Below are 230,686 nucleotides of genomic sequence, written 5' to 3'. Positions count from 1 at the left end.
GGTCGCCGCCGGGCGCAAGGCGCGCGCGCTGAAGGACCACGGCCTGGAAGAGGCCACCTCCACCCGTGCGCTGGCCTACGCCGGCGAACTGATGCAGGCGGGCTTGAGCCCGCGTGTCGCCTGCCGCGCCGCGATGATCGCCCCGATCACCGATGACCCCGAGCTGATCCAGGCACTGGAGGAGATCTTCGACGCCCACTTCCCCGAGTCCGAAGCGGCGTGAGTGACCCCGCGACTCAAGGCGGCGCGAAACCGGAAGCGGAAGAACTCGTCGAGATCGAGGAGATCCTCCAGCACCTGGAGGACATCAGCTTCGTCGCGCACCGCGATACGAAGGAGGCCCTGCCGGCGATCCGTCCGTTCGGGGCGACCATCGCGCGGCGCTGGATCGAGACCGCGCGCGACCTGTTCTTCCATGACCGCGAGGCCGGCAAGAGCTTCATGCGCCACTCGGCCCGACTTGCCGAGCACATGCAGACGGTGGAGCTGTGGCTGGAGCAGGCTGCGCGCTTTCAGGAGTGGGTGAACTCCAATTACGCCCTGGAAGGCTTCATGGCGCAGGCCGACCGGGTGTACGCGGAGTGGGGCGAGGCCGGCGAGCGCGAGTGGGCCGAGATCGGCCTGCGCTGGTGCGCACGTAGCCTGCCGGATGCCCGTGCCTATTTCGAGGCCCCATTCGACAAGCTCTCGGGCGGGCGCGGCATCGAGGGCCTGCGCGCCCTGATCGAGCCGGCCGAAAAGCTGTTCGACGAGCGTGGCCTGACCCTGGACGCCTACCTCGAGGGCGCCCCGATCGCCCGCAACCTGGTCGGCGACGCGGGCCTGCTCTCCTGGGCGCGGCGCGGGGCGGACTTGCTGAAGGCCGGGCGTTCGCGCGGCGAGGCCTATTTCCGCCTGGAGAGCGACGAGAGTCTGAAGCTCCTGCTGGAGGCGCTGCCGGGCTTCCGCCCGCGGATGAACGGGCGCTTCCTGCGCCTGGTGCTGATGGCCTGGCTGGATGCCGACATCCCGCTGGCCGACTCCAGCTGGAAGCCGGGCGAGGGCCGCCCGATGCTCGAGACCGACGGGCGCCGCCTGTTCATGCCGGCCGTGATGGACTCCCGCGAGGAGGCGATCGTCGCCACCCAGCACGCGGCCGCGCATCTCGCCTTTGATACCTACGCGCAGTCCGACGTCGAGCGCATGTTCGAGCGCGCCGGCGCCGAGCATCCGCCGCTGGACGATAAGTCGCGCATCACCTGGCGCCCGTTGTTCGCTCAGTTCGAGGCGCGCATGTTCAGCTTCCAGGTGCTGTTTGACCTGGCCGAGGATCTGCGCGTGAACGCGCGCCTGGCCCCGCGCATCCCGAACTTCCTGTCGCGCCTGGTGGAACTCGCCCGCGCCCACGAGCGTCCGGAGGGTGCGGCCGGCATCTACTACGACTTCGCCCTGCGCGCCCACGAGGCCCTGCTGCGCGGTGAGGCCCAGGACCCGCGCCTGGCGCGCATGCTGGAGCCGGACGCCGATATCGTCACTGCGTGGGCCGTGGGCGAGGAACTGTTCGCCGACGATTCCTTCCCGGACATCACGATCGAAGAGCGTGCCGAGGCCTATCTGCCGGGGCTGTCGCTGAACCAGTCGCTGCCGGTCTACCCACAACGCAAGCGCGACGGCAGCCTGGCCGACTTCCGCGACCACGAGGCGCACGACGAGCACAAGCTCGAGCACCAGAAACAGGAAGAACAACCCCAGCAGGCCCCGGAACAGGCGCAGAAGGACCCGGACGCGGATATCCAGACCCCGCAGCAGGAGACCTCCGGTACTGGCGGGCGCATCGGCACCGGCATACCGCAGCCGGCCCAGGTGGCCAAGCGCGGCGTACCCTACACGCCACGGAAGGACGGCATCCCGTATCCCGAGTGGGACTACCGCGAACAACGCTACATCTCCGACTGGGTGAACCTCTACGAGCGCGTGCTGGACGACGAGAACCCGGAGCTGGCGGCGACCATCCTGTCGGAGAACGCGGGCACCCTGAAGCGTCTGACCCGCGGCCTGGAGATGCAGCGCCCGATGCGCCTGGCGCCGCAGCGCAAACAGCTGGACGGCGACGAGCTGGATACCGAGGCGGTGATCGACTACATCGCCGACAAGAAGGCCGGGCTCTCGCCCAAGGCCTTCATCTACCGCCGCCGCGCGGTGCAGCACCGCGACACCTCGGTGCTGATGCTGGCGGACATGTCCACCTCCATCATGGCGCGCCACCCGAGTGGGCAGGGCAAGATCGTCGACCGCATCCGCGAGGGGATGATGCTGTTCGCCGAGGCGATCGAGAAGGTCGGCGATCCCTACGCGCTCGCCGGCTTTGCCTCCAAGCAGCGTGACCAGGTCAACTACTACTGGTTGAAGGATTTCAACGAGGACTTGAACGACACCGTGCGCGCCCGCATCGCCGGGGTGTCCGGGCGCCTGGCCTCGCGCATGGGGGCGGGCATCCGTCACTCGCTGGAGGCGTTCAAGCGCAACTCCAGCCAGCGCCGCCTGTTGCTGATCCTCACCGATGGGCGCCCAGCCGACTACGACGATGGCGGTGACCAGCGCTATCTGCACGAGGACACCCGCATGGCGATGAAGGAGGCGGTGGATGCCGGCATTCATCCCTTCTGCATCACCCTCGACCCATCCGGGTCCGAGTACCTGCCGGCCATCTTCGGCCCCGGGCACTACACCATCGTCGACCACGTGGACGAGCTGCCGCGCCGTCTGCCCGAGATCTACCTGAGGCTGCGCCAGTGAATGCCACCCCCGAAGCCATCGACCATGCGACGACCGTCGCGCCGGCCCGACGCCACGCGACCCTGCTGCATGCGCCGCGTTATCGCGGGCACAGCTACGGTGACAATCACCCACTGGGGATCCCGCGCGTCTCGCTGACCATCGACCTGATCGAGGCCTATGACGCGATCACCCCAGAGGAGATGGCCGTGACGCGCAAGGCGCAGCCGGCCGAGCTCGAGTGGTTCCACACCCGCGAGTATGTTTCGGTGATGCAGCGCGCCGAAGCCCTGGGCAAGGTCTTCCAGCGCTACCGCGACCGCCACAACATCGGCAACTTCGAAAACCCGTTCTTCGCCGGCTTCTTCGCCACCCCGGCCACTGCCACCTTCGGTTCCATCCAGGGCGCCGAGGTCGTGCTGGGCGGGCAGATGGCCTTCAACCCGGCCGGCGGCATGCACCACGCCGCCCCCGACCAGGCGCGCGGTTTCTGCTACTTCAACGACCCCGCGCTCGCGATCCTGCGCCTGCGCCAGGCCGGTCAGCGTGTGCTCTATCTCGACATCGATGCCCACCATGGCGACGGCGTCGAGGCCGCGTTCATCGATGACCCGGATGTCCTCACCGTCTCCCTGCACATGGATACCGAATACGGCTATCCCTTCGAGGGCGGCCGCATCGAGGACACGGGTCCGCTCGGCAACGCCGTGAATGTGCCGCTGCCGAAAGAGACCAACGACAGCGAATTCCGCGCCGCCTTCACCCGGGTCTGGGGCGCGGTGCTTGATCGCTGGCGGCCGGATGTGATTGTCGTCCAGGCCGGCACCGATGCCCTGCTGCCGGATCCGCTCGGCAAGTTCGGCATCTCCACCCAGTGTTTCCTCGCCTGCATCGACGACGTGATCGAGACCAGCCCGCGCCATGCGGATGGCACGCCGAAGCTGCTGGTCCTCGGCGGTGGCGGCTATCACCCCCTCGCGCTCGCCCGCTGCTGGACCGGCGTCTGGGCCCTGCTGACCGGTCGCGAACTCCCCGCCGAGATCCCCGCGGCCGGGCAGGCCTTGCTGCGCGAGGTCGACTGGGACATGGACGAGGAAGAGGCGTGGTACGCGAACCTGTTCGTCTCCCGCCTGGACGCCGACCGTTCCGGCCCCGTGCGTCCCGAACTCGAGGAACGCCTGGAGCGGCTTTTCCATACACACCCGCTGTTGCGCGGGTAGTGGAGAGACGCTGACCCATCACCGGCCCGTGACTGCGGGCACAGACGATACCAAGCCTAGATTGCGGCTTCGCCTCTCCTGGGGGCGCCCATCGGGTGTAAAGCTTTCCGACGGGGTTTCGGGCCGTTTTCCCGAAAAATGTCGGTATGGTTTACACGAGGCCCTTCGCGGTGAATCGGGTTTGAGAAGAAATCCCGATCAAACAGGGTCTTATCGGCTTTGGCGTGTGTCTTGCTTCGTAGTTGGTCGAGAGGGCGAAAGGCGCCCTGAGCGGTCAAAAGGCCGGGAGCCGGAGGTGAGTGTGATGCGCAAGTGGTGGAGTAAGCAGGTGGTGGTGCTAGCGGGCGTAATGCTCGCAGGCTCGGTGGCGAACGCGGCCATTATCGAGCTTCCGGACGTCGACGAGACCTATGACGGGATCCCGGTCGCCATTCAGTACAACGATTTCTATTCTTACTCCGGCTCGTTGCTGAACCAGTGGGGCTTCCTGTCGCAGGCCAACTACACCGGGCAGGGCACCGGCACGCTGGACCTGATTGTGGGCACGGGTGCGGGTGGTCAGAACAATCAGGGTGTTGGGCCCGACGGTAGCTTCAATTTTGAAGATCCCATGCCCTTCCCGGGTGGCGGCGCGAACGACTTCACCGGTAACTGGGGACTGGGTACCCAGGCCAATGGCCCCGTGCTGGTGGACAACCTGCTGGCGTACCTGGATGCGATCAACCCGGGGGCCACGATCCCCACGTTCATCTTCGACCACAACCAGACAGGGGGGAACCCCGATCTGTTCGTCCAGGCCGAGGTCTTCATCTACGACCCCGTCACCGGGGAACGCGTGGCTCGCTGGATCTTCGACGACGGTAATGGCGGCCCGGTTCTCTCGCCCGGCGACGTCCAGGTGGTTGGCGAATCGGGCGAGGTGTACGAGGCCGATGCCAACAAGGGAAGCGGCAAGCTGGACTACATCGTGTTTGCCCCGACCATGGATCTCGGCCTGTTCTCCGGTGCGGGCTATCTGTTCGGGATCGATTTCTTCATGGACGACCTGAACAATGGCTTCGAGGAGCTCTATCTCAGCGGTCGGTTCTCCACCACCGCCACTGAGGTCCCGCTGCCGGGGCCGGTCTGGTTGATCGGGCTTGGGCTCGTGATGCTGGGGGCCTTCCGCCGCTATCGGCATTCGGCCCCGGGCCTGTAGTCTCCGCTGGTTTCCCCTGCCGCCCCCTGACTTCCGGCTCGGGGCGGCCTCTGACCCGCGCCCTGGCACATGCCAGGGCGCGGGTGTTTGTGCGGCCGTACAATGCCGCCGGTAGTGGCCCGCTCGCGTTGCGGGTTTTCGCAAATCCCGTCCGCTGACGTACGATTCTCCCCCACATCGGGTGGGTGAGGGTTCGGGGCATCCCGGAATCCGTCACCTGGGGCCCGCGACCAATCGAGGAGACGCATGCAGCCCGTGCAGAAACTGATACCCGGATACGCCAATGCCAAGGCGACGCGTCGTTACGCAGAGCAGTTCGTGTCCGAGGGCAAGGCCGCCGAGGGGCATTACAGCGAGTTCTCGCGCGCGAAGATGCGCCTGTCGAGCCTCGGGATCGGCACCTTCGGCGGGGCAGCCACCGCGGAGGTCGACGCGCAGATCTCCGCGATCGTTGCGCGTGGCCTGGCCGAGGGCGTCAACGTGGTCGATACCGGCGCGCACTACCGCTACGGCCGGTCGCTGGCCGCGGTGGGGGCCGGTGTGCGCACCGCGCTGGAGGCCGGGGTTGCGCGCGAGGCGATGTTCCTGATCTCCAAGGGCGGCTTCCTGACCCTGCGCGGTGGGCCTCCGGAGGACATGGAGGCCTGGTTCCAGCGCGAGATCGAGGCCCAGGGCATGGGCACGAAGGATGATCTGGCCAAGGGCGCGCATCTGCTGACGCCGGAATACCTCCACTACCAGATGGAGCTGTCACGCTCGCTGATGGGGGTGGAGACGCTGGACGCGTTCCTGATCGACCAGCCCGAGGTGCACATCCACGAGATCGGCAAGGAGCCGACCAACCGCAAGCTGGAGCCCGTGTTCGAGATGCTGGAGCGGGCGGTACTCGAAAAGAAGATCCGCACCTACGGCATCTCCACCTTCGAGGGCTTCCGCGAGGAGACCGACGCGGCGGTGTTCCAGTCGCTCACCTCGATGCAGGGCCTGGCCGAACGCGCCGCGCAGACGGTGACCGGCGACGACCATGCGCGGCACCACTTCAAGATCGCCATGCTGCCGTTCAACCAGGTGATGCTGGAAGGCTTTACCCGCTTCAACACCGCGACCGGGCAGGGCAATGTGGCCAGCCCGCTGCAGGCCGCGCACCAGCTGGAAGTGTACATGATCGCCTCGCATTCCATGCTGAAGGGGCATCTGGCGAAACAGTCGGTGGAGGTGGTCGAGCAGCAACTGGCGAGCCTGCCCAACCCGGCGCAGCGCGCGTTGCAGTTCAACCGCTCCACGCCGGGTCTGGGCACCTCGCTGGTCGGCATGAGCACGCCGGAACACCTGGACGACATGCTGGCGGTGATGCGCGAGCCGATGATGGACAAGAAGGCCTATCTCGGTATGTTCAAGAAGGCCGAGGAGGAATAACGCCTTGTAGGAGCGTGCTTGCACGCGAAGCCCCTGCCCGCGTCCGACTTTGGCAGGGGCTTCGCCGGCAAGCCGGCTCCTACAAGGGTTCCGGAGCCTCTGCGGTGGTGGAGATTTCATACACAAGGGTATGCCATGCAGGTTGATCTGAAGGCCCTCGAATTCCCCGCGATCCAGCGTCTGCTGGAGCGCCTGACTGCCACGCCCTATGGCGCCGACGCCGCGCGCGGGCTGGAACCGGCGCCGAACCTGGATGCGGCGCGGGCGCTGCAAAAGGCGGTGACCGTCGCACGCCAGCGTCTGGATGCCGGCACGCTGCCGCGGCTGGGCCAGCTGCCGGACGTGCGTGCCGCGCTGCGCCAGGCGGCCAACCCCGGTGCGGCGCTGCCGGTACAGGCCCTGCACAATCTCCAGGTCATCATGCGCCAGGCCCGTGAACTGGCGGATCAATTGGCCGACACCCCGGAGATCTATCCGGCGGACCTGAACAAGCTGTACCCACCCGAGGCGCTGGAAGAGCGCCTGGCCGCCTGCCTGAACCCCGGCGGCTCGCTGCGCGAAGACGCCAGCGCCGAGCTGGTCGAGGCCTTCGGGCAGCGCGGGCGGCTGCGCGACGAGGTCGAGGCGGTGGTGAAAAAGCGCCTGGCGGACTCCGATCTTGCGCAGAAGGGCGAGGATGCGCTGAAGGTGCAGTGGCACCAGGAGCGCGCAGTCATGGTGCTGCGCGGCGACGCGGCCGGGGCGGTCAAGGGTGTGCGTCGGGGCACCGCGATGGGTGGGCGCGACCAGATCGTGGAGCCGATCGAGGCGGTCCCGTTGAACAACCAGCTCGATACGGTCAACAGTCAGATCAACACCGAACAGCAGCGTCTGTTGCGCGAGCTGACCGATGGGGTGCGTCAGCATGGCGAGCCGTTGGACCTGATGCTGACCGCGCTGACCTGGATTGATCTGGCCTCGGCCGCCGCACAGCTTTCGGCGCAGATGAATGCCCATGCCCCGAGGCTGGAGCCCGAGGCCGGCGTGGAGCTGATCGAGGCCTACCACCCGCTGCTGCTGTTGCAGTTCGCCGAGGGGAACGGCCCGCAGCCGGTTCCCCTGTCGATTCGCCTGGATGGCGAGCAGCCGCTGTTGCTGATTACCGGCCCGAACACCGGCGGCAAGACAGTCGCGCTGAAGACCCTGGGCCTGCTGGTCACCATGGCCTGGTGCGGGTTGCATATCCCGGCCGAGCAGGACTGTCGCATCGGTCGTTTTGATCGGGTCATGGTCGATGTCGGTGATCACCAGAGCCTGTTCCACCATCTGTCGACCTTCGCCGGACATGTGGAGGTGCTCAAGCGGATCCTCGACCATGCGGGTTCCGAGAGCCTGATCCTGCTGGACGAGCTGGGTACCGGTACCGACCCCGACGAAGGTGCAGCCCTCGCCATGGCGATGCTGGACGAGCTGCGCGCCCGCGGTACGCGCGGGATCGTGAATACCCACCTGGCACCGCTGAAGGACTACGCGGCGCAGCATGCGGGCATCGTGAATGCCTCGATGCAGTTCGACGCGGATACCCTGTCGCCCACCTACCGGCTGCTGATCGGCGAGCCGGGGGTCTCCTTCGGGTTGACCATCGCCGAGAAGAACGGCCTGCCACCGCAGCTGGTGGCGCGGGCCCGCGAGCATTTTGCCGAGCTGCCCACCGCGCAGGCCGGGGGCGAGCACAGCTGACCTTGCCGCGCCCGCTCGGTTTGACGTCGGGGCCGCCCAAAAAGATCGCCACGTCGCTGCGCTCCTCGCAATGACGGTGCTCGCAACCCCGTCATTGCGAGGCCCCGCCAGGGGCCGTGGCAATCTCGCGGGACCGGCAGGCCGGCGGGGTCAGCCAGCCCCGTTTGCAGGTGGCTACATCGCTGGCTCCTCGCGACGTCTGTCGCGTGCCCATCCGCTTTATGGCGTGAAATGGGGGCGATTTCATATTAGGATGGTGGGCTATTTTGATTTGTGGTGCGTGATCGCCCGACGATCGTGCACAAGCCCCCGGTAAGGAAGTCGACCACCATGTCCGAGTCCGCAAGCTCCGCCACCGCCATCACCGGCGCCGAAATCTTCTGTCGCAGCCTCCAGGCCGAGGGCGTCGAAGTCGTATTCGGGTATCCCGGTGGTGCGGTATTGCACATCTATGATGCGCTGTACCGGCAGGACAAGGTCTCCCACGTGCTGGTGCGCCACGAGCAGGGTGCGGTGCACGCGGCCGAGGGCTATGCCAAGTCCTCCTACAAGCCGGGCGTGGCCCTGGTCACCTCGGGCCCCGGCGCGACCAACGCGATTACCGGGATTGCCGATGCCTACATGGATTCGGTTCCGCTGGTGGTGTTCACCGGCCAGGTGCCGACCAGCATGATCGGCAACGACGCCTTCCAGGAAGTGGATACCGTGGGGATCACGCGTCCCTGCGTGAAGCACAACTTCCTGGTCAAGGACGTGAAGGACCTGGCGACCACGATCAAGAAGGCCTTCTACGTGGCGACCACCGGGCGCCCCGGCCCGGTGGTGGTCGATATCCCGAAGGACGTGACGGCCGATACCTGCGTGTTCGAGTACCCGGAGAGCATCCACATGCGCTCCTACAACCCGACCACGAAGGGGCATACCGGCCAGATCCGCAAGGCGGTGGACCTGATCCTGTCGGCCAAGCAGCCGATGATCTACACCGGCGGCGGCGTGATCCTGGGGCGTGGCTCCGAGGCCCTGACCGAGTTCACCCGCCAGCTGGGCTATCCGATCACCAACACCCTGATGGGGCTGGGTGGCTATCCGGCGTCGGACAAGCAGTTCCTGGGCATGCTGGGCATGCACGGTACCTACGAGGCCAACATGGCCATGCACCACGCGGATGTGCTGATCGCCATTGGCGCGCGCTTCGATGACCGCGTGACCGGCAATATCGAGAAGTTCTGTCCGCATGCGAAGATCGTGCACGTGGACGTCGATCCGTCCTCCATCTCCAAGAACGTGAAGGTGGATGTGCCGATCGTCGGCGAGGTGGAGCCGGTGCTGCGCGAACTGATCAAGGGCCTGAACGAGGCCGGCGGCAAGCCGGACGCCGAGGCCCTGGCCACCTGGTGGAAACAGATCGCGGAATGGCAGGCGCAGGACTGCCTGAAGTACGACCAGACCTCCGGGCTGATCAAGCCGCAGTACGTGGTGCAGAAGTTCTGGGAACTGACCGAGGGCGATGCCTACGTGACCTCCGATGTCGGTCAGCACCAGATGTGGGCGGCGCAGTTCTATCGCTTCGACAAGCCCAATCGCTGGATCAACTCTGGTGGCCTGGGCACGATGGGCGTGGGTCTGCCGTTTGCGATGGGCGTGCAGTTCGCGCATCCGGAGGCGACGGTGGGCTGCATTACCGGCGAGGCCAGCATCCAGATGTGTATCCAGGAGCTGTCGACCTGCTTCCAGTACCAGCTGCCGCTGAAGATCCTGAACCTGAACAACCGCTACCTGGGCATGGTCCGGCAGTGGCAGGAGTTCTTCTATCAGGGCCGCTACGCCATGTCCTACATGGATGCGCTGCCGGACTTCGTGAAGCTGGCCGAGGCCTATGGCCACGTCGGTATCCAGATCACCCAGCCGGGCGACGTCGAGGGTGCGATCAAGGAGGCCCTGGCGCAGAAGGACCGCCTGGTGTTCATGGACTTCATTACCGACCAGTCCGAGAACGTGTATCCGATGATCCCGGCCGGTGCCGGCCAGAACGAAATGATCCTGGTCTGAGCCGGGTACAGGGAAGAGCCGTATGCGTCATATCATTAGTGTCCTGCTGGAAAACGAATCCGGTGCCCTCTCGCGGGTGGCCGGACTGTTCTCCGCGCGTGGTTACAACATCGAATCACTGACTGTCGCGCCGACCGACGACCCGTCGCTGTCGCGCATGACCATCGTCACCAGCGGTTCCGACGAGATCGTCGAGCAGATCACCAAGCAGCTGAACAAGCTGATCGACGTGATCAAGCTGCTGGACATGACCGCCTATCCGCACATCGAGCGCGAGATGGCGCTGGTCAAGGTGCGTGTGCCGGAGGCCGCCGAGCGCGAGGAGGTCAAGCGCCTGGCGGATATCTTCCGCGGCCGGATCATCGACGTGGCCCATGACAGCTACGTGATCGAGATCACCGGCGAGGGCTCCAAGCTGGACGCCTTCCTCGTGGCCCTCGACGCGTTTACTGTCCTGGAGGTCGTGCGCTCCGGCGTGATGGGCATCGCCCGGGGCGACGTCGCCCTGCAAATCTGAATCCCCGGGCCCGGCCCCCGTTGCGGGGGCGGGGCCCGTTTGTTTGCCATGGGCCCCGCTGGGGGCTGATATCAAGGAAATTGCGATGAATCTTTACTACGACAAAGACGCCGATCTCTCCATCATCAAGGGCATGAAGGTGGCCATCATCGGCTACGGTTCGCAGGGCCACGCCCATGCGAACAACCTGAAGGACTCCGGCGTGGACGTGACCGTCGGCCTGCGCGAAGGCTCCAGCTCGCGCGCCAAGGCCGAAGAGGCCGGCCTGACGGTGGCCGATGTCGATGTCGCGACCGCCGGCGCCGACCTGATCATGGTGCTGGCCCCGGACGAGTACCAGGCCGCGCTGTACCGCGATGTGCTGGAGCCGAACCTGAAGCAGGGCGCGACCCTGGCCTTCGCCCACGGCTTCGCGATCCACTACAACCAGATCGAGCCGCGCAAGGACCTGGACGTGATCATGATCGCGCCCAAGGCCCCGGGCCACACCGTGCGTTCCGAGTTCGTGCGTGGCGGCGGCATCCCCGATCTGATCGCCATCCAGCAGGACGCCTCCGGCAAGGCGCGCGATATCGCGATGTCCTACGCCTCGGCGATCGGCGGCGGGCGTACTGGCATCATCGAGACCAGCTTCAAGGACGAGACCGAAACCGACCTGTTCGGCGAGCAGGCCGTGCTCTGCGGCGGGGCCGTGGAACTGGTCAAGGCGGGCTTCGAGACCCTGACCGAGGCGGGGTATGCACCGGAGATGGCCTACTTCGAGTGCCTGCACGAGCTCAAGCTGATCGTCGACCTGATGTACGAGGGCGGCATCGCCAACATGAACTACTCGATCTCCAACAATGCCGAATATGGCGAGTACGTGACCGGCCCGAAGGTGATCAACGAAGAGTCGCGCTGGGCCATGCGCGAGGCCCTGCGCAACATCCAGAACGGCGAGTACGCCAAGCAGTTCATCCTGGAAGGCGCGATGAACTACCCGTCGATGACCGCCAACCGACGCCTGAACGCCGCCCACGAGATCGAGCAGGTCGGCGAGCGTCTGCGCTCCATGATGCCGTGGATCACGGCCAACCAGCTGGTCGACAAGTCCCGCAACTGATGCGAGGCCCTGCGATGGACATTCCGGTCTGTCGCAGGGCGTCCTCTCTCTCGAGCACCCGATGCTGTTTCCGCTAGCTCCCGAAGGCCGTCTGTTCGTCATCATCGCCGCGTGGATGACGGTGATTACGCTGCTGGTCGGGGAGGCGGAGCTGGGCCTGTTCATGGTGATCCTCACCGTGGCCCTGATGGGGCTGTTCCGGAACGTGCGGCGCAAGGCCCCGGCACCGGCCCTGGGCGTGATCGCCCCGGCCGATGGCACCATCGAGTCGATTACCGAGACCCGGGATCCGTTTACGAAAAAGCCGGCGGTCTGCATCCGCCTGCGTCAGCGCCGCCTGGGCGAATACAACGTGCACGCCCCGCAGGAGGCCGAAATTCGCGAACGGGTCTGGCCCGGCAAGGAGACCGACGAGGCGCCGGATGCCCAGTTGGAGGGGCGTCTGGCCTATGCGCTGGAGACCGACGAGGGCACCCGGCTGACCCTGGCACTCAGCGTCGATCACTGGCCCCGCATGGTGCGCATGCAGAACAACGTCCCTGGCAACCGCCTGGGACGCGGCAAGCGCATGGGCTTCGCCGGCTTTGGTGGTACCTTCGAGGTCTGGCTGCCGGTCGGCGCGCAGGTGATGGTCGAGCCGGGGCAGCGGGTCCTGGCGGGTTCGGCCTTGCTCGGCGGGTTACCCGAATCCGAGGCGACCGGGGACGACGAGAGCGCGGCGGAGGTGCTGCAATGAGTGCAGGGGACGAAGGCGACCGACGGACGGATCCCGAGCCGGACTACATCGAGGGCGAGGATACCGTCGCTGACGACCAGCCGCCCCATCGCCGGCGCCGGCGCGGGGTGTATCTGCTGCCCAACCTGTTCACCACCGGGGTGCTGTTCTCCGGGTTCTTCGCCATCGTCTCCGCGATCAACGGCGAATACATCACCGCCGCCATCGCGATTTTCGTGGCCATGGTGCTGGACACCCTGGATGGCCGCGTCGCGCGCATGACCGATACCCAGAGCGAGTTCGGCGCGCAGTACGACTCGCTGTCGGATCTGGTGTCCTTCGGTGTGGCCCCGGCGCTGGTGGTCTACCTCTGGCAACTGCACGACCTCGGCAACTTCGGCTGGGTGGCGGCGTTCTTCTTTGCCACGGCCGCGGCGCTACGGCTGGCGCGCTTCAACAGCCGGCTCGCGGTCAGCGACAAGCGTTTTTTCCAGGGGCTGCCAAGCCCCGCCAGCGCCGCGATCCTGGTGGGCATGGTCTGGGTGCTGGAGGACTGGGGCATCCCGGCGGAGCTGGCCGACCCCTATCTGGTGGGCATCCTGGTGGTCACCGTGCTCGCCGGGGCGGCAATGGTCAGCAACCTGACCTACTTCAGCTTCAAGGACATGGACTTCAAGCACCGGGTGCCTTTCCTGGCGATTGTCGGGGTGGTGCTGGCGCTGATGCTGCTGGCCCTGGATCCGCCCAAGGTCCTGCTGGCGGCCTTCGTCATCTATGCCCTGTCCGGACCGTTGCTGACCCTGGAGCGCTGGCGCCGGCATCGTCGCCGGGCGCCGTCGGGGGAGTAGCCGCGTGTCGCTGTCGGTGCGCCAGCGCCGCATCCTCGCGGACATGGGCATTCCGGTGTGGCGCTCGCGCATCGCGCTGGAGGACAAGACCGAGGCCGCGGCGCTTCCGGCGGAATCCGCCCTTGTGGCGGGCGAGCACGCCGAGGTCGTGGATGCCGGGGCGCCGGGCGCCGCGGTCGATACCCTGGACTGGGAGGCCCTGGAGGCGCGGGTGCGTGGCTGCCATGCCTGCGTCGAGCTGGCCCGCGAACGCACGCAGACCGTGTTCGGGGTGGGCGACCCGCGCGCGCGCTGGCTGTTCGTCGGCGAGGCCCCGGGTGCGGAAGAGGACCGCCGTGGCGAGCCCTTCGTGGGTCGTGCGGGGCAGCTGCTGGACAACATGCTGCTGGCGCTGGGCCTGGACCGGAGCCGCGATGTCTTCATCGCTAATCTGCTGAAGTGCCGCCCGCCCGGAAACCGTGACCCGAAACCCCAGGAGTCCGCGGCCTGCCGCGGGTTTCTCGATCGCCAGATCGAACTGATCCAGCCGGAGGTCATTGTGGCGCTGGGGCGTGTAGCGGCCCACGCCTTGCTGGCGACGGACGAGCCTCTCGGTCGGCTGCGTGGCACGGAGCAGCGCTACCAGGGCGTTCCTCTGATCGTGACCTACCATCCGGCCTACCTGCTGCGAAAGCCGGGTGACAAGGCCCGTGCCTGGCAGGACCTGCAGCGCGCCCGGACCTGTCTGTCAGAACCGCTCACTGATTGAGGGATTGGGAACCTTGGCCGAGTCGCCGGGTTCCGAACCAACGACACCTCGCCCCGTCCTTTCCTTCACTGCTGCTGGAGAAGCCTGCGTCATGAGTGCCGAACCCCGCGTCCAGCCCGAGTTGCGCCGCATGCAGGTGGCCGATGTGGAAGGCGTGATGCGCGTGGAGCGCGAGGCCTATGTGTACCCCTGGACCGCCCGCATCTTCGAGGACTGCCTGCGGGTGGGTTACGACTGCTGGGTGCTGGCGGTGGATGGTCGCCAGGTGGGGCATAGTGTGCTGACGGTGGCCGCCGGCGAGGCCCACCTGCTCAACCTTACGGTGGACCCGCGCTGGCAGGGCAACGGGCTTGGCCGTTTCATGGTCCGTCGCCTGTTTGACTATGTCTGCAGTCAGGATGCAGAGGCGTTGTTCCTCGAGGTGCGCCCATCCAATGTGGCGGCGGTGCAGCTCTACCGCTCCGAGGGTTTTGAGCATATCGGCACCCGTCCGCGCTATTACCCGCTCCCCAGCGGCCGCGAGGATGCCTGGGTGCTGACGCGTCGCTGCGCCGCGCCCGCCGGGTCTTGACTCGTCGGTTCAGCGCCGGAGTGTGAAGTCAGTCACAGCGTCGGGTGCAAAATCCGTAACCCGGTCGGGTTTTGCCGCCTTGGGTTCTCGTCCCGGGACCTCCGCGTTGTGACGGTCACCCCCCGGGTCTATGATCGAACTCGGTATTGGCCCCGACTCCGGATGAGGTAACCCATGTCCCGATCCCTACGTGCATTGTTTGTTTCGCTCCCCCTGGCGCTGCCGCTCTTGGCTACCGGAGGGCTTGCCCATGCCCAGCAGGCCTTCGGCTACGACGAGGCCGAGCGCCAGCAGGAGCTGCTGGAAGTCTGGTACGAGATCCGTGAAAGCAACGCACAGAAGGGCAATACGGCGGCGATGTTCGACGTGGGCATGGCGAACTACGCCGGGCGCGGCACGGCGGTGGACTACGATCAGGCCCTGCGCTGGTTTGCTCGCGCTGCGGATGCCGACCACGCCAGTGCGCATTACTATCTGGGTTACCTCTTCGCGACCGGCAAGGGCACCTCGGCCGACGCCGAACGCAGTCACGAACATTACTCACGCGCGGCGGAATTGGGTCATGCCGATGCCCAGTACTGGCTGGGCAGCCATCTGGCCAATGGCGAGCAGGATCCGGCCGCCGCACTCGAGTGGCTGGGCAAGGCGGCAGATCAGGGACTGCCTGCCGCGCAGTATTATGTGGGGCTGATGCACGAGAATGGTCGGGGCACCACGCGTGATCCGGCCGCCGCCGCGCGCTGGTATACCGCTGCAGCGGAGCAGGGCTACCGGCATGCCCAGATCGGGCTGGGTCGCCTGCACCAGAACGGTCGCGGGGTCGAACGTGATCTGGTGCAGGCGCATGTCTGGTACAGCATGGCGGACGACCGGGAACGCCTGGCCTCGCTGGAGACCCGCATGAACAACCGTGACCTGGTGACTGCCCAGGGGCGCCTCAAGGAACAGAACGCCGCGCTTCAGGCGGCCTCGGCGCGCTGATCGGGCAGCGCCGGAACCCATGCAAACGGCCCCGTTTTTCGGGGCCGTTTGCATGTTGGGCCCCCGGAAAGATGAACCGGACCCGCGCTTTCGCGTTAAACTTACGGGCTGATTCAAGCGGCCCGTATTCATGTCCTTTATCGAGGAAACCCGCCGACGCCGGACCTTCGCGATCATTTCGCACCCGGACGCCGGTAAGACCACCATGACCGAAAAGCTCCTGCTGTACGGCGGCGCGATCCAGCTCGCCGGTACGGTCAAGGGGCGCAAGTCAGCGCGCCATGCCACCTCCGACTGGATGGAGATGGAGAAATCGCGTGGCATTTCGGTCACTTCTTCCGTCATGCAGTACCCGTACAAGGGCCGCATGGTGAACCTGCTGGACACCCCGGGACACGCGGACTTCTCCGAGGACACCTATCGCACGCTGACCGCAGTGGACTCCGCGCTGATGGTGATCGACGCCGCCAAGGGTGTCGAGGAACGGACCATCAAGCTGATGGAGGTCTGCCGGCTGCGCGATACGCCGATCATGACCTTTGTGAACAAGATGGACCGCGAGGGCCGCGATCCGATCGAGTTGCTGGACGAGGTCGAGGAAGTGCTGAAGATCCAGTGCGCCCCGATCACCTGGCCGATCGGCTCGGGAAAGCGCTTCCGTGGCGTCTATCACCTCCGCCGCGACGCGGTGCATCTTTACGACCCCGAAGAGGGTGGCAAGAAGTCCACCGGCGAGATCATCGAGGGCCTGGACAACCCGCGCCTGGACGAGGTGCTGGGGCCGCAGGCCGGGGAGCTGCGCGAGGAACTGGAGCTGGTGCAGGGCGCCTCGCACGCATTTGACCCGGAGGCCTACCTGAGCGGTGCGCAGACCCCGGTGTTTTTCGGCTCGGCGATCAACAACTTCGGGATCGAGGAGCTGCTGGACGACTTCGTTGAGTACGCTCCCGGCCCGCTGCCGCGCCCGACCCACTCGCGCAAGGTAGAGCCGACCGAGGAGAAGTTCACCGGCTTCGTGTTCAAGATCCAGGCGAACATGGACCCGAACCACCGCGACCGCATCGCGTTCATGCGCATCTGCTCGGGCACCTTCGACAAGGGCGCCAAGCTGCGCCACGTGCGCATCGGGCGCGACGTGAAGATCCCGGACGCGCTGACCTTCCTGGCCTCCGACCGCGAGCATGTGGAGACCGCCTATCCCGGCGACATCATCGGCATCCACAACCACGGCACCATCCGCATCGGGGATACCTTCACCCAGGGCGAGGACCTCACCTTCACCGGGGTGCCGAACTTCGCCCCGGAGCTGTTCCGCCGCGCGCAGTTGAAGGACCCGCTGAAGATGAAGCAGCTCGCCAAGGGGCTGCAGGAGCTGTGCGAGGAGGGCGCAACCCAGCTCTATCGCCCGTTGACCAACAACGACCTGATCCTGGGGGCGGTCGGCGTGCTGCAGTTCGAGGTGGTCGCCGAACGCCTGCGCACCGAGTACAAGGTGGAGGCACAGTTCGAGAACGTGAACGTCCAGACGGCGCGCTGGGTCGAAAGCGATGATCCGAAGAAATTCGACGAGTTCAAGGAGAAGGCGGCGACCAACCTGGCCATCGACCACGGCGGCGATCTGGTCTATATCGCCCCGACCCGGGTGAACCTGCAGATGGCGCAGGAGAAGTGGCCGGAGATCCGCTTCCAGTCGACCCGCGAGCACGGCCAGCCGACGGAGTAACCTCTGCGCTCCTGACTACTCCTAACTACTCCCTCGGCGCGCGGGACATTGGCCCGTCATTGCGCGGAGCGAAGCGACGAAGCAATCTCCCGTGGGCTATCGGATCTAGCTGGGGTGCGAGCTTCTGGAGGGTGCCGCGGCGCCTTCGGCGCCTCGCAATGACGTTGCATCTGGCCTGCGCAGGAGGTTCGCATGGCGTTGAATTTCCGATGGACCCCGGCCCTGGTGGTTGTAGTGCTGGCGCTGGGCGTTGGTGCCTGTTCGGTGCACAAGACCGAGACCCGGGGTGATGGGCCCGAGCCGCGTCCGGGCACGGTCGAGCAGATGAACCCGTTCCTGCATTTTCTCGAGAGCCGCCCGACACCCGCGGAATTCGGGCGCGTCTACCCCGACGTGATGCTGGTGCTGCCCGGCGACATCGTGACCCAGGAATACCGCACCGATCACAGCCGGTTCTTCGCCGATCTGGACGACGAAAATCGTATCCGTGGCGGCGAGTTTCGCTGATCCCGCGATGCTGCAAATCTCCAACAGCGTGAGCGTCCCCGAGCACGAGATCGAGCTGATTCCGATCCGTGCCCAGGGGGCTGGCGGCCAGAACGTCAACAAGGTCGCCTCGGCCATTCACCTGCGCTTCGATATCCGCGCCTCCGGCCTGCCCGATGTCTACAAGGAACGCCTGCTGCGCCGCCGCGATCAGCGCATCAGCAAGGAGGGCGTGATCGTCATCAAGGCGCAGCAGTACCGTACCCAGGAGGCCAATCGCGAGGACGCGCTCGAACGCCTGGCGGAGCTGCTGCGCGAGGCCGGCCGCCCGATCAAGGCGCGCAAGGCCACGCGGCCGACCCGCGCCTCCAAGCTGCGCCGCCTGGAGGGCAAGACCCAGCGCGGCCGCAAGAAGGCCCTGCGCGGCCGCGTCGACCCGGACTGATTCACTTTTCGGTTTACCACGAAGCGCACGAAGAAATGACGGAATTCAAGGGCGTATTCAGCACGAAGGACACGGAGAAATTCGAAAGGCTCTGATGTGAACGATCCGTCAAGGGTGCGGGGTGCCGCCAAGCGCACGAAGCAGCGGCGGTTAACCGGCAGTAACCCAGGCTGCAATCAATACCCGTATCTCACTCCCACTTCCCTGTTTTCTCTGCCCCCTCCGTGGTGAACAAGGGTTTAGTCCCCGGCGTTCGGGCTTGCGTTGGCGGTGGTGGGTTCGTGTTCCTGCTGGTGTTGCCACAGGCGGGCGTAGGCGCCGTTCCTGGCGAGGAGTTCGCGATGGGTGCCACGTTCGACCACGCGGCCCTGGTCCAGCACCACGATCTGCTCGGCGTCCTTCACGGTGGACAGGCGGTGGGCAATGACCAGCGTGGTGCGCCGCGCCGAGACCTCGTTCAGGGCCTGCAGGATGGCCTTTTCTGAGCCCGAATCCAGTGACGAGGTGGCCTCGTCGAACACTAGGATCGGCGGGTCCTTCAGCAGCATGCGGGCGATGGCGATGCGCTGTTTCTCGCCGCCGGAGACCTTGAGCCCGCGTTCGCCGACCACCGTGTCCAGGCCGTCCGGCAGGCGCTCGATGAAGTCGTCCAGGTGCGCCAGGTGGACCGCGCGCAAGATCGCCTCTTCGGACGCTTCCGGGTCCCCGTAGGCGATGTTGTAGCGAATGCTGGAGTTGAACAGCACGGTGTCCTGCGGGACCACGCCGATCGCGCGGCGCAGGCTCTGCTGGGTCACCTCGCGGATGTCCTGTCCGTCGATGGTGATGCGCCCGTCGGTCACGTCAAAGAAGCGGAACAGCAGCCGGGCGAGCGTCGACTTGCCGGCCCCGCTGGGCCCGACCACCGCGAGCTTGTGCCCGGCGGGGATCTCGAGCGAGACGTCCGCGAGGATCGGGCGCTCCGGCTGGTAGTGGAAGGCGACCTGTTCGAAGCGCACCTGCCCGCTGGTGACCTCGAGATCCGGTGCGTCCGGGCGGTCCTCGACCTGCACGGGCTTCTCCAGCAGCCCGAACAGGCGCTCGATGTTCGCCAGCGACTGGCGGATCTCGCGATAGACGAAGCCGAGGAAGTTCAACGGCATGAACAGCTGGATCATGTAGGCGTTGACCATGACCAGGTCGCCCAGCGACATCTGCCCCGAGGCCACGCGGCTGGCGGCCAGCAGCATCATCACGGTGATCGCGCCGGCGATGATCAGGGCCTGCCCCGAGTTCAGCAGCACCAGCGACAGCACGTTCTTGGTGCGCGCCTGTTCCCAGGTGGCCAGGCCCTCGTCGTAGCGCCGGGCCTCGAAGCCCTCGTTGCCGAAGTACTTGACCGTCTCGTAGTTCAGCAGGCTGTCGATCGCGCGGGTGTTGGACTCGTTGTCGCGCTGGTTGGCCTCGCGCACGAAGCGGGTGCGCCACTCGGTAATCCACACCGACCAGGCAATGTAGGCCGCCACCGCGATGATCACCGTCAGGGTGAATACCGGGCCCACCGCGATCAGCAGGATGACCGCGACCATCGCGATCTCGATGATGGTCGGCAGGATGTTGAACACCATGAAGCGCAGCAGGAAGCTGATACCGCTGGTGCCGCGCTCGATGTCCCGGGCCAGGCCGCCGGTCTCGCGCGCCAGATGAAAGCTCAGCTCCAGCCGATGCAGATGTTCGAACACGCGCAGGGCCGCGCGCCGCATGGCGCGCTCGGCCACCCGCACGAAGACCGCGTCGCGCAGTTCCCCGAACAGGGTGCCGCCAAAGCGCAACAGGCCGTAGGCCACCACCAGTGCCACCGGGACCGTGACCAGCGCGTCGGTGCCGGAATCCTCGAAGTGATCGACGATGTACTTCAGTGCCAGCGGGACCAGCACGGTCGCCAGCTTGGCCAGGCCCATCAGCCCGAGGGCGAGGAACAGCCGCCCGCGGAACTCCGCGAGATAGGGGAACAGGGAGCGAACGATGCGCCAGTTGATCGCCTCGTCGGGCGCATCGTGCACGCTGGAATGACCGCGCATGGGGGAGTCCGGGGCTGGGTAGGTCGCTTACTTTAGAGAGGCGCGGCGGAATTCGCACATGGGCGCGCGTTCAGTAGCGGCTCATCCCTGCGTCCGCGGGAGGTCAGCGGTGGATGCGGTAGCCTTCTCCCCGGTCCTGTTCCAGGTCGATCCGCAGGCGCTGGTGACTCCAGCCGTCCTGCGAGCAATGCGCCTCGATCTGCACGAAACGGGCCCCCTCGGGGATGGACAGCCGGCGCAGGCTGCGTGTGAACGGCTGTTCGTCTACATGCGGGTGGTGCAGGATGCGCTCGCCGAGGACGTTGCCATCGGCGTCGAGCACGCGCCAGGCATCCGCATAGTGGTCCCAGCCGGTATCCGGGTGTTCCACGGTGACGGACACCCGCCATTGGTTCGGGCCGGCGGCGTGCAGCTGGGCCTCCAGGATATCGACCTCGTCGGCCGGGGCAGGCAGGGCCAGAAGGCCCAGAAGGGCGCCGAGGGCCAGTCTTTGCGTCAACATGGCAATACTCCTTTTGCCGGTTTGATGGGGCCGGTCCCTGCGATCCACTGACGGGACGCACAGGGGTCGGATCGAGTTCACGTGCCCTGTACCTGGTTGCGCCCGGCATTCTTGGCGGCGTACAGGGCGCGGTCGGCGCGATCGACCAGGGCCTCCGCGCTCTCGCCTGGGGTCAGCTGGGCCACGCCGAAGCTGGCGGTCAGCGTGTGTCCGGTGTCGAAGTCGGTGGCCTCAAGGGTGCGGCGCAGGTCCTCGGCCAGCTGGCTCGTGGCCATGACATCGCCCTGTGGGCACAGGATGAGGAATTCCTCGCCGCCCCAGCGGGCGGCCCGGTCGGTTTCGCGGATGCGTGCGGCGATCACGCGACCGACCTCGGTGAGCACGGCATCGCCGCGACCATGCCCCAGGGTGTCGTTAATCGGCTTGAAGTGGTCCAGATCCATCATGATCACGCCAAGCACACCCCCGTGACGTTCGGCCCGCCGGATTTCGTCGGCCAGTACCTCGCTCGCCTTCATGCGGTTGTGCAGGCCTGTCAGCGGGTCGGTGGTGGCGAGACGTTCCAGGCGTCTCTGGGCCGCCTCCAGGGAGTGTGTTCGCTCCCGGACCAGGCGTTCGAGCACATGCGCGCGCTCCTCCAGCTCCTTGACCGGGTACGGCTCGTCGGCATCGTGGACGCTGGCGGGGAAGGAGCCGTGCAGGTGTTCCAGGCGCCAGCCGTCGTCGGTCCGGTGCAGCAAGAGGCTGGCCCGCAGTCCGTTCAGTCGCACCCGTTGTCCGCGGGTGTCGAGCTGCATGTCGAATACCAGCATCACCAGGGCGACCTGATCCGTGACGAGGCGGACGTCTTCGCGGTGTATCTCGTAGTCGAAGGGTTCCGGGACCTGTTCGATGTCGCGTCCGACGACGCGCTCCACGTCCTCGGGCGTGAAGGCCGCTTCGTCGCCTCCGGTTCCGAAGCCACTGACCTGTGGTGCGTGCCACCCGAGTACGCGTGCGAGGTCGCGCTCACGCAGCCAGGCGTCGAGGTAACCGTGAACGACCTGGCGGATGGCGGCCTTGCCGTTGGAGGGCATCGAGATCAGTCGATGCCGACGGCGCGCTGCTCCTGGCGGATCCACGCGATGATGTGGGCGGTGTCCTCGCCGGATACGCCGCTCACCGGCGGCATCTCGCCAAATTCCCAGTGGTGCTGGTGCACGCCCAGGGCCACGGCACGATGGAAGGTGATATCCGGGTGGTGCGAGGGTTCGTAGATCCGGTGGATCAGCGGTGGACCCTGGTCGGTGCCGCGCGCCTCCTCCCCGTGGCACTGCATGCAGTTGGACCGGAACAGCGAGCGGCCGGCCTCGGGGTCGGCGGCGAAATCCTCCGGCGGCAGGCTGTAGTCGAGCTGCGCCGTGGAGCCCGAGGCCGCGTTCGACTCGCTGGCGGGTGCCTGCGCGGCCGCGTCGCCGGTGTCCGAATCCGGGGCCTCGGAGCAGGCGGCGAGCGTCAATAGCGCGAGACAGACAACGGGCAGGAGGCGGACGGGGGTCGGCATTGGAACTCCGGAGAAGAGGGGCTGAGTTGGCAGTCTAGCGTGGCGGGTGTGATCGCGGAAAGGCGCAAAAAACCGAATCAGCGCCTTCTTGAAAGTGTCGGTTGCGGGCGGCGCAGGGTGATTCCGACGCCTGTCGCTTGCAGCGGTGCCGGGCATTCGGCAGTCTTGCCCGCCTGTCATCTTGTTTGGAGTGTATCCATTGGAACCCTCGGGTCTTGCAGCTGGAGAAGCGCAGGGAAGCGCTCCGGCGGCGGCGCTACTGGAGATCCTGCGCGAGACCTTCGGCTATACGGAATTTCGCGGCCAGCAGCAGGCGATCGTCGAGCACGTGACCGGTGGTGGCGACGCGGTGGTGCTGATGCCCACCGGCGGCGGCAAGTCGCTCTGCTACCAGATCCCGGCGCTGGCTCGATCCGGCTGCGGCATCGTGATCTCGCCGCTGATCGCGCTGATGCAGGACCAGGTCGCCGCGCTGCGCCAGAACGGCGTGGCCGCGGCCAGCCTGGACTCCGGCCAGAAGGCGGACGAGGCGCGTTCCGTGCTGGCGGCCCTGCACGCCGGCGAACTGGATCTCCTGTACATGTCGCCAGAGCGGCTGTTTGCCTCGGGCATGCTGGAACGCCTGGAAGGCATCGACCTCGCCCTGTTCGCGATTGACGAGGCGCACTGCGTCTCGCAGTGGGGGCATGACTTCCGCCCCGAATACAGTCAACTGGCGGTGCTGGCCGAGCGCTTTCCGCAGGTGCCGCGCCTGGCCCTGACCGCGACCGCCGACGGCCCGACCCGCCAGGAGATCCGCGAACGGCTGTGCCTCGATCAGGCGCGCGCCTTCGTCAGTTCCTTCGACCGCCCCAATATCCGCTACCGCATCGCCCAGGCAGACGGCGGCCGGGGCGGCTCGGCACGTGATCGGCTGCTGCGCTTCATCCGCGAGGAACACGCCGGGGAGGCGGGCATCGTGTATTGCCTGTCACGCAAGAAGGTGGACGCCGTGGCCGAATGGCTGGCGGAGCAGGGTGTCACCGCCCTGCCGTATCACGCCGGCCTGCCGGCCGCGACCCGCGCGGCGAACCAGACCCGCTTCCTGCGCGAGGAGGGGGTGGTGATGGTTGCCACCATCGCCTTCGGCATGGGCATCGACAAGCCGAATGTGCGCTTTGTCGCCCACCTGAACCTGCCGAAGAGTCTGGAGGGCTACTATCAGGAGACCGGCCGCGCCGGCCGCGATGGCCTGCCGGCCAATGCCTGGATGGTCTTTGGGTTGCAGGATGTCGTGACCTTGCGCCAGATGCTGGAGGGGTCGCAGGCCGGGGCCGAGCGTCAGCGCGTCGAACAGCAAAAGCTGGAGGCCATGCTGGGCTTCTGCGAGATCACCAGCTGCCGCCGCCAGGCCCTGCTGGGATATTTCGACGAGCACATGCCGGAACCCTGCGGGGCCTGCGACAACTGTCTGGAGCCGCCGGCGACCTGGGATGCCAGCGTGCCGGTGCAAAAGCTCCTGTCCTGCATCTATCGAACCGGCGAGCGCTTCGGCGCCGGGCATGTGATCGACGTGCTGCGCGGCTCGGCCAGTGAGCGCCTGACCCGTCTGGGGCACGATCGTCTGAGCACCTTCGGCATTGGCAAGGAACTGGACAAGGCGCAGTGGCGCGGCGTGGTCCGGCAGTTGCTGGCGCGTGGGCTGTTGCGTCTGGATGACGAGGGCTACGGCGGACTGAAGCTGGATCCGGCCTGCCGCCCGGTTCTGCGCGGCGAGGAGGGGATTCACCTGCGCGAGGAGGCGGCCCGTCCGGAGAAGGGGACACGTAGCGCCAGCCCGGCACGGCGTGATACGGCCCGTACAGTCGCGGCGATGGACACCGAGGATCGCTCCCTCTGGGAGGCGCTGAGGGGCCTGCGTACCGAGCTGGCGCGGGATCAGGGGGTGCCGCCCTACGTGATCTTCAGCGATGCCACATTGCTGGAGATGGTGGCGGCCGCGCCGCGCACCCATGACGAGATGGCCGGGATCTCCGGGGTCGGGCAGCACAAGCTGGAACGCTACGGCGATGCCTTTATCAAGGCCATCGAGGGGCATTTCGGGCTATAGTGGTGCGAAAAACCACACCAAATGATGCGTTCGGGGAGACCGCGTGACCGATACCCGCTTCCTTGAGGATTTCTACCGCCTTCGCGACGGTCAGCTGGTCGTAACCCCGGAGCAGGGCAGCGACTTCGCCAAGACCCTCGCGGGCGACTTCAATCCGATCCACGATGCCGACAACCGGCGCTTCTGCGTCCCGGGCGATCTGCTGTTCGCCCTGGTGCTGGATACCTACGGCGCCAGTGCCAACATGCACTTCCGTTTTACCGGCATGGTGGGTGGCAACGTGCCGCTGGTGTTCCCGGACAGCCCGGGTGACGCCTTCGCCATCACCGACGAAGGCGGCAAGAGCGTGATCGAGGTGGAACGCTCCGGGCCGGTGATCGACGAGCCCAATGCGATCGAGTCGCTGATCCGCAGCTATGTCGGCTTTTCCGGGCAGAACTTCCCGCACGTGCTGGTGCCGCTGATGGAGGAACACGGCGTGATGGTCAACCCGAAGCGCCCGCTGGTGATGTACGAGCGCATGGGCTTTCGCCTGCCCGAGCCGCTGGCGGCCAGCGCCGGGGTGCCGGAGCCGCGCCTGAAGGATGCGGTGATGACGGTCAACGGCAAGCGTGGCGAGATCCGCCTGGACTACGAGCTGGTGATCGACCAGTCCGTGGTTGCCGACGGCAGCAAGCACCTGGTGCTGAGTGGGCTGCGCGCGTTCGATGCCGCCGACGTCGAGAGGCTCGTCGCCGACTACGAAAGCTGGAAGGCCGCCTATTTCAATCAGCCGGCCGGGACCCGCGCCCACGCTTGAACTTCAGGAGTCACCACGAAGCACACGAAGGCCCGAACAAAGGCCAGGTCAATCCGCCATCGACCTGGCCTTTCTTCGGTCGCTTGCTTGGTGGTGAAAACTCAGTAGGTCGTAGGATGGGATGAGCGCAGCGAATCCCATCAAGGAACTGGCAGCTCTTTGTGGGCTTCGTGGTGAAGGCTCAGTAGAACTGGCCAAGCGTCGAGCGCACCCGGACCTCGGTCTCGGGCGTCAGGTGTTCCGCGAGTTTCAGCGGGTGATCGGGCAGTAGCAGCACGACCGACGAGCCCAGGTTGAAGCGACCCATCTCCGCGCCGCGCTCCAGGGTGACGGCACGGTCCGGATACTCGCTGACGCTGATCTCGCGACCATGGGGCGGGGTGACCTCGCCGGCCCAGACGGTCTCGATGGAACCGACGTTCTGGGCGCCGATCAGGGCCATGGCCATCGGCCCCACCGGGGTGTCGAAGCAGGTCACCACGCGTTCGTTGCGGGCGTACAGCCGCGGCACGTGACGCACGATGCGCGGGGCGACCGAGAACAGTCGTCCGGGCACATGGATCATGTGGGTCAGGGTGCCGGTCAGCGGCATGTGCAGTCGGTGGTAGTGACGCGGCGACAGGTACAGGGTCACGAAGTGCCCGTGACGGAAGGCCTCCGCGAGCTCGTCCTCCCCGCCCAGCAGTTCCCGGACCGTGTAGTGATGCCCCTTGGCCTGGAAGATCTGTCCGCCCTCGATGCGCCCGGCGGCGCTGACCCGGGAATCGGCCGGGCTGACCAGGGTATTCGCGTCCCCCTCCAGTGGCCGTGCGTCCTCGCGCAGGGCGCGGGTGAACAGCGCGTTGAAGCTGGGGTAGGTGGTCAGGTCCGGTTCCGCGGCCTCGTCCATGTTCAGGCCGAAGCGGCGCACGAAGGCGCGTAGCAGCGGTTGCAGCTGCGGCGACTCGATGCGCGCCAGACGGTGCACCACGCGCGACAGGGCGTGCTGCGGCAGCAGGTGCGACAGGCGCGCCAGCCAGGGGTCGATCTTGCTCATGCGGGATCTCGTTCGGGCGTACACAGTGACATCGAGGCGGTATGATGACCGCCCCCGCACGCAACGGAAAGGCCGGGCATGGATTCAACCACCGGATTGCGCACCTTGCGCGACTTCATTCGCTTCGGCGCCAGCCAGTTTCGCGGCGCCGGGCTGACCTTCGGCCATGGCACCGACAACGCCTTTGACGAGGCGGCCTGGCTGGTGCTGCACACCCTGCACCTGCCGCTGGATCTACCCGAGTCGTGGTGGGATTCGCGCCTGAGCGAGGCCGAGCGCACGCGGGTCGTGGCGGTGTTGCGCGAGCGCATCGCCACCCGCAAGCCGGCGGCGTACCTGACCCGCGAGGCCTGGTTTGCCGGGTTGCCGTTCTATGTCGACGAGCGCGTGCTGGTGCCGCGCTCGCCCCTGGCGGAGTTGATCGCCGCGGGCTTCGAGCCGTGGCTGGATCCCGATGGGGTGACTCGGGCCCTGGATCTTTGCACCGGGGGTGGCTGCATCGGTATCGCGATGGCGCTGGCCCTGCCGCAGGCGCAGGTGGACCTGGCGGATGTCTCGCCGGATGCGCTGGCGGTGGCTCGGATCAACATCGAGCGCCACCAGATGAGCGAACAAGTCCGCGCATTGCAGTCCGACGTGTTCGATGGGCTGCAAGCCGGTGACCGCTATGACCTGATCGTGTCCAATCCGCCGTACGTGGATGCCGAGGACATGGCGGCCTTGCCGGAGGAGTACCGCCACGAGCCGGCATTGGGACTGGCTGCCGGGGGCGACGGGCTGGATATCGTGCGCCGCATCCTGGACGGGGCCCGCGAGCACCTGACCGGGGACGGCGCGCTGATCGTGGAGGTCGGCAACAGCCAGGCCGCGGTGGAGGCGGCCTTCCCGGACCTGCCAATGATCTGGCTGGAGTTCGAGGCCGGCGGGCATGGCGTGTTCCTGGTCTACGCCCGCGACTTGCCCGCCAGCGCCTGACCCACGCGGACCCGCGCCCGGACCCCGGTCCGAAAACCCGGCAGAAGGCCCTGTAAACGGCGCCGGTGGCGATGCATACTGCGAGGCTATGGAATCACGTCTGGTGGATATGCAGAGTCGGTCCGAGGAAGAGCGGGCGGAGGTCAGCCTGCGCCCGAAACGGCTCGCGGACTACACCGGTCAGCCGCGCGTGGTCGAGCAGCTGGGGCTGTTCATCGAGGCCGCCCGCGGGCGTGACGAGGCCCTGGACCATACGCTGGTCGCCGGCCCGCCCGGGCTGGGCAAGACGACCCTCGCGCATATCATTGCCAACGAACTGGGGGTGGGCCTGCGTCAGACCTCCGGCCCGGTGCTGGAGCGCGCCGGCGACCTGGCGGCGATCCTCACCGCGCTGGAGCCGCGCGATGTCCTGTTCGTTGACGAAATCCACCGCCTGCCGACGGTGGTGGAAGAGATCCTGTATCCCGCCCTGGAGGATGGCCAGCTGGATATCGTGATCGGCGAGGGTCCGGCCGCGCGTTCGATCAAGGTGGACCTGCCGCCGTTCACGCTGGTGGGGGCCACCACCCGCGCCGGGCTGCTCTCGGCCCCGTTACGTGACCGGTTCGGTATCGTCCAGCGCCTCGATCATTACACTGTCCCCGATCTCGCGCATATCGTGAATCGCGCCGCCGGCTTGCTGGGCGTGGGGGTCGAGGCCGAGGGCGCGACCGAGATCGCGCGCCGCGGGCGCGGCACGCCGCGTCTGGCCAATCGTCTGTTGCGGCGGGTGCGCGATTTCGCCCAGGTGCGGGCCGACGGCGTGGTGACGCTCGATGTGGCCGCGCAGGCGCTGGACCTGCTGGCGATCGATGCCTCGGGGCTGGATGCCCAGGACCGCCGTCTGCTGGAGGTGCTGGTGGAGAAGTTTGATGGTGGCCCGGTCGGGGTCGAGAGCCTGGCCACGGCGATGAACGAGGACCGCGGCACGCTGGAGGATGTGGTCGAACCGTTTCTGATCCAGCAAGGCTATTTGCAGCGCACCCCGCGCGGGCGCCAGGCGACCCGGCGTACGCTGGCCATGTTTGGTCTGACGCGCATGGAAGAGGGCGACTTACTGACGCCGGCGGCCGGGGATGCTCGGCCGTCATGACAACAGATTTCGCATGGCCGGTGCGGGTGTATTACGAGGACACCGACGCCGGTGGCGTGGTGTACCACGCGAATTATCTGAAATTCATGGAGCGTGCGCGCACCGAATGGCTGCGTGCGCTGGATTTCGAGCAGGACCGGCTGCGCGCCGACTACGGAATTGTGTTCGCCGTGCGGCGTCTGTCTGTGGAGATGCAGCGCCCCGCGCATTTCAACGAGGCCCTGACGGTGACCTGTCGGGTGCAGCGTCTGCGCCGCGCCAGTATCGAATTCGAGCAAGTGGTGCAGCGTGACGCGACGGTGCTGGTAACCGGCGAGGTCGGTATTGCCTGTGTGGACGTGGCCCGGCAGGCGCCGGTGGCGATCCCGGATGAAGTGACGCACGCGCTGCGTGCGGCGGAAGGAACAAAGGCATAACGGGAGATGGACAAGTGACAGTCGACTTTTCGATGTACCAGCTGATCATGGACGCGAGTCTGATCGTACAGCTGGTCATGGTGATCCTGGTGGTCGCCTCGGTGCTCTCCTGGCTGGTGATCATTATCAAGGCGCGTTCCCTGAACGCGGCCCACCGCGCCAGCGATGAATTCGAGGAGCGCTTCTGGTCGGGCGCCGACCTTTCACATCTGTACGAGGGGGTGCGGCGCAAGTCGGATATGTCCGGCATGGAGCATGTCTTCTCCTCGGGCTTCAAGGAGTTCCTGCGCGCCCGTCAGCATGCCATGCCCGCCGGCGAGCCTGCCCACCGCGCGATGCGCGTGGCCATTGCGCGCGAGACCGACGAGATGGAGCGCTACCTGCAGTTTCTGGCCACCGTGGGCTCGACCAGCCCGTACATCGGCCTGTTCGGCACGGTGTGGGGCATCATGCACGCCTTTCTGGGGCTGTCCGGGGTGCAGCAGGCGACGCTGGCGATGGTGGCCCCCGGGATTGCCGAGGCGCTGATCGCCACCGCGCTCGGCCTGTTTGCCGCCATCCCGGCGGTGATCGCCTACAACCGCTTTGCCGGGGACGTCGATCGTGTGGCGGTCCGGCTGGAGAACTTCAGCGACGAGTTCGTGGCCCTGCTGAATCGCCAGGGAGCGAGCAAGCCCGCCGAGGGTGCCGCCGGGGCGCCGGCCTGAGCCATGGCCGAATCGCGTCGCAACAGTCGCCGCCTGCGGCGGCCCATGTCGCAGATCAACGTCGTGCCGTTCATCGACGTGATGCTCGTTCTGCTGATCATCTTCATGATCACCGCGCCCATGCTGCAGCAGGGCGTGGAGGTCGACCTCCCGGAGGCCGATGCCGAGGCCATGGAAGAGGACCCGCAGGCGGCCGAGCCGCTGGTGGTCACGGTGGATGCTGGCGGCGCCATGAGCCTGAATCAGGGGCCCTATGTGAACGAGCCGCTGGCGCCGCAGGAGATGACCGAGATCGTGCGCGAGTTCCTCGCCGAGAATCCGGGTACCCAGACCTTCGTGCGCGGTGACCGCAATGTCGATTACGGCCGCGTGATCGATGCCATGGTTGCCCTGCAGCGTGCCGGAGGCGGCCGGGTCGGGCTGATCACCGAGCCGCCGCGCGACAACCAGGACTGAGCCGCCCCGCCGTGTTCGAGCTCCTGCGCCGTCATCCCTTGAGCCTGGTCCTCGTCCTGCTTCTGCATGGCGTGTTGTTCGCGGCGTTGTTGCTAAATGTCAGCCTCGTCTCGCCGACCTCCACCCGTGCCGCTGTCGAGATCGCGGTGCAGGAGGATATCGAGGTGATCGACGCGGTCGCGGTGGATGCCGAGACCTTCGATCGCATCGAACACCAGCGCGAAGTCGCCGAGCAGGAGCAGGTCGCCGAACAGCTACGCGCCGAAGAGGAACGCCGCCGCGCCGAGGAACAGGCCCGGCGCGAGGAAGAGCGCCGCCAGGCCGAGGAGCAACGCCGCCGCGAGGAACAGGAGCGCGCGCGCCAGCAGGCCCTGGAGGATGCCGAGCAGGCCCGCCGCGAGGCCGAGGAGGAGCGGCGCCAGGCGCGCGAGGAGGCCGAGGCCGAACGCGAGCGTATCCGCCAGGAGCGCGAGGCTGCGGAACAGGCCCGGCGTGAGGCCGAGGAGGCGCGCGAGCGTGAGGCGGCGGAACGGCGGGAGCGCGAGGAAGCGGAGCGTCAGGCGCAGGAAGAGGCGGAGCGCCGCGAGCGCGAGGCGGCCGAACGCCGCGAACGGGAAGAGGCCGAGCGTCGCGCCGAGCAGGAGCGCGAACTGGAAGAGCAGCGCCGCCGCGAGGCGATGGAGCGCGAGCAGGAGCGCATGGCCGAGGCGCAGGCCCGGCGCGAGGCCGCGGAACGCCAGGCACAGGCGGATCGAGAGCTGAACGAATGGCGCGCGCAGGTGCAGTCGGTGGTGCAGCGACGCTGGCGCCAGCCATCGGGGCTGGATGCCTCGGATCGTGCCATCGTTCTCGTGCGTGTCAACGAGACCGGGCGTATCATCAATTTCGACATCGAGAGCTGCTCCGGCGGGCCCGCCTTCTGCGACTCGGTCCGTCAGACCATGGATCGCCTGTCGTCGCTGCCGCGCCCGCCGGATGCGGATGCCGTGCGCGGTGGGGTGCTCATCCGCTTCGAGCCCGACTGACCGGGCCGGCGCAAGCCGGTCCACGAGGAAACACATGCAACGAATGATTCATACGATGCTGCTGGGGTTGGCGCTGCTTTGGTCGGCGCAGGCCCAGGCGGTACTGGAAGTGACGGTAACCGAGGGGGTGACGGGTGCGATCCCGGTGGCCGTGGCTCCGTTCACCTGGGACGGCGACGGGCGTCCGGGCGAGGATGTGGACCAGATCCTGGCCGCGAACCTGACCCGGAGCGGGCTGTTTGACGTCGAACGCGACGGTTTGCCCCAAGCACCCTCGGGCCCAGCCGACTTCCTTGCCCAGCCCTGGGCCGAGGCGGGTCTGGAGTATCTGGTGGTCGGCTCGATGCGCCCCGACGGCGACAACGTGATGGTCGAGTTCCACGTGTTCGACGTGCTGGCCGAGGAGCGCCTGGGCGGCTGGCGTATCCCGGTGCCGGCGGATATGCTGCGCCGCGGCGCGCATCGCGTGTCGGATATCGTCTACGAGCAGATCACCGGCGACCCGGGTGCCTTCAGTGCGCGTATCGCGTTTGTCAGCGTCGAGCGCCGCAACGACTCGCGCGAGTTTCGCCTGGAGGTCGCCGATTCCGACGGCGCCAATCCGCGCACCCTGTTCCGGTCGCGGGATCCGATCATGTCGCCGGACTGGTCGCCGGACGGTCGTGAGCTGGTCTACGTCTCCTTCGAGAATCGCCGCTCCGAGGTCTTCCGTCAGAATGTGGAGACCGGCGAGCGCAACCGGATCGCGAGTTTTACCGGCATTAACAGCGCCCCGGCCTGGTCCCCGGACGGCCGCCAGCTGGCGCTGAGCCTTTCGCGCGACGGCTCGCCGAATATCTACGTGATGGATCTGGCCTCAGGCGATCTGCGTCAACTGACGCGCTCCAGCGCGATCGAGACCGAGCCGGTCTGGTCACCCGACGGCGACACCATCTACTTCACCTCGGATCGTGCGGGCGCGCCGCAAATCTATGCCCAGCCGGCCAGCGGTGGCAATGCGCGCCGTCTTACCTTCGAGAGCGGCTACGCGGCGGCGGCCACGATTTCCCCGGATGGTCGCTCATTGGTGTACGTCCATGGGGGCGACGGCGGATTTCAGCTGGCGCGTCTCGATCTGGATGATCGCCGTGTGACGCGCCTCACGGACGGGCGCGATGCAGAGTCGCCAAGCTTTGCACCCAATGGCAGCATGATCCTGTATGCCATGACGGATGGGGGGCGAGGCGTGCTCGGCTCGGTCAGTCGCGACGGCCAGGTGCACCAGCGGTTGGCCGCCCGCGAAGGCGAGGTGCGCGAACCTGCCTGGTCGCCCCTGAACTGATGTCCCCGGACCTATTTACTATCCCTTTTTCGAGGAAACGAAAGCCATGAATAACCTGTTTCGCCTGGCCCTTGCGGCTGTCGTCATTGCGGCCCTGTCTGCCTGTGCCACACCCACGCGCGATGCCGAGGATGCCGAACGTGCTGCCGAGCGCGAGGCGGCCGCCGAACAGGCGCGTGCCGAACGCGAGGCCGCCGAGGCCCGCGGCCTGGGTCGAGATCGCGATTTCGACGCGGCGGCCCTGGACGACCCGGAAAGCCCGCTGGCCGAACGCCTGGTGTATTTCGAGTTCGACCGCGACGAGGTCAAGTCCGAATACATGCCGATGCTGGAGGCGCATGCCGCCTATCTCTCGCAGAATTCGGGTGCGCGCCTGCGTCTGGAAGGGCATACCGACGAGCGCGGCACGCGCGAGTACAACCTGGCTCTGGGCGAACGCCGGGCGCAGTCGGTGCGCCGGGTGCTGAATCTGAACGGCGCCTCGGATGACCAGCTCGAGGTCATCAGTTATGGTGAAGAGATGCCGGTGGCCTTCCAGCAGAACGAGGAGGCCTGGGCCAAGAATCGCCGGGTCGAGCTGGTCTACGAATCCCGGCGCTAAGCGACGGGAAGCCAGATGCAATCAAAGCTCGACAAGTCTTGCGGAAATGCCCCCTCGGGGGCATTTCTGTTTCGGTGCCCGGGACGTCCGGGCCTTCTTTTTGGCGTCATTCTGGCCGTAACCTTTGCCCTGGCCCCGCTGGCCCTGGTGCCGGGCACGGCCGGGGCCCAGGACGATACGGTGTTCGCCACCCAGTCGCAGATCCGCCAGCTCGAACGCCGCCTCGAGCGGGTCGAGCGGGTGCTGGATTCCAGTGCGATGAACGAACTGCTGCAGGTCTCGGAGTCGCTGAGTCGGGACCTGCGCGAACTGCGTGGCGAGGTGGAAACCCTGCGCCACGAGATGAACCGTCTCAGCACCCGCCAGCGCGATCAGTTCCGTCATCTGGATGAGCGGGTGGGCGCGTTCGAGAGCGGGGCGGTAGCCACGGATGCCGCTCCGCGGGAGGAAGTGGTCGAACTGGACCTGCCGGAAGCGGACGAGCAGGCCGCCTATCAGGCAGCGTTTGACGACCTGATGGCCGGGGATTACACCACGGCCATGCGCAAGCTCGAGCAGTTCATCGAGGACTACCCCGAGGGCAACTTCACCGCCAATGCCTGGTACTGGCTGGCCGAGGCGAAATACGCCAGCGGCGAGTTCGAGGCAGCGCTGGAGGATTTCGAACGTCTGCGAGAGGATTTCCCCGAAAGCGACAAGGGTGGGGATGCCCTGCTGAAGATCGGCTACGCCCACTACGAACTGCAGAACTTCGACGCGGCGCGCGAGGCCCTGGAGGCGGTGCGGGCCGACTACGGCGGGACCACCCTGGATCGCCTGGCCCGTGAGCGCCTGCGGCGGATCGAAGACAGCCAATGACCACGGACACGCTGCGCGATGCCCGGGGCGCCGGGGTGATCGACCCGGCCGCGGTGCGGCTGAGGATCACCGAGATGTTCGTCTCCCTGCAGGGGGAGGCGGCGCAGGTGGGCTGGCCCACCGCCTTCGTGCGCCTGACCGGTTGCCCGCTGCGCTGTCGCTGGTGTGACAGCGAATACGCCTTCGAGGGGGGCGAGGCCCTGATGCTGGCGACGATCCTCGACTGGGTCGGGCGCGCCGGGGTTCGGCATGTCTGCGTGACGGGTGGCGAGCCGCTCGCGCAGCCGGGCTGCCTGCCGCTGCTGGAGGGTCTGTGCGATGCCGGTTTCAGTGTTTCGCTGGAGACCAGCGGGGCGATGGAGATCGCGGGTGTCGATCCGCGGGTGGCCATCGTGATGGACTGGAAGGCGCCGGCCTCGCAGGAGGCCGCTCGCAATCGCCCTGAAAACATCCCCCGGCTGAAGGCCGGCGACCAGCTGAAGTTCGTGCTGGCCGGGCGCGAGGACTTTGACTGGGCGCGAGCCGAGCTGGAGCGTCTGGGGCTGGCCCCGGAGGTCGAGGTCCTGTTCTCGCCGGTGTACGACGAACTGGAACCGAGGGCCCTGGCCGACTGGATCATCGCGGAACGCCTCCCGGTTCGCTTTCAGGTGCAACTGCACAAGCTCCTCTGGGGCGACCAGCCGGGCCGTTGAGATGAGTGAGCGCGCGGAGAAGGCCGTGGTGCTGCTCTCGGGCGGGCTTGACTCGGCGACTTGCCTGGCCATGGCCCGCGCCGAGGGGCTGGACTGTTACGCCCTGTCGATCGACTACGGTCAGCGCCATCACACGGAGCTGGACGCTGCGCGGCGCGTAGCCGCCGCCCAGGGCGTGGCAGATCACCGCGTAGTGGCGGTGGATCTGAGCGCGATTGGTGGGTCCGCACTGACGGACGCCGCGATCGCCGTGCCCACGGCACCGACCGAGGGTATCCCCGTGACCTACGTGCCGGCACGCAACACGGTGTTTCTGGCGCTCGCCCTGGGGTTTGCCGAGACCCTGGACGCGCGCCTGCTGTATGTGGGGGCCAATGCGGTGGACTACTCCGGCTACCCGGATTGTCGTCCGGCCTTCATCGAGGCCTTCCGCGACCTCGCCCGGGTGGCGACCCGCAGCGGGGTGGAGGGCACGCCCTGGGAGGTGCGGGCGCCGCTGATGCACTGGTCCAAGGCCGAGATCATCCAGGCCGGGGTCCGCCTCGGGGTCGACTACAGCCAGACGGTCAGCTGCTACCAGGCCGACGCCGCCGGCCGCGCATGCGGGCGCTGCGACAGCTGCCGCATCCGCCGCGAGGGCTTCGCGGCCGCCGGTGTGCCCGACCCGACCCGGTATGTCCCCGACTGAGCCGTGGCCCCGGAATGCCTCGGGCAGGAATGAAAGCGGGCTCGATCTCGTCTAGCGTCCGATGTATGCTGCGCACCCCATGGGTGCAGGCGTGCCCTGAAATCTTTCATTGAGAGGATACGCGATGGAATTCTCCAGCTTTTCAACCGCCGCATTGGCGTTCCTCGGCGGGACGTTCATTCTCGCCTTCATCATGGGTGCGGTCGCGAACAAGACCAACTTCTGCACCATGGGTGCGGTCTCCGACTGGGTAAACATGGGTGATACTGGGCGCATGCGCTCCTGGTTGCTGGCCATTGCCGTGGCCATGCTGGGTGTGGCGGTGCTCGAATTCTTCGGTGTGTTGAGTGCCGAGGGCTCGTTCCCTCCCTACCGTGGGTCCAACTTCAACTGGCTGGGCCATGTGCTGGGCGGTTTCCTGTTCGGGATCGGCATGACCTATGCGTCGGGCTGCGGTAACAAGACGCTGGTGCGTGTCGGTGGCGGTAACCTCAAGTCCGTGATGGTCATGATCATCATCGGCGTGATTGCCTTCTGGCTGACCAGCCGCGAGACGGTGTTTGGCACGGGCCAGACCCTGTTCCAGCTGCTGTTCGGCTGGATGGACAGCGTCGCCGTCCAGATGGAAAACGGCCAGGATCTGGGTTCCATCATCGCCGGCGAGAACGCGCTGACTGCGCGCCTGGTGCTGGGTCTGGTGATCGGCGTGCTGCTGCTGGCCCTGATCTTCAAGGCCGCGGACTTCCGCAAGAGCTTTGACAACATTCTGGGCGGTCTGGTGATCGGCCTGGTCGTGATCGGTGCCTGGTGGTTGACTAGCAACATCCAGGTCGACGACGGCATGGGCGGCGTGTACAGCACCCAGGAATACATCCAGGAATGGGATTTCGTGTCCGATGCGGATGATGGCGAGCGTCCGGCGCTGTCCGCGCCTTGGGCCAATCAATCGTTTACCTTCATTAACCCGATGGGGCAGAGCGTGGGCTATGTGTCCAGCGGCTTCGACCGCACCCTGCTGTACTTCGGCGTGTTGGCTCTGGCGGGCGTTATCTTGGGTTCGTTCTTCTGGGCCCTGGTGTCGCGCAGCTTCCGTTTCGAGTGGTTCTCGTCCTTCCGCGACTTCGCCAATCACTTCGTTGGTGGCGTCCTGATGGGCGTTGGCGGCATCCTGGCGCTTGGCTGCACCATAGGTCAGGCGGTGACGGGGGTCTCCGCGCTGGCACTGGGTGGCTTCTTCACCTTCGCCTTCATCGTGTTCGGCTCTGCGCTGACCATGAAGATCCAGTACTACAAGATGGTCTACGAAGACGAGGCCAGCTTCGGCAAGGCGCTGATCACCTCGCTGGTGGACATGAAGCTGCTGCCGGGCGGCATGCGCAAGCTGGAAGCCATCTGATGGCATAGCGACGGGGGCACGTCTTGCGTTTTCCCCGTCGCGCCGTAAACTACGCGGCACTGGAGGCCCGGCGATCCCGGGCCTTCGACTTTGCAACGGCCAGGGCGATTCAGATGTTCGCTCCGGGCCGAACCGAAAAGGGTCGTTAGCTCAGTTGGTAGAGCAGTTGGCTTTTAACCAATTGGTCGTAGGTTCGAATCCTACACGACCCACCATTTTCTCCGGTCCCCGCACCGGCACAAGGGCCCGTCTATACGGGCTCTTTGTGTTTGTGGGTGGGGAACACGCTAGAATGCGCGGCTAACGCGCGAACGCAACAAGAGTTTTCTGCAAGATTGCGAAAGTGGCGGAACTGGTAGACGCGCTGGGTTTAGGTCCCAGTGGGGTAAAACCCGTGAGAGTTCGAGTCTCTCCTTTCGCACCACTGTCTGCATTCCGACCAGCCATGAAGGTTACCACTGCGATCGGCAGGGATGACCGATTACCGAACTATGACGAGGCCCTCCATGCAAGTTTCTGTTGAAGCCACCGGCAACCTGGAACGCAAGATGACCATCCAGGTCCCCTCCGAGCGGATCGATACCGAGGTCGACAATCGCCTGAAGTCCCTCGCCAAGCGGGTCAAGCTGGACGGCTTCCGCCCGGGCAAGGTCCCGCTGAAGGTCGTGCGCCAGCGCTACGGCACCGGTGTGTATCAGGAGGTTCTGAGCGAGGTCCTGCAGGAAAGCTACCGCGAGGCGGTTCAGCAGGAGGGCCTGGAGCCGGCCGGTAACCCGAGCATCGAGCCGACCAATCTGGAAGGCACCGACGCGATCGAATTCACCGCCAGCTTCCAGGTGTTCCCGGAAGTGCAGGTGGCCGACTTCTCCGGCGTCGAGATCGAGCGCCCGGTGGCCGAGGTTGGGGACGAGGACATCGATCGCGTGATCGACTCCCTGCGCGAGCAGAACAAGGAGTGGGCCGAGGTCAAACGCAAGGCGAAGAAAGGCGACCGGGTGACGCTGGACTTCGTCGGCTCGCTGAACGGCGAGGAGTTCGAGGGCGGCAAGGCCGACGACTTCCAGATCGAGCTTGGTGCGGGGCGCCTGATCGAGGACTTCGAGAAACAGCTCAAGGGCGTGAAGACCGGCGAGGAGCCGACCATCGATGTCACCTTCCCCGACGACTACCCGGCGGAGAACCTGAAGGGCCAGACCGCGCAGTTCGCGCTGACCATCAAGCAGGTCGAAGGCCCCAAGCTGCCGGAGGTCGATGAGGAATTTGCGAAGAAATTCGGCATCGAGGACGGCTCGGTCGAGAAACTTCGCGCCGATGTGCGGTCCAATATGGAGCGGGAACTGCGTCAGGCCCTGAAGGGTCGGGTCAAGCAACAGGTGCTGGAGGCCGTGGTCGACAAGCACGACTTCGATCTTCCGGAGGCCCTGGTGAAGTCGGAGGTCAACCGCCTGCGCGAAGAGGCCGAGAAGCGTTTCGGCGGCGCGCAGCAGACCCAGCCGCTGCCGGACAGCCTGTTCGAGGAAGAAGCCAAGCGTCGCGTGCGCCTGGGCCTGGCGCTGCGGGCCATTATCGAACAGAAGGGGTTCGAGGTGGACGCCGAGCGGGTCGAGCGCGATCTCGAGGAGATGGCCGCAACCTACGAGGATCCGGAAGAGGTGAAGCAGTACTACCGCTCCAATCCCCAGGCGAAGAGCAACCTGGAGTCACTGGTGCTGGAAGATCAGGTCGTTGACTGGGTGCTCGAGCAGGGCAAGGTCACCGAGAAGGAAACCAGCTTCCAGGACGTGATGAATCCGAACAAGGAGTCGACTGAATGAGCCACGATATGGCCGACCAGGGCGCACAACACGCCCAGGGGCTGAACCTGGTACCGATGGTGGTCGAGCAGACCGCCCGCGGCGAGCGCGCCTACGACATCTACTCCCGCCTGCTGAAGGATCGAGTGATCTTCTGCGTGGGGCCGGTCGAGGACTACATGGCCAATGTGATCGTGGCCCAGCTGCTGTTTCTCGAGTCGGAAAATCCGGACAAGGAAATCAGCCTGTACATCAATTCCCCGGGCGGTGCGGTCACCGCTGGCATGGCGATCTACGACACCATGCAGTTCATCAAGCCCGAGGTCAGCACGCTGTGCGTCGGCCAGGCGGCGAGCATGGGCGCGGTGCTGCTGGCGGGCGGTGCTGCTGGCAAGCGGCACACCCTGCCGCATTCACGGGTGATGATCCATCAGCCGCTGGGCGGATTCTCGGGCCAGGCCTCGGATATCGACATCCACGCCCGCGAGATCCTGAAGATCCGTGATGAACTGAACAATGTGCTGGCCCACCACACCGGCCAGCCGGTGGAGAAGATCGCGGAGGACACCGATCGCGACCGTTTCCTGACCGCGACCGAGGCGAAGGAATACGGCCTGGTCGACCACGTGCTGACCCACCGCGACTCCGCGAGCTGAGTCCGCGTGCTTCGCAACTGCGCCCCGGAGCACCGCTGCGGGGCGCAGCTTCAATACCGGACTTCCGCTTGGCTCGTTTGCAACTGCCAGGCAAACGGGGCATGTTCTGAAGAACACTGAAATCGCAACCGAGGCAAACGGATGAGCGACGAAACCACCCCCCCCGCCGACGGCAAGCTCCTGTACTGTTCTTTCTGCGGAAAGAGCCAGCACGAGGTGCGCAAGCTGATCGCCGGGCCATCCGTATTCATCTGCGACGAGTGCGTCGAACTGTGCAACGACATCATCCGCGAGGAGATGCAGGAAGCGGGGCACGCCGAGCGTGATTCCCTGCCGACCCCGCACGAGATCCGCGCGATCCTCGACGACTACGTGATCGGCCAGAACTCCGCGAAGAAGATCCTTTCGGTCGCGGTGTACAACCACTACAAGCGCTTGCAGGCCCGGGCCGGCAAGGACGATGTCGAGCTGTCCAAGTCGAACATCATGCTGATCGGCCCCACCGGGTCCGGCAAGACGCTGCTGGCCGAGACCCTGGCGCGGGTGCTGAATGTCCCGTTCACCATCGCCGATGCCACCACGCTGACCGAGGCTGGCTACGTGGGCGAGGATGTCGAGAACATCATCCAGAAGCTGTTGCAGAAGTGCGACTACGACGTCGAGAAGGCCGAGAACGGCATTGTCTACATCGACGAGATCGATAAGGTCTCGCGCAAGTCGGACAACCCGTCCATCACCCGTGACGTCTCGGGCGAGGGCGTGCAGCAGGCCCTGCTGAAGCTGATCGAGGGCACCACCGCTTCGGTGCCGCCGCAGGGCGGGCGCAAGCACCCGCAGCAGGAATTCCTGCAGGTCGATACCAGCAATATCCTGTTCATTTGTGGCGGTGCCTTCTCCGGGCTGGAGAAGGTGATCCAGCAGCGCGCCGAGAAGGGCGGGATCGGCTTTGGCGCCGAGTTGCGCACCACCGAGGCGGCCAAGTCCGGTGGCCAGTGGTTGAAGCAGCTGGAGGCCGATGACTTGGTGCGTTATGGCCTGATCCCCGAGTTCGTTGGCCGCCTGCCGGTGCAGGCGACGCTGGACGAGCTCGACGAGGACGCACTGATCACGATCCTGACCCAGCCGAAGAACGCCCTGATCAAGCAGTACGCACGCCTGTTCGAGATGGAGGGCGTGGAGCTCGAGTTCCGCGACGATGCCCTGTCCGCGATCGCCCACAAGGCGATGGCCCGCAAGACCGGTGCGCGCGGTCTGCGCACCATCATGGAGAACATCCTGCTCGACACCATGTACGAGCTGCCTTCCATGGAGGGGGTCAGCAAGGTGGTGATCGACGAGGCGGTGATCCGTGGCGATGCCGAGCCGTACCTGGTCTACGAGAACGACTCGTTCGCGAAGAAGCAGGCTGCCGCGGATTCCTGAGCGGAAGTGTTGCGGCGCCCTTGAAACGGGCGCCGCCGCCCCCACTTCCTCCTGTACATTCGTCCAGCCCTTAGGGGGCAACATGACCGATACCCACTCCTCCCAGAACGAGGTGGACTCCCCCGTCAAGCGCGTCGCGGTCCTGCCGCTGCGCGATGTCGTGGTCTATCCCCACATGGTCATCCCGCTGTTCGTGGGTCGCGAGAAGTCGATCCGGGCGCTGGATTCGGCCATGGCCGAGAACAAGCAGGTGCTGCTGGTCGCGCAGAAGAGCGCGGAGGTCGACGAGCCGGAGGCCGGCGATCTGCACCAGATCGGCACCTTGGGCAATATCCTGCAGCTGCTGCGCCTGCCCGACGGCACCATCAAGGTGCTGGTGGAGGGTGCTCAGCGCGCCCATGTGATGGATATCTCCACTACCGGCAATGTCGAGAAGGAAGAAGACTACTTCGTCTCCGACATCCGGTTGATTGACGAGGAATACGACACCGAGGACAAGGAGCTGGAGATCCTCGGCCGCTCCGCGCTGAATCAGTTCGAGCAGTACATCAAGCTGAACAAGAAGGTCCCGCCGGAGATCCTGACCTCGCTGGCCGGGATCGACGACACCTCGCGCCTGGCCGACACCATTGCCGCGCACATGTCGCTGAAGCTGGAGGAAAAGCAGGAAGTCCTCGAGATCGCCAATGTGCGCGCGCGCCTGGAGCACCTGGTCGCCAAGATCGAGGGCGAGATGGATGTGCTGCAGATCGAGAAGAAGATCCGTGGCCGCGTGAAGCAGCAGATGGAGAAGTCCCAGCGCGAGTACTACCTGAATGAGCAGATGAAGGCCATTCAGAAGGAACTGGGGGATCTCGAGGACGCGCCGAACGAGCAGGAAGACCTGGCCGACAAGATCGAGAAGGCGGGGATGCCGGAGGAGGCCAAGAAGAAGGCCACCGCCGAGCTGAACAAGCTGAAGATGATGTCCCCGATGTCGGCCGAGGCCACCGTCGTGCGCAGCTACATCGACTGGCTGGTCAACGTCCCGTGGAAGAAAAAGACCCGGGTCAGCAAGGACCTGACGCGCGCCGAGAAGATCCTCAACGAGGACCACTACGGCCTGGAAGAGGTCAAGGAACGCATCCTCGAGTATCTCGCGGTGCAGTCCCGCGTGCGCAAGCTGAAGGGCCCGATCCTGTGCCTGGTCGGCCCGCCCGGGGTTGGCAAGACCTCGCTGGGGCAGTCCATCGCGCGTGCGACCAATCGCAAGTTCATGCGCATGGCGCTGGGCGGCGTGCGCGACGAGGCCGAGATCCGCGGCCATCGCCGGACCTACATCGGCTCGCTGCCGGGCAAGATCATCCAGAACCTGGCCAAGGTCGGTGTGCGCAACCCGCTGTTCCTGCTGGACGAAATCGACAAGATGGCGATGGACTTCCGGGGTGACCCGGCCTCGGCGATGCTCGAGGTGCTGGATCCGGAACAGAACCACACGTTTAGCGACCACTACCTGGAGGTCGATTTCGACCTGTCGGACGTGATGTTCGTGGCCACGGCCAACAGCATGCACATCCCCGGGCCGTTGCTGGACCGCATGGAGGTCATCCGCCTGTCCGGCTACACCGAGGACGAGAAGGTCCACATCGCGCACAACTATCTGCTGACCAAGCAGATCAAGGCCAACGGCCTGAAGCCGGCCGAGATCCAGATCTCCGATTCGGCGGTGCGCGACATGGTGCGCTACTACACCCGCGAGGCCGGCGTGCGCTCGCTGGAGCGCGAGATTGCCAAGGTCTGCCGCAAGGTGGCCAAGCAGCGTCTGCTGGCCAGCGAGAAGGAGCGGGCACGCACCACCTCGGTCACACCCAAGACGCTGGAGAAATATCTCGGCGTGCGTCGCTTCCGCTTCGGCCTGGCCGAGGAAAACGACCAGGTCGGTCAGGTCACGGGCCTCGCCTGGACCGAGGTCGGCGGCGAGCTGCTGACCATCGAGGCCAGCGTGGTCCCGGGCAAGGGCAAGACCCAGCAGACCGGCAAGCTCGGCGACGTGATGCAGGAGTCCATCCACGCCGCCCTGACCGTGGTTCGCTCGCGCGCGGAGGCCCTGGGCCTGGAGGAGAACTTCCACGAGAAGAAGGACCTGCACATCCACGTGCCGGAGGGCGCGACGCCGAAGGATGGCCCGTCCGCGGGCATCGGCATGTGCACCGCGATCGTCTCGGCACTGACCGGTATCCCGGTGCGGGCGGATGTCGCGATGACCGGCGAGATTACGCTGCGTGGTCAGGTTCTGCCGATCGGGGGCCTGAAGGAGAAGTTGCTGGCCGCCCACCGCGGAGGGATTCGCACCGTCCTGATCCCGGAAGAGAACGAGAAGGACCTGGTCGACATCCCGAAGAACATCAAGCAGAAGCTGGATATTCGTCCGGTGCGCTGGATCGACGAGGTCCTCGAGCTCGCGCTGACCCACATGCCGGAAGGCAAGGCCGGGGAAACGCCAGAGAAGGTCGAGGAAGTCGTCAAACCGGCCAAGGAATCCGGTCGACGTCGGGTCCGGCATCACTAAGCATCTGTAATTGGAGCGAAACCGCGGGCGCTGGATTCATCGGCGCCCGCGGTTTTTTGTGTGCGGGTTCACGCCCGGCCGAGCGCCCCGCCGGACGGGCGTTTGACACTTTTTCGGGGGGCTTGCTATAACCCCATGCGCATCATCTGATTTCGTGCCGAGGGCAGTCGCGGGACCATGGAGAAAAGGTCCCCGGCTGGTGTAAGCTAGGCCCCGTCCGGCAGAAAGCCTGAGTCACCACTGAGATAAGGAAGCGCTTCATGAATAAATCCGAATTGATCGACGCGATCGCGGCGGAAGCCGATGTTCCCAAGGCCCAGGCCGGCAAGATCGTGGATGCCATGGTGAGTGTGGTCGGCGATACCCTCGCCAAGGGTGACCAGGTCTCCCTCGTGGGCTTTGGTACCTTCCTGGTGCGCGAGCGTGAAGCCCGCACCGGCCGTAACCCGCGTACCGGTCAGAGCATCCAGATTGCCGCCTCGAAAACGCCTTCGTTCAAGGCTGGTAAAGCGCTCAAGGATCGAGTAAACTAGCGCGCTTTATCGGGTGCTTAGCTCAGTTGGTAGAGCGTCGCCTTTACACGGCGAATGTCGGCGGTTCGAACCCGTCAGCACCCACCAAGTGCAACCCTGACCCTGGTTGCGCTGCACGAATACGGAGCGGTAGTTCAGCTGGTTAGAATACCGGCCTGTCACGCCGGGGGTCGCGGGTTCGAGTCCCGTCCGCTCCGCCATCTTTGAGAAAGGCGCCCTTGTGGCGCCTTTTTCTTTGTTGACTACCACGAAGCGCTCGAAGCCACACCTTTGGGCCAGACCTGGGTCCATAGCAGTCGACCGCAATGTGGGAAGGGCAGAACTAAGCCCGAGACGCATTTTCGGGAGTCCGGGGGCGGGCACTGTCATCGCGCGAGCGCATCGAATGCGAGTCCGATTCTTCAGGCCGACGGCGCAGAGGTGCGCCCCCAGTGTTCGGCGCCGGTAAGAGAGTGGGCCAGGCTTCATGCGAGGAGACCGCTCCAGGGGCTCAGGTTTTCGCCGCGCCCCCTTCCAGTCGTCTCTTCTGCCTGTAGATGATCTTGGTCGGGGCCTTCTTCTTGTCAGCGCGCGCTGCGTGGCAGACACCGCCGCCCAGGCGCAGACGCGCGCGGGCGTGCCTGCTACCATCGGCCGCTGATTCCCGTTTTCCTCCCAATTGCCGGAGTGAGCAGAGACCATCATGTTGCAAGCGATTCGTGACCGGGCGAGCGGCTGGCTCGCCTATGTGATCATTGGCCTGATCACCATCCCCTTTGCCCTGTGGGGCCTGGGCGAGTATTTCGGCGGGGCGGGCCCGCTGGTCGCCGCCGAGGTGAACGGCACGGATATCGCGGTGCGCGACGTGCACCAGGAGGCCCGCGCCCAGCGCGACGAGATGGCGCGCATGTTTGGCGGCGAGATCTCGGATGACGTCCTGGACGAGCAGGGCATCCGCCTGCAGGCGATGGAGACCCTGATCCGCCAGGAACTGCTGCGCCAGGCGGCCGATTCCGCCGGCTTCAAGGCGGCGGGCGACAGCGTATTGCGCGAGATCCGTGGCATGCCGGTGTTTCAGGAGGAGGGCCGCTTCAGCCGCGAACGCTACAGCCAGTTGTTGAATGCCCAGCGCATCAGCCCGGCCGACTTCGAGCAGGACATCGCCCGCAGTATTGTGATGTCGCAAATTCAGCGTGGCATCCAGGCCACGGGCGTGGTGCCGGAAGCCCTGGTGGCGGATTACAGCCGCCTGCGCAACCAGACGCGGGTTGCGAGCTGGAAGGTCTTCGCCGCGGACGAGTTTGATCGTCCCGATGTGGTGGATGACGACGCGATCCGCGACTACTACGACGCCAATCCGGAAGACTTCACGACCACGGAGCGGGTGCGGGTGAGCTATCTGCGCCTGGACCCGGAAGGCCTCGAGGCCGGGGTCGATGTCACCGAGGATCAGGTGCGCGAACACTACCGGGTCAATCGCAGCCGCTACGAAGAGCCGGAACTGCGCGAGGTGCGCCAGATCCGCATCCAGGATACCGACGAGGACGGCGAGGCGCGTATCCGTGAACTGCGTAGTCGCCTGGATGATGGCGAGGACTTCGGCGACCTGGCGGAGGAATACTCCGAAGACAGCCTGACGGCCGACCGTGGTGGCAGCCTGGGCGAGGTCGCCCGGGGCGATCTGGATTCCACCCTGGAGACCGTCATTTTCACCCTGCCGAAGGATCTCATCAGCCAGCCGGTACGGACGGATCGCGGCTGGTTCATCCTTGAGGTGACCTCGATTCAGGAATCCCGGGCGCAGCCGTTCGAAGACGTGCGCGAGGAGGTCGAGCAGGATCTGCGCGACCGGACGGCCGAGCAGATGCAGATCGACGCCCTGGACGACCTGATGGCACTGGCAATCGAGTTTCCGGACACTCTGGAGCCGGCCGCCGACGCCACGGGCCTGGAGGTCCAGACCAGCGACTGGTTCTCCCGCGGCTCGGGCGATGGCATCGCCCGCCATCGGTCCATCCGCGATGCGGCGTTTGACCCGCGGGTACTGGAAGACGGCAACAACAGCGACGCGATCGACCTGCAGGACCGTTCCACCGTGATCCTGCGTGTCGATGAGCACGAGCCGGCCGAGGTGCGCCCGCTGGCGGAAGTGGAGGACGAGATCCGCGAGCGCCTGCAGCGTCAGGCCGCCGCGGATGCCGCGCGTGAGGCGGGAGAGGCCCTGATCGAGCGACTGCGCGAAGCCGATGACTGGACCGCCGAGGCCGGGGAGAACGGAGAATGGAGTCGGTCGGTCGAGATCACCCGTGAACGGGCGGCCGATCTGCCAACCGGGTTGCAGGACCACCTGTTCCGGCTGGCGGCGCCAGGCGAGGGCGCAGTGGAGATTGCCGGCGCCCGGGTCGGGGAGGGTGACTTCGCGGTGACCGTGCTGGAAGCCGTACGCATGGGCGAGGATGCGGTGGATGCCGCGGCGCGCCAGCAGGCGCGCGACCAGATTGGCAACGCCTACGGGAGTGCCGAATTCCGGTCCTATCTCGCATGGCTGGAAGAGGAGGCGGAGATCAAGCGCTTCCCCGACGCGCTCGACTAGTCGCCGCAGAACCGCGAGGGGGCGCTTGGTGCGCTCCCGACCACGAAAAAGCCCGGCCCGCTTGCGCGGTGCCGGGCTTTTTTCTGGTACCCGGAATCGCCCGGGTGCCGCAGGGTCGCCTTATTTTTCGAGGCCGATCTCGGCGGCGCCCAGGCCGACCGTGTTGTAGCCGGAGTCGACGTACATCACTTCGCCGGTGATCCCGGAGGCAAGATCGGAGCAGAGGAAGGCGCCGGCGTTGCCGACCTGATCCGTGGTGACGTTGCGGCGCAGCGGCGCGTTGGCCTGGACGTGATCCAGGATGCGCTTGAAGTCGCCGATGCCGGAGGCCGCCAGGGTGCGGATCGGACCCGCGGAGATCGCGTTCACCCGGGTGCTTTCCGGCCCCAGGGTGTAGGCCAGGTAACGCACATTGGCCTCCAGGCTCGCCTTGGCCAGGCCCATCACGTTGTAGTTGGGCATCGAGCGCTCGGCGCCCAGATAGCTGAGGGTGAGGATGGAGGCGTCGCGGTCCTTCATCATGCCGCGCCCGGCCTTGGCCAGCGCGGCCAGGCTGTACGAGCTGACATCGTGCGCGATGCGGAAGCCGTCGCGGGTCATGTTGTCGAGGAAGTCCCCCTCCAGCTGCTCCTTGGGCGCGAACGCGACCGAGTGCACCAGGATGTCGACCCCGTCCCAGTAATTGTCCAGGTGCTCGAAGACCTGTTCGATCTCGCGATCGTCCTCGACGTTACAGGGCACGAGGATGTCGGAGTCGAAATCCGCAACCAGCTTCTCGACGCGATCGCGCAGGCGTTCGTTCTGGTAGGTGAAGGCGAGTTCGGCGCCCTCGCGATGCATGGCCGCGGCAATGCCGTAGGCGATGGAGCGGTTGCTGGCCACGCCGACGATCAGTGCGCGTTTGCCCTTGAGAAAACCCATGTAAAACTCCTTGATTCTGATCCGTGCCGACGCACCCGGGCGGGTCGTCTCGACGGCGCCCGACCGCGAGCGGAACCGGGGACGGACGCGACTGTCTTCGGGATCATACCGATGTGCCGCAAGTGCGGCCAGCATCCGATGAGCCGGAGGGAATGGCTTGCTATAGTGCGAACACTTGCGGTCTTCAGGGCCGCCCACCCGGCGTCCCGGAATCGGGCCTGCCGGACTGCCACCGCAGCAACCCGGAGGCCTTGTGAGTCGTCATTTTGGTTGGATCGTGACCCTGATCGTGCTGGGTATCCTGCTGTTGCTGGTGATGGTCCAGATCGACCGCCAGTGGCAACGCATGGCCTCCATGCAGAACACCATGACCGAGCAGGCCCGGGACCTCCGTGCATTGCGGCGCAGCCTGCAGGGCCTGGAATCCGACCTGGCCTCCGGGCGCTTCGCCGGGATGGATGGCGAGCGTGCCGCGCGGGCGGACGACGTCCCCTCGGCGTTCCGGCGAGCGGCGCGCGCGGCCGAGCAGGAGGACTACGCCGAGGGGGACTGGCTGGTACAGGCCTTTGGCACGGGCCTGGCGACCATCACGCCGTATGTCTCCTCTGATGCCTATGCCTCCGAGGTGCAGAACTACGTGCTGGAGTCGCTGGTGGTGCGCGACCCGGAGACGCTGGAGTGGCAGGGGTTGCTGGCCGAATCCTGGGAGTTCGACGATACCGGTACCGAGCTGACCTTCCGCCTGCGCCCGGGGCTGCAGTTCTCCGATGGGGAGCCGCTGACGGCCGAGGATATCCGCTTCACCTTCGATTTCCTGATGACCGACGCCATCGCGGTGCCGCGGGCGAGGGCCTTCCTGGAGAAGATCGAGGCGGTCGAGGCCGTCGACGCGCGCACGGTGCGGTTCGTGTTCGAGGAGCCATACTTCGACGCCATGCGGGTGGCGGGCGGCCTGGATGTCCTGCCGGAACACTTCTATGGGCGCTACCTGGAGGATCCGGAGACCTTCAACGAGTCGCGCGGCATCCTGCTGGGGTCCGGACCCTACCGCATGGAGGATCCGACCGGCTGGACCCCGGATGCCGGCCGTATCGAACTGGAGCGCAACCCGCGTTACTGGGGACCGGTGGAGCCGTCGCTGGATCGGCTGGTGTGGCGGGTGATCCAGAATGACAGTGCGCGCCTGACCACCTTCCGCAATCGCGATATCGACGTGTACGGGGCGCGTCCACGCGAATATGCCCGGCTGCGCGACGACGAGGCCCTGCGCGAGCGCGCGGATACCCACGAGTACATGAGCCCCACGGCCGGCTATTCCTACATTGCCTGGAACCAGCAGCGCGATGGCGAGCCGACGCGTTTCGCCGACCCGCGGGTGCGCAAGGCGATGAGCTACCTGACCGACGTTGACCGGCTGATCGAGGAGGTCATGCTGGGGTATGCCGAGCGCGCGATCTCTCCGTTTTCGCCGCGCAGCGATCAGCACAATCCGGATCTCGATCCGATCCCCTATGATGTCGAGCGTGCCCTGGAACTGCTGGCCGAGGCCGGCTTCCGCGAACGCAATCGCGATGGCGTGCTGGTCAACGAGGACGGCGAGCCGTTCTCCTTCGAGCTGTCGTATTTCCAGGACAACGAGGACACCCGCCGCATCGCGCTGTTCCTGCGCGACCTCTTTGCGCGGGCCGGGATCGAGATGCGCCCGTCGCCGACCGAGTGGTCGGTGATGCTGGAACAAATCACCCGCCAGGATTTCGATGCCATCACCCTGGGCTGGACCAGCGGTGTGGAGGTGGATATCTACCAGATGTTCCACTCCAGTCAGGTGGTTTCCGGTGGCGACAACTTCATCCACTACCAGAACCCCGAGCTGGATGCGGTGATCGAGGCGGCGCGTGGCGAGGTGGACGAGCCCGCGCGCATGGAGCTTTGGCGCGAGGCCGAGCGCATTCTGCACGAGGACCAGCCGTATACCTTCCTGATGCGGCGCCAGACCCTGGCCTTCATCGACCGGCGCATCCAGAACCTGGAGCAGACCGCGCTGGGGCTCAACCTGGGGGCGGTGCCGCTGGAGATCTACGTCCCGTTCGAATCGCAGCGGTACGGGCAGTAGCCGGCGATGCCCATGGAAGCTGAAGCGGCAGGGGAGCGCCGCACGCGATGCTGACCTACATCCTGCGCCGCATGCTCCTGATGGTGCCGACCCTGTTCGGGATCACCGTGGTCGTGTTTGCGGTGATGGCGGCCGCGCCCGGTGGGATCAGCGCCCTGACGCTGGTCGAAGGGCAGGGCCTGGAGCCCCAGGCACAGAAGGCGATGGAGGACTACTACAACCAGCTCTACGGGCTGGATCAGCCGGCCCCGGTGCAGTTCGGGCGCTGGCTGAACAACATCTCGCCGATCGGATTTGCCCAGGACGCGGATGGCTCGCTGACCGGCTGGCCACACTTCAAGGTCCCCAATCTGGGCACCAGTTTCCGCTATGGCCGGCCGGTGATCGATCTGGTGGCCGAACGCTTGCCGATCACGTTGCTGCTGAACGTACTCTCCATCCCGCTGATCTACATCGTCGCGGTCGCGGTGGGGGTGCGCGCGGCCACCCAGCATGGCCAGGCCTTCGATTCGCAGTCTGGCGTTGTGCTGCTGGCCCTGTGGTCGGTGCCGACCATGCTGGCCGGCGTGTTGCTGATCGGCTTCTTTGCCTCCGACCAGTTCTGGCAGTGGTTCCCCACCGGGGGGCTCAGCCAGCGCGCGGCGCTGGACATGACCTTCCTGCCCACGGTGGAGGTGGTCTGGGCGTTGCCGTTGTTGCTGATCCTGCCGTTTCTGGGGGTGGCGCTGGGGATCTACCTTGCGCGCTACCTGCCCGCCCGTATCCGCGGCGGAGTCGGGGCGGCACTCGGGGCCGTGTGTGGCTGGTTGATGTTCCGCGATCTGGCACCGGCCGGGATGGTCAGTACCGCAGTGGCCGTGCTTCTCGGGGGCGGGGTGGGCTGGATGATGGCGCACAGCGACTGGGGCGTCCTGCGCGGGTTTTATCTGGGCACCCTGGGGCTGGGTGCCGGGCTGGCGCTGGCGCTGGGTCTGGCGCCGGGCCATATGGTGCCGGGCTTCCTGCTGGACCGGGCCTGGCACCTGGTATTGCCAGTGCTGTGCCTGTCCTACGGCGGGTTGGCATTCCTGGCCAAGCTTTCGCGTTCGGCGGTGCTGGAGAACCTGACCTCGGATTATGCGCGTACGGCGCGCGCCAAGGGGGTGGCCGAGCACGACGTGCTGTGGCGTCACGTGTTCCGCAATTCCCTGCTGCCCCTGATCACCGTGTCGGCCACGCTGCTGCCCTCGCTGCTGGCCGGCTCGGTGATCGTGGAGGCGATCTTCTCCATTGATGGCATGGGCAAGCTGGCGGTGGAGGCCGTGCAGACGCGCGACCGCGAGCTGGTGTTGTCGATCACGCTGATCTCCGGCGTGCTGACCCTGGTGGGCTATCTGCTGGCGGATCTGGCCTACGCCATCGTCGACCCGCGGGTGAGCTATGACTGAGACCGCGCACAAAACGCAGCAGGCGGAGCGCCGCAGCCGTTCCTGGGCACGGCGCGTGGTGGGCGAGATCCTGCTGCGCTGGGGTGCCCGCCTCGGGATTGGCTGGATCGCGCTGCTGACCCTGGTCGCGGTCCTCGCGCCGGTGCTGGCGAATTCCCACCCGCTGCTGGTGCAGACCGCCGACGGCGCGTGGGCGCTGCCGTTTCTGCGCTACCTGACGGCGGCGGACGTCACCCTGTTTGGTTTGCTGGTGCTGGCACTGATCTTCTGGCGTCTGCCCGGGCGGCCATGGCGGCGCTTCGGTCTCTGGGCTGTGCTGGGCGCGGTGCTGGGCGTGGTGGCCTGGCAGACGGTGTCGCCGCCGTCGCTGGTGATTCACGAGCAGTACCGCGAGGCCGAGGTGATGGGCGAGTATCAGCGGGTAATCCGCGCGCCGATCCCGTACTCGCCGCGCGACTACCTGCGCGATTACGCCGATACCGGGCTGGAGGCCCCGCGCGAGTCCCCGGATCGGGTGCACTGGTTCGGTACGGACGATACCGGCGCCGACGTGCTCTCGCGCATGATCCACGCCACGCGCATCGCGCTGTCCATAGGCTTCATCGCGACCGGGATTGCGCTGGGGATCGGGGTGATCCTGGGTGGGCTGATGGGCTATTTCTCGGGGATCGTGGACATGATCGGGATGCGCCTGGTGGAGATCTTCGAGGCCATCCCGACGCTGTTCCTGCTGTTGACCTTCGTCGCCTTCTTCGGCCGTTCGCTGTACCTGATGATGCTGATCATCGGCCTGACCTCATGGTCCGGCTACGCCCGTTATGTGCGTGCCGAGTTCCTGCGCCTGCGCCAGCAGGACTTCGTGCAGGGGGCCATCGCCTCGGGGTTGTCGCTGCCGTCCATCCTGTTCCGGCATATGCTGCCGAACGGCATCGCGCCGATCCTGGTTGCGGCCAGTTTTGGCGTCGCCTCCGCGATCCTCGCCGAGGCGACCCTGTCGTTCCTCGGCCTCGGCCTGGTGGATGACCCCTCCTGGGGCCAGATGCTGAACCAGGCGGTACAGAGCTCCACCTTCAACTGGTGGATGGCGGCCTTCCCCGGGGGAGCGATCTTCCTGACCGTGTTCGCCTACAACCTCATCGGCGAGGCCCTGCGTGACGCTGTGGACCCGCATGCCCGCTCCGCGGCGCGCACCGCCAATCGCGATGATGGTGCACGTCCGGCGGCCGGTGCCACCAGCGCCACCAGTGGCGGGGTGCGCTGACCATGCTGGAGGTGCGCAATCTGCAGATCCGCCACCGCGACGGCGAGGCGGCGCTGGTGGAGGATGTGAGCTTCGCCATCCGCGAGGGCGAGCTGTTTGCCCTGGTCGGGGAGTCGGGCTCCGGCAAGTCGATCACGGCGCTGGCCATCATGCGTCTGCTGGATGCGGGCTTCGAAAGGCCTTCGGGCGAGGCCTGGCTGGCCGGACGCGAAGGCCGCCAGGAGTTGCTGGGGCTTCCCAGCGCGGTGATGCAGCATGTGCGCGGCGACCGCGTCGGCATGATCTTCCAGGAGCCGATGACCTCCCTGAACCCGGTGCTGAAGGTGGGCGATCAGATCGAGGAGGTGCTGCGCCTGCATCGCCCGCAGATGAGTCCGGAGCAGCGCGCGGCGCGCACCCTCGAGGTCTTGAGCGAGGTGCAGTTGCCGAACCCCGAACAGCGCCGCGACGAGTACCCGCACAAGCTCTCCGGCGGCCAGCGCCAGCGGGTGATGATTGCCATGGCCCTGGTCGCCGAGCCGGATCTGCTGATCGCGGACGAGCCGACCACCGCGCTGGACGTCACCATTCAGGCCGAGATCCTGAAGCTGATCGACCACCTGCGCGAGAAGAACGGCATGGCGGTCCTGCTGATCACCCACGACTTCGGCGTGGTGGCCTCGGTGGCCGACCGCGTGGCGGTGATGCGCCAGGGGCGCCTGGTGGAGCAGGGGGAGTGCCTGCCGCTGTTGCGCGCTCCGCAGGACGCCTACACCCGCAAGCTGATCCAGGCGCTGCCGGAGAACCTGCCACCGCTGCCGCCGGTGCCGGGCGCGGGGCGCGAAGCACTGTTGCAGGTGTCCGGCCTGCAGGTGCACTTCCCGGTGCTGAAGGGCCTGATGCGTCGCCAGGTGGATGTGGTGCGGGCGGTGGATGACGTCAGTTTCGAGCTGGAGAACGGCGAGGTGCTGGCCGTGGTGGGGGAGTCCGGCTGTGGCAAGACCACCCTGGGCCGCGCGATCCTGCGCCTGATTGAGCCGACCGGTGGCGAGATCCGCTACCGGGGCGAGTCGTTGACCCACATGGCACGCAAGCCGTTGCGCCGGCTGCGGCGGCATCTGCAGGTGGTGTTCCAGGACCCGGCCTCGTCGCTGAACCCGCGCCTGAACGTGCTGACGCTGCTGACCGAGCCGATGGCGGTGCACGGCATCGGCGCCAATCAGGATGAGCGGATTGCGCTGGCCGGGAAGGTGCTGGATCAGGTGGCGTTGCCGGAGGACACACTGTGGCGCTATCCGCACGAGTTCTCCGGTGGCCAGCGCCAGCGTATCGCGATCGCGCGCGCCCTGGTGCTGGACCCGGACGTGATCATCTGCGACGAGGTGACCAGCGCGCTGGACGTATCCGTCCAGGCAGAGGTGCTGCAGATCCTGGGCCGGCTACGCGCGGAGCGACGTCTGGCGATGATCTTCATCACCCACGACATGGGCGTGGTCGAGTACTTCTCCGACCGCATGCTGGTGATGCACGACGGGCGCATGGAGGAGATCGGCGCCACCGCCGAGGTGCTGGCCAATCCGCAGGCCGACTACACCCGCCACCTGCTGGATGCCGTGCCGCGCGTCTCGCGTTATCTGTAAGCCCGCCCGCCCGCGCTGCGCGGTGCACGGCCGCCGTCTGGCGGTTGCGGGTCGCTTACCGTAGCGGATCCTTTCCTGGTGTTCTCTGCGTGTGTTCCGTTCCCTGTGCGGGGACGAACGGCCTTTCCGCTCTGCTGACCCGTGTCGGGTCGATCTACTTCTGGCAGGCGGGGCAGTAGCTGCTGGCGCGCTGGCCGATGCGGCGCGTGCGCAATACCTCGGCGCAGACCGGGCAAGGCTCGCCGGCGCGGCCGTAGACGCGCAGCGACTGGCGGAAGTAGCCGTGGGTGCCGTCCTCGTGCAGGAAGTCGCGCAGGGTGGTCCCGCCCTGTTTAATGGCCGCCGCCAGCACCGCCTTGATGTGGCTTGCCAGGCGCTCGTATTCGGCGCGCGTGACACGTCCGGCCGCGCGCCCGGGCCGAACGCCGGCGAGGAACAGGGCCTCGGTGGCGTAGATGTTGCCCACTCCTACCACGATCGCCTGGTCCATGATGAAGGCCTTGACCGGGCCCCGGCGGCCGCGGCTGCGGCGGAACAGGCAGTCGCCATCGAACTCCGGGTCCAGGGGTTCCGGGCCGAGGCCGGCTAGCAAGGTGTGGGATAAGCCGCCCTCGGGGAGCGGCAGGCAACAGCCGAAGCGGCGCGGGTCGTGCAGGCGAACCTGGTAGCCGTTGTCCAGGTGCAGGGTCAGGTGATCGTGCCGGCGCAGCGGCGTCTCGGGCGTGCAGTGGCGCAGGCTCCCGGACATCCCGAGATGCAGCAGAAGGCCGGTACGATCGGTCTCCAGCAACAGGTACTTGGCGCGCCGGGTCAGGCTGCGGACCCGGGCGCCGGCCAGTTGCTGCACCAGCTCCGGCGGCACCGGCCAGCGCAGGCGCGGCTCGCGGACCTCGAAGGCCGTGATGCGGCGCCCGGCCAGCAGGGGGGCGAGCCCGCGCCGGGTGGTCTCGACCTCGGGCAGTTCAGGCATGCACGCCCTCGATTTCCAGCAGCAGCTCGCGCCGGCAGACGTCGCCGCGGACCCACTGGACGATCGGCCCCGGATGGACGTCGTGGTAGTGCTCGGCGAGGACCGCGGCGACCTTGGGCCGGTCTTCCGGATGTCGCAGGTAGACGCGCAGCCAGGCCGGGCGTGGCAGTTCGTGGCCAGCGGTGTCATGCAGGGACCGCAAGTTGGCCAGGGTCTCGCGTGCCTGGGCGACGACGTCATCGGGGTGACGGCTTTCGTGGCCGACGATGCTGGCGGTGCCGGAGAGCAGGATGAGTGGGCCGTCCGCGGTTTCCAGCCGGGTCGCGCGGGCGAAGGTCGGGCTCTTCGGGCTGTAGCGCGCCGGGTAATGATAGGCGCTGACCTGACGCGGGTTCTCCAGGGACTCGGCCGGGGTGCGAGTGGCGATCAGGTAGATGACCAGCTGGCGCTGGTCGCTCCCGATGGCCGTGGCGGCCGGCATGCTGGCCAGCGGGATCTCCAGGGTCTCAAGCGCGGTGGCGCGGCCCATGCAGAAGGCCTGATAGCGTTCCAGCCCGTCCTCCTCGGCATGGATGTCGCCAAAGTAGTTCCATACGCGTGCCAAATGCTCGAAGCCGCGCGCTCGGCAGGCGGCCAGCAGGGCGCGGTAGGCGTGTTCGGTCTGTTCCCGGAGGCCGTTATCCGGCCCGCTCCAGGTCGCGAAGAGGACGTCCTCGTGTTCCAGCAGGCGGACGGGCCCCTCGTGGATCGGCGTTGGCGTGCCGCTGGCGGTCCAGTACTCGACATAGTGATCCGGCGCCAGGGGGTGCAGGCCCGGGCGGATCTCCAGGTGGCCGGGCCCGCTGTCGATCCCGGCGGGTTCGCGCAGCCGGATGTGCATTCCCGTTTCGGGGCCGGCGGCGGCTTCCGGCATGAGCTGGCTGCGCAGGGTAAGGGGGGGCATCTAGTTCTCCGCCAGCGAGGCGAGCAAATCTTCGGTCCAGCGTACGGCCTCCAGGTAAAGGCGGCTGGAGACCGGCGCCGGGACCGGGGCATTCGTGTTGTCCAGCGGGGGTGTCGGGCCTTCGAAGGCGGCGATGGTCGCCAGCAGCGGTGCCAGCGGTCCTGTGCCTTCCATCAGGGCCTGTTCCATTTCGGTGGACAGGCGGAGTTCGCCCAGGATGTGTCGCAGCGGTACCCCCAGCACGCGATCCATCCCGGAGAGCATGCCGAGGGTGAAGTAGCGCTCGCACTCCTCGGGGTGGAGGCCCAGGGCGCGCGCCATCAGCATGCCCATACGGGCACGGATCATGACCTGCTCGAGCCCGTGGGTGGGATTGCCGGTACCTCGCAGTACCATCAGCATCGCCAGGCGTTTGATGCGCCCCTGGCCCAGGCGCAGGATCGCGTTGTAGAGCGAATCGGTCGGGCGAGAGCCGCGATAGGCCGGGCTGTTGGCGATGCGCAGCAGCTGGATCGCGAGCCCGGGCTCGGCGGCGATCAGTTCCTCCAGCTCGGCCGGCGTCGGATCCGGCGCCTGTAGCGCGCGCAGGAGGCGCAGCAGGGCCACTTCCAGGCTCTCCAGACGCTGTCCCTCGATTACGTGGGGGAAGGACAGGTGAAAGCCCTGGAACAGGCTGAAGCCAAGGGCCTGACAGCGCGCATAGTCCTCGGCCGTTTCGACCTTTTCGGCCAGCAGTTCCACGTCGAAGGCGCCCAGGTTGGTGACTTCCTGCTCCAGGCGCTGGCCGCCCAGGGCGAGCACATCGAGCTTGACCAGGTCGGCCAGTTCGACCAGTTCGGAATGGCTCTCCTGAAACTGGTAGTCATCCAGTGCGATGCGAAAGCCCTGGGCCTTCAGTCGGCGTACCGCGGCGATGACCTCGGCGTCGATCTCGATATCTTCGAGGATCTCCAGCACGACCTGTTCCGGAGGCAGGCTGGTGATGACCTCGTGTTCGAGAAAGCCGCGGGTGAGATTGACGAAGGCCAGGTGTTCGCCGACCAGGTGTTGGAGACCGATGTCGATGAAGGCGCTGCGCAGGAGATCGGAGGTGGCGAGGTCGCCGTCGGTGACCGAGGCGGCATCCAGGTGCCCGGCGCGAAACAGGAGCTCGAAGCCGATCAGATTCTCCTGATCGTCAAAGATGGGTTGCCGGCCGACAAAAATTGGTTGCATGCTTGCGCTAGGGAAACACTGATTAACGTACACGCTCGCGCTCGAGTCGCTTTGGCGTGCGAACAAGGCGCGGTGATGGCTGTGCAGTCACTCTGCACAAGAGGGCCGCAAGGCTGAGCGTCCGCCCGTTTTCGTCAACAACGGGCGGACCAGCCTCGGTGTTCAATCGCTTGCGGGGTTGGTGCCCCAGGTTCCCCGATCCTGCGGTGCGCCGCTTGCGGGTGGAATCACTCCCCGCTGCTCGACGCGCCGGGTCGCGGAAAACCTGGGGTACCAACGCGAGCGTGTACATTAATCAGTGTTTCCCTTGGTCAAAAACGGATGGGCGGCCACGACTGCGTGCGGCAGGCCGGCTCGGGAGGGACATAAGCACCATGGATTCGATTGATGCGCCATTTGGAGAAGTCGTGGAGTTGCGCCAGATCCTGCACGACTCGGGGGTCCCGCTGCTGCGGGTCATTATCCGCGATGGCGGGCGTTATACCAAGATCGAACTGGACCCGGCGACGGCTCACCGCTGGGGCCGCGTGATGACGCGCTGGGCGGAAACCGCCGCCGAGGGTGCCGCGACGCCAGGGGATGGCGGACAGCCGGATCCGGTCTGAGCCCGCATCAACGGGGGATATGGCTGGATGCATACGCGCTCGAGGTGATCTCGAGCGCGGACCGGGCGCGCTGAGCGAGGCGTGCCCGAGCCCCGCGAGCCGATTGGCAAGTGGTAAACGGTGCGCTAACGCGAATGCGTTTGCCGGTTGGTTTCTCGCTCGCGCCAACGCAAAAAGGCCCGGAACCGCGTAGGCGGGCCGGGCCTTTTTTCGCCTGCTGTCAGGCAATCGAGCCGATAGGCGCGATTACTTGATCTTGGCTTCCTTGTACATCACGTGCTTGCGGACGACGGGATCAAACTTCTTGATCTCCATCTTCTCGGGCATATTCCGCTTGTTCTTGGACGTGGTGTAGAAGTGCCCGGTGCCGGCGGAGGACACCAGGCGGATCTTGTCGCGTGCGGACTTGGCAGCCATCGTGAAGCCTCCTTAGACCTTTTCACCGCGGGCACGGCAGTCCGCCAGGACCGCGTCGATGCCGCGCTTGTCGATAATCCGCATGCCCTTGCAGCTAAGGCGCAGGCGTACGAAGCGGTTCTCGCTCTCCACCCAGAAACGGTGGAAATGCAGATTGGGCAGGAAGCGCCGCCGCGTCTTGCGGTGAGCGTGAGAAACGTTGTTACCGGTCGCCGGGCGTTTGCCGGTCACCTGACATACTCGGGCCATCGGGGGACTCCGGAATTTGGGTCTACCAGAAAGACGGCGGACTATAGCGTAGCCCCGGGGCGGGTGCAAGGGAGGCGCTGATCAATTCGGGAACATTCGCGGCGGTTTTGGGGCAGGACGCCGTGCCCCGAAAGGCCAATCGGTTCGAGTGTGAACGTGAACGAGCCGGTTAGCGGTTGTTTGCTCGCTTGAGGGCCGCTCGCTCATCGGTCTCCGGGCACAGGCCGGGAACGAGGCCCCGGTCGTGGGCCCAGGCGATGATCGCCTCCAGCGGCATCGGGCGGGCGATACCGTAGCCCTGAGCCGCGTTGCATCCGTAGTCGCGCAGCCGCGCCAGGGTGGCCGCGTCCTCGGCCCCCTCGGCGACCACCTTGAGGCCCAGATCCCGGGCCAGGCTGATGCTGGCGCGGGTAATCTGCTCGTCGACCGGGTGCTCCAGCATTTGCCGTACAAAGGCCTGATCGATCTTGAGAGTCGTCACCGGCATACGTTTGAGGTAGGCCAGCGACGAATAACCGGTGCCGAAGTCGTCGATGGCGAGTTCCAGTCCGGCCTCGGTCAGGCGACGCAGGGCCCGGATCACCTCGTCCGGGTCCGCCATCAGGGCGGTCTCGGTGAACTCGAGTTCCAGGGCGCAGGGTGGAAGCCCCGAGACGCGAACCTTCTCCAGCAGGCGATCGGCAAATCCGGGGTCGAGGAAATTGCGCGCCGAGATGTTCACGCTGACCGGCATGTCCAGGCCTTCGGCGCGCAGGCGGGCGATGTCGGCCAGTGCGAGATCAAGGACCCGGTCGGTGAGGCTGTGGATCAGTCCGGTGCGCTCGGCCGATGGGATGAACTGGTCGGGAGCGATGCGGCCGCGAACTGGGTGTTCCCAGCGTAGCAGGGCCTCCAGGCCCATCACCTGATCGCTCGCGAGATTGACCTTCGGCTGGTAGTGCAGGCTTAGCTGGCCGTCGTCCAGTGCGCTTTGCAACTCGCCCAGGAGTTCCACGGTGTACAGGCTGTGCTCGTTGCTGCGGCGGTTGTAACTGCGGTAGCGGCGCCCCGAGTGACTGGCCTCGTGCATCGCCATCCAGGCCTTGGTCAGCAGCCGGGTGGGTTCATCCTGCTCGTGAAAGGGGAAGGAGGAGACGCCCGCGTGGGCCCCGAGATAGACCGGGATCTCGAAGACCTCGAAAGGGGTTTGCAGGCATTCGATCGCGGCGCGTGTGACGGCGAGGGTCTCTTTGCGGCTGCGGTGCGGCAGGATCAGGGCAAAGTGATCGTCGTGGATGTGGAACACGGTCGCCCCGGCGGGCTCGGCCACTGCCTGCAGGCGCTCGGCAATGGATCGCAGCAGCGGACGCTCGGCGGCGAAGCCCAGGGCGCCAATGCTGTCCGGATAGTTGTCCATCTGCAGGCTGATGACGAACACGCGGGTGGCGGCGGCTTGCGGGGCGTCGGCCTGGTGCATCAGTTGCCGGGCGTATTGTTCCAGCGACTCGCGATTCGGCAGGCCGGTAACCGGATTGTTGTAGGCCTGTTCCAGAAGCCGTTCCGAGTGGCGGCGCAGGGTGTCGAACAGCCAGCCGGAGAATCCCCCGAGGACGATGTAGATGCCGGTGCGCGTGAGCCAGTTCAATGCGGGTTGAGCCGCCCCGGTGGCGGTATCCAGGGGCATGAACGGACCCAGGAGCAGCCCCGCCAGCAGCCCGAAGGCCAGCCCGCCCCACAGCCCGAACAGGGCGGCCCCCAGCAGCACCGGGATGAGGATGAAGTTGAGGTAGGCAGTGGAGGTGCCGCCGGTCTCGTATACGATCAGCGCGACCAGCGCCATCAGGAGCGGGACGGCAGCGGCCCCGGCGAGTCGCCAGCCTCCGGGGATCCCCTGTGAGCGGGCATGCGACCAGGCGGAAAACGGAGGCGGCGCCATTTCGGTTCCTTCGGCTTGCGCCATTGGGTTGCCGCCTCGTTTATAGACGTTACGGTCGGGTTTTGTGTATGCGGTCCGGAATCGCCGCGTCGCGAGAAGTGGTCGCTGTTGCCGGTCGCGGGGGCTTGGTAGCATTCCTCGACCAGGGTTTCCCTGATTGTCTGGAACCTTCTACTTGGCGGAGCGGCATGGCCGATCGGCGTTTGCAGGTCTTTCTTACGGTGGCACGGTTGCTGTCCTTCACCCGCGCCGCCGAGGTGCTGCATATGACGCAGCCCGCGGTCACCTTTCAGGTGCGCCAGTTGGAGGAACAGCTGGATACCCGACTGTTCGACCGCAACCACAATCGAGTCACCCTGACCGATGCCGGACGGCTGGTACAACGATATGCCGAACGCATCTTTGACACCTATGGCGAGATGGAGGCCGCGCTGCGCGAACTGAAGGGCGCGGACGGCGGGGCGCTGGTGATCGGCGCCAGTACCACGGTGGCGGAATACATGCTGCCGGCGCTGCTGGGCGCATTCCGCCGCGAGCATCCGGATATCGGCATTCGCCTGCGGGTGGGCAATACCGAGAATGTCGTGGTGATGGTCGAGGAGGGCAGTGTCGATCTCGGCATCGTCGAGGCCCCGGTGACCCACCGCAGCCTGCAGGTCCAGCCCTGTCTGGTGGACCAGCTGCGGCTGATCGTGCCGCCGGAACACGAGCTGGCCCGGCGCGACACGGTGACCGTCGCCGACTTCATCGAACGCCCATTCATATGCCGCGAGGAGGGTTCCGGGACCCGCGAGGTCATCATGGAGTACCTTGGGCGCGCCGGATACGACCGCAGTAGTCTGCGCGGCTGCATGGAACTGGGCAGCCCGGAGGCGATCAAGGGCGCGGTGGTGGCCGGCATGGGGGTCTCGGTGCTGTCCGAGGCAGTGGTGGCCAAGGAACTGGCCCTTGGCGAACTGGTGGCGTTGCCGCTGTCGCCGCCGCTGGAACGGCCGATCTCGCTGGTGCATGCGCGGCAGAAGTTCCGCGTACCCACGCTGGAGGTGCTGATGCAGTTCCTGCGCGGGTACTGCACCGGTCAGCGTCCGCTCGCCCCCGCATCAGAACTCAAACAGGATTGACGTGACATGAAGAACTACTGCGTGGTGCAGCATACCTATTCCGAGTTTCTCGGCCTGATCGAGTCGCAGTTGGAGAAGCGCGACATCGGCTTCTCCTACTACCGACCGTTCGTGGGTCAGGACCTGCCGGGCTCCGCGGCCCAGTTCGACGGGCTGTGGCTGCTGGGTGGCGCCTGGCCGACGGCGGATCACGAGGAGAATCCGCAGGTCCCGGACGAGCTGTCGCTGATCGATATCTTCCGCCGCTCGAAGCGTCCGGTGGTGGGCGTCGGTATGGGCGGGCTGCTGGTGGCCGAGCAGGCCGGTGGCACGGCGCACGAGGACCCGATGTACCGCGCCCGCTTCGTGACCGCGCACAAGACCGCGGCCGGGGAAGGCGACGCACTGGCCGAGGCCCTGGATGGCCGGCGGGTGCTGCAGCTGGTCAACGGCCGCGTCGACCTGCCGGAGGACGTGCAGCCGATCCTGGTGGACGACGACGGCGACTGGCTGGCGATCCGGCCGGACGAGCTGACCTATGGCATGCTGTTCCGACCCGAGGTGAAGCCCGGGATGCTCGAGGACATCATCATGGAGGCGCGCCACAATCCGCCGCCGAACATGGGCGAGCTCCTGGGCGAGGCGCGCATGGAATGGGGCGAGATGCAGAAGGTGACCGAAGACGTGCTGGTGGCCCTGGTGAAGACGCTGGGCCTTATGCAGGAACGCCGCAAGATGCCGGTGTTCAGCCTGAAGATCGAGGACGAGGGATGATCCCACCCCTGGGCATGGGCAACGAGGGGGGCCTGTCCGGGGGCGATCTCGGGTCGGTGCTCGGCGGTGCGCGCAAGAAGGGCCGGGAGGACCCGGCCAAGGCGCTCGCCGAGATCGCCGCGCGGCTGTCGACCGAGGATCAGGCCAGCCTGCTGAAATTCGCCCGTTTTCTGGAGCAGGAGTCGCCGGCCCCCGCGCCGGAACCGGTCCCCGAGCCGGAGCCGATCCCGCGTCCGGAGAGCGAGTCCGTCATCAAGGCGATGCGCCGGCTTTCCGCGACCTATCCCATGCTGGATCGCTCCAAGCTGCTGAACGAGACCTCGGCCCTGATGGGCCAGCACGTGATGCAGGGGCGCCCGGCGGTGGAGGTGATCGACGAGCTGGAGGTGGTCTTTCGGACTCATTACGAGAAGGCCGTCGTCCAGGATCCGACCCGACAGACGTATGCCGACCATGACGAGGCGCCGGGAGGGGCCTCGCAATGATCGATATCCTGCGCCAGTGGTACCAGCGTCATTTCACCGACCCGCAGGTGGTGATCCTGGCGTTTCTGCTGCTCGCGGGATTCCTGATCATCGTCTTTGCCGGGCGTATCCTGGCGCCGCTGCTGGCCTCGCTAATCATCGCCTACCTGCTGGAGGGGGCGGTGCGCAAGCTGGTCTTTTTGCACATCCCGCGCATCCTCGCGGTCACCCTTGTGCTGTTGGCCTTCCTGGCGCTGACGGTGGCGGCGCTGTTCAGCGTGGTGCCGCTGATGTCGGCCCAGGTGACCCAGCTGGTGCGCGAGCTGCCGGGGATGATCTCCGAGGGCCAGAACCTGCTGTTGCAGTTGCCCGAGCGTTACCCGCAACTGATCAGTGACGATCAGGTGTTCGAGCTGATGGGGGCCATTCGCGCCGAGGCGACCCTGCTGGGGCAACGCGTGGTGTCGTTCTCGCTGTCCTCGGCACGGCACCTGGTGGACGTGGTGATCTACCTGATCGTGGTCCCGCTGATGGTGTTCTTCATGTTGAAGGACCGCGATCTGATCCTGAACTGGATCCGCGGCTTCATGCCCCAGGACACCCACCTGGCCAGCGAGGTCTGGACCGAGGTGAATCTGAAGATCGCCAGCTACGTGCGCGGCAAATTCATCGAGATCGTGATCGTCTGGGCGGTCACCTTCCTGACCTTCAACTGGTTCGGGCTGGAATACGCCGTGCTGTTGTCGTTCATGGTGGGCATCTCGGTGATCATTCCATACATCGGCGCGGCCGTGGTGACCATCCCGGTGGCGGCGGTCGCATACTTCCAGTTCGGCCTGAGCTCCGAGTTCGCCTGGGTACTGATTGCCTACGGGGTGATCCAGTTCATCGACGGCAACGTGCTGGTGCCGCTGCTGTTTTCGGAGGTCGTCAACCTGCACCCGGTGGCGATCATCGCCGCGGTGTTTGTGTTCGGCGGCATCTGGGGGCTTTGGGGGGTATTCTTTGCCATCCCGCTGGCGACGCTGGTGCATGCGGTGATCAAGTCCTGGCCGCGCGCCCAGCGGCCGCCGCCGGAGTCCTCTGGAGAGCCAGCGGCCGCCGCGGCCGAAGCCGCCACCAAGTAGCCCGACATCCCTGATCGCCGGCCCGCCCGTGTGCGGGTTCGGCGGTCTGCCCGTGACATCAAGAACAAGAAGAACGCATGACCGGAACCGAGATCCTGATGAACGTGACGCCCCAGGAGAGCCGAGTGGCCCTGGTGGAGAATGGCGTCCTGACCGAACTGCACCTGGAGCGCGCCCGCCGCCGCGGGATCGTGGGGAACATCTACAAGGGCCGGGTGGTGCGGGTACTGCCGGGCATGGATGCGGCCTTCGTCGATATCGGGCTGGAGCGCACGGCCTTTCTGCATGCCTCCGACGTGGCCCCGGTGGAGCGCGAGGAACTCAATGGCAACGGCCCGTCTGCCAGCGACGCCCCTGCGGCGCCCGTGGCCGGCGGCAATGGCACCGGCACGCCGGCCCCGGTGGTGCGCGAGGGTATCCGCGAGCTGCTGCGCGAGGGGCAGGAGGTCCTGGTACAGGCAGTCAAGGACCCGCTGGGCTCCAAGGGCGCGCGGCTTACCACCTATATCACCCTGCCGTCGCGCAATCTGGTGCTGATGCCGAACCAGTCCAATGTCGGTGTGAGTACGCGCATCGAGGACGAGGGCGTGCGCGCACGGCTGCGTGCATCCATCGAGCAGTTGCGTGACGAGCTGGCGCCGCAGCACGGCTTTATCGTGCGCACGGCCGCAGAGCTGGCCGACCACGAGGCCATGTATAACGACACGGCGTTCCTGAAGAAGGTCTGGGATACCCTGCAGGAGCAGGCGGTCGGGGCCCCGCCGGGGACCGAGGTCTACGCCGATCTGCCGCTGGTGGAGCGCATCCTGCGCGACATGGTGGGGGGCGATATCGAGCGTATCCGCATCGATTCGCGCGAGACCTATCAGAAGGTCTGCGGCTTCGTCGAGCGCTACCTGCCGGAGCTGATCGGCCGGATCGAACACTATCCGGGCGAGCGCCCGATCTTCGACCTGTTCAACGTCGAGGAGGAGATCCACCGTGCCCTGGAGCGCAAGGTGGAACTGAAATCCGGTGGCTACCTGATCTTCGACCAGACCGAGGCGATGACCACGGTGGACATCAACACCGGCGGTTTCGTCGGCCATCGCAAGCTCGAAGAGACCATCTTCAAGACCAATCTGGAGGCCGCGCAGGCGATCGGTCGCCAGCTGCGCCTGCGCAATCTCGGCGGGATCATCATTATCGATTTCATCGACATGCAGGACGACGAGCACAAGCGCCAGGTGATCCGCGCGCTGGAAAAGGCCCTGGAACGCGATCATGTGAAGACCCAGACCTGCGACGTGTCGCCGCTGGGCCTGGTGGAGATGACCCGCAAGCGCACCCGTGAGAGCCTGGAGCACCAGATGTGCGAGCCCTGCCAGGTGTGCAGCGGGCGTGGCTATCTGAAGTCGGCCGAGACGGTGTGCTACGAGCTGTTCCGCGAGATCCTGCGCGAGGTGCGTCAGTACGATGCGCGCGAGCTGCGCGTGCTGGCCTCGCAGAACGTGATCGACCTGTTGCTGGACGAGGAATCCGCCAGCCTGGCCGAGCTGCAGAGCTTTGTCGGCATCCCGATCCGCTTCCAGGTGGAAACGCTGTACACCCAGGAACAGTTCGACGTGGTCTTCGTCTGATCTACAAGTAGATTAAGTAGACAGGCACCCGGTCCCCGTCTCCATCAGGGAGGAAGAGGCGCGAAGATGAATCGCCAGTGCGGACCCAGCACGGATACGGGTCCCGGTCGGCCGGGCGGGTCGGATTGCGGCTTCCCGGTGGAGAAATGAGACGCCTGTCACAAATCCTGAGGGTGGCGCTGGGCGCCTTCCTGGCGCTGGCCATCGTGATCGTGCTGCTGCGCCTGGTGCTTCCGCACTGGGATGGTCTGCACGCCTGGGTCGAGACCACCGCCAGCGAGCAACTCGAGCGCGAGGTCACCGCCGCAGGTATCGAGTTCGGCTGGACCGGCTGGTCGCCGGCGCTGGTGGCGCGCGATGTCCGCGTGGCGATGCCGGATGGTGAGCCGGTTGCCATCGACCACCTCGGGGTCGCGCTGAGCGTCGGGGCCAGTCTGCGCAGTCGCCATCCATCCTTCACAGTGCATGTTCGGGGCGTCGAGCTGCGCCTGGTACGCCACGCCGACGGACGCTTTTCCCTGCACGGCCGCGAGCTTGGCATGGGCGAGGGGCGCTTGTTCACGTTCCCCGTGGAGCAGTGGCCGGATGTCGAGGCCGAGGCCATCCGGTTGGTCTGGGACGATCGCAGCGCCGGCCTGGAGTCCGATGCGCGACTGGACCGGGCCGCCCTGCGCACCGCGCATGACGGGTCGCTGCGGATGCACCTCGAAGGGGTGCTGGAAGGCGAGGCCGCGGGCGGGCACTTCGAATTGGGGCTGAAGGCCCCCGCAGCGGATTTGCGGGATGCGCGCTTCTTCCTGCGGGCCGATGCGGTCGACCTGACCGCCTGGCAGCCGTGGCTGGCCTACCTTGGCTGGCCCGCGCCCGAGGGCACGGCCGCGCTGCGTCTGTGGGGCGGGCTCGACGACGGGCGCATGGCCTGGCTGCGCGGGGAGCACGAAACCACCCTCAATCTGGCCGGGGAACCGGTCGGCCCGGCCATCGGACATCGTTTCGACTGGCGGGTGCAGGAGGATCGCCACCGCTCGTCCTGGCGCGGGACCCAGCCCGGTTCCGGCGATCTGCGACTCGCCTATCGCCTGGAGGGCAAGCCGGAGGGGCTGGTGGTGGACGCGGTGGAAATGGCCGCGCGCGATCTCGAAGTGGAACCCTACGCGCCGCTGCTCACGCTGCTTGAAGATGCGGCGCCCGAGTTGGCGGAGCGGATTGCGGACCTGCATCCGCGCGGCACCCTGGACTTCGCCCGGCTGGAGGCCCGCCGCGAGGATGGCCGTCTGCAGCCTGTCTGGGCGGAGGCCGACGTGCACGACCTTGGCTGGCGCGCGGGGGATCACGGGCTGGGGGTGCAAGGTGCCTCGGGCTATATGCAATGGCGCCGTGGCGGTGTGGAACTGCTGCTGGACAGCCGCGACCTGCAGATCGACCTGCCGCGTGTGCTGGCCGATCCGGTGCCGCTGGATACGGTGCGTGGACGGCTGCGTGCCGAGCGCGATGACGCCGGACACTGGCGCCTGGCGGGCGAGGGCCTGAATGCCTCCAATGCCCATGCCGCGGTTCGCGGCCGCCTGCGGGTGCTGCTGGATGGTCACGCGGCCGGACCCCGGGTCGATATAGCGATGGACATTCTGCGTGCCGACGGTGATCACACCGCGCGCTACCTGCCGCTTTACCACCTGCCGGACAACACCTACCAGTGGCTGGTGGACAGCATCGTTACGGGCACGTCCTCCGGCGGCGGCATGGCCTATCGCGGGCGCGGGAAAGACTTCCCGTTCGCCGGCGACGAGGGTGTGTTTGATCTCTGGGCGGATGTCGAGGCGGGCATCCTCGACTATCAGGAGGGCTGGCCACGAGCGGAGGCCCTCAGTGGCCGGCTCCTGTTCCACAACGCGAGCTTCCGCGCCGAGGGTGCGCGCGGGCGCATTCTGGACACCGAGGTGCGCGACACCCGGATCGGGATCGAGGACATGGAGAATGCGGTCCTCGAACTGGAAGGCACGGCAGAGGGCGATGCGGCGGATCTTCTGGCCTACCTGCGCCAGGCCGAGCTGCTGGAGGAGGCGGCCGAACTCCGTGACCAGGCGCGGCTGGACGGGCCGACCCGGCTGGGTCTGTCGCTGAACCTCCCGCTGCAGGCGGGCCGAATGGCCGAGACCCGCGTCTCCGGTGAGCTGGACCTGCGGGGTATCCGCGCCGAGGTCTCGGGCTGGCCGACCATGCTCGAGGCCGTGGAGGGACGGGTCGAGTTCGATACCGGGGATCGCGTGACGGCCGACGGGGTCACCGCGCGGGTTCACGGCGAGACGGTGACGCTGGGGGCGGACTGGCCGCTGGATGGCGAGACGGCGCGGTTGACGGCGCGCGGTCCGCAACCCCTGGCCCCGTGGCTGGAGGATTTCCCGGAGCTTGCGCCCTATCTCGACGGGGCGGCGCACTGGGATGCCCAGCTGCGCTTGGGGCCGGCGGTGGACGGGGTTCGTCTGGAGTTGCGCTCGGACCTGGTCGGGGTTGCGATCGACTGGCCGGAGCCGATCGGCAAGTCCGCGGCGGCGGCCCGCGAGCTGGAGCTGGCGCTGCCGCTCGGGCATGACGGCGCCGGCATCGGCCACCTGACGCTGGGTCAGGTGTTGCGGGCGCACCTGCGCCTGTCGCCGGCGGCCGCGCCCGAGGACCCGGCCGTACGGGGTGCCGAGCCGCGTACGGCGGCGCGCGGGATCGGTTTGCAGGCGATGGCGCTGGAGATCGGCGCGCCGTGGGTGGGTGCCCTGGCCTTGCCGGGGGAGGGGGTCTCGGTGCGGGCGCGTCTGCCGGAGTTGGCGGTCGACCCTTGGCTCAAGGCCCTGAGCGAGGCCCCCTGGGGCGGCGATGTGGATCTGGGCGCGGCCAGCCAGAATGCCGGGGAAACCGCGGGAGCGGTCGCGTTGACCCGCCTGGAACTGGATATCCGCGACCGGATCCGCTGGGGCGAGCAGGACCTTCCCGGTGTGCGCTTTCTCGGTCGACGCGGGGATGCGGGCTGGGATCTGGAGGCCACTTCCGACTGGCTGGCGGGCGAGGCACGCTGGCGCCCGATGGGTGCGGGCGGGCACGACCGCTGGGAGGCGCATGTGCGCCACCTGGTCCTGGAGGATCTTGAGTGGGACGGCGAGCCGGACCCCGATCCCGGGGTGAAGCCCGTCGCAGTCGGGGGCTTCGAGGACCCGCGCGTGTGGCCGGCCGTGGACTTGACCCTCGACAGCCTGGCGCTGGGGGATTACCGTTTCGCGGACATCGAGCTGGGGCTGGAGCCGCAGCCGAACGGTCTGGTCGTCCGGGACCTGGAGCTGCGGACCCCGGAAGGTGACCTGCACGCAGACGCCGTCGGGGTCTGGCGGGTGACCACCGGCGGTCTGCCGGAGACGCGCCTGGACGTGAGCCTCTCCGGCGGTGACTGGGGCCGGGCGCTCGAGTCGGCGGGGTTGTCGCGTGCGATGGTCGGGGGGAGCGGTGACGGTTCGCTGTCGCTGACCTGGCCGGGCCCTTTGTATGCCCCGCGCCTCGCGCAGCTGGCGGGCTCCATGGAACTCTCCCTGGAGGACGGACGTCTGGCGGATGTCGAGCCGGGCGCCGGCCGCCTGCTCGGCCTGGTGAGCCTGGACGTGTTGCCGCGGCGGTTGCGGCTGGATTTCCGCGACGTGTTCACCGAAGGCCTGACCTTCAGCGAACTGATCGCGGAGGCGACACTGCGCGATGGTGATCTCTACGTGCCGGCGCTGCGCATGGAGGGCCCCTCGGCGCGTGTACGCCTGAGTGGTCGCACCGGGCTGGTGGCGCGCGACTACGATCACGAGATCGTGGTCGTGCCCAGCCTGCGTACCGCGCTGCCGATTGTCGGGGCGCTGGTGGGCGGGCCGGTGACCGGGGTCGTGGTGCTGCTTGCGGAACGCGTGCTGGGGATTGGGGATCAGATAGAAGAGGCGGCTCGTGTCGAATACTCGGTGACGGGCCCCTGGGACGACCCACAGGTACGCGTGCTGGTACAACCGGCCGCGGGAGCCGATGGGGCTGACAACGACTAACGCCGGCAAGATCGGCGTTGCGGGTGCCATAACCGGCCCCGGTAACCAGATGATCGGAGCGACATGACTCAGGTAGCGGCCATCCAGATGGCCTCCGGACCCCAGCCCCAGGCGAACCTTCTGGAGGCAAAGCGACTGCTGCAGGAGGCCGCCGACAAGGGTGCCCGCCTGGCGGTTTTGCCGGAGAACTTTGCCTTCATGGGCATGCAGGACACCGACATCCTCGGGATCGCGGAGGTGGCCGATGGTGCCGGCCCGCTGCAGGCGTTCCTTGCGGAGCAGGCCCGGCGCCTGGGGTTGTGGATTGTTGGCGGGACCATCCCGCTGCAGACCCCGGGCTCCGAGCGGGTGCGTTCGGCCTGTCTGGTGTTTGACGACCGCGGGCAGCAGGTGGCGCGCTACGACAAGATTCACCTGTTCGATGTGTGCCTGCCGGACAGTACCGAGGCCTACACCGAGTCGAAGGTCTTCGAGCGGGGTGAGCAGGTGGTGGTCGTCGATACGCCGGTCGGCCGCATGGGCCTGGCGATCTGCTACGACCTGCGCTTCCCCGAGCTGTTCCGGGCCCTGCTGGACCAGAATGCGGAATGGGTCGCCCTGCCGGCGGCCTTCACCGCCCAGACCGGACAGGCGCACTGGGACGTGTTGCTGCGGGCGCGCGCAATCGAGAACCAGTACTACATGCTGTCGGCGGCCCAGGGCGGCTTCCACGTGAACGGCCGCGAAACCTACGGCCACAGCGCCCTGGTGGACCCCTGGGGTCGGGTGGTCGGTCAGTTGCAGCGCAACCCCGGGGTGCTGCTGGCGAATCTGGACCCGACCCAGGCCGCGCGCATCCGGAGCAGCTTCCCGGCAGTGGACCACCGCCGCCTGCCGTGCCCCGGGGCCATCTGACCAGGAAGCGTACCCCCTGGATACCGCGTTTTCCGGGCCGGGGTGGCGATATACCCGCAACGGCCGCGCGCTTGAAAGCGAACGGCGTGCCCCAAGCTCCATACTGAAGGCCGACAGCTGCTCCCCCATGACGGACACGGAACAGCGGATTTACGGAACCCGAGAGGACTTCATGATCGACCGCCTTGCGCAACAGACCCTGCTCGACCCCGCCGGTCTCGGCGAAAGCGAGCTGAGCTCCCTTCTGGGCACCACCTTCGGTCACGGTATCGATGGCGGTGACTGCTACTTCCAGTTCTCCAGCCAGGAGGGCTGGTCGCTGGAGGACGGCATCGTGAAATCCGCCAGCTTCAACATCGAACGCGGCGTCGGCATCCGCGTGGTGCGTGGCGAGCAGACCGGGTTCGCCTACTCCGACGACATCGCGATGCCGGCCATGCTGGAGGCCGCGAAGACCGCGCGCAGCATTGCCAGTGCCGGGCAGAGCGGGCGCATTGCGGTGGCCTCGCGCGCGTCCTCGCGGCCGGCGCTGTACGCCCCCGACAATCCGCTCGATTCGCTGGGCGAGCAGGCCAAGATTGACCTCCTGAAGGAGGTGGATGCCGTCGCCCGCGCCGAGGATTCCCGCGTAACCCAGGTGATGTGTTCGCTGGCCGGGGTGCACGAGGTGGTGCTGGTACTGAATGCCCGCGGCGAGATGACCACCGACGTGCGCCCGCTGGTGCGCCTGAACGTCCAGGTGATCGTCGAGCAGGGCGGGCGCCGCGAATCCGGCACCTCCGGAGGCGGCGGTCGTCACGGCTACCAGTACTTCCGCGAGGATGGCCGCGCCGCCGGCTATGCCCGCGAGGCGGTGCGACAGGCCCTGGTGAATCTCGATGCGCGCGACGCGCCGGCCGGCAGCATGAAGGTGGTGCTCGGGCCCGGTTGGCCGGGCATCCTGTTGCACGAGGCGATCGGCCATGGGTTAGAGGGCGACTTCAACCGCAAGGGGACCTCGGCCTTCTCCGGGCGCATCGGCGAGCAGGTGGCGGCCAAGGGCATCACCATCGTCGACGACGGCACCCTGGAGGGCCGCCGCGGCTCGTTGAACGTGGACGACGAAGGCAATCCGACTCAGCAGACCGTGCTGATCGAGGATGGCGTGCTGCGCGGCTACATGCAGGACGAGATGAATGCCCGCCTGATGGGTACTCAGTCCACCGGCAATGGCCGCCGCGAGTCCTACGCCCGGCTGCCGATGCCGCGCATGACCAATACCTACATGCTGGGCGGCGACGCCGATCCGGAAGAGATCCTGGCCTCGGTGGACGACGGCCTGTATGCGGTCAACTTCGGTGGTGGGCAGGTGGATATCACCTCCGGCAAGTTCGTGTTCTCCGCCTCGGAGGCCTACCGGGTGGAGAAGGGCAAGGTGACGTACCCGGTCAAGGGTGCGACCCTGATTGGCAATGGCCCGGATGTCCTGACCCGGGTGTCGATGATCGGGAACGACATGAAGCTCGATTCCGGTGTCGGCACCTGCGGCAAGGAGGGCCAGGGCGTGCCGGTCGGCGTGGGACAGCCCACGCTGCGTATTGACGGCATGACCGTGGGCGGTACCCAGGCAGCCTGAGGGCTGCGGGGCCCGATGCAACCAAGGAGGCACAGATGAATCTCGATTTTCTCGAACAGGAACGTTCCCTGCCGGAAGGGCATGGCCACGACAAGATCGTCCAGTGGCATGTCTTTCGCGCGCGCGACAAGGCCGAGCAGTTCGCCCACCACGTGGAGCTGAGCGAAGGCCAGGACCTGGTGGGTGGCTGGACGCGTGACAGCGTCGGCATGCTCTACTGGGTCGGTGTGCACGTCGACGACCTGGAGCGCTGGGGTAACGCCGGCGCGGTCCACAAGCACGGCGCCCGGGTCGACTAGTCATCCCTTCCCCGGGCCATCCGGCCCGGGGTGTCCTTGTATCGCCCCCAGATCAGTCATCGAGTAGCGGAACCCTGCATGAGTACATCTCCCGAACGCGCCATCCCGGAACCCGTGTCCCAGGAAGACGGGGTCCAGGCCCTGTCCCATTCGCCGGACTCCCTGCAGACGAGGGTTCAGCGCACGCTGGAGGCCGCGCGCGAGCGCGGTGCCTCGGACGTCCAGGCCGTGGTCAGCCACAGCGTCGGGCTGGAGTTGGGGGTGCGCAAGGGCGAGATCGAAACCCTGGAACACGAGCGTGACCAGAGTCTTTCGCTGATTGTCTATTTCGGCCAGTCCAAGGGGGCCGCCTCTACCACCGATTTCAGTGACCAGGCCCTGATCGACACCGTCGAGGCGGCCTGCCGCATCGCCCGCTACACCGAGCCGGACCCGTACGCCGGGATGCCCGATCCCGCGTTCAAGGCGAGCGAGTGGGACGACCTTGACCTGGATCACCCCTGGGGCTGCAGCGCCGCCGAGGCGACCGAGCTGGCCCGTACCATCGAGGCCGCCGGCTTCGCGGCGGATGAACGGATCGAGAACTCCGAGGGTGCCAGCGTCAGCACGCGGCGGGCCATTGCGTTTCTCGGCGACAGCCAGGGGTTCATGGGCGGCTATCGCAGCACTCGGCACTCCCTGTCCTGCGCGCTGGTGGCGCGCGACGCAGCAGGCATGCAGCGCGACTACGCCTATACCGTCGCACGCCACGCGGAGGACCTGACCGCCGCCGAGCAGGTCGGGCGCGAGGCCGCCGAGCGCACCGTGCGCCGGCTGGGCGGGCGCAAGCTGTCGACCCGCAACTGCCCGGTGCTGTTTGCCCCGGAGATGGCGCGCACCCTGATTGGCAGTTTCACCCGTGCGATCGCCGGTCCGTCCCAGTACCGCGAGAGCTCGTTCCTGCTGAACGCCATCGGCGAGAACGTGTTCCCCGCGTGGATGCAGATCGAGGAACGCCCGCAGACGCCGCGCGCGCTGGGTAGCGCCCCGTTCGACGGGGAGGGCGTGCGCACCCGCAACCGCCCGCTGATCGCCGACGGCGTGCTGCAGAGCTATACCCTCGACAGCTACGCCGCGCGGCGTCTGGGCCTCGAGGCCACTGGCAACGCCGGGGGTGCGCGCAACGTGACCGTGGCCCCTGGCGACAAGGACTTCGCCGCCCTGCTGGCCGAGATGGGGACCGGTTTCCTGGTCACCGAGCTGATCGGCCAGGGTGTGAATCCGGTGACCGGCGACTATTCCCGCGGGGCCGCCGGCTTCTGGGTGGAAAACGGCGAGCTGCAGTATCCGGTGGAGGAGATCACCATCGCCGGCAACCTGAAGGACATGTTCCAGCGGATGGCGGCTGTGGGCACCGATGTCGACCGCCGCGGCAACATCCACACCGGCTCCATCCTGATCGAATCCATGACGGTGGCCGGCGACTGATCCTGGGTGGTGAGGCCAGCCTCGGGACCATTTCCGGCTGGCCGTGCCGGGCAGGGTGGGGGTCCTGGGTGGGTTTCGCAAACGGGGCTTGCCCTGCGGACCCAGGCAACCGCCGGGGGTGCGGCGGGGATCCCCTGGCCTGGCACCGGGCCCTGTATATCGGCGCTTTTTTTGTGATTAACTAGGCATCCTTACGCGTCTGGGCGCCTTGTTGAAGCTTCTTTCGCTATTTCATCCACGTGCCCATGCAAGCGGCCGGTATTCGTTCGCCGCCCTGGTGCTCATGCTGGGCGTGCTGCTGTCGCTGCTGGCGGCGGTGCAGGTCAAGCAGTTGCTGGATGGCGAGGCGGTCGATCGGTTTGCCTTCGCCGCCGATCAGGTCACGATCCGCATCGAGGAACGCCTGGATGCCTATGCCCTGGTTCTGCGCGGGGCGGCCGGGCTGTTCGATGCCTCCGACGCCGTCACGCGGACGGAATGGCGCGATTACGTGCGCAAGTTGCGCGTCTCCGACACCCTTGAAAGGGTGCTGGGGATCGGCTTTACACGCCTCCTGCGGCCCGACGAGCTCGAGTCCCATATCGCAGAGATTCGCGCCGAAGGGTATCCGGATTACACCGTGCATCCCCCGGGCCCGCGCGATATCTACACCTCCATCGTGTTTCTCGAACCGTTTGATGCCCGTAATCAGCGGGCCTTCGGCTATGACATGTTCTCCGAGTCGGTGCGCCGCGAGGCGATGATTCAGGCCCGCGACACCGGTCGCGCCGCGTTGTCCGGTCGGGTGCAGTTGTTGCAGGAGACCGGGGACGATGTGCAGGCCGGAACCCTGATGTATGTACCGGTCTATCGCGTGGAGATGCCGACCAGCACGCGGGCGCAGCGTGCGGAGGCCCTGAAAGGCTGGACCTACAGTCCCTACCGCATGACGGATCTGATGACCGGCATCCTCGGCGACTGGGAGTTGATGGAAGGCGAGGCCGTGGGGTTGCGCATCTATGACGGCCCCGAGGTGGATTCGGAGGGCTTGCTATTCAGCAACAGCGAGATCGACTCCGGGGCGCCCAGCCGGTTTGCCCAGTCCCGGGAGGTCAATTTCAACGGGCGCATCTGGTCCCTGCAGTTCGATCATCAGAGTCCGCAGGAAGCGGTGGCCTATACCACCGCCTGGGCGACGCTGGGCGCGGGGCTTTTGCTGAGCGGCCTGCTGTTCGGATTGATCCTGTCCATCTCCGGCACCCGCGTGCGGGCGGAGCAGATTGCTGCCCGCCTGACCGAAGAACTCAGGGAGCAGGGAGAGCAGCTGCGCCAGAGCGAATACCGCTGGCGCTTTGCCATCGCGGGCTCCGGCGGTGGCCTCTGGGACTGGGACATCGCACAGGACACGATGTACTTCTCCCCCCGCTGGGCGGAGATCATGGGGGTGGACGAGTCCGCCCTCGGGACCTCCCTGGACGAGTGGGAAAGACGCGTCCATCCGGATGATCGTGTGGCTGCGACGTCTGCATTGCGGGACTATCTCGAGGGTCGCCGGGCGCGCTACGTGAACGAGTACCGGATGCAGCACGAGGATGGCCGCTGGATCTGGATTCAGGACCGTGGAATCGTCGTCAGCCGTGCCGAGGATGGGCGTCCGTTGCGCATGATCGGTACCGATACCGACATCACCGAGCGCAAGAATGACGAACTGGCGCTGCGAGCCGCGCACGCGGAATCCCAGCGTTTCCGCGCCGCACTGGATTACGTGTCCTCCTACATTTACATGAAGGACACAGAGGGCCGCTACACCTTTGCCAACCACGCCGGCCTGGAGCTGTTCGGTGTGACCCCGGAGGATCTTCCCGGCAGTGACGACAACCGGTTCTTTCCCCCGGAAACCGTGCGCCGGTTGCACAAGATCGACCGCCGGGTGCTCTCCGGTGAGCAGACGACCGAGGAGGTCGAAGTCGTCGATCCTGCCGGTCAACGCCGGGTTTACCTGGAGATCAAGGCCCCGATTCGGGACGAGATCGATCCGGAACGGATCGTCGGGCTGCTGGGCATCTCGACCGATATCACCACCCTCAAGGATCACGAGCGACAGCTGGAACGGATCGCGCATTACGATCCGTTGACCGGCCTGCCCAATCGCGTACTCCTGGCGGATCGTCTGCATCAGGCCATGGCACATTCGCAACGCCATGGCGAGCGCCTGGCGGTGGTCTACCTGGACCTGGACGGATTCAAGGCCATCAACGACACCCATGGGCACGCCGCCGGGGACCGCATGCTGGTGGAGCTTGCGGCGCGCATGAAGGGCGTGATGCGCGCCGAGGACACGCTTTCACGCCTGGGGGGTGACGAGTTCGTCGCGGTCCTGGTGGATGTGGACAGTGTCTACGCCTGCGAGCCCTTGCTGAAACGTCTGCTCGGGGCAGCCTCGGAGCCGGTACGCATCGACGACGACCGGCTTCAGGTGTCCGCCAGTCTGGGGGTGACCTTCTACCCCGAGGCCGGTCAGGACCTGGAGGCCGACCAGTTGTTGCGCCAGGCCGATCAGGCAATGTATCAGGCCAAGCTGGCCGGCAAGGGGCGTTTTCACGTGTTCGATGCCGAGCGCGACCGGACGGCCCGCAGCCATCACGAGACCATCGAGGACATCCGTCGCGCCCTGGGGGACGAGGAGTTCGTGCTGCACTATCAGCCCAAGGTGAACATGCGCACGGGCGAGGTGATCGGGGTCGAGGCCCTGATCCGCTGGCAGCACCCCGAGCATGGCCTGTTGCCGCCTGCCCGCTTCCTGCCCGAAATCGAGAATCATCCCCTGTCCGTCGAGCTGGGGGAGTGGGTCATCGAGCGGGCCCTGAAACAGATGGAAGAGTGGGGGGCCGAGGACGGCCCGGCCCTGGAGGTCAGTGTCAACGTGGCGGCCTTCCAGCTGCGCCAGAGTGACTTTGTCGAACGCCTGCAGCTGCTCCTGGAGGCGCATCCGGAAATCGCGCCCCGGCGTCTCGAGCTGGAGGTCCTGGAGACCAGTGCACTGGGCGACATGGTCGAGGTGACCCGGCGTCTCGAGGGCTGCCGTGCATTGGGTGTCGCCGTGTCGCTGGACGATTTCGGTACCGGCTACGCCTCGCTGACCTACCTCAAGCGTCTGCCTGCGGGGACCGTCAAGGTCGATCAGAGCTTCGTACGCGATATCCTGGAGGACCCGGAGGATCTGGCCATCCTGAACGGGGTGATGAGTCTGGCCGAGGCCTTCGGACGCCGGGTCATCGCCGAGGGTGTCGAGACCCTTGAGCATGGCGACATGCTGCTGTACCTCGGCTGTGACCTGGCCCAGGGCTACGGTATTGCTCGTCCCATGCCGGCGGATCGGATCCCGGGCTGGGTGAGCGACTGGCGGCCAGCGACGCACTGGGCAGGGCTCTCCCGCATTGGTCGCGAGGACATGCCGCTGATGTATGCCTCTGTTGCCCATCGCGCCTGGGTCATGCGGGTGGAGGCCTACCTTCGCGGCCAGAGCCCGCAACCACCGCCGCTCGCCGAGGACCGGGAGGGATTGGTACACAGCCTGGAGCATTCAGGGCTGCTTTCCCCGGCGGACCTCGCGACCCTGCTCCAGCGGCATCAGGAGATCCACGAACTGGTCGGGGAGCTGGTGCGACTCCGCGAACGGGGTCAAGGGGAACGCGCGCTTGTTCGGTTGGACGAGCTGCATGCGCAGCGTGATGGTTTGCTGGATACGCTCTCGGGGCACCTGGGTTCGGCGCGTACATTGTAGCCCCGGGTGCTGGGTGCTGGCGGCGGGCTGGCCGGCAGAAAAGGTCGACCACGGAGCGGCTCGCCCGGCGGCCAATGGCGGGCTTACAGTGAGGGAGCAAGAGCGTGGCAGGCAGGAGGGGGATGGATCATTCAGGCGCATCCAGGGGGGCGGAGCGAGGGTCGCGCGGCGCTTGCTGGAATGGTGAGCCGCAAGCGTCGGGCTGCGCGGAGCGTAGCCCTGTGGGAGTGCAGCGGTGAACTTCTTCGCGCAGCAGGAGCAGACGCAGCGCAGGACCCGCTGGTTGCTGGCGCTGTTTGCCCTGGCCGTGCTGGTGATTGTCGGGGCTCTGGGCTTGATCGTCTGGGCCATGGGGGGCGGCACCGCGGCCATGGCCTGGGCCATGGGGATCACCGCGGGGCTGATCGTTCTTGCGAGCCTCTACCGCGCCTGGCGGCTGCGTGATGGCGGTGGCCGCCTGATCGCGCTGGAAATGGGGGGCGTCCGGGTTGAAGGCCATCCCGCGGACCCGCAGCAGCGGCAGCTGCGCAACGTGGTCGAGGAGATGGCCATTGCGTCCGGGGTGCCGGTGCCCGAGATCTACGTGCTGGAGCAGGATCTGGGCATCAACGCCTTCGCCGCCGGCTTTGCGTCGAACGATGCGGTGATCGCCGTGACCCGCGGTGCGCTGGACAGCCTGGAGCGCGCCGAGTTGAAGGGTGTGGTCGCGCACGAGTTCGGGCATATCCTCAATGGGGACATGCGCCTAAACATGCGCCTGATCGGAATTCTCTACGGGATCGAGATTCTGGCGCTGCTGGGGCAGGGCGGGCTGGCGCGGCGCCGGCGTCGACACAAGGGCGATATGGCCGATACCGGGGTGGGTGTGCTCAGCGTCACCCTGATCGTGGTGGGCTATGCCGGGCTGGCGCTGGCGCGCTGGATCCGGGCCGGCATCTCGCGCCAGCGCGAATACCTCGCGGATGCCCATGCCGTGCAGTTCACCCGCGAGCCGGACGGCCTGGCCGGTGCGCTGAAGAAGGTCGCGGCCCGCTATGCCGGGTTGAACGGCAATACCGAGGAGATCACTCACATGCTGTTCGCTAGCGACGCGATCGGCCAGATCTTCGAGACCCATCCACCCCTGCTGGATCGTATCCGCACCTTGCAGCCGCATTTCGAGCCCCGGGATCTTCAGCGCCTGCGCGACCAGCTCAATGCCCGGGTGCGGCAGCGGGCGCACGAGCGCGCCGTGGACGGCATGCAGCGCGAACGCGAGGGGCGCCTGCCGGGCGCCGAGGCCGTGGGGGATGCCCTCGGCGGCCACCCGGCACTGACCCATATTCTCGGTGCCGGCATGTTGCTTGCTGCGATTCCGGGGCCGCTGGCGTGGGCCGCGCGCTCGGATGCGCGGGCGATCGAGGTGGTCTTGTATCTCCTGTTGCATGCGGACCCGGATGTGCGCGAGCGGCAGCTGATGATGATTGCCGAGGCGTTGGGGGAGGCGCGCGGAGAGGCCGTTCGTCGTCTGCAGACAGCGGAACCTGCGCTGCGCGAGGACCTGCGCCTGCCGCTTCTGGAGCTGGGCTTCCCGATGCTGCGGCGGCTTTCAGCCGAGGAGCGCGCGCGCCTGCAGGGGCTGGTGGAGCGGCTGATTCATGCCGATGGCCGGGTGGCGGTATTCGAGTATGCCCTTGGGCGCATGCTGAGCCGCCAGCTGCGGGATGTGCAGGATCCTGCCGCGGCGGCCCGCCCCAGGACTGCCACGCTGGACGCCCACAAGGAGAGCGCGCATTACCTGCTGGCGGTGCTGGCCCACCATGGCCATCCGGACGCCCCGGCGGCGGCGCGGGCCGCGCTGACCGCCGGGATTGGCAGCCTGGACGGGGCGCTGCCGCTGGCGGTGGAGATCCCCGAGGCCCTGACCGGGGTGGCCGGTGCGCGCGCATGGGCGAATGTGCTGGATCGCGTGCTGGAACAGCTGGATACCCTGCGCATGCGCGACAAGGACTCGCTGATACGGGCGATGGTGACCACCGTCAGCCATGGCGGTCAGGTGGTGCCGGCCGAGGTCGAGCTGCTGCGAGTGATGGCGGCGTCGCTGCACGTCCCGCTGCCGCTGGCAACGGAGGGGGTGTTTGATGGTTTGGCGTAGCGGGCGGCCTGCGCATGAGGGTGCGGCCGGTGTCCCTCGAGGCGCGTTGGTCCTGGCCGAAAATGCCTTGAAACCGCTTCCACGTGGGAAATAAGCACCTGAATCCAAATTAAAATCCGACTCAAGCGGCGGATAACAAACGATTTTCCGGGCGCACATCAAGAAAATCCGAAAAAACACTTTCAATCGAGAGCGGTTTGGGAGGACAATGGCTGCGAGGTAACGGTAACAGGCTCCATGCAGCACCAGGCGACACCCCGAAAGGGGCGTTAAGATTCGCAGTTCCGGTCCCGGTTGGTTTGGGGCCGCGTAGAATCACGATCAAGTTCCATCGTCGTTCGGTTGCCCTCCAGTCTCTCCTCCCCTCGAAAACCCAATCTATTATGAACAAGCAGAGGTAACCGAAATGGCTACAGGTACAGTGAAGTGGTTTAGCGACGAAAAAGGCTTTGGCTTTATTACCCCGTCTGATGGCTCCAAGGACGTCTTCGTCCATCACAGCGCCATCCAGGGTAGCGGCTTCAAGTCGCTGGCAGAAGGCCAGAGCGTCTCGTTTGACGTCGAGCAGGGCCAGAAGGGCCCGGCCGCCGCGAACGTCGAAGCTCAGTAAGACAACCCCGGCGCGCAAGCGCCAGGTTGAGAGAGCCCCGCCTTGTGCGGGGCTTTTTTTGTGCGCGATTCAGGCTGCAAGTCGGGACGGGCATCGTCGCATGGACTTGGCGAGGCAGAACCACGATAGAACGTGTCCAGGGAAGACCTTTTTTGTGTGGCGCAGACCGGGCAACGTGCTACGGTTCCCGCATGATCGCTGGATATCGTCAAACCCGCGCCCGGATGCGCCGCGCCGGCCGCGCATGGCCTCGCTGGATCGCGGTGTTCGGGGTGCTGCTGGCGCTGGTCGTGGGGAATGTGGCTGCGGCCCAGGGCCCCTATCGCGCGCCTGCAGCGATCCCGGGTACCCAGACCATCGAGGCCTCCGAGGCCTGGGCGCTGTTCCGCGCGGGCGTGCCCTTCGTGGACACGCGGCTGCGCGCGGATTTCGAGGCGGGGCGAGTGCCAGAGGCCCGCAACCTGACCATCATGCGCGACCTCGATGACGAGCGGAATCGTTTTACCCGGGAGAACCTGCTGGAGTTCATTGGCGAGCTGGACGCCCCGGTGGTGATGTACTGCAACGAACGGGACTGCTGGCGCACCGAGGCGGCCACGCGCCGCGCCCTCGGATGGGGCTTCACCAATCTCTACTACTTTCCCGGCGGCTTTCCCGAGTGGATCCGCTCCGGCTATCCCTTCGAATAGCCGCGTGGGCGCCGCAGACGCACATTCCGGCAAGGGCATACGGCTCCAGACGGTCCTGACCGCAGTCATGTTCGCCGGGCTTCTCGTGCTTGCCGGGACCCTTGCGATGGGCACGCACCTTGCGGTCAATCAGGCGGAGCAGCGCCTCGACCGGTTGGGCGTGGAGGGCCAGTCGGCCGCCTGGCGCCAGACCCTGGCGAACGAGTGGCAGCGCATGCGCGCCGAGGCGACCGCGGTGACGCGCAACGAGGCGCTGATTGGCGCCATGCGTGCCGACGCGGGCATCAGCACCTACGCGGACCCTCTGTACAACCGCCTGCGCGCCGGCGGGATCGCGGACCGGATCGTGGTCCTGGATGCCCAGGGCACGGTGCGTTATGACTCCGACGGCACCCGTGGCGAGCGCGTGCCGCTGGCGGACGCGGCGCTGGCGGACGGGCGCTTCCACGAGGGGCTGCATCATGTGCCCGGCGAACGAATCTATGCCGGATTGGCCATCCCGGTCTATCGTGGCGGCAATCCCATCGGCAGTGTCGTGCAACTGCGCGATCTGTCGACCTCGGCGCTCGAGTCCATGGCGGAGGCGATCGGCGGTCGTGCCGCGCTGCTGGATAGTCGCGGGCCACTGGCCCTCACCGCGCCATTCTCGATGTCCCTTTCGCTGAGTGGGCGACTGCAGGAGCAGGCGGCCGCCGGGCGCGTGGAACTGGATGGTCGGCATTCGCAGGTGGTCTATTTGCCCCTAACGCCATACGCGGCCGAGCGTCCGACCGCCAACGTGGTCCTGTCGCGTGACCTGACCGAATCGGTCGCCACCCAGAACCTCATCAATGCGCTGACCTATGCGGCCGCCTTCCTGGTGCTCGTGCTGATCGCGGGCGGGTTGTACCTCTGGCTGGGGCGCACCCTGCGGCCGATGCAGCAGGCCATGAAGACCCTCGACCGGATCGGTCATGGAGAATTCCACACGGATCTGCGCGTTGACTCCCGAGTGACGGAGATCGCCCGCTTGCAGCAGGTGACGCAGACCATGGCGCAGCGCCTCGGCCGCATCCTGGAGGTCGAAGAGGAGAACGCCCGCCTGGCGTTTCGCGATGCGCTGACCGACCTGCCTAACCGGCGACTGTTGCTGGAACACCTGGAACACGCCATCCATACGGTCAACCGGACCCGTCGGCATGCCGCATTGCTGCTGATCGACCTGGACAACTTCAAGACCCTGAACGACACCTGCGGCCATTCCGCCGGGGATCGCCTGCTGCAGGCCCTGGCCCAGCGCTTCACCGCGCGACTGCGCGACCAGGACATCGTGGCACGCCTGGGCGGCGACGAGTTCGTGGCCCTTCTGGAGGAGCTGAGCCCCGATCGTTCACAGGCGGGGGTCGACGCCCAGCGCATCGCCGGCGAGCTGCTGAAGGCGATGCGCGAGCCGGTCCGGATCGATGACATCGAGCATGTGATGTCCGGCAGCATCGGGATCACCCTGTTCCCGCGTGGCTACGATACGCCGGAGGAGTTGCTCAAGCAGGCCGATTTCGCCATGTACCAGGCCAAGCACCAGGGCCGTAACGCGGTGCGCTTTTACGACCCGGCGATGCAGCGGACCCTGCTGCGCGAGGCGGAGCTGGAGCGCAACCTGCGCCAGGCGCTGGGGCGCGAGGAACTGGTGATCCACCTGCAACCCCAGGTGGACCCGGAGGGACGGATCCTGGGTGCCGAGGCATTGATGCGCTGGCCGCAGCTGGACGGAACCTGGATCTCCCCGGGCGAGTTCATCCCGGTGGCGGAGCACACCGGACAGATCCTAGAGATCGGCCGCCTGGCGCTGCTCCAGGCCTGCCAGACATTGCGTGCCTGGCAGGGCCGGCCAGGGCTGGAGGATCTGCCGATCTCGGTCAACCTGTCGCCGCATCACTTGCGCCAGGCGCGCCTGATGGACGAGGTAACGGGCATCCTGGAGGAGACCGGGGCCGCTGCCCAGCGGCTGCACATCGAGGTGACCGAGAGCGTGATGGCGGATGCCTCGCCGCAGCTGATTGCCAATCTGGAGGCCCTGCGGGCGCGCGGGGTGGCGCTGGCGCTGGACGACTTCGGGACCGGGTATTCCTCGCTTGGCTATCTCAAGCGTCTCCCGCTGGATGTGCTCAAGATCGACCGTTCCTTCGTCCAGGACATCGAGCACGACGCGGACGACGCCAACATCGTCGCGACGATCGCGGCCATCGCCCACAACATGGGCCTGAGCCTGATTGCCGAAGGTGTGGAGAACGAGGCCCAGCGTGATTTCCTCGTGCGCCATGGCTGCCAGCGCTTTCAGGGCTACCTGTATCACCACGCCATGCCGGTCGCCGATTTCGAGGCCCTGGTGGCCGATGGGCCCGGGCGAGCGAACCAGGCGGACTGCGAACCGAGAGGACCGACGGAATGACAGCAAGCACCCAGCGCGGGTGGCGGGCACTCCTGCTCGCAGGATGGATGATGGGGGCCGCGATCGGGCCCGTCGTCATGGCTCAGGCAGGGGAGACTCCAGCCCCCTGGGGCGCGGCTGCGCCGGTGGAACAGGATTACCAGGGTCTGCGGGCCGTGTACGACGTGACCGCCGGGACACCGGAGGCCCTGCAGAACGTGCTCGACCACGCGGCCTACCTGAGCCGGATGGTCGAGGACGACCCCTTCGACAGCCACATCGTCCTGGTGGTCCATGGCGGAGCGCTGGACCTGTTCGCGCGCGAGCATTTCGCCGCGCACGAGCAGCTGATGACGCGTGCCCGCGGGCTGACCCTGAATGGCGTGATCGAATATCGTGTCTGCCAGGCCGGCGCCGCTCGTCGCGGCTACGCCCCGGAGGACTTCCACGGCTTCGCGAGCGTCGTCCCGATGGCCGATGCCGAGATCATCCGCCTGCAACAGCAGGAAGGCTACGGGTACATGCGCTAGTGGGCCATGCCCGCGTCGGCGCTCCATGTGTGGCGCAGGGTGGACGCGGTTCTGCCGGCCCGTTGCCACCCGTGGTGCGTAACTCCGGGTCGAGGAACGCGGGGCATCAACCCCGCAAGTCATTGAATGCCAGGCTTCGGCCAATGTTCCCACTGACGTCGCTGCCGTTCGCGACGAAAGCTCGGCTACACTGAGCTCACCACGCCTTGTCAGCACGACAGATCGATTCGAGGGCGACCGCGGATGTGGGGCCGCGTGTACCCGGCGTACCAGAAGGGTATTCGATGACGGACGATAGAACGGCGAGGGAAGGATTTCTGCACGAGTTGGCGCAGACCAGCGTGCTCGCGGAGATCTGGCAGCATTTTCCGGAGAACATGTTCCTGATTCGGGTCGAAGGCCCGGATTTCGTGGTCGAGGCATCCAACGCGAAGATGCAACAGCTGTTCGCGCAGGATTGTACCGGCCGGCGCCTGCACGACATCCTGCCGTGGCCGGTCGCAGAGCAGGTGGTCGCACATTACCGCGACTGCCTGCGCCAGGATGCGCCCCTGCGCTACGAGGAACATGCGGCCTTTCGCGATGGCGATGGCGTCGAAAAGGAAGGGCGCTGGCTCACCCTGCTGTTGCCCGTGCATGACACGCAGGGTGCGATCACGCACTTGTTCGGAATCTCCCAGGATGTCACCGAGTTGCGCCTGGCGCGTGAGGATCTGGAGCGCTACAGCCACAACCTGGAGGCCGTGGTCGAGGAGCGCACGCAGGCCCTGAATAGGGAAACACTGATGAATGTACACGCTCGCGTTGGTGCCCCATGTTTTCCGAGACAAGGCGTGTTGCGCAGTCCGGTAGTGGTTCTACCGGCAAGCGTCACAACGCAGGATCGGGGAACATGGGGCACCAACCCCACAAGCCATTGAAAGACGGGGCTCGGCCGATTTTGCCCGCTGACGGCGTTGCGGCCCCCTTGTGCAGAATGACTGCACGGCAGGCACCGCGTCTTGTCAGCGAGCAAAATCGACTCGAGCGCGAGCGCGTACATTCATCAGTGTTTCCCTGGGCCAACCGCGAGCTTCAGGAGGCCAATCGGCGGCTGGAAAAACTCGCGTCCTGCGACCCCCTCACCGGGGTTGGCAATCGCCGGCACTTTCAGGCACGGGCCGAGAGCGAGATGGAGCGCGCCCGCCGCCACGGCAGTTCCCTATCGCTGTTGATGTTCGATCTCGACGGTTTCAAGCGGATCAACGACGAAGTGGGGCACGCGGCCGGCGACGCCATGCTGAAGCGGGTCACCGCGACCGCGCAGGCAACCCTGCGCGACGCGGACCTGCTCGGACGCTATGGCGGGGACGAATTCGTCGTCCTGCTCCCGGACACCCGCCTGGCAGACGCCCGGCGGATGGCCGAGCGCCTGCAGGCGCGGGTGCAGGAACAGGCAGACATCTCCATCAGTGTCGGCGCGGCCGGCTTTCTCGCCGACGACACCCATCTCGAGCACCTCGTCCAGCGTGCGGATACCGAGCTCCTGGCCGCCAAGCGTACCCGGGCTGAACGCTAGCCCAGGACTACCGGGTGGCTTCAGGCCAGGTCAGAGACCGAAGATCTCGGACTTGAGGTTCCACTTGGAGGCGAGGGTCTCGGTGGCGTTGAGGAACTCCTCGGCGCGGGTCGGGTGGTTCCATTGGCCCTTGGCGATCCAGGCCAGAGCGGTGTCGCGGTCGGGGGCCAGCGACAGGATATGAATCAGCTCGCCGGCGTCGGCGCCGATCACCTCGCCGCCCAGCAGGGCCCCGGTGTCCATGTCGCCAATCAGGCGCACGAAGCCCTCCGGCTCGTCCTGGCCCAGGGCGCGCGGGGAGGTCTCGAAGGCGGCGAAGCCGACCGCCGGTTCCAGTTCCTCGTCCTCGGCGTCATCCTCGTCCATGCCCAGACGCGCCATCTCGACGGCGGAGTAGATCGCGATCGGGACGAAGCGTTCGTCCTGTTCGCGGGTGTTGCCGTTCTGGATGTTCTCGACCGCGATGGTCGCGTCGGCCAGGGCGTGGTTGGCGGTCTGCCACTCGCTGGCGACATCGCCGATGACGTAGATGTTGTCGACGTCGGTCTGCAGGGTGGGGCGGCGCTTCACGAAGCCGCGGCCATCAGTCTTCACCCCGATCGCATCCAGGTTCAGGCCCTCGGTGTGCGGGGTGCGTCCGGTGCCGAGCAGGACCCAGTCGACCTCGAAGGTGTTGCCTTCAGTGTCGGTGATGGTGACGCCGTCGTCGGACATCTCGACCTTCTCGTAGCCCTTGACGCGGGTGGGCTCGACGCCGTCCTCGGCCAGGCGTTCCTTCAGCGTGCCCAGCGCCTGGGGGCTGAATTTCTGGCCGGACAGCGGCTTCGAGCGGCTCAGCCAGGTCACGTCCTTGCCGAGGTGGTGAAAGATCCAGGCGAACTCGGTGGCGACCACGCCGGAGCCGATGATGGCGACGCGCTGGCCGGCCGGCGGCTTGTCGTCGAACAGCATGTCGGTGGTGAGGACGCGGCCGGGCGCCGCCTCGAAGGGCGCGGGCACGCTGGCCGTGGCACCGGTGGCGATGATGGTGTGCCGGGCCTGCACGGTCTCGGTGCCATCGTCGGTCACGACCTCCAGGGTCTCGGCGTCGCGGAAGCTCGCGGCTCCGTGGCGGTACTGGATCTTGAGGTGCTTCATGTAGCCGAGGTAGGAGTTGCGTACCTCGGTGACCACGTCCTTCTGGTGGTCCCAGGCCTTGTTCATGTCGGCGCTGAGACTGCCGCTGATGCCGCGGCCGGCGAAGTGGCGCTGGGCGGCAACCGTGCGTGCGGTGTGGTACCAGTCCTTCTTGGGCACGCAGCCGCGGTTGAGGCAGCAGCCGCCCCAGTCGGCCTTTTCGATGATGACGACGTTCAGTCCGCGCAGGGCGCCCAGGACGGCGGCACGATAGCCCCCGGGGCCACTGCCGATGATGGCCAGGTCAAAGGTTTCGCTCATGGTGGTTACTCGTCGGTCAGATCAATGATCGGGTCGTGCCATTCCAGCTGCGTGAGGTTCAGCTCGAACACGCGGCCGTCGGCCTCGTAGTCGAAGCGCACCGGCACATGGCGCAGCTCGCGGGCGAACCAGGCGGACAGGGCGACATCGCTGTCGTCCGTGCGGCGATCGATGCGGATGGTCTCGACCCGGCCGATCGGGGAGTCCATGGTCTCGCGCCCGGCGTATTCGAAGCGGTATTCGCGCAGGCGGTCGCGTTCCAGGGCCTGGATGGTTTCGCGGTCGCCTTCGCTGGACAGGGCCCCACTCTCCAGGCGTTGCATCATCAGATACAGCGAGCCGAGGAAGTCCAGGGTCTGCGGCGGCACCTCGAGATCGAAGCGTTCGCCGTTGATGGTGCCGATCGCGCGGTTGGTCTCCCAGTCGAAGCGGGTCTCGACCTTGCGCTCGCGGCGCGGGGTGATCTGCTGGCTGCGCGATTGCACCAGTTGCAAATCGCCGCTTCGGCTGTTCATCAGGGCCTCGCGGCTCAGCTCGAAACGCCCGAGGATGCGCAGGAAACCGGAGACATGGGCATCCATCGCCATGCGGGTCTGCACGTCTTCGTGATTGAGCGTGATGCGCGCCTTGAGCGTGTTGCCCATGGCGTTGGCCTCGTAACTGGCGGTGTACGGCGGGATCGGGCTCAGATCGCGCTCCGCAGCCGCGGGGGCGGCCAGCAGGGCCAGCAGCAGGGCAATTGCGAGTCGGAACATGGGGGTTCTAGCCGACCGGGTGCGGCGGGCGGCTCCGGGCGTCAGGGCCTGAAACATCGTGGGTGTCCTCGTCGAGTTGCAGCGGCGCCTCAAGCGGCGAGCCGTCGGCCTGCAGGATCCGCCCGGACCACTGAATTTCACCTGAACACACCCGGCGCACGGCCTCGGGGTACAGCCGGTGCTCGGCCCGTTGCACGCGGGCGGCCAGGGTGTCGGGCGTGTCGTTGGGGTCGACCGGCACGCGGGCCTGCATGATGACCGGGCCGCCGTCCAGCTCCGGGGTGACAAAGTGCACGCTGGCGCCGTGTTCGGGCTCGCCATCGGCCAGGGCGCGGGCATGGGTATCCAGACCGCGGTACTTCGGCAGCAGCGACGGGTGAATGTTCAGCATCCGGCCGGTGAAGCGGTCCACAAAACCGGGGGTCAGGATGCGCATGAAGCCGGCCAGGATGACCAGGTCGGGGGCATAGTCCTCGATGGCGGTGGCCAGGTCGGCGTCAAAGGCCTCGCGCGAGGGGTAGTCGCGGTGGTTCAGTACCCGGTGCGGGATGTGATGCTGTTCGGCAAAGCCCAGCCCGGCGGCATCCGGGCGGTTGCTGATGACGCCGACGACCTGCGCCGGGATGCGGTCCTGCTCGCTGGCCTCGATCAGGGCGCCGAGGTTGCTGCCACGCCCGGAGATCAGCACCACCAGGCGCTTCGGGGTCGCGGCCGATTGCCCGGCGGGGACGCTCATGCGGCGGCGTAGGAGACGCTTGGCTGGTAGTCGTCGCGTTCCTGGATCACGCCGATCGGCCAGCTGCGGATGCCGGCGCGGGCCAGCTGCGAGCTGGCGACCTCGACCCGGTCCTCGGGGAGGATCACGGTCATGCCGATGCCGCAGTTGAAGGTGCGCAGCATCTCCTCGTCGGCAATGTCGCCGGCCTGCTGCAGCCACTGGAACACCGGCGGGCGCGCCCAGCTGTCCGGGTCGATGCGCGCCCCCAGGGTATCCGGCAGCACGCGCGGAATATTCTCGGTCAGACCACCGCCGGTGATATGCGCCATCGCGTGCACCGGGAACTGCTGCAGCAGCTCCAGCAGCGGGCGTACGTAGATCCGGGTGGGGGCCATCAGTGCCTCGCCGAGGGTGACCCCGTCGGCGCCCGGCAATGGGGCATCCAGGCTGGCGCCGGAGTGTTCCAGCACGCGGCGGATCAGGGAATAGCCGTTGGAGTGGGGCCCGCTGGCCTCCAGGCCCAGGACCACATCGCCCGCGGTGACCCGGCTGCCGTCGATCAGGGCGGCCTTCTCGGCGATCCCGACCGCGAAGCCGGCCACGTCGTAGTCCTCGCCCTGGTACATCCCGGGCATCTCGGCCGTCTCGCCGCCGATCAGCGCACAACCGGCCTGTTCGCAGCCCTCGGCGATGCCAGTGACCACGTCGGCGGCGATGTCCACGTCCAGGTGGCCGGTGGCGTAGTAGTCGAGGAAGAACAGCGGCTCGGCGCCCTGGACCACGATGTCGTTCACGCACATCGCGACCAGATCGATGCCGATGCTGTCGTGACGACCGGTCTCCTGGGCCAGGCGCAGCTTGGTGCCGACGCCGTCGGTGCCGGAGACCAGAACCGGCTGCTTGTAGCGATCCATCGGCAGCTCGAACAGGGCGCCGAAGCCCCCCAGTCCGGCCATGACGCCGGGACGCCGGGTGCGCGCCGCATGCGGCTTGATGCGTTCGACCAGCTCGGCGCCGGCCTCGATGTCGACACCGGCCTCGCGGTAGGTCAGGCCTGAACGGGATTCGGACATGGGTTCCCCGATGTTTGACGACCGCGCGCCGTGGCGGTCTCGCAGAACCCGGCATGGTAGCGAGCCGGGTGCGGGCGTGCAAAGAAGACGGTCCGGCGCGGGCCGCATTGGGCCGCTTTCCTCAGGGGCTTCGGCGCGGTGGGCTGTGGTATTTTGTGGCGCTTGTCGAACAATTGAACGCAACCATGTCACTGCACCCCCGAACGCATTCGCGCCTGGCTATCCTGCTGGGTCTTTTCCTCCTCGTGCTGGGCCCGGCGGCCGCGGTCGATGGCCCGGTGGTGGTGACGGTCACGGCCGAGGACGAGTCCGCGGCCCTGGAGCAGGGCCTGGAACAGGCGCTGGTGCGTCTGGCCGGGCTGCGCTCGGAGCCGGTACTGGAACTGGTCGAGGCGTTGCTGGACGCGCGTGACGACGCGGGCTGGATCGCGGCCCTGGAGCGCCGGCAGCAGGTCGAGGACGATTCCTACCGCCTGGAGTTCGACCGCTTCCGTCTGCGCACCGCGCTGCGCGATGCCGGGGTGCCATCCGTGCTCGGGGAGCGTCCGGGGCTGCTGGTGTGGGCCGTCCATGAGCGGGGCGGGCAGCGCGACCTGCTCGGGGATGCCGTGGACGGTCCGGGCATTCTCTCCGCGCTGGGGGATCTGGCCGCGGCGCGTGACATGCCGCTGTTGTTCCCCCTGGGCGACCTTCAGGACCGCCGCGCGGCCCAGCCGTCCGACATCGTCGGCGGCGTGACCGAGCCGCTGGTGGAGGCGGCGCGTCGCTACGACGCCGATGGCGTCGTGCTGCTGCATGTGCGCGAGACCACGAGCGGGGCGGAGGCGCGGGCGATTGCCGTGCACGATGGCCGCGAGTATCGCAGCGCGGCGAGCGGGGAGAATCCCGGTAGTGCGGCGCACGACGCGGTGGCGCGAGGGCTGGATCAGGTGGCCGAACGCCTGGCGCGGGTGGCGGCCGAGCCGGAATGGCTGCGTCTGGGATTTGCCGGGGTTCAGGGCTATGGGGCCTTCGAGCGCCTGCGCGCCGAGCTGACGCGGTTGCAGGCGGTGGAGGCCGCGCGTCTGGATTCCCTGGCCGGCGACAGCGTGGTGCTGCAGGTCCGTACTGGACTCGAGCAGGACGATCTGATCGATCTGCTGCGTGGCTCCGGCTTCGCGCGGGCCGAGACGCCCGAGGACGCCGCCGGTGCCGATGCCTGGCTGGACCGGCGCTAATCCGCGCCGGTCTCGGTTCGCGCCCACTTTCATCGAATGTTCCCTCGCCACCAGATCCCCAACGCCGTCACCATTGGCCGGATCGCGCTGATTCCGCCGATCGTGTGGATGCTGGCGCTGGAGTACTACGTGGTGGCGGTGGTGCTGCTGACGATCGCCGGGCTGAGTGATGCCCTGGATGGCTGGCTGGTGCGGCGCTACGGCTGGCACACGCGGCTCGGGGCCTGGCTGGACCCGGCAGCGGACAAGCTGCTGATGCTGGGGGTCTACGTCGCGGTGACGCTGTCCGGGCTACTGCCGTTGTGGCTGCTGGTGCTGGTGGTCGGGCGGGATGTCTGGCTGACCGTGGGCTCCGCGCTGTACCGGGTGTTCGTGGGCCCGCTGGCCATCCGGCCGCTACTGATCAGCAAGGTGAACACCTTTTTGCAGATTACGCTGGTGCTGGTCGCCATCGTGAAGGTCGGTCTGCTGGCGCTGGATCCGATCTGGGTGCAACTGCTGGTGATCGTCGTGGCCTTCACCACCGTGGCCAGCGGGCTGGCCTATACCGTGCAATGGGGGTTTTATGCCTGGCGTCACCTGCACGGACACACGAATCCGGCAGGGACCTCGGGGAGGACGCCATGAATCCGGATACCCGCGACCATGTCTGGCCGCTTTCAGCCGCCCCTCTGGCTGCCCTGGTTGGGCTGCTGGTCCTTGGCGGAGCGCTGTACCTGCTGGCGCCCATCCTCACGCCCTTCGTCGCAGCCCTGCTGATCGGCTACCTGTTCAACCCGCTGGTGACCCGGCTGGTTGCGCGCACGGGGCGCTCGCGCACCCTGGCGACCGTGGTGATCTTCCTGCTGGTGATGCTGGGGTTGGCGGCGCTGATCCTGATCCTGATCCCGCTGGCGATCGCCCAGTTCGAGCGGCTTACGCTGGCGATGCCGCAAATCCTCGGCTGGTTCGACGATCAGGTGCGCCCGCGGCTGGAGGATCTGGCCGGGGATTCCCTGCCGCCGCTGGATGCCAGCGCGCTGCAGGGGCTGGTGGCCGACCACTGGCGCGAGGCCGGCGGGCTGGCCGGGGGCGTGCTGCAATGGATCGGCAGCTCGACCGGCGCGCTGGTGCTGGGGGTGCTTAACGTGGTGCTGATCCCGGTGGTGAGCTTCTATCTGCTGCGCGACTGGCCGCGGCTGCTGGACGGCCTGCGGGATCTACTGCCGCAGGCCTGGCGCCCGGCGGTGCTGACCTTCGCCGCGGAGTCGGACGAGACCCTGGGGGCCTTCCTGCGCGGGCAGTTGCTGGTGATGCTGGCGCTTGGCCTGTTCTACGCCGTCACCTTGACCGTGGTGGGCGTGGAGATGGGGCTGGCGATCGGCCTGATCGCGGGGCTGGTGAGCTTCATTCCCTACGTCGGCGTGATCGTTGGCGTGTTGCTGGCCACCGCCGCGGCGCTGGTGCAGGGCGACGGCTGGAGCCTGCTGCTGATCGTGCTGGTGATCTTCGCCATTGCCCAGGTGCTGGAGTCCATGGTCCTGACGCCCTGGCTGGTGGGGGACCGTACCGGGCTGCACCCGGTCGCGGTGATCTTTGCCGTACTGGCGGGCGGCCAGCTGTTCGGGTTCTTCGGCGTGCTGCTGGCGTTGCCGGTGGCGGCGGTCCTGGCCGTGGGTGTGCGCCATACCCTGGCGCACTACCGGCGGCTGAATGCGGGGGATGCGCCCGCGGATGCGGATACAGGGGGCGGAGGCTCATGACGACGGGGCGGCAGGGCGGCAATGCTGCGCCGCAGCGCCAGCTCCCGCTGGATTTGCGCCTGCGCGACGCCTCGCGCTTTGCCAGCTTCTATCCGGGCGGCAACCGCCTCGCGCGGGACGCGGTGGAGGCCCTCTCGATCGGGACCGGGATAACCGAGCCACAGATCCTGTTGCACGGCCCGGCGGGCCTGGGCAAGACCCATCTGCTGCAGGCCGCCTGCCATCAGGGCCACGAACGCGGCGAACCCGTGGCCTATCTGCCGCTGGCCGAACTGGTGACCGCGCCGCCGCTGGCGGTGCTGGATGGTTTGGAGCGGGCCCGCCTGGTTGCGCTGGACGATCTCGACGCGGTGGTCGGGCAGGGCGATTGGGACGAGGCCCTGTTCGGGCTGCTGAATCGACTTCGCGATGGCGGCTGCCGGGTGCTGCTGGCGGCCGCGCACGCGCCGGACGGGCTGGGCAGTCGCCTGCCGGATCTGACCTCGCGCCTCGCCTGGGGGCCGGTGTTCCGCATGCAGGCGCCGGAGGAGGAGGATCTCAAACGCATCCTCGCCCAGCGCGCGGTGCTGCGCGGGCTGGAGCTGCCGGAGGCGGTGGCCGAATACCTGCTGCGCCACTACCGCCGCGACCTGGTGGCGCTACTGGAGCTGCTGGACCGCCTGGATCTCGCCGCCCTGGCCGAGCAGCGGCGCCTGACCATCCCCTTCGTCCGCGACCAGCTCGCGCGTTTCTGATCGTCACCCCGAAGCGCACGAAGGCACGAAGAAGGACAAGGGCGGTTCACAGGAAATAAGGCGGTTCCGGATGGGGCGCCGCGGGCGCAAGGACCTTCAGGGCTGCCGCCTCCGTTGTCCGTCATCCCGGCCGGAGCGCAGCGCAGAGCCGGGATCTCCAGCGCACGAGAACCACCGTGGGGAGATCCCGGATCACCGCTGAGCGGTGTCCGGGATGACGGGCATGGGCGCGGGGCACTGCACACCGCGATGCCGTTCCGGGCGATCGGCTCCAACCAATAGTTTCGTTTTTCTACCCTTCCCTTCCGCCTGTGAATCGCCCTTGCCCTTCTGCGTGCGCTTCGTGGTGGATGGAAAAGTCAGGAAGCCATCTGACGGGCGCGGCGGGCGTCCAGCTTGACGTAGAGCAGGCAGCCGGCGAACCAGGCGAGGCTGGCGGTGGTCATCAGCACGCCGTAGAGTCGGGCGTCCGCCGCGGCGGCCAGCGTGATACCGAGGGTGATGTAGGCCAGCGCCAGCAGGCTGGACCAGGCGTGGGTGTAGCGGCGTCCGTGCAGCATGCCGCGCAGCGGGAACATCAGCGGCAGGACCAGCACGACCAGCGCCACGGCGATCGGCACGATCTCCGGCGGGTCGATCCAGGTCGTCCAGATCAGGATCACGCCCAGCAGGCCGAAGTAGGCGATCAGCGCCAGCGCGCGGGCCGCGAGGATCATGCGTCGTCTCCGGCCTGGAGCCGCAGGGCAATGCGGCCGACGCGTTCGCCCAGCGCGCCGGCAATGCGCTGCTCGTCGCGCGTGACCGGGTGTTCGCCCTGCCCCCCCGCGACGTGGCTGGCGCCATAGGGCGAGCCGCCGCTCGTGGTGGTGCTCAGTTCCGGCACGGTGTAGGGCAAGCCCACCCACAGCATCCCCTGGTGGATCAGCGGCATGGCCATCGTCAGCAGGGTGGTCTCCTGCCCGCCATGCTGGGTAGCCGTGCTGGTGAACAGCCCGAACGGCCGATCCACCAGCCCGCCGCTCGCCCAGAGACCGCTGGTGCCATCAAGGAAGTGTTTCAGCGGCGCGGCCATGTTGCCGAAGCGAGTGGGCGACCCCATCACCAGCCCGGCGCATTCTTCGAGGTCGCGGGTCTCCGCGTAGGGCGGGCCGTCGGCGGGGACCGCCGGGGCGTCGCCGGTGATGTTGGTGCTCACCGGCGGTACGGTGCGCACGCGGGCGACCGCACCGGCGCGCTCCACGCCACTGGCCACGTGGCGGGCCAGTTCTGCCGTCGCCCCATAACGGCTGTAGTACAGCACGAGGATCTCGGGGGCGGCGCTCACGACAGGATCTCCAGGACCTGTTCCGGCGGGCGCCCGATACGGGCGACGTCGCCGTGGACGAGGATGGGGCGCTCGATCAGTTTCGGGTGCTGGACCATGGTCTGGATCAGCGCCTCGTCGTCCATCTCGGCATCCTTCAGGCCCAGCTCGCGGTACTCCGCCTCGCCGGTGCGCAGAAGGTCGCGTGGCGCAATGCCGAGCTTGTCCACGATCGCGCGCAGGGTGGCCGCGTCCGGCGGGGTCTTCAGGTATTCGACGATCTGCGGTTCCACGCCCTGTTCGCGCAGCAGCGCCAGGGTCGCACGCGACTTGCTGCAGCGCGGGTTGTGGTACAGCGTAGGGGCATCGGACATGAATCCACTCCGGAGGACGACAAATGACGGAGACCAATGATAACCATGCCCGCCGCTGGCGTGTGAGCGGCCAGGTACAGGGCGTGTTCTTCCGCGCGTCCACCCGCGACGAGGCGCAACGCCTGCACCTGACCGGTTATGCCCGCAACGAACCGGACGGCAGCGTCGAGGTGCTGGCCGTGGGTCCGCGCAAGGCACTGGACGCGCTGGAGGAGTGGCTGGCGGACGGCCCGCGTATGGCGCGGGTCGACGCGGTTGAGGCCGAGGAGTTGCCGCCGCCCGACCCGGCGCCGGGAGACTTCTCCACCGGTTGACCCGATGGCGCGTCAGTAGCGCCGCAGCGGGCGGCCCGGTGGCGGAATGACCTGGACGAAGGCACGCACGTCGCGCAGCCGGTGTGGCCCGTCCGAACGAATGCGGGACTCGGCGCCCTGCATCCAGTCGCCGTCCCAGGCGACGCGTGCGGCCCCGGTGCGGGAATGGCGCGGCAGGTCGATCAGCAAGAGGCCGTCTTCATAGGCGACGTCGAGCTCGCTGCGATAGCGCTCGGCGTGGACCTCGACGCTGCGGGTCTCGCCACTGGCAAGGGTAAAGCTTGTCGGCTCCAGCGCCCGTTCGCGACCGCCGATGCGCAGGGTCCCGCCGCGCAGGCTGACGCGGATCAGGTCCCCCGGCAGTCCCGCATCGCCGCTGCGGATCGCGGCGACCTGCGCCGCCCGTTCGGCCGCCAGCGCCGCCTCCTGCTCGGCCTCCGCCTGCAGGCGCGCCTCGCGCGCCTTCTGCACCGATTCCCAGGCGCGGATGGCCTCGACACGCTCGGCCTCGCCCATCGTGTCCCACTGTTCCTCGCTTACCCCGTAGATCCGCGGGCTGCAGGCGGCCAGAAGCAGCACCATGGATGCGGCTGCCAAGGGGAGCATTCGATGAAGGGTTTCGGCCATATCGGGTTCCGGTGCAGGGGCGCTGCCGCCAGTCTCTCCGTTCAGGCTGTATCGGGGCTGAACCGGGCTCAGAAGATCAGGTTGATCACGAGCAGCGAGACGACCATGAAGAGCACGGTCATCAGGGAACCGGCGCGCAGGTAGTCGGCCACGCGGTAGCCGCCGGGGTCCATGATCAGGGCGTTGACCTGATGGGTCGGCAGGATGAAGGAGTTCGACGCGGCGATCGCGACGATCAGGGCGAACACCCGCGGGTCGGCGTCGAGGCCCATACCCTGGGCAACGCTCGCGAAGCTGACTGCCAGCGGCACCAGCAGCACGGTGGCGCCGACATTCGACATCACCAGCGTGAAGAAGGTGGTCAACAGGAACACCGCGACCTGTAACACCCATACCGGCATCCCTTCCAGTTGCTGCATGCCGTTGGTCGCGATCCACTCGCCGGCCCCGGAGTTTTCGACCGCAAGCCCCAGCGGGATCAGCGAGGCCAACAGAAACACCGTCTTCCAGCTGATGCCGCGATAGGCCTCGTCCATGCTGATTACGCCGCTGAAAATCATCCCCAGTGCGCCGCCAAGCAGGGCCAGCGCCAGCGGCAGGTCGGTGAACAGCACGAGCCCCAGCCCCAGCGCGAGCGACCCGAGCGCAGCCAGCGGCCGGTGGGTCTTCGAGGCCTCCTGCTTGCGCCGCGGATAGCGGCTGGTCACCACCACGAAGTCGCGGTTGTCCTCCAGCGCCTGCAGGTGCTCCCATGGGGTATGCACCACCAGCGTGTCACCGGCCTTCAGCGGGGTGTCCGGGACCTCTTCGATGATCAGGTCGTCGCCGCGCTGGATGCGCAGGACCGAGATGCCGTAGGTGCGGCGCATGCCCTTGTCGCGCACGGTCTGTCCGATCAGCTCCGAGCCGGGCGGCACGATGACCTCGGCGATCCCGCCATGGCGGGCCGACAGCACGCGCGCAAACACATCCAGCTCGTCCTTGAGGACGGTCCCGGTACTGTCGCAGGTCTTCTCGATGGTGGTGACCGGTCCGAGGATGGCCAGGTGCGCCCCGTGCTTCAGTTCCACGTCGCGGTTGGGCTCGATGCGGGTCTCGTCATCGCTGGTCACGCCGACGACGTGTACGCCAAAGGCCGCTTCGAAGTCGCCCACCGTGCGTCCGGCCAGCGAGCTGTCCTCGCCCAGGCGCGCCTCGCGCACGCCGAAGTCCATGCCATAGACCTCGCGGAACCAGGCGGAAGTGGTCTGCACCCGGCTCTCGTCCGGGTCTTCCGTCTGCGGATCGCGAGCGGGCAGAACCCATTTCCCGAGCACCGCGAAGTACAGGATCAGGGTGGCCAGCAGGGCCAGCCCGATGGGCGTCACGTCGAAGAGGCCAAATCCCTCGACATCCCCGGGCAGCAGGTCGTTGAGCAGGATCAACGGGCTGGAGGCGACCAGCGTGAGTGTGCCCCCGACGATCGCGGCAAAACCCATCGGCATCAGCAGGCGCGAGCGCGGGATGCGGGCGGCGGCACCAATGCGGTTGATCACCGGCATGAACAGCGCGGCTGCGCCGATGTTCTGCATGAAGCTGGTCACGATGCCCACGGCGCCCGATGTGGTCGCCATCACCCGGCGTTCCGTCTTCCCGCCAAACCGCAGGATCAGGTCCGCCAGGCGGTTCATCACTCCGGAGCGGTCCAGCCCCGTGCCGATGATCATCACCGCGATGATCGCGATGACCGCGTTCGAGGCAAAGCCGGAGAAGAGCGCCTCGCCCTCGACGATCGGCGCGACCCCCGGCACCAGCGCGACCATCCCCAGCAGGAACAGCACACTCAGCGCCGCCAGGTCGATCCGGATCACCTCGGTCACGAACAGCAGGATCGTCAGCACCAGCAGGCCGAACACGATCCCCATCTCCAGCGTGAAGCTTATGTTTTCCACTGCAGTTAGCGACCGCCGCGCACGACGCGGTTCCTGTTCAATGTTTCATGGGAGTGCATGGCGCGGCCGCTACCTTCGCTCAGGCGACGTGCGGGCGAACTTCCTGGTCGAGCCGATTGCCCAGCGCCTGTTGAGCGCACGCCAGCTCGTAGTGGTCCTGAAGATTCATCCAGAACTCGGGCGAGGTGCCGAAGTATCGGCCCAGACGAAGGGCTGTGTCGGCGGTGATGGCGCGCTTGCCGCGAACGATCTCGTTGATCCGGCGGGGTGGGACGCTGATATCCAGCGCCAGGCGGTATTGGCTGATCCCTGTCTCTTCCAGGAATTCGGCCAAGTGGTCCCCTGGATGGATCGGGTTATGCGAATTTTCATGATTCATGGTCGCCTCCAGCGTCCCGCCTATCGGTGATAGTCCACGATCTCGACGTTGTATGCATGACCGTCGTGCCATTCAAAACAGATCCGCCATTGCGCGTTGATGCGGATGCTGTACTGGCCCGCCCGGTTTCCCTTGAGCCGTTCCAGGTGGTGCGACGGCGGAACCTTCAGGTCGTCCAGTTGGGTGGCGGCATGGATGCGGGCCAGCCGCATCCGCGCGCGGCGTACGATATCGGCCGGTATTCGGCGACATGACTCGCCCTGCGCCACGCGTTCGGCTTCCTTGCCGAGGGAGACGCTGAGCAATGTACGCACTCGCGCTCGAGTCGATTTTGCGTGCTGACAAGGCGCGGTGACTGCTGTGCAGTCATTCTGCACAAGGGAACCGCAACGCGGTCAGCGGGCAAAATCGGCCGAGCCCCGTCGTATAAAAGCTAGTGGGGTTGGTGCTCCATTTTTCCCGATCCTGCGTTGCGCCGCTTGCCGGTAGAACCACTACCGGGCTGCACGCCGCGCCTGGCCTCGGAAAAAATGGAGCACCAACGCGAGCGCGTACATTGCTCAGCGTCTCCCTGGGTAGCTCCTGATCATGCATTGACATTAACGCGGTGCGTTAATAGTCCGCAAGGCCCACGTATTTTTGGCCGACCCTAGCCCCGCAGGCGTTCGCGCAGGGCGTCGATCAGGTTGTCGAGTGGCAGGTGTTCGGCCTCGGGGGCGCGGCGGTCCTGGTATTCGAGTTCGCCGGCGTCCAGGCCGCGTTCGCCAATGACGATGCGGTGCGGGATGCCGATCAGCTCCATGTCGGCGAACATCACGCCGGGGCGCTGTCCGCGGTCGTCCAGCAGGACCTCGAAGCCGGCTGCCTGCAATTCGTCGTGCAGTTGTTCCGCCGCCTCGCGCACGCGCTGGGATTTCTTCGCGCCGATTGGGCACAGGGCGATATCGAAGGGCGCGATGGCGGTGGGCCAGCAGATGCCGCGCTCGTCGGAGTTCTGTTCGATGGCCGCCGCCACGACGCGCGAGACGCCGATGCCATAGCAGCCCATGGTCACGACCTGTTCGCGGCCGTCCTCGTCCAGAACCCGGGCGCCCAGGGCCTGGCTGTACTTGTCGCCCAGCTGGAAGATGTGACCGACCTCGATGCCGCGACGGATCTCGATGGGACCGGAGCCGTCGGGTGCCGGTTCGCCCTCGGTGATGTTGCGCAGGTCCGCGCTCTCCGGTTGCGGCAGGTCGCGGCCCCAGTTCACGCCGGTCAGGTGATGGCCGTCTTCGTTGGCGCCGACCACGAAGTCGGCCATGCCCAGCATCGCCTGGTCGGCCAGCACCGGGATCGGGCTGCCCACCGGGCCCAGCGAGCCGGGGTCGGCGCCGAATGCGGTGCGGATCTCGGCCGCCTCGGCCATGCGCAGCGGTTCGGCGATCCAGGGGTGCTTCTCGGCCTTGACCGCGTTCAGTTCGTGGTCGCCGCGCAGCACGATGGCGACCAGGTCGGCGTCGATCTCTTCGGAGGCGGCGACCACCAGGGTCTTTACCGTCTGCTCGGTCGGGATGTTCAGGAACCCCGCCAGCTCGTCGATGGTGTGCACGTCGGGTGTGGCGATCTTCGCCATCTCCGTGCCGGGTGCCGGGGCCGGGTCCGGCTGAGGGCAGGGGGCCAGTTCGACGTTGGCGGCGAAGCCGGCCGGGGAGAAGGCGATGGCGTCCTCGCCGGAGCTGGCGAGGACGTGAAATTCGTGCGACGCATTGCCGCCGATGGCGCCGGTGTCGGCCTCCACCGCGCGGAAGTCCAGCCCGCAGCGTTCGAAGATGCGGGTGTAGGCGGCGTGCATCTGGCGGTAGGTCTCGGCCAGCGAGTCGCCGTCGATGTGGAACGAGTAGGCGTCCTTCATCAGGAACTCGCGCGCGCGCATGATCCCGAAGCGCGGGCGGCGCTCGTCGCGGAACTTGGTCTGGATCTGGTAGTAGTTGATCGGCAGCTGGCGGTAGCTGCGGACCTCGCGGCGTACCAGGTCCGTGATGACCTCCTCGTGGGTCGGGCCGAAGCAGAAGTCGCGGTCGTGGCGGTCCTTCAGGCGCAGCAGCTCGGCGCCGTAGAAGTCCCAGCGCCCGGATTCCTGCCACAGCTCGGCGGGCTGCACCGCCGGCATCAGCACCTCCAGCGCCCCGGCGCGGTTCATTTCCTCGCGCACGATGCCCTCGACCCGGCGCAGCACGCGCAGCCCCAGTGGCAGCCAGGTGTACAGCCCGGAGGCCAGCCGGCGGATGTAGCCGGCGCGCAGCATCAGCTGGTGGGAGATGATCTCGGCGTCGGCCGGGGTTTCCTTCAGGGTGTTCAGCGGGAATTGCGAGACGCGCATCGGGGGCAGTCCGTGGTTGATGGCTGGAAAGGGTTCAGAACGTGGTGCCGTTGGTGCCCCAGAAGTGGCGCGGGGCATCGGCGAATTCGATATAGACGCGGGCGGGTTCGATACCCAGCTCAGCCTGCAGGGCGTCGCACAGCTTGCGCGACAGCTCGCGGGTCAGGCCCTCGGGCAGGCCGATGCTCTTGAGCTCGCAGTAGGCGAGCGCATCGGTACTGCCGCCAAAGCACATGGCCGGGTTATGCGTGCAGGCCACCATCACGTAGCCCTCGGGCTTGCCCAGCCAGTCGGCGACCTGCGCGGACAGGCGCTGGCTGAGGCCGGTGGCATCGTCCGGCAGGGCGGTATTGGTCTCGACTCGCAGCAGCGGCATGGCGTCCTCCAGATCTTGTGTGGTTCCCGGATCGGTCGCCATGATACGGGGAGCGCGGGTGCGCTGCAGCGTCCCGGCGAGTCGCCGGGGTGGGTGAAACCCTTGTCAGGGTGGCTATACTCGCTGCGAGGGAGCGGACCGGTCGCGGGAGGATGCGCCCGGATTGCGTTCAGCATCAGGAAATAATAAATTAGAAAAAGCTAATATATGGAGCCGGGACAAGTGCGAGACGGCCCATCCCCGGCGACCTCACCAAGCAAGGAAAGACCCCATGACACGAATCCGGATGCGCCACACCCTGTGGGCCCTGCTGCTGTTGCCGTTTGCGGCCCAGGCGGAGCTGCCGTTCGACACGGCCACCGCGGAACGCCAGACGATTGCCCAGGAACGCATCCTGGATGGCCGCGTCGAGGCGGTGCAGCGGTCCACGATCTCCGCCCAGACGTCCGGGCGCATCCGCGAGATCTACGTGGACGTGGATGACTTCGTCGAGGTCGACGAGCTCCTGGTTCGGGTCAGCGATACCGAGCAGCAGGCTCGTGTGAGCCAGGCAGAGGGCGATCTGGCCGACGCCCGCGCCCGCTTCAACGAGGCGCGTTCGGAGTTCGACCGGATTGAGGATGTGTTCGAGCGGGGGGTGGTCTCGCGCTCCGAGTTCGACCGCGCCGAGGCCGCGCTGGGTTCGGCGCGTGCCCGCCTGCGCTCGGCCGAAGGTCGGGTCGAGGAGGCCCGCGAGCAGCTCGGCTACACCGAGGTGTATGCGCCGTATTCCGGGATCGTCACCGAGCGTCATGTCGAGGTCGGCGAATCGGTCAGCCCGGGTTCACCGCTGCTGTCCGGGATCAGCCTGGATCAGTTGCGCGTTGCCGTGGATGTGCCGCAGCGCCTGATCCACAACGTGCGCGAGCGGCGCAGTGCCGAGGTCCTGCTGAACGGGGACCGGGTGGCGGCCGAGAGCCTGACTATCTTCCCCTATGCCGACCCGGCCAGCTCCACCTTCCGGATTCGCGTGAACCTGCCGGAGCAGCAGGACCTGGGCCTGTTCCCCGGCATGTTCGTGAAGACCGCCTTCGTGGTGGAGGACGTTGAACGCCTGCTGGTGCCGGTGGAGGCCGTGGTCTATCGCAGCGAGGTTATTGCCGTGTACGTCGTCGATGAGGACGATCGGGTCGCGTTCCGCCAGGTGCGGGTCGGGCGCCAGCATGACGGCATGATCGAGATCCTCGGCGGTCTGGACGACGATGAACGCGTGGCGCTGGATCCGGTGCATGCGCAGATCTATCTGAAGGAACATCAGCAGGTGAACCGATGAGCGATGCCGGCACGGAGGGGGCGTCCGAGCGCATGGGGATCTCCGGGCGCATTGCCAAGGCCTTCCTGACTACCCAGATCACCCCGCTGCTGGCCCTGATCGGTCTGCTGCTGGGGTTGTTCGCGATCCTGGTCACGCCGCGCGAGGAAGAGCCGCAGATCAACGTGACCATGGCCGATGTGTTCATCCCGTTCCCGGGGGCGAGCGCGCAGGAGGTGGCCCAGCTGGTGGCCACGCCGGCCGAACAGGTGCTCTCGGAGATCGAGGGCATCGACGACATCTATTCGACCTCGCGCCCGAACATGGCGCAGATCACCATCCAGTTCGAGGTCGGCGAGGATCGCACCGCGGCCCTGGTGCGCCTGTACAACCAGGTGTTCTCCAACCAGGACTGGTTGCCCCAGGGGCTGGGGGTCGGCGAGCCGATCATCAAGCCGATGGGGATCGACGACGTGCCGATCGTCAACGTGACCCTGTGGACCGAGGATCCCGAGCGCGGCGGGCACGACCTGCTGCGTGTGGCGCACGGCATCGAGGCCGAGCTCAAGCGCGTGCCGGGCACCCGCGACATCTACACCGTCGGTGGGCCGGATCACGTGGTGCATGTGCGCTTCAAGCCGGAGACCCTGGCGGCCCACAACCTGTCGGTGGACGACCTGCGCGACAGCCTTCAGGCCTCGAACTTCTCGCGCGATGCTGGCCGGCTGTACCAGGACGACGAGGAAATCCTGATCCAGGCCGGCGACTTCATCACCGAGCCCGAGGCGTTCGCCAGCCTGGTGGTCGGGATGCACGAGGATCGCCCGGTCTACCTGTCGGATGTTGCCGAGGTGGTACAGGGTCCGGCCTATGCCACCGAGCATGTGCGCTTTGCCCATGGCGCCGCCGCGGGGGATCGCGCGCGCCTGGGTGATAGCCATCCGGCGGTCACGGTGGCGATCGCGAAGCAGCCGGGGACCAATGCCCCGGATATCGCCGATGCCTTGGTCGAGCGGCTGGAGCAGTTGCGCGGGACCTACATCCCGGACGGCATCGAGACGACCATTACCCGCAATTACGGCCAGACCGCGGACGACAAGGCCAACACGCTGATCCAGAAGCTGATCCTGGCAACCGCCTCGGTGGTCATCCTGGTGTGGATCGCGCTGGGCTGGCGCGAGGCGTTTATCGTTGGCGTGGCGGTGGTGATCACCCTGGCGATCACGCTGTTTGCCTCCTGGGCCTACGGCTTCACACTTAACCGGGTGTCGCTGTTCGCGCTGATCTTCTCCATCGGGATACTGGTGGATGACGCCATCGTCGTGGTCGAGAACATCCACCGGCACATGGCCAAGGGCGGCAAGAAGTTCATCGAGGCGATTCCGCTCGCGGTGGACGAGGTGGGCGGACCGACGATCCTCGCGACCTTTGCGGTGATTGCGGCACTGTTGCCGATGGCCTTCGTGACCGGCCTGATGGGCCCGTACATGAGCCCGATCCCGATCAACGCCTCGATGGGGATGATCATCTCGCTGGCGGTGGCCTACGTAGTCACGCCCTGGCTGACCTACAAGGTCCTGCGTCGCCAGGCCGAGAAGCATGAGCATGCCGCGCCGGCCAGTGGTGGTCATGGCGCGGAGGGCGAGAGCGCCTCGGCCGGGCTGATGAAGCTCTTCAACACCCTGCTGCTGCCCTTCCTTGGTACTGGCGGACGCAAGAAGGTCAACCGCCTGGCGCTGTGGGTGGGCACCCTGGTGCTGATTCTGGCCTCGGTGTCGCTGGCGTACTTCCAGCTGGTGGTCATGAAGATGCTGCCGTTCGACGACAAGTCGGAGTTCCAGGTGGTGCTGGACATGCCGGAAGGGACCAGCCTGGAACGGACCTCCCGCGTGCTGGCGGAGATGGGGGACTACCTGAAGACGGTCCCCGAGGTGCACAACGTGCAGACCTACGCGGGCACCGCGGCGCCGATCAACTTCAACGGCCTGGTGCGTCAGTACTACCTGCGCGAGGGCTCGCACGTCGGCGACATTCAGGTGAACCTGGTCGATTCCTACGAGCGCGATCGCAAGAGCCACGCGGTGGCCCTCGGCGTGCGCGAGGCGATCAACGCGATCGCCGATCGGCATGGCGCGGCGGTCAAGGTGGTCGAGGTCCCGCCGGGGCCGCCGGTGATGTCGCCGATCGTCGCCGAGATCTACGGACCGGACTACGACGGCCAGATCGAGATCGCCCGGCAGGTGCGCGAGCGTTTCGAGAACACCGGCGACATCACCGACATCGATGATTCGGTCGAGTATCCGGGGCAGAAGAAGATCCTGCAGGTCGACCGCGAACGGGCTGCGCGCCTGGGTGTGTCACAGCAGGCGGTGGTGCAGGCGATCTCGACCTCGCTGTCGGGCGAGGACGTGACGTATCTCTACGGCTCCAACGTGAAATATGCGGTCCCCGTGCGGCTGGAGTTCGATCAGGCCGAGAAGGGCAGCCTGGACCCGGTGCTCGGGCTCAAGGTGCGCTCGCGCGACGGCACGCTGGTGCCGCTGTCCGAGGTCGTCAACGTCGTCGATTCGAGTCTCGAGCACTCGATTCACCACAAGAACCTGCTGCCGGTGGTCTACGTGATGGGCGACCTGGCCGGCGGGCTGGATAGCCCGCTGTACGGCATGTTCGACATGTTCTTCGGCCTGCGCGACCAGCCCATGGCCTACGACGAGCCGCTGGAGCAGCTGTTTATCAGTCAGCCGGACAATCCCTACAACTTCTCGCTGAAGTGGGACGGCGAGTGGCAGGTGACCTACGAGACCTTCCGCGACATGGGGATCGCCTACTCGGTGGGGCTGCTCCTGATCTACCTGCTGGTGGTGGCGCAGTTCCGCTCGTACATGGTGCCGCTGATCATCATGGCGCCGATCCCGCTGACTGTGATCGGGGTGATGCCGGGGCATGCCTTCATGGATGCCTTCTTCATGGACGCCAAGTTCACCGCAACCTCGATGATCGGGATGATCGCGCTGGCCGGGATCATCGTGCGCAACTCCATCCTGCTGGTGGACTTCATCAACGAGGAGATTCGCCGCGGCGTGGATGTGATCGAGGCGGTGGTGCACGCCGGCGCGGTGCGCGCCAAGCCGATCGTGCTGACCGGCCTGGCGGCGATGGTCGGGGCCGGGTTCATCCTCGACGACCCGATCTTCTCCGGCCTGGCGATCTCGCTGATCTTCGGCGTGTTCGTCTCCACGCTGCTGACGCTGGTGATCATCCCGGTGCTGTACTACCTGTACGTGCGCACCCGGGTCGACCTGATCCGCGCCCAGACGGCCTAAGCCATACCGGCCATCGCGAGGAGCGTAGCGACGTGGCGATCTACACGGCCGGCGCCGGCGCCGGCTAGGGCGGGCGTCGGGGATTTCGTCCGGAGATTACTCGCTGCGCTCGCCCTTCGGGCCGGCCTGCGGCCGTTCAACGCGCTTCGCGCTTTTGTGCCACGGCCCCTGCGGGGCCTCGAAACGACGGGGGTAGCGGGTACCGTCATCGCGAGGAGCGTAGCGACGTGGCGATCTCCGTGGGCGGCCCCGACGTCAGCCCGGTCGGACGTCGGGGGTTTCGTTGGGAGGTTGCTACGGCCCCTGCGGGGTCTCGCAATGACGTGGCCGGAGTCCGGCGTTTTCGCCATCGGTGCGCGACCGGCTACAATCGGCGCCATCTAACCGAATGGGAGTCGCTCGATGGATGTCGAGATGGGAGAGAACGGCCTGAATGTCCTCGGGATCAGCCGTGAGCAGTGCGCCACCCTGGTCGAGGTGCTGAAAGCCAGCGAGGACCAGCGCTTCATGGACGACCCCGAACTGCGCAAGCTGTTCAAGCTGCTGGCCGTACTGCAGAGCGATCTGTGGGACGACATGACCGCCGGGGAATTCGACTTTACCCCCTACAAGAAACAGTAGCGTTCACTGGCGTCGCTCCAGGCGCCTGCACCGGAGCCGTCCATGCCCGACAATGAATCCCGCCGGCCGTCCAATTTCGTGATCGGCAATATCTTCCTTGGTGCTGCCGCCATCATGCTGTTTTTCTTCGTGACGCTCTGGGAGGTCCTCGGGGTGTTCGCGCTGCTCATGTGGATGGGTCTGGCCGCCATCGGGGTCTACTTCATCGTGAAAGACAAGGACATCAACCCGGGCGGCCCGCCGAACTGACCCGTTGCATTCGTTACAGCCAACGGCCGTGAACCCGGCCCCGGCATCGCCGGGGCTGGCGCGTTTGCGGGGCGAGTTTCTCGAGTCCCTGGCCCAGCGCGTTGCGGAACTGGAGCGGTTGTCCCGGGCCCTCGACGGTTCGGCCCAGGATGGCGACCGGCTGACCACGCTGTACCGCGAGGCCCAGACCCTGGCGCAGGCCGCCCAGATCTTCGATGTCGGGTTGATCCGCAGTGTGGCCGACGCGTTGCGATCGGCCGTGGCCGGTGTCCGCCGTGCCCCCGCCGGTCCGGACCGCGACCTCATTCACGCCGGGGTCCGGCGCCTGGCCACCAGCGTCGAGGCCTATCGGCAACGCGCGCGCCCCGTGGCGCAGGCCCGCGTGCAGCCGCTGGGCGGGTGCGCGGCCGCATCGCGGGTGCGGGTGATCGACGACGGTGGCGAGGTCGGTCACGAAGTCGCCCGCATGCTGGACGAACAGGGCTTTCGCGTGACCCGCGGCGCGGCCGATGTCTCCGGTTCCGATGTCGCCTCCGACGATGATCCCTTTTCCGCGGTCGTTCTGTGCGCCGATGCCGTGGCCGCGGATGGCGGTGGGCTGCCCGGTTTGGGGACCGCGCTGGGCAGCGGCCTTCCCGTGCTGGCCGTTGCGCACAGCTGGAGCCCCGGCGCGCGTCTGGAATGTGTGCGCCAAGGGGTGGCGCGCTGCCTCGACCACCCGCTGGCCACCGACACCCTGATCGAGCAGCTGATGCAGATCGGTGGCCTGATCGTGGACTCCGACTATCGCGTCCTGCTGGTCACGAATGATGCGACAGACGGTGGCCTCGAGCCGTACCTGACGGGCGTCGGTCTGGGCGTGGCCACCGCGTCGGACCCGGAGGCGCTCCGGCGGCAGCTGGAGGAAACCCGAGTGGACGTGGTCGTCCTCGATCTGCAGAGGCTGGCAGAGCCGGTGGAATCCTTTGTCGCGCTTCTGCGAACCCGGGATACCGGGGGCGTGGTTCCGTTGCTGCTGTTGACCGAGGATCCGGGCCGGGTGAACCACCTGATGACCCTGCACCCGGGGGTCGCTGGTGTGTTCCTGAAGCCGGTGGAACCGGCCCGTGTTGCGGCGGCGATCACCGCTCGGGCGCGCCAGTTGCGCCAGATCGACGGGGTCAGTCAGTCCTATCGCGATGCGCTGTACGAGCGCGAGCGCGAGCACGTCGCGCTCAACGAACACGCCCTGGTCAGTATTGCCGATGTCGCCGGCAACATCATCTACGCCAACGATCGATTCTCTCGGGTCAGTGGTTACGCCGTGTCCGAGCTGATGGGGCGCAACCACCGCATTCTCAAGTCCGGGCAGCATCCACCGGAGTTCTACGCCGAACTGTGGTCTACCGTTGCGTCCGGCCGCGTCTGGCAGGGCGAGATGTGCAATCGCGCGCGCGACGGCTCGCTGTACTGGGTAGAGACCACGATAGTCCCGTATCTTGGAAGCAACGGCCGGCCGTATCAGTACGTATCCATCCGCACCGAAATCACCCATGTGAAGCATCAGGAGCATCGCCTGCGCTCCAGCCAGATCTTCGCCAACATGGGAACCTGGGAATGGACGCCGGACCAGGAGGCGCTGGGCTGGTCGGAACGTATTCCGCCGCTTCTGGGCTACCCCGAAGGCGGGATGGAACCAACCGTCTCCAATTTCATGAAGGCGGTGCACCCCGATGACCGCGCGCGGGTGCGCAACGCCATCGCCAGCAGCTTGCGCCGCGGGTCCTACCTCGAGCTGGAGCACCGGGTCATCTGGCCGGACGGTTCCGAACACTGGCTGCTGGAACGCGGCGATGTCGTTCGGGGCCCGAATGGCGAGGTCCTGTACATGCTGGGTGTGATGCAGGACATCACCAAGCGCAAGAGTTCCGAGTTGGCGCTGTCCCAGCTGTCCACCCGGTTGCTGGAGTCTCAGCGCCTGGCGCGCATCGGCAACTGGGAGCTGGATGCGACCAGCGGGCAGATCACCTGGTCCCGGGTAATCCACGAGATCTTCGGGATGGATGCCGGAGACGCGCCTCTCGAGCGTGACGAGTACCTGGCCCTGGTGCACCCGGAGGACCGCGATCAGATCGCGACGTTCCTGGATGGCCTGAGCGAGCCCGGCCACCACGAGGTCGGTCATCGGGTGCGCTTGCCCGGCGGTCGCATCCGCCATGTGCACATGATCGCGAGCGGCAGCTTCGATGCCAGGGGTCAGCTGACACACGTCGGTGGGAGCTTGCAGGACATCACCGAGCTGCACGAGGCCCAGGAGCACCTGGCGCTGTTCCAGCGCATCTTCGAATCCTCCGAACAGGGCATATCGGTGGTCGATCGCGAGGGCCGTTATGTTTACTCCAATGCAGCCGCGCTGGAGATGCTGGGCTACCGTGCCGAGGAGCTTCTGGGTCGGGATTTCCACGAGCTGGGCATCATCCCGGAGGAGAACTCGAAAGAGGCGCGGGAGATCGACCGCGTCCTGACCGAGGGCGGTTCCTGGACGGGCAAGCTGCCCCAGCGCTGTGCCAGCGGGGCCGTGTTCATTACGGCCAGCAACATCGGCGTGGTGCGCGACGACCGCGGCGAGCCGCAGTACGGTTTCAATATCTTCAGCGATTTCACCGATGAGTTGCGTCGCCGCTCGGAGCTCCATCGTGCCCGCGAGGCGGCCGAGGCAGCCAACCGCGCCAAGTCGGATTTCCTCTCCAACATGAGCCACGAGCTGCGTACACCCATGAACGCGGTGCTCGGCTTTGCCCAGCTGCTGGAGAGCGATCCGGCGCTGGAGGACCAGCAGCGTGGCTACCTGGACGAGATCACGCGCGCCGGCCGGCACCTGCTGGACCTGATCAACGAGATCCTGGACCTGGCCCGGATCGAGGCCGGTCGCATGCAGGTCGATCCGGAGCCGGTGGCGCCGGGTCCGGTGCTGGAGGACTGCCTGTCGTTGCTTGCGCCCGTGGCGCGCGAGTATCGGGTGGAGCTGGAGCCGGATCAGTTGCCCGAAGTCATGCTGGAGGCCGATCCGCGGCGTCTGAAGCAGGTGCTCCTGAACTTGCTCTCCAACGCGATCAAGTACAACCGGCCAGGCGGAAGCGTACGCGTGAGCTGCGAGCCGTCAGAGGCCGAGGTTCGGATCGCCATCCACGACAGCGGGCCGGGGCTGAACGCGGAGCAGTGCCGGCGGCTGTTCCAGCCGTTCGAGCGACTGGCGGCCGACCAGCAGGGGATCGAGGGCAGCGGTGTCGGGCTCGCCATTACCCGCAATCTGGTGGACCTGATGGGAGGCGAGATCGGGGTCGACAGCGTGCCGGGGGAGGGCAGTACCTTCTGGTTCCGTCTGCCCCGGGCCCGTGACCGGATGCCGTCCGGCACCGGGGACGACGCGGCACTGCCCGGCGGCTCCGGCGCGCCGGGCGGCTGCCGCGTGCTCTGCATTGAGGACCACGACGCCAACCAGCGTCTGATGCGCGAGATGCTGAAACAGCAGGGCGCGGCCGACTGCCGCATGGCGACATCCGCCGCCGAGGGACTCGACATGGCCCTGCGGGATCCGCCCGAGCTGATCCTGCTGGACCTGAACCTGCCGGTGATGGATGGCTTTCAGGTGCTGCGCGCGCTGCGGGCCGAGCCGGAGCTGGCCGCGATCCCGGTGATTGCGGTGACCGCCGATGCCACGGATGCCACGCGCCAGCGCGCCGAACAGGCCGGTTTCAACGACCTGTTGACCAAGCCGATCGGTGCGAGTGACCTCCTGCGGGCGCTGGATCACTGTCGCGCGAGTCGCCCGGACGGCTGACCCCGCGAGGGGGTGCGTCGCGCACGCCGTCGTCGCGCACTTCGTCCTACAGGAAGAGGAAGCCGACGATTGCCACCGCCGCGATCACCGCGACGGCATCCGCCGTCAGCGCGGCGGCCAGGGTGTGGCGCACGCGCTTGATGCCGATCGCGCCAAAGTACACGGCGAGCACGTAGAAGGTGGTCTCGGTCGAGCCCTGCAGGGTCGAGACCAGGATGCCGACATGCGTGTCCGGCCCGGTGGCCGGATCCTGCATGATGCCGGCCATGATGCCGTAGGCGCCGGAGCCGGACAGCGGGCGCAGCAGCGCCATCGGCAGCGCCTCGGCCGGCAGGCCGAACGGCGTGGTCAACGGCCCGACCAGCCCGACAAACATCCCCAGTGCCCCGCTCTCGCGCAGCATGCCCACGGCGACCAGGATCGCGACCAGGTAGGGGATGATGCGCAGCGCGACATTGAAACCCTCCTTCGCCCCCTCCACGAACACCTCGTAGACCGGTACGCCGCGAATGACGCCGTAGGACAGGAAGCCGACCACCAGCCCGGGGATGATCCACGGCGCGATCGCCTGGCCGTAGAGGATGGTCAGCGGGATGATTGCGAGCACGCCCAGCAGGACGAGGATCGAGACCCAGGTGGGGTAACCCTCGGTGGGGACCTCGATGTTCATCGGTTGCTGGTTGGCCGTGTCCGCTGTCGGGTCGGCGTCCTGGGTGGGCTCGGTCGCCTCCCGGCCGGCCTCGCGCATGGTGTCGTCCAGCTCGCTCGCGCCATCCGCGGACGTCTGGTCCGGATCAATGCTGCGAGTCGCCGGGGGTGGCAGGAAGTAGCGCTGCAGGATCAGCGCGCTGGCGATGCCGGCGATGGTCGCGAACAGGGTCGCGAACAGCGTGGTCGGCAGGATCGCGGCCGGGGCCTCGGAACCCAGCGAGGCGCGCAGGGCGATCACGCCGGTGGGCAGCAGCGTGATGCTGGAGGTGTTGATCGCCAGGAACAGCGCCATCGCGTTGGTCGCGGTGCCCGGGTGCGGGTTGAGCTTCTCCAGCTCCTGCATCGCGCGGATGCCGAACGGCGTGGCGGCGTTGCCAAGACCCAGGATGTTCGCGGAGAAATTCAGGATCATTGCGCCCATCGCCGGGTGTTCGGGCGGCACCGACGGGAACAGGCGCACCATCAGTGGCCGCAGCAGCCGCGCCAGCACGGTCAGCAGGCCACCGGCCTCGGCGATCTTCATCAGGCCCAGGAACAGGGCCATCACCCCGACCAGCCCCAGCGCCAGCTCCACCGCGGAACCGGCGGCCTCGATCGCGCCCTCGGACAGGGCCTGCATCGGCTGTTCGTCGGGATCGGTGGAGCGGATCTCGCGGATCGCGGCCGTCGCCACGGCGATCACGATCAGCGCGAGAAAGATCAGGTTCATGCGGTGCAGTGTGCCACGGTCAGCGGTTCTCCCCGCGTGATACACCGCGCAGCACGGCATCCATCGCGCGGGCCGGTAGCAGCCACTTGAGGAAGGCGAACAGCCGCGTGGGGAAGGTCACGTGATAGCGCACCCGCGGGCGGCGGGCCTCCAGGGCGTGCACGACACAGCGCGCGACGGCCTCGGGCCCCAGCGTGAACGGTGCATCGGCCTCGGCGTTCGCCATGCGGGCCTCGGCGGCGCGGTAGGTCTCCTGCCAGGGGCCGTGTTCGCGCTGGACGTGGTAGCGAAAGGCCTTCAGCGCGTTGGCGCGGAACGCGCTGCGGATCGGTCCCGGCTCGATCAAGGCGACATGGATGCCGGTGCCGTGGAGTTCCTGGCGCAGGGTGTCGCTCATGCCCTCGATCGCGAACTTGGAGGTCACGTAGGCCCCGCGCAGGCGCAGTGCGACCAGGCCCAGGACCGAGCTGTTCTGGATGATGCGGCCTTCGCCGGCGCGGCGCATGGCGGGCAGGACGGCGTTGGTCAGTTCCAGCCAGCCGAGGACGTTGGTCTCCAGCTGCGCGCGCAGCGTGGCGCGGTTCAGATCCTCCACGGCGCCGGGCTGGCCGTAGGCGCCGTTGTTGAACAGGGCATACAGATGGCCGTCGGTCCGGTGCAGGATCTCGGTGACCGCGCTGTGGATGCTGGCGGAGTCGTCCAGATCCAGCTGCAAGGCCTCGAAGCCGTCCTTCTTCAGCCGGGCGACATCCTCGCCGCGCCGGGCGGTGGCGAACACGCGGTAGCCGCGATCACGCAGCACGCGCGCGGTACAGGCCCCGATGCCGCTGGAGCAGCCGGTGATCAGGACGGTGCGGGAAGCAGTGTCACTCACGGCGGCGCGCTCAGTAGGTCAGGGTGGCGACGCCGTCCTCGACGACCTCGCCGATGAAGGCACCGCCGCCGCGCATCCCGTCCAGTTCCGGCACTGCGTTGTCCAGCGTCAGGCCGTTCTCGCTCATCGCTCCGGCGCAGGCGTAGAAGGCGCAGCCGGCCTCGTGGGCGTCCTGCATGAAGCTGTAGACGGACTTCTCCCTGGCCTCGCCGGGGTAGATGGTCTCCGCCACGCCCTGACGCAGCAGGCGTGTGGTGCCGGCGGCGAAGTAGATCTCCACCTCGAGATCCATCGCGGCGGCGACGGTGGCCTGGAAGAAGGGCGCCCCCAGCGTGCCAGGGCGGTCCAGGTCCAGGTTCAGCAGCATGATCACGATCTTTTCGGCCATGACAGGTCCTTGCGCGGTCGTATCGTCGAGTTGGGGGTGAATGATCCGCGCTGCGGCCGCCCGGCGCAAACCCCAGCGCGGATTGGCCGGGCAGCATCAAGAGACGCCCCCGGTGGCGGCGGATATCGGCTGCATGGCCCTGAACGGCTCCCGCCTTGTCGTCATCCCGGACGCGTTCGAGCCGTACCCACCGCCGTCATTCCGGACACATTCGCGTCGTCCCCCCTGCCGTCATCCCGGACACCGCGTAGCGGTGATCCGGGATCTCCCCGGTCGGGAAGGGTCTGACGCTGGAGATCCCGGTTCTGCGCAGACCTTCGGCCGGGCTGCCCTTGATGGCGTGCAAGGCGAGCCGGCTGCTTGCGTGTGCCTGGGAAATACCGTTCTGGATTATGAAAACGGATTGTCGGAAGCGAAGGCCTTTCATTCCCCGAAAACGGCCGCATAATACGCCTCAACCCGTGTTTTCGCGGATGCATTCCGAGGATTCCAGTCATGCCCATTTACGAATACCAGTGCAAGGATTGCGGCGAGGTCTCCGAGATCCTGCAGAAGATCTCCGATCCGCCGGCCACCATTTGCCCGGAGTGTGGTGCCGAGGCCCTGACCAAGCAGGTGTCCGCGGCCGGCTTCCGTCTGGCCGGCGGCGGCTGGTACGAGACCGACTTCAAGAAGGACGGCAAGCGCAACCTGAAAGAGGGCAGCAGCTCGGCCACCAGTTCCAGCGGCAGTAGCTCAACGAAGTCGGACGCCTCCGGAAAGTCCGCATCTTCCGGTAGCGCCAAGACCGGTACCGCCGCGACCGGCACCTGATCAATGCTGGTCTCCCTGCGCCGCTATCTGATTGCAGGGCTGCTGGTCTGGCTGCCGCTGATCGTCACCGGCTTCATTATCAAGCTGCTGGTCGACCTGCTGGACTTCACCATCCTCCTTCTGCCGCCGCCCTGGCGGCCGGAGGCGATTCTCGGCTTCTCCATCCCGGGTGCCGGCATCGTGCTGGCGGTGGTGGTGGTGTTCGTGACCGGGGTGGTGGTGGCCAATATCGTTGGGCGCAAGCTGGTGTCGGTGGGCGAATCGATCGTCCGCCGCATCCCGCTGGTCAGTTCGATCTACGGCGCCGTCAAACAGGTCACCGAGACCGTGCTGTCCGACGGCGGGCAGGCGTTTCGCAAGGTGATGTTGATCGAGTATCCGCGCCGCGGCCTGTGGTCGGTGGGGTTCATGACCGGTGTCGCCGTCGGCGAGGTGCAGGACCGCACCGAGCGTGACGTCATCACCGTTTTCGTCCCGACCACGCCCAATCCCACCTCCGGCTTCGTGATCATGGTCCCGCGCGAGGAAGCCATCGAACTGGACATGACGGTGGAGGATGGTCTCAAGTTCGTGATGTCCATGGGGGTCGTGACACCGATGAGAAGCCCTGAAGAAGCGCCGGCGCCGGTTGCGCAGGGGCAGGGCAAATCGTAAGATTTCCGGCCTTTTCGCGGGTGCGAACGCCATGTTCGTCCCGTTTTCCCGACTCACCGTGCAGGCCCCTGGCGGGCGTGCCCTTCGGCTGGAACAGCGCAATGCGAACTCATCTGTGTGGACGTGTCACCGAGAACGAACTCGACTCGGAGGTGACCCTTTGCGGCTGGGTGAACCGCCGACGGGACCACGGGGGGGTGATCTTCGTCGACCTGCGCGACCATGCGGGGCTGGTCCAGGTGGTGTTTGACCCTGACCGCGAGGAGGTCTTCGCGCGCGCCGAGCAGCTGCGTACCGAGTACGTGATCCGCATGACCGGCCGCGTGCGCCGGCGCCCCGAGGGCACCGAGAATCCCGACCTGCCCACCGGCGCCGTGGAGATCCTCGGGCTCGAGCTGGAGGTCCTGAACGCCGCCAAGACCCCGCCATTCCCGCTGGACGACGAAGACGTCGGCGAGGACACCCGCCTGCGCTACCGCTACATGGATCTGCGCCGCCCGTTGATGCAGCAGCGCCTGCGCCTGCGTGCGCAGGTATCCGCGGCCATGCGCCGCTTCCTCGAGGAGCGCGAGTTCCTCGACCTCGAGACCCCGATGCTGACCAAGGCCACACCGGAAGGCGCGCGTGACTACCTGGTGCCCAGCCGCACGCATCCGGGCAGCTTCTTTGCCCTGCCGCAGTCGCCGCAGCTGTTCAAGCAGTTGCTGATGATGTCCGGCATGGATCGTTACTACCAGATCACCCGCTGCTTCCGTGACGAGGACCTGCGCGCCGATCGCCAGCCGGAGTTCACCCAGCTGGACATGGAGATGGCGTTCGTCGACGAGGCGGACGTGATGGAGGTGACCGAGGGCCTGATTCGCCACCTGTTCCGCGAGGTCCAGGGCGTGGAGCTGCCGGATCCGTTCCCGCGCATGGCCTATGCCGAGGCGATGGCCCGCTTTGGCTCCGACAAGCCGGATCTGCGCATCCCGCTGGAGTTCACCGAGCTGACCGAGGTGATGCAGGCGGTGGAGTTCAAGGTCTTCAACGGCCCGGCGAACGACCCGGAGGGTCGCGTGGCCGCCCTGCGCGTCCCGGGCGGTGCCAAGCTCACGCGCAAGGAGATCGACGTCTACACCGAGTACGTCGGCCGCTACGGCGCGAAGGGCCTGGCCTACATCAAGGTCAACGACCCGACCGATCTCGCGGGCGGGTTGCAGTCGCCCATCCTCAAGTTCCTGCCGGAGGACGTGACCCGGCAGATCCTGGAGAAGACCGCGGCCGCTGCCGGCGACCTGATCTTCTTTGGCGCGGACAAGGCCTCGGTGGTCAACGAGGCGATCGGCGCCCTGCGCGTGAAGATCGGCCACGACCTGGAGCTGGTCGAGGCAGGCTGGCAGCCGCTGTGGGTGGTCGACTTCCCGATGTTCGAGTACGACGATCAGGACAAGCGCCTGTACGCCCTGCATCACCCGTTCACTGCCCCGGCGGTGGACAGCCCGGAGGCGCTGCGCGCCAACCCCCGCGAGGCCCTGTCCCGCGCCTACGACATGGTGCTCAACGGCACCGAGGTCGGCGGCGGCTCGATCCGTATCCATAACCCCGAGATGCAGCAGGCCGCGTTCGAGGCCCTGGGCATCGGTGAGGAAGAGGCGCGCGAGAAGTTCGGCTTCCTGCTGGATGCCCTGAACTTCGGTGCCCCGCCGCACGGCGGCCTGGCCTTTGGCCTCGACCGCCTGGTGATGCTGATGAGCGGCGCCCACTCGATCCGCGACGTGATGGCCTTCCCCAAGACCCAGACCGCCGCCTGCCTGCTGACCGACGCCCCGGCCCCGGTTGGCGAGAAGCAGCTGCGCGAGCTGGGTATCCGTCTGCGTCCCAGCGCCACGCAACAGGCCGAGTAACCGCTTGTCCGGCCGAACGCCATGACCGGCATGCGCAGCAGTGTGGTCATGGTCCATGGCTGGCACATGCCGGGCCTGGAGATGGCCCTGCTGGGCCGCCGTCTGCGCGCGGCCGGCCACGAGGTTCACGGGTTCCGCTATGCCTCGCGCCGGCAAACGCCGGAGCAGGCCGCGCGAGACCTGGCCGCGTTTCTCGAGGATGTCCCCGGCGACCTCGTGCACTTGGTTGCCCATAGCCTGGGCGGCGTGATCGTGCGCCACCTGTTTGAGGTCGCGCCCGTGCAGCGCCCTGGGCGTATCGTGATGCTGGGTTCGCCGCTGCAGGGCAGTCGTGTGGCCGCGCGCCTCGCGCAGAACCGGCTTGGCCGCTGGTGGCTGGGCGCCGCCCTGGACCGTGGCCTGCTCGGCGGCAGTCCCGTCCTGCGCGGTCGCGACGTCGGCATGATCGCCGGCAGCAAGCCGTTCGGGCCGGGGCCCTGGGTCGCGCCGCTCCCGGATCCGCACGATGGCACGGTCGCGGTGGACGAGACGCGCGGCCCGGAGGTCTCGCGCCACCTCACCATGCCGGTCTCCCACTTCGGCATGCTGGTCAACCGTCTCCTGGTCCAGGAGACCCTCCATTTCCTGGAAACGGGCGAGTTCCTCCCATAACCCCAGCCGGCCCGACCCTACCGCCGCCCCCGTCATTGCGAGGAGCGCAGCGACGAAGCAATCTCCGTCCGGAACCACCGGATCGTGACTCCAGCGCTCTGCCAGCGTGAGGAGATTGCCACGGCCCCTTCGGGGCCTCGCAATGACGGGGCTTGTGCGGTTGGTGACGCGCTGCGCGTCCTTCTTCGGGCCGGCCTGCGGCCGTTCAAGGCAGCTTCGCTGCTTTTGTGCTTCGTCGCTGCGCTCCTCGCAATGACGGGGGAGGGAAGAGGCGGTGTGGGTGAGTGCTGCGCCGGCATCCGTGATTACCGCCGCGCCAGCGATTAGACTGTGCGGGTCCTGCGGCTCGGTGGAATCCCGGGGCCGCTGCAACCGAACCCAATCCAAGGAGTCGTGACCGAATGGCAGGCCACAGCAAGTGGGCGAACATCCAGCATCGCAAGAATGCCCAGGACGCCAAGCGCGGCAAACTCTTCACCAAGCTGATCCGCGAGATCACCGTGGCTGCGCGCCAGGGCGGCTCGGACCCGGAGACCAACCCGCGCCTGCGTCTGGCGATCGACAAGGCGCTGGGCGCCAACATGACCCGCGACACCATCGAGCGCGCGGCCAAGCGCGGGGCGGGCGAGAGCGACGGCGACAACGTCGAGGAGATCCGCTACGAGGGCTACGGTCCGGGCGGCGCGGCCATCCTGGTCGACTGCATGACCGACAATCGCAACCGCACGGTCGCCGAGGTGCGCCACGCCTTCTCCAAGATGGGCGGCAACCTGGGTACCGACGGCTCGGTCGCCTATCTGTTCCAGAACAAGGGCGTGATCCGCTTCGCCCCCGGGCTGGACGACGAGGTGGTGATGGAGGCCGCGCTGGAGGGCGGGGCCGAAGACGTCCAGGTCGAGGATGACGGTTCCATCGAGGTCATCACCGAACCCGATACCTATCAGGACGTCCGCGCGGCGCTGGCGGAACGCGAACTCCAGCCGGCGGATGCCGAGGTCACCTGGCGCCCGGAGACGCTCGCGCCCCTGGATGCGGAGACCGCCGAGTCGATCCTCAAGCTGCTCGACATGCTCGACGACCTGGATGACGTGCAGAACGTCTTCACCAATGCCGACTTTCCCGACGAGGTCAGCGGTGACTGATCCGGCCGCCGCGTGACCGGCGTGCGTATCCTCGGGATCGACCCCGGTTCCCGGATCACCGGTTTCGCGGTCGTCGAGTATGATCGCAGCCGCGGCCGCTCCTGCGGGCACGGTGTGATCCGGCCCAAGGCCAAGGGTTTCCCCGAGCGCCTGGGCGAGATCTTTGCCGGCGTGGTCGAGGTGATCGATGAACTGAAGCCCGACGTGCTGGCCATCGAATCGGTGTTCGTCGCGCGCAATGCCCAGTCCGCGATCAAGCTGGGACATGCCCGGGGCGCGGCCATCTGCGCTGCCACCCAGGCCGGCCTTGCGGTACACGAATACGCCCCGCGTGCGATCAAGCTGGCCGTGGTCGGTATCGGCGGGGCGGACAAGGAACAGGTCCAGCACATGATGCAGCAATTGTTACGCCTGGCCGAACCGGCCAGCAGCGACGCGGCCGATGCCCTGGCCGTCGCGCTTTGCCACGCCCACACCCAGCAGCACGAGGCGCGCCTGGCGGCCGCCACCTCCGGCTCGATCGGGGGTCGTCCATGATCGCGCGGCTGGAAGGCCGGCTGATCAGCCGCGAGGTTAACGGCGTCGTGATCGACGCCGGCGGGGTTGGCTACGAGGTTGACGTCCCTTTGTCCACGCTGGCGGCCCTGCCGGAGCCGGGCGAGACCGTCGTGCTGGCCACCCATCTGGTCGTGCGCGAGGATGCCCACCAGCTGTTCGGTTTCCTGAACAAGCGCGATCGCGACCTGTTCCGGCGTCTGATCCGTGTGAACGGCATCGGCGCGAAGCTGGCGCTTGCCATGCTTTCTACCTACGCTGGCGACGAGCTGGCGGGCCTGATCAGCGGCGGCGATGTCACCGGCCTGGCCAAGGTGCCGGGTATCGGCAAGCGTACCGCCGAGCGCATCGTGCTGGAACTGGGCGAACGCCTTGCCGAGATGGGCTTTGTCGGCGCGCCCGCCGGGGGAGCGGGCGGCAGCGAACCGACGCCCGCCGCCGCGATGGAAGCCGAGGCCGTGGCCGCGCTGGAGTCGTTGGGCTATCAACGCGCCAGCGCCGAGAAGATGGTCGCCGCCGTACGCGACCAGGCGGACTCGGTGGAGACCCTGGTACGCCTGGCCCTCCGCGCCACCGTCAAGCGCTAACGCACACCAAGCCGCGCGGCTCCCTGGCTGCCGTTTGAGGTGTCGTCCGCCCTGGGGCATGTTTCGCTCAGTAGAGGCTGGCCCTGGTTCGTCCTTCGGTGTTTACGGTGGCCTCGGTCCGCTTACTGCCAAGCGCTCTCTCGCGAGCGCACCGCGAGGTACTTTCTTGCTTGCCCAAGAAAGTACCCAAAGAAGGGCACCCGGATTTCGCCCGGGAACCTTGCTCCAGGGCCCTCGGGCCGGCGGCGCTGAACTCGCTGCGCCTGCGGCTCCGCTCAGACATCCAGCGCCTTCTCCCGGCCCGAGAACCCTTCCGCAAGGGGCTCCATACGGGAGGCGAAGGTCAAAACAGACGGTATCCCGTAGGGTGCGGTTGAGCGCAGCGAAACGCACCGTTCCCCACGCCGTGCGACACCCTGATGCGATTCGCTGCGCTCATCACATCCTACGCCCCCCGGCGCCCGCTTCGCGGGCGCGGCACGCCATGGCCGCAGGCCGAGCGTGCCCGAGATGTCGGAATAGCCTGCCTCCGACCAATGGCACGGGCCTTCGGATAGCCGTTGTCTTGACCTACCTTCCCGTTGTCGTCGCGCCGAGTGGAGAGGCTTTTCGCGGGGTTCAAGGCGCTGGATGTCTGAGCGCAGCGCAGCGTAGCGAGTTCAGCGCCGCCCGCGAAAAGCCTCGGAGCGAGGGAAACCCCGGCCCGCGCAGCGGGCCGGGGTCGCGGCAGTCGGGCGTGTTTCTTGGGTACTTCTTTGCACGAGCAAAGAAGTACCTCGCGGTGCGCTCGCGAGAGAGCGCATGGCAGGCGGCCGGCCGAAGGCACGTAAACACCGGATGACGAACCCGGACCAGCCAAGAGGGTGGTAGGTCGATTCGGGACATTGGAAACGTAGGAGGGAAGGCAGCGGGACGCCGCCAAACGCGTTAGCGCGACGAGCCGAGGCTTTTCTCGATGCGGTCGGCGAGGGCGACCAGGCGTTCCGAGCTCCCGGAGGTGTCCGCGCCGGCCTTCTGCTGCCGGCACTCCAGCATCTCGTGCGCCAGGTTGAGCGCCACCATCACCGCGATGCGCTCGGCGCCCACGATGCGCCCGCCATCGCGCAACTCGCGCATGCGCTCGTCGATCAGCGACGCCGAGGCAAACAGGTCGGCGCGTTCCTCCGGTGGGCAGGCGATCTGGTACTCCTTGCCCATGATGGAGACGCGGACGGGTTCGGACTGGCTCATTCGCTGTGCTCCATCGAGCGCAGGCGCGCGATCATGTTCTCGACCCGGTGGCGGGCCTGTTCGTTGCGTTCCTTGAAGGTCGCGCGTTCGCCCTTGAGCTGGCGGATCTGCTCCTGCAACAGGTGGTTCTCCTCGCGCAGGGCCGCATGCTCTTCCAGAAGGCGCGTGATCGCGGCCTCCAGGCGTTCGGTCGGGTCGATCGCTGAATCGTCGTTCGGCTGCATGGCCTCGGGCCCCGCGTGGCAGGTGCGGCTTTCGCCGCGAGTCGATTAATCTCTGGAGTCTAGGAGGCGTTCGAGCGAAGCGTCAACTTGCGTGACTCACAGGGAGACGCCGGTCAATGTACGCGTTCGTGCACCAGGCATTCCGGGGTTTGTTGCGGCCTGGCACCCGCGCTGGCCACAATACGTGCAATCCCCTAGCCATCAAGTGTTGTCGCCCATGACCCAGCCACCCGAACCCGGCCCCGACGCTACCGTGATCGAGGGTACGGCCCATAACGGAAAGCCGTGCCGGATTGTCGACAATACGGGCACTGTGCCGCGTCCGGAGCTGGAGCAGCTGTTGAACGCCTTGATCGAGGACAAACGTTTCGGTCTCAACATGCTGTCCTCCACCGGCTCCAGCGCGATCAAGCTGGGCGAGCCGCAGTTCACCCATCTGCAGGTGGGGGACGATCTCTACCGCTTCCTGCTGTTCCCCTACGAAGCGCGGCTGGAGTCCTTCTGATGACGCATTCACCGGGCACCGGAAACGCCAAGTCCCTGGACGGCCTGGAGCGCGACCCCGAGGCCCTGCGCGAGCAGCTCGAACACGGGCTGCGCAGCATGGGCTATGCGCAGACGCCGGCTTCGGCCCACGGGCTGTTCACCGGATGCCTGGTAGCCGATCCGGGTTCGGATGTGGATGCCCTGGAACTGAGCCTGGGCGAGGCACTGCCACTGACCGAAGGCGCCGGAGAGCGCTTCGACAAGACCGTGGAGGCGATCCGCCGCGCGCTGCTGGCGCAGCTCTACGACGTGGAGCTGGGTTTCGGTCCGCTGTTGCCGGAGGACGACGCCATCGAGGCGCAGGCTCAGGCCCTGTCGGAGTGGGTGGACGGCTTCATCGCCGGGCTCGGGCAGACACCCCGTTTGGCCAAGCTCAAGCCCTCGGCCGAGGCCAGCGAGATCCTGCGCGACTTCGCCGAGATTGCTCGCATCGAGCTGGAGCCGGACGATGACGAGGACAACGCGGCGGCCTTCGAGGAACTCAACGAATACGTGCGCGTGGGCGTGTTGCTGATCGCCGACGAGCTGGCCCCGGACGACCCGAAACGGATCCCGATGCAATGACGCGAACGCGACAAGCCCCCCGGCCGGGCCGGATGCCGGAGATCCCGCAGGGCGAGTTTGCCCGGCGCCGCCAGCGGCTGATGCGGGCGATCGGGCCGGACTCGATTATCGTCGTTCCGGCCGCCCACGAGCGCACCCGCAACCGGGACGTCGAATATCCCTTCCGTCAGGACAGCGACTTCCTCTACCTGACCGGCTTCCCCGAGGCGGATGCAGTGGCGGTGCTGGTGCCGGGCCGCCCGGCCGGCGAGTACATCCTGTTCTGCCGCGACCGCGACCCCACCCAGGAGACCTGGCAAGGGCGGCGCGCGGGGCCGGACGGCGCGATGGAGACGTATGGGGCCGAGTGCGCCTTCCCGATCGAGGACATCGACGAGATCCTGCCGGGGCTGATGGAGAACCGCGCAGTGCTGGCCGCGCCGTTCGGACGCGACGAGCCCCTGGACCAGCGCCTGTTCGGCTGGGTCAACCAGGTCCGGGCCAAGGCCCGCAACGGCGTGCGCGCGCCGCACGAGTTCGTTGCGGTGGAGCACCACCTGCACGAGCAGCGGCTGTTCAAGAAGGCACCGGAGCTGAAGCTGATGCGCCATGCCGCGGCCATCTCTACCCAGGCGCATGTGCGCGCGATGCAGGCCTGCCGGCCGGGCCTGACCGAGTTCGCGGTGGAGGCGGAGCTGCTGCACGAGTTCCACCGCTACGGGACCGAGACCGCGTACCCCTCCATCGTCGGCGGTGGCGAAAACGGCTGCATCCTGCACTACATCGAGAACCGCGCCGCGCTGAATGACGGCGACCTGCTCCTGATCGACGCCGGCTGCGAGGTGCAGGGCTACGCCTCGGATATCACCCGTACCTTCCCGGTCTCCGGGCGCTTCGGCGAGCGCCAGCGCGAGGTCTACGAGTGCGTGCTGGCCGCCCAGCTCGCCGCGATCGAGCAGGTCCGCCCCGGCAACGACTGGGACACCCCGCATGTAGCCGCCGTACGCGAGTTGACCCGCGGGCTCAAGGAGCTGGGGGTGCTCAAGGGCCGCCTGGACAAGCTGATCCGCGACCAGGCCTACCGCCCGTTCTACATGCACCGCACCGGCCACTGGCTGGGGCTGGACGTGCACGACGTCGGCGACTATCGCGTCGGCGACGCCTGGCGCCAGCTCGAGCCGGGCATGGTGATGACCGTGGAGCCCGGGCTCTACTTCGGGCCCTACAGCGAGGCACCGAAGGAGCTGCGCGGTATCGGCGTGCGCATCGAGGACGACGTGGCCGTCACCCGCGACGGCCACGAGGTCCTGACCGCGCACTGCCCCAAGACCGTCGCCGACATCGAGGCCTGCATGGGCGGCGACCTCCCGGGCTGGAACTGACCATGCCCGCCCGCCATCACCCAGTGCCGGACCAGCCCCCAGTGGGAGCGGGCCTGCCCAGAACCGTAGGGTGCGTTGAGCTCTGCGAAACGCACCGGCCATCGCGGGATCACGCACTTCGTGATGCGATTCGCTGCGCTCATCAGCATCCTACGAATCGACATCACGTGATGGGTGGTACCGGTCTTGCGGGAGCGGGCATGCATGGGAAAGGGGAGCGGACAACGCACCACCGGCCGCCCAGAACCGTAGGGTCCGTTGAGCTTTGTGAAACGCACCGCTCACCCCGGGGCCGCGCGCCCGATGATGCGATTCGCTCCGCTCATCAGCATCCTACGCACCGGAATCCTGCGATGGGTGGTGCAGGTCTTGTGGGGGCGGGCTTGCCCGCGAAAGCGGCGTCGGGGCTACCCGCCCGGGGTGTGGTATGACGACGAACACCTGCGATATCGCCATCGTTGGCGGCGGGCCGGTGGGTGGCCTCGCCGCCTGCACCCTGGCGCGGGCGGGCTACGCGGTCACGCTGTTCGAGCGCGGCGCACCGCCGGCGCCGGACGCCCACGCGAATGACACCCGCGGCTATGCCCTGGCGGCCGGCTCCGTGCAGTTCCTTGACGATCTGGGCTACTGGGCGCCGCTGGCCGAACGGGCGACCGCGATCCGTTCCATTGTCGTCAGCCGCCGCGGTGGCCTGGGGCGCGTCCACCTGAACGCGGCCGATCACGGCCGCCACGCCCTCGGCCAGGTGGTGCCGGCCGTCGCGCTGGAGCCCATGCTGGATGCGGCCTGCCGTGACGCCGGCGTGGACGTGCGCCACCACTCGACGCTGGCGGGCGTGGGCGAGGTGACGGACGGCCAGCGCGCACTGCGCATCCACGGCGCCGAAGGCGAGAGCGCCTGGGCCGCGCGCCTGATCCTGGCCGCCGACGGCATCCAGTCGCCGACCCGCAAGGCCCTGGGCCTGCCGGTGAACCGCCTGCGATACGCCGCGGATGCCCTGGTCTTCGATGTCCTGCCCGCGCGGCCGCACAACGGCCAGGCCTTCGAACGCTTCACCGACGAGGGCCCGCTGGCGCTGCTGCCGCAGGCGGATGGCCGGATGAACGTCGTCTGGGTGGCCCCGCCGGAGACCTGCGAGCGCCGCCTGGAACTGGACGAGGTCGAACGCCTGCGCGAGCTGCAGGCCCGCTTCGGCTGGACCCTGGGTCGGCTGCGCCCGGCGGGCCGCGTGGTGCGCTTCCCGCTGGAGCGGGTGCATGCCCCGGAGCCGGTCGCGGACCGCGCGCTGCTGCTGGGCAATGCCGCGCATGCGGTGCACCCGGTGGCCGGGCAGGGGTTGAATCTCGCCCTGCGCGACGTGGCGAGCCTGCTGGGGGCGCTGCGCGAGGGGCGCGGGCAGGGCGGGGCGCCCGGCTTTGTCGCCGACCCCGGCGCACCCGCAACCCTTGCCGCCTATGCCCGGGCCCGGCGCGGTGACGTGAACGGCGTGGTGGCGGCGACCGACTTCCTTGCCCGCGGCATGCTGCACGCGGCAGGTCTGCGCGGGCATGCGCTGGGCAGCGGGATGATGGCCGTCGACCGCCTGCGTCCGGCGCGTGACCGCCTGGCACAGGCGGCGATGGGCCTTGGCCCGCTGCCGCGCCATACCGCACGCCATCTCGCCCGGCCGGACGCAGGGGGCGGGGCATGAGCGCGTCCGGTTCCCGCGACGTGCTGGACCTGCTGGTGGTGGGCGCCGGCGCGGTTGGTGGTGCCATCGCGCTGGCCGCGGCCCGCCAGGGCCTGCGCGTCGGGCTGCTGGAGCGCGCTGCCGCGCCCACCTTCAGCGACGCGACCCCGGTGACGCGCGTCGCCACGCTCAACATCGCCTCCATGGAGTTCCTGGCCCGTCTGGGGGTGCAGGACGCCCTCGAGGCGCGCCGCGCCCATGCCTTCTCCGGCATGGCCGTATGGGATGGCCACGGCCCCGGGCATATCCGCTTCGACGCCGACGAGCTGGGCGTGCCGGCGCTGGGCTGGACCGTGGAGCACGCCGCCCTGGAGGCCGCGCTGTGGACCGAGCTGGAGGCCGCTGGCGTGGCCCTGTGGCCGGAAACGGAATGGAAGAGCCTCGATATTCGGCCGGATCGGGTGGATCTCTACGGCCCGCAACATGTGCCGCTGGCCTCCGCCCGTCTGGTGGTCGCGGCCGATGGCGCGCAATCGCCCCTGCGCACCCGCATGGGCATCCCGGTGCGCGAGCAGGACTACCACGCCCGCGGCGTGGTCGCGACCGTGACCACCGAGCGCCCGCATGAGGACACCGCCTGGCAGCGCTTCGTCGACGACCAGATCATTGCCTTCCTGCCGCTGGCGGACGGGCGTAGCTCCATCGTCTGGTCCCAGCCCGAACACCAGGCCGCCGACACGCTGGCGCTGGACGACGCCGGCTTCTGCCGGGCCCTGGAGGCCGTGATCGACCACCGCCTGGGGACGATCACCGCCACCTCCAAGCGCGCCAGCTTCCCGCTGGTAGCCCGCCACGCCCGCGACTACCACGCCGGCCGCGTGGCCCTGGCCGGGGATGCCGCCCACACCATCCACCCGCTGGCCGGGCAGGGCCTGAACCTCGGCCTGGCCGACGCCCGCGCCCTGGTCGAGCGCCTGCACGGCCCCGCCCGCCGCGACCCGGGGGCGGAGACCGTCCTGCGCGCCTACACCCGCGACCGCCGCAGCGAGAACGCCTTCATGCAGCGCGCCATGGACGGCTTCCGCCTCGTCTTCGGCACCCACGCCGCCGGCCTCCCGGAACTACGCGGTCTCGGCATTCGCCTGGTCGATCAGGCCACCCCCCTCAAGCGACGCCTCGCCCTGCGGGCTTTCGGCCTCGACTAGGTCTTTCCGGATCCGTCGTAATCAGGCCCGGGGTGATGCGATTCGCTTCGCCCATCACATCGACGCCACGGAAGGAGCAGGACCCGCCCCTGTGGGAGCGGGCTTGCCCGCGAAGCCCCGCAAATGCCGGACAGGGAGTCCGACCGTAGGATGCGCTGAGCGCAGCGAACCGCATCATGGCGTCAGCGCCACGTCCTCATCGACCTCTGGCACACCGCCATATCCCCACCACGCCCGGTCATCCTGCCCGCACGCCGAGTCCTCTCCGCACGGCGGTCCATTCAACCCGGTCATCCCGGCCGTAGCGCAGCGAAGAGCCGGGATCTCCAGGCATTGGGGTTCCCCGAACGTGCGAGATCCCGGATAACCGCTGTGCGGTTTCCGGGATGACGGCGGCGGGTGGCCGAGGCGCCTTGCTCGAAGAGAACCCGAGACGATTCCTGCACATCGTCATCCCGGCTGCGCTTCGCCACCCCTGTCATCCCAGTCGCGGTTCGCCACCCCGTCATCCCGGCCGGAGCGAAGCGAAGAGCCGGGATATCCGGACGAACCCCGGCGCATCAACCACACGCAAGCCCAGCGTAGGAACGGCCCTGGCCACGAAGCTCCGTCAAAGCGTGATCGGTGCAGACTGGCCTCCTCCCGAGGGCGTTCCCGCAACCCATTCCCCTGTCGCGTTTCCGCAACATCCGCCTCACGTGACTGGCTGAAAACGACCGCGTTGCAAAAAAACAACGTACGCAACACAGTATCCATCGGCCTGCGGGGCCATGCAAAATGCCCGTATGGAGCAAATCGCGAAAAAATAAGTAAAACCTGATCCAGCCATCGCCTTGCTCGGCACCGAAAAGGCAAGGTAATGCTAATGGACCCGCCGATTCAGAAGGTTGCGATACATCTCGCGCCTTTCTGTAGCCTGTTCCCGCAAGCGGTTGATCTTTCGAAAGCCGCCCTGGGTCACGTTTGCCACGCTACTGTGGCAATTTTTTCTCGCCGAGGGGTTGAAAAGAGACACCGTGGTGTATATAAAACACCTGTCATTCGCGGCATCGACCGTGGATGCAGGCGTGAAAACGAACACATACCTCTCCTGGGAGATACGCAACATGAAAAAACAGATTCTCGCAGTCGCCGTTGCCGGCGCCTTCGCAATCCCGGCCCTCGCCTCGGCCGAAACCAGCACCACCCTGTACGGCCAGATGCACGCCGGTCTGACGCACTGGAATTACGATAACCTGGACAATGAAGAAGACATGACCGATCAGGGCCGTACCCGTATCGGTGTGCGCTCCAGTACCGACCTGGGCAACGGCATGAACGCCTTCGCCCGCTTCGAGTGGTCCGCATCCCCGCACCTTGGCGGCAGTGGCCTGGGGCGTCGCCAGAGCCACATCGGTATGGATGGTGACTTTGGTCAGATTGCGATCGGCTCCTTCCATTCCGTGCACAAGCAGCATGGTGGTACAGGTTGGGATCCGTTGGTCACCACCGAACTGCAAGCCCGCCGGACGGGTGGCATGGCTGGCGGTAATTTCGGTACCAACTCCTTTGTCGACAAGGGTATTCAGTACAAGAGCCCGCAACTCGGTCCGGTGACCCTGACCGCCCAGACCGGTTTCAGCGACAATAATGCTCCTGGCCGTCAGGGAGATGGCACCGACCTTCAGATGGGCGACTTCGCGCTGGGCGCGCACGTTGATTTGGGCGCATTTGAGCTCATTGCGGCCTACACCAAGCTTGACGAACCGTTCAGCACCGCTCCCAACGATGATGACGTCAACTGGAAGGTTGGTGGCCGTTGGTCCGATGGTCCCTTCTCCGTCGCCTACCAGTATGAAGACATCGGCATCCTGAGCAGTGGTGGTGGTGCCGCCCGCATTGACCACGCCATGGGCGTTGGCAATCACATGACCGTGACCGATGCCCACAAGCATCACTATCTCGTGGGTACGTACAGCATGGGTCGCAACAACTTCGTGCTGTCCTTTGGCCACCTGGACGCCGATTCCAGTGATCAGGATGTGACGACTGTTACGGGCGCGGTGGTACATCGCCTCAATAGCGCGTTCCGGGTCTACGCGGGTCTGCAGCACATGGACCTGGATTCGAACATCGGCGACGACCAGATCAAGGTCTCGGCTGGTGCGCGTTTCGACTTCTAAGACGCGGTCCTGAATCGCACCGATCCGGCTCTGCCGGGTCCATTGAGGCGCTGGACGCAAGTCCAGCGCCTTTTTTTGTGTCTGGCTATCAGGTTCCAGGTGCCGGCTGAATCCGAAGGTAGACCCCGAGCGCGTTATGGATGTGCGTTAGGCGGGATCGTGTACGCCATGTGTACGCCATGGGGTCTACGCCATGAGGTCAGATCTTGCCTTTTGCGCCATGGGGTCAGATCTTGCCTTTTGCTCCCCAGCTATTATGAATATCTGTGGCTGATAGGATTGCTTTACCGGGGATGGCGATAATCGTTTCGTATGGTTTTCATGGACGAAAACAGGAGAGCAGGGATGGCGCGACCTTTGCGACTGGAGTATCCAGGAGCGGTGTACCACGTGACGGCGCGGGGTGATCGGCGAGGCTGGATTGTGCTGGATGACGTAGATCGTCGGACGTTTCTCGAACGCCTGGGGAGGGCGGTGGAACGGTACAACTGGACGTTGTATGCCTACTGCCTGATGGGTAACCACTACCATCTTCTGGTAGAAACCCCGGATGCCAATTTGTCACGCGGTATGCAGTGGCTGAATGGGGTATATACCCAGAACTTCAATCGCCGACATGGTCGAGTGGGGCATGTGTTCCAGGGGCGGTATAAAGCGATTCTGGTGGAGCGAGAGGCCTATCTGCTGGAACTGTGCCGTTACATTGATCTGAATCCCGTCCGTGCCCATTTGGTCCTGGATGCCGAAGAATGGCAATGGAGCAGCTATCGCGCGACCCGCTGCCTGGATGCGGCACCGGGATGGCTGGCCGTAGACCAAATTCTGGCGCTATTCGGTGCGGGCGATACCCTGTCGCGGGCATCCGCGTACGGGGAGTTCGTCCGTCAGGGCGTGCACATGCGTTCTCCCTGGGAAGGGCTGAGCGATCAGCTCTTTCTGGGCTCCGAGGCGTTTGTGGAACGGCATCGGAACCGAATCCCCGAAGATCTCGACGAGGTGGTTGGCCGACCCGCGCGCCCGCCAGCTCCAAGGCTGGAGTATCTGGCCGACCGGCATTCACGGGACGAGGCAATCACTCTCGCATGGTCGAGCGGTGGCTATACGCTGAAGGCGATTGGCGATTACTTCGGGCTGCATTACTCGCGGATCAGCCGGATTGTGTCTGGTGGGGCAAAAGGCAAGATCTGACCCCACTGTGCACACGGGCTGCATTACTCGCGGATCAGCCGGATTGTGTCTGGTGGGGCAAAAGGCAAGATCTGACCCCACTGTGCACAAAGGCAAGATCTGACCCCACTGTGCACACTGGATTGTGTCTGGTGGGGCAAAAGGCAAGATCTGACCCCACTGTGCACACTCGGCCATGGCTGCATCCACATAATGTATAGACATTGTTTAAACAACTGTATCACTCCGGTGTGGAAGCGCGCCAGACCGTTGGCCTGCCCGTTGGGTGGTCGATGCCCCGCAATTGAAGGTGCGTTTCGCGGGGCTCAACGCACCCTACGCGGCAACCCCTATGCCGTAGGATGCCGATGAGCGAAGCGAATCGCATCATAGGGGGTTGGCTAACGGACCGGATCGACGCGGAGTTCGAGGGTGAGGGTGTCGCGGTCGCGGGTGGTGCGGCGGGAGGCGAGGCCGCGCTCGGTTGTGGCGGTTTCGCTGTGGACGCCGCCGAGGGTATGCCAGGCGCCGGGCTCCAGAGTGAGCTGGGTGTCGACGGCGTCGCGGTCCACGGCGCCACGCGCGAGCGGGCGTTCGTGGAGCTGGGAGATGGCCACGCGCACCCGGCCGTCGGGCTGGACCTGGGGGCGCACGCGGAAGCCGCGAGCGGTGTCCTGCAGGAGAGGTTCGACGCCGACACCGGCGCGGCCGTGGATGATGCGGAAGCCGGCGGTGCGGGTCTCGCCGACCAGGATGATGGCATCGGTGCCTTCGCGCAGGCGCAGGTGCTGGGTCTGATCGTCGCGCCGCGTGGTGCGCAGGCGCTGGGTGGTGATGCGCCCTTCGGTACCGTCGGGGCCGCTCTCGAACTCGAAACCGCTGCCGCGTTCGGTACGCGGGGCGTCGCTGTGGCGGCGCACGGAGAGAATGAGGTCCTGAACCGGTGTATCGAGTTCGGCGACGAGCTCGCGGATCTGCTGGAGGGTACGGGCGTCGGCGCGCACCAGCAGGCGGAAGCCATCGCCGCGCAGGGTGGCGGTATCGCCGAACAGGGGCTGGAGTTCGGGCAGCAGACTGTGGGCCGGGCGGTGCTGCAGCGGCAGGACGGCGACCTCGGCATGGGTCTCCCGTGCCGCCGCGACGCCGGGTAGCAGTGTGCTGGCGCCTAGCGCAAGGGCGGTCCGCAGGAGTTGACGGCGGTTTGCCATGAGATGCAGATCAGACGAGGAGGCGGCGGAGTTCGACGGCCTCATCGCTCAGGCTCCAGTGCGCTTCGAAGTCCTGGACCGCGCGCTGGGTGCCGGGACGGTCCTCGACGTCGCCGCGCAGGACGCGGCGCCCGCCGGCCTGGGTCAGTTGCATCCAGCCGCTGTGGTCGGCCATGGCGGTGACGGTCAGCGGGCTTTCCTCCGTGGCCTCCAGCCGGCGCACCGAGACGGCGCTGGGCAGGCGCTTGATGCTCTCGACCAGGCTCGGGAGTTGGTCCTTCAGGGCGAAGTCGTCGTCCACCAGCAGGCGGATGTCGGTGTGGCGATGACGGCGGGCGATGCCCGCGATCTCGGCCCCGAGGTCGGTGCCCGCGATCTCGGCCAGGAGGGACACACGGGCGTGGAGCCAGAGGCGCCGGCGGGTGGCGGCCAGGAGTTCGGCCAACAGGGCCTCGGCGTCGATCAGGGTCGGGTCGCGTTCGGGGGTGGTCATCGGCGCCTCGCTCGGGTGCTGGGTGCTCTTCTCAGGATAGGCGAGTGCGGGTGGGTTCGCATCTGTGGGTAGGCGGGTGGTTTCGCCGGTGGCTCCGGGACCCTGCTGGCCTCGCGAGCATCTTGGCAGGTCGATTCGCGGGCAAGCACGCTCCCACAGAATCCCTCGCAGGATGCCGATGAGCGTAGCAAAACGCATCATGGCGCATGTGCCCCGAGGTGAACGGTGCGTTTCGCAGGGCTCAACGCACCCTACGGTTATGGATATAGCGGATTCGCGGACAGACCGGGGTTCGGGCGGCTCCACGGTTGGTGGGGCTGCGGGACCGGGCTGTGGATGCGGTGGAGCATGCGGCGGTGCGGGATGCCGGCGTCCTCGAAGGTGTCACTGATGACGAAGAAGTCGTGGCGCGCATAGAAGCCGATGCGGCTGTTCTGGGCGTTCAGCCAGACCTCGCGCCAGCCGTGGCGGGCGGCGGCCAGGAGGGCGCAGTCCAGCAGGCGCGAGCCGATGCCGTGCCCGCGCCAGGGTTTGCGCACGGCCATGCGGCCGATCTGGCCGGAGGGGAGCATGCGCAGGGTGCCGACCGGTTCGTCCCCTGGCCCGATGGCCAGCCAGTGCAGGGCGGCGGCGTCCAGACCGTCGAACTCCAGGGCCTCGGGCACGTCCTGCTCCTCGACGAAAACCTCGCAGCGAACCAGGGACAGTGCTTCGGCGTCGGCAGGCCAGGTGGCCTCCCGGAAGGTGATGCGATGTTGCATGGCAATCCTCCTCCGGAACACTGTGAGGGAGAGCTCCTGTCCGTCCGCGTGGCGACGGATTGATGAGGGGCTCGCCGGCCTTCCTGGCGCTGGGTCCCGGACGGAAGAGTCTAGTCCAGGTTGAAGGAATGTTCCTGTGAAGGGTTTCGCGGATCGAGGTCTGCGTGGGTGTTTTGCCCCGGATCGAGGGGAACGCGTCGCCGTCATTGCGAGCGTAGCGCGGCAATCCATGGGAGCGGCCGGTGGCAGGCCGTAGAGATCGCCGCGGCGCTTCGTGCCTCGCGATGACGGGGCTAAGGCACGGGGTGTGAATGATGGCCGGGTTGAGGGCGCGCGGGATGCGTGAGTTCAGCGTTGGCCGATCAGGGTATCGCGGAAGCGCTGCGACAGGGGTTCCTCCGGGTGCAGCCAGATTCCGAAGTAGGCCTCGGCGAAGTCACGGCCGGGCACCTCCACCAGGGGTGTGCCGTTCTGCAGCAACCGCGTGCCGCGGCCCGGGCGGTATTCGAGCGCGTAGCGGTCGCCGGACTCCATGTCGCGGTAGGCGGCGTTGAAGGTCTCGAGTCGGTCGGATAGGGCCGCAAGGGCTTCCGGGCTCTGCTGGTCTTCGAGCAGGCGGTTCCCGCTCTTGCGGAAGTCGTCGGCGCTGATGGCGCGCAGGTATTCCAGTTCCAGGCGCTTGGGCACGTCGGCCGTCAGTACATCGTCCGGAGCGACGTCTTCCGGGACGTAGAACGCGCCGACGTAGACGCGAAAGATGGTGTAGCGATAGAGCCGCCCGGCGCGTAGCGGGACGGTCGTGTCGTCGATGGTGACCGAGTCGGCAAAGCGGACGCCATCGATCTCGGTCGTGGCGCTGGCGGGTGCGACGGTCAGGAACAGTGCAAGCAGCAGCAGGGATGCGAGCAGGGTCCCGCGGCGGGTGGCGTGGGTATTCATGGGGTGGTTCCTCCGGGTTGGGCTGAAGGTGCGGCGTGTTCGCGCGCGTGGATGCGTTCGCGCAGGGCGTGCTGGGCGGCGGCGTCGATGGGGAAGCGCCAGATCAGGCCCATCGCCGCGAGCTTGAACAGGACCGGGAGGCCGGCGTAGGCCAGCGCCAGCACGAGCAGGGCGGTGGGGCCGTTGCCACCGTCGGCCGAGAAGCCGGCCAGCCCCAGCAACGGGAAGCTGATGCCGACGGCCAGGGCCAGGGCCAGCTTGGTGGCCATGCCCCACAGCCCGAAGAACAGTCCGGCGCGCTCGCCGCCGCCGTCGGCGGTGTCCTGGTCGATCACGTCGGCCTGCATCGCGGCCGGCAGCGCCAGGTCCACACCGAGGCTGAGCACGGTCAATACGGTGATGGCGTAGAACGCGAGTACATCGCCGGAACCGAGGAACGGGACCCAGATGAAGAAGGCCGATGCCAGCAGCATCGAGAGCGTCCACACCCGGTGCTTGGGCAGCCGGCGGGCGAGGCGCAGCCACAGGGGCAGCGCGAGGATGCCGGTGGCGAAGTAGACCAGCAGCAGTGGGCCGGCGTGGCCGGGGGCCTCCAGCACGTGGGTGATGAACAGCAGGAACAGGGTGGCCGGGATGGCGTTGGCGGTGCCGTTCAGGACCCAGGCGAGGACCAGGCGGCGGAACGGCTGGTTGGACCGCAGCAGGATCCAGCCGGAGCGCCAGGGCACCGGCGCCAGGCGCCCCGGGCGCTCCGGCACCCGCCAGAGCAGGACGACGAAGGCGATCGGCAGTAGTACCCACAGCAGGACTGCAAGGGTGGCCAGCGCCGCGCCGGCATCGTCCTGCAGGCCCAGGACCGCGGGGAGCGCGGCGGCCGTCACCGTGCCCAGTACGACAAAGCCCTCGCGCGCGGCGGTGATGCGCGAGCGCTCGTGGTAGTCGCCGGAGAGCTCGGCACCCTGGGGAAACACTGATCAATGTGCATGTTCGCGTTGGTGTCCCATGTTTTCCGAGACCAGGCGCGGTGCGCAGCCGGTAGTGGTTCTACCGGCAAGGGCCGCAACGCAGGATCGGGGAACATGGGGCACCAACCCCACAAGCCATTGAAAGACGGGGCTCGGCCGCTTTTGCGCGCGCACGGCGTTGCGGCTCCCTTGTGCAGAGTGACTGCACGGCAGTCGCCGCGCCTTGTTCGCACGCAAAAGCGACTCGAGCGCGAACATGCACATTGATCAGTGTTTCCCCAGGCGGCATAGGGCAGGGCGACCAGTGTCCAGCCGAGGTAGACCAGGGTGCTGAAGAGCAGCAGATACCAGGCGCCGGCATCCGCCGGCGGGCGGAACAGGAAGGGCGCGGCAATCAGCAGCAACGGGACGCCTGCAAGCATGACCGCGCGCCGCCGCCAGGCGCCGGGGATGCGGTCGGACAGATGCCCGATGAGCGGGTCGGTGACGACGTCCAGCAGCCGTGCCAGCAGCAGGAAGACGCCGACCAGGGTAACGCCGAGGCCGGTGTGCTCGGCATAGTGGGCGGGCAGGAAGACATACAGCGGCAGGCCGAGGACGGCCAGGGGCATGCCCAGGCCGCCGTAGGCCAACAGCCGCGGCCAGCGAAGGGTGTTCACTTCATCGGGTCACGGGGTCGTCGCCCGGCGCGGCGGGCTGGACGGGGCTTTGCAGAACCGCCTGCATCAGGTTCACGCGGGCGGTGTCGAAGCCGACCTCGCAATAGGCCAGGTAGTAGCGCCACATGCGCAGGAACGACTGCGAATAGCCCAGCGCCTCGATCACCGGCTCCGCCTGGCGGACCTCCCGGTGCCAGTGGCGCAGCGTGCGCGCGTAGTCCTCGCCGAACAGGGCCTGGTCCTCGACCGTGAGCCCGGCGCGCTCGGCCTCCGCGTTGAAGCGCGGGACCGAGGGCAGCATGCCGCCGGGGAAGATGTAGAGCTGGATGAAGTCGGCGTTGCGGCGGTAGTACTCGAAGGCGTGCTCGGCGATGGTGATGACCTGCAGCGCCGCGCGCCCGCCCGGGCGCAGGCAGTCGCGTACCTTGGCGAAAAAGGTCGGCCACCACTGCTCGCCCACGGCCTCGAACATCTCGATCGAGACCACGTGATCAAAGGTGCCCTGCAGATCGCGATAGTCCTGCAGACGCAGCTCCACGCGGTCGCTCAGGCCGGCGCGTTCGATGCGGGCGCGGGCATAGTCGAGCTGCTCCTGCGAGAGGGTCACGCCGGTGACGCGGTAGCCGCGCTGCGCCGCCATCTCGGCAAAGCCGCCCCAGCCGCAGCCGATCTCCAGGATGTGCGCGCCGGGCTCGGCGTTCAACTGATCCAGCAGGCGCGTGTACTTCTGCGCCTGGGCCTGTTCCAGGGCCTCGTCGCCGCGGGTGAACAGTGCCGATGAATAGCTCATCGTGCGGTCCAGCCACAGGTTGTAGAAGTCGTTGCCGAGATCGTAGTGGAAGCGAATATTGGCGCGGCTTCCGCGGCGACTGTTGCGGTGCATCCAGTGGCGCATGCGGTCGATGGCGCGCTGCCATGTCGGGCGCTCGGCCATCGGCGCCAGGGCCTGTTCGTTGTCGGTGGCGAAGCGCAGCAGGGTCTGCAGGTCGGGGGTGATCCAGTCGCCACTGATGAACCCCTCGGCGAAGCCGATATCGCCGTGGCGCAGCAGGCGCAGGATGGCCCGCCACGGGCGGCGGAAGTGCCATACCGCCTCGACGCCTGCCTTGCGTCCACGCAGGGTTACGCGGTCACCCGAAGGGCCGATCAGGGTGACCTGCCCGGTGTCGATGTCCTTCAGGGAGCGGGCAATCAGGCGCAGGGCCCAGTCCGCCCGGGTCGTGTGTTCCTGGCGGGTGTCGAGGTGGTCGAGGGCCATTAGTCAATCTCCTGTGCGGGGGGTGCGGGCCGCGGGTGATAGCGCCCGCCACGCCACCAGATCCGGATGGCCTGCCAGTGAATCAGCGGCAGGATCTTGAGGGTCATCCAGGGCTTTTTCAGGAAGGCAGCCAGCAGCGCGCGGTCGCTGAACGGGCGCAGCCGGCCGTGTTGGGTGGCGACCAGCATCAGCTCCTGGTCCTGGTATTCGTTGATCGCGATGCGCAGCGATGCGCCGGACTGCAGGCGTGGCGGCGTCAGGGTGAAGGCGTAGCGCGCGTGCATGTCGATGAACGGTGAGACGTGGAAGGCCTTGTTCTTTTCCTGGCGCACGGGGAGGGCCATGGGGGCGCCGTTCTTGTGCAGCAGGTAGTGGTGGTGCTCGCCGAAGGTGTTGCGCACCTCCAGCAGGATGGCGCGCAGTTCGCCGTCGGCATGCCGGGCGTACCAGACACTGAGCGGGTTAAAGGCGTGCCCGAGGACGCGCGGCATGGTCAGTAGGTGAATCGGGCCACCGGCCAGGTCGATGGCGTGTTCGGCCAGGTGGGCCTCGATCCACGGGCGCCAGGGGCGCCCGTCGCGTGGGCCGTGGTCCCGGGTGCGCAGGCTGAACAGGTTGAAGCGATTCAGCGAGAACAGACGGCAGCGCCGGGTGGTCTCCGCCAGGCGATCGATATCGAACAGCGCGCTGGTTACCGGGTAGCGAAAGCGATATTGCTGCGGAAAGAACCGCTGGTGCAGCACCGTGCCATGGACCAGGGCGGCGTCCATTCACGCGCTCCGGGATTGCGCAGGCGGCGCGTGCGCCGGTGCCGCTGCGCCGCCGTGAATGGCGGAGCCCGGTTGGCGGGCGGTCTGCATGGGGGGGTGCGCAGGGCAGGACCAGGGCGGTTCGATGCCCAGCGATCGCCCGATGGAAACGGCCGAGCGCAGCCCGTCCTCGTGGAAGCCATAGCCCATCCACGCACCTGCGAAGTACAGGTTGTTCTCGCCCTGGGTGGCCGCGAGGCGCTGGCGAGCCTTGTCCGCCGGGGTATCCATGACGGGATGTTCCCAGTGCTGTTCACCGAGCACGTGGTTCGGGTGCGGCTCGCGCCAGGGGTTCAGGCTGATGATGTAGTCCTGGCGCCGTTCCAGGCGATGCAGGCGGTTCATCCAGTAGGAGACCGAGACGCTGTCGCGCGCCTGGGTGGAGCGCCCGGAGAGATAGTTCCAGGAGGACCACACGCGGCGCGAGCGGGGCATCAGCGCCGGGTCGCTGTGCAGTACCGCGCGGTTGGGCTGGAAGCGGCAGGCGGCGAGCAGACGCTCGCGCGCCGGGTCGGCCTTGTTCAGCAGCCAGCGCGCGGTGTTGGCGTGGCAGGCGAACACGACCGCGTCGAACCCCGCTGCCTGATCGTGGGTCAGGACCCGCCACCGGTCGGCATCGGGGATCACTGCGCGCACCGGTTGGTGAATCACGCTGCCGGGTTCCAGGCGCTCCGCGAGCCGCTGGACGTACTCGCGGCTGCCGCCGACCACCGTGCGCCACTGCGGGCGATCACGCAGATCCAGCAGGCCGTGGTTGTGGAAGAACTGCAGGAAACTGGCGGCCGGGAACTCGCGGATCTCCTCGGGCGGGCAGGACCAGATCGCGGCCGCCATCGGCAGCAGGTAGTCCTCGGTGAAGCCGCGGCCCAGTCGGTGTCGGGCGAGGAACGCGCCGAGCGTGCCCTCCGGGCTTTCGCCACGCTCGAACAGGCCCTTGCCCAGGCGGTTGAAGCGCAGGATATCGCGCGCCATACGCAGGAAGGTCGGGCGCACCAGGTTGCGGCGCTGCGCGAACAGGGTGTTCAGATCGGAGCCGGCATACTCGACGCCCGCGGGCTGGCGCGAGTAGCCGAAGGACATGTCCGTATCCTGGGTGGGGACGTCGAGTTCCGTGAACAGGCGGGTGAGCAGGGGGTAGTTGCGCTCGTTGTAGACCACGAAGCCGGTGTCGATGGCCGTGTGGCCCTGCGGATCGGGTACCTCCACCGTATGGGCATGGCCGCCGAGCTCCGGTTCCGCTTCGAACAGTTGGACCTGGTGCCGGGTCTGCAGAATCCAGGCGGCGGACAGGCCGGCGATGCCTCCGCCGATGACGGCGATGCGCGAGCGTTGCATGGTGGTGGATCTCCGGGCCGCAGGGCGATGTACATCTTATACAATAACTGTACAATCTTTGTAAATGGTGGCGGTAAAAAGTTCCCCGGCTTCCAATAGGAGGGCGGTATACCGCGAAACAGGTGCAGCGGGAGACGCGGATCGTGAACACAGATAACCAGGCGCAAGTGGGCGCCCCCGAGTGGCCGGCAGAGGTGCGCGATGCACTGACGACCCACGAGATCGTGGGCATCACCTCCGGACTGTCGGATTTCCGGGATGCCGAGGCGCTTCTGAAGGCGACGGCCCCGGGGCGCTGGCAGCGGCTGGAGTGGGGCATGGGCTCGGCCCATAACCGTGAGCAGTTCCATGCGTTGCAACAGGCCACCGGCGCCGCGGTGCTGCCGCTGTTTGTGACGCGCGAAGGGGTGATCGGCGGCCTCCCTGAACTGCGCGAGTACCTGGGCCACCGGGCCTTGCAGGCGCGCGGCGAGGGCGCGCGCCCGGATACCCCGGCACCTGCATTGCAGGTGCTCGGGTACGCCGGGCTGCTACCCTTCGCGTTCTTCGGCATCGGGGCCTGGATGGCCCAGCCCGAATGGCAGGTTTTCGCGCTGGAGGCCCTGGCGCTCTATGGTGCGGTGATCCTGTCGTTCCTGGGGGCGGTCCACTGGGGCATCTATCTGGCGGATCGGCAGCACCGGGTGGGTCCGCTCTCGGCGCCGGTGTGGGCGGTGGTGCCGTCCGTCCTGGCCTGGCTGGCGGTGCTGCAGCCGCTGCCGCAGGCCTTGATGACGTTGGCAGTGCTGTTTCTTGGGGTGTGGTGGGTGGACCGGCTGAGCCTGCAGCGGCGGGCGTTGCCCCGTGGCTATCTCGGTCTGCGCCTGATGCTGACCGTGGGCGCGATGCTGGCCCTGGCCTCCGGCCTCGCGGTCACCATCGCGGCCTGAGCAGGAAAGAGGAAGAACGCGAGAATGAACGAGAACAAGGAACCATCGATGAACGCAGATGCCCGCATGGCCGACGAGCCGACGGCCACCCCTGCCTCGGGCCAGCCGCTGGCCGCCCCGGAACAACTCGCCGAGCACTACCGCGAGATTCTCGCCGGGCTCGGCGAGAATCCGCAACGCGAGGGCCTGCGGGACACGCCGATGCGCGCGGCCAAGGCCATGCAGTATCTGACGCGTGGCTACCAGCAGGACCTGGACACCATCGTGAATGATGCGCTGTTCTCGTCCGATAACGACGAGATGGTCCTGCTGCGCGATATCGAGCTGTACTCCCTGTGCGAGCATCACCTGCTGCCGATTATTGGCAAGGTGCATGTCGCCTACCTGCCCGATGGCAAGGTGATCGGCCTGTCGAAGATTGCCCGCATCGTGGACATGTTCGCCGCGCGGCTGCAGATCCAGGAGAGCCTGACCCGCGAGATTGCCGAGGCGCTGATGCAGGTGACGGGGGCCAAGGGGGTTGGCGTGGTGGTGGATGCCAAGCACATGTGCATGACCATGCGCGGGGTGGAGAAGCAGCACTCCTCGATGGCGACCTCGGTGATGCTGGGCGCCTTCCGCGAGGACGGCCGAACCCGGCGCGAGTTCCTGAACCTCATCCGCGGCAGTCGCGACTGAAACCCCGACCGGGCGGCGTCGGGCGCGTTCAGCGCAGCGGGATGCTGAACGAGATGTAGTTGACCCCGGCCATGCGCATGTGGCGAACGTCCTGCGCCAGGCTGTTCAGCAGGTAAAGGCCCAGCTCGCGCAGCGATTGTTCGTCGCTGGCCGTCCACTGGCGTGCCTCGCGCAGCGCGGCCTCGTCGACCTCGGCCGCGGCGGTGCGATCGATCATTTCCACCGCCAGCGTCTCGCCTTCGCGTTCCAGACGTACATCGACCGGCCGGCTGCGTCCCGGCTCGCGGGCTGCCTGCTCGGACAGATGCATGAAGACCTCCTCCAGGGCGATCTGCAGTTTGACCGATTGCTTTTCCGGCAGGCTCAGGCTTTCGCCGAATTCCTGCGCCATGGCATGGACCTGTGGCAGGGAATCCGCCTCGGGCTCGAAGGTCGCGCGTCGATGCGGGCGGGGCCGCAGGTTGAAGATCATGCTGAGTGCCACCGCCACCGTGCCGCCGGTGGAGACGCCGTTATTCAGAAACGGGCTCAGCGCCTCCGGGATCAGGTGGTGAAAAAACAGTTCGTTCTGGAAGATGAAACCCGTCGAGAAGGCGACACCGATGATCAGCCCGCTCTGGTAGTTGAGGCCGTCCTGGGCGCACAGGCGGATCCCCGCGACGAACAACAGGGCCAGCAAAATGAGCAGGAACGCGCCGAAGACGGGGCCTGGCAGCGAGATCATCAGCATGTTGAGCTTGGGAATCAGCGCGATCAGCGCGAGAAAGGCGGCGAAGTAGTAGCCGACCCGGCGGGCGGCCATGCCGGTCAGCTCGATCGAGGAGACGCCAATGCCATAGGTCGTGTTGGGCAGTGTGCCCAGGCTGCCGGCGATCATGTTGCCCAGGCCGTCCGCATACAGCCCGCCGCGCACGCGGTCGTGGTCGATCTTGCGCGGGGTGCGGTAGGAGTTGCGCTGCGCGACCTGGGTATCGCCAATGGACTCCACCGCTCCGACCAGGGTCACGATCGCGAAGGTCAGAAGCAGCGTGAACCAGGTGGGCGAGAACTCGAAATAAAAGCCGGGCCATTCCAGCGGCGGCAGGCCGAACCAGGCGGCCTCGGTGACCTCCGAGAAATCCGTGACGCCGAAGATCATCGCGACCACGATCCCGGAGCCCAGTCCCATGATGGGCGCCCACAGCCGCAGCAGGCGTCCGCCGAAGACCGCCACGAGAATGGTGAACCCGAGTGTGAACAGGGCCACCACCAGCGCCCGCCAGGTCCCCTCGTAGTCTCCTTCACCCTGCATCATGTCGGCTGTGGTGGGGATTACGCCGAGCACCACCAGCATGATCACGACCCCACTGACGGTGGGCGTGATGATGCGGCGGAATAGCCCGAGATAGCGCGCGAACAGAAACTGTACCGGGGCCGACAGCACTGCAAGGGTGCCGACCAGCGCCATGCCGCCGACCAGGGCGGCCTCGATGCCCACGGCCAGGTAGGCGGTCGAGGTCCCCATGAAGATCAGGTAGCCCGATCCGATCGGGCCGACGCGGCGGACCTGAATCAGTGTGGCAAGCGCGCTGCCGATGAGGGCGGCGAATACGGTCCACTGGGTCGCGGCCAGATCGAGACCGATGGCGCGGGCCAGGATCAGGGGGGCGATGATGATGGCCGGTGCGACCAACAACAGGCTCTGCAGCGCACTGATTGTGCATTTGACCGGAGGCGGGTGATCGTCCACCTCATAGATGATCTTCGACTGGGAAGCTTCGGCCACGGTGCCCCCTGGGCGCGGTTGGCGAAAGCGCGCAATCATAACAGCCACGTGGTGTCGGGAGCCCAGGAGGTTTTGGTTGGGCGTTGCCCGCGAGTCGTTGGGGACGGGCAACCAGACAAAAAAAGACCCGGCGCAATGGCCGGGCCCAAGATCGTTCAGACACCCGTGTGATGGAGGGTTGTGATCTGAACGGCGGGTCATCGGCTGCCGTTGCCACGAGCCGATGATTTCCGCAACTTGTATAAGTGGACAGGCGGTGTGGAAACAGGTTCCTGCCAGCGGCTGAAAGAGTGTGGTGGCTGTCACATTTTCAGATGGGCACGGCGATCCCGCCGAGGTTCATTCATTTTTCGGGTTCTTTGTGGAGGCGTGATGCGCGGTCTTGAACAGATCCCCTGGCTGTATGACGGCCTGATGGCCGGTGCCGATCTTCTGGGGCTGCGCCGCTGGCGACGGCGTCTTGTCGAGGGCGCCGAAGGCCGGGTGCTGGAGGTCGGGTGCGGGACCGGGCGCGATCTGCCGCTATACGCGGATCCGACGCAAGTGATCGGCATGGATCCGGACCTGGCCGCGCTGCGGAGGGCGCGACGCCGTGCGCCGGCGGTCCCGCTGGTGGTGGCGAAGGCCGAGGCGCTGCCATTTGCGGATGGGGTGTTCGATAGCGTGGTCTCCGGCCTGGTTTTCTGCAGCGTCCAGGACCCGCCGCGGGCCCTGGGCGAGGTGCGCCGGGTGCTGGCAGACGGCGGCGCGTTGCGCATGCTGGAGCATGTGCGCCACACCCGCCCGCTGCTGGGACGGGCCCAGGACCGGGTGCAGCCGGCCTGGACCTGCGTCACTGGCGGTTGCCATCCCAATCGCGATACCGAGGCCGCGGTGGAGCAGGCCGGGTTCTGCATCGAACCCGAGGATCGCGTGGCCCGTGGCGTGATGCGGCGCTTTGCCGCGCGGGTCTGCCGAGCGCCCGAAGATCCTCCTGCCGGGCGCAACGCCGGGAAGACTGATTGAAGGTCGAGGGCCTTGTTCACCACGAAGGGCACGCAGGCGCGAAGAAGGGGAAGGATCGGCGACGAGAGTTCCGGTGCTGATCGTCGTTCGTGCAGTTGTGCGTTGAAAATTCTCCCGCGTGCGAAAAAATCGTGCATGGAGGCTCAAGTCTTGCGGGATGCGGCCGTCACCGGGGGCAGGTCCGTCTTCCTGAGCGCTGGCGGGCCTGTACATTCAGATTCCGGGAGTACCAGGATGGACGCAAGCGCGATTGCCGCAATGGCCACCCAGCAAAGCCAGCAGCAGCTGGCCATGCAGAAAGATGTGGCCCTGCAGAAGAAGGCGATGGAGTCGCAGGAGATGGCCGCTCAGTCGATGCTGGAGGCACTACCCGACATTGGCGAGATGCAGGCCGCCACACAGGGTCTGCCGGCAAACGTGGGCACCAACATCAATACGACCGCCTGACGCCCCCCAGTCCTTTCGCCCTGCAAGGCCCCGGCGCGTTACTGCCCGGGGCCTTTTCGTTTCCTGATTAGCAACGAGCGTCAGCCAGGCTCAAGGCCCGTGCGGGCCCGGGTCTCCAGGCGCCTCCTACATCGTCCTCCCGGAATCCGCGCAGCGGTTATCCGGGATCTCCACGGTATGAGTGACCCGTACGTTGGGGCTAGAACGGCGTGTGGAGATCCCGGCTCTGCGCTGCGCTACGGCCGGGATGACGCGGAAGTATTTTGGTCCCGGGTGTCGGAGCCGCTGTGTCCGGATGCCCCCGTACCCCGCGATCACGCGGTCTTCCATCCAGAGCCGTCGCGCCCTGCGCGGCAGGCCGGGAGCCTGCCATGCTCCGTGCCTTGGGTGCCCTCTGTGGTTACACGCCCCGGTGTTTCCTTCGTCTCTTTGAGTGCTTCGTGGTGAACCCATTCAGGCGGCCGTCCGTTACTGCCGCTGCGCCTCGAACTCGATCATCAGTTCGACCTCGTCGCCAACGATGTCGCGGGTCAGGCCGTAGGTCATGCCGAAATCGGAACGATCGAAGCTGCCACGCATCGACGCCCCCAGCACGTACGGGCGGCCGAACAGGCCACCCAGCGGGAACGGGTAGCGCCCGACCTTGTTGATGGTCACGTCGAGATGGATGGTGCGGGTCTCGCCCAGCAGCTCCAGGCCGCCACTCAGGCGCCCGGTGTTCTCGCCGGTGGGCTGGTAGCGCGTGGCGGTGAAGCGCATCTCCGGGTATTCCTCGACGTGCAGGAAGTCCTCGTTGCGCAGGTGGTCGTCGCGTTCGGCGTGGTTGGTGAACACGCTGTCGGTCTTGATGACGAAGAAGCCGCCCTCCAGCTCGCCCGAGTCCGGGTCGAAGGTGAACTCGCCCTCGGCCTCCAGGAACATGCCCATGACCTTGGCGTAGCCGGCGTGATCGACCAGGAAACCGACTGCGAAGTGGTCGGGGTCGATGACCCAGCGGTCGGCATCGGCCAGGGCTGCAGCGGGCAGGGCGAAGGTTGCGGTCAGCAGGCAGGTCAGGAGCGCGGAGCGCAGGCGGCTGGAAAAGCGGTGGTTGCGGGCGTCAGTCATGACACACCTCCGGTCGGTGGCGGTAGAGCCAGTGGATATCCACGGCAAAGGACAGGCCGAGGGCCAGCAGGCCGGTCAGGGCAATCGTGATCGCGGCGCTGGCGGGCAGGCCGGGGATCAGTATCAACAGCAGGACTACGGTCTGCAGCACACAGACGGTCTGGCGGCGGCGGCTGGGTGGCAGCGCCCCGGCCAGCCAGGGCCAGGGGCGGGCGGCCAGCACGAAGGCATAGCGCATCAGCCCGATCAGGATCACCCAGGGGCCGACTGCGGTCATCTGCCAGGCGAGCACGGACAAAGCCAGGATCATCGCTGCGTCCAGTTCCATGTCGAAGCGGGCCCCGAATGCGGTGGCGCTGTCGGTTCGCCGCGCGACGGCCCCGTCGAGCCCGTCCAGCAGCAGCGCCAGACCCGCCAGCGCAATCACCCAGAGGGCCAGCAATGGGTCACCCGTGGCAGGGGGGACGAATACCAGGGCCCCCAGGGGTGCGGTCAGGGCGGCGCGCAGCAGCGTGACCCGGTTGGCCGGGCCGGGGCCACGCCCGTCCCGGGCCAGTCCGTCCGGGGGGGTGGTGGTGGCGAGCAGGGCGCCGAGCATGAACCAGAGCACGACAAAGCCGATGATTGCGTGTGGGCCCAGTTCGGCGTGCAGCATCAGCGCCGCCGTGACGACCAGGCCCAGCAGGCCGGCGACGAGCCCGTCGGCCGCCCAGACGCGGAGACCGGTCCGTATCCGTGCCGCGGAGCAACGTTTGGCGGTGGATGATTCCATGTGGGGATTGTAGCCCTCCGTTGGAGGTCTCCGGGGCCTTGCCTTGCGACCACGCCGCGCGCCGGGAGTTGCCGCTTGGAATGCGCTTCGCCCACACTGCGCGGATGATGACGCCGCCTTGCACCCTGACCTTGCAGTGCCTCCGGTGAACACGCCAGCTCCCGAACAGGCCTTCTGGGTCGTCCGTCCCGGCACGGGCGAACTGCGCCCGGAGGCACTGGCGGAGCCGGTGTCGGGGGAGGTGCGGGTGCGCACGCAGTTTTCCGCGATCAGTCGCGGGACCGAGTCGCTGGTCTTTCATGGCCGGGTCCCCGCGAGCCAGTATCAGGCGATGCGCGCGCCATTCCAGGCGGGCGAGTTCCCCGGGCCGGTCAAGTACGGGTACATCAGTGTCGGTACGGTCGAGGCGGTGGGCGAAGGGGATGCGCCGCTCGGGCAGCGGGTGTTCTGTCTGTATCCGCACCAGAGCGCCTACGTCGTTCCCGCGGACGCGGTGGTCCCGATCCCGGATGCGGTGCCCGCGGAGCGCGCGGTGCTGGCGGCCAACATGGAGACGGCGATCAACGCGGTCTGGGATGCGCACTCCGGTCCGGGGGATCGCATCGCCGTAATCGGGGCGGGGGTGGTCGGGCTGCTGGTGGCCTGGCTGCTGCGCGCGATCCCCGGCACCGAGGTGACGTTGATCGACCCCAACCCCCAGCGCGAGGACGTGGCGGCCCGGCTGGGGTTGAGCCTTTGCACCCCGGACGCGGCGCAAGCGAATTCGGACCTGCAGGGCCTGGACGGGGTCGTGCATGCCAGCGGCAACCCGGCCGGGCTGGAGCAGGCGCTGGCGCTCGCCGGGGTCGAGGCCCGGGTGGTGGAGATGAGCTGGTACGGCGATCAGCCGGTGCCGGCGCCGTTGGGCGAGGCCTTTCACTCGCGGCGGCTGACGTTGCGCAGCTCGCAGGTCGGACGCATCCCGCCGGAGCGCGCGGCGCGCTGGGACTATCGCCGCCGCCTGGCGCTGGCGCTGTCGCTGCTGACCGATCCGGCGCTGGATGCCCTGATCAGTGGCGAGGATGCGTTCGCCGACCTGCCGACGGCAATGCAGCGTGTCTCCGGGCCCGAGGCCGAACGCACGCTGTGCCACCGGATTCGTTACTGACCCCTTTTCCGTTCAATTTCGACCTGCGGGGAATTGCCCGATGTACAGCCTGAACGTCCGTGATCATTTCATGATCGCCCACAGCTTTGCCGGCGAGACCTTCGGCCCGGCCCAGAAGCTCCACGGCGCGACCTACGTGGTCGACGTGACCTTCCGCCGCAAGGCACTGGATGCCGACGGGCTGGTGGTGGATATCGGCCGCGCGAGCGAGGTGGTCAAGGCCCTCCTGGGCGACCTGAACTACCAGAATCTGGACGAACGTGAGGATTTTCGCGGCCAGAACACCACCACCGAATTCCTCGCCCATGAACTGCACCAGCGCGTGGCGCGCGCCATCCATGCCGGCGAGCTGGGCGAATCGGCCCGCGAGCTGGACGCGGTGTGTGTAACCCTGAACGAGTCGCACGTGGCCTGGGCCAGCTACGAGGCGGCACCCTGAGCCGAATGCGTGAGCTCGGCCTGGTGGTGCCGGGGTCGCTGGAGCAGCGCACCGGCGGGTATCGCTACGATGCGCGCATGGTCGCGGGCTTGAGGGCGCACGGCTGGACGGTGACAGTGCGCGAGCTGGAGGGGGCATTCCCCGGGCCGAACCCGGCGGCCAAGTCGGCCCTGGACGCCGCGCTTGCGGGCTTTCCCGATAGGCGGGCCGTGCTGCTGGATGGCCTGGCGGCGGGTGCCTTTCCCGGGGTGCTGGCCCGCCACGCCGAGCGCCTGCATCTGATCTATCTGCTGCATCACCCGCTGGGTCTGGAGACCGGGCTGGAACCGGCGCGGGCCGATGACCTGCTGGCGCGTGAACGCGCCGCCGTGGGTCAGGTCGAGGGCGTGCTGGCCACCAGTGCCTTCACCGCCGGGCAGGTGGCCACCTGGGGGGTGTCTTCCGGGCGGCTCCAGGCGATACCGCCGGGGATCGAGCCGCGGCCGCAGGCGTTGGGGCCCGGTCCCGGCGAGCGGCCGCTGCTGCTCTGTGTGGGCTCGGTCGTGCCGCGCAAGGGCCAGCTGGAACTGGTGCAGGCCCTGGCGTGCATACGGACCACGGACTGGCGGGCGGTCTTGGTGGGTTCGCGGGTGCGGGACGCGGCCTATGTGCAGCGGGTGGAGGCGGCGATCACCGAGGCCGGGCTTGGAGACCGGGTCGAGTGGGCGGGCGAATGCGATGATGCGGCGCTGGAGGGCTGGTACGGGCGGGCCTCGCTGTTTGTCCTTCCCAGCGCTTACGAGGGCTTCGGCATGGCCTATGCCGAGGCAATGGCGCGCGGCCTGCCGGTGATCGGTACCACCGGTGGAGCGATCCCTGCGACCGTGCCGGAGGCGGCCGGCCGGCTGGTCCCGCCGGGAGATATCGGGGCGCTTGCCGAGGCCATCGACGCCTTGTTGGTCGACGATGGAGCGCGCCACCGGATGGGACGGATGGCGCGCGAGGCGATGGCGGAACGTTCGGACTGGGATGGTGCGGTGGCCGCACTGGAACAGACGCTGGAGGCGTGGCTGCAATGACGGAATCCTTCGACGCCGACTGGCTGGCCCTGCGCGAGGCGACCGATCATGCCGCCCGGCCGGAGGCCCTGGTCGAATCCCTGCGTGCGCATCTGGCTGGGCGCCGTGTCGCCGCCCCACTTCAGGTGACGGATCTGGGCAGCGGCACCGGCTCCAACCTGCTCTACCTCGCGCCGCGACTGCCGCCCCCGCAACACTGGCGGCTGGTGGACCACGATACCGGGCTGCTGGGCCGCGCCGGAGCTCCGGGCGCCGGGATCGAGCTCGAGCGGTGGGTGAGCGACCTGGCCGACGATCCGGCTGCGGCCCTCGCGGGCGGATCGTCGCTGGTGACGGGTTCGGCGCTGCTGGATCTGGTTTCGGAGGCCTGGCTGGACCGGTTGCTTGTGGCCTGCGCCGAACAGGGTGCCGCGGTGTTGTTCGCACTGAGTTATGACGGGCGGATTCGCTGGTCGCAGCCGCATGCCCTGGATGCCGAGTTGGAGGACGCAGTCAATCGGCACCAGCGCTCGGACAAGGGGTTCGGCCCGGCCCTGGGGCCGACCGCCGCGCCGGCCTGTGCGGCGCGGCTCGAGGGGCTGGGGTACGGGGTGCAAACCTGCGCCAGTGACTGGCGGATTGACGCGCATCGGGCGGCGCTGGGTGTGGCCCTGATCGACGGCTGGGTGGCCGCGGCCAGCGCGATCGACCCGGGCCGGGCGGCGGATCTGCGTGCCTGGGGCGAGGCGCGCGCCGTGGCGCTCGCGCGCGGCGAGGTCGAGCTGACCGTCGGGCATCAGGATGTGCTCGGTTTGCGCTGACCCACGCCGCCCGGGTGTTTTAATCAGCATCCCCTTACAAGGGAGAATTGGCGCCGATGTGCTGTCCATTATCCTGTTCGCTCTGGAAGGCGTTTCGGTGCAGGATAGAAATAGGTAATGGAATGAACGCTTGACGGAGACCCCGGAGTCGCGCTGATGAATGCATTCATCCGTGCTGCCCGAGTCGCTCCGCCAATGGAAAACCGGAGAAAGGTGAGGCATGGAACAGGCAGACAACAAGCAGAGAAGTTTCGTTAATCGCTACTGGATCCTGATCGTGATCGTGCTGTGGCTGATCGCCTGGTCGGCGCGCGATGTACTGGCCCCCAGCGCCGATGCGGTGCCGGAGGACACGGATGTCGAGGCCGTCGCGGTGGCCGAGGATGCCCCGGCCCCAGCGGACGAAACGGCGCCGCGTGAGGGGCGTTTGTCGGAGGGCGACATGGACCCGATGACGGGCGAGGCCTACGAGCGTGAGGACGAGGGCAGCGCACAGCGCCCGATCCCGGACCCGCAGGAACAGGCGCAGCTCCGGGCCACCGGCGAGCCGATGAGCGAAGAAGAGGTCGCGCGGCAGGTGCAGGAGGCGCTGGAGGCCGGGCGTGTCGCCTACTGGCGGGGCGGACCCGAGGAGGCGGTCGAGGTGCTGCGCACGGCACTGGAAGACATTCCGGCCACCTCGGCGCAGCGTGCCGACCTCTACGGCGAGCTGGGCAACGCCCTGTATGCCGCTGACGATGCCGCGGGCGCGATGCGGGCCTGGGACAGCGCCCTGGGGTTGTTGCCGACGAGCGAGCGGCGTTCGATGATCGAGCGCCTGGCGCCGGTGTATGACCGCCACCACCGCGATGGCGCCCGCCACCTGCGACAGTACCGCTAGGTCTTTTCGCGCCGCCGGAAGGCGCGGTCAGGGCAACCGAAAAGGCCCCGGGGGTGTACACCTCCGGGGCCTTTTCTTGTGGGGGCGGTCGTCTGCCTGCCGCAGGTTCAGACTAGCTGGTAGCGGTGCAGTTTGCGCCACAGGGTGCTGCGATCCATGCCCAGGGCGCGGGCGGTCTGCGAGCGGTTTCCGGCATGGGCGACCAGTGCCTCGCGCAGGCGCCGGGCCTCCGGATGTTCGCTGGGCTGGCCGTCGCGGGTCGGGTGGCCCGCCCGGTCGTTCGGTTGGCCGTCGGGAACGTGGGCCGGGTCATGGCGGTTGGTGCGCGGCGCATGGATCGTGTCCGCCGCATCGGCATCCACCCGGATCGGCTGGGGCAGGGGAAAGTCGTCCACCTGACCGTTGCGGGCGTGCAGGGTCAGACACTCGAAGACGTTCTCCAGCTCGCGGAAGTTGCCCGGCCAGGGGTGCTCCTGCAGCCGTTCCTTCAGATGCGGCGCGATGCGGATGCCGTGGTGCACCTCGTAGGCCTGCAGGGTGGCTTCCAGATCCCGGGGCCGTTCGCGCAGCGGCGGGATTTCCACCGTGGCGACCGCGAGGCGGTAGAACAGGTCGGTGCGGAACGCGCCGGCCTCGACGCGGCTGCGCAGGTTCTGATTGGATGCGGAAAGGATGCGCACATCCACCTGCCGGGTGGTGTTCTCGCCGACGCGTTCAAAGGCGCCATCCTGGACTGCGCGCAGCAGCTTGGCCTGCAGGCGCGGGCTCATCTCGCCGATCTCGTCGAGGAACAAGGTGCCGCCGTCGGCCGCCTCGAAGCGCCCGACCCGGTCGGTGACCGCCCCGGAGAAGGCCCCGCGGGCGTGGCCGAAGAGTTCGGATTCCAGCAACTCCTCGGGGATCGCCGCACAGTTGATCTCGACGAACGGGGCACGGGTGCGGCGGCTGGACTGGTGGATGGCCCGGGCCAGGCGCGTCTTGCCGGTGCCGGATTCGCCCATGAGCATCACGCGCACGTCGCTGGCGGCCACGCGCCGTGCAAACTGCAGTGTGGGCCGGCAGTTGGCGTCGTGGGAATGGAAGTGGCTGTCGTCGAGCCCGTCCTGTTCGTCCTCGCTGACGGTTTCCACCGCGGTTGTTCGCCGGCGTTGCGGTTGCAGGGTGATCAGACGCAGCGCGCGCTGGTCATCGTTCAGGCGCAGTGGCTGGCTGATCACCTCCAGCGGGAGGGTCTCGTCGTCCAGTTCCGCCATTAGCGAGAAGTGCAGGGCGTGCGGCGTGCTGTTGGCGTCGGCATCGTGCTCGCCGGCGGCAATGGCGGCCTCTTGCAGGTGTTGTTCGAGATTCAGTGGTCCGAGGTTCGCCAGGGTGAGGCGGGCATCGGAGGGGATTTGCAGCGTCTGGTGAAAGGCCGGGTTGGCGAACAGGACACGGCCCCGGGTGTCGCTGATGAGGTGTGGGTCGCGACTGTGTCGGATGCAGATCTCGGCCAGTTCGGTTGTGGTCATCCCGCCTCCTTTTCTTGTTGGAGGGGCCGGCGGAAACGGTGCGGTGTTGCAACATCCGGGGTCACCTGCAACACCCCCGGTATGGCCCGTTTCGCCAATCCCTGTCTCGGTTATAGCGCGAAACGGGGGTGTTGCAACAGTCATTGCTTGAATATCAGTAAATCCTAATTAAGTGATTGTTTTATAAGAAGGTCGATATATTGGCATATACGTTGCTTGTAGTCGGGCATGAGTTCATCTACATACTGGTTAATGGATACCCACTGCGGTTTTCAGCCGGCTGACCCGGGTCGCCGGACGGGCCTCGCCGCCAGTGTCCCCGGCGTCCGGTCAAGTGCGGTCCATTCCCTGCCCCCGTTCCCGTGTGCGCAGGTGCGCCGGGTGCGGGCGCCTTCTTTCATCGCGACATTCGGCGCGAGGTAGGACGATCATGCTTGCTCGAGTTTCCCGACGCCTCCTGGCCCGCACCCTCCTGGGTACCGCGCTGGCCCTGCCGCTGTTCGGCATCTCGGCGGCTCACGCCGCCGGTCCCGTCCTCACGGTGGAGCCGGATCAGGCGGCCACTCAGACCGTTAGTGGCACCGTGGTCCCCTATCGCGAAGTCACCCTGACCGCGCAATCCGCGGGGCGCGTGGTGGATGTGGCGGGCGCCGAGGGCGACCGCTTCGAACAGGGGGCGGTGCTGGTGGCGATCAGCGACGACCGGCTGCGCGCCCAGCGCCAGGCGGCCGAGGCCGAGATGCGCACCGCGGAGGCCGCGATCCGCGAGGCCCAGATGCAGTACGGCCGCGAGATGGTCTCGCCGCAGTCGCGCAGCATCGGCCAGATGCCGGGCATGGGCGTGCCGTCGATGTTCGACCAGATGTTCACCCAGCCGATGGGCCAGGTCATGGGCATGGGCGATCCCGCGCTGGATCGCCGTACGGATCTCTATTCCCGCTACATCGGCGTGGATCAGGCGCAGGCGCGCTGGGAGCAGGCCCGGGCCCGGGTCACCGAACTGGACGCGGCCATCCGCGACACCCGGTCCGAGGCGCCCTTCGATGGCCTGGTGATGCACAAGCACGTGGAAGAGGGCGATACCGTCCAGCCCGGTCAGCCGCTGGTGAGCTTCGGCCATGTCGAATTCCTGCGCGTCGAGGCGCAGGTGCCGGTGCGGCTGGTGAGCGGCCTGCAGGAAGACGACTACGTGCAGGTGCGGCTGGATACCGGTGACGAAGTGGAGGCCCGGGTCGCCCGGATCTTCCCCCTGGCTGACCCGCAGCGCCACACCGTCACGGTCAAGTTCGACCTGCCGCAGGGCGTGCGCGGTGGGCCGGGCATGCATGCGGCGGTGCATCTGCCGCAGGGCGAGCTTTCCAGTAACCGGGTCGTGATCCCGCGTTCGGCATTGATCCCGGGCGGTGCCTTGCCGCGCGTGGCCGTGCTGGATGGCGAGGGCCACGTCCGCGTGCGCATGGTGCGCCTGGGTGGCGGACGCGGCGACCAGGTGGTGGTGACCTCCGGGCTGGAGCCGGGCATGCAGATCCTGGCCCGACCGGGCGCGGGTGTGCGTTCCGGCCAGCCCGTGGGGCGCGGTTCCCCGGATTCGGGCGTCGGACGCCGCGACGGTGTCACGGACCCCTGGAGCCGTATGTAGGGATCCATACCCGGCTGCAGGCCGGGACTATCAGCGCCGGTTGCTGCCCCCTGGCAGGTGCACCGGTGGCGACGCGCCGGCCGAACCGGTGCTCGGGACGCCAGACTGACAACAGGACTGTTCAAGCTCGATGGCCGAAGACGACAAACAATCCGAGACCGGTTTCCGGCAGAAACACGGTGACCCCGGCATTGCCGGGCGCATGGCGGCGGCCTTTATTCATTCGCCGCTGTCGTCGCTGCTGCTGATTGCCAGTATCGCGATCGGCATCCTCGGCCTGATGGTGACGCCGCGCCAGGAGGACCCGCAGATATCGGTGCCGATGGTGGACATCATGGTGTCCTACCCGGGCGTCCCCTCGGAGCAGGTAGCGAGCCTGGCGGCGCGGCCGCTGGAGCGGCTGATGAGCGAGTTGTCCGGGGTGGACAACGTCTACTCCGTGTCGCATCGCGGCGAGGCGATGGTGACCGTGCAGTTCGACGTTGGCGAAGACATGGAGTCCTCCATCGTCAAGGTGCACGACAAGCTCTTTGCCAACCGCGACCTGATGCCGCCCGGCGTCAGCGAGCCCATGGTCAAGGCCAAGGGTGCGGACGACGTGCCGGTGGTCAACCTGACCTTCTGGTCGCATGAGGTGGACGATGCCCTGTTGCGTCAGATTGCGCTGGATGCGCAGCAGCAGCTGAACGAGGTCCCCGACACCAGCCAGAGCTTCGTGGTCAGTGGGCGCGAGGAGCGTCTGCGCATCGAGGTGTTGCCGGAACGCCTCGCGGGCTATGACATCAGCCTGGACGAGATCGCCCAGGCCGTGCAGTCGGCGAATGTCGAAGGCGCGGCTGGACGCATCGAGAGCGGGGGGCTGAGTACTGCGGTGTACACCGGGCGTTTCTTCACCGGTGCCGCCGATCTCGAGCAACTCCTGGTTGCGGTCAGTGACGGCCAGCCGGTCTATCTGCGCGATGTGGCCGAGGTAACGTACGGCCCGGGCGAGCTGGAGCGGTTCGTGCGCCACTATTCCGGTCCGGCAGCCCCCCAACCGGATGCGGCACCGGAAGGCGCCGCGGCGGTCACGCTGGCCATTGCCAAGAAGCCCGGCAGCAACGGGGTGACCGTCGCCAACGACGTGCTCGAGCGCCTGGAGCGTCTGAAGGGCAGCGTGATCCCGGACAACGTCGAGGTGGCGGTTTCGCGTAACTACGGCAAGTCTGCCAACGAGAAGGTCAACGAGCTGCTCTTCAAGCTGTTCATCGCCACCTTCGCAGTGACCATCCTGGTGGGCCTGTTCCTGGGGGTTCGTGCCGCGGTCGTGGTGCTGATCGTGATCCCGGTGGTGATCCTGTTCACTGTGTTCAGCGCGTGGCTGCTGGGCTACACCATCGATCGCGTCAGCCTGTTTGCGCTGATCTTCTCCATCGGCATCCTGGTCGATGACGCCATCGTGGTGGTGGAAAACATCTACCGACGCTGGCTGATGAAGCGCGGCATCGATACCGAGACCACGGTGGATGCGGTGCGCGAGGTCGGCAACCCGACCATCCTGGCCACCTTCACGGTCATCGCGGCCTTGCTGCCGATGGGTTTCGTCTCCGGGATGATGGGCCCGTACATGCAGCCGATCCCGGTGCTGGGGTCCGTGGCCATGTTGTTCTCGTTGGTGGCGGCGTTTGTATTCACTCCGTGGCTCACCCAGCGCCTGCGTCCGAGCATGGCGTATCTGGAAAAGGCCACCGACAAGGAACATCGCCAGGCGGAAAAGCTGGGGCGGTTCTACCGCACGGTAATCCCGGGGCTGGCCGACAACCGGGTGCGCGGCTACGCCTTTTTGATCGCCGTCATCGTGATCTTCTTCCTGATGGTCAGCCTGTTCATGACCACGGACGTCCGCGTGAAGATGCTGCCCCTGGATAACAAGCCCGAGTTCCAGGTGATGGTGAACTTCCCCGAGGGCACGGCCCTGACCGAGACCGGGACGCTGAGCCACGACATGGCCAGCGCCCTGCGCGAGATGGACGAGGTGGTGGCTCTGCAGTCCTACGTCGGGACCGCCTCGCCGTTCAATTTCAACGGCCTGGTGCGGCACTACTACCTGCGCAACGAACCCTGGCAGGGGGACATCCAGGTGCAGCTGGTGGACAAGGGCGACCGCAGCCGGACCTCGCACGATATTGCCACCGAGGCGCGCGAACGCCTGACCCCGCTGGCCGAGGCGGCCGGCGCGCGCATCCAGGTGGTCGAGATGCCGCCGGGTCCGCCGGTGCTGCAGTCGATTGTCGCCGAGATCTACGGCCCTGATGCTGCCACCCGCCGCGCTGTAGCCCGCGATCTCGAGGGCATGTTCGCCGGTGCCGAGCACGTGGCCGATGTGGACAGCTTCCTGCAGGCGCCACACAACGTCTGGCACTTCGATGTGGATCGCGACAAGGCGTTGCGCCGCGGTGTGACCGTGGACACCATCAATCGAACCCTGGAGACCGCGATCGGCGGGCAGATCCTGGGCGATGTAAAGGCGCAGTCGCTGGTCGAGCCACATTTGATCGAGATGCGTCTGCCGATGGCAACGCGCAATGACATCCGGCAGCTGGAGATGCTGCCGATCTCCACCCGGCAGGGCGGGTCGATCCCGCTGGCCGAGCTGGGCGAATTCGTCCAGCGCCCGCAGGACGAGCCGATCTACCACAAGAACCTGCGTCCGGTGGAGTACGTGACCGGCGAGGTGGTCGGGCGTCTGGCCGCGCCGGTGTACGGCATGCTGGAGGTCCAGGAACAGCTAGAGGACTACCGTCTTCCGGATGGCAGCCAGGTGCAGCCGCACTGGCTGGGGCCGCCGCCCAATGATGGGTCGACCGCCTTCGAATGGGCCGGCGAGTGGACGGTGACGTACGTGACCTTCCGCGACATGGGGATCGCCTTCGCGATCGCGCTGATCCTGATCTACATGCTGGTGGTCTGGGAGTTCGGAAACTTCGTGTTGCCGGGCATCATCATGGCCCCGATCCCGCTGACCCTGATCGGCATTATTCCCGGCCACTGGCTGATGAACGCCGAATTCACCGCGACCTCGATGATCGGCTTTATCGCGCTCGCGGGGATTATTGTCCGCAACTCGATCCTGCTGGTGGACTTCGGTCGCCAGGCGGTGGACGAGGGCCACGACGTGCGCGACGCGATGATCCTGGCCTGCCAGGCGCGTACCCGTCCGATCATCATTACCGCGCTGGCCCTGCTGGCCGGCTCCAGCGTGATCCTGTTCGATCCGATCTTCCAGGGCATGGCGATCTCGCTGATGTTCGGCACGGTGGTGGCCACCCTGCTGACCTTGGTGGTGATCCCGCTGGGCTGTATCTCCGGCCGCCGCGCCTTCTGCCCGACCAGCCTGGACGAGGACGGTGCGGCCACGGCCGGCTGTGGCAATGGCAATGGCCATGCTGTGCATGCCGGTGTGACGGCCAGCGCGACCCAGGGTGCGTCTCCGGGGGCATCCGGCGAGGGGAATGACCTGTTCGGCCCGCGCGAGGGCGGGCCGGTCACCCAGGTCGTGCAATACGCAGGGCTTTATCTCAAGTGCCTGGTCGTGGCCTTCATCGAGGGCCTGCGCGACCTGGCGCTCGCCCTGGGGCGTCTGATCCGGTCCTTCATTGAACGCCGTCGCAATGGCGATGGCGGCCCTCCGCCGCCCAGCGGCGGATCGGGCGGTCCCTTCGCCGGGCCTGGCGGGCCGACGGGCGGTGCCCCGGGGAGCGGTGGTGCGTCGGGCACGGGTTCCGGCGGGGGTGCGGCGACTCCGCAGCCCCGTTCGGAACACCCGTCGGCGGACTCGAAGCCGCCGGGCCCTGTTGCGCAGGCACCTGAGGCGACCGGCACCCCAGAGCGCGCGGCCTCCACGCCCGCCACCGGGAATGCCGGAGCCCAGGACGCCGGTGCCGCGCCGTCCAGCCGCGCTCAGGCTGAGAAGGCCGACGCGGGGTCCGCGAAACAGGCGGACACCTCCAGGACCACGTCCCGCGCCGGGGCAGGCAAGACGACCGCATCGACTACCCCGGTCGGGTCGCGTGCCGGGAAGGCCGGCTCCACGCGGGGTGCTGGCGATACCGCGGGGACCAAGGCTACGAAGAAGTCGCCAGCGGGCACCTCGGTAAGCGCGAAGGACAAGGCCGCAGCCGCGAGCAAGACCTCCGGCGACACGTCCGTGTCCGGTAGCGCCACTAAAGGACGCGCAAGCAGCACCAACAAGGGCACCGGAACCCGGAAAACGGGCAGCGCGGGCGCGAACAAGCGCGCGCCGACGGCGTCCAACAAGAAGATCGGGGGGATGAGCAAGACCGGCACCACGAGCAGCAAGACCGGCCGCAAGGACAGCGGCAGTACCCCCAAGGGGAGCGGCAAGTCGGGTACACCCGGCAAGGGCCGCACCCGACGTGGGATTCGACTCAAGTGAACATGCAAGCAAGACCTCGAGGAGGTTCGCAATGAAGAAGCGTTTCAATTCCCGAATGATTGGTACCACGCTGGCCAGTGCCGCCGTGGCATCCGTGCTGGCCCTGGGCGTCGCCCAGGCCCAGGAACAGGGCCAGGGTCAGGGCTACGGCCAGGGTCCGGCGATGGGCCAGCAGGGCCCGGTGCCCGGCCCCTACGGGCACGGCCCGTACGGCTCCGGCATGGGCGCACATCCCGGTGGCGGGATGATGCAGCAGCGTGAAGGCTCCGGTGACTTCAGCTTCGGCATGTCCGGGCGCAGTCAGGGTCAGGGCTACGGGCGCGGCCACGGTGATGGGTACGGCCAGGGCTATGGCCGCGGCCATCAAGGCTATGGTCCGGGCTACGGCCCGGGGTATGGCCCCGGTTACGGGCCTGGTCCGCAGCAGGGTGGTTTCGGCCATCCGGGCATGATGCAGCCGGGCTATGGCATGCAGCAGCGTCAGGGCTACGGCCAGATGCAGCAGTTCGATCCGGACAACCTGCCGGAAGACATGCCGGAAGAGATGCGTGAGCGCATCCAGGCCCAGCACGCCGAGCGCCAGGAGCGCATGGAAGAGATGGAAGCCATGCGCGAAGCGCGTCAGAAGGCGATGGAAGCCGGACGTGCGGCGTACGAGGAAGAGATGGAGCGCCAGCGTGAGCGCCGCATGGAGATGATGCAGGAGCGTCGTGAATCCATGCAGGAAGAAGGCGGCAACTGATCTTCGGATCGGGGATCGCATGTCGACGGGCGCTGGTGCCCGTCGGAGTGGAAGTCAGACGGAGGCAGTTCGCCATGCAGGGCAGGCAGTCCGGTCAGCTGAAACGCAAGCGGGTCAGATACGCCCCGATACTCGGGGTACTGCTGGCCACGGGGTTTCTGTTGCCGGCCGTCGACCTGGCGGCGAGTGATCGCCACAACCCCTGGGCCTCCGTTACGCCGGAGGTGCAGCGGTCGGCCCCGGAACGCCCGCGCGGGCGTTTTCCGGACCGCGATTACGACCCGTCACGGCGGGGCGAATCGCGGGAAGCCCCGGAGCCGGGTCCGCAGCAGGCTCCGCCGTACCGTGGCTATGGGCCCTACGGCCCGCATGGGGCACCGGGTGCTCCGTCGTTCCACACCCCTGGCGGGATGCCGGGGGGCTATCCATACGGGTATCCGGGGCAGTCCGGTTACCCGGGCATGGGCGGGCCGTCTTCGGTCTTCCCCTGGGGGATGGGCGGTTTCCCGTTCCCCTGACCAGTAAGGCGTGCATTCGAGAAGCCCTCCCCGCGTGCACGCATTCAAATTGAGGGCATGACTCCTTCAGGAGGTAGCACCATGAACAAGTTGGTCAAAGCAGCAGTTCTCGCCGTTTCCCTGGGTGGCCTGGCCGCCCCGATGATGGCCTCCGCCCAGTGGGGCGGCCCCGGCTACGGGTATGGCCCCGGCGCCTATGGCCCGGGCTATGGCTATGGCCCGAGCATGCCGTTCTTCGGTGGCCCCGGTTACGGCTCCGGTCGTAATTACGGCATGGGCGACATGATGGGCGACATGATGGGTGACGGTAACTTTGACTTCTCCGCCAGCGGTCGTGGTCGCGGCCACGGTTACGGTCAGGGCTATGGGGATGGCTACGGCCGGGGTCAGGGGTACGGCCACCCGGGTTATGGCTACGGCCCGGGCTACGGCCCGGGCTACGGCTACGGTCCGGGTTACGGCCCGCAGGGCTACGGTCCTCAGGGCTATGGCCCGCAGGGTCAGATGCCGCAGCAGCAGGGCCAGGGCAACTAAGCCCGTCGCTGTTCGGGCCTGCCCGGTGTCGGGCAGGCCCCTTTTTTTCGGAGCCGTGCGGATTGGTGGGTTGCGCGTAGCCGCCAATCCGCAATGCTCGAAGGAGACGCCATGCAGACCGTCGTCGCCAATCTGAAAGGTGGTACCGGCAAGAGTACCGTGGCCTTTAACCTGGCCCTGTGGTTGCTGGAGGGGCGTCGTCGCGCCCTGACCGTGGATCTGGATCCGCAGCGAACCCTCAGCGATGTGCTGGAGGTGCGCCACGAGGAAGGCTACGAACCCGCGCTGGACGGGGTCAGTGATCTCGATGCCGTCCGCTCCCGCACGGGCGATTACGACGAGGTGCTGATCGATGTCGGTGCGTCGGACATGGCCTCCCTGATGACTGCGGTGGAGGGTGCCGACCGTGTGCTGATCCCGGTGCCGCCCAGCCAGGCGGACGTCTGGTCGACTTATCGCTTCGTTCAGCGCATTCAGGAGCAACGCGGGTCGCGTGATCGTCCCGAGATCCTGGCATTCATCAATCGTGCCGATACGCACCAGGCCGTGCGCGAGACCGACGAGACGCACGAGGCGCTGCAGCAGATCGAGGGGGTCCGCTTGCTGAAGCCGCGGCTGAAGCAGCGCATGGCCTTTCGCCGTTCCTTCAGCGAAGGGCTCTCGGTGCGCGAACTGGAGCCCCGCGGCAAGGCCGCCGCCGAGCTGGGCGCCCTGGCTGTAGCCCTGTTCGGGCGCAACCGCCGCAAGAAACAATAATGTGTCGCGTCCGGTGATCACCGGACGGCGGGCACCGAGCAGGAGAGCTTCATGCGCTTCATACGCAATGCGTTGGTCGTGATCGGATTGCTGGCACTGATTGGGGTGGGGTATGCCATTTTTGCTTTCGAGCCCTACCTCGGTCAGGTCCGCTCGCTGGATTCCCAGGCGCCCAAGGTCTATTCGCAGATGGCCCGCACGGTGCTGGAGACCGGCGACGCCGCGGAGGCCATGGTCTACAAGCGCAAGGTGGACGCGGGCCTGGCGGTCGAAGAGGTCGAGGATATTCTGCGCCTGGTGGCCAACGAGCTGAATATCCGCAACGTCGGCGAATTGCCGATGGGGGAGGAGGTACGAAGCGTTACCGGGGAGGACTTTCCGTTCCTGAAGATCTATATGTTCTGTGATGTGGCGATTGCCGCGCAGATGGTTCGCCACAGCCCGGCGATGGCTGCGTATCTGCCGTGCCGGATCGTGCTGCAGGAAGATGCCGAGGGCAATCTGTGGCTGATGACGCTGGATCTGGAGCCGATGATCCACGGAGGGCGCCCGCTGCCCGAGGATCTGCGCGAGCAGGCCATTTTTGTGAAGGAATCACTGGAGGAAATCATTGACCGCGCCGCCGTCGGCGCCTTCTGACGGGGGTAGCGAACCCGATTCCATGCATCGACCAAGGGCGTTCAATGAGCGACGAGAGCAACAGTGATTTCAACAGGGTCCGCGACGAGGCGGACAAGGCGGATGCCCGCTCCCGGCGTGTGGAGCTGATTGTGTACGCCGCCTTGCTGGCCTTCGTGGTCCTGGCCATCTACGGGTTCTGGCTGATCACCAGCCTGACCCGGGATGTCAGCCAGTTGACCCAGGAGATCGCCCAGATGACCCAGGTGGTCGATCGCGACATGTCCACCATCGCCGGGCACATGGCCTCGATGGACCACCAGATGACGGACATCAACAACACCATGCGGGTAATGAACGAGGAAGTGGCGGTGATCGCGGGCAATACGCGCTCGATGGATGCCAATATCGGCTCGATGACGCGCGATACCAGCGTGATGGCGGGCGCGATCACGGGCATGCAACAGGACATGTGGAGTCTGAATCGCAATGTGGGGGCGCCCATGGGTATGATGAACATGTTCAACCCATTCACCGATCAGAGCGGTCCGGTCCGGGGTTCGCCGGGGCCGTATTACCCGCGCTGATCACGCGTTTCGACTGACGGAGTCCGCATGTTCAATCGTCCTGGCCCTCGGGTACGCAAGCAGCTCAAGCTGCTCAGCGACCGCCTTGCCGAAGAGAATCCGGTCCTGAAGGGGGTGGTCGACCCCTTCCGCGATCTGGACCGGGTCGGCTATGCGGCCGGTCTGCTGGATCCCACCGAAGACTCCTACGCCTTCACCATCTCCTGGTGGCCGATGATCGCCATGCTGGGGACGTTCTCGGCCGGCAAGTCCACCTTCATCAACGAATACGTGGGCACCACCGTGCAGCGCAGCGGTTCGCAGGCGGTGGACGACAAGTTCACCGTGATCAGCTACGGCGGAAGCGAGCACGTGCAGGAGCTGCCGGGGCTCGCGCTGGACGGCGATCCGCGTTTCCCGTTCTATCGCGTATCCGACGAGATCGAGCGCATCACCGACGGCGGCGGGCGTACGGTGGATCATTTCCTGGCGATGAAGACCGCGCGCGCGGAGCATCTGCGCGGGCGCATCATCATCGACTCTCCCGGGTTCGATGCCGACGAGCAGCGCGCGACGATCCTGCAGCTGACCGACCACATCATCGATCTGTCCGACCTGGTACTGGTGTTCTTCGATGCCCGCCACCCGGAACCGGGCGCGATGCGCGACACCCTGGAGCACCTGGTCAATCGCGTCGCCGAACGCAATGATTTCACCAAGCTGGTGTTTATCCTTAACCAGATCGACACCACCTGGCGCGAGGACAACCTGGAAGAGGTTGTTTCCGCCTGGCAGCGCGCCGTCGTGCGCCAGGGCAATGCCACCGGGCGTTTCTATTGCCTGTACAACGAGAGTGCGGCGGTCGAGATCGGCGATCCTCAGGTGCGCGAGCGCTACGAGGAAAAATCCCGGCGCGACCGTCAGGAGATCCACGCCAAGATCCAGGAGATCAGTTCCTCGCGTTCCTACCGGATCCTTGGCTCGCTGCAGGCGATCGCCGAATCCATCGAGATGGACGTCATGCCGGCGCTGCAACATGCGCTCGCGCGCTGGCGCCGCCGTGTCGTGCAGTTCGACGCCGGGATGTTCGCGGTGGTCGCGGTGATCCTGGGCCTGATTGGCTACCAGTGGACTGGTGGTGTGGCCCCGTGGACCGATGGCAGCGTCTGGCAGTCCATGGGCGAGCGCCCGTTGCTGACTGTCTTTGGCATCGTGGTGCTGGCGATCGTGCTCGGCGGGATTCACTTCTTCAATCGCCGCTGGCTGGCGCGCCGCATCGCGCGGACGCTGCCGACCGAGACCCCCGCCGGTAACTGGCGCGCGGCCTTCGAGAAGAACACGCGTCCCTGGCGCCCGATGATGGGGCGTGCACCGCTGGGTCTGGGGCGGCGGATGATCGGCCGCCTGCATCAGTTGCGCGACCGCGCCGAGGCCTACATCCAGCGCCTGAACAACCAGTTTGTGGATGCCAGTCCGGTCTCGCGCCAGGGCGGGCGGGCCTCGGCCAGCGATGTCTACAACCCGAAGGAGCCGGAAGCCCCGGTCCCCGACCCGACGCCGGGCACGGATGCGCCCCGCGATTACGCCGAGCCGGAGGCGCCGGAGAGGCGCTAGGGGTAGGGGCAGGCATGATGCCTCCTCCTGCGCCGGCTCGCAGCAAGCAGCACGACCAGCGGGCGCGGTTACCCGCCGCTAATGTTGTGCAGGAGGAGAACGATGACCATACTGGCGTGGCTTATGTTCGCGCTGGCCATGATCCTGGTGCCCATCTCGGTATGGGCCAGCATGGCAGCGCTGGGGGTTTGTGCCGGGTGTGCACTGATCCGAGACTGGCGCAGGGGGCGTCAGGCGTCGGAGCAGTAGGCTCTCCCGCCCCGACACCCACGGGCTTTAACCAACTGGGGACGGATCGTGCGCAGGGGGCTGTGGCGGATCCGATTCCTGTTACCACTGGAGGAGAAAGTAGAAATGAGTGATCAAAAGAAGATGGCCATCATTGCCACGAAGGGTAGCCTGGACTGGGGGTATCCGCCCTTCATCCTCGCCTCCACGGCGGCCGCTCTGGGCTACGACTGCGAGGTGTTCTTTACCTTCTACGGCCTGCAGCTGCTGCGCAAGAAACTGGATCTGCAGGTGACCTCGCTGGGCAATCCGGGCATGCCGATGCCGATGCCGATGCCGGTGCTTCTGCAGGCCCTGCCGGGCATGCAGAAGATGATGACCGTGATGATGAAGAAAAAGATGGCGGCGAAGGGCGTCTCCGATCTGGGCGACCTGCGCGAGCTGTGCCTGGAGGCCGAGGTACGCATGATTGCCTGCCAGATGACGGTGGACCTGTTCGACATGGACACCAGCGAATTCATCGACGGCGTGGAATACGCCGGGGCCGCCGCGTTCTTCGAGTTCGCCGGCGAGTCCGATATCTGCCTGTTCATCTGAACCGGCCGCGCGCCTGGCGCGCCCATCAAGGCCCCGCGGCGTTGCGCTGCGGGGCCTTTTTCGTTTTTGGGGTGCTTCCGGTGGGTCAAAGGGCGCTTCGTGGTGGATAAAAAGAGAAAAGATCAGTCGTGGCCGGCGTACATGGCCTCGATGGCTTTGGCGTAGTGCTTGGTAATGACCGGGCGCTTGAGCTTCATGGTCGGGGTCAGCATGCCGTTGTCCACTGACCAGGGTTCGTGCACCACGTGGACGTGGCGGATCCTGGCGTAGCCGGGAAAGTCGCGTAGCTGGTACTGCATGCGCTGGAGCAGGGCGCGCTCGGTAGCACGCGACAGGCGTCCGGCGGCACTGGGGTCGAGGTCGTGGTCCTCGGCGAAGGTCGCCCAGGCCTCGGGTTCGGGGACGACCAGGGCGCTCAGGAAGGAGTGGCCGTCGCCGACCACCATGACCTGATCGAACAGGGCGTCCAGGGCGATGGCCATCTCCATGTCCGCCGGTGGGACCTTCTCGCCATTGGTCAGCACGAGGATGTCCTTCAGGCGTCCGGTGATGAAGATGCGGCCATCGTCGTCGATTCGTGCCTGATCCCCGCTGTGCAGCCAGTGATCCTGGTCGATCGTGGAGGCGGTGGCCTCTTCGTTCTTCCAGTAGCCAAGCATGACGCTGCTGGAACGGGTAAGCAGCTCGTCCATTTCGCCGATCTTTACTTCGATACCCGGAAGGGGCTTGCCGATGGAGGCGGGCAGGTTGTCGTCCGGGGTGTTGACGCTGACCACCGGGCTGGATTCGGTCATGCCGTAGCCATGCAGTACCGGGAGGCCGAGGCCGATGAAGAAGCGGGCAATCGGTGGCGGTAGCGGCGCGCCGCCGCACACGGCGAAGCGCAGCTTGCCGCCCAGGCGATTCAGCACCTTGTGCGCCACGATTCGTTCCAGCAGGGGCCACAGCAGCAGGCCCGGGGACCAGGATGCACGGCCCTGCTGGTATTCGAAGCGGCGCCAGCCAATGGCCACCGTGGCCTTGAACAGGCCACGGCCGATCGCGGATTTCTCCTTCAGGCCGGCCTGGATGCGGCCATGCACACGTTCGTAGATGCGCGGGACCGAGATCAGCACGGTGGGCTGCACGGACATCAGATCCTCGCCCAGACCCTGGATAGAGCGCGCGAAAGCGACCTCGGCGCCGATCAGCATGGGCATGTAATAGCCGCCGGTACGTTCCAGCATGTGGGACAAGGGCAGGAAGGAGAGGAAGCGGTCGGTATCCGACAGCGGTCCGGCGGTGGAAGAGGCCTGGGCATTGTCGAGAATATTGCGATGCGACAGCATCACGCCTTTGGGTCGCCCCGTGGTGCCGGAGGTGAACACGATGGTCGCCAGGCCCAGGGGGTCCAGGTCCGGGCGACGCACTTGGTCGGGGTCGCCGCGTTCCAGCCAGCGGTCGAGGTGCATCACCCGCGAGTCATCGGGCTCACCCTCGGATTGGCCCAGACACACGATGCGCTTGAGCGAGGGCATGTTTTCGAAGTGTTCGGACAGGCGCCGGTTGTGCATGCTCTCGCCCAGCAAGAGCAGGCGGGCCTGAGTCTGGCCAATGATGTAGGCGACGTTGTCGGGGCGGTCGTCGGTGTACAGCGGCACGGTAATCAGCCCCAGTTCGCTGGCGGCCTGGTCGAGGGCGACCCACTCGCGCGAGTTGCCGAGCATCAGCGCAACGCGTTCCCCGGGCTTGAAACCTTCGCGCGCCAGCGCAGCCTGCCAGCGATCCACCATCGCGGCCATTTCGCCCCAGGTGGTCTGCTTCCAGGTCTGGTCGTCGGCGCTGAAGTGGCGATAGGCCGGGGCATCCCGACTCATGGAGACCCGGGTGCGGAACAGCGCCGGCAGGGTGGGGGCCTGCTCCGGGGTGATGGTGGTCGACGACATGAGGGCCTCGCGCGCTGGGGTCCGATGACCCGGACGTTAGAGGAGGTGTCCATCCGGGGCAAGCTCGGCCCCGTGGAGGCGTCGTCTGCCTAGCGAATCCCCAGCGGGTGAGCGACGGGTTGGTCGGCGATGGCGCCGAGGACCAGGCTGAGACCGATCAGGGCGATCACGCCGCCCCCGGCCAGGCCCAGGGACGGCCCAATGTAGGTGAGCCGGCCCAGGCGCGTCGGGCCCAGCCAGCGACGGGTCCAGTCACGTGCGGAGACGGCGAGGGTCGCCAGCACCGAGACCGTCGCCGCCGTGCCCAGTGACATCGCCAGCACGGCGGCCACGCCAGCCCAGGCCAGGCCCAGGGCGGTGGAGACCGCCATGATCAGCACCGCGCCGGAACAGGGGCGAATGCCGACGGCCAGCACTGTGCCCCACCAGGTACCACGCTGGTTGGGATCCACGTGGTGCGGGGTGCCGCAGCCGCAGTGCGCGTCGTGTTCGTGCGCATGATCGTGATCGTGGGCTTGAGCGCGGTGGGCGCGATGCAGCCGCCAGGCATGGCGCAGGGCACGAACCATCAGCCACAGCCCGAGCAGCGCGACAAGGGCGAAGCTGGCGATTTCCAGGGTGCGTACCTGACCCAGGGTGTCGCGGGCCAGCCAACCGAACAGGCCGATCAACACACCGACCAGGGCGATGGCGGTGACGCCCTGCGCCAGCGCGGAGGCGGTGGATAGCAAGATGCCGCGCCGCAGGTTCTGCGGCTGGGTCAGCAGGTAGGCGCTGATCACCGCCTTGCCGTGGCCGGGGCCGGCGGCGTGGAAGATCCCGTAGAGCAGGCTGACCAGGATGAGCGCCCCGGCGGTTTGTGTGGTCGGACCGTCGCGCAGGGCGTGCAGGCCCTCGGTCAGGCTGCGGTGCAACTGCCGCTGGGTCTGCAGCATCCAGCCGGTCAGGCGTTCCAGGTGGCTCGGGGGCTCAACCAGTGGGGTTGGCGCCTGATTGCCGCTGGCGGGCGCGTCGCGTTCGGCGGGCGCCCCGGTGGGGGCGCCCAGCGGGTGGCCGGTCTCGGCCTGCACGAGTCCGGAGCCGCCAAACAGCAGGGCCAGCAACAGAAGTAGCAGGTTGAGGGAAGGGCCTCGGAACAGGTCTTGGTCGGTGCGCATGGCGTTACTGTATAACACTCAGTCTGCGGTGTGGTGTGCGTGGCGTCCGATCGCGCGGCAGCACCGGGCTCAGTCGCATTCCAGCGTGGCGGTTTCCGCGAAGTGACGGCCCAGGTCGTTGACCGGGCTGCGGTCCGAACGTTCCAGGGTGGCGGCGTAGCGGATCAGCTGCGGGTCCGGTCGGGGCTCGGTGACGGCGACCTCGCAACCGGGTCGATTCTCCACGAAGACGATGTCGTCCGGATCGTGCCGGATCTCGATCCAGTATTCCGGATCGAAGACGCGGTAGGTGAAGGCGTCACCGGCGGTGATGTCGTGTTCGTCCAGCGGCAGCTCGAAACGCAGGTGCAGGCGCCGGTCCTCCAGGGTCAGGCGCGCGTTGCGGGCCTGCGGCACGTCCAGGCGCTCGTCGCCCAGGTTCAGTTCGGTGAAGTAGTCATAGGCAGCCAGGTTTCCGAGCATGCGTTCGGCGGCGTGTTCCAGCGCCGCATCGATGCCGGTGGCACCGTCGAGGTCCCGGGTCAGGTCTTCCAGCAGCATGTGGCTGTAGGTCGGGTCGATGCGCCAGGATTGCTCCATGCTCGCCAGGTTGCCGGCATCGTCGAAGACCAGCCCCATGCGCAGGTCGATCCACGCATGCGGGTGGGCGAGCGCGCCGGCCGGCAGGAGCAGACCCAGAACCAGCGTCAATCGCATGAGCCAGGGGCGCAGATGCATCGGCTTCAGGTGGCGCGCTGCCAGCGCGTGCCATCCGGCGTGTCTTCCAGCTCGATGCCGCGCGCGACGAGTTCGTCGCGGATGGCATCCGCCTTGGCGAAGTCGCGGCCCTGGCGCGCGGCCTTGCGTGCGGCGATGCGCTCCTCCACCCAGGCGGCCAGGTCATCGTCCCCGGCGTCGCCCTGAAACCACGTGGCTGGGTCCTGTTGCAGCAGACCCAGCAGGGCGGCGCCCGCCAGCAGTTCACCCTTGCGGCGGGCCCGTTCGGCATCGTCGGATGCTGTTGCCAGGGCGTCGGTCATGCGGTGCAGCGCGGTGATCGCGGCGGGGGTGTTCAGGTCATCCAGCAGCGCCGTGAACACTGCCGTGTTGGAGGCAGCAATGTCGTCGGCCTCGATGTCGGCCACATCGCGCAGTACGCGGTACAGGCCATTCAGGCTGTTGCGCGACTGGGTCAGGGTCTCTTCCGAGAAGTTCAGCGGGGCGCGGTAGTGGCGCGACAGCAGCGCCAGGCGCAGGACCTCGCCGGGGTAGTGCTGCAGCAGGTCGTGCAGCAGCTGAAAATTGCCCAGTGACTTGGACATCTTCTCGCCGTCGATGGTCAGGTGTCCGTTGTGCACCCAGTAACGGGCGTAGTGGGTGCCGTGTTCGTGGCAGCCCTCGGCCGCGCAGCCCTGGGCGATCTCGTTTTCGTGGTGCGGGAAGACCAGGTCGTGGCCGCCGCCGTGGATGTCGATCATCGGGCCCAGGTGGCTGCGGATCATTGCCGTGCATTCCAGGTGCCAGCCGGGGCGGCCCGTGCCCCAGGGGCTCTCCCAGCCGGGCTCGCCCGCCGCGGCCGGCTTCCACAGCACGAAGTCGCCGGGGTGGCGCTTGTAGTCGGCGACCTCGACCCGGGCGCCGGCCTGCATGTCCGCCAGCGAGCGCCCGGACAGGGCGCCGTAGTCCGGGTAGGAGGTCACGTCGAACAGCACGTGGTCGTCGGCCACGTAGGCATGGCCGCGTTCGATCAGGCGTTCGATCAGCTCGATCATCGGCTGGATGTGTTCGGTCGCGCGCGGCTCGAGGGTCGGCTTGAGCGTGCCGAGTTCGGCGATGTCCTCGTGGAAGGCCCGGGTGAAGCGTTCGGTCAGCGCGGCGATGGGCTCGCCGTTGTCGGCGGCGGCCTTGTTGATCTTGTCGTCGACGTCGGTGATGTTGCGGGCGTAGACCACGTGATCCGGGCCGTAGAGCTCGCGCAACACGCGGAACAGCACGTCGAACACAACCACCGGCCGGCCGTTGCCGATGTGCACGCGGTTGTACACGGTGGGGCCGCAGACGTAGAGCGTCACCCGCTCCGGGTCCTGGGGCACGAACGGCTCGTCGCGCCCGCCCAGGGTGTTGTGCAGGGTGAGGGTCCGGGCCGCGCTCATTGCCCGGTGTCCTTGCCGTACAGCGTCTCGGGGGCGATCTCGGGATCGCTGGTCACCACGACGGTGTCCTGTCCGACCTGCAGGTAGAAGCAGCTGCGCCGCCCGGTATGGCAGGCCGGGCCGGTCTGGTCGACCTTCAGCAGCAGGGTGTCGCCGTCGCAGTCCAGGTGCAGCGAATGCAGCTGCTGCACCTGCCCGGACTGCTCGCCCTTGCGCCACAACGCCTGGCGCGAGCGCGAGTAGTAGCAGACGCGTCCGGTCGCCAGGGTCTCGTCCAGGGCCTCGCGGTTCATCCACGCCAGCATCAGGACCTCGCCGGTGTCGTGCTGCTGGGCAATGGCGGGGATCAAACCGCCGGCATTGAGCTTCAGGCGATCCAGGACCGCTGGGGTCGGGTGGCGCTCGCCACGGGACTCGCCTTCGAGTTGCTTGAACATCGCTGCGTCCGCTTGCGGGAGCGGCGAAGAATACCATTTTCGAACCGCGCTCCGAAGCCCGCAAACCAGCCCCGACTGCCCTGGGTTGCGCTTGGGCCACGGGTGGTCGATGCTCGAGACAGGACAGCTGGCGGGCAGGGAATGCCGGCCGCGTCTCCGTGGCGGTCGGAGGAATGGCATGGCGGGAGGCAACAAGGGAAGGTGGAGACCCAGCGCGGGGCGCACCGCGTTACTCATCGCCGTGCTGTATCTGGTTGTCGGGCTGCTCTGGATCGCCCTGTCCGACCGTGCCCTGCTGCTGATGGTCGACGATCTGGAGCTGCTGGGGCAGTTGCAGACCCTCAAGGGCTGGGGCTACGTGGTGGTCACGGCTATCGTCCTGTTCCTGCTGGTATATTTCCCCTTGAAGGCCCGCGACCGCGCCTCGCGCGAGGCGCGCCGGCTCACCGGGATTGTTGAACGTTCCCCGGTGGTTGCCATCGAGTGGGCTACCACCCCCGGCTGGCCGGTCACCTTTGTCTCCCCGAATATCGAGCGCTGGGGCATTGCCCGCGATGCCCTGCTGCGCGGCGAGGTGCACTATGCCGACCTGATCCACCCCGACGATATCGACCGCATCGTGGCCGAGGTCGCCGCGCACATCGAGCGCGGCCCGGACCGTTATACCCAGTTGTATCGCCTGCGGGACGGACCGGGCGGCTGGGTCTGGCTGGAAGACCGAACCTGGCTGACCCGTGACGAGTCCGGGCAGGTGATCCGTATCAATGGCCTGCTGGTGGACGTGACCGAACGCCGACGCGCCGAGCAGGACCTGCGGGATTCCGAGACCCGCTTCCGCGCGATTTTCGACAACGTGCAGGAGGCGATCCTGCTGCAAGACCTGGATACCGAGGCCCTGATCGGGCTCAACGCTGCGGCCGAGAAGATGTACGGCTACAGCCGTGCCGAGTTGCTGGCCTGCAACGTGGCCGATCTTAGCGCGGACGAGACCGGATTCGACGTTCAGCGCCAGAAGGCGCTGATGGAGCGTGCCCGGCGTGGCGAACAGCTGGTGTTCGAGTGGCGCGCCCGGCACCGTGACGGCCACGGGTTCTGGGTGGAGGCCAACCTGCAGGTCACCGAGATCGCCGGAGAGAAGCTGCTGCTGGTGACGCTGCGCAATATCGAGGCGCGCAAGCAGGCGGAGGCCGCCCTGGCACGCCAGGTGGATCGCCTGAGCCAGGCCGAGCGCCACGCCGGCCTGGGCAGCTGGGAGTACCTGCTGGAGAACCGCGAGCTGTGGTGGTCCGATCGGTTGTATGGGTTGCTGGGCTGTGATGCCCACTACGGCAAGCCGACGCTGGAGTCGTTTGCCCGCAATTTCTTCGACCTCGAGTCCGCGGACGGGGCGAGCTTCTCCGCGGCGCTGGAGACCCTGATCGCCGGCGGCCGGCCCGGGCCCCAGCGGTTGCTCCTGAAGGCCCGGCCCGAGGTGCGCGAGGAGGCCTGGTTCAGTCTCACCATGGAGGCGCCGATCGAGCGCGCCGACGGCCTGCATTACGTGCAGGGGACGGTGCTGGAGGTGACCGAGCTCAAGCGCAACGAACTGGAACTGCGCAACCTGAATGCCACACTCGAACAGCGGGTGGCGGAACGCACGGCGGCCCTGCAGGCGCTCAACCAGGAACTGGAATCGTTTTCCTACGCCGTCTCCCACGACCTGAAGGCCCCTCTGCGCGGAATCGAGGGCTACAGCCAGTTGCTGGAGGCGGACTACGGCGAGCAGTTGGAGGGCGAGGGTCGCACCTTCCTCAGCAATATCCGCAATGGCGTGGCGCAGATGAACGAGCTGATTTCGGATCTTCTGGCCTACTCGCGCATGGAGCGTCGGCCGCTGGAGGAGCGCACCGTACGCGTGCGCGCGCTGGTGGAGGAGGTGCTGGAGTCGGTGGATCGGGGACTGCGTGAGCGCGCCGAGGTGAGTATCGAGATCGATCCCGATCTCTGCTTTGTCAGCGACCCGGATGGCGTCGCCCTGATCCTGCGCAACCTGCTGGAGAACGCGTTCAAGTTCAGTGCCGAGCGCGAGGTCCCGCAGGTAACGGTGCAGGCCGAATCCCGCAGCGCTACACTCGGGATCACGGTAAGGGATAACGGGATCGGTTTTGACATGGCGTTTCGAGATCGCATCTTCGATATCTTCCAGCGCCTGAACCGTGCCGAGGCCTATCCGGGGACCGGCGTCGGCCTGGCGCTGGTGCGCCGTGCAGTCCACCGGTTGCGCGGCGAGATCCGCGCCGAGGGCATGCCGGGCGAGGGGGCCACCTTCCAGGTGGAGTTCCCGCGATGAGCCAAGCCGGACGTCAGCCCTCCATCCTGGTGGTGGAGGACAACCCGGTGGATATCGATCTGATGCAGCGCGCCTTCGAGCGGAGGAACCTCTCCAACCCGCTGGAGATCGCGCGCGATGGGGTGGAGGCACTGGAGTTTCTCGATCGCTGGGAGCGCGGCGAACTCGCGCCGCCGGCGGTGATCCTGCTGGATATCAAGCTGCCCAAGGTGGACGGACTGGAGGTGTTACGGCGCATCCGCGCGCATGAGCGCTTCCGGCATATCCCCGTGGTGATGCTGACCTCCTCCAGCGAGGACCGCGACATCGCCACCGCCTACGACTGCGGCGCCAACTCCTACATCGTCAAGCCGGTGGACTTCGCCAAGTTCGTGGATGTTGCCGAACAGGTCGAGCTCTACTGGTGCCTGCTCAACCACCCGCCGGTCTGAATCCGCCGCCCCTTGCAACCCGAGACCCCATGCGAATCCTGGTCGTAGAAGATCACTCGGCAGATGCCGATCTGCAGCGCCGCGCCCTGGAACGCCAGGTGCCGGGCGCTGCCGTGTCCGCGGCGGGTTCCCTGACCGAGGCGCGCGCGGCGCTGACCGGGGCGGATGCCTTCGACTGTGTGGTGGTGGATCTGCGCTTGCCGGATGGCAGCGGTCTCGACTTGATCAGCGAGCTGCACGCCGCGGGACGCGGCGAGGCCGTGCTGGTGCTCACCGGGCACGGCGAACAGGAAACCGTGGTGGCGGCATTTCGCGCGGGTGCCGATGACTATCTGACCAAGGCCGATGGCTACCTGGAGCGCCTTCCGGGGCGGGTGGTGGATGCGTGTGCCCGGCGCGAGCTGCGCGTGAGCGAGGCGCGCGAGCCGCTGCGGGTGCTGTATGTCGAACACAGCGAATTCGATGTGGGTCTGACCTGCCGTGCTCTGGCGCGCGCGGCCCCGCATGTACAGGTGGAGGCGGTGCACACGGCGGAAGATGCCCTGGCGGTCCTGCCGGAAAGTGCCACCGGGGATCTGGATTTCGACCTGTTGCTGGTGGACTACCGGTTGCCCGGAATCGACGGGCTGGAGTTGGCGCGCATCGTGCGCGAGGACCGCAGGCTGGATCTGCCGACCATCCTGGTGACCGGCCAGGGCACCGAGGACCTCGCTGCGCGCTCGTTGCGTATGGGCGTGGAGGACTACGCGGTCAAGCAAGACGGGTATCTGAATACCCTGCCGCTGCTGCTGGACCAGGTGTTTGCGCGCGCGCGGCTGCGCCGGGAACGTACGGCGCTGGCAGCCTCCGAGCGGCGCTACCGCGAGGTGATCGAGCGCGCCGGCGATATCGTCTTCGAGACCGATGCTGCCGGTTGCTGGCGTTTCCTCAATCCGGCCTGGACGGCCATCACCGGCCATTCGGTGGAATTGTCGATCGGCGAGGAGATGCTGTCGTTCATGCCGCTGGAGGATCGCGGTGTGGCGGCGCGACTGCTGACGCGCGCCGCGGAGGCCGACGACGGCCGGCTGGGGGCCGAGATTCGTCTGCGCGCGGCCGATGGCTCGCTGTGCTGGCTGGAGCTGCGCGGCCAGGTCAATCTGGATGCCGCGGGCCAGGCCACGGGCCTGTCCGGGAGTCTGGTGGACGTGACCCGGCGGGTGCTGGACCAGCGCGTTCAGGAGGTGCGCGGGAACGTACTGGCACGCCTGGCCACGGGGGAGCGCGATCCGCGCCTGCTGGAGGATGTGGTCAAGGGCCTGGAGTCGCTGGCCCCCGACCTGCACGGTTGCATCATGCTGCTGGATGCCGACAGTCAGGAACTCCACGGCGTGGCGGCTCCACGGCTTCCGGACCCGCTGCGCAGTGCGACCCGCCGAATCCGCGCTGCTCAGGGGATGGCCTCCTGCGGCGAGGCCGCGTGGAGTGGCGAACCGATGATCATCGAGGACTGCGGAACGCACCCGAACTGGGCCGGGTTCTGCGATCTCGTACGTGGGGCGGGCTTTGGCGCCTGCTGGTCGTTCCCCTTCCGGGATGCCGACGGTGGCGTGCTGGGCACCCTGGGTATTTATCTCGGCGCGTCACGCGGACCCTACCCCGGCGAACGGGTGCTGATCGACGAGTTCACCCAGATCGCGGGGCTGGCGGCGCAGAAGCTGCGCGTCTCGCAGGCCCTGGGCGATCGCGAGCGCGCGTTGCGGACCGCCGCCGAGCTCACCGTGGAACTGTTGCGCGAGGACAACCCCGCCAGCGTGATCCACCGGCTGCTGGCCGAGCTGGGACAGGAGGCCGGCGCCGACCGGGCCTATGTGCTGGTGGCCGAGCTGGACCACGCGGTGCGCGAGGCCCTGGATATCCACCGCTACTACTGGGTGCGCACGGATACCGAGGAGACCATCCGCCCGCCCCCGCTGCGCAACCTGAGTCTGGAATCGGTCCTGCCGCGCTGGCACGAGATCCTGCAGGGCGGCGGCGCGGTGGATGTGCTGACCCGCGAGCTGCCGGATGAGGAACGCGAGATCCTGGAGGCCTCGCAGAGCCAGGCCGTGCTGCTGGTGCCCCTATATGTGGAGGGCGAGTACCGCGGGTTTCTCGCGCTCGACCGGGTGCAGCGCGCGCAGCGCTGGACCGATGCGGACCAGAGCCTGGCGCGCATTGTGGCCTCGAGCCTGGGGGCGGCACTGGAGCGGCGTCAGGCCTTGTTGGGACTGCGGCGCATGGCGGCGGTCTTCGAGAGTACCCGGGACGGCATCATCATCACTGATCTGACCCCGCGAATCGTCGCGGTCAACCCGGCCTTTGTCGACATCACCGGTTTTTCCGAGGCCGAGGCGATGGGGCGCAACCCGAGTTTCCTGCAGTCCGGGCGGCACGATGCCGAGTTCTTCAAGCGCATGTGGGACGGGCTCCAGCGCGAGGGGCACTGGCAGGGCGAGATCTGGAACCGGCGGCGCAATGGCGAGGTGGCCCCGCAGTGGCTGAGCCTCAATACCGTCTATGACGAGCAGGGCCAGGCGCTGCATTACGCCGGCGTACTGACCGACATGTCGGAGCTGCGCCGATCGGAGGATGAACTGCAGTACCTGGCGCAACACGATGCCCTGACCGATCTGCCCAATCGCAGTCAGCTGCAGGTGATGCTGGGGCAGGCGCTGGAGCGTGCCCGCATGCATGGGTACCGGATTGCGGTGCTTAACCTCGATCTGGACCGCTTCAAGAACGTGAACGATTCCATGGGGCACCCGGCGGGTGATCAGGTGCTGGTGGAGGTCGCGCGGCGTCTGCGCGGGGTGCTGGGGCCAACCCATGTGCTGGGTCGGCTGGGCGGCGATGAATTCCTGATTGTGGCGGAGAACCCGGATAGTGACGACGAGGTCGCGCGCTGCGCCCGCAGTTTGCTGGCAAGCTTCGAGCGCCCCTTTACGCTGGAGGACGGGCGTTCGGTCTATCTGAATGGCAGCATCGGCATCAGTCTCTACCCCGATCATGGCGACACCGTGACCGCGCTGATCCAGCATGCGGATGCGGCGATGTACCAGGCCAAGGCATCCGGGCGCCAGACCTGGAGTGTCTATACCCAGGCCCTGACACGTGCGGCCGACGAGCGCCTGGAGCTGGAGAACCGACTGCGCCAGGCCCTGCAGGACGACAACGGCGAGTTGCGGCTGCATTTCCAGCCACAGGTGCGGCTGGAGGACGGGCAACCCTTCGGCATGGAGGCGCTGCTGCGCTGGCAGCCGGCACAGGGGGAGATGATCCCGCCGGATCGCTTTATCCCGATCGCCGAGGACACCGGGTTGATCGTTGCGCTGGGCGAGTGGGTATTGCGCGAGGCCTGCGACGCCGGGCGCCGATTGCTGGACCGCGGCGCCGGAGATTTCGGTCTGGCGGTCAATCTGTCCCCGGTGCAGCTGCAGCGCAGCGACTTCGTCAATCGCGTGGCGGAGATCCTGGCGCTGACCGGCTTCCCGGCCGCCCAGCTGGAGCTGGAGATCACCGAGACCGCGATCATGCAGCAGGGCGATCAGGCGATTGCACGGTTGGTGGCGCTGAAGGCGCTGGGGGTGAAGCTGGCCATCGACGACTTCGGGACCGGGTATTCCTCGCTGGCGGCCTTGAGGACCTATCCGCTGGATGTCCTGAAGATCGACCGCAGCTTCGTGGATGGCGTTGCCAGCGAGAGCGCCGACCGCGAGATCGCCGCCACCATCATCGCGATGGGCCGCAACCTGAACATGCAGGTGATCGCCGAAGGCGTGGAGACGGCGGAGCAGGCGGCCTTCCTGCAGGAGCGCGGCTGTGCCCTGGGTCAGGGGTATCTCTACAGTCGGCCGCTGGAGATCGAGGCGCTGGATGCCTGGATGACGAAGCATGCCGGCCTGCCGACACCCTGAGGGGGCCCGCTGGTCAGTGTGTCGTCAGGCATGCCCGCATGGCATCCCCTGGGCCGCTCCGGTAGCCTTTAGGCCCGTCTCTTGCCCGGAGCTGCCCCGATGTCCGATCCGTCCCGTCCCACTGCCTTGCGTTCGATCACCTTTCACGGCCTGGAGCCGGGGCCGCGTCTGATCGTGCTGGGGGCGGTGCACGGCAACGAGACCTGTGGCACCCAGGCCACCGAACGCCTGCACGCGGAGCTGGAGTCGGGGCAGCGGCGTTTGCTGCGCGGACAACTGACGCTGGTGCCGCGCACCAACCCGCTGGCCTATCAGCTGGAAAGCCGCATGGGCGAGCGCAACCTGAACCGCAATCTGCGCGTGACCGACGACCCGCAGGACTTCGAGGACCGCATCGCCAACGTGCTGTGCCCGCTGCTGGCGGCGCATGATGTGCTGCTGGATCTGCACTCGTTCCACACCGGTGGGCAGCCGTTCATCATGCTCGGCCCGCGCGACAACGACGGCGAGCTGGAAGGCTTCACGCACGCGGCCGAGGAACAGGCGCTGGCGGCCTGCCTGGGGCCGCAACGCATGGTCGAGGGCTGGCTGGATACCTACGCCCGCGGGGTCGCGCGACGGATGAAGAACCCGAACGCCAGCCAGCGCGCGCAGATGCTCAGTACCGACCCCAGCTACGGCATCGGCACCACCGAGTACATGCGCTCGCAGGGCGGCTACGGCGTGACCCTGGAATGCGGCCAGCATGACGACCCGCAGGCGCCGGAGGTGGCGTACAACGCGATCCGCAACACCCTCGCGCATCTGGACATGCTGGAGGCCCCGGCCACCGCGGGCCAGGCCAGTCCGGAGGTGCTGCGTCTGGTCGAGGTGATCGACCGCGACCATCCGGATGACCGCTTTGCGCGGGAGTGGAAGAGCTTCGATCCGCTGGCGGCCGGCGAGCTGATCGGTACGCGTGCCGACGGCACCGAGGTGCGTGCCCCGGAGCCGGGCTTCATCGTGTTTCCCAACCCCAATTCCTTGCCGGGCAACGAGTGGTTCTACCGCGCCGAGTTCAGTGACCGCAAGGTCGTCTGAGCCGGGATACCGCGCGGCATGGACTTTGCGCCCTCCGGCGTTGCGTTGCTGCTTCTCGCCGCCGGGTTCTTCGCCGGCCTGCTGAATGCGGTGGCCGGTGGCGGCAGTTTTCTGACGCTGCCGGCCTTGATGAGCGTTGGCGTGCCGCCGGTGGCCGCGAATGCCACGGGGACCGCGGCCTTGCTGCCCGGCTATCTGGCCAGCGTGCTGGCGGATCGGCGGCAGTTACGCGGGGCGTGGCAGGAGCTGGGCCGAGGGCTGGCCTGGGGCCTGCTGCTGGCGGGGGTGCTGGGCGGGGCCCTGGGGGCCTCCGTGCTGCTGCTGACCGGGGATGCCCGGTTCCGCGCGTTGATCCCCTGGCTGTTGCTGCTGGCCACGGTGCTGTTTGCGCTGGGCCCTTGGTTACAGCATCAGGCCGCGCGGGCGCATTCGGGGCCGCTGCGGGTATTGGGGGCCGGGCTGGGCTGCGCCTACGGCGGCTATTTCAACGGTGGCGTCGGCATCCTGCTGCTGGCCATCCTGCGTGGCCAGGGGATCACGGATCTCGCACGGGCGAATGCGGTGAAGAACCTGCTCTCCTCGGTGCTGACCCTGATGGCGGTGGGGGTCTACATCGCGGGCGGGCAGGTGGTGGCGACCGGGTTGCTGGCTGTCGGGGCCGGTGCGATCCTGGGCGCGCGGCTCGGTATCGCCCTGGTGCGCCGCGTGCCGGAGGCCGGCTATCGGCATGCCGTCACCCTGATCGGGGCGGTGATTACCCTCTTGTTTTTCCTCGATCCCGCCTGGCTCGCGTCGCCTGACATCTAGGCTGCGTCGAGCGAAGCGAAACGCATCGGTCGGCGTGACGTCTTTCCGTGTACCCGTGCGTCCTGATGCGTTTCGCGGGGCTCAACGCAGCCTGCGAAGCGTCTGCCATTGGCGTTGAGGGCCCGGTCAGGGGTTCGGGGTGCGTGCGGCGTCGAGTGTCCGGGCGAGGGCGTCCAGGGCGGCGGTATCGGATTCCGGCAGGATGGCCTCGATGCGGGGGCGCAGCGGCGTGTTGGGGGCGGCCATTGGCTCCAGCCCACCGTGGCCGTCCACGCGGTTGATGCGGTGCCAGCCTTGGTCGGTTGCCACCAGTCCTTTCAAGCGGTCGCCGGTAAAGCCGTCGACCAGGCCTGCGAGCGTTGCGTGGTCGACGACCTGCCCCTCGGGCATCAGCCAGCTGCGACCGATGTAGCCATCGCCACGGGTGTCAATGGTGACCCATTCATCTGCCGCCGGAGCAGCGTGGTCGTGGTCATGGTCGTGGTCATGGTCATGGTCGTGGTCATGGTCATGGTCATGGTCATGGTCATGGTCCGTGGATTCGGTCGCGGCGTCGAGGAAGGCGCGGGCCTCGGGGAACAGGGCACCGCCGCGCTCCAGCCGGGGCCGGTCCAGCCATTCGCGCTCGATGCGGGCCTGAGTCGTCTCGACCACCAGGGGGCGCGGCGAGGGCATCGCGGCGACGTAGGCATGCAGCGTCTCGCGGTCATCCTCGCTGTAGAGATCGGCCTTGTTGGCCAGGAGCACGTCGGCCAGGGCGATCTGGTCCTGCCAGGTCGGGTGCTCGCGATGGCGGGGCGAGGCCAGGTGGCGTGCATCCATCAGGGTCACGGTGGCGCGCAGATCGAGGACGCCGGCGTAGGGCGGTTCGGTCAGGGTGCGGATGATCTGCGCCGGGTGCCCGAGACCGGTCGGTTCGATCAGGATGCGGTCGGGTTTCTGGCTGCGGATCAGCCGGTTCAGGCCGACGGTAAACATCTGCGCCGAGACGCAGCACAGGCACCCGCCGGGAACCTCTTCTAGGGCCACGCCGGTATCCGCCAGCAGCCCGCCATCCACGCCGATCTCGCCGAACTCGTTGACCAGCACAGCCCAGTGCTCGCCTTCCGGGCGCTGTGCGAGCAGGTGACGGATGGCGGTGGTCTTGCCGACGCCAAGAAAGCCGGTGATCAGGTTCAGCGGGATGTCGCGATGTTGGGCCATTTTAGCTGGGGTCGTCCAGTTGCGCGGGCGGTGGGGCGGTGCCGTTGTCTGCCGGCCCCAGGGTGTCGGGGCGCACGCCCTCGCTCTCCAGGCTCTGGCGCATGGCATCGTCGGCCTGCTGGGACATGACGATGATGGAGATGCGGCGATTGATGGCCGCTTCCGGATTTTCGCGGTTGAAGGGCACGCTGGCCGCCAGACCCACCACCTGGGCAATCTGGTCGGATTGGGTGCCGCCGGCGATCAGCGCGCGGCGGGCCGCGTTGGCACGGTCGGCCGAGAGTTCCCAGTTGGTGTAGTCCGGGCGCAGCAGCGGGCGCGCGTCGGTGTGTCCGGTGATCGAGACGCGGTTGGGGACCTTGTTGATCAGGCTGGCCAGTTCACGCAGGATCGCGTCGGCGTGCTCGAGGGGCCGCGCGCTGGCGCTGTCGAACATCGGGCGGTTCTCGCGATCGATGATCTGGATGCGCAGGCCCTCGGGCGTGATGTCCAGGAGCAACTGGTCCTTGAAGGGCTCCAGCGCCTGGCTTTGTTCGACCGCTTCCTCCAGGGCCCTTTGCAGTGTCTCGAGGGCCTCACGGTCGCGCGCCTCGGCCAGGTCGTCGAAGGTCTGCTCGTCGATGCCCACGGGGGCGTCCATGCGCTCGGGGTCATCGAGGATCTCGGGCAGGCCCTCGAAGTCGATGATCGACGGGTCCACGCCGGTGCCGTCGCCCGGGGCCTGCCCGGGCAGGGCCGCCTCGCCGTCGAAGGCCGACGGATTCTTGAAGTATTCCGACAGCCCGGCGCGTTCTTCTACCTCCATCGCCGCGAGCAGCCACAGGAGCAGGAAGAAGGCCATCATCGCGGTGGCGAAGTCGGCGAAGGCGACCTTCCACGAGCCCCCGTGGTGGGCCGCCTTGACCACCTTCTTCTTGACGATGATCGGCTGGGTCTTGTCTTCGACGCCCATGGATTCGGTCCGGACGGCCTCAGGCCGCCTTCACGTGCTCCTCGAGTTCGGCGAAGCCGGGACGCATCTCGCTTTCCATGGTCTTGCGCCCGAATTCCACTGCCACCTGCGGGCTGTACCCCTGAACGTTGGCGAGGATGCAGGCCTTGATGCACTGGAGGAACTTGGCTTCTTCCTGGGATCGCGACTCCAGGGCGGCCGCGGTTGGACCGACAAAGCCATAGGCCAGGAGGATGCCGAGGAAGGAGCCGACCAGGGCCGCTGCCACGCTCATCCCGATTTCCTCGATCGAACCGCCGATTGCGCCCATGGTGTTCACGATCCCCAGAACAGCGGCCACGATACCGAAGCCGGGCAGGGCATCCGCCACGCGGTTGACCGCATGGCTGGGGCGCTCGGATTCCTCGTGGTGGGTCTCCAGGTCCACGTCCATCAGGGCGTCCAGCTCGTGCGGGTTCATCGAGCCGGAGATGATCAGGCGCATGTAGTCGGTGATGAACTCGACCGCGTGATGGTCCTTGAGTACCCGGGGATGCGCCTGGAACAGGGCACTCTCCTCGGGCTCCTCGACGTCGCCTTCGATGCCCATCAGGCCTTCCTTGCGGGCCTTGGTGAACAGCTTGTACATCAGCGCGAGCAGGTCGAGATAGTCGTCGCGCGAGTACTTGGCACCCCCCTTCAGGAGTTGGGGGAGGGACTTCATGACGGTGATCACAACCCGCAACGGGTTGGCGATCAGGAAGGCGCCCAGGGCCGCGCCGCCGATGATCATGTATTCGTACGGCTGCCAGATGACCATGATATTGCCACCGTGCAGCATGAAGCCGCCGAACACGCCGCCGAGCACGATGATAAAGCCGAGAATGTACTTCACTGATGGGGTTCCGGGATGTGGGCTCGAGTAGGGGTTCTGCGGGCCAGTTCACAGTGCCGCAGTTGCTATAGTGACGGGCATAACCATAACGACTCCCCTGCGCGAGGTACAGCATGTCCCTGGACAAGGACGCGCCCTACATGGACGAAGCCGCCCGCCTGACGGCCGTGGAATGGCCGATCCTCGAGGCGAGCGATGCGGTGTTTGCCGACCCCGACGCCCTGGTTGAGCGCTCGCTGCGCGAACTGGCGCGTTACGCCGAACGCGACCCCGGTCTGAGCCTGCGTCTGATCCTGCGTGCAAACCGTTCGCGCCGCGGCCTGCGCCAGGAAGTGCACGCGGTGGGGGACGCCATCGCCATGCTGGGGTTGCAGAACGTCCATCAGGAGGCGACTGCGGCGCCGCGCGTCGAGGATGTCGTTACCCAGCCGCAGGCTTATCGCGAGATGGCGGCGCAATCGCGGCTGGCGGCAATGATTGCGACCGAAATCGCAGGCGAGCGCCACGATACCGAGCCGGGCGAGCTGGCCCTGGCCGCCCTGCTGAATCAGCTCGGCCTGCTCGCCCTGCTGGTGGAGGGCGAGCCGCGCCTGGCCCGGCTGATGGAGATCCTCGAGCTGAATGCGCTTCCGGACGAGGCCAGTTACACCGCGCTGGGGTACGCAACGGACGATCTCTCGCGTGCGATGGCGGAACAAATGGAGCTGCCGGAACTGGTGCAGGGGACACTGCGGGCGGTCAATGCGGCGCATCACCGGGCCTTTGAGGTGATGGTCGCGAGTGCCGTGGCCTGGCAGGTCTTTCGCGGCATGGATACCGCGCGCGGTGACCGCGACCTCGCGCTGCTAGCCGGGTTGATGGGTTTGACGGACAAGGAGGCCGCGGACCGGATCAGTGCGGTGATCGAGCGTTTCAACGCGGATGTCGCGGTCTATCATCGTGAACCGCTGGATCCGCAGATACCCGGGCGGGTCTGGCTGCGCGAGCCACATCGGCCGCGCCTGGCCCTGATGCCGCGGGTCGACCTGCTGGAAGAGGGGATTGGCGCGCTCGAGAAAGAGCAGAACCGCGAGCTGCGCGTACGGCGGATGCTGCGGGTGATGCAGTTCGGTGTAGGCCTGAACCGGGTGGTTTTTGCCCGTCTGTCCCGGGATGGCGAGACGCTGCGTGCCGAGCACCTGGTCGGCACGCTGCACGAGCCGGAGTTCAGCCACTTTGTGATCAACCGTGCGGCGCTCGGACCGTTGGCGCAGGTCCTGGATAAGGACACGCCGCAGTGGTGGGACCGCAAGCGCATCCATGAGCAGATGCCTCCGGCGGTGCGCAAGCTGACCGGCGGGGTCGACTGTCTCGTCGCGCGCCTGTGCGATGGCGAGCGCGTGCTGGGCCTGGTCTACGCCGACCGGCGTTCGCGTGACCTGGAGCTGACCCCGTTCGCCTTCGAGGGCTTTCGGCGTGTGCTGGCGGCGGCATCGCGGCCCGTTGAACCCCGGTAGGCCGCCGCCGGGTGCGATTCAAGTTTGGGGCATCCGGGTCGATACATTCGTAAGAGCGAATATATTCGCCGGGGATCATCCTCGAGGGCGCGGGTCGCAGCGAACGGCCCGCGCGAATTTGGGTTGCCGGACACGTCCTGTTCGGCATACAAGAATAAGGAAGTACGGCATGCGCAAGAATCTTCCCGTCACCCAGGCGGCCTATTCGCTCGATCGGCATGGGGATCTGATCTCGGCCACGGACGAAAAAGGCCGCATTCGCTATGCGAACGACGACTTCGTCGCGGTCAGCGGCTTCGACTGCGCGGAGTTGGAGGGGGCTGCACACAATATTGTGCGCCACCCGGACATGCCGGAGGCCGCCTACGCGAACATGTGGGCGACCCTGAAGGACGATGGGGCCTGGATGGGCATCGTCAAGAATCGGCGCAAGAACGGCGATCATTACTGGGTGGACGCCTTTGTCACCCCCGCCTACGAGAACGGGCGCAAGACCGGCTACGAGTCGGTGCGGGCGATCCCGGAGCGCGAACATGTGGCACGCGCCGAGAAGGTGTATGCCGCGATCAACCGGGGTCGGAGCTTCGCACGGCGCTGGTATCACGGCCTGACCTGTCGCCTGGCGGGCACCTGGATCGTGGGCGTCCTGCTGGCGCTCGCCGTCGTGTTCTCGGCGTCTTCGCCTGTGGTGCAGGCGGCCCTGCTGGTGCTGATCTTCGCTGTCGGCGGCGTGGCGTCGCTGGTGTTTACCTCCGGGGTGCGCCAGGCGGTCAAGCGCGCCCAGGCCCAGTTCGACAACCCGGTCATGGAGGCCATCTACACGGGGCGCCGCGATGACAGCGCCTCGCTGGAGCTGGTGCAGCGCTTCGGCGAGGCCAAGCTGCGCACCGTGCTGGGACGCATCGAGGACAAGGCCGAGGCGGTGAGTGACGGTGCCCACTCGATGGCCAGCAGCGTGGACCAGACCGCCGCCGGCGTGGAGCGCCAGCAAAACGAGATCGACCAGGTTGCCACGGCGATGAACGAGATGACCTCGACCATCCAGGAGATGGCGAGCAACTCCGCGCGCGCCGCCGAGGCCGCCAACAACGCCGAGAAGGAAACCGGGGCCGGTCAGGATGTCGTGAACGACACGGTTTCCGTGATCAACCGCATGGCAGCGGAGGTCGAGTCCACGGCCGAGAAGCTCGGCAAGCTGGAAGCGAGCACCGTGGAGATCGACAAGATTCTGAGTGTCATTCGCGAGATCGCCGAGCAGACCAACCTGCTGGCGCTGAATGCCGCGATCGAGGCCGCCCGCGCCGGGGAACACGGCCGCGGGTTCGCCGTGGTGGCCGACGAGGTGCGCAGCCTGTCGCAGCGCACCGACGAATCCACGGTGACCATTCGCAATATGATCGAGAGCCTGCAGTCCGGGGCGCGCGAGGCCATGTCCGCGATGCGTGCCAGTCAGGAGCGGGCTGCCGACGGGGTGGAGAAGGCCCAGGCGGCGGGCGATTCACTGACCAGCATCCGCGAGGCCGTTGGTCAGATCACCGAGATGAACACCCAGATCGCCACCGCGGTCGAGGAACAAAGCGCGGTCTCCGAGGAGATCAACCGCAACGTGACGTCCATTCGCGATGTGGCCACCGAGACCGGTTCCGTCTCCGCCCATGCCCGCGACGCCAGCGCGCGGATGCAGGCCGAGGCCGCCGAACTGAAGGCGCTGATCCACCGCTTCGAACAGAAATAAGCCGAGCCTCGATCGGGCCGTTATCGACTCGGTAGGGGTTGGAACGGTGGCGTCGAGCCTGCGTGGCGATGGCGGGCGGAACCGCGTTGGCACGCAGTGGGCAGGATGCGTTGAGCGCAGCGAACCGCATCCTGCAAGTTCATGTGTCGGCAGAGGCCCTGATGTTCTCTGCGCCTCGTGGTGAACGGGAACGTCAGGCGGTCTGGCGGTAGCGGCGTTCGATGTAGGCCTCGACGCGGGCCTGGAATTCCTCGGCGATGCGGTCGCCCTTGAGGGTAACGGTCTTCTCGCCGTCCTCGTAGACCGGGGCGACCGGTTGTTCGCCGGTGCCGGGCAAGGAGATGCCGATGTTGGCGTGCTTGCTCTCGCCGGGGCCGTTGACCACGCAGCCCATCACCGCGACGGTCATCTCCTCCACGCCCGGATAGCGTTCCTTCCAGGTGGGCATCTGGTGGCGGATGTAGGTCTGGATGTCCTGCGCCAGATGCTGGAAGTACTCGCTGGAGGTGCGTCCGCAGCCGGGGCAGGCGACTACTGACGGCAGGAAACTGCGCAGCCCCATGCTCTGCAGGATCTCCTGCGCGACCAGGACTTCCTTAGTACGGTCGCCGCCGGGCTCCGGCGTCAGCGAGATACGGATGGTGTCGCCGATACCCTGTTGCAGGAGCACCGATAGCGCGGCCGTGGAGGCGACGATGCCCTTGGCCCCCATGCCGGCCTCGGTCAGACCCAGGTGTAGCGGATAGTCGCAGCGTGCGGCCAGGTCCTGATAGACCGAGATCAGCGGCTGCACGCCGCTGACCTTGGCCGACAGGATGATGCGGTCATGCGGCAGGCCGATACGTTCGGCCTCGGCCGCGCTCTCCAGCGCCGAGGTGATCAGGGCCTCCTGCATCACCGCTTCCGGTGACAGGGGTTCGGCGCGCTCGTTGTTCGCGTCCATCATCCGCGCGAGCAGGGCCTGGTCGAGGCTGCCCCAGTTCACGCCGATGCGCACCGGCTTGTCGTGCTCGCAGGCGGTCTCGATCATGGCCGCGTACTGGCTGTCGCGCTTCGAGCCGCGCCCGACGTTGCCCGGGTTGATGCGCAGCTTGGCCAGCGCCTGCGCGCACTCTGGGTATTGAGTCAGCAGCTTGTGGCCGTTGAAGTGGAAGTCCCCGACCAGCGGCACGTCCAGTCCCATCGCATCCAGGCGTTCGCGGATCTCCGGTACGGCCTTCGCCGCGGCCTCGGAGTTCACCGTGATGCGCACGACCTCGGAGCCGGCGCGCGCGAGTTCCGCCACCTGCACGGCGGTGCGCAGGGCGTCCGCGGTGTCGGTATTGGTCATCGATTGCACCATCACTGGGTGGTCGCCGCCGACGGTGACGTTGCCGACGCGGACGGGGACGGTCTTGTGGCGCTTGGGAGTCGTATTCATCAGTAGGCGCGGGCGCGAGGTAACGGTGTGCGGAGTGTAACGCAGCACTGCTCGACTGCCGAGAAACTGCAGGCCCCAAGTCGTAATGTCCTCGTTGGCTGGCGCCGGGGTGTCCACGGAGGTCGCCACGCGCCTGCGGCGCTCGCGATGACGGTGCTCCTTGCCCCCGTCATTGCGAGGCCCCGCCAGGGGCCGTGGCACAAAAGCGCGAAGCGCGTTGAACGGCCCCAGGCCGGCCCGAAGGGCGAGCGCAGCGAGTGACCTCCGGGCGAAACCCCCGACGTCCGCCCCGGCCGACGCCGGGGCCACCCACGGAGATCGCCACGTCGCTGCGCTCCTCGCGATGACGGTGCTCGTTTTCCCGTCATGGCGAGGTCCCCGAGGGGCCGTGGCCATCTCCGGACGCAGCCCCCGACGTTGGTCCTGGTCGGCGCCAGGGCTGGAAGGTGTTCTCGACCGCGGCGCGACTGGCCGCGTGCCGGGCCTCGACGCGCTCGGCGATGGCCTGCTGCCAGGCCAGGCGGGTCTCGGCGTGCAGGGCGTCCAGGGCCTCGTGCAGGGCCTGCTCCAGGTCTTCGCGGTGGCGGGTCTCGTCGAGCCGCAGAAGCAGCCAGTCCACGCCGACGATCGTGGCCCCGGCGGCCGTGATGCCACAGCCCAGCGAGAACGGACCGCTCCAGGCGCAGACCCCGGCACCAAGGGCGCCCACGCGCCCGGCGCGACCGAGGCTGCGCGCCAGCCCCGCCTGCGTGGCGCGGGTGGCTAGCCGGGCCTGCACGGCACGCGCGATCAACGGGGTCGCGAGCCCGGTGCCGGCGGCGGCCGTGGCCGCCAGGCCGGTACGCTGATCGAAGCGCTCCAGGTCGATATCCAGCGCCGCGTGCAGGGCGTGGCCGCGTTCGATCTCGGCCGCTGAGGCCCCTCCGGCGCGCGGCGGTGGGTCCGGGATGCGCGCGTCCGCGAGGCGCTCGGCCAGCTCCAGACGCCAGGCGTCGCGAACCTGGCGTTGTTGCTCGTCCACGCCCCATTCGACGCGGGTCGCCAGGTCCCGCAGGGCGTGATCCCACAGCGCCTCGGGCAGCAGGCGCTCGCGCAGCATCCGCGCGGGGGCATCCGGTTCGGTGTCGCCCAGCCACTGGGTCCCGCGCAGCCACAGGCGCATGTATTCGGCGCCCAGCGAGTAGTACCAGTCCGCGACCTCGGGGACGCGGTCGTGCAGTTCCGCGAAGCGGGCATCGAGTTCGGCATCCACGCGGCCTTGCCAGTGGTCCCGGGCCTCGGCGTCCCCCGCCTCCAGCCATTCGAGCGTGAAGCGTTCGAGGCGGGTGAGGCGTTCTTGCTCGACCTGGTAGCGCTGCTCGCCGAGTTGCAGGGTCAGCGGAGCGGCCTCTTCCCAGCTACGGGGTTCGTGCTGGCTGGCCAGCCATAAAAGGCTGGTGCTGGCCAGCAGGGTCAGGACCAGCCAGGTCCAGGCCGTATGCCACCCCGCCGTCATCGCCATGGCCGGGTGCCGGTTGGGGCTTGCGGTATGCACGACGGCATGGCGGGGTCCGGGCTACTCGATGACGGGGGCGTTGCGCGGGTCGCCCAGGGTGTCGTTCGTCGGGCGCAGCGGCAGCAGGCCGTTGGCCAGCAGCAGGAAGCCGAGGGCCAGGAAGGCCTGTTCCGCGAGTACCAGCAGCCAGCCGAGCAGGGCCGGCAGGGATTCCACACCCTGCGGGAACCACTGCTGGCCCAGCCACAGGCGCAGGGCGTCCTGGGCGGCGGCGAGTTGCAATCCGGCCTCCAGCAGATGGCTGCGTGCGGCCTCCTGGTGGACCAGGAACCAGACCGCCTGTTCCAGCGAGGCGCCGGTCAGGTCGGGGTACCGGGCCAGCAGGGCCAGCGCCAGCAGGGCGACGATCAGCAGCATGCCCGTGAGCCGCAGGGCCCCGCGGCGGACCAGTTCCGGTGCGAACTGCGGATGGGCATGGCCGCGCAGCAGGCGGGCGAACAGGGCCTCGCTGATCACCAGCACGAAGCCGGCGACCAGCAGGGCGGCCCAGACCTCCTGGGTCGGGATGCGCGCGAGGGTGATCAGCAGCAGTCCGCCCAGCAGCGCGCCGATGATCAGGTGACGCAGGGCCATCAGCGGCCCGCCCCGCAGGCGGCGAGGCCATTGGCTGGGCGGCTCCAGGTAGCCGCGCAGGAAGGCCGCGCGCCGTACCCGGTGGCGCCGGAAGCCGCCATGGGCGATCAGCAGGGTGACACCGATCCACAGCGCCATCACCCCGGCCTCGGGCAGGACCCGCAGGTTCATGTGCATCAGCCACAGCCCGATTACCAGCAATGTCACGGTAAAGGCATGGCGCAGGGCGATATGCCGGGTCGGGAGTGGGCTGGACGCGGTGGACGAGGATGAACGGGACACGGGGGCTCCAGGAGGATATGCACGCCCTGATGGTAGCAGGCGCCGGGGTTGTCGCCTGGTGTTCCGGTTTCGTTCAGCCGGAGGCGCTATAACTGCGGCATGACTTGGACTCGTCTCGCTCGATACTGTTCGCCGGCCGTGTTCGGTCTGGCGGTGTGGCTAATGCTGTGGTGGCCGGCCTCTGTGGCCGCGGAGGAACTGCGTCTGCATGCGGTGTTCGGGGATCGCGCGGTGCTGTCCGTGGGGGACGAGCGCGCCGTGGTCTCCACCGGCGAGTCCGGCCCGGGCGGGGTGCGGGTCCTGCGCACGCGCCCGGGCGCGGCCCTGGTGGAGTACGGCGGCCGACAACATGAGCTGCGGGTGCAGCAACGGGCGGCCCCGGCGCGGCCGATTGGGCCGGCGGAGGGAGGTGGCGAGGTGCGGGTGCATCGGGATTCGCGCGGCGAGCATGCGCTGACCGCCGGGGTGAACGGCACGGCCGTTACCGTCGTCGTCGATGCGCAGGCTGACTCGGTGTTGCTGCGTGAGACCGATGCCGAGCAGGCCGGGGTTGACGCCGATCAGGGGCGCTCGGTGCGCATCCGCGACGTCCGGGGCACGCAGCATGGGCAGCGCGTCCGGATCGAGCAGTTGCAGGTGGGCGCGCTACGCCGTTCGGGGGTCAGTGCGATCGTGTTGCCCGACGATGCACTGCCGCGCTCGCGTCTGGGCCGCAGTTTCCTCGAGCACTTCGCGGTCGAAACGGACGGCGATGCCGTCGTGATCCGCGAGCGCTGAGGAGGTGGGTTAGCATGTGGCCCGTCATGACCCCCGAGATTCCTGCATGCCGCTGATTCGGCGCCATCCCGAGAACGCGCCCGCCCCCCGGCGCGAGATTTTCGGCTGGGCGATGTTCGACTTCGCCAATCAGGCCTACACCTTGTTGATCATCACGGTGATCTTCGGCGACCTGTTTACGCGCGTGATCGTCGGCGACGCCCCGGACTATCGCCTCGGTAACCTGTTGTGGAGCGTGGCCCTGGCGGTTAGCTACGCGATGGTGATCGTGGCCGCCCCGTTTGCCGGGGCGATCATGGATGCCACCGCCTCGCGCAAGCGTTTCCTCGCCGCCTCGTGGGTGCTGACGATCATCACCACCGCGTTGTTGTACTTCGTCGAACCGGGGCTGGTGTTCTTCGGCATGGCGCTGATCATCGCCTCGAACTTCGGCTATGCCATCGGCGAGTCCTTCATCGCCAGCTTCCTGCCCGACCTGGGCCCGCCGGAGAAGCTCGGCTGGATCTCGGGGCTGGGTTGGGGGCTCGGGTATATCGGCGGGTTGGTGGCAACGGCCTTTGCCCTGGGGCTGCTGGGTGAGGTGAGCGCGGAGAACTTCGAGCGCATTCGCTGGGTCGGGCCGTTCGCCGCGGCCTTCTTCCTGGTCTCGGCGCTGCCGACCTTCCTGTTCCTGAAGGAGCGCGGCACCCGTCGGCGCATGGCGCGCAACGTCCAGCTGGGGCTCGGCTGGAAGCGGGTGAAGGCCTCGCTGGTCACGCTGGGCGAGCGCCGCGACCTGCGCGCGCTGTTCGTGTCCATCTTTTTCGTGATGGCCGGGATCTACATCATCATCGCCTTCACCTTCATCTATGGCGCGCAGGTGATCCAGTGGGACGAACCGACGCGCGTGCTGATGTTCGTGGTGACCCAGATCACCGCGGTGATCGGTGCCGTGGGCTTCGGGTTCCTGCAGGACCGCGCGGGGCCGGTGCGCATCTATCGCATCACGCTGGTGCTTTGGGCATTGGCGGTGCTGGCGATCTTTGCCACGCCGACCATCGCCCAGTGGCTGAGCGTGCTGCTGGGACGACCGGTGGAGGCGCAGATGGTGTTCCTCGGCGTCGGCATCCTGGCGGGGCTTTGCCTCGGCTCGGCGCAGTCCGCCGGGCGTGCCCTGGTGGCGCTGATGGTCCCGGCGCGCGAGGCCGGGCGCTGGTTCGGGTTCTGGGGGCTGGCGTCCAAGGCCGCGGCGATCTTCGGCCTGCTCGGCATCGGGCTGCTCCAGGTCTGGCTGGGCCTCGAGAACGCCATCCTGTTCTGCCTGTTCCTGTTCCTCGCCGGGCTGCTGGCATCCATCCCCATCCGCCTCGCCGACCGCCGCCGCACCGAGCCTGTTTGATTCACCACGAAGCACACGAAGACACGAAGAAGGGCGATTGGACCACAGAGGACACGGAGTACACAGAGAAAATCCAAGAAGGTTTTGAACCGGGCAGGAAGCCGTCTGTGCCAAGAGAAATGCACGAATGCCCTGCCACTGGTCTGACTGGATCACTCACCGTCCTTCTCGCCCCAGCGTTCCGCACCTTCCCTGGCCCGCCATCACATTTCTCTGTGCCCTCCGTGCCCTCTGTGGTGGAATCGCCCTTGACCTGGCCCTTCTTCGTGTCTTCGTGCGCTTCGTGGTGAAAATTCGGGCTACTCGTCTGGAATGCTCAGGCGCGTGGCGAGAGGGCCGGGGGCCTGGCGGCAATCGAGGATGGCGTAGACGCGGATGATCTCGTCATCGGCCCGATAGTAGATCGCGAAGGGGAAACGGCGGGAAAGCAGACGGTGGAAACCATGATGTTCCTCGTGCACGCCGGCGTACAGGAGCAGGGAGTCGATGTCGGAAAAGAGGGCATCGAGGAAGTACTCGCCCAGCCCCGGGGACTGGGAGGCGTAGAAGGCAGCACCTCGGGCCAGGTCCTCTTCCGCCGCGTCGAGGAGCTCGATCATGCGCAAGGCAGAGGGTTACCTGTTGCGCAGGCGTTGCTTGACGTCGCCCCAGGGATGGAATCGGGCGTCGCCGCTGGCCGCGGACGCCTGGCGCTGCTCCAGTACCTCGCGATGCCAGTCCGGGACGGAGATATCCGCGGGATTGCGCGCCAGGTCTTCCCACAGCTCTTCCATGGCACGGAGCTTTTCGGTCGTGGTCATCTGATCGAGCGCGAGGGATGCAGACACGGGTAACTCCCTTCGAACATGCGAATTCATTATAGACCAGCCGGCTGGGCGCGTGCCGCTGGGCGCAGGTTGCTTGATCCACCACGAAGCGCACGAAGGCACGAAGAAGGGCGATTGGACCACAGAGGACACGGAGTACACAGAGAAAATCAAAGAAGGTTTCGAATTGGGCGGGATGCCGTTGAGCGAAGCGAAGCGTGTCGGTGTCCTGCGAACGGTCTGACTGGACCACCCACCGTTCTGCTCGCCCCAGCTTTTCGGCCCCCTGTCCCACCATCGCATTTCTCCGTGCCCTCCGTGCCCTCCGTGCCCTCCGTGCCCTCCGTGGTGCAATCGCCCTTGACCTGGCCCTTCTTCGTGCCTTCGTGCGCTTCGTGGTGAAAATACAGGGCCACGAGGGGCAGGGAGGGCTATTCGGTGGCGTGGTGGGTGGTGGAGGCGCCGCGGTCGAAGCGGCCTTCGTAGAGGCGCAGCAGCGCGGGGATCACGAACAGTACCAGCACGGTGGCGATGGCCAGGCCGAAGACGATGGAGATCGCCATCGGGATCAGGAACTGGGCCTGCACCGAACGCTCGAACAGCAGTGGCGTGAGGCCGGCAATGGTGGTGACCGAGGTCAGGATCACCGCGCGCAGGCGCTGGCAGGCGGCCTCGACGATCGCGTCCTGCAGGGCCAATCCGGCTTCGCGCAGGCCCTGGTAGAAGCTCACCAGGATGATCGAGTTGTTGACCACGATCCCGGTCAGGCCGAACAGGCCGAACAGCGACAGAATGGTCAGCTCCACATTCAGGATCCAGTGTCCGAGCAGGGCGCCGAGGATCCCGAACGGGATGATCGCCATCACGATCAGTGGCCAGCCCCAGGAGCCGAACACCCAGGCCAGGGTCAGGTACATCAGCCCCAGCGCCAGGATCAGGCCCGTGCGCATGTCGGCGAAGGTCTCGGCCTGGTCGGCCGCGCGCCCCTCGAAGGAGTATTCGATGCCGTAGCGTGCCGCGAGGTCGTCCAGCGGGCCGTCCTCCAGCGCGGCGCGGATACGCGCGGCGTTGTTTACGCTGCGGTCGACCTCGGTGGAGACCTGGATGGCCAGGCGGGTATCGGCATGGCGCAGGGTCTCGAAGCCCTGGCGCGAGCGCAGATCGACCACGCTGCCCAGCGGGGCGAATTCGCCGCTCGGCAGGCGCAGGTTCAGCCGCTCCAGGCTCTCGCTGGAATGGCGTTCGTGATCCGGCAGGCGCACGCGCACCTCGACCTCTTCCAGCCCGTCCTGGTAGAGCTGGGCGAGGTGGCCGTCGAAGGCGTCGCGCAGCTGGGCACCGACCGATTCGGTGGTCAGGCCCAGGGCGCGGCCCTCCGGCTTGACCTGGAACACCAGCTGTTCGCGGCCGAACGGGGTGTCGTCGTTGGTGGCGAAGGTGCCGGCGAAGTCGTCGAAGATATCCGCCAGTTCCAGTGCCGCATTTTTCAGCACATGCGGGTCGTCGCCGGTCAGGCGGACCTCCAGATCGCGTCCTGGCGGGCCGGTCTGGCGCTCGTCGATGCTGAAATTCTCGATGCCCGGGGCCTGGCGCACGCGCTCCTCCCAGGCCTGGATGAATTGGCGGTTGCGCACCTCGCGCTGTTCCGGCGATGCCAGTTCGACCTGGATGTTGCCGAACTGGTCGCCGCGTGGGGCGTTGCCGTCGCCGGGGTCGATCCCGCGCCCAAGCCGAGTCACCGAGGCGCGCACCAGGTCGCCGCCGAGCTCCTGTTCGGTCTCCGCCAGGGCCTCCTCGACGTGGATCAGGAAGGCCTCCACCCGCTCCGGCGGGGTGCCGGCGACGAAGTTGACGCCAGCGTTGACGATGGTGCCCTCCGGCGACGGGAAGAAGGTGAAGCCGATGCGCCCGCTGGCGGCCAGGCCGATGGCCAGGATCAGAGCGCCGACGGCCAAGGCAAGAGTGGTGCCGGAATGATTGACCGAGACCGTGACCGCGCGGCGGAAGGCGCCGTTGCGGAAGCCCTCGAAGCCGTTGTCGAACCGCTCGCGCAGGCTGCCCGGGCGCGGCGGCTTGAGCCGGTGCATCACGCCCTTGAGGTGTGCAGGCAGGATCAGGAAGGCGATCAGCAAGGTGGCGACAATGACGCAGATCACCACCAGCGGGATGTCGAACAGGATGTTGCCGATGATCCCCCCGATCAGCATCAGCGGCAGGAAGGCGGCGACCGTGGTCAGCGAGGCGGCGATCACCGGGCCGACCATGCGCCGGGCCCCGTCGCGCGCGGCACGGCTGGCCGACATTCCGCGCTGGTGCAGGCTGTAGGCGTGCTCCGAGACCACGATGGCGTTGTCGACGATGATCCCCAGCGACATGATGAAGCCGAACAGCGAGATCATGTTGATCGAGCCGCCGACCACCCACAGCACAACGAAGGCGGCGGTGAACGCGATCGGGATGCCCAGTGCCACGCGCAGGGCGATGTGGCGGTTGAGGAACAGGAACAGGATTGCCAGGACGAGCAACAGGCCGCCCAGACCGTTTTTCAGCAGCAGGGTGATGCGCTCGGACAGGAGCTCCCAGAAGGCATCGGTGACCTGTAGATCAACCCCGGGCGGCAGGGCGGGGCGGGTTTCGGCCAGCCAGTCCTCCAGCACCTGCGCGGCGGCGAGGGAGTCGCCGGTCTCCGAGCGCAGCAATTGCATCTCGATCGCCCGCTGGCCGTTGGCGCGGACGCGTACCTGCCCGTCGCGATGGCGCAGGTCCAGGGTCGCGATATCGCCCAGGGTCAGGCGCCCCAGCTCGCCATCGCCGCGCAGTACCAGGCGCTCGAAGCTGACGATGTCGCGCGCCTGTTCCAGGCTGCGGATCTGGCGTGCGGTGTCGTCGCGACCCACCGAGCCGGCCGGCAGGTCCTGCGCCATGGCGCGGATCTGCTCGCCGATATCCGCGAGCGTCATGTCCAGGCGGTAGAGCGTTGCGGATGGCACCTGGATGGCCATCTCGTCCTCGGTCAGGCCGGTGAACTCGATGCGCGCGATGCCGGCATCCAGCAGTTCGCGTTCGAACTGACGCGCGAGGATGCGCAGTTGCTGCGGGTCCTCGGGGCCGGTCAGCAGCAACCGCGCCACCGGCTCGTAGCGGATGATGCGGGTGACCACCGGGGTCTCGGCGGCCTCTGGCAGGTTGCGCTGCTGGTTCACACGGTCGTTGACCTGCTCCAGCGCCAGGGTCATGTCGGTCCCGGCCTCGAACTCCATGGTGACCACGCCGATGCCCAGTGCCGAGGTGGAGGTCATGTTGCGCAGGCCGTCGACGGTGCGCAGGTCCTGCTCCAGCGGGTCGACGATGGCGCGTTCGACGTCCTCCGCGCTGGCCCCCGTCCAGGGCACTTCGACGGTCACGAAGTCGAGTTCGAAGTTGGGGAAGAACTGGGTATTCAGCTGGGTCAGGGCAAAGGCCCCGGCCAGCAGCATCAGTGCAATCAGCAGGTTGGCGGCGAGGCGATGCTCCAGAAACAGCTGGATCGGGCCGCGTGGAGGCCCGTCGTGTTCCTGCGCGCCGCCACCAGGCATGGGCTGCCCGGATTCCGGCGCGCTGCCGGTCTCCGATTCGCTCATCGGCCGGAATCCTGTTCTTCAACCTCGACCCGCAGGCCATCCACGGCATTCGGCAGGCGGGTGGCGATCAGGGTGTCGCCAGCGGCGATCGCGTCGCTGCGGATCAGGGCGAGGGTGTTGCCGTCCGCGTCGATGAAGTCACCCAGACGGTCCACCTGCAGCGACTCCAGGCGGCCGTCGACCACGCGGAACACGCGGTCGCGCCCGAACAGGGACTCGAAGGGAACGGCCAGGCTGTCGGGCTCCTCGGGCAGCTGCAGGCGCAGCTCGACGAATCGATTCAGCGGTAGGCGCTGGCCGCCCGAGCGAACCTCGAACACCCCGCGCATCCCGGAGTCGCCGCTGCGGGTCTCGCCCTCCAGGCGCGCGAGCTCGGTCTCGATCTCGTGGCCGCCGACCGTCGCGTGCGCGGGGAGGGATGTGCCCTCCTGCAGCAGGGCCTCGACCCGGGCGACCAGGTGTTCCGGAAGGCTGGCGCGAATCTCCAGATCATCCACGGCGTACAGCCGCAACAGCGGGTCCCCGGGCCGGGCGCGTTCGCCAGTGGCGACCTCGACCTCGACGACGCGGGCGTCGAAGGGGGCGCGGATGGTGGTGCGTTCCAGGTCGATCGCGGCCTGCGCCTCGGCGGCGCGGGCGCGCGCCAGGCGGGCCTCGGCCTGGGCCCGGCGCATCGGGGCATCGGCCACGGCCTGCTCGCGGCTGTCCACGGTGATGCTGGCCTGTTGCAGGCGTTCGCGCGCGGCATCGACGTCGGATTCGGAACCGAGATTGCGTCCGCGCAGGTCGCGGGCCCGTTCCAGGCCGCGCTCGGCGATCGCCAGCAGTTCGCGTTCGCGGCGCAGGGCCTCGCGGTCGAAGCGGGCGCGCAGTTCCTCGCTCTCGACCGCGCCTTCCAGTTCCTGGCGTTCGGCCTCGCGCTGGTCCAGCAGGAGCTGGGCCTCGCGCGGGTCGATGCGGACGAGGGCATCTCCCGACGCCACCCGCTGTCCTGCGCGCGCCGGCACGTCTTCGATCTCGCCCTCGACCGCGGCACGCAGCAGCGCATCGCGGGCGGACTGGCTGCGTCCGTTCAGCATGATGCCCGGGCGGTGGGTGCCGGGCTCGGCGGTCAGACCCTGCACCGGCCAGGTGCGTTCGCTGGCCTCCGGCGGCGGCGCCGAGGGCCCGGTCGCGCGCAGAATCATGAATCCCACCACCGCGACGGCGAGGATCAGGACAGGGAGGATGGCTCGGCGGAGGGCGCGCGGCATGGGTATCTCGATTTGTTCGCGGTACTGGCAAGCCGGGTATGGCTCGTCGCTTGGAGACGCGCGCGGGCCGGAGGTTCCCGCAGCGGGCCACATCATACCATCGCGGTTTGTGGGGGAACCTCCGCGCTTGCGGTCGGTCCCTGTTGTGCCAATATTACGTTTCGCTTAAATGAGGATAAAGGCGATGAAGGGATCCAAGTGGTTTCTTGGCGGCCTTTTGGCGGCGAGTTTGCTGGCGGGCGGCGTTGCGGCTCCGGTCCTGGCCGATGCGCCGCAGATCTGCGAGTGCCGCGATGGCCTGGAGATGGAGGGGACGCCGTGGATTCGCCTGATGCCGGGCGACATGACGGGTGGTTACTTCGTGCTCCGCAATAGCGGCGATCAGGATTATCGGATCGTTGCGGCGGAGGCGCCCATCGCGAAGGTGGTGGAGCTACACGAGCATGCCCATGTGGATGGCGTGATGCGCATGCGCCAGGTCGACGGCCTGGAACTCCCGGCTGGCGAGACCCTGGTGCTGGAGCCGGGCGGACTGCATCTGATGTTCATCGGCCTGCACGAGCCGCTGACGGCGGGGGACTGGATCCCGGTTCTTCTGGAGTTTGCCGACGGTGAAACCATGGCGATCCATGCCCGGGTGCAGCGGAGCGAGGGTGCCGGTGAGGGTCACCCCCGCGGGCACCATATGGACGGAGACGCTCGCGACATGGGCCATGGGGCCGGGCACGACGGGCACTGAAACGGACGCGGCGTACCCGTTGGGTACACAGCGTTCCGGCCTTACTGGTTGGCGGGCCGGGTCGGGATCTCGACGTCGGCATCCTCGCGCAGCGCCTCCAGATACTCCTGGATGGCACGGCTTTCGAGGATTTCGATCAGCTCGGCGCGCACGTCTTCCAGTTCCGGGACCGGGGTATCGCGGGTTTCCTCCAGGCGGATGATGTGCCAGCCGAAGCGGCTCTCGACCGGTGCCGCGGTGGTCTCGCCCGGTTCCAGCGCCATGGCCGCCTCGCTGAATGCGGGGACCATCTGTTCCGGGGCGAACCAGCCAAGTTCGCCACCACGGGCCGCCGAGCCCGGATCGGTGGAATGGGCTTCGGCCAGTTCGGCAAAGTCCGCGTCGGCCTCCAGCTCGTCGAGCAGTTCGCGGGCGCGTTCCGCCTCTTCCACCAGGATGTGCCGAGCGCGATATTCGGTGCCGCGGATCTGCTCGATCTGGCGGTCGTACTCCGCCTCGAGGTCCGCCTGGGTGATGTCGAGCTCTGCGGTGATGCGCTCCATCAGCAGCGAAGCCAGCAGGTTGGTCTCGACCATGCGCAGGATGCGCCGGGTCTCGGCATCGGTATCCAGCCCGCGGGCGACCGCCTCCTGACGCAGTAGCTCAAGGCTGATGACTTCCTCCAGCGTGCCGTCACTCGCGGCCGGGCCGGGATCCTCGTCCATGCCGGCGTAGGCCAACAGGTCGGCGCGGGTGATCGCTTCACCGTTGACGATAGCGACGGTATCGGCGTCCCCGGTATCCGTGGTGACGTCGTCACCGGTGAGCTCCGGCGTGGCTTGGTCCTGCGTGTCGCAGGCGGCGAGCAGCCCGGCGAGCGCCAGGGCGCTCAGGGCTATAGTCAGGATGCGCCGCTTCATCAAAACACCTGCTTGAACGGGCGTACGTCGACCGTGGTGTACACGCCGGCCGCCACGTAGGGGTCGGCGTCGGCCCACTCCCGTGCGGCCTCCAGCGAGGGGAACTCCGCGACGATCAGGCTGCCGGTGAAGCCGGCCGGGCCCGGGTCGTTGCTGTCGATGGCGGGGCAGGGGCCGGCCAGGATCAGCCGGCCGTCGTCGCGCAGGGCCTGCAGCCGGGCGACGTGTTCCGGGCGCGCGGCCAGGCGCGCATCCAGCGAATCGGGGGCATCCTCGCCCTGGATCATGTACAGCATCGGCATTCTCCTCGGTAAGGGCACCAGTCTAACGATGTCGGCGGCCGGATGCCGTTAAGGAGACGCTGATTGAATCGCGCGCTCGCGTTGGTGCCCCCTGTTTTCCGAGACAAGGCGCGTCGAGCATCGGGTAGTGGTTCTACCCGCAAGCGGCGCAACGCAGGATCGGGGAACCTGGGGCACCAACCCCACAAACCATTCAAAGCAGGGGCTCGGCCGCTTTTGCGCGCGAACAGCGTTGCGGCTCCCTTGTGCAGAGTGACTGCACGGCAGTCACCGCGCCTTGTTCGCACGCAAAAGCGACTCGAGCGCGAGCGCGCGATTCAATCAGCGTCTCCTTAAGGGCTCGTTCTTATGGGCGCGCCGATGGATGCGCTACACTGCGCGGCCGATCACCGCACCGACTTGTCCCATGATCTCGATCCACCCCGATAATCCCCAGCCCCGGCTGATACGGCAGGTCCTGGACCAGCTGCAGGAGGGGGCCGTCATCGCCCTGCCGACGGATGCCTGCTATGCGCTGGCCTGCCTGCCGGGCGACAAGACCGGGGCGGATCGCATTCGCCGCATCCGTCAGGTGGACGAGACCCATCACCTGACGCTGTTGTGCCGCGATCTCTCGGAACTGGGCGTGTACGCGAAGGTGGACAACACCGCCTTTCGCCTGATGAAGGCCCTGACCCCGGGGGCCTACACGTTCATTCTGCCCGCCACCCGCGAGGTCCCGCGGCGGCTGCAGCACCCGAAGCGCCGTACGATCGGCATGCGCGTGCCGGCGAGCCCGATTGTCTCGGCGCTGCTGGAAGAGCTGGGGTCGCCGCTGATGTCCGCGACCCTGCAACTCCCCGGGGATGAACACCCGTTGAGCGAGCCCTGGGAGATCGAGGAGCGCCTGGGCAAGGTGGTGGATCTGGTGATTGACGGCGGCGCCGGGACCCTGGAGGCCACCAGCGTGGTGGATCTGACCGGCGACGCGCCCGAGGTGATGCGGCATGGCCTGGGCGACGTGGGATTTCTGGATGAATAGCCCCGGCCGACGGCGGGGATCACGGCGCGGCACGGCCGCAGGGAGGCGCAATGCGTAAGTGGGTGGTTCTTGCGGTGGTGGTGCTGGCAGTGGCGGCCATCTGGCCGGTGGTGGTCGGCACACAGGTCGAGGGTACTGTCGCCGAGACACACGAGGCTCAGCTTGGCGAGGTGTATCTGCGTCACGAGATGCTCGAATACGAGCGCGGCTACCTGGCCGCCAGCGGTCGCAGTCGGCTGATCCTGGAGGATGCCGACGGGCGCTTCGAGATCCCCCTGGTACACGCTGTGCGCCATGGCCTGCTGGGGGCGCGCGGCGATTCCTTCGTGGATCTGGATACCCTGGCCGCCCCGGACGACTCGCTGCTCGCCCACCTGTTGCGCTCGCTGGATCTGCAGGTGCATTCGCGCTCGGGGATCGGCGGTGGCGTGACCACCCGCATTGCGTTCGACGATCTGCGCATGGACCTGATGAGCGTGCCCGAGGTGGCCGAACACGCCGCTACGGTGGGCGGCCCGCTGTGGCTGGATCTTGCGGCGGGTCAGGGGCGCTTCGCCTGGTCGTCCGAGCAGATCCTGGTGAGCCTGGACCTGCCGGAAACGAGATTGTCCGATGCCAGCTTCTCGTGGGAGGCGCGCGAGGCGCGTTATGCCACGGTTTTCGAGGCCGATGCCGACGGGGTCTTCGGGCGGCTGCCGGACTACGAAGGCGGTCTGGCGGCGGCCGTGATCGAATTGCGTGAGGGCGAGGCGACCCGCCTTCACCTGGAGCGCCCCCGCCTCGACGCCTTCCAGCATACGAACAACGACCGCATGGATTCGCGCCTGCGGCTGCAGGTCGATCACGCCCGGGTGGATGATGGTGCGGGGGATGCCCTGACGCTGACGGCCCTGGACCTGCAGGCGGGGATCCTGCGCTGGGACCGTCCCAGCATGTTGCAGTTTCTGGCCGAGCTGGAAGCGGTCGACGCGCGTGGCATCGAGGGCGAGCAGCGCAATGCCCTGATCGGTTCGGCGATGATCGACGCCCTGGGCAGCATGATTGAACACCAGCCGGCGATCCAGTTGCGGGCGTCGCTGAACGACGAGCCGCCCCGGCAGGTCGCGCTGGACGCGGAGCTCGGCCTGCATGGCACGCAGCAAAGTCTGACGACCCGCCCGCTGGAGACCCTGCGGCTGGACAGCGATCTGCGACTCGGGCTGGAATGGGTGGCCGAATTCGACGCCGCGTATCCCGATATCGACCTGGACGCGCAGTTGCATGCCCTGGCTGCGGATGGCTGGGTCCGTCGCGATGCCGAGGCCGGCTACTGGCACGGCACGCTGGCGATGGCGGACGGCCGCGTGCGCATCAACGACGTGGATCGCACGGCAATGCTTCTGGCCTTGCTGTTCGCCTTCTCCGGCGGCATGTTCTGAGACGACAGACCGGGTGTGGACGCGCCCGTTTTATTCTGAGAGGAAGGGATAGATTCCGTGAGCAGTAACCAGGGTACCAACCAGCGCGTGATCTCCGGCATGCGCCCCACCGGGCGCCTGCATCTGGGCCACTACCACGGTGTGCTGAAGAACTGGATCGAGTTGCAGCACAACTACGAGTGCTTCTTCTTCGTCGCCGACTGGCATGCGCTGACCACCCATTACGAGGATCCGGGTGACCTGCAGCAGCACGTGACCGAGATGGTCATCGACTGGCTGGCGGCCGGAGTGAGCCCGGGTTCCGCTACGCTGTTCGTGCAGTCGCGTGTGCCGGAGCACGCCGAGCTGCATCTGCTGTTGTCGATGATTACCCCGCTCGGCTGGCTGGAGCGGGTACCGACCTACAAGGATCAGCAGGAGCAGCTGCGCGAGAAGGATCTGGCGACCTACGGATTCCTCGGCTATCCGGTGCTGCAGAGCGCCGACGTGCTGGCCTACCGCGCCGGCATGGTCCCGGTGGGCGAGGACCAGGTATCGCACCTGGAGGTCACGCGCGAGATCGCGCGGCGCTTCAATCACCTCTACGGCCGCGAGCCCGGCTTTGCCGAGAAGGCCGAGGCGGCCGCCGACAAGATGGGCAAGAAGGCCGCCAAGCGCTACCGCGACCTGCGCAAGCGCTTCCAGGAGCAGGGCGAGGAAGAGTCGCTGGAGGTTGCCCGGGCCATGCTCGATTCGCAGCAGAACATCTCGCTGGGGGATCGCGAACGCCTGTTCGGCTACCTCGAGGGTGGCGGCAAGATCATCCTGCCGGAGCCGCAGCCGCGCCTGACCCCGGCCTCGAAGATGCCGGGCCTGGACGGGCGCAAGATGTCCAAGAGCTACGGCAATACCATCAGCCTGCGTACCGAGCCGGCCGAGGTGGAGAGCCTGATCCGTACCATGCCGACGGATCCCGCGCGGGTGCGGCGCACCGATCCGGGGGATCCGGAAAAGTGCCCGGTATGGGATCTGCACAAGGTCTACACCGACGCGAGCCAGCGCGAGGAGCTGTACGCCGGCTGCACCACGGCGGGCATCGGCTGCCTCGACTGCAAGCGCCCGCTGATCGAGGCGGTGCAGGCCGAGCTGGAACCCATCCAGCAACGCGCGAAGGAATACGCCGAGGATCCGGCGCTGGTGCGCTCCATCATCGTCGAGGGCTCCGAGGCCGCCCGCGAAGAGGCCCGCGAGACCCTGGAAGAGGTGCGCCGGGCCATGGGCCTGGACTACCTGCGATGAGCCAGAGTCTGAGGCATGGACCCGTACGCTGACTCGAGCGACGACCTCGAGCGCCCCGCGACCGTCGAGACCGGCGCGCACGGGGAGGTGCTTTATCGTGTGCATGGCGAGCCGGTGGCGGAGCTGCCGGCCGATCTCTATATCCCGCCCGACGCCCTGGAGGTCTTTCTCGACTCCTTCGAGGGGCCGCTGGATCTGTTGCTGTACCTGATCCGTCGCCAGAACCTCGACATCCTGTCGATCCCCATCGCCGAGATCACTCGGCAGTACATGGGCTATATCGAGGTAATGCAGGCCCTGCGCCTGGAGCTGGCGGGGGAATATCTGGTGATGGCCGCCCTGCTGGCCGAGATCAAGTCGCGCATGCTCCTGCCGCGGCCGAAGGAGGCCGAGGCAGACGAGGATGCCGACCCGCGCATGGCGCTGATCCGGCAGCTGCAGGAATACGAACAATTCAAGATCGCCGCCGAACGAGTGGATGCCCTCCCGCGCATGGATCGCGATGTGTTCGCCGCTGGCGCCAGCGTCGAGGCGCTCGAGGGCCCACCGCCGCCCGGGCCGACGCTGGACGAGCTCATGGAGGCGCTGGCGGCGGTGATGCACCGCGCCAGTCTGATGGCGCACCATCATGTCTCCACCGAGCAGCTGTCGGTGCGCGAACGCATGTCGAACATCCTCGACAGCCTGCATCCCGAACGCTTCACCGATTTCGTGACCCTGCTTCTGGCTACCGAGGGGCGCCAGGGAGTCGTGGTGTCGTTCCTGGCGGTGCTGGAGCTGACCAAGGCGGGCCTGATCGAGTGGGGCCAGAGCGAACCCTACAGCCCTATCCGGTTGCGCCGGCGTGGGGCGCCCGTGGGAGACGAAGAGGGAACGCCGGCGTGAACGAAACCACTGTATCGGGTGTGCAGGTGTCTGCCGCCGCTGTTGATGACGAACAGTTGCGGGCCGTCGAGCTGGCGGTGGAGGCCGTGCTGTTCGCGGCCGCGGAACCGGTGGGGCCGCGCGACCTGAAGGCTGCCTGCGAGGACCTTGGCGAGATCGATCAGGCCTTGCTGGAACGGGCGCTTGGTCGTCTGCAGGAACGCTATAACGATCGCGCGATCGAGCTGGTGCGCTCCGCTGGCGGGTATCGCTTCCGCGTGCGTTCGCGCTTCTCCGCGACCGTGCAGGCCGCCCAGCCCGAGCGCCCGGCGCGGCTGTCACGGGCCCTGCTGGAGACGCTGGCGATCATCGCCTATCGCCAGCCGGTCACCCGCGCCGAGATCGAGGCTGTGCGCGGGGTGGCGGTCAGCACCGGGATCATGCGCACGCTGCAGGAACGCGAGTGGGTACGGGTGGTAGGGCACAAGGAGGTGCCGGGCCGCCCCGCGCTGTACGCGACCACCCGTAGCTTCCTCGACGACCTGGGTCTGCAGCGCCTCGAAGAACTGCCGCCGCTCGATCAGATCCGCGACCTGGCGGATGTGGCCTCCGACGCGGGCCTTAGCCTGTCGCCACCGGACGCGAAAGAAGACGCCGGTCCGGGCACGAACCAGCGTCTCGATTTCGATGACGGGGATGCCGATCCGGATCCGGAGCCGGCACCCCCGACGCACTCACTCTGAGATTAGCACTGGGCCGTTTCGGCGGTTTCCGGGCAGTCGTGCTGTACCAGGCGATCGTCGTCCAGCCATTCCATGATGCCGTCGGTCACGTTATAGACGTTCGCGTAGCCAAGGCCGTCGGCCAAAGCGCGGGCGAGGGCACCGGTGCGGTTGCCCACGCGGCAGATCAGTACGACTTCCTCGTCGGGCTTGACCAGATTGGTGAACTGCTCGCCAAAGGTCGGGTTGAGCTCGCCATTCTCGTCGAAGGCGGTAATGCGATGGCTGCCCTCGATCACGCCGGTCTCCGCCCATTCGTCCGGACGGCGGATGTCGACGATGGTTGCGCCCTCGCGGATCTTCTCGGCCAGGCCTTCGTTGTCCAGCCCGCTAAACGGTGCGCGTTCGACGTCGAGGATCTCGACCTCGAAGCGCAGGGTCGCGTTGGACGGGATAATGTTGCCGGCCCCGCGTTCGCCATAGCCGAGTTCCGGCGGGATGACGATTTCGCGCTTGCCGCCTTCGCGCATGCCCATCACGCCCTGTTCGAAGCCCGGGATCACCTGGCCCGCCCCCAGCGTGAGCGCAAATGGCGCGCCGGACTCGCGGCTGGAATCGAACACGCTCCCGTCTTCTTCCAGCGTCCCGGTGTAATGCAGGATGGCCGTGTCATGGCGCACGATCCCGGGCCCTTCGCCGGCTTCGATTTCGTGGATCTCGATGGATGCTTCCGACTCTGCACTGGCAATACCGCCTGCGAGCATCGAGCCGATCAGTGCTGCTGTAACTATAATAAATCCGGAATATGCGGAACGACAAAACTCGATCTTCATTATGTAGCATCCGTTAATATTAAAAATGGTTAATAAAGTATTGGTATCAGCAGGTTGCGATATCCAGTGGGGCGCTATTCTACACCACATGTCAGTGATCGAATACAGGCGTTATGTAGAAAGTTCTGGATCTTGTAAAAAATCCCCATTTTTTATTGCAGGCTTTGAAGACGTTTGCTACAACTCCATGTGGCTGTCCCAGGGAGAGAGGGGCAGTACGTGAATTTTTGTTCCGAGAACAAGCCGGAGGCAGGCAAATGACTGACCACAAGAACGATGGTTCCGAGATGGACCGCAAGTCCGAAGAAGAAATCCGGGAGACCGAACAGCTGACCGAGACGGGCGCCGCCCGTCGCGGTTTCCTGGGTCGCCTGGGCAAGGGCGGTGCCGCCCTGGCCGTGATGGGTCTGGGCGCGGAAACCGCCATGCAGACCATGTTCAACCGCAGCACCCTGTCCAGCGCCGTGGCCGCCGGCATCGAAGGCTTCCACGTGGAGGGCAAGGTGGACGGCGTTATCTGGCTGAATGACCGCCCGATCAACGGCGAGCTGCCGCCGCACCTGCTGCATGACGAAGTGACGCCGTTCCCCAATATGTTTGTCCGCAATAACGGCGTGCCTCCGGAGAAGGCCGGGATCGACGCATCCGCATGGACCCTGACGGTCCACGGCGAAGCGGCGAACGGGGAGAAGTCCTACACCATCGCGGATCTCAAGGAGAAGTTCGAGCACCACACCCTGCAAATCTGGATCGAGTGTGGTGGCAACGGGCGTGCCGCGTTCGAGCCGTCCCCGCGCGGTAACCAGTGGGATCTGGGTGCGGTTGGCTGCCCGACCTGGACGGGTGTGCGTCTGCGCGACGTGCTGGAAGACGTTGGTTACGACGCCGACAAGGCCGAGTACATTGGCTTCAAGGCCGGTGACGCGCACCTGAGCGGCCGTGATGATCTGGACGCGCTGTCGCGTGGCTGCCCCATGCGCAAGGCCGTGGAAGACGAGACCCTCATCGTCTGGGCGATGAATGGTGAAGACATCCCGGAACAGCACGGTTATCCGCTGCGCCTGATCACCCCGGGCTTCCCGGGTTCCGCCAGCGGCAAGTGGCTGACCGAGATCCTCGTCCGTGATCGCGAGCATGACGGTCAGGGCATGACCGGTCACAGCTATCGCGTACCGCGTCATCCGGTGGAGCCGGGTGCCGACGTCCCGAACGAGGACATGGTCGTCCTCGAGGAAATGCCGGTGAAGTCCCTGATCACCTATCCGCAGACCGGTGCCGAGACCTCCGTCGGCAGCACGCTGAAGGTTGCGGGCAAGGCCTGGGATGGCTATGGCGATGTCGAGGAGCTTCATGTCTCGACCGATTTCGGGGTGACCTGGCAGAAGGCCGATCTGAAGCGTCCGGTGAACAAGTTTGCCTGGCAGACCTGGGAGGCGGACATCGAGTTCTCCGAACCCGGTTTCCATCAGGTGTGGGCCGTGGCCACCAACAGCAAGGGCGATCGTCAGCCGATGGTGCTGCCGGGCTGGAACCCGCGGGGCTACGGCAACAACAAGGCCCACCACATCGATGTCCGCGTCAAAGCGTAAGGAGGCACCAATGAAGTCGAAGATGGTCCTGTTGTTGCCGGCCATCCTCGGCCTCCTCTGGGTGGCGCCCGCAGTTGCGGGCGACCACGTCGAGGCGGCCGAGGAGTACAAGACCGACTCGGAAACCGGGCTGATCAAGGCGCCGGGATTCGATACGGTCAAGAACAATTGCACGGTATGTCACTCGGCCCGGTTGTTCACCAGCCGTGGGTACACCCGCAAGATCTGGCTGGAACAGATCCGCTGGATGCAGGACACCCAGGGGCTCTGGGAGTTCTCCCCCGAAGTGGAGGAAGAGATCCTGGACTACCTGGAAACCTTCTACCCACCGAGTTGATCGTGACACGGTGAAGACAAAACGCCCCGGGTTTTCCCGGGGCGTTTTTTTGTGTGTGCCCTGTGCAGGCGGGGCGCCGTTGCCCTCGGCGCCCCGCCTCTTTATTCGCGGCCTGCGCGCGTGATGGCCCAGCAACGATGGGGCGGGGGCGGGCGTCGGTAGTCCTCGTCCAGGGTCTCGCGGGTGATGTCGCGGGCATGGAGCCCGGTCAGGGCCTCGTGGTCCAGCTCGAAGCGGCGGCGGTTGGTGGAGAAGTAGAGCACGCCGTCCGGGGTGAGCAGGCGCGCCGCCAGGAGGATCAGGTGGGCATGGTCGCGCTGCACCTCGAAGTCGTCTTCGGTGCGCTTGGAGTTGGAGAAGGTGGGCGGATCCAGGAAGATCCGCTCGAAGACCATGCCGGGGGTGTCCGTGGCCCCTTCCAGCCAGTGGATCACGTCCTCGCGCAGCAGGGCGTGGGTGCCGGGCTGGCGACGGCTGCGGCCATCGCGGATCTCGGCCTCCAGGCCGTTGGCGCGGAAGTTGTCCTCGGCCCACTCCAGGTAGGTGTTGGACAGGTCCACCGAGACGGTCTGGCGGGCACCGCCCACTGCGGCATGCACGCTGACCGCGGCGGTGTAGCAGAACAGGTTCAGCAGGCGCAGGCCGCGGCATTCCTGTTGCAGGCGCAGGCGCATCGGTCGATGGTCCAGGAACAGCCCGCTGTCGAGGTAGGCATCCAGGTCGACCCACAGGCGGCAGCCGTGCTCGTGCACCGGAAACGGAGCGGGTTGGGCGGTCTCCGCGCGCTGGTACTGCGAGCGTCCCTTCTGTGCCCGGCGCTGCTTGTAATGCAGGTGGGCGGGTTCGATGCCGGTAACCTCCAGCATCGCGGCCAGCGCGCCGCGCAGACGCGCCTCGGCGCGTGCGGGATCGACGCTGGCGGGCGCGGCAAACTCCTGCACATGCAGGTGAACCGTGCCGTCCTCGGCCTCGTAGCGGTCGATCTGCAGGGGGAATTCGGCCAGATCCGTGTCGTAGATGCGATAGCAGGTGATCTCCTGGCGTCGCGCCCAGCGAGCGAGGTGACGCAGGTTCTTCTGCAGGCGGTTGGCGAAATCCGGCGCCGGGGCCGCGGTCGGCTCGTCGCGCCGATGGATCTCGAACTGCAGCAGGTGGCAGGCAAGGGTGCCGTTGTAGAAGCGGTGCTTGTGGCTGGCGCGCAGGCCCAGGCGTTGCGAGTCGGTGGTGTCCGCCACCAGCAGGGCGACATGCCAGCCGCCGAAGGCGCTGCGCAGGCGCTCGCCCAGCAGGCTGTAGAGCTTGATCAGTTCCGGGGTGTTGCCGATGCGCTCGCCGTAGGGCGGGTTGCTGACCAGCATGCCGTGGTCGGCCGGGGGCTCCAGGGTCAGGGCCTCGGCCTGCTCGAAGCGCGTGCAGTCGCGCACGCCGGCGGCCTGGGCCGCCTTGCGGGCGGCGGCCACCGCGCCCCGGTCGCGGTCGCTGCCCAGCAGCGGCGGGCCCTGCCAGGGGCGCACCGCGTCACGCGCCTCGGCCACGCAGCTGGCCCAGAGCCCGGCGTCGTGGCCGGACCAGCCATGGGGGCGGAAACCCTCGCGCAGCAGGCCGGGGGCGGTATGGGTGGCCATCAGGGCGGCCTCGATCACCAGGGTGCCGCTGCCGCAGAAGGGGTCGAGGAACTGCGCGTCGGGATGGGTCTCCAGGTGTTCCGGCCAGCCGGCACGCATCAGTAGCGCGGCGGCGAGGTTCTCGCGCAGCGGGGCGTCGCCGCCGCTGCCGCGATAGCCGCGACGGTGCAGGCCACCGTTGCCGAGGTCCAGGCTGATCTGGGCCTGTCGGCCCTGCAGTTGCAGCAGCACGCGCACGTCCGGATCGGCGGCGTCCACGTCGGGGCGTTCGCCGGCGGCGTCGCGGAAGGCGTCGGCGATGCCATCCTTCACGCGCACCCCGGCGAAATGGGTATGCCCGATGTGCGAACTCTTGCCGGTCACATCCACCGCAAAGGTGGCGTCGAGCCCGAACAGGGCGGGCCAGTCCAGGGCCCGGCTGGCGACGTAGCAGGCATCACCGTCGGGTTCGTCGAAGCGTACCAGCGGCAGAAGGATGCGGCTGGCCACGCGGCTGCCGAGCAGGCAGCGGTACAGCGTGGCGAGATCCGCGTGAAAGTGGATGCCGGCGCGGTCTTCGCGCAGGTCCAGGGCACCGAATCCCTCCAGCTCGCGAGCGACCAGCGGGGCGAGCCCGCCGGCGGCCGTGGCCAGATACTCGCGGCGGTCGGCCGTCGGGTCGAAGGGGGCAATCGGTTCGCCGGAGGGAGACTCGGTCATCGTGGGCTCGGGCTGGCTGGGAAGCCCGACATTCTGGCACAACCGGGTGCCGTGCCGGAGCGGGACTGGAGACTCGCGGCGTTCAGCGCAGCAGGCGCCGGCGGATCAGGTAGGTGGCCAGGATGATGGCGCTCCCGCCGTAGGCGGTGATCACGGCCAGGTGCGGCAGCCAGGCCGCGGGCCAGGTGCCGGTCATCAGCGGACGCACGATCTCCAGTACATGCGCCAGTGGTAGTGCCAGGGCCAGGCCCTGCACCCAGCCGGGCAGTTCGGTCAGCGGAAAGAACACCCCGGACAGCAGCAACATCGGCGTGACGGCCAGGGTGAAGTAGTAGAGGAAAAAGTCGTAGCTGCGCGCCAGGGCGGTAATGACCAGTGCCAGCGCGCCGAAGGTGAACGCGGCGAGGAAGATCACCGGCAGCGCCAGTAGCGCGCGGGCATCGGCCACCAGCCCCAGCACGCTGGCGACGATCAGGATGGTGATGGCGCTGATCAGGCCCTTGGTCGCGGCCCAGACGGCCTCGGCGAAGACGATGTCGTCCAGCGTGAGCGGGGTGGCCAGCATGCCCAGCCAGGTGTTCTGTTCCGCCATGCGGGTGTAGGCGGAATACATGCCCTCGAAGCTGGCGGTGAACATCGCGGAGGAGCAGATGATGCCCGAGGCGATGAAGACCATGTAGCGCATGCCGTCGAGATCGCCCACCAGGCTGCCGAAGCCGTAGCCAAAGGCCAGCAGATACAGGATCGGCTCGCCGAAATTGCCCAGCATCGACGGCACGATCAGCTTGCGCCAGACCAGCAGGTTGCGCCGCCAGACGGCGACGAAGCGCAGGCTGGGGCGGGGCAGGATGGGGTGGTCGCCGGACATGGGCTCAGTCCCTCAGCTCGTGGCCGGTGAGTTTCAGGAAGACGTCTTCGAGATCCGCCTCGCGCAGGGTGGGCTCGTGGCCGAGCGCGCGCAGGCGCTCGCGCAGCCGGTCCGGCTCGGCGGTGTAGACCAGCCAGGTGTCCGCTACCTGGTGGGCCCGGTCCTTCGGGCCCAGCTCGCGCTGCAGGACCTCGCCGGCGTCCGTGCCGCCAACGGTCAGGACCCAGGGCTCGATGTGTTCCGCGATCAGCCGGCTCGGGGCATCACAGGCGATGATGCGGCCGTGGTCGATGATCGCGATGCGGTCGCACAGTTCCTCGGCTTCTTCCATGTAGTGGGTGGTCAGCACGAGGGTGACGCCCGAGGCGCGCAGCGCCCGAAGCTGGCGCCACAGATGATGCCGGGCCTGCGGGTCGAGACCGGTGGTGGGCTCGTCCAGCACCACCACCTCGGGTTCGTTGATCAGCGCACGGGCCAGGGTCAGGCGCCGCTTCATTCCGCCGGACAGGGCATTGATGCGCGCGCCGCGCTTGTCGTTCAGGTTGACCTGCCCCAGCAGCCGGTCGATGCGCGACTCCACCTCCGGCCCGGCCATCCCGAAATAGGCGGCGTAGGTGCGCATGTTCTCGATCACCGTGAAGTCGGGATCGAGGGTGTCGAACTGGGGCACGATGCCGAGGCGTTCGCGCACGGCGCGCTCGCCCTCCGGCATGGGCAGGCCCAGGACCTCGACCTGCCCGCCGTCGATCGGCGTCATGCCCAGCAGCATGCGGAGGGTGGTGGTCTTGCCGGCGCCATTGGGGCCCAGCAGGCCGAAGAACTCGCCGGGGGCAATCTCCAGATCCACGCCGTCCACGACGGCAACGCCGTCGTACGCCTTGTACAGCTGCTGGATGCGAATGGCGGACACGGCGAAACTCGGGACGAATGGAGAGTGCCTACCATACCGGTTCGCGGCAGTGCCCCCAATGCCCCGGTGCGGCACCATGAAAAAGGCCCGGATCTCTCGATCCGGGCCTTCCCGTGGATGGATTGCGAGCCGGGGCTATGGCTTGCTGTAGGTATAGCCCTGGTGCTGCAGCCAGGAGATGTGCGCCACGCCGCTGGGGATCACGTCGTCCTCGGAGGCGTCGAAGAGTTCTTCGAGGGCGATATTGCGCCCGCGCAGGGTGTTCGCACAGACCTGGAACTCCACGTTCTGCATCTTCAGGTTCTCGATGCGGCCGCGCAGGTTCTCGTTGGTGTTGGCGGTCTGCAGCAGGCCGAGGCCGTCGCCGTGCATCACCACCTTGATCTCCATGTTCTCGGCGCCAACGGCGTTGATGTGGTTCTGGATGTTGCCCATCGCGCCCATGTAACGCCGCTCGTCATCGTAGTTCACGTGGTAAACCACCTTGTGGGTGCCATAGTCGAAGTCGCTCGCGGCCGCCAGGCCGGGAATGCTCAGTACCATTGCGAGCAGTACGGGCAGGATCAGTTTCATTGTGTTCATCGCACAGGTTCCTCCTGAAACAACAACGAACCCGGGCGGGTTTCGAGTACGCCACGGGGCCTTGCGCCGGGGTTGGCGCCCTGCAATCGGGGGCTTCGCGGTGAAGGCGATCGACAGGTATGGATAAGACGCATCAGCCATGCGCCTATTCCCGTTTGCCGCGCCACAAAGTGGGTCATGTGCGGCACGAGCCGGGGCGGGTTTACGCGTGGAGTCTAGTGGCACAAAGAAAAGGGCCCGGGAAGACCCGGGCCCGAAGCGACGATCGGGAGATGGCGGTCGCCGCGGTGCTTGCCGCAGGGGTATTACGGACGCACGTAGGTGTAGCCCTGCTGCTGCAGGTGCGACAGGTGGGCCACGCCGCTCGGGATGATGTCGTCCTCGGAAGCGTCGTAGAGATCGTTGGCGACATCGATGTTCCGGCCAACGACGGTGTTGTTGCACACCTGGAAGTCCACGTCCTGCATCTTCAGCTGGTCGACGAAGGCCTTCAGGTCCTCGTTCGACTTGGCGTGCTGCAGCAGGCTGAGCCCGTTGCCGTGCATCACGACCTTGATGCTCATGCGGTCCGCGCCCACGGCGTTGATGTGGTTCTGAATGTTGCGCATTGCGCCAACCTGCCGCTGTTCGTTGTCGTGGTTCACGTGATAGACGACTTTCTGTTCGGAGTAGTAGCTATCGGCCAGGGCGGTACCCGGCAGGGCGAATACGGCGGCGGCCATGGCCAGCGGAAGAATGAAGCGTTTGTTCATGATCGGGCTCCTGCGTTTGTTCCCGTGTGTTCGTCTTTGATACGCCCGAGGCGTATATCGCGCTGCAATCAGCAGACCGGGCCCAGGGCGGCGTCCATGCCTCTGGTGTCCGGTTATGGGTAAGACGGGAACCGTTGGCGATTATTCCGATCAAATACAAGATAAGCATTTGATATAAAATCGAAAATTAGAATATTAGGGTAAGCCAGTTTGGCGCATGCTCCAGGTTGCATGCACGGCCAGGGTGAGCAGAACCAGGCCACCAGCGAATAATGTGAGGGTGCTGGGGGCCTCGGCCAGGAACAGCCAGACCCAGAGGGTGCCGAACACCGCCTCCAGCACCAGGAACAGGGCCACCTCGCCGGCCGGCAGAAAGCGGGTCGACAGAGCGATCAGAGTCAGCGCCAGGGGGAGCTGGACGAGGCCCATGAGCGCCAGGACCGCGAGGCTGTCGAGCCCGATCGCGAGTGGCGTCGCCAGCGGCCAGGCGATCAGCGCGGCCAGCATCCCGCCCGCCGCGATCACGGCCAGCCGGTCCATCCGGGGCGAACGGCGCAGCAGGGTCAGGTTGATGCCGACCACCAGGGCAGCCAGCAGCGCCAGGGCGTCGCCCAGCCAGCCCCCGGCCTCCAGCGAGCCGGCCAACACCGCGACGATCCCGCCGATAGCGATCAGCATTGCGATCCAGGTCCGCAGCGGCACCCATTCGCGCAGTAGCAGTCCGGAGAACACGGCCGCGAACAGCGGCGAGGCCGCCAGGATGACCACCACGTTGGCGACCGTGGTGTGCAGGATGGCGAGCACGAACAGGATGGTGGTCGCCGCGAATCCGGCCGCCACCCAGCCGGCATTGCGCCCGCCCAGTCGCAGGTGGGTCCAGGCCCAGCGCCCGTCGAGGATCCGCAGCAGCAGGGTCAGGGCGAGGGCCATCAGCAACCCGCGCCAGAAGACGATATCCATGCCCTGGGTGTTGGCCAGGCGCACCAGCAGTCCGTCTAAGCTGAGCGCCATCACGCCGGTGAAGGCGAGCAGGGAGCCGTGCAGGTGTTCGCGTTGCATGATCCGGTTCACCCTCCATGTGCCGCTTTTCCAGCGGGGTTGTTACAGTGCGTGGGTACCGTTTTCGGAGTGCCGTATGTCCGCATCCCAGATCCCGCCCGAACTGCAGCCGATCGGGGCCATTGGCCTCGGCATCATGGGGGCACCCATGAATCGTAACCTCCTCGCCGCCGGGGCCGACGTCCAGGTCTGGGCGCGACGGCCGGAGACGGCGGAAGCACTCGCGCAGGATGGGGCGCAGCCATGCACGAGCCTCCCGGAGCTGGTTCGCGGCGTGCGGGTGCTGGTGCTGAATGTCTCCGATACGCCGGATGTCGAGGCGCTGATGCTGGGGCCGGACGGGGTCCTGGAGCACGCCCGTCCCGGACTGATCGTGATCGATCACAGCACCATCGACCCGGTGCGTACCCGCGCCATCGCCCGCGCGGCCGCCGAACGCGAGGTGACCTTCGTGGATGCCCCGGTTTCGGGCGGGGAGCCGGGCGCGCGGGCCGGGACCCTGAGCCTGATGGTGGGCGGGCCGGTCGATGTTGTCGAGAGGCTGCGACCGATCTTCGAGGTGGTGGGCTCCACCCTGACCCACGTGGGCGACAGCGGCGCGGGGCAGATCGCCAAGGCCTGCAACCAGCTGGTGGTGGGCGAGACCCTGGTCGCGATCGGGGAGGCGTTTGCGTTGGCCGAACAGACCGGGGTGGACCCGGCACGCATGCGCGAGGCGTTAATGGGAGGCTTTGCCGGTTCGCGCATCCTGGAGGTACACGGCCAGCGGCTACTGGATGGCGACTTCGAGCCCGGTTTCCAGACCGGGCTCTACCACAAGGATCTGGGCATTGTGGCCGGGCTGGGCGAGGAGGTGGGGCTGAGCCTCGACGGACTCATGCCGGTGCGACGCGCGGTGGACGAGGCGTTGGAGGCCGGGCAGGCCGATCACGATGTGGCCATCCTGGCGCGTTTTTGCCTTCACGCCCGTGACGATCAAGGGCGTTAAAGGCGGTTCTTGGCGTCGCGGGTTAGCCGAACAGGCGCCAGAGGATGTAGAGCACCGAGAACACCAGGCCGAATACGATCCCGGCCCAGGACAGGGCGCGCATGCCGCGCCCTGGTCGGTGTTGCTCCGGCATGTCCGGTGACATCACCACCTTGAAGGTGATCCAGGCCAGTACTGGGGCGGACAGGAACGACAGCAGCGTGGCGAAATCGACCAGGCGGGTGAAGTGTTCCCCGGCCTGCGAAATCAGCAGCACGGCGCCGCTGGCGACCACCAGCAGCGCGATCCGGTAGCCCCACCAGTCCAGGCCTCGTTCGCCTTTGCGCGAGGGATCCATGGTCTGTGGTGCGTGGCCGTCCTCGCGCAGGGTGCGGATGATCGCCACGATCACACGGGGGTAGGCATCGGTGACGGCCAGGGTGGTCGAGAACATTGTGGTCAGGGCGGCCACGGCGATCAGGGTGCGGCTCCATTCGCCCAGACTATGGGCGTACAGGTCTACCAGCTGAGCGGAGAAGGTGGCCGCCCCCGGGGCAAAGCCGATCCCGCTGCCATACATCAGCACCGCGCCCAGCAGCATGAACGCGAGGGCAATCACCACCGCGCCCAGGTAGCCCAGGCGGAAGTCGAAGATCGCCTCGCGTACCGTCGGGGCGTGGCCCGTCTGGCGGGCGCGCTCCTGGGTCCAGATCGAATGCCAGGCGGCCACATCGAGCGGGATCGGCATCCATCCCAGAAGGGCCAGCACGAAGGCGAAGCCGGCCAGGGTCCAGAGGCTCGACCACTCTTGCGCGCCGGACAGGGTGACCAGGTCCGGAGCCTCGCGGAAGGCGAGTGCCACGGCCGCCACGGTGGAGACGCTGAGCGCCGCCATGATGATCTTCATGCCCAGATCGAGCCCGCGGTAGGCGCCGATCATCAGGAACGTAATGCATGCGGCCAGCACCAGGGCCGAGACCAGGGTGACCGACAGATCCAGGTCAAAGACCAGTGTGACCAGCCCGGCGGTGGTCAGCGTGACCACTGCCTGGATGGTAAACAGGGTACCCACGGTCACCGCGATGTAGAGCCCGAGTGCCCAGTTGCCGAGCCGGTGGTAGCCGGTCAGCAGGTGATGTCCAGTGGCGGCCGCGTAGCGCGGGCCGAACTCCAGAAATGGATACTTGAACAGGCAGGCCAGAAGTACGATCGGGATGAGCAACAGCCCGTACTCGGCACCGCCTCGGGTCGCCTGGACCAGATGCGAAACGCCTACCGCAGCTCCAGCCATCAGAAGCCCGGGTCCGATGGCTGCGCGCAGGGAGGCGCGGGTGGAAGCATTCATGGGCCTGGGTCCGGGGGTAAGGGTGTGGGGTACGGATTCTAGGGAAACATTGATCAATGTACACGTGCGTTTGGGTGCCCCATGTTCCCGATCCTGCCTCGGAGCTCATGGATGGGCAGCGGATCGCAGGCCGCCAAGGCACGTACGGCGCGCCTTGTCTCGAAAAATCTGCGGGGGTCAACGCGACTCATCAGCGTCGTCCAGGGAAGACGAGGGCGCGCGCTGACCGCGCCCGCCACGCTTCAGAGCGACAGGGGGACGCGACGGTAGATTTGCGGTGCGTTGGGGATCTGATCGCTGCTTGCGGGGAAGCGCTGGATCAACTTGTCGTAATAGCTGCGAATGTTCTGCACGTAGAGGACCGGCTCCCAGCCGCGGGCGTAGCCATAGCGGGTTTGCTCGTGCCATTCGCGTTCCGCCAGCCGTGGCAGCCACTGCATTACGTCCAGCCAGCGATCCGGATCGTCGCCGTTGGCATCGGCCAGGCGCCGGGCGTCATGCAGGTGTCCCAGCCCGACGTTGTAGGCCGCCAGCGTCATCCAGGTGCGGTCCGGTTCCGGGATGCGTTCCGGTAGGCGCTCACGCAGGTCCAGCAGGTAGCGGGTGCCGCCGTCGACGCTGGATGCCGGATCGGTGCGGTCCTCGACGCCGAGGCCGGATGCGGTGTTCTGGGTCAGCATCATCAGCCCGCGCACCCCGGTGGGGGAGATGGCCTCCGCGTTCCAGTGAGACTCCTGGTAGGCCACGGCGGCGATGAAGCGCCAGTCCAGGCCGTATTCGGCGCCGGCGCGTTCGAACAGGCCGCGAAAGCGATCCAGCTGGTTATCCACGCGCCGGGCGAAGGTCAGGGCGTCCACCAGGTCGTGGGTCTCCAGATGGCCCAGGTAGCGGTCGATCATCAGTTCCAGGTCGCGGTTCTCTCGCAGGCGGTCAATGTAGGCCTCCGCCGCGTCGATCAGGCTGCGGTCGAAGCCGGCCGGGAACAGCCAGGTGACGGCCACCCCGCGCTCGAACTCATAGGCGGTACGCAGATCGGGATGCAAGCGTTGCAGCCGGCCGAACTCCAGGGAGCTCATCAGTGCATAGTCGATTTGGCCCGCGGCCAATGCCTGGCGTTGTGCTTCGGCGGTCCCGATGGGTACCAGCTCGACCGGCGGGTCTCGCGGCTCGTACCCGAGGGTCTCGAACAGGCCCGGATTCGGGGTCTCGGACTCCGGATCCCCTGCCCGGACCGATACCTGTTGCCTCGCCGCGTCGGCGTGGGCCAGATGGGCCCGCAGGCGTTCCGGCAGCGGCGACTGTGCGGTGAGTCCGAGTCGGGTTCCGGCGGGCAGGCTGGCGAGGGCGGGCAGTGCAGCGGTGGATTCGTTGCCGCGCCAGAAGGCGAGAACCTGCTGGATGGCGAGGATCTCCGGACCGCGTTCGATCGTCGGTTCATCGGGGTCCACCAGCAGCCCGGCGGCCAGGTCCGCCCGGTGTTCGCGCAGACGGCGGTGGGCCTCGGCGGCGGTCTCCACGCGGGTTACGCGAATGCGCGTGCCCAGTTCCTTCGCGAAGCCATGCAGCAGGGCCAGTTCCAGTTGGTCGTGGCCACTGGTGGCCGCCAGCTCCGAGCGCCCCAAGGGCGCTTCGACCAGCACTACCTGCAGTTCCTCGCGGAAGGTCAATTGCTGGAGGGCCGAGGGCGGCTGGAACCAGACCCGCAGGCCGATCATCACCAGCAACACGATGAACACGCCGAGCTCGATCTGGCGCCAGGTCGAGCTCGGTGGACGAAGGCGAAGGTGCGGGAACATGAACCGATGATACCCAATCGGCCGTGCAGGCAGTGCCGGGCGATGACCGGCGCAGGGCGAGGTGGTGACCCTATCGCCAGTTCAGGACCAGACCCTGGGCGCGAAGGACCTGCAGTGCGGGGTCGACACAGGTATCGATGAAGGCGGCCCGACGGGGGTTATCGTGCGCCAGACGGCGGTAGTTCGGGCCCGCGGGCAGGCCCGCGAGCTGGTAGATATCCGCCGTGGGGTAGTAGAAGGCGTGCACGAACTGGCGGAACACCCGACGCATCAGCGGGCGGTAGGCCGCCTTCTGCCAGGTCGGCAGGGTATCCAGGTAGCTTTCCAGCGTGTCGCGGGCATGTGCCATGTGGCGCGCTTCGTCGATCATGTGGGTGGAGACGACGTCATGCACCGTGGGGCTGATCTGGTCGCGGCGCTGGTGGATCAGGCGGTTCATCCGGTCCGGGACCTCCTCGCCGATCATCACCGCGATCCAGAAGATCGAGGACTCGAAGGGGGCAAAGCGGCCGACCAGGGTGGCGAGCTTGGGTTTCGGAAAGCGTCGTTCCGGCAGCTCCAGCCCGCTGCGACGCATGAACTCGATGAACATCAGGCTGTGACCGGCCTCTTCACGCAGCTCGTGCAGGCGGTAGTTCAGCCGGTCCAGGCGGCCGGTCGAGTGCATGGAGATGCGCGAGATGCGTTCCATGAACAGGCCTTCCAGCCACAGCGCGCCACTGATGAAATAGAGAAATTCGTACTGCGATAGGCGCCGCTTCTGCTCGCCCGACAGCGCGGAATATTCCGGCGTGCCGAACAGCGAGATGGCCTCTTCCGGGATCCAGTAGTCCTCCGAAGACAGCGCATCCCAGCGAATCCGCGTGAGCGGATCCTGGTACGGCGAGCTGTTGCGGCTCAAATGATCGAGCAGCTCCTGGGAGGAATTCATCGTTGGCGTGCCGGGACCCATGCGGATAACGCCCGGAATCATACCGACTCTGGCGCTCCGGACCAACGCCAACCCGTTGCAATCTGCGGTTGCTCCCCCATGATGGAGCCCATGGACAAGAATCTGCGGTACCGAATCAATTTCCTGAACAACGGAAAAACGTACGAGCTGTACGCCCGTGACGTTTACCAGGACGAGCTTTACGGTTTCGTCACCATCGAGGGCCTGCTGTTCGGCGAGCGCACACAGGTGGTGGTGGACCCCTCGGAGGAGCGCTTGCGCACCGAGTTCGAGGGTGTGGAGCGCTTCCATGTGCCGATGCACGCGTTGATCCGGATCGACGAGGTCACGGCAGTGGGTACCCCGCGCATTCACGATGTGGGAACTGCCGGGGGCAATGTGCACGCCTTTCCCGGACTTCCGGGCAAGGGCGGTTCCTGACCCCGCAAGCTGCTGTTTTTCGTCCGCTCCATTGCGCCGCTGCCGCGCCTGGTTTAGGATTCCGCGCTTCGTGACCGTCCAGCGGTTGCGGAAAACGGAGAGGTGGCCGAGCGGTCGAAGGCGCACGCCTGGAAAGTGTGTATACGGTAACCCCGTATCGAGGGTTCGAATCCCTCCCTCTCCGCCAGATTCAAGCAAAGGGGCCCGAGTGGCCCCTTTTGCATGTGTGGCCCCCGACGCTCGGGGATTCGAACCCTCGATCGATCAAGGTGATGGTTCGACGGGTGGCGCGAAGCGACGCCGGAACGCCGAAGCAGAGCGGAGGCGGCCCGGAGGGCGGCGACCACGTCGCCGTAATCCCTCCCTCTCCGCCAGATTCAAGCAAAGGGGCCCGAGTGGCCCCTTTTGCATTTTTGGCCTCGGGGATCCTGCTTGCCGGCTAGTGGCTGGTCCTGGTTCGGCATCCGGTGTTTACGGTGGCTTCGGTCCGCCGCCTGCCAGGCGCTCTCTCGCGAGCGCACCGCGAGGTACTTCTTTGCTCGTGCAAAGAAGTACCCAAGAAACACGCCCGACTGCCGCGACCCCGGCCCGCGCAGCGGGCCGGGGTTTCCCTCGCTCCGAGGCATTTCGCGGGCGGCGCTGAACTCGCTACGCTGCGCTTCGCTCAGACATCCAGCGCCTTTTCTCCCGCGAAAAGCCTCTCCACTCGGCGCGACGACAACGGGGAGGGAGGTCAAGACAACGGCCGTTCCGACGATATTGGTAATGGATGATGGCTAGGTCTTCGAGCATCTTCGGCACGCTCGGCCTTTGGCCTTTGGCCTTTGGCCTTTGGCCGTTGCGTGTCGCGCCCGCAAAGCGGGCGCCGGGGCCTTCGGACGGCATTGCCTATTGTTATGTCCGGGGGACGGAACACCGTCTGTTTTGACCTTGGCCTCCCGTATGGAGCCCCTTGCGGAAGGGTTCTCGGGCCGGGAGAAGGCGCTGGATGTCTGAGCGGAGCCGAAGGCGCAGCGAGTTCAGCGCCGCCGGCCCGAGGGCCCTGGAGCAAGGTTCCCGGGCGGAACCCGGGGGCCCTTCTTTGGGCACTTTCTTGGGCAAGCAAGAAAGTGCCTCGGGGCGCGCTGGCGAGTCAGCGCACGGCAGGCGGCCGGACGGAGGCACGTAAACACCGGAGGACGAACCGGGACCAGCCGCCGACACCGCCGGCGCAGGCAAAAGAGGTCGGGGCTTGGGAAGTGGCCGTCCTGTGTCCCCCGGGGTCTAGCCGCGGGGCTTGAAGCCGGGTGGGTGGCGGGCGATCCAGGTGACGAAGTCGTGGACGACCGGTTCGGCGAGGAGCGCCTCGCGGGTGTTCAGGCGTTCCGCCAGGGTTTGTTCGTCGAAGTGTTTATGGATGTGGTCATGGCAGGGGCGGCAGACCCACAGGATGCGGGCCGCGCGCTCGGCGCGGCTGAATCGCCGGCGGATGCGCTTGCGCCGGTGCTGCTTGCGCGGGATCAGGTGGTGGCGGGTCAGCGCGTCCATCTCGCGGCCACACAGTTCGCAGGCGGCCGCGGGTCCCGGTTCAGGCTCGTCGGATCCGATCACGGCATCTGCAGGCGGCAGCGCGGCGGCGGCCGGGTGATGGCGTAATCGGGTTCGGCCAGATCCATCAGGCAGGGCGCACCCTCCGGATCAATGATGCGCGTGGCGATGGCACGGATCGCGTCTTCACGCGGGCCCGTCTCGCGGACCTGGCGGCTGGTGATGGGTTGCCAGTCGCCGTCGCGTTCCTCGGCGATCTCGAAGCCGAAGGGGAAGAAGCCAGGTGCGCCGAGGCGCAGGTCGGTGACGACCAGCCGGTCGGGGGCGTCGGTGTGCTCGGCGCGGTGGAAGCGCAGGAAGTCGCCGGCGAACCATTGCAGACGCTGGCCGTCCTCCAGGGCCAGGGCCTCCTCCTGCAGGTGCGCGCCGCGCTCGAAGGCCTCGAAGTCCGGCCGGATCGGCTGGTCGAAGATGCCCACCCATGCCTCCAGGAATTGGTCATCATCCACGACGGTGATGCGCCACAGCAGGAGGTTGAACGGGGTAGGCTGCACCATGCGGGGCTGGTCCTGCAGGTCCATCGCGATCAGCGCGGGCTGGATGCGGTGGTCGATCCAGACCTTCAGCGCCAGGCCCGAGCCCGCATAGGCGGTGGAAAGGACCAGTCCGGCCACCAGCAGCCGCGGCGCGAAGCGGTAGAACAGCGCGCCGATCGCGGCGACCAGCAGGGGCAGGGTGTAGAGCGGGTCGATGACGAAGATCGAGGCGGTCCCCACCGGCCCGGCGAAGGGCCAAAATAGCTGGGTGCCGTAGGTGGTGAGCGCGTCCAGCAGCACATGCGTGGACAGCACCAGGAACAGGAACCACCACCAGCGTCCGAAGCCGATATCGCGGGTGGCCGGAATGCGTGCGAGCAGGCCCGCTACGCCCGTCGCGACCAGCAGATGGACCAGCAGGGAGTGGCTGAAGCCGCGGTGATAGATGAAATCGGAGACGTCGTCCCCGTAGGCTATAAGCACGTCCAGGTCCGGGACGATGGCCACGGCGGCGCCCAGCAGGATGGCCTTGCGGCCCAGGCGTGATCCGAGGGTCAGGCCGCCGACAACGGCGCCCAGGCTGGCTTGGGTGACGGGATCCATGCGGGAGCATTTCCTTTTAGGTGACGCGCTTGCGACTGGCGCGCGGCGCCCGAGTTCACGTGATCAAACCAGAGCGGCAAACATGACTCAAGCCGGAACCGACAACCAATGGCAGTTCTGGGTGGATCGCGGCGGCACCTTCACCGACCTGGTCGCACGCGACCCGGAAGGCCGCCTGCATACCCGCAAGCTGCTGTCGGACAACCCGCAGGCGTATGCCGACGCCGCGGTGCAGGGCGTCCGCGACCTCCTCGGGCTGGCCGCCGGCGCCGCGATTCCGCCTGGGTTGATCCACGAGCTGCGCATGGGCACCACGGTGGCGACCAACGCGCTACTGGAGCGCAAGGGCGAGCCGACCCTCCTAGTCGTCACCGCAGGGTTGGAGGACGCACTGGCGATCGGGCACCAGGCGCGGCCCGACCTGTTTGCGCGCATCATCCGCCTGCCACAGCCGATCTATGCGCAAGTGGCCGCGGTGCGCGAACGCGTGAATGCGGCCGGGGCGGTCCTCCAGCCGGTGGATCTTGATGAGCTGCGTCCGCGCCTGCAGGCAGCGCTGGATGACGGCATTCGTTCGGTGGCGATCGTCTGCATCCACGGCTATCGCTATCCGGCGCATGAGCAGTCCATCGCGGCGCTCGCGCGGGAGATGGGCTTTGCCGAGGTGGCGACCAGCCACGCGACCAGCCCGCTGATCAAGCTGGTGCCGCGTGGCGAGACCACGGTGGTGGATGCCTACCTGTCGCCCGTGCTGCGCCGCTATGTCGATCAGGTTGTCGGCGAACTGGGGGATGTGCCGCTGCGCTTCATGCAGTCGCATGGCGGGCTGGTGGACGCGGCACACTTTCGCGGCCGCGACGCGATCCTGTCCGGGCCGGCCGGCGGCATCGTCGGCGCGCTGAAGACCGCCGCGCCACTCGGCTTCGAGCGCCTGATCACGTTCGACATGGGCGGGACCTCCACCGATGTCGCACACCTGGCCGGGGAGCTGGAACGCCGCCAGGAGAGCGAGGTGGCGGGTGCGCGTCTGCGCGTGCCGATGCTGGATATCCATACCGTGGCCGCTGGCGGTGGGTCGGTCTGCCGCTTCGACGGGATCCGCTTGCGGGTCGGGCCGGAGTCCGCCGGCGCGCAGCCCGGCCCGGCCTGTTACGGCCAGGGTGGGCCGTTGACGGTGACCGATTGCAATGTGCTGCTGGGGCGCTTGCGACCGGAGTATTTCCCGGCCGTGTTCGGCCCCGAGCGCGACCGTCCGCTGGACCCGGAGCCGGTCCGGCAGCAGTTCGATGAGCTGGCGGTTCAGGTCATGTCGATGACGGCTGAACGGGTGACGCCGGAGGGGCTGGCCGAGGGGTTGTTGCAGATCGCGGTGGAGCACATGGCCCAGGCGATCAAGACCATCTCGGTGCAGCGGGGCCATGACGTGTCGCGCTATGCCCTGGTCTGCTTTGGCGGGGCGGGTGGGCAGCATGCCTGCCGGGTCGCGGAGCAATTGGGCATGCGCCACATCCTGTTCCATCCGCTGGGGGGCGTGCTGTCCGCCTACGGGATGGGGCTGGGGGAACTGCGGGCTCTGCGCGAGCGCAGCCTGGAGTGGCCCCTGGACGAGGAGCATGTCGCAGCGATCGAGGCCGCGCTGGACGATCAGGCCACGGCGGCGGCCGCGGCCCTGGCGGAACAGGGGGTGGAACCTGGGGGCATGCGCATCGAGCGGCGGCTGCATCTGCGGCTAGCCGGCTCGGATACGGCGCTGGAGGTCCCGGCCGGCCCCACTCATGCTCTGATGGAGGCCTTCGCTGCGGCTTATCGCGGGCGCTACGGCTTCGCCCCGCCGGATCGCGAGCTGGTGGTAGCGGTCGCGGCGGCCGAGGCCATCGCCACCGGGACCGAGTTGCCGCCGGACCGGGTACCGGAAACGCTGGTCGAGCGTCCCGCACCGGAGGCGGATACGGTCGCGATGGTCGTGGCGGGCGAGATGCGCGACGTACCCCTGTACCGGCGCGAGGCCCTGAGCCCCGGGATGACGCTGGCAGGGCCGGCACTGGTAATCGAGGCCACCGCGACGCTGGTGCTGGAGCCGGGCTGGCGGGGTCGCATCGAGCACGAGGGCACGCTGTGCCTGGAGCGCGACGCGGGCGCCGGTCGGCGGGGGGCAGCCGAAACCACCGATGTGGACGCAATCCCGCGCGACCCCATCCTGCTGGAAGTCTTCAACAATCGCTTCATGGCAATCGCAGACCAGATGGGGTTCACCCTGCGCAATACCGCCCATTCGGTGAACATCAAGGAACGCCTGGATTTCTCCTGTGCGCTGTTCGATGCCAGCGGGAACCTGGTCGCCAATGCCCCGCACATGCCGGTGCATCTGGGCTCGATGGGCGCCAGTGTGCGCGCGGTGGTCGCGGCGGCGGAGGGTGATCTGCGTCCCGGAGACGCCTGGGTGCTGAACGATCCCTACAACGGCGGCACCCATCTGCCGGACATCACCGTGGTCACACCGGTCTTCGTGGGCCCCGGGGATGCAGTGACGGAGGATCCGCAGGCCGGGATCGCGCAACCGGCGTTTTTCGTGGCCTCGCGCGGCCACCATGCCGATGTTGGCGGCATCACGCCGGGCTCGATGCCGGCCTTCTCCCGTCGGCTGGAAGAAGAGGGCGTGCTGATCCCGCCGACCCTTCTCGTGCGCGATGGGCGCTTCGCGTCTCCGGCGATGCGGGCGCTACTGGGTTCGGGCGAGTGGCCGGCACGCAACCCGGAGCAGAATCTGGCCGACCTGGAGGCCCAGGTGGCGGCCAATCGCAAGGGGCTGGAGGAACTGGGGCGGCTGCTGGACGAGTACGGGGCGGCCACGGTGACGGCCTACATGCAGCATGTGCAGGACAATGCCACCGAGGCAGTACAACGGCTGATCGCGGGCCTGGAGGGTGGCACGTTCACCTATGCGTTGGACAACGGGGCCGAGATCCGGGTGGCCGTGACACCCGATCCGGCAGCGCGCCGCCTGCGGATCGATTTCGCGGGGACCTCGCCGGCCCGCGCGGACAACTTCAACGCCCCGGGCTCGATCGTCCGTGCGGCGGTGCTGTACGTGCTGCGCACGCTGCTGGAGGACGAGATTCCCCTGAACGATGGCTGCCTGGCGCCGGTGGACCTGGCGATCCCGGAGGGTTGTCTGCTGAACCCGACGCCGCCCGCTGCCGTGGTGGCGGGCAATGTCGAGACCTCGCAGGTGGTGACCGATGCGCTGTTCGGTGCCCTCGGGGTGCAGGCTGCGGCCCAGGGCACGATGAACAACCTGACCTTCGGCGATGCCGAGCGACAGTACTACGAGACCATCGCCGGCGGCGCCGGGGCCGGGCCCGGCTATGACGGGGCCAGCGCCGTGCAGACGCACATGACCAACTCGCGCCTGACCGATCCCGAGGTGCTGGAGAGTCGTTTCCCGGTGCGGGTGGAGCAGTTCGGCTATCGCCGGGGCTCCGGTGGCCGGGGGCAGCGCCGGGGGGGTGACGGCGTGATCCGGCGGCTGGGCTTTGATGCGGCGATGGAGGTGGTGCTGCTGGCCAATCGGCGTCGCGTGCCGCCGTTCGGGCTGGACGGTGGCGAGCCGGGGGCGCTGGGCGAGGATGCCATTCTGCGCGCGGATGGCACGCGCGAGCCGATGGCAGGCTGTGATTGCCAGTCGGTGGCGCCGGGGGATGCGGTGGAGATCCGGACTCCGGGCGGCGGCGGCTACGGGCGCGTCAGGGATTAGGCCCGCCGCAGCAAGGGAAACACTGATCAATGTACGCGCTCGCGTTGGCACCCCAGGTTTTCCGAGACAAGACGCGTCGTGCAGCGGGTAGTGGTTCTACCCGCAAGCGGCGCAACGCCGGATCGGGGAACCTGGGGTGCCAACCCCCAAGGGGCTCGGCCGCCCGTTGTTGATCAAAAACGGGCGCGCGCACGGCGTTGCGGTTCCTTTGTGCAGAATGACTGCACGGCAGTCACCGCGCCTTGTTCGCACGCAAAAGCGACTCGAGCGCGAGCGTGTGCATTGATCAGTGTTTCCCAAGGGGGCGTCAGTCGTCCCAGCGCTGGGGTACGCGCTGGATCTCGTCGGTGTCGTAGCCGAGCTCGTCCAGGTAGGCGAGGATGGCCTGGTAGTCGTCCTCGGGCATCTCCGGCTCGCGCGCCATGATCCAGACGTAGTCGCGTTTGCTGCGGCCGATCACCGTCTGGCTGTACGCCTCGTCGAGATAGATGATCAGGAACTCGGCCTTGAACGGCCACAGGAAGCGCATGCCCCATTCGGCGTTGTCCTCGCTCTGCACGAAGCCCGTCGGGTTGTACTCGCGGCGCGGCCCGTCAAAGCCGCCCTTGTTGAACGAGAAGGTGGTGGCGATGGTCCCGTCGTCGTTCAGCGCGTACTGCTCCAGCGCGTTGTAGGCATCGCGCTCGAGGAAGGTGGGGATATTCGCGATCACGTACCAGTCGCCCATGTAGCGATCGAGGTCGACGTGGTCCACGGTCGGCATCTTCTGCGGGCTGCTGCATCCGGTCATCAGAATCCCCAGTACCAGGCCCGCGAACAGGGCCGTCATTGAGCGCGTCATTGGTGTCTTCCGTATGGTCCCGGAAGATGGACCGCCGCGGCGCGGGAAAGGTCCGCGTGGCTCCACCGTTTGGCGCGGCCGGGATTCAGGCGGTCTGGCCGAGGCGCTGGTCCATCAGGTGATCGAACAGCGATTCTTCCGGAATGATCTGGGCGCGCCCGCTGCGGAATTCGTGGGCGAGACCCTGAATGCTGTGCTGGCGCTTGGCGCGCCCGGCGGCATCGGTGAACAGCAGGCGTCCGGCGTGACTGCCGCGCCAGACCAGCTTCATGCGCGTGACCCGGGTGCCGGCGGGGGAGGTGAACTGGATCCAGGTGCCGGAGATCAGGTTGTCGGCATGCTCGACATGCTCGTCGTCATGGTCGCGCATCAGGGACGGATCGTCGTCGGCATGCCGGGGTGAGGTATCGAACATCGAACTCGACCGGCTGCCGGCCCGCTTCCGGGCCTTTTGCATGCGCTCTTCCGCGGAACCGGCCGTGTCCGTCGACGTCGTGGAGGGGCCTGTCTCGGGCGAGGGAGGTTCGGCCGGTGCCGAGCGCCGTTTTCCGGCGGCGACCAGGTGAGCGCTGACCAGGTCCTGTTTGATGCGGGCACGTTCTTCTTTCGTCAAAGGGGCTCGATCGAGAAACGCGCGGATGCGCGCCAGCAATGGCGCCGAGGCCTGAAAATCCGGTTCCGCCTGCATCAGAGCCAGCAGTTCGTGAAGCAGGGCCATGCCGTCGTTGTCGTTGGTGGCTTCGCTCCCGGGGGTGGCCGCTGCGGTTGTGTCGTCCGCATCACCGCTCCGTGCCTCGGCAGTCTTCTGCGCGGTCATTAACGGAACCCAGGCATCCATCAGTTGCTCGCGGGCCTCGTCGGGGATGTCCTGGCCCATGGAGATCACGGTGCGCTCCACCGTGGACTCCACGTTGTAGGTGATCTCCAGGGTGCGCTCTTCCTGCTGTGCCTCGGCCTGTTCATCGGCCGCCTGATGGGCGATCTTCTCCTCGACCTCGGCGAGATCGTCCTGCAGGCGCGTCAGTGCCTCGTTGAAGGCCTCACTGTCGCCAAGGCCTGCGTTGCGCACGCGTTCGACGTTCTCGAAGACCAGCCGGCTGAGCGGCAGGCCCCGGGCTTCTTCCAGCGGCAGGTCGGGATCAATGCGCAGTGCGATGTTCAGCAGCAGGCCGGTCATCTGCCGGGCCGGGTGCGTTCGGTCACGGAAAAAATGCGTCTCGCGCATGGCGATGCGCACCAGCGGGAGCTGCAGATCGGACAGGGGTTCGCGCAAAGCGGGGTTGAGGTCGTCGCGCTTCAGGATCATGTCGAACAGGCCCTGCAGCAGGTCCATCACGAAGGGTTCCAGCGTGCTGGGCGGAGCGCTGTTAAGGACGGTTGTTACCGCCTCTGCCGCCGAGCCGTAGCCGGCACCGGTCCCGGGTGCCACACCGGTGTTGGCGACGACCTGTCCCGAGACGGGCACCTGATAACCGAATTGCGCCCAATTGCCCGTTGCGCCGGACGGGCCGGAAGGGGGTGGCCCGCTGCCCCCGGCTGGAGCCTGAGGCGCGGAAGAAGAGGCCGGAGCAGTAGCGCCCGGCCGGGTGCGTGCCCTGGCGTGTGCCTCGGGCACCGCGAAGCCGGCGTCACGGAAGGCCTGCATCAGCGCCTGCATCTCCGGCTGCAGTTCGCGCATCACGTCGCGATCGAACCAGTGCAGCAGCACCAGACAGTCTTCCGGTGGCAGGGGCACGGCCTCCAGTGCCTCCAGGAAGGCCTCGCCCAGGGCATGCGGGTGCCAGGGGGCGTCCTCGGGTGTGGGGACCAGGTGGTAGTCCCGGGTGACCGTTTCCAGGGCATCGATTTCGGCCGACATTACGGAACGCGCGCCCGTGACCAGCTTGCGCAGGGCCACCTCGCGCTCGGTATCGGCGGCGTCCATCAGGCTCAGCTCGTGTTCGCCCGTGGCAGGGAGCGCGTGTTCCGGCTCTTCGGGCAGGATCGCATTGTGAAGTCGGTCACGAAAACGCTGGAGGATGGCGCCACTCGCCATGCGAATCTGGCGCGAAAGGGCAAGATTCTGGGCCGCGCGCTGGGAATCGATCGCGCGCTCGGAGGCATCCATCAGGCGGTCGTCGAGCTCGCCCAGGAAGGTTTCGAGACGCTCCTGAACGCCCTTGGAGAAGGGCGCCCAGACGCGATGCAGGGTTCGGGCCGGAATCCGGTGACGTTGCGCCATGAGCGGTATGCAGCTGGTTAAGGGCACAATCTAGCACCCCTGCGGGCCTGTGTGTCAGCGATCCGGTTTTGTACGTGCGCGGCCACCGGGGAACCGCATGCCTCTCGCCGGGTCAACGAAACATCTCAACGCGGGGACGCACGGCATGCAGCGAATGATCGAGTGGGCGGAACAGGGACGGTTGCCGGATACGCTCGTGCGGGCCGGCATTCGGCGGCTGCTGGCGGAGCGGTTGCGCGAGAGCGGGGCCCCGGCCGAGGAGGCGATGGAGCGGCGCTATGCGTTGATCGAGGCGATGCGCGCCGCGCCCGTGGCGTTGTCCACCGAGGTGGCGAACGAGCAGCACTACGAGGTGCCGACCGAATATTTCGAGCGTTGCCTCGGGCCGTGGCTGAAATACTCCTGTGCCTGGTGGCCGGAGGGCGTGGATGACCTGCGCGGGGCGGAGGCGGCCATGCTGCAGCTGACCTGCGAACGAGCAGGCCTCGAGAATGGGCAGCAGGTCCTGGAGCTGGGCTGCGGCTGGGGTTCGCTGTCGCTCTGGATGGCGGAGCAATACCCGAAGTCGCGCATCGTCTCGGTGTCCAACTCGGCGACTCAGAGAGCCTCGATCGAGGCCCGCCGGGACGCGCGCGGCCTGGAGAACCTCACGATCGTCACCGCAGACATGAACACCTTTGCCCCGGACCAGACCGGGTTCGACCGGGTGGTCTCGGTGGAGATGTTCGAGCACATGCGCAACTGGCCCGAGCTGCTGCGGCGCGTGGCGACCTGGCTGCGTCCGGGCGGGCAGTTGTTCATGCATGTCTTCGCCCATCGCGAGTTCGCCTACTTCTTCGAGAGCGAGGGCGAACACGACTGGATGGGGCAGTACTTCTTCCGCGACGGGTTGATGCCATCGGATGATCTGGCGCGGCATTTTCAGGAGGATCTGCGCGTGGTGCGCCAGTGGCGAGTGAACGGCCACCACTACGCGCGCACCCTGAACGCCTGGCTGGCGCGCCAGGACGCCGCGCGGGACGAGCTGATGCCATTGTTCGAACAGACCTACGGCGCGCAGGATGCCGCGCTGTGGTTCCAGCGCTGGCGCATGTTCTACATGGCCTGCGCCGAGTTGTTCGATTATCGCGGCGGGAACGAGTGGTTCGTGTCGCATATCCTGTTTCGCCGGCCCGAGGCCTAGCGGATGGCCGGTTGGGTGATGTTCCTGGTCGGGTTCGGCGCAGCGCTGGCCCTGATGACGGGGGTCTGGGCGGCGAGCGTGTTGCGACGCGACGCGAGCCTGGTGGACCGCTACTGGGGTCTGGGTTTCGTCCTGGTCACGCTGGTGTGGTGGGGGCTGGCCGGGTGGCCCGTGCTGGGGCTGTGGATCGTGATCCCGGTGCTGTTGTGGGGGCTGCGGCTGTCCGCCTTTATTACCTGGCGCAATTGGGACCACGGCGAGGACGGGCGTTACACGGACATGCGTGCGGGCCGAAGCGAGGGTGCCTTTGCCGCGCGCAGTCTGGTCACGATCTTCTGGCTGCAGGGCGCACTGGTGGCGGTGATCGGCCTGCCCATGCTGGCCGTGGTGCGGGTCGAGGCGGTGTGGTGGCCGCTGGCCGTCGCCGGGTTGCTGTTCTGGGCGGTGGGGCTTTTTTTCGAGACGCTGGCGGATGCGCAGATGGCACGTTTTCGCGCCGATCCGGGCAATCGCGGGCAGGTGATGGATCGCGGCCTGTGGCGCTACAGCCGTCATCCCAACTATTTTGGCGAGATTGTGGTCTGGGTCGGGTTCGGCCTGCTGGCCCTGGCTGCGGGCGGCTGGTGGGCCGTGCCCTCGGCGGTGCTGATGATCCTGCTGATCCTGCGTGTGTCCGGCGTCACGTTGCTGGAAAGTCGTCTGCATGAATCCCGCCCCGGTTATGCCGACTACGTGCGCCGCACCAACACGCTGATCCCGGGCCCGCCGCGCAGCTGATGCGGCGGCGGGAGTGATCCCGCACCCTTGCTGCGCTTTCCCTGTCCGCGCTATAAAGCGCACGTCCTGTCCGGCGCTCCAGATGCCGGACGCCGCCCCTGTTTTGTGCACGTCACCGCCAGCGAGCCAGCCGATCCGATGAGCGCGTCCCCGAGTTCTGTCCAGGCCATTGAATTGAAAGGCCGCATGATGCTGGTCTCGGTGCTGCGCGTGTACCAGACCGATCCGCAGGTTCTGGGCGAGGTGCTGGCCGCGCGGCGCGACCAGGCTCCGGATCTGATGCGCGACATGCCCATCGTGCTCGATCTGGAGGCAGTGGCCGAGAGCCCGGAGTCGGACCTGCAGGCAACCATCGAGCGCGTGCGCGCCGAGGGCTTTAAGCTGATCGGCCTGCAGGCAGGTGCCGCCGCCGAGCGCCTGCAGAGCTATGCCGAACTGTTCGACGTCCTGCCGGTGCTGCAACTGGGCGGGCGTGGCGGCGCACCCTCCGGCGAGGTGCCACTGGAAGACGAGCCCCCGGTGCAGGACAAGGCCGTCGAGCCCGAGCAGGAACGCCCGCCGGCCGCCGTCGCGGCGGTCCACAGCGCGACTCGCATCGTCGATCAACCGGTGCGTTCCGGGCAGCAGATCTACGCCCGCGGAGGGGACCTGATCGTGACCGGCGCAGTCTCGCCGGGCGCCGAACTGCTGGCGGACGGGCATATCCATGTGCTGGGTCCGTTACGTGGGCGTGCGCTGGCCGGGGTGCGCGGTCTGGTGACCGCGCGTATCTTTTGTCGGCGCCTGGACGCCGAGCTGTTGTCCATTGCCGGACACTACCGGATCGCCGAAGACATCACGGAAGCCGAACGCGGCGAGAATCGGCTGGTGACACTGGACGACGAAAGCCTCAAGATCGCGGAGATCTGACCGGCCACCTGCCGGTCACGAATGACAGGAACCCGTCCGCACGCCCCGGGAAGGCCGGGCGCGTGCAAGACGACAAGGAGCTACCGCCAACATGGCACGTATCGTAGTGATTACCTCCGGCAAGGGCGGGGTGGGCAAGACCACCACCTCGGCCGCGATTGCCACTGGCCTGGCCCAGCGCGGTCACAAGACCGTCGTGATCGATTTCGACGTCGGTCTGCGCAACCTCGACCTGATCATGGGCTGCGAGCGGCGCGTGGTGTACGACTTCGTCAACGTGATCAACGGCGATGCGAACCTGAAGCAGGCCCTGATCCGCGACAAGCGTGTGGACAACCTCTACATCCTTCCCGCCTCGCAGACCCGCGACAAGGACGCCCTGAGCCAGGATGGCGTGGAGCGCGTGCTGAACGAGTTGTCCGATGACTTTGACTTTATCGTCTGCGACAGCCCGGCGGGGATCGAGCGTGGCGCACTGATGGCCGCGTACTTTGCCGACGAGGCGATCGTGGTGACCAACCCCGAGGTTTCCTCGGTGCGCGACTCCGACCGCATCCTCGGCATCCTGGCGAGCAAGACGCGCAAGGTGGAGCAAGGCGGTGAGCCGATCGAGGGCAAGCTGCTGCTGACGCGTTACTCCGCCGAGCGCGCCGAACGCGGCGAGATGCTGAGCATCGAGGACGTCGGCGAGATCCTGGCGATCGAACTCCTGGGCGTGATCCCGGAATCCCAGGCGGTGCTGAATGCCTCGAACGCCGGACAGCCGGTGGTGCTGGACGAGGAATCCGACGCCGGGCAGGCCTACCAGGACGCGGTGGACCGGTTCCTGGGCGAGGAACGCCCGCTGCGCTTTGTCGATGTACCGAAGAAGGGCTTCTTCGGGCGCCTGTTCAAGGGTTGATCATGGGGATTTTCGATTACTTCCGTCAGCCGCGGCAGAAGAGCGCCAGCGTTGCCAAGGAGCGTCTGCAGATCATCGTGGCGCGCGAGCGTGCGGCGCGCTCCGGGCCCGACTACCTCCCGGCCATGCAGCAGGAGCTGCTGCAGGTGATCCGCAAATACGTTCAGGTGGACGACGAGGCCGTGCAGATGAACGTGGACCGCGAAGGGGACTGCGAGGTCCTCGAGCTGAACATTACCCTGCCGGACGACCAGGACTAACGCGATGAAAGTTCTTGTGACCGGCTCGGCCGGTTTCATCGGCAGCGCCCTGAGCCTGCGCCTGCTGGAGCGTGGCGACCAGGTGGTCGGCGTCGACAATCTGAACGACTACTACGACGTCTCGCTGAAGGAAGCGCGCCTGGCGCGCACCCAGGACCACCCGAACTTCACCGAGGTGCGCGAGGACATCGCCGATCGCGTCGCGATGGAGCGGGTGTTCCGCGAACACCGCCCGGAGCGGGTGGTCAACCTGGCGGCCCAGGCCGGCGTGCGCTATTCGCTGGAGAACCCGGCGGCCTATGTCGACACCAACCTGGTCGGTTTCGGCAACATCCTGGAGGGCTGCCGCCATAACGGCGTCGAGCACCTGGTCTATGCCAGCTCGAGCTCGGTCTACGGCGCCAACACCACCATGCCGTTCTCGGTGCACGACAACGTCGATCACCCGCTGAGCCTGTACGCCGCCAGCAAGAAGGCCAACGAGCTGATGGCGCATACCTACAGTAATCTCTACGACCTGCCGGTGACCGGACTGCGCTTCTTCACCGTCTACGGCCCCTGGGGCCGCCCGGACATGGCGCTGTTCATGTTCACCAAGAAGATCCTGGCAGGCGAGCCGATCGACGTCTTCAACTACGGCCACCACCGGCGCGACTTCACCTATATCGACGACATCGTTGAGGGCGTGATCCGCACCCTGGATCACGTGGCCCCGCGCAACCCCGACTGGAACGGGGCCGAGCCCGACTCGGCCACCAGCGCAGCCCCCTACCGGCTCTACAACATCGGCAACCACGAGCCGGTGGAGCTGATGCGCTACATCGAGGTGCTCGAGGACTGCCTGGGCAAGAAGGCCGAGAAGAACCTCCTGCCGTTGCAGCCGGGGGATGTCCCGGACACCTATGCGGATGTCGAGGCCCTGCGTCAGGACGTGGGCTATGCCCCCGCGACCGCGGTGGAAGACGGCATCGCCCGCTTCGTCGAGTGGTATCGCGACTACTACCGTGTCTGA

The 230,686-nt window shown here is 67.1% G+C and carries 201 protein-coding genes, 5 tRNA genes and 5 pseudogenes (1 of these 211 cut by a window edge); 136 read left to right on the top strand and 75 right to left on the bottom strand.

The genetic code is table 11. The features are described from left to right. The 17 genes from TVD_RS10540 to arfB form a co-directional block, all read left to right on the top strand. Positions 1-223: the end of a CbbQ/NirQ/NorQ/GpvN family protein gene (locus TVD_RS10540; RefSeq protein WP_018168425.1), read on the top strand. 638 nt of this gene lie to the left of the window's left edge; 223 of the gene's 861 nt are visible here — the last part of the coding sequence; its start codon lies off the left edge, out of view; the stop codon is at positions 221-223. Then, the gene (locus TVD_RS10535; RefSeq protein ID WP_047251571.1) at positions 220-2,775 is read left to right on the top strand and encodes a nitric oxide reductase activation protein NorD; all 2,556 of its coding nucleotides are present in this window, start codon (positions 220-222) and stop codon (positions 2,773-2,775) included. The genes TVD_RS10540 and TVD_RS10535 overlap by 4 nt, the downstream gene beginning before the upstream one ends. After that, positions 2,772-3,974, top strand: a complete 1,203-nt coding sequence (locus TVD_RS10530; RefSeq protein WP_047251570.1) for an acetoin utilization protein AcuC — start codon at positions 2,772-2,774, stop codon at positions 3,972-3,974. The genes TVD_RS10535 and TVD_RS10530 overlap by 4 nt, the downstream gene beginning before the upstream one ends. A gap of 304 nt (positions 3,975-4,278) precedes the next feature. Next, positions 4,279-5,172 carry a hypothetical protein gene (locus TVD_RS10525; protein WP_047251569.1) on the top strand — a complete coding sequence of 298 codons (894 nt, stop codon included), beginning with the start codon at positions 4,279-4,281 and terminating at the stop codon, positions 5,170-5,172. Positions 5,173-5,418: 246 nt separating this feature from the next. Next, a complete protein-coding gene (locus tag TVD_RS10520) occupies positions 5,419-6,588 on the top strand; it encodes an aldo/keto reductase (RefSeq protein ID WP_047251568.1) in 1,170 nt (389 codons plus the stop codon). Between the two features lie 135 nt (positions 6,589-6,723). Continuing rightward, positions 6,724-8,307, top strand: coding sequence for an endonuclease MutS2 (locus tag TVD_RS10515; protein WP_018938862.1), 1,584 nt, complete (start codon positions 6,724-6,726; stop codon positions 8,305-8,307). A gap of 330 nt (positions 8,308-8,637) precedes the next feature. Continuing rightward, positions 8,638-10,356, top strand: coding sequence for a biosynthetic-type acetolactate synthase large subunit (gene ilvB, locus TVD_RS10510; RefSeq protein ID WP_047251567.1), 1,719 nt, complete (start codon positions 8,638-8,640; stop codon positions 10,354-10,356). Between the two features lie 22 nt (positions 10,357-10,378). Next, complete coding sequence (gene ilvN, locus TVD_RS10505) at positions 10,379-10,873, top strand: acetolactate synthase small subunit (RefSeq protein ID WP_018143980.1); 495 nt, start codon at positions 10,379-10,381, stop codon at positions 10,871-10,873. A gap of 85 nt (positions 10,874-10,958) precedes the next feature. Then, the gene (gene ilvC / locus TVD_RS10500; RefSeq protein WP_018176076.1) at positions 10,959-11,975 is read left to right on the top strand and encodes a ketol-acid reductoisomerase; all 1,017 of its coding nucleotides are present in this window, start codon (positions 10,959-10,961) and stop codon (positions 11,973-11,975) included. A 61-nt stretch (positions 11,976-12,036) separates the two neighbouring features. Next, complete coding sequence (locus TVD_RS10495) at positions 12,037-12,711, top strand: phosphatidylserine decarboxylase (protein ID WP_018168433.1); 675 nt, start codon at positions 12,037-12,039, stop codon at positions 12,709-12,711. Next, complete coding sequence (gene pssA, locus TVD_RS10490; protein ID WP_018176075.1) at positions 12,708-13,538, top strand: CDP-diacylglycerol--serine O-phosphatidyltransferase; 831 nt, start codon at positions 12,708-12,710, stop codon at positions 13,536-13,538. The genes TVD_RS10495 and pssA overlap by 4 nt, the downstream gene beginning before the upstream one ends. A gap of 4 nt (positions 13,539-13,542) precedes the next feature. After that, complete coding sequence (locus tag TVD_RS10485; RefSeq protein WP_047251566.1) at positions 13,543-14,286, top strand: uracil-DNA glycosylase; 744 nt, start codon at positions 13,543-13,545, stop codon at positions 14,284-14,286. A gap of 91 nt (positions 14,287-14,377) precedes the next feature. Further along, positions 14,378-14,857, top strand: a complete 480-nt coding sequence (gene rimI, locus TVD_RS10480) for a ribosomal protein S18-alanine N-acetyltransferase (RefSeq protein WP_018168436.1) — start codon at positions 14,378-14,380, stop codon at positions 14,855-14,857. Positions 14,858-15,031: 174 nt separating this feature from the next. Beyond that, the gene (locus tag TVD_RS10475; RefSeq protein ID WP_047251565.1) at positions 15,032-15,838 is read left to right on the top strand and encodes a tetratricopeptide repeat protein; all 807 of its coding nucleotides are present in this window, start codon (positions 15,032-15,034) and stop codon (positions 15,836-15,838) included. A gap of 130 nt (positions 15,839-15,968) precedes the next feature. Next, positions 15,969-17,561, top strand: a complete 1,593-nt coding sequence (locus tag TVD_RS10470) for a peptide chain release factor 3 (protein ID WP_018143973.1) — start codon at positions 15,969-15,971, stop codon at positions 17,559-17,561. Positions 17,562-17,753: 192 nt separating this feature from the next. Next, the gene (locus TVD_RS10465) at positions 17,754-18,068 is read left to right on the top strand and encodes a hypothetical protein (protein WP_018143972.1); all 315 of its coding nucleotides are present in this window, start codon (positions 17,754-17,756) and stop codon (positions 18,066-18,068) included. A 7-nt stretch (positions 18,069-18,075) separates the two neighbouring features. Continuing rightward, positions 18,076-18,492 (top strand): alternative ribosome rescue aminoacyl-tRNA hydrolase ArfB, encoded by a 417-nt coding sequence (gene arfB / locus TVD_RS10460; RefSeq protein WP_018143971.1) that lies wholly within the window; start codon positions 18,076-18,078, stop codon positions 18,490-18,492. Positions 18,493-18,731: 239 nt separating this feature from the next. On the opposite strand, the gene TVD_RS10455 is transcribed toward arfB, so the two are convergent. From TVD_RS10455 to TVD_RS10440, 4 genes are all read right to left on the bottom strand, one after another. After that, complete coding sequence (locus TVD_RS10455) at positions 18,732-20,552, bottom strand: ABCB family ABC transporter ATP-binding protein/permease (protein WP_018951124.1); 1,821 nt, start codon at positions 20,550-20,552, stop codon at positions 18,732-18,734. A gap of 103 nt (positions 20,553-20,655) precedes the next feature. Further along, a complete protein-coding gene (locus tag TVD_RS10450) occupies positions 20,656-21,054 on the bottom strand; it encodes a hypothetical protein (protein ID WP_047251564.1) in 399 nt (132 codons plus the stop codon). Positions 21,055-21,131: 77 nt separating this feature from the next. Further along, positions 21,132-22,130 (bottom strand): SgcJ/EcaC family oxidoreductase, encoded by a 999-nt coding sequence (locus TVD_RS10445; RefSeq protein ID WP_047251563.1) that lies wholly within the window; start codon positions 22,128-22,130, stop codon positions 21,132-21,134. A 5-nt stretch (positions 22,131-22,135) separates the two neighbouring features. Then, positions 22,136-22,597 carry a c-type cytochrome gene (locus TVD_RS10440; RefSeq protein WP_019563441.1) on the bottom strand — a complete coding sequence of 154 codons (462 nt, stop codon included), beginning with the start codon at positions 22,595-22,597 and terminating at the stop codon, positions 22,136-22,138. 199 nt (positions 22,598-22,796) lie between these two features. On the opposite strand from TVD_RS10440, the gene recQ reads away from it, so the two are divergent. Both recQ and TVD_RS10430 read left to right on the top strand, forming a co-directional pair. Continuing rightward, a complete protein-coding gene (gene recQ, locus TVD_RS10435) occupies positions 22,797-24,686 on the top strand; it encodes a DNA helicase RecQ (RefSeq protein ID WP_018938872.1) in 1,890 nt (629 codons plus the stop codon). A 43-nt stretch (positions 24,687-24,729) separates the two neighbouring features. After that, entirely contained in the window at positions 24,730-25,485 is a 756-nt protein-coding gene (locus TVD_RS10430) for a DUF3581 family protein (RefSeq protein WP_018938873.1), read from the top strand. A 181-nt stretch (positions 25,486-25,666) separates the two neighbouring features. Here the strand turns inward: TVD_RS10430 and asd are convergent, their stop codons facing one another. Next, positions 25,667-26,521, bottom strand: a complete 855-nt coding sequence (gene asd / locus TVD_RS10425; RefSeq protein WP_018938874.1) for an archaetidylserine decarboxylase — start codon at positions 26,519-26,521, stop codon at positions 25,667-25,669. A gap of 78 nt (positions 26,522-26,599) precedes the next feature. Here asd and prmB point away from each other — a divergent pair, with 78 nt between their 5' ends. The 22 genes from prmB to TVD_RS10315 all read left to right on the top strand — a co-directional run bounded on the left by prmB (position 26,600) and on the right by TVD_RS10315 (position 46,312). Continuing rightward, on the top strand, positions 26,600-27,496 hold the full coding sequence (gene prmB / locus TVD_RS10420) for a 50S ribosomal protein L3 N(5)-glutamine methyltransferase (protein WP_019563437.1): 897 nt from the start codon (positions 26,600-26,602) through the stop codon (positions 27,494-27,496). Positions 27,497-27,584: 88 nt separating this feature from the next. Then, positions 27,585-28,628: a Holliday junction branch migration DNA helicase RuvB gene (gene ruvB, locus TVD_RS10415; RefSeq protein WP_047251562.1), complete on the top strand. Its 1,044-nt coding sequence runs from the start codon at positions 27,585-27,587 to the stop codon at positions 28,626-28,628. Beyond that, positions 28,625-29,044, top strand: a complete 420-nt coding sequence (gene ybgC, locus TVD_RS10410; protein WP_047251561.1) for a tol-pal system-associated acyl-CoA thioesterase — start codon at positions 28,625-28,627, stop codon at positions 29,042-29,044. Before ruvB ends, ybgC begins: the two co-directional genes overlap by 4 nt. Positions 29,045-29,076: 32 nt before the next feature. Further along, positions 29,077-29,751, top strand: a complete 675-nt coding sequence (gene tolQ, locus TVD_RS10405; RefSeq protein WP_047251560.1) for a protein TolQ — start codon at positions 29,077-29,079, stop codon at positions 29,749-29,751. 3 nt (positions 29,752-29,754) lie between these two features. Further along, the gene (gene tolR, locus TVD_RS10400; protein ID WP_018143960.1) at positions 29,755-30,207 is read left to right on the top strand and encodes a protein TolR; all 453 of its coding nucleotides are present in this window, start codon (positions 29,755-29,757) and stop codon (positions 30,205-30,207) included. Positions 30,208-30,218: 11 nt separating this feature from the next. Further along, positions 30,219-31,232 (top strand): cell envelope integrity protein TolA, encoded by a 1,014-nt coding sequence (gene tolA, locus TVD_RS10395; RefSeq protein ID WP_018176068.1) that lies wholly within the window; start codon positions 30,219-30,221, stop codon positions 31,230-31,232. A gap of 34 nt (positions 31,233-31,266) precedes the next feature. After that, positions 31,267-32,553 carry a Tol-Pal system beta propeller repeat protein TolB gene (gene tolB / locus TVD_RS10390; RefSeq protein ID WP_019628555.1) on the top strand — a complete coding sequence of 429 codons (1,287 nt, stop codon included), beginning with the start codon at positions 31,267-31,269 and terminating at the stop codon, positions 32,551-32,553. 46 nt (positions 32,554-32,599) lie between these two features. After that, positions 32,600-33,154 (top strand): peptidoglycan-associated lipoprotein Pal, encoded by a 555-nt coding sequence (gene pal, locus TVD_RS10385; protein WP_018168451.1) that lies wholly within the window; start codon positions 32,600-32,602, stop codon positions 33,152-33,154. 15 nt (positions 33,155-33,169) lie between these two features. Next, positions 33,170-34,012 carry a tol-pal system protein YbgF gene (gene ybgF, locus TVD_RS10380; RefSeq protein WP_205622075.1) on the top strand — a complete coding sequence of 281 codons (843 nt, stop codon included), beginning with the start codon at positions 33,170-33,172 and terminating at the stop codon, positions 34,010-34,012. Next, positions 34,009-34,704: a 7-carboxy-7-deazaguanine synthase QueE gene (gene queE, locus TVD_RS10375; RefSeq protein WP_047251559.1), complete on the top strand. Its 696-nt coding sequence runs from the start codon at positions 34,009-34,011 to the stop codon at positions 34,702-34,704. Before ybgF ends, queE begins: the two co-directional genes overlap by 4 nt. Before the next feature lies 1 nt (position 34,705). Then, the gene (gene queC, locus TVD_RS10370; RefSeq protein WP_047251558.1) at positions 34,706-35,392 is read left to right on the top strand and encodes a 7-cyano-7-deazaguanine synthase QueC; all 687 of its coding nucleotides are present in this window, start codon (positions 34,706-34,708) and stop codon (positions 35,390-35,392) included. A 124-nt stretch (positions 35,393-35,516) separates the two neighbouring features. After that, positions 35,517-36,788, top strand: a complete 1,272-nt coding sequence (locus TVD_RS10365) for a YeeE/YedE family protein (protein WP_019568034.1) — start codon at positions 35,517-35,519, stop codon at positions 36,786-36,788. A 139-nt stretch (positions 36,789-36,927) separates the two neighbouring features. Beyond that, positions 36,928-37,003: transfer RNA gene (locus TVD_RS10360), tRNA-Lys, on the top strand. 122 nt (positions 37,004-37,125) lie between these two features. After that, positions 37,126-37,212, top strand: a tRNA-Leu gene (locus tag TVD_RS10355). An 82-nt stretch (positions 37,213-37,294) separates the two neighbouring features. After that, the gene (gene tig, locus TVD_RS10350; RefSeq protein WP_018951111.1) at positions 37,295-38,602 is read left to right on the top strand and encodes a trigger factor; all 1,308 of its coding nucleotides are present in this window, start codon (positions 37,295-37,297) and stop codon (positions 38,600-38,602) included. Further along, complete coding sequence (gene clpP, locus TVD_RS10345; RefSeq protein WP_018938883.1) at positions 38,599-39,237, top strand: ATP-dependent Clp endopeptidase proteolytic subunit ClpP; 639 nt, start codon at positions 38,599-38,601, stop codon at positions 39,235-39,237. Before tig ends, clpP begins: the two co-directional genes overlap by 4 nt. A gap of 141 nt (positions 39,238-39,378) precedes the next feature. Continuing rightward, complete coding sequence (clpX, locus tag TVD_RS10340; protein WP_018143950.1) at positions 39,379-40,659, top strand: ATP-dependent Clp protease ATP-binding subunit ClpX; 1,281 nt, start codon at positions 39,379-39,381, stop codon at positions 40,657-40,659. A gap of 82 nt (positions 40,660-40,741) precedes the next feature. After that, positions 40,742-43,207: an endopeptidase La gene (lon, locus tag TVD_RS10335; protein ID WP_018143949.1), complete on the top strand. Its 2,466-nt coding sequence runs from the start codon at positions 40,742-40,744 to the stop codon at positions 43,205-43,207. Between the two features lie 260 nt (positions 43,208-43,467). Beyond that, positions 43,468-43,740: an HU family DNA-binding protein gene (locus TVD_RS10330; protein ID WP_018938885.1), complete on the top strand. Its 273-nt coding sequence runs from the start codon at positions 43,468-43,470 to the stop codon at positions 43,738-43,740. Positions 43,741-43,751: 11 nt separating this feature from the next. Further along, positions 43,752-43,827, top strand: a tRNA-Val gene (locus TVD_RS10325). Positions 43,828-43,863: 36 nt separating this feature from the next. Next, positions 43,864-43,940, top strand: a tRNA-Asp gene (locus TVD_RS10320). A gap of 482 nt (positions 43,941-44,422) precedes the next feature. Further along, positions 44,423-46,312 carry a SurA N-terminal domain-containing protein gene (locus TVD_RS10315; protein WP_047251557.1) on the top strand — a complete coding sequence of 630 codons (1,890 nt, stop codon included), beginning with the start codon at positions 44,423-44,425 and terminating at the stop codon, positions 46,310-46,312. A 120-nt stretch (positions 46,313-46,432) separates the two neighbouring features. Here TVD_RS10315 and TVD_RS10310 read toward each other — a convergent pair whose 3' ends face one another. Further along, positions 46,433-47,233 (bottom strand): enoyl-ACP reductase FabI, encoded by an 801-nt coding sequence (locus tag TVD_RS10310; RefSeq protein ID WP_018938774.1) that lies wholly within the window; start codon positions 47,231-47,233, stop codon positions 46,433-46,435. A gap of 253 nt (positions 47,234-47,486) precedes the next feature. Between TVD_RS10310 and TVD_RS10305 the strand changes: the two genes are divergently transcribed. Genes TVD_RS10305 through TVD_RS10290 form a run of 4 tightly spaced genes read left to right on the top strand, consistent with a single transcriptional unit; the run spans position 47,487 to position 53,653 of the window. Next, positions 47,487-49,346: a peptide-binding protein gene (locus TVD_RS10305; RefSeq protein WP_018951108.1), complete on the top strand. Its 1,860-nt coding sequence runs from the start codon at positions 47,487-47,489 to the stop codon at positions 49,344-49,346. 47 nt (positions 49,347-49,393) lie between these two features. Continuing rightward, positions 49,394-50,773, top strand: coding sequence for an ABC transporter permease (locus TVD_RS10300; protein WP_018143944.1), 1,380 nt, complete (start codon positions 49,394-49,396; stop codon positions 50,771-50,773). Continuing rightward, positions 50,766-52,034 carry an ABC transporter permease gene (locus TVD_RS10295; RefSeq protein ID WP_047251556.1) on the top strand — a complete coding sequence of 423 codons (1,269 nt, stop codon included), beginning with the start codon at positions 50,766-50,768 and terminating at the stop codon, positions 52,032-52,034. The genes TVD_RS10300 and TVD_RS10295 overlap by 8 nt, the downstream gene beginning before the upstream one ends. Before the next feature lie 2 nt (positions 52,035-52,036). Further along, complete coding sequence (locus TVD_RS10290) at positions 52,037-53,653, top strand: ABC transporter ATP-binding protein (protein WP_018649752.1); 1,617 nt, start codon at positions 52,037-52,039, stop codon at positions 53,651-53,653. A gap of 154 nt (positions 53,654-53,807) precedes the next feature. Here TVD_RS10290 and mutM read toward each other — a convergent pair whose 3' ends face one another. The 3 genes from mutM to TVD_RS10275 are packed head-to-tail and all read right to left on the bottom strand — an operon-like array spanning position 53,808 to position 56,781. Next, the gene (gene mutM / locus TVD_RS10285) at positions 53,808-54,623 is read right to left on the bottom strand and encodes a bifunctional DNA-formamidopyrimidine glycosylase/DNA-(apurinic or apyrimidinic site) lyase (protein ID WP_047251555.1); all 816 of its coding nucleotides are present in this window, start codon (positions 54,621-54,623) and stop codon (positions 53,808-53,810) included. Further along, complete coding sequence (locus tag TVD_RS10280; protein ID WP_047251554.1) at positions 54,616-55,566, bottom strand: chorismate transformation FkbO/Hyg5 family protein; 951 nt, start codon at positions 55,564-55,566, stop codon at positions 54,616-54,618. Before TVD_RS10280 ends, mutM begins: the two co-directional genes overlap by 8 nt. After that, a complete protein-coding gene (locus tag TVD_RS10275) occupies positions 55,567-56,781 on the bottom strand; it encodes an EAL and HDOD domain-containing protein (RefSeq protein ID WP_047251553.1) in 1,215 nt (404 codons plus the stop codon). Positions 56,782-57,155: 374 nt separating this feature from the next. On the opposite strand from TVD_RS10275, the gene TVD_RS10270 reads away from it, so the two are divergent. After that, positions 57,156-57,386 carry a DUF6967 family protein gene (locus tag TVD_RS10270; protein WP_018143938.1) on the top strand — a complete coding sequence of 77 codons (231 nt, stop codon included), beginning with the start codon at positions 57,156-57,158 and terminating at the stop codon, positions 57,384-57,386. Between the two features lie 246 nt (positions 57,387-57,632). On the opposite strand, the gene rpmG is transcribed toward TVD_RS10270, so the two are convergent. The 3 genes from rpmG to TVD_RS10255 form a co-directional block, all read right to left on the bottom strand. Then, entirely contained in the window at positions 57,633-57,803 is a 171-nt protein-coding gene (gene rpmG, locus TVD_RS10265; protein ID WP_017941410.1) for a 50S ribosomal protein L33, read from the bottom strand. Between the two features lie 12 nt (positions 57,804-57,815). Continuing rightward, the gene (gene rpmB / locus TVD_RS10260) at positions 57,816-58,052 is read right to left on the bottom strand and encodes a 50S ribosomal protein L28 (RefSeq protein ID WP_018143937.1); all 237 of its coding nucleotides are present in this window, start codon (positions 58,050-58,052) and stop codon (positions 57,816-57,818) included. Between the two features lie 169 nt (positions 58,053-58,221). Further along, positions 58,222-59,967: a putative bifunctional diguanylate cyclase/phosphodiesterase gene (locus TVD_RS10255; RefSeq protein ID WP_047251552.1), complete on the bottom strand. Its 1,746-nt coding sequence runs from the start codon at positions 59,965-59,967 to the stop codon at positions 58,222-58,224. Between the two features lie 188 nt (positions 59,968-60,155). Here TVD_RS10255 and TVD_RS10250 point away from each other — a divergent pair, with 188 nt between their 5' ends. The 18 genes and pseudogenes from TVD_RS10250 to TVD_RS10165 all read left to right on the top strand — a co-directional run. Then, positions 60,156-61,088 (top strand): LysR family transcriptional regulator, encoded by a 933-nt coding sequence (locus TVD_RS10250; RefSeq protein ID WP_018143935.1) that lies wholly within the window; start codon positions 60,156-60,158, stop codon positions 61,086-61,088. A gap of 6 nt (positions 61,089-61,094) precedes the next feature. Beyond that, positions 61,095-61,841 carry a type 1 glutamine amidotransferase gene (locus TVD_RS10245; protein ID WP_018143934.1) on the top strand — a complete coding sequence of 249 codons (747 nt, stop codon included), beginning with the start codon at positions 61,095-61,097 and terminating at the stop codon, positions 61,839-61,841. After that, positions 61,838-62,326 (top strand): hypothetical protein, encoded by a 489-nt coding sequence (locus tag TVD_RS10240; RefSeq protein WP_047251551.1) that lies wholly within the window; start codon positions 61,838-61,840, stop codon positions 62,324-62,326. The genes TVD_RS10245 and TVD_RS10240 overlap by 4 nt, the downstream gene beginning before the upstream one ends. Next, positions 62,323-63,432 (top strand): AI-2E family transporter, encoded by a 1,110-nt coding sequence (locus tag TVD_RS10235; protein ID WP_018951100.1) that lies wholly within the window; start codon positions 62,323-62,325, stop codon positions 63,430-63,432. The genes TVD_RS10240 and TVD_RS10235 overlap by 4 nt, the downstream gene beginning before the upstream one ends. Positions 63,433-63,509: 77 nt before the next feature. Further along, the gene (locus tag TVD_RS10230) at positions 63,510-65,051 is read left to right on the top strand and encodes an Rne/Rng family ribonuclease (protein ID WP_018143931.1); all 1,542 of its coding nucleotides are present in this window, start codon (positions 63,510-63,512) and stop codon (positions 65,049-65,051) included. A gap of 146 nt (positions 65,052-65,197) precedes the next feature. After that, complete coding sequence (locus TVD_RS10225; protein ID WP_047251550.1) at positions 65,198-69,109, top strand: YhdP family protein; 3,912 nt, start codon at positions 65,198-65,200, stop codon at positions 69,107-69,109. A gap of 63 nt (positions 69,110-69,172) precedes the next feature. Then, positions 69,173-70,003 (top strand): carbon-nitrogen hydrolase family protein, encoded by an 831-nt coding sequence (locus TVD_RS10220; RefSeq protein ID WP_018951097.1) that lies wholly within the window; start codon positions 69,173-69,175, stop codon positions 70,001-70,003. 172 nt (positions 70,004-70,175) lie between these two features. Further along, positions 70,176-71,618: a metalloprotease TldD gene (gene tldD / locus TVD_RS10215; RefSeq protein WP_047251965.1), complete on the top strand. Its 1,443-nt coding sequence runs from the start codon at positions 70,176-70,178 to the stop codon at positions 71,616-71,618. A gap of 35 nt (positions 71,619-71,653) precedes the next feature. Then, a complete protein-coding gene (locus tag TVD_RS10210) occupies positions 71,654-71,917 on the top strand; it encodes a hypothetical protein (protein WP_018143927.1) in 264 nt (87 codons plus the stop codon). A 78-nt stretch (positions 71,918-71,995) separates the two neighbouring features. Next, a complete protein-coding gene (gene pmbA, locus TVD_RS10205; RefSeq protein ID WP_047251549.1) occupies positions 71,996-73,384 on the top strand; it encodes a metalloprotease PmbA in 1,389 nt (462 codons plus the stop codon). A gap of 283 nt (positions 73,385-73,667) precedes the next feature. Then, positions 73,668-77,147, top strand: coding sequence for a bifunctional diguanylate cyclase/phosphodiesterase (locus TVD_RS10200; protein WP_082119119.1), 3,480 nt, complete (start codon positions 73,668-73,670; stop codon positions 77,145-77,147). Between the two features lie 235 nt (positions 77,148-77,382). Then, positions 77,383-79,281 (top strand): M48 family metalloprotease, encoded by a 1,899-nt coding sequence (locus TVD_RS10195; RefSeq protein WP_047251547.1) that lies wholly within the window; start codon positions 77,383-77,385, stop codon positions 79,279-79,281. 406 nt (positions 79,282-79,687) lie between these two features. Beyond that, a complete protein-coding gene (locus TVD_RS10190) occupies positions 79,688-79,891 on the top strand; it encodes a cold-shock protein (protein ID WP_018143924.1) in 204 nt (67 codons plus the stop codon). Between the two features lie 224 nt (positions 79,892-80,115). After that, positions 80,116-80,580 carry a rhodanese-like domain-containing protein gene (locus tag TVD_RS10185; protein ID WP_047251546.1) on the top strand — a complete coding sequence of 155 codons (465 nt, stop codon included), beginning with the start codon at positions 80,116-80,118 and terminating at the stop codon, positions 80,578-80,580. Between the two features lie 67 nt (positions 80,581-80,647). Further along, positions 80,648-83,008, top strand: a complete 2,361-nt coding sequence (locus TVD_RS10180; protein WP_047251545.1) for a putative bifunctional diguanylate cyclase/phosphodiesterase — start codon at positions 80,648-80,650, stop codon at positions 83,006-83,008. A 50-nt stretch (positions 83,009-83,058) separates the two neighbouring features. Further along, positions 83,059-83,517, top strand: a complete 459-nt coding sequence (locus TVD_RS10175) for a DsrE family protein (RefSeq protein ID WP_047251544.1) — start codon at positions 83,059-83,061, stop codon at positions 83,515-83,517. 326 nt (positions 83,518-83,843) lie between these two features. Further along, positions 83,844-84,293, top strand: a pseudogene (locus TVD_RS10170) (PAS domain-containing protein); the annotation flags it as partial. Positions 84,294-84,577: 284 nt separating this feature from the next. Next, a pseudogene (locus TVD_RS10165) lies at positions 84,578-85,075 on the top strand (GGDEF domain-containing protein); the annotation flags it as partial. A 30-nt stretch (positions 85,076-85,105) separates the two neighbouring features. On the opposite strand, the gene TVD_RS10160 reads toward TVD_RS10165, so the two are convergent. Genes TVD_RS10160 through purM form a run of 4 tightly spaced genes read right to left on the bottom strand, consistent with a single transcriptional unit; the run spans position 85,106 to position 89,058 of the window. Continuing rightward, entirely contained in the window at positions 85,106-86,512 is a 1,407-nt protein-coding gene (locus TVD_RS10160) for a dihydrolipoyl dehydrogenase family protein (protein ID WP_047251543.1), read from the bottom strand. Between the two features lie 5 nt (positions 86,513-86,517). Next, on the bottom strand, positions 86,518-87,267 hold the full coding sequence (locus TVD_RS10155; protein WP_018176048.1) for a DUF3108 domain-containing protein: 750 nt from the start codon (positions 87,265-87,267) through the stop codon (positions 86,518-86,520). A 7-nt stretch (positions 87,268-87,274) separates the two neighbouring features. Then, on the bottom strand, positions 87,275-88,003 hold the full coding sequence (gene purN, locus TVD_RS10150; protein ID WP_047251542.1) for a phosphoribosylglycinamide formyltransferase: 729 nt from the start codon (positions 88,001-88,003) through the stop codon (positions 87,275-87,277). Beyond that, positions 88,000-89,058, bottom strand: coding sequence for a phosphoribosylformylglycinamidine cyclo-ligase (gene purM, locus TVD_RS10145; RefSeq protein WP_047251541.1), 1,059 nt, complete (start codon positions 89,056-89,058; stop codon positions 88,000-88,002). Before purM ends, purN begins: the two co-directional genes overlap by 4 nt. Positions 89,059-89,243: 185 nt before the next feature. Between purM and TVD_RS10140 the strand changes: the two genes are divergently transcribed. From TVD_RS10140 to hda, 4 genes are read left to right on the top strand one after another with little or no spacing between them, the layout of a single operon-like run. Continuing rightward, positions 89,244-90,275 (top strand): DUF2066 domain-containing protein, encoded by a 1,032-nt coding sequence (locus TVD_RS10140; protein ID WP_047251540.1) that lies wholly within the window; start codon positions 89,244-89,246, stop codon positions 90,273-90,275. Positions 90,276-90,311: 36 nt separating this feature from the next. After that, the gene (locus TVD_RS10135; RefSeq protein ID WP_019563475.1) at positions 90,312-90,902 is read left to right on the top strand and encodes a CDP-alcohol phosphatidyltransferase family protein; all 591 of its coding nucleotides are present in this window, start codon (positions 90,312-90,314) and stop codon (positions 90,900-90,902) included. After that, positions 90,899-92,017, top strand: coding sequence for an AI-2E family transporter (locus TVD_RS10130; protein ID WP_018168484.1), 1,119 nt, complete (start codon positions 90,899-90,901; stop codon positions 92,015-92,017). Before TVD_RS10135 ends, TVD_RS10130 begins: the two co-directional genes overlap by 4 nt. Further along, a complete protein-coding gene (hda, locus tag TVD_RS10125; RefSeq protein ID WP_047251539.1) occupies positions 92,014-92,751 on the top strand; it encodes a DnaA regulatory inactivator Hda in 738 nt (245 codons plus the stop codon). Before TVD_RS10130 ends, hda begins: the two co-directional genes overlap by 4 nt. A gap of 359 nt (positions 92,752-93,110) precedes the next feature. Here the strand turns inward: hda and TVD_RS10120 are convergent, their stop codons facing one another. From TVD_RS10120 to arsC, 3 genes are read right to left on the bottom strand one after another with little or no spacing between them, the layout of a single operon-like run. Next, complete coding sequence (locus TVD_RS10120; protein ID WP_018143910.1) at positions 93,111-93,467, bottom strand: DUF2069 domain-containing protein; 357 nt, start codon at positions 93,465-93,467, stop codon at positions 93,111-93,113. After that, positions 93,464-94,075: an NAD(P)H:quinone oxidoreductase gene (gene wrbA / locus TVD_RS10115; RefSeq protein WP_018649767.1), complete on the bottom strand. Its 612-nt coding sequence runs from the start codon at positions 94,073-94,075 to the stop codon at positions 93,464-93,466. The genes TVD_RS10120 and wrbA overlap by 4 nt, the downstream gene beginning before the upstream one ends. After that, positions 94,072-94,428: an arsenate reductase (glutaredoxin) gene (gene arsC, locus TVD_RS10110; protein ID WP_018649768.1), complete on the bottom strand. Its 357-nt coding sequence runs from the start codon at positions 94,426-94,428 to the stop codon at positions 94,072-94,074. The genes wrbA and arsC overlap by 4 nt, the downstream gene beginning before the upstream one ends. 23 nt (positions 94,429-94,451) lie before the next feature. Here arsC and TVD_RS10105 point away from each other — a divergent pair, with 23 nt between their 5' ends. Then, on the top strand, positions 94,452-94,742 hold the full coding sequence (locus tag TVD_RS10105) for an acylphosphatase (RefSeq protein ID WP_018649769.1): 291 nt from the start codon (positions 94,452-94,454) through the stop codon (positions 94,740-94,742). A 12-nt stretch (positions 94,743-94,754) separates the two neighbouring features. Here TVD_RS10105 and TVD_RS10100 read toward each other — a convergent pair whose 3' ends face one another. The 6 genes from TVD_RS10100 to TVD_RS10075 all read right to left on the bottom strand — a co-directional run bounded on the left by TVD_RS10100 (position 94,755) and on the right by TVD_RS10075 (position 100,417). Then, on the bottom strand, positions 94,755-95,369 hold the full coding sequence (locus TVD_RS10100) for a hypothetical protein (RefSeq protein ID WP_047251538.1): 615 nt from the start codon (positions 95,367-95,369) through the stop codon (positions 94,755-94,757). Positions 95,370-95,437: 68 nt separating this feature from the next. Beyond that, a complete protein-coding gene (locus TVD_RS10095; RefSeq protein ID WP_047251537.1) occupies positions 95,438-97,300 on the bottom strand; it encodes an SLC13 family permease in 1,863 nt (620 codons plus the stop codon). A 79-nt stretch (positions 97,301-97,379) separates the two neighbouring features. Next, positions 97,380-97,679 (bottom strand): HigA family addiction module antitoxin, encoded by a 300-nt coding sequence (locus TVD_RS10090; protein ID WP_018649772.1) that lies wholly within the window; start codon positions 97,677-97,679, stop codon positions 97,380-97,382. A 20-nt stretch (positions 97,680-97,699) separates the two neighbouring features. Beyond that, positions 97,700-97,984 carry a type II toxin-antitoxin system RelE/ParE family toxin gene (locus tag TVD_RS10085; protein ID WP_047251536.1) on the bottom strand — a complete coding sequence of 95 codons (285 nt, stop codon included), beginning with the start codon at positions 97,982-97,984 and terminating at the stop codon, positions 97,700-97,702. 344 nt (positions 97,985-98,328) lie between these two features. Next, positions 98,329-100,041: a proline--tRNA ligase gene (locus TVD_RS10080; protein WP_047251535.1), complete on the bottom strand. Its 1,713-nt coding sequence runs from the start codon at positions 100,039-100,041 to the stop codon at positions 98,329-98,331. A gap of 34 nt (positions 100,042-100,075) precedes the next feature. Continuing rightward, a complete protein-coding gene (locus TVD_RS10075; protein WP_018649775.1) occupies positions 100,076-100,417 on the bottom strand; it encodes a phenylpyruvate tautomerase MIF-related protein in 342 nt (113 codons plus the stop codon). A 286-nt stretch (positions 100,418-100,703) separates the two neighbouring features. On the opposite strand from TVD_RS10075, the gene TVD_RS10070 reads away from it, so the two are divergent. From TVD_RS10070 to TVD_RS10050, 5 genes are all read left to right on the top strand, one after another. Beyond that, complete coding sequence (locus TVD_RS10070; protein WP_018938748.1) at positions 100,704-101,729, top strand: efflux RND transporter periplasmic adaptor subunit; 1,026 nt, start codon at positions 100,704-100,706, stop codon at positions 101,727-101,729. Then, positions 101,726-105,031: an efflux RND transporter permease subunit gene (locus tag TVD_RS10065; RefSeq protein WP_047251534.1), complete on the top strand. Its 3,306-nt coding sequence runs from the start codon at positions 101,726-101,728 to the stop codon at positions 105,029-105,031. The genes TVD_RS10070 and TVD_RS10065 overlap by 4 nt, the downstream gene beginning before the upstream one ends. Before the next feature lie 402 nt (positions 105,032-105,433). Further along, positions 105,434-105,652, top strand: coding sequence for a hypothetical protein (locus tag TVD_RS10060; RefSeq protein WP_018938746.1), 219 nt, complete (start codon positions 105,434-105,436; stop codon positions 105,650-105,652). 42 nt (positions 105,653-105,694) lie between these two features. Further along, positions 105,695-105,901 carry a hypothetical protein gene (locus TVD_RS10055; protein ID WP_018176042.1) on the top strand — a complete coding sequence of 69 codons (207 nt, stop codon included), beginning with the start codon at positions 105,695-105,697 and terminating at the stop codon, positions 105,899-105,901. Positions 105,902-105,929: 28 nt separating this feature from the next. Next, a complete protein-coding gene (locus tag TVD_RS10050; protein WP_047251533.1) occupies positions 105,930-109,721 on the top strand; it encodes a PAS domain-containing protein in 3,792 nt (1,263 codons plus the stop codon). 46 nt (positions 109,722-109,767) lie between these two features. Here the strand turns inward: TVD_RS10050 and TVD_RS10045 are convergent, their stop codons facing one another. The 3 genes from TVD_RS10045 to TVD_RS10035 are packed head-to-tail and all read right to left on the bottom strand — an operon-like array spanning position 109,768 to position 112,403. Continuing rightward, entirely contained in the window at positions 109,768-111,141 is a 1,374-nt protein-coding gene (locus tag TVD_RS10045; RefSeq protein ID WP_047251532.1) for a nucleoside recognition domain-containing protein, read from the bottom strand. Positions 111,142-111,160: 19 nt separating this feature from the next. Then, complete coding sequence (locus tag TVD_RS10040) at positions 111,161-112,015, bottom strand: SDR family NAD(P)-dependent oxidoreductase (protein WP_047251531.1); 855 nt, start codon at positions 112,013-112,015, stop codon at positions 111,161-111,163. 10 nt (positions 112,016-112,025) lie between these two features. Next, positions 112,026-112,403 carry a DsrE family protein gene (locus tag TVD_RS10035; protein WP_018143893.1) on the bottom strand — a complete coding sequence of 126 codons (378 nt, stop codon included), beginning with the start codon at positions 112,401-112,403 and terminating at the stop codon, positions 112,026-112,028. 495 nt (positions 112,404-112,898) lie between these two features. Here TVD_RS10035 and TVD_RS10030 point away from each other — a divergent pair, with 495 nt between their 5' ends. The 7 genes from TVD_RS10030 to ruvA all read left to right on the top strand — a co-directional run bounded on the left by TVD_RS10030 (position 112,899) and on the right by ruvA (position 118,691). Next, entirely contained in the window at positions 112,899-113,216 is a 318-nt protein-coding gene (locus tag TVD_RS10030) for an FmdB family zinc ribbon protein (protein ID WP_018143892.1), read from the top strand. A gap of 3 nt (positions 113,217-113,219) precedes the next feature. Further along, complete coding sequence (locus TVD_RS10025) at positions 113,220-113,870, top strand: DUF502 domain-containing protein (RefSeq protein WP_018168499.1); 651 nt, start codon at positions 113,220-113,222, stop codon at positions 113,868-113,870. 101 nt (positions 113,871-113,971) lie between these two features. Continuing rightward, positions 113,972-115,756: an aspartate--tRNA ligase gene (gene aspS / locus TVD_RS10020; RefSeq protein ID WP_019628585.1), complete on the top strand. Its 1,785-nt coding sequence runs from the start codon at positions 113,972-113,974 to the stop codon at positions 115,754-115,756. A gap of 21 nt (positions 115,757-115,777) precedes the next feature. Then, positions 115,778-116,407 carry an esterase/lipase family protein gene (locus TVD_RS10015; RefSeq protein WP_019612034.1) on the top strand — a complete coding sequence of 210 codons (630 nt, stop codon included), beginning with the start codon at positions 115,778-115,780 and terminating at the stop codon, positions 116,405-116,407. A 401-nt stretch (positions 116,408-116,808) separates the two neighbouring features. Continuing rightward, positions 116,809-117,549, top strand: coding sequence for a YebC/PmpR family DNA-binding transcriptional regulator (locus TVD_RS10010; protein ID WP_019562831.1), 741 nt, complete (start codon positions 116,809-116,811; stop codon positions 117,547-117,549). 21 nt (positions 117,550-117,570) lie between these two features. Beyond that, entirely contained in the window at positions 117,571-118,086 is a 516-nt protein-coding gene (gene ruvC, locus TVD_RS10005; RefSeq protein ID WP_026181986.1) for a crossover junction endodeoxyribonuclease RuvC, read from the top strand. Further along, positions 118,083-118,691, top strand: a complete 609-nt coding sequence (gene ruvA / locus TVD_RS10000; protein WP_047251530.1) for a Holliday junction branch migration protein RuvA — start codon at positions 118,083-118,085, stop codon at positions 118,689-118,691. The genes ruvC and ruvA overlap by 4 nt, the downstream gene beginning before the upstream one ends. A gap of 275 nt (positions 118,692-118,966) precedes the next feature. On the opposite strand, the gene TVD_RS14940 is transcribed toward ruvA, so the two are convergent. From TVD_RS14940 to TVD_RS09990, 3 genes are all read right to left on the bottom strand, one after another. Further along, the gene (locus tag TVD_RS14940; protein WP_082119152.1) at positions 118,967-119,203 is read right to left on the bottom strand and encodes a hypothetical protein; all 237 of its coding nucleotides are present in this window, start codon (positions 119,201-119,203) and stop codon (positions 118,967-118,969) included. A gap of 415 nt (positions 119,204-119,618) precedes the next feature. Then, a complete protein-coding gene (locus tag TVD_RS09995) occupies positions 119,619-119,921 on the bottom strand; it encodes a cell division protein ZapA (protein WP_018143885.1) in 303 nt (100 codons plus the stop codon). Then, positions 119,918-120,145, bottom strand: a complete 228-nt coding sequence (locus TVD_RS09990) for a cell division protein ZapB (protein ID WP_018168503.1) — start codon at positions 120,143-120,145, stop codon at positions 119,918-119,920. Before TVD_RS09990 ends, TVD_RS09995 begins: the two co-directional genes overlap by 4 nt. Before the next feature lie 217 nt (positions 120,146-120,362). Between TVD_RS09990 and TVD_RS09985 the strand changes: the two genes are divergently transcribed. The 7 genes from TVD_RS09985 (at position 120,363) to TVD_RS09955 (ending at position 128,840) form a co-directional block, all read left to right on the top strand. Continuing rightward, entirely contained in the window at positions 120,363-120,650 is a 288-nt protein-coding gene (locus TVD_RS09985; protein ID WP_018168504.1) for a hypothetical protein, read from the top strand. Then, positions 120,650-121,255 carry a UPF0149 family protein gene (locus TVD_RS09980; RefSeq protein WP_019568004.1) on the top strand — a complete coding sequence of 202 codons (606 nt, stop codon included), beginning with the start codon at positions 120,650-120,652 and terminating at the stop codon, positions 121,253-121,255. The genes TVD_RS09985 and TVD_RS09980 overlap by 1 nt, the downstream gene beginning before the upstream one ends. A gap of 32 nt (positions 121,256-121,287) precedes the next feature. Continuing rightward, positions 121,288-122,616, top strand: a complete 1,329-nt coding sequence (gene pepP, locus TVD_RS09975; RefSeq protein ID WP_047251529.1) for a Xaa-Pro aminopeptidase — start codon at positions 121,288-121,290, stop codon at positions 122,614-122,616. A gap of 427 nt (positions 122,617-123,043) precedes the next feature. Continuing rightward, on the top strand, positions 123,044-124,306 hold the full coding sequence (locus TVD_RS09970) for an FAD-dependent monooxygenase (protein WP_047251528.1): 1,263 nt from the start codon (positions 123,044-123,046) through the stop codon (positions 124,304-124,306). Continuing rightward, the gene (locus tag TVD_RS09965) at positions 124,303-125,490 is read left to right on the top strand and encodes an FAD-dependent monooxygenase (RefSeq protein WP_047251527.1); all 1,188 of its coding nucleotides are present in this window, start codon (positions 124,303-124,305) and stop codon (positions 125,488-125,490) included. The genes TVD_RS09970 and TVD_RS09965 overlap by 4 nt, the downstream gene beginning before the upstream one ends. An 887-nt stretch (positions 125,491-126,377) precedes the next feature. Beyond that, entirely contained in the window at positions 126,378-127,652 is a 1,275-nt protein-coding gene (locus TVD_RS09960) for a porin (protein ID WP_156167544.1), read from the top strand. 345 nt (positions 127,653-127,997) lie between these two features. After that, the gene (locus TVD_RS09955; RefSeq protein WP_047251525.1) at positions 127,998-128,840 is read left to right on the top strand and encodes a transposase; all 843 of its coding nucleotides are present in this window, start codon (positions 127,998-128,000) and stop codon (positions 128,838-128,840) included. A 380-nt stretch (positions 128,841-129,220) separates the two neighbouring features. On the opposite strand, the gene TVD_RS09950 is transcribed toward TVD_RS09955, so the two are convergent. The 9 genes and pseudogenes from TVD_RS09950 to TVD_RS09915 all read right to left on the bottom strand — a co-directional run bounded on the left by TVD_RS09950 (position 129,221) and on the right by TVD_RS09915 (position 137,246). Continuing rightward, entirely contained in the window at positions 129,221-130,072 is an 852-nt protein-coding gene (locus tag TVD_RS09950) for a secretin N-terminal domain-containing protein (protein WP_047251524.1), read from the bottom strand. Next, positions 130,038-130,520: a DUF7931 domain-containing protein gene (locus TVD_RS09945; protein WP_047251523.1), complete on the bottom strand. Its 483-nt coding sequence runs from the start codon at positions 130,518-130,520 to the stop codon at positions 130,038-130,040. The genes TVD_RS09950 and TVD_RS09945 overlap by 35 nt, the downstream gene beginning before the upstream one ends. 257 nt (positions 130,521-130,777) lie before the next feature. After that, a complete protein-coding gene (locus tag TVD_RS09940; RefSeq protein WP_047251522.1) occupies positions 130,778-131,281 on the bottom strand; it encodes a GNAT family N-acetyltransferase in 504 nt (167 codons plus the stop codon). A 348-nt stretch (positions 131,282-131,629) separates the two neighbouring features. After that, entirely contained in the window at positions 131,630-132,220 is a 591-nt protein-coding gene (locus tag TVD_RS09935) for a chalcone isomerase family protein (RefSeq protein ID WP_047251521.1), read from the bottom strand. Then, positions 132,217-133,179 (bottom strand): annotated as a pseudogene (locus tag TVD_RS09930) (MFS transporter); the annotation flags it as partial. The gene TVD_RS09935 and the pseudogene TVD_RS09930, both read right to left, overlap by 4 nt. Positions 133,180-133,463: 284 nt before the next feature. Beyond that, positions 133,464-133,844: pseudogene (locus tag TVD_RS14615) on the bottom strand (MFS transporter); the annotation flags it as partial. 1 nt (position 133,845) lies between these two features. Next, positions 133,846-135,102 carry an SAM-dependent methyltransferase gene (locus tag TVD_RS09925; protein WP_047251520.1) on the bottom strand — a complete coding sequence of 419 codons (1,257 nt, stop codon included), beginning with the start codon at positions 135,100-135,102 and terminating at the stop codon, positions 133,846-133,848. Next, complete coding sequence (locus TVD_RS09920) at positions 135,102-135,872, bottom strand: DUF1365 domain-containing protein (protein ID WP_047251519.1); 771 nt, start codon at positions 135,870-135,872, stop codon at positions 135,102-135,104. The genes TVD_RS09925 and TVD_RS09920 overlap by 1 nt, the downstream gene beginning before the upstream one ends. Beyond that, complete coding sequence (locus TVD_RS09915; protein WP_047251518.1) at positions 135,873-137,246, bottom strand: NAD(P)/FAD-dependent oxidoreductase; 1,374 nt, start codon at positions 137,244-137,246, stop codon at positions 135,873-135,875. 122 nt (positions 137,247-137,368) lie between these two features. On the opposite strand from TVD_RS09915, the gene TVD_RS09910 reads away from it, so the two are divergent. After that, positions 137,369-138,175, top strand: a complete 807-nt coding sequence (locus tag TVD_RS09910) for a DUF3429 domain-containing protein (protein ID WP_205622074.1) — start codon at positions 137,369-137,371, stop codon at positions 138,173-138,175. Positions 138,176-138,199: 24 nt separating this feature from the next. After that, entirely contained in the window at positions 138,200-138,853 is a 654-nt protein-coding gene (gene folE, locus TVD_RS09905) for a GTP cyclohydrolase I FolE (RefSeq protein WP_018937905.1), read from the top strand. A gap of 28 nt (positions 138,854-138,881) precedes the next feature. Here folE and TVD_RS09900 read toward each other — a convergent pair whose 3' ends face one another. Further along, positions 138,882-140,618, bottom strand: coding sequence for a uracil-xanthine permease family protein (locus TVD_RS09900; RefSeq protein ID WP_026331161.1), 1,737 nt, complete (start codon positions 140,616-140,618; stop codon positions 138,882-138,884). Positions 140,619-140,990: 372 nt separating this feature from the next. On the opposite strand from TVD_RS09900, the gene TVD_RS09895 reads away from it, so the two are divergent. After that, positions 140,991-141,623, top strand: a complete 633-nt coding sequence (locus TVD_RS09895; RefSeq protein ID WP_047251517.1) for a class I SAM-dependent methyltransferase — start codon at positions 140,991-140,993, stop codon at positions 141,621-141,623. Positions 141,624-141,857: 234 nt separating this feature from the next. After that, the gene (locus TVD_RS09890) at positions 141,858-142,070 is read left to right on the top strand and encodes a putative motility protein (RefSeq protein WP_018937902.1); all 213 of its coding nucleotides are present in this window, start codon (positions 141,858-141,860) and stop codon (positions 142,068-142,070) included. A 468-nt stretch (positions 142,071-142,538) separates the two neighbouring features. Here TVD_RS09890 and TVD_RS09885 read toward each other — a convergent pair whose 3' ends face one another. Next, complete coding sequence (locus TVD_RS09885) at positions 142,539-143,177, bottom strand: YceI family protein (protein ID WP_019628597.1); 639 nt, start codon at positions 143,175-143,177, stop codon at positions 142,539-142,541. Further along, positions 143,170-143,949, bottom strand: coding sequence for a CDP-alcohol phosphatidyltransferase family protein (locus TVD_RS09880; protein WP_047251516.1), 780 nt, complete (start codon positions 143,947-143,949; stop codon positions 143,170-143,172). Before TVD_RS09880 ends, TVD_RS09885 begins: the two co-directional genes overlap by 8 nt. Before the next feature lie 136 nt (positions 143,950-144,085). On the opposite strand from TVD_RS09880, the gene TVD_RS09875 reads away from it, so the two are divergent. The 5 genes from TVD_RS09875 (at position 144,086) to TVD_RS09855 (ending at position 148,273) form a co-directional block, all read left to right on the top strand. Further along, complete coding sequence (locus TVD_RS09875) at positions 144,086-145,096, top strand: zinc-dependent alcohol dehydrogenase (protein ID WP_047251515.1); 1,011 nt, start codon at positions 144,086-144,088, stop codon at positions 145,094-145,096. A gap of 40 nt (positions 145,097-145,136) precedes the next feature. Then, entirely contained in the window at positions 145,137-145,535 is a 399-nt protein-coding gene (locus TVD_RS09870; protein ID WP_018168524.1) for a 6-pyruvoyl trahydropterin synthase family protein, read from the top strand. Positions 145,536-145,540: 5 nt separating this feature from the next. Further along, complete coding sequence (locus tag TVD_RS09865) at positions 145,541-146,593, top strand: glycosyltransferase family 4 protein (RefSeq protein ID WP_047251514.1); 1,053 nt, start codon at positions 145,541-145,543, stop codon at positions 146,591-146,593. Beyond that, a complete protein-coding gene (locus TVD_RS09860; protein ID WP_047251513.1) occupies positions 146,590-147,393 on the top strand; it encodes a hypothetical protein in 804 nt (267 codons plus the stop codon). The genes TVD_RS09865 and TVD_RS09860 overlap by 4 nt, the downstream gene beginning before the upstream one ends. 220 nt (positions 147,394-147,613) lie before the next feature. Then, positions 147,614-148,273, top strand: a complete 660-nt coding sequence (locus TVD_RS09855; RefSeq protein WP_018951039.1) for a tetratricopeptide repeat protein — start codon at positions 147,614-147,616, stop codon at positions 148,271-148,273. 107 nt (positions 148,274-148,380) lie between these two features. Here TVD_RS09855 and TVD_RS09850 read toward each other — a convergent pair whose 3' ends face one another. Beyond that, positions 148,381-149,781 carry a sigma-54 interaction domain-containing protein gene (locus TVD_RS09850; protein WP_047251512.1) on the bottom strand — a complete coding sequence of 467 codons (1,401 nt, stop codon included), beginning with the start codon at positions 149,779-149,781 and terminating at the stop codon, positions 148,381-148,383. Between the two features lie 430 nt (positions 149,782-150,211). Between TVD_RS09850 and TVD_RS09845 the strand changes: the two genes are divergently transcribed. From TVD_RS09845 to dsrE2, 11 genes are all read left to right on the top strand, one after another. Then, complete coding sequence (locus tag TVD_RS09845) at positions 150,212-151,420, top strand: efflux RND transporter periplasmic adaptor subunit (RefSeq protein WP_047251511.1); 1,209 nt, start codon at positions 150,212-150,214, stop codon at positions 151,418-151,420. 130 nt (positions 151,421-151,550) lie between these two features. Further along, positions 151,551-155,855 carry an efflux RND transporter permease subunit gene (locus tag TVD_RS09840; protein ID WP_047251510.1) on the top strand — a complete coding sequence of 1,435 codons (4,305 nt, stop codon included), beginning with the start codon at positions 151,551-151,553 and terminating at the stop codon, positions 155,853-155,855. 31 nt (positions 155,856-155,886) lie between these two features. Beyond that, positions 155,887-156,597, top strand: a complete 711-nt coding sequence (locus tag TVD_RS09835) for a sulfur globule family protein (RefSeq protein WP_047251509.1) — start codon at positions 155,887-155,889, stop codon at positions 156,595-156,597. A 74-nt stretch (positions 156,598-156,671) separates the two neighbouring features. Further along, positions 156,672-157,115, top strand: a complete 444-nt coding sequence (locus TVD_RS09830; RefSeq protein WP_240472270.1) for a hypothetical protein — start codon at positions 156,672-156,674, stop codon at positions 157,113-157,115. 81 nt (positions 157,116-157,196) lie between these two features. Beyond that, positions 157,197-157,649 carry a sulfur globule family protein gene (locus TVD_RS09825; protein WP_047251508.1) on the top strand — a complete coding sequence of 151 codons (453 nt, stop codon included), beginning with the start codon at positions 157,197-157,199 and terminating at the stop codon, positions 157,647-157,649. 111 nt (positions 157,650-157,760) lie between these two features. Then, positions 157,761-158,405 (top strand): AAA family ATPase, encoded by a 645-nt coding sequence (locus TVD_RS09820; RefSeq protein ID WP_018168533.1) that lies wholly within the window; start codon positions 157,761-157,763, stop codon positions 158,403-158,405. A gap of 51 nt (positions 158,406-158,456) precedes the next feature. After that, entirely contained in the window at positions 158,457-159,044 is a 588-nt protein-coding gene (locus TVD_RS09815; RefSeq protein WP_018168534.1) for a DUF302 domain-containing protein, read from the top strand. Between the two features lie 44 nt (positions 159,045-159,088). After that, positions 159,089-159,610: a hypothetical protein gene (locus tag TVD_RS09810; RefSeq protein ID WP_018144418.1), complete on the top strand. Its 522-nt coding sequence runs from the start codon at positions 159,089-159,091 to the stop codon at positions 159,608-159,610. 27 nt (positions 159,611-159,637) lie between these two features. Beyond that, a complete protein-coding gene (locus tag TVD_RS09805; RefSeq protein WP_047251507.1) occupies positions 159,638-161,203 on the top strand; it encodes a dynamin family protein in 1,566 nt (521 codons plus the stop codon). Positions 161,204-161,305: 102 nt separating this feature from the next. Then, positions 161,306-161,452, top strand: a complete 147-nt coding sequence (locus tag TVD_RS14795) for a hypothetical protein (RefSeq protein WP_018144416.1) — start codon at positions 161,306-161,308, stop codon at positions 161,450-161,452. Positions 161,453-161,557: 105 nt separating this feature from the next. Continuing rightward, positions 161,558-162,028 carry a sulfur carrier protein DsrE2 gene (gene dsrE2 / locus TVD_RS09800; protein WP_018144415.1) on the top strand — a complete coding sequence of 157 codons (471 nt, stop codon included), beginning with the start codon at positions 161,558-161,560 and terminating at the stop codon, positions 162,026-162,028. Between the two features lie 122 nt (positions 162,029-162,150). On the opposite strand, the gene TVD_RS09795 is transcribed toward dsrE2, so the two are convergent. The 5 genes from TVD_RS09795 to hisI all read right to left on the bottom strand — a co-directional run bounded on the left by TVD_RS09795 (position 162,151) and on the right by hisI (position 167,679). Further along, positions 162,151-163,953 carry an AMP-dependent synthetase/ligase gene (locus TVD_RS09795; protein WP_018649806.1) on the bottom strand — a complete coding sequence of 601 codons (1,803 nt, stop codon included), beginning with the start codon at positions 163,951-163,953 and terminating at the stop codon, positions 162,151-162,153. A gap of 89 nt (positions 163,954-164,042) precedes the next feature. Then, positions 164,043-165,110, bottom strand: a complete 1,068-nt coding sequence (locus TVD_RS09790; protein ID WP_047251506.1) for a nickel/cobalt transporter — start codon at positions 165,108-165,110, stop codon at positions 164,043-164,045. A 69-nt stretch (positions 165,111-165,179) separates the two neighbouring features. Further along, positions 165,180-165,827: a DUF1007 family protein gene (locus tag TVD_RS09785; RefSeq protein WP_018176013.1), complete on the bottom strand. Its 648-nt coding sequence runs from the start codon at positions 165,825-165,827 to the stop codon at positions 165,180-165,182. Between the two features lie 5 nt (positions 165,828-165,832). Continuing rightward, positions 165,833-167,242 (bottom strand): cysteine--tRNA ligase, encoded by a 1,410-nt coding sequence (cysS, locus tag TVD_RS09780; RefSeq protein WP_018649808.1) that lies wholly within the window; start codon positions 167,240-167,242, stop codon positions 165,833-165,835. Continuing rightward, entirely contained in the window at positions 167,239-167,679 is a 441-nt protein-coding gene (hisI, locus tag TVD_RS09775) for a phosphoribosyl-AMP cyclohydrolase (protein ID WP_018649809.1), read from the bottom strand. The genes cysS and hisI overlap by 4 nt, the downstream gene beginning before the upstream one ends. Before the next feature lie 241 nt (positions 167,680-167,920). On the opposite strand from hisI, the gene TVD_RS09770 reads away from it, so the two are divergent. The 5 genes from TVD_RS09770 (at position 167,921) to TVD_RS09750 (ending at position 176,261) form a co-directional block, all read left to right on the top strand. Then, a complete protein-coding gene (locus tag TVD_RS09770; RefSeq protein WP_047251505.1) occupies positions 167,921-170,008 on the top strand; it encodes a PAS domain-containing sensor histidine kinase in 2,088 nt (695 codons plus the stop codon). Further along, on the top strand, positions 170,005-170,439 hold the full coding sequence (locus TVD_RS09765; RefSeq protein ID WP_047251504.1) for a response regulator: 435 nt from the start codon (positions 170,005-170,007) through the stop codon (positions 170,437-170,439). The genes TVD_RS09770 and TVD_RS09765 overlap by 4 nt, the downstream gene beginning before the upstream one ends. Before the next feature lie 29 nt (positions 170,440-170,468). Beyond that, positions 170,469-174,374 (top strand): EAL domain-containing protein, encoded by a 3,906-nt coding sequence (locus TVD_RS09760; protein WP_047251503.1) that lies wholly within the window; start codon positions 170,469-170,471, stop codon positions 174,372-174,374. Between the two features lie 99 nt (positions 174,375-174,473). Next, positions 174,474-175,454 carry a M14 family metallopeptidase gene (locus TVD_RS09755; RefSeq protein ID WP_018144406.1) on the top strand — a complete coding sequence of 327 codons (981 nt, stop codon included), beginning with the start codon at positions 174,474-174,476 and terminating at the stop codon, positions 175,452-175,454. 18 nt (positions 175,455-175,472) lie between these two features. Then, a complete protein-coding gene (locus tag TVD_RS09750; protein WP_047251502.1) occupies positions 175,473-176,261 on the top strand; it encodes a sulfite exporter TauE/SafE family protein in 789 nt (262 codons plus the stop codon). A 126-nt stretch (positions 176,262-176,387) separates the two neighbouring features. On the opposite strand, the gene TVD_RS09745 is transcribed toward TVD_RS09750, so the two are convergent. The 3 genes from TVD_RS09745 to motA are packed head-to-tail and all read right to left on the bottom strand — an operon-like array spanning position 176,388 to position 179,290. Beyond that, positions 176,388-177,464 carry a CobW family GTP-binding protein gene (locus TVD_RS09745; RefSeq protein ID WP_018649811.1) on the bottom strand — a complete coding sequence of 359 codons (1,077 nt, stop codon included), beginning with the start codon at positions 177,462-177,464 and terminating at the stop codon, positions 176,388-176,390. Between the two features lies 1 nt (position 177,465). Further along, the gene (motB, locus tag TVD_RS09740; protein ID WP_018168546.1) at positions 177,466-178,416 is read right to left on the bottom strand and encodes a flagellar motor protein MotB; all 951 of its coding nucleotides are present in this window, start codon (positions 178,414-178,416) and stop codon (positions 177,466-177,468) included. A gap of 19 nt (positions 178,417-178,435) precedes the next feature. Then, positions 178,436-179,290: a flagellar motor stator protein MotA gene (gene motA, locus TVD_RS09735; RefSeq protein WP_018144402.1), complete on the bottom strand. Its 855-nt coding sequence runs from the start codon at positions 179,288-179,290 to the stop codon at positions 178,436-178,438. Between the two features lie 113 nt (positions 179,291-179,403). Between motA and TVD_RS09730 the strand changes: the two genes are divergently transcribed. Together TVD_RS09730 and TVD_RS09725 are read left to right on the top strand one after the other, a co-directional pair. Then, entirely contained in the window at positions 179,404-180,786 is a 1,383-nt protein-coding gene (locus tag TVD_RS09730; protein ID WP_018168547.1) for an HDOD domain-containing protein, read from the top strand. Positions 180,787-180,955: 169 nt separating this feature from the next. Then, entirely contained in the window at positions 180,956-182,521 is a 1,566-nt protein-coding gene (locus TVD_RS09725; RefSeq protein WP_018168548.1) for a methyl-accepting chemotaxis protein, read from the top strand. A gap of 193 nt (positions 182,522-182,714) precedes the next feature. Here the strand turns inward: TVD_RS09725 and ispG are convergent, their stop codons facing one another. From ispG to TVD_RS09710, 3 genes are all read right to left on the bottom strand, one after another. After that, a complete protein-coding gene (ispG, locus tag TVD_RS09720; protein WP_018168549.1) occupies positions 182,715-183,941 on the bottom strand; it encodes a flavodoxin-dependent (E)-4-hydroxy-3-methylbut-2-enyl-diphosphate synthase in 1,227 nt (408 codons plus the stop codon). 364 nt (positions 183,942-184,305) lie between these two features. Further along, on the bottom strand, positions 184,306-185,442 hold the full coding sequence (locus TVD_RS09715) for a coiled-coil domain-containing protein (RefSeq protein WP_047251501.1): 1,137 nt from the start codon (positions 185,440-185,442) through the stop codon (positions 184,306-184,308). Between the two features lie 54 nt (positions 185,443-185,496). Then, the gene (locus tag TVD_RS09710; protein ID WP_047251500.1) at positions 185,497-186,351 is read right to left on the bottom strand and encodes a hypothetical protein; all 855 of its coding nucleotides are present in this window, start codon (positions 186,349-186,351) and stop codon (positions 185,497-185,499) included. A gap of 162 nt (positions 186,352-186,513) precedes the next feature. Between TVD_RS09710 and TVD_RS09705 the strand changes: the two genes are divergently transcribed. Together TVD_RS09705 and TVD_RS09700 are read left to right on the top strand one after the other, a co-directional pair. Continuing rightward, a complete protein-coding gene (locus TVD_RS09705) occupies positions 186,514-187,128 on the top strand; it encodes a retropepsin-like aspartic protease family protein (RefSeq protein ID WP_018168552.1) in 615 nt (204 codons plus the stop codon). A 46-nt stretch (positions 187,129-187,174) separates the two neighbouring features. Continuing rightward, a complete protein-coding gene (locus TVD_RS09700; protein WP_047251499.1) occupies positions 187,175-188,506 on the top strand; it encodes an MFS transporter in 1,332 nt (443 codons plus the stop codon). A 299-nt stretch (positions 188,507-188,805) separates the two neighbouring features. Here the strand turns inward: TVD_RS09700 and TVD_RS09695 are convergent, their stop codons facing one another. From TVD_RS09695 to TVD_RS09680, 4 genes are all read right to left on the bottom strand, one after another. Then, positions 188,806-189,111 carry a type II toxin-antitoxin system RelE/ParE family toxin gene (locus TVD_RS09695; protein ID WP_047251498.1) on the bottom strand — a complete coding sequence of 102 codons (306 nt, stop codon included), beginning with the start codon at positions 189,109-189,111 and terminating at the stop codon, positions 188,806-188,808. Between the two features lie 9 nt (positions 189,112-189,120). Continuing rightward, a complete protein-coding gene (locus TVD_RS09690; RefSeq protein WP_047251497.1) occupies positions 189,121-189,306 on the bottom strand; it encodes an addiction module protein in 186 nt (61 codons plus the stop codon). Positions 189,307-189,743: 437 nt separating this feature from the next. Next, a complete protein-coding gene (locus TVD_RS09685) occupies positions 189,744-192,932 on the bottom strand; it encodes an efflux RND transporter permease subunit (protein ID WP_047251496.1) in 3,189 nt (1,062 codons plus the stop codon). After that, positions 192,929-194,185 (bottom strand): efflux RND transporter periplasmic adaptor subunit, encoded by a 1,257-nt coding sequence (locus tag TVD_RS09680; RefSeq protein WP_047251495.1) that lies wholly within the window; start codon positions 194,183-194,185, stop codon positions 192,929-192,931. The genes TVD_RS09685 and TVD_RS09680 overlap by 4 nt, the downstream gene beginning before the upstream one ends. A 184-nt stretch (positions 194,186-194,369) precedes the next feature. On the opposite strand from TVD_RS09680, the gene TVD_RS09675 reads away from it, so the two are divergent. Then, the gene (locus tag TVD_RS09675; RefSeq protein WP_047251494.1) at positions 194,370-194,924 is read left to right on the top strand and encodes a copper chaperone PCu(A)C; all 555 of its coding nucleotides are present in this window, start codon (positions 194,370-194,372) and stop codon (positions 194,922-194,924) included. A 41-nt stretch (positions 194,925-194,965) separates the two neighbouring features. Here TVD_RS09675 and TVD_RS09670 read toward each other — a convergent pair whose 3' ends face one another. Together TVD_RS09670 and TVD_RS09665 are read right to left on the bottom strand one after the other, a co-directional pair. Further along, positions 194,966-195,823: a peptidylprolyl isomerase gene (locus TVD_RS09670; RefSeq protein ID WP_047251493.1), complete on the bottom strand. Its 858-nt coding sequence runs from the start codon at positions 195,821-195,823 to the stop codon at positions 194,966-194,968. Then, entirely contained in the window at positions 195,823-196,119 is a 297-nt protein-coding gene (locus tag TVD_RS09665) for a YciI family protein (RefSeq protein ID WP_018144390.1), read from the bottom strand. Before TVD_RS09665 ends, TVD_RS09670 begins: the two co-directional genes overlap by 1 nt. A 412-nt stretch (positions 196,120-196,531) precedes the next feature. On the opposite strand from TVD_RS09665, the gene TVD_RS09660 reads away from it, so the two are divergent. Genes TVD_RS09660 through scpB form a run of 5 tightly spaced genes read left to right on the top strand, consistent with a single transcriptional unit; the run spans position 196,532 to position 201,449 of the window. After that, a complete protein-coding gene (locus tag TVD_RS09660; RefSeq protein WP_018168560.1) occupies positions 196,532-197,146 on the top strand; it encodes an L-threonylcarbamoyladenylate synthase in 615 nt (204 codons plus the stop codon). A 50-nt stretch (positions 197,147-197,196) separates the two neighbouring features. After that, complete coding sequence (locus tag TVD_RS09655) at positions 197,197-198,564, top strand: DUF945 family protein (RefSeq protein ID WP_047251492.1); 1,368 nt, start codon at positions 197,197-197,199, stop codon at positions 198,562-198,564. Between the two features lie 57 nt (positions 198,565-198,621). Continuing rightward, on the top strand, positions 198,622-199,842 hold the full coding sequence (locus TVD_RS09650) for a tryptophan--tRNA ligase (RefSeq protein WP_018951017.1): 1,221 nt from the start codon (positions 198,622-198,624) through the stop codon (positions 199,840-199,842). Between the two features lie 15 nt (positions 199,843-199,857). Beyond that, positions 199,858-200,727 (top strand): segregation and condensation protein A, encoded by an 870-nt coding sequence (locus TVD_RS09645; RefSeq protein WP_047251491.1) that lies wholly within the window; start codon positions 199,858-199,860, stop codon positions 200,725-200,727. Continuing rightward, the gene (gene scpB, locus TVD_RS09640; RefSeq protein WP_018937863.1) at positions 200,724-201,449 is read left to right on the top strand and encodes an SMC-Scp complex subunit ScpB; all 726 of its coding nucleotides are present in this window, start codon (positions 200,724-200,726) and stop codon (positions 201,447-201,449) included. Before TVD_RS09645 ends, scpB begins: the two co-directional genes overlap by 4 nt. 2 nt (positions 201,450-201,451) lie before the next feature. Here scpB and TVD_RS09635 read toward each other — a convergent pair whose 3' ends face one another. After that, positions 201,452-202,192 carry an FKBP-type peptidyl-prolyl cis-trans isomerase gene (locus TVD_RS09635; RefSeq protein WP_047251490.1) on the bottom strand — a complete coding sequence of 247 codons (741 nt, stop codon included), beginning with the start codon at positions 202,190-202,192 and terminating at the stop codon, positions 201,452-201,454. 326 nt (positions 202,193-202,518) lie between these two features. Here TVD_RS09635 and TVD_RS09630 point away from each other — a divergent pair, with 326 nt between their 5' ends. Further along, entirely contained in the window at positions 202,519-203,850 is a 1,332-nt protein-coding gene (locus tag TVD_RS09630; RefSeq protein ID WP_047251489.1) for a sulfite oxidase, read from the top strand. 10 nt (positions 203,851-203,860) lie between these two features. Next, complete coding sequence (locus tag TVD_RS09625; RefSeq protein ID WP_047251488.1) at positions 203,861-204,187, top strand: hypothetical protein; 327 nt, start codon at positions 203,861-203,863, stop codon at positions 204,185-204,187. A gap of 101 nt (positions 204,188-204,288) precedes the next feature. On the opposite strand, the gene rlmKL is transcribed toward TVD_RS09625, so the two are convergent. The 6 genes from rlmKL to TVD_RS09595 form a co-directional block, all read right to left on the bottom strand. After that, on the bottom strand, positions 204,289-206,511 hold the full coding sequence (gene rlmKL / locus TVD_RS09620; RefSeq protein ID WP_047251487.1) for a bifunctional 23S rRNA (guanine(2069)-N(7))-methyltransferase RlmK/23S rRNA (guanine(2445)-N(2))-methyltransferase RlmL: 2,223 nt from the start codon (positions 206,509-206,511) through the stop codon (positions 204,289-204,291). Positions 206,512-206,593: 82 nt separating this feature from the next. Further along, the gene (locus tag TVD_RS09615) at positions 206,594-207,379 is read right to left on the bottom strand and encodes an ABC transporter permease (protein WP_018168568.1); all 786 of its coding nucleotides are present in this window, start codon (positions 207,377-207,379) and stop codon (positions 206,594-206,596) included. Between the two features lie 4 nt (positions 207,380-207,383). Beyond that, positions 207,384-208,289 carry an ABC transporter ATP-binding protein gene (locus tag TVD_RS09610; RefSeq protein ID WP_047251486.1) on the bottom strand — a complete coding sequence of 302 codons (906 nt, stop codon included), beginning with the start codon at positions 208,287-208,289 and terminating at the stop codon, positions 207,384-207,386. 135 nt (positions 208,290-208,424) lie between these two features. After that, entirely contained in the window at positions 208,425-208,871 is a 447-nt protein-coding gene (locus tag TVD_RS09605; RefSeq protein WP_047251485.1) for a DsrE family protein, read from the bottom strand. Between the two features lie 305 nt (positions 208,872-209,176). Then, complete coding sequence (locus tag TVD_RS09600) at positions 209,177-209,623, bottom strand: DsrE family protein (RefSeq protein WP_047251484.1); 447 nt, start codon at positions 209,621-209,623, stop codon at positions 209,177-209,179. A gap of 195 nt (positions 209,624-209,818) precedes the next feature. After that, positions 209,819-210,682, bottom strand: a complete 864-nt coding sequence (locus TVD_RS09595; RefSeq protein WP_047251483.1) for a DMT family transporter — start codon at positions 210,680-210,682, stop codon at positions 209,819-209,821. Between the two features lie 76 nt (positions 210,683-210,758). Here TVD_RS09595 and TVD_RS09590 point away from each other — a divergent pair, with 76 nt between their 5' ends. Continuing rightward, on the top strand, positions 210,759-211,670 hold the full coding sequence (locus tag TVD_RS09590; RefSeq protein WP_047251482.1) for an NAD(P)-dependent oxidoreductase: 912 nt from the start codon (positions 210,759-210,761) through the stop codon (positions 211,668-211,670). A 22-nt stretch (positions 211,671-211,692) separates the two neighbouring features. Here the strand turns inward: TVD_RS09590 and TVD_RS09585 are convergent, their stop codons facing one another. From TVD_RS09585 to TVD_RS09575, 3 genes are all read right to left on the bottom strand, one after another. Next, positions 211,693-212,994 (bottom strand): NRAMP family divalent metal transporter, encoded by a 1,302-nt coding sequence (locus tag TVD_RS09585; protein WP_047251481.1) that lies wholly within the window; start codon positions 212,992-212,994, stop codon positions 211,693-211,695. Positions 212,995-213,236: 242 nt separating this feature from the next. Next, the gene (mltF, locus tag TVD_RS09580) at positions 213,237-214,790 is read right to left on the bottom strand and encodes a membrane-bound lytic murein transglycosylase MltF (RefSeq protein WP_047251480.1); all 1,554 of its coding nucleotides are present in this window, start codon (positions 214,788-214,790) and stop codon (positions 213,237-213,239) included. 70 nt (positions 214,791-214,860) lie between these two features. Further along, positions 214,861-215,721 carry a diiron oxygenase gene (locus tag TVD_RS09575; RefSeq protein ID WP_026287920.1) on the bottom strand — a complete coding sequence of 287 codons (861 nt, stop codon included), beginning with the start codon at positions 215,719-215,721 and terminating at the stop codon, positions 214,861-214,863. A 111-nt stretch (positions 215,722-215,832) separates the two neighbouring features. Between TVD_RS09575 and TVD_RS09570 the strand changes: the two genes are divergently transcribed. From TVD_RS09570 to TVD_RS15065, 3 genes and pseudogenes are all read left to right on the top strand, one after another. Continuing rightward, entirely contained in the window at positions 215,833-216,162 is a 330-nt protein-coding gene (locus tag TVD_RS09570; protein ID WP_047251479.1) for a DUF1820 family protein, read from the top strand. 96 nt (positions 216,163-216,258) lie between these two features. Further along, positions 216,259-216,349: transfer RNA gene (locus TVD_RS09565), tRNA-Ser, on the top strand. A 582-nt stretch (positions 216,350-216,931) separates the two neighbouring features. Then, positions 216,932-217,158, top strand: a pseudogene (locus tag TVD_RS15065) (hypothetical protein). Between the two features lie 267 nt (positions 217,159-217,425). On the opposite strand, the gene TVD_RS09560 reads toward TVD_RS15065, so the two are convergent. Both TVD_RS09560 and TVD_RS09555 read right to left on the bottom strand, forming a co-directional pair. Then, positions 217,426-217,689: a hypothetical protein gene (locus TVD_RS09560; RefSeq protein ID WP_047251959.1), complete on the bottom strand. Its 264-nt coding sequence runs from the start codon at positions 217,687-217,689 to the stop codon at positions 217,426-217,428. A 59-nt stretch (positions 217,690-217,748) separates the two neighbouring features. Then, positions 217,749-218,828, bottom strand: coding sequence for a metal-dependent hydrolase (locus TVD_RS09555; RefSeq protein ID WP_018649829.1), 1,080 nt, complete (start codon positions 218,826-218,828; stop codon positions 217,749-217,751). Between the two features lie 82 nt (positions 218,829-218,910). On the opposite strand from TVD_RS09555, the gene TVD_RS09550 reads away from it, so the two are divergent. Beyond that, positions 218,911-222,582: a hydantoinase B/oxoprolinase family protein gene (locus tag TVD_RS09550; protein ID WP_047251478.1), complete on the top strand. Its 3,672-nt coding sequence runs from the start codon at positions 218,911-218,913 to the stop codon at positions 222,580-222,582. 307 nt (positions 222,583-222,889) lie between these two features. On the opposite strand, the gene TVD_RS09545 is transcribed toward TVD_RS09550, so the two are convergent. Beyond that, positions 222,890-223,423 carry a lipocalin family protein gene (locus tag TVD_RS09545; RefSeq protein ID WP_019567939.1) on the bottom strand — a complete coding sequence of 178 codons (534 nt, stop codon included), beginning with the start codon at positions 223,421-223,423 and terminating at the stop codon, positions 222,890-222,892. Positions 223,424-223,508: 85 nt separating this feature from the next. Next, a complete protein-coding gene (locus tag TVD_RS09540) occupies positions 223,509-225,644 on the bottom strand; it encodes a DUF1631 family protein (protein WP_047251477.1) in 2,136 nt (711 codons plus the stop codon). 145 nt (positions 225,645-225,789) lie between these two features. Between TVD_RS09540 and TVD_RS09535 the strand changes: the two genes are divergently transcribed. The 6 genes from TVD_RS09535 to TVD_RS09510 all read left to right on the top strand — a co-directional run bounded on the left by TVD_RS09535 (position 225,790) and on the right by TVD_RS09510 (position 230,686). Further along, positions 225,790-226,827, top strand: coding sequence for an SAM-dependent methyltransferase (locus TVD_RS09535; protein ID WP_018937846.1), 1,038 nt, complete (start codon positions 225,790-225,792; stop codon positions 226,825-226,827). 3 nt (positions 226,828-226,830) lie between these two features. Further along, a complete protein-coding gene (locus TVD_RS09530; RefSeq protein WP_019562901.1) occupies positions 226,831-227,604 on the top strand; it encodes a DUF1295 domain-containing protein in 774 nt (257 codons plus the stop codon). A 186-nt stretch (positions 227,605-227,790) separates the two neighbouring features. Then, on the top strand, positions 227,791-228,513 hold the full coding sequence (minC, locus tag TVD_RS09525) for a septum site-determining protein MinC (RefSeq protein WP_019594296.1): 723 nt from the start codon (positions 227,791-227,793) through the stop codon (positions 228,511-228,513). Positions 228,514-228,604: 91 nt separating this feature from the next. Further along, a complete protein-coding gene (minD, locus tag TVD_RS09520) occupies positions 228,605-229,414 on the top strand; it encodes a septum site-determining protein MinD (RefSeq protein WP_018937843.1) in 810 nt (269 codons plus the stop codon). 2 nt (positions 229,415-229,416) lie between these two features. Beyond that, positions 229,417-229,674 carry a cell division topological specificity factor MinE gene (gene minE, locus TVD_RS09515; protein ID WP_018937842.1) on the top strand — a complete coding sequence of 86 codons (258 nt, stop codon included), beginning with the start codon at positions 229,417-229,419 and terminating at the stop codon, positions 229,672-229,674. A 4-nt stretch (positions 229,675-229,678) separates the two neighbouring features. Further along, entirely contained in the window at positions 229,679-230,686 is a 1,008-nt protein-coding gene (locus tag TVD_RS09510; protein WP_047251475.1) for an NAD-dependent epimerase, read from the top strand.

Origin of the sequence: Thioalkalivibrio versutus, from assembly GCF_001020955.1 — a bacterium.
Taxonomy (GTDB): Bacteria; Pseudomonadota; Gammaproteobacteria; order Ectothiorhodospirales; family Ectothiorhodospiraceae; genus Thioalkalivibrio; species Thioalkalivibrio versutus.
The sequence above is the reverse complement of the archived record's forward strand: the minus strand, read 5'-3'. Positions and strand labels throughout refer to the sequence as shown.

Coding starts and splice junctions, on each gene's coding strand:
- TVD_RS10525 (WP_047251569.1), top strand. CDS start 4,279: ATGCGCAAGTGGTGGAGTAAGCAGGTGGTGGTGCTAGCGGGCGTAATG.
- TVD_RS10520 (WP_047251568.1), top strand. CDS start 5,419: ATGCAGCCCGTGCAGAAACTGATACCCGGATACGCCAATGCCAAGGCG.
- TVD_RS10515 (WP_018938862.1), top strand. CDS start 6,724: ATGCAGGTTGATCTGAAGGCCCTCGAATTCCCCGCGATCCAGCGTCTG.
- ilvB (WP_047251567.1), top strand. CDS start 8,638: ATGTCCGAGTCCGCAAGCTCCGCCACCGCCATCACCGGCGCCGAAATC.
- ilvN (WP_018143980.1), top strand. CDS start 10,379: ATGCGTCATATCATTAGTGTCCTGCTGGAAAACGAATCCGGTGCCCTC.
- ilvC (WP_018176076.1), top strand. CDS start 10,959: ATGAATCTTTACTACGACAAAGACGCCGATCTCTCCATCATCAAGGGC.
- TVD_RS10495 (WP_018168433.1), top strand. CDS start 12,037: ATGCTGTTTCCGCTAGCTCCCGAAGGCCGTCTGTTCGTCATCATCGCC.
- pssA (WP_018176075.1), top strand. CDS start 12,708: ATGAGTGCAGGGGACGAAGGCGACCGACGGACGGATCCCGAGCCGGAC.
- rimI (WP_018168436.1), top strand. CDS start 14,378: ATGAGTGCCGAACCCCGCGTCCAGCCCGAGTTGCGCCGCATGCAGGTG.
- TVD_RS10475 (WP_047251565.1), top strand. CDS start 15,032: ATGTCCCGATCCCTACGTGCATTGTTTGTTTCGCTCCCCCTGGCGCTG.
- TVD_RS10470 (WP_018143973.1), top strand. CDS start 15,969: ATGTCCTTTATCGAGGAAACCCGCCGACGCCGGACCTTCGCGATCATT.
- TVD_RS10465 (WP_018143972.1), top strand. CDS start 17,754: ATGGCGTTGAATTTCCGATGGACCCCGGCCCTGGTGGTTGTAGTGCTG.
- arfB (WP_018143971.1), top strand. CDS start 18,076: ATGCTGCAAATCTCCAACAGCGTGAGCGTCCCCGAGCACGAGATCGAG.
- TVD_RS10455 (WP_018951124.1), bottom strand. CDS start 20,552: ATGCGCGGTCATTCCAGCGTGCACGATGCGCCCGACGAGGCGATCAAC.
- TVD_RS10450 (WP_047251564.1), bottom strand. CDS start 21,054: ATGTTGACGCAAAGACTGGCCCTCGGCGCCCTTCTGGGCCTTCTGGCC.
- TVD_RS10445 (WP_047251563.1), bottom strand. CDS start 22,130: ATGCCCTCCAACGGCAAGGCCGCCATCCGCCAGGTCGTTCACGGTTAC.
- TVD_RS10440 (WP_019563441.1), bottom strand. CDS start 22,597: ATGCCGACCCCCGTCCGCCTCCTGCCCGTTGTCTGTCTCGCGCTATTG.
- asd (WP_018938874.1), bottom strand. CDS start 26,521: ATGAGCAAGATCGACCCCTGGCTGGCGCGCCTGTCGCACCTGCTGCCG.
- prmB (WP_019563437.1), top strand. CDS start 26,600: ATGGATTCAACCACCGGATTGCGCACCTTGCGCGACTTCATTCGCTTC.
- ruvB (WP_047251562.1), top strand. CDS start 27,585: ATGGAATCACGTCTGGTGGATATGCAGAGTCGGTCCGAGGAAGAGCGG.
- ybgC (WP_047251561.1), top strand. CDS start 28,625: ATGACAACAGATTTCGCATGGCCGGTGCGGGTGTATTACGAGGACACC.
- tolQ (WP_047251560.1), top strand. CDS start 29,077: ATGTACCAGCTGATCATGGACGCGAGTCTGATCGTACAGCTGGTCATG.
- tolR (WP_018143960.1), top strand. CDS start 29,755: ATGGCCGAATCGCGTCGCAACAGTCGCCGCCTGCGGCGGCCCATGTCG.
- tolB (WP_019628555.1), top strand. CDS start 31,267: ATGCAACGAATGATTCATACGATGCTGCTGGGGTTGGCGCTGCTTTGG.
- pal (WP_018168451.1), top strand. CDS start 32,600: ATGAATAACCTGTTTCGCCTGGCCCTTGCGGCTGTCGTCATTGCGGCC.
- ybgF (WP_205622075.1), top strand. CDS start 33,170: ATGCAATCAAAGCTCGACAAGTCTTGCGGAAATGCCCCCTCGGGGGCA.
- queE (WP_047251559.1), top strand. CDS start 34,009: ATGACCACGGACACGCTGCGCGATGCCCGGGGCGCCGGGGTGATCGAC.
- queC (WP_047251558.1), top strand. CDS start 34,706: ATGAGTGAGCGCGCGGAGAAGGCCGTGGTGCTGCTCTCGGGCGGGCTT.
- TVD_RS10365 (WP_019568034.1), top strand. CDS start 35,517: ATGGAATTCTCCAGCTTTTCAACCGCCGCATTGGCGTTCCTCGGCGGG.
- tig (WP_018951111.1), top strand. CDS start 37,295: ATGCAAGTTTCTGTTGAAGCCACCGGCAACCTGGAACGCAAGATGACC.
- clpP (WP_018938883.1), top strand. CDS start 38,599: ATGAGCCACGATATGGCCGACCAGGGCGCACAACACGCCCAGGGGCTG.
- clpX (WP_018143950.1), top strand. CDS start 39,379: ATGAGCGACGAAACCACCCCCCCCGCCGACGGCAAGCTCCTGTACTGT.
- lon (WP_018143949.1), top strand. CDS start 40,742: ATGACCGATACCCACTCCTCCCAGAACGAGGTGGACTCCCCCGTCAAG.
- TVD_RS10330 (WP_018938885.1), top strand. CDS start 43,468: ATGAATAAATCCGAATTGATCGACGCGATCGCGGCGGAAGCCGATGTT.
- TVD_RS10315 (WP_047251557.1), top strand. CDS start 44,423: ATGTTGCAAGCGATTCGTGACCGGGCGAGCGGCTGGCTCGCCTATGTG.
- TVD_RS10310 (WP_018938774.1), bottom strand. CDS start 47,233: ATGGGTTTTCTCAAGGGCAAACGCGCACTGATCGTCGGCGTGGCCAGC.
- TVD_RS10300 (WP_018143944.1), top strand. CDS start 49,394: ATGCTGACCTACATCCTGCGCCGCATGCTCCTGATGGTGCCGACCCTG.
- TVD_RS10295 (WP_047251556.1), top strand. CDS start 50,766: ATGACTGAGACCGCGCACAAAACGCAGCAGGCGGAGCGCCGCAGCCGT.
- TVD_RS10290 (WP_018649752.1), top strand. CDS start 52,037: ATGCTGGAGGTGCGCAATCTGCAGATCCGCCACCGCGACGGCGAGGCG.
- mutM (WP_047251555.1), bottom strand. CDS start 54,623: ATGCCTGAACTGCCCGAGGTCGAGACCACCCGGCGCGGGCTCGCCCCC.
- TVD_RS10280 (WP_047251554.1), bottom strand. CDS start 55,566: ATGCCCCCCCTTACCCTGCGCAGCCAGCTCATGCCGGAAGCCGCCGCC.
- TVD_RS10275 (WP_047251553.1), bottom strand. CDS start 56,781: ATGCAACCAATTTTTGTCGGCCGGCAACCCATCTTTGACGATCAGGAG.
- TVD_RS10270 (WP_018143938.1), top strand. CDS start 57,156: ATGGATTCGATTGATGCGCCATTTGGAGAAGTCGTGGAGTTGCGCCAG.
- rpmG (WP_017941410.1), bottom strand. CDS start 57,803: ATGGCTGCCAAGTCCGCACGCGACAAGATCCGCCTGGTGTCCTCCGCC.
- rpmB (WP_018143937.1), bottom strand. CDS start 58,052: ATGGCCCGAGTATGTCAGGTGACCGGCAAACGCCCGGCGACCGGTAAC.
- TVD_RS10255 (WP_047251552.1), bottom strand. CDS start 59,967: ATGGCGCCGCCTCCGTTTTCCGCCTGGTCGCATGCCCGCTCACAGGGG.
- TVD_RS10250 (WP_018143935.1), top strand. CDS start 60,156: ATGGCCGATCGGCGTTTGCAGGTCTTTCTTACGGTGGCACGGTTGCTG.
- TVD_RS10245 (WP_018143934.1), top strand. CDS start 61,095: ATGAAGAACTACTGCGTGGTGCAGCATACCTATTCCGAGTTTCTCGGC.
- TVD_RS10240 (WP_047251551.1), top strand. CDS start 61,838: ATGATCCCACCCCTGGGCATGGGCAACGAGGGGGGCCTGTCCGGGGGC.
- TVD_RS10235 (WP_018951100.1), top strand. CDS start 62,323: ATGATCGATATCCTGCGCCAGTGGTACCAGCGTCATTTCACCGACCCG.
- TVD_RS10230 (WP_018143931.1), top strand. CDS start 63,510: ATGACCGGAACCGAGATCCTGATGAACGTGACGCCCCAGGAGAGCCGA.
- TVD_RS10225 (WP_047251550.1), top strand. CDS start 65,198: ATGAGACGCCTGTCACAAATCCTGAGGGTGGCGCTGGGCGCCTTCCTG.
- TVD_RS10220 (WP_018951097.1), top strand. CDS start 69,173: ATGACTCAGGTAGCGGCCATCCAGATGGCCTCCGGACCCCAGCCCCAG.
- tldD (WP_047251965.1), top strand. CDS start 70,176: ATGATCGACCGCCTTGCGCAACAGACCCTGCTCGACCCCGCCGGTCTC.
- TVD_RS10210 (WP_018143927.1), top strand. CDS start 71,654: ATGAATCTCGATTTTCTCGAACAGGAACGTTCCCTGCCGGAAGGGCAT.
- pmbA (WP_047251549.1), top strand. CDS start 71,996: ATGAGTACATCTCCCGAACGCGCCATCCCGGAACCCGTGTCCCAGGAA.
- TVD_RS10200 (WP_082119119.1), top strand. CDS start 73,668: ATGCTGGGCGTGCTGCTGTCGCTGCTGGCGGCGGTGCAGGTCAAGCAG.
- TVD_RS10190 (WP_018143924.1), top strand. CDS start 79,688: ATGGCTACAGGTACAGTGAAGTGGTTTAGCGACGAAAAAGGCTTTGGC.
- TVD_RS10185 (WP_047251546.1), top strand. CDS start 80,116: ATGCGCCGCGCCGGCCGCGCATGGCCTCGCTGGATCGCGGTGTTCGGG.
- TVD_RS10180 (WP_047251545.1), top strand. CDS start 80,648: ATGTTCGCCGGGCTTCTCGTGCTTGCCGGGACCCTTGCGATGGGCACG.
- TVD_RS10175 (WP_047251544.1), top strand. CDS start 83,059: ATGGGGGCCGCGATCGGGCCCGTCGTCATGGCTCAGGCAGGGGAGACT.
- TVD_RS10160 (WP_047251543.1), bottom strand. CDS start 86,512: ATGAGCGAAACCTTTGACCTGGCCATCATCGGCAGTGGCCCCGGGGGC.
- TVD_RS10155 (WP_018176048.1), bottom strand. CDS start 87,267: ATGTTCCGACTCGCAATTGCCCTGCTGCTGGCCCTGCTGGCCGCCCCC.
- purN (WP_047251542.1), bottom strand. CDS start 88,003: ATGAGCGTCCCCGCCGGGCAATCGGCCGCGACCCCGAAGCGCCTGGTG.
- purM (WP_047251541.1), bottom strand. CDS start 89,058: ATGTCCGAATCCCGTTCAGGCCTGACCTACCGCGAGGCCGGTGTCGAC.
- TVD_RS10140 (WP_047251540.1), top strand. CDS start 89,244: ATGTCACTGCACCCCCGAACGCATTCGCGCCTGGCTATCCTGCTGGGT.
- TVD_RS10135 (WP_019563475.1), top strand. CDS start 90,312: ATGTTCCCTCGCCACCAGATCCCCAACGCCGTCACCATTGGCCGGATC.
- TVD_RS10130 (WP_018168484.1), top strand. CDS start 90,899: ATGAATCCGGATACCCGCGACCATGTCTGGCCGCTTTCAGCCGCCCCT.
- hda (WP_047251539.1), top strand. CDS start 92,014: ATGACGACGGGGCGGCAGGGCGGCAATGCTGCGCCGCAGCGCCAGCTC.
- TVD_RS10120 (WP_018143910.1), bottom strand. CDS start 93,467: ATGATCCTCGCGGCCCGCGCGCTGGCGCTGATCGCCTACTTCGGCCTG.
- arsC (WP_018649768.1), bottom strand. CDS start 94,428: ATGTCCGATGCCCCTACGCTGTACCACAACCCGCGCTGCAGCAAGTCG.
- TVD_RS10105 (WP_018649769.1), top strand. CDS start 94,452: ATGACGGAGACCAATGATAACCATGCCCGCCGCTGGCGTGTGAGCGGC.
- TVD_RS10100 (WP_047251538.1), bottom strand. CDS start 95,369: ATGGCCGAAACCCTTCATCGAATGCTCCCCTTGGCAGCCGCATCCATG.
- TVD_RS10090 (WP_018649772.1), bottom strand. CDS start 97,679: ATGAATCATGAAAATTCGCATAACCCGATCCATCCAGGGGACCACTTG.
- TVD_RS10080 (WP_047251535.1), bottom strand. CDS start 100,041: ATGCGCGTCTCGCAATTCCCGCTGAACACCCTGAAGGAAACCCCGGCC.
- TVD_RS10075 (WP_018649775.1), bottom strand. CDS start 100,417: ATGCCGCTGCTGCGAGTCGAGACCAATACCGCCCTGCCGGACGATGCC.
- TVD_RS10070 (WP_018938748.1), top strand. CDS start 100,704: ATGCGCCACACCCTGTGGGCCCTGCTGCTGTTGCCGTTTGCGGCCCAG.
- TVD_RS10065 (WP_047251534.1), top strand. CDS start 101,726: ATGAGCGATGCCGGCACGGAGGGGGCGTCCGAGCGCATGGGGATCTCC.
- TVD_RS10060 (WP_018938746.1), top strand. CDS start 105,434: ATGGATGTCGAGATGGGAGAGAACGGCCTGAATGTCCTCGGGATCAGC.
- TVD_RS10055 (WP_018176042.1), top strand. CDS start 105,695: ATGCCCGACAATGAATCCCGCCGGCCGTCCAATTTCGTGATCGGCAAT.
- TVD_RS10045 (WP_047251532.1), bottom strand. CDS start 111,141: ATGAACCTGATCTTTCTCGCGCTGATCGTGATCGCCGTGGCGACGGCC.
- TVD_RS10035 (WP_018143893.1), bottom strand. CDS start 112,403: ATGGCCGAAAAGATCGTGATCATGCTGCTGAACCTGGACCTGGACCGC.
- TVD_RS10030 (WP_018143892.1), top strand. CDS start 112,899: ATGCCCATTTACGAATACCAGTGCAAGGATTGCGGCGAGGTCTCCGAG.
- TVD_RS10025 (WP_018168499.1), top strand. CDS start 113,220: ATGCTGGTCTCCCTGCGCCGCTATCTGATTGCAGGGCTGCTGGTCTGG.
- aspS (WP_019628585.1), top strand. CDS start 113,972: ATGCGAACTCATCTGTGTGGACGTGTCACCGAGAACGAACTCGACTCG.
- TVD_RS10015 (WP_019612034.1), top strand. CDS start 115,778: ATGACCGGCATGCGCAGCAGTGTGGTCATGGTCCATGGCTGGCACATG.
- TVD_RS10010 (WP_019562831.1), top strand. CDS start 116,809: ATGGCAGGCCACAGCAAGTGGGCGAACATCCAGCATCGCAAGAATGCC.
- ruvA (WP_047251530.1), top strand. CDS start 118,083: ATGATCGCGCGGCTGGAAGGCCGGCTGATCAGCCGCGAGGTTAACGGC.
- TVD_RS09995 (WP_018143885.1), bottom strand. CDS start 119,921: ATGAGCCAGTCCGAACCCGTCCGCGTCTCCATCATGGGCAAGGAGTAC.
- TVD_RS09990 (WP_018168503.1), bottom strand. CDS start 120,145: ATGCAGCCGAACGACGATTCAGCGATCGACCCGACCGAACGCCTGGAG.
- TVD_RS09985 (WP_018168504.1), top strand. CDS start 120,363: ATGACCCAGCCACCCGAACCCGGCCCCGACGCTACCGTGATCGAGGGT.
- TVD_RS09980 (WP_019568004.1), top strand. CDS start 120,650: ATGACGCATTCACCGGGCACCGGAAACGCCAAGTCCCTGGACGGCCTG.
- pepP (WP_047251529.1), top strand. CDS start 121,288: ATGCCGGAGATCCCGCAGGGCGAGTTTGCCCGGCGCCGCCAGCGGCTG.
- TVD_RS09970 (WP_047251528.1), top strand. CDS start 123,044: ATGACGACGAACACCTGCGATATCGCCATCGTTGGCGGCGGGCCGGTG.
- TVD_RS09965 (WP_047251527.1), top strand. CDS start 124,303: ATGAGCGCGTCCGGTTCCCGCGACGTGCTGGACCTGCTGGTGGTGGGC.
- TVD_RS09955 (WP_047251525.1), top strand. CDS start 127,998: ATGGCGCGACCTTTGCGACTGGAGTATCCAGGAGCGGTGTACCACGTG.
- TVD_RS09950 (WP_047251524.1), bottom strand. CDS start 130,072: ATGAGGCCGTCGAACTCCGCCGCCTCCTCGTCTGATCTGCATCTCATG.
- TVD_RS09945 (WP_047251523.1), bottom strand. CDS start 130,520: ATGACCACCCCCGAACGCGACCCGACCCTGATCGACGCCGAGGCCCTG.
- TVD_RS09940 (WP_047251522.1), bottom strand. CDS start 131,281: ATGCAACATCGCATCACCTTCCGGGAGGCCACCTGGCCTGCCGACGCC.
- TVD_RS09935 (WP_047251521.1), bottom strand. CDS start 132,220: ATGAATACCCACGCCACCCGCCGCGGGACCCTGCTCGCATCCCTGCTG.
- TVD_RS09925 (WP_047251520.1), bottom strand. CDS start 135,102: ATGGCCCTCGACCACCTCGACACCCGCCAGGAACACACGACCCGGGCG.
- TVD_RS09920 (WP_047251519.1), bottom strand. CDS start 135,872: ATGGACGCCGCCCTGGTCCATGGCACGGTGCTGCACCAGCGGTTCTTT.
- TVD_RS09915 (WP_047251518.1), bottom strand. CDS start 137,246: ATGCAACGCTCGCGCATCGCCGTCATCGGCGGAGGCATCGCCGGCCTG.
- folE (WP_018937905.1), top strand. CDS start 138,200: ATGAACGAGAACAAGGAACCATCGATGAACGCAGATGCCCGCATGGCC.
- TVD_RS09895 (WP_047251517.1), top strand. CDS start 140,991: ATGCGCGGTCTTGAACAGATCCCCTGGCTGTATGACGGCCTGATGGCC.
- TVD_RS09890 (WP_018937902.1), top strand. CDS start 141,858: ATGGACGCAAGCGCGATTGCCGCAATGGCCACCCAGCAAAGCCAGCAG.
- TVD_RS09885 (WP_019628597.1), bottom strand. CDS start 143,177: ATGACTGACGCCCGCAACCACCGCTTTTCCAGCCGCCTGCGCTCCGCG.
- TVD_RS09880 (WP_047251516.1), bottom strand. CDS start 143,949: ATGGAATCATCCACCGCCAAACGTTGCTCCGCGGCACGGATACGGACC.
- TVD_RS09870 (WP_018168524.1), top strand. CDS start 145,137: ATGTACAGCCTGAACGTCCGTGATCATTTCATGATCGCCCACAGCTTT.
- TVD_RS09865 (WP_047251514.1), top strand. CDS start 145,541: ATGCGTGAGCTCGGCCTGGTGGTGCCGGGGTCGCTGGAGCAGCGCACC.
- TVD_RS09860 (WP_047251513.1), top strand. CDS start 146,590: ATGACGGAATCCTTCGACGCCGACTGGCTGGCCCTGCGCGAGGCGACC.
- TVD_RS09855 (WP_018951039.1), top strand. CDS start 147,614: ATGGAACAGGCAGACAACAAGCAGAGAAGTTTCGTTAATCGCTACTGG.
- TVD_RS09850 (WP_047251512.1), bottom strand. CDS start 149,781: ATGACCACAACCGAACTGGCCGAGATCTGCATCCGACACAGTCGCGAC.
- TVD_RS09845 (WP_047251511.1), top strand. CDS start 150,212: ATGCTTGCTCGAGTTTCCCGACGCCTCCTGGCCCGCACCCTCCTGGGT.
- TVD_RS09840 (WP_047251510.1), top strand. CDS start 151,551: ATGGCCGAAGACGACAAACAATCCGAGACCGGTTTCCGGCAGAAACAC.
- TVD_RS09835 (WP_047251509.1), top strand. CDS start 155,887: ATGAAGAAGCGTTTCAATTCCCGAATGATTGGTACCACGCTGGCCAGT.
- TVD_RS09830 (WP_240472270.1), top strand. CDS start 156,672: ATGCAGGGCAGGCAGTCCGGTCAGCTGAAACGCAAGCGGGTCAGATAC.
- TVD_RS09825 (WP_047251508.1), top strand. CDS start 157,197: ATGAACAAGTTGGTCAAAGCAGCAGTTCTCGCCGTTTCCCTGGGTGGC.
- TVD_RS09820 (WP_018168533.1), top strand. CDS start 157,761: ATGCAGACCGTCGTCGCCAATCTGAAAGGTGGTACCGGCAAGAGTACC.
- TVD_RS09815 (WP_018168534.1), top strand. CDS start 158,457: ATGCGCTTCATACGCAATGCGTTGGTCGTGATCGGATTGCTGGCACTG.
- TVD_RS09810 (WP_018144418.1), top strand. CDS start 159,089: ATGAGCGACGAGAGCAACAGTGATTTCAACAGGGTCCGCGACGAGGCG.
- TVD_RS09805 (WP_047251507.1), top strand. CDS start 159,638: ATGTTCAATCGTCCTGGCCCTCGGGTACGCAAGCAGCTCAAGCTGCTC.
- TVD_RS14795 (WP_018144416.1), top strand. CDS start 161,306: ATGACCATACTGGCGTGGCTTATGTTCGCGCTGGCCATGATCCTGGTG.
- dsrE2 (WP_018144415.1), top strand. CDS start 161,558: ATGAGTGATCAAAAGAAGATGGCCATCATTGCCACGAAGGGTAGCCTG.
- TVD_RS09795 (WP_018649806.1), bottom strand. CDS start 163,953: ATGTCGTCGACCACCATCACCCCGGAGCAGGCCCCCACCCTGCCGGCG.
- TVD_RS09790 (WP_047251506.1), bottom strand. CDS start 165,110: ATGCGCACCGACCAAGACCTGTTCCGAGGCCCTTCCCTCAACCTGCTA.
- TVD_RS09785 (WP_018176013.1), bottom strand. CDS start 165,827: ATGCATCTGCGCCCCTGGCTCATGCGATTGACGCTGGTTCTGGGTCTG.
- cysS (WP_018649808.1), bottom strand. CDS start 167,242: ATGAGCGCGGCCCGGACCCTCACCCTGCACAACACCCTGGGCGGGCGC.
- hisI (WP_018649809.1), bottom strand. CDS start 167,679: ATGTTCAAGCAACTCGAAGGCGAGTCCCGTGGCGAGCGCCACCCGACC.
- TVD_RS09765 (WP_047251504.1), top strand. CDS start 170,005: ATGAGCCAAGCCGGACGTCAGCCCTCCATCCTGGTGGTGGAGGACAAC.
- TVD_RS09760 (WP_047251503.1), top strand. CDS start 170,469: ATGCGAATCCTGGTCGTAGAAGATCACTCGGCAGATGCCGATCTGCAG.
- TVD_RS09755 (WP_018144406.1), top strand. CDS start 174,474: ATGTCCGATCCGTCCCGTCCCACTGCCTTGCGTTCGATCACCTTTCAC.
- TVD_RS09750 (WP_047251502.1), top strand. CDS start 175,473: ATGGACTTTGCGCCCTCCGGCGTTGCGTTGCTGCTTCTCGCCGCCGGG.
- TVD_RS09745 (WP_018649811.1), bottom strand. CDS start 177,464: ATGGCCCAACATCGCGACATCCCGCTGAACCTGATCACCGGCTTTCTT.
- motB (WP_018168546.1), bottom strand. CDS start 178,416: ATGGGCGTCGAAGACAAGACCCAGCCGATCATCGTCAAGAAGAAGGTG.
- TVD_RS09730 (WP_018168547.1), top strand. CDS start 179,404: ATGTCCCTGGACAAGGACGCGCCCTACATGGACGAAGCCGCCCGCCTG.
- TVD_RS09725 (WP_018168548.1), top strand. CDS start 180,956: ATGCGCAAGAATCTTCCCGTCACCCAGGCGGCCTATTCGCTCGATCGG.
- ispG (WP_018168549.1), bottom strand. CDS start 183,941: ATGAATACGACTCCCAAGCGCCACAAGACCGTCCCCGTCCGCGTCGGC.
- TVD_RS09715 (WP_047251501.1), bottom strand. CDS start 185,442: ATGGCGATGACGGCGGGGTGGCATACGGCCTGGACCTGGCTGGTCCTG.
- TVD_RS09705 (WP_018168552.1), top strand. CDS start 186,514: ATGCTGTGGTGGCCGGCCTCTGTGGCCGCGGAGGAACTGCGTCTGCAT.
- TVD_RS09700 (WP_047251499.1), top strand. CDS start 187,175: ATGCCGCTGATTCGGCGCCATCCCGAGAACGCGCCCGCCCCCCGGCGC.
- TVD_RS09690 (WP_047251497.1), bottom strand. CDS start 189,306: ATGACCACGACCGAAAAGCTCCGTGCCATGGAAGAGCTGTGGGAAGAC.
- TVD_RS09685 (WP_047251496.1), bottom strand. CDS start 192,932: ATGAGCGAATCGGAGACCGGCAGCGCGCCGGAATCCGGGCAGCCCATG.
- TVD_RS09680 (WP_047251495.1), bottom strand. CDS start 194,185: ATGCCGCGCGCCCTCCGCCGAGCCATCCTCCCTGTCCTGATCCTCGCC.
- TVD_RS09675 (WP_047251494.1), top strand. CDS start 194,370: ATGAAGGGATCCAAGTGGTTTCTTGGCGGCCTTTTGGCGGCGAGTTTG.
- TVD_RS09670 (WP_047251493.1), bottom strand. CDS start 195,823: ATGAAGCGGCGCATCCTGACTATAGCCCTGAGCGCCCTGGCGCTCGCC.
- TVD_RS09665 (WP_018144390.1), bottom strand. CDS start 196,119: ATGCTGTACATGATCCAGGGCGAGGATGCCCCCGATTCGCTGGATGCG.
- TVD_RS09660 (WP_018168560.1), top strand. CDS start 196,532: ATGATCTCGATCCACCCCGATAATCCCCAGCCCCGGCTGATACGGCAG.
- TVD_RS09655 (WP_047251492.1), top strand. CDS start 197,197: ATGCGTAAGTGGGTGGTTCTTGCGGTGGTGGTGCTGGCAGTGGCGGCC.
- TVD_RS09645 (WP_047251491.1), top strand. CDS start 199,858: ATGGACCCGTACGCTGACTCGAGCGACGACCTCGAGCGCCCCGCGACC.
- TVD_RS09635 (WP_047251490.1), bottom strand. CDS start 202,192: ATGCTCGCAGGCGGTATTGCCAGTGCAGAGTCGGAAGCATCCATCGAG.
- TVD_RS09630 (WP_047251489.1), top strand. CDS start 202,519: ATGACTGACCACAAGAACGATGGTTCCGAGATGGACCGCAAGTCCGAA.
- TVD_RS09625 (WP_047251488.1), top strand. CDS start 203,861: ATGAAGTCGAAGATGGTCCTGTTGTTGCCGGCCATCCTCGGCCTCCTC.
- rlmKL (WP_047251487.1), bottom strand. CDS start 206,511: ATGACCGAGTCTCCCTCCGGCGAACCGATTGCCCCCTTCGACCCGACG.
- TVD_RS09615 (WP_018168568.1), bottom strand. CDS start 207,379: ATGTCCGGCGACCACCCCATCCTGCCCCGCCCCAGCCTGCGCTTCGTC.
- TVD_RS09605 (WP_047251485.1), bottom strand. CDS start 208,871: ATGAACACAATGAAACTGATCCTGCCCGTACTGCTCGCAATGGTACTG.
- TVD_RS09600 (WP_047251484.1), bottom strand. CDS start 209,623: ATGAACAAACGCTTCATTCTTCCGCTGGCCATGGCCGCCGCCGTATTC.
- TVD_RS09595 (WP_047251483.1), bottom strand. CDS start 210,682: ATGCAACGCGAACACCTGCACGGCTCCCTGCTCGCCTTCACCGGCGTG.
- TVD_RS09590 (WP_047251482.1), top strand. CDS start 210,759: ATGTCCGCATCCCAGATCCCGCCCGAACTGCAGCCGATCGGGGCCATT.
- TVD_RS09585 (WP_047251481.1), bottom strand. CDS start 212,994: ATGAATGCTTCCACCCGCGCCTCCCTGCGCGCAGCCATCGGACCCGGG.
- mltF (WP_047251480.1), bottom strand. CDS start 214,790: ATGTTCCCGCACCTTCGCCTTCGTCCACCGAGCTCGACCTGGCGCCAG.
- TVD_RS09575 (WP_026287920.1), bottom strand. CDS start 215,721: ATGAATTCCTCCCAGGAGCTGCTCGATCATTTGAGCCGCAACAGCTCG.
- TVD_RS09570 (WP_047251479.1), top strand. CDS start 215,833: ATGGACAAGAATCTGCGGTACCGAATCAATTTCCTGAACAACGGAAAA.
- TVD_RS09560 (WP_047251959.1), bottom strand. CDS start 217,689: ATGGACGCGCTGACCCGCCACCACCTGATCCCGCGCAAGCAGCACCGG.
- TVD_RS09555 (WP_018649829.1), bottom strand. CDS start 218,828: ATGGATCCCGTCACCCAAGCCAGCCTGGGCGCCGTTGTCGGCGGCCTG.
- TVD_RS09550 (WP_047251478.1), top strand. CDS start 218,911: ATGACTCAAGCCGGAACCGACAACCAATGGCAGTTCTGGGTGGATCGC.
- TVD_RS09545 (WP_019567939.1), bottom strand. CDS start 223,423: ATGACGCGCTCAATGACGGCCCTGTTCGCGGGCCTGGTACTGGGGATT.
- TVD_RS09540 (WP_047251477.1), bottom strand. CDS start 225,644: ATGGCGCAACGTCACCGGATTCCGGCCCGAACCCTGCATCGCGTCTGG.
- TVD_RS09535 (WP_018937846.1), top strand. CDS start 225,790: ATGCAGCGAATGATCGAGTGGGCGGAACAGGGACGGTTGCCGGATACG.
- TVD_RS09530 (WP_019562901.1), top strand. CDS start 226,831: ATGGCCGGTTGGGTGATGTTCCTGGTCGGGTTCGGCGCAGCGCTGGCC.
- minC (WP_019594296.1), top strand. CDS start 227,791: ATGATGCTGGTCTCGGTGCTGCGCGTGTACCAGACCGATCCGCAGGTT.
- minD (WP_018937843.1), top strand. CDS start 228,605: ATGGCACGTATCGTAGTGATTACCTCCGGCAAGGGCGGGGTGGGCAAG.
- minE (WP_018937842.1), top strand. CDS start 229,417: ATGGGGATTTTCGATTACTTCCGTCAGCCGCGGCAGAAGAGCGCCAGC.
- TVD_RS09510 (WP_047251475.1), top strand. CDS start 229,679: ATGAAAGTTCTTGTGACCGGCTCGGCCGGTTTCATCGGCAGCGCCCTG.